At 60.9% G+C, this 214,221-nt stretch carries 160 protein-coding genes and 18 pseudogenes (1 of these 178 running past the window's edge); 104 read left to right on the forward strand and 74 right to left on the reverse strand.

The annotated features are described in order from the left end of the window. The 9 genes from L0U80_RS27195 to L0U80_RS27235 all read left to right on the forward strand — a co-directional run. A protein-coding gene (locus tag L0U80_RS27195) for a TauD/TfdA dioxygenase family protein (RefSeq protein WP_233873387.1) crosses the window boundary here: on the forward strand, window positions 1–627 show its 3' portion. The gene continues 222 nt to the left of window position 1, outside the view; only the last 627 of its 849 coding nucleotides appear in the window; its start codon lies off the left edge, out of view; its stop codon occupies window positions 625–627. 21 nt (window positions 628–648) lie between these two features. Beyond that, the gene (locus tag L0U80_RS27200) at window positions 649–1,209 is read left to right on the forward strand and encodes an RBBP9/YdeN family alpha/beta hydrolase (RefSeq protein ID WP_233873389.1); all 561 of its coding nucleotides are present in this window, start codon (window positions 649–651) and stop codon (window positions 1,207–1,209) included. A gap of 60 nt (window positions 1,210–1,269) precedes the next feature. Continuing rightward, window positions 1,270–1,599: a Rieske (2Fe-2S) protein gene (locus L0U80_RS27205; protein WP_233873392.1), complete on the forward strand. Its 330-nt coding sequence runs from the start codon at window positions 1,270–1,272 to the stop codon at window positions 1,597–1,599. Window positions 1,600–1,656: 57 nt separating this feature from the next. Continuing rightward, the gene (locus L0U80_RS27210; protein ID WP_233873395.1) at window positions 1,657–3,285 is read left to right on the forward strand and encodes a 3-(methylthio)propionyl-CoA ligase; all 1,629 of its coding nucleotides are present in this window, start codon (window positions 1,657–1,659) and stop codon (window positions 3,283–3,285) included. 90 nt (window positions 3,286–3,375) lie between these two features. After that, a complete protein-coding gene (locus L0U80_RS27215; protein WP_233873398.1) occupies window positions 3,376–4,566 on the forward strand; it encodes a porin in 1,191 nt (396 codons plus the stop codon). Window positions 4,567–4,778: 212 nt separating this feature from the next. After that, window positions 4,779–5,147 (forward strand): BON domain-containing protein, encoded by a 369-nt coding sequence (locus tag L0U80_RS27220; RefSeq protein WP_233873401.1) that lies wholly within the window; start codon window positions 4,779–4,781, stop codon window positions 5,145–5,147. 942 nt (window positions 5,148–6,089) lie between these two features. After that, on the forward strand, window positions 6,090–6,401 hold the full coding sequence (locus L0U80_RS27225) for a hypothetical protein (RefSeq protein WP_233873404.1): 312 nt from the start codon (window positions 6,090–6,092) through the stop codon (window positions 6,399–6,401). Then, window positions 6,325–7,487 (forward strand): IS3 family transposase gene (locus L0U80_RS27230; protein ID WP_233862016.1). Its coding sequence is split into 2 segments (ribosomal slippage): window positions 6,325–6,580 and window positions 6,580–7,487, totalling 1,164 coding nucleotides; the frame shifts between segments, so codons are not numbered across the junction. Before L0U80_RS27225 ends, L0U80_RS27230 begins: the two co-directional genes overlap by 77 nt. 35 nt (window positions 7,488–7,522) lie before the next feature. Further along, complete coding sequence (locus tag L0U80_RS27235) at window positions 7,523–8,134, forward strand: lysozyme inhibitor LprI family protein (protein WP_233873407.1); 612 nt, start codon at window positions 7,523–7,525, stop codon at window positions 8,132–8,134. Window positions 8,135–8,141: 7 nt separating this feature from the next. Here the strand turns inward: L0U80_RS27235 and L0U80_RS27240 are convergent, their stop codons facing one another. From L0U80_RS27240 to L0U80_RS27275, 8 genes and pseudogenes are all read right to left on the reverse strand, one after another. Further along, entirely contained in the window at window positions 8,142–8,318 is a 177-nt protein-coding gene (locus tag L0U80_RS27240; protein ID WP_233873410.1) for a hypothetical protein, read from the reverse strand. Window positions 8,319–8,402: 84 nt separating this feature from the next. After that, complete coding sequence (locus tag L0U80_RS27245; RefSeq protein ID WP_233873413.1) at window positions 8,403–9,305, reverse strand: LysR family transcriptional regulator; 903 nt, start codon at window positions 9,303–9,305, stop codon at window positions 8,403–8,405. A gap of 203 nt (window positions 9,306–9,508) precedes the next feature. Then, window positions 9,509–9,775 (reverse strand): annotated as a pseudogene (locus L0U80_RS31940) (energy transducer TonB); the annotation flags it as partial. Between the two features lie 99 nt (window positions 9,776–9,874). Continuing rightward, window positions 9,875–10,186 (reverse strand): annotated as a pseudogene (locus L0U80_RS31945) (energy transducer TonB); the annotation flags it as partial. Between the two features lie 107 nt (window positions 10,187–10,293). Further along, window positions 10,294–11,847: an IS66 family transposase gene (gene tnpC / locus L0U80_RS27260; protein ID WP_233864683.1), complete on the reverse strand. Its 1,554-nt coding sequence runs from the start codon at window positions 11,845–11,847 to the stop codon at window positions 10,294–10,296. Window positions 11,848–11,878: 31 nt separating this feature from the next. Then, the gene (gene tnpB, locus L0U80_RS27265) at window positions 11,879–12,229 is read right to left on the reverse strand and encodes an IS66 family insertion sequence element accessory protein TnpB (RefSeq protein ID WP_233864686.1); all 351 of its coding nucleotides are present in this window, start codon (window positions 12,227–12,229) and stop codon (window positions 11,879–11,881) included. Then, window positions 12,216–12,707: an IS66-like element accessory protein TnpA gene (gene tnpA, locus L0U80_RS27270; protein ID WP_233864689.1), complete on the reverse strand. Its 492-nt coding sequence runs from the start codon at window positions 12,705–12,707 to the stop codon at window positions 12,216–12,218. Before tnpA ends, tnpB begins: the two co-directional genes overlap by 14 nt. Window positions 12,708–12,940: 233 nt before the next feature. Continuing rightward, window positions 12,941–13,645 (reverse strand): annotated as a pseudogene (locus L0U80_RS27275) (IS3 family transposase); the annotation flags it as partial. Window positions 13,646–14,159: 514 nt separating this feature from the next. Between L0U80_RS27275 and L0U80_RS27280 the strand changes: the two are divergent. Then, window positions 14,160–14,702: a hypothetical protein gene (locus L0U80_RS27280; protein ID WP_233873415.1), complete on the forward strand. Its 543-nt coding sequence runs from the start codon at window positions 14,160–14,162 to the stop codon at window positions 14,700–14,702. Here L0U80_RS27280 and L0U80_RS27285 read toward each other — a convergent pair. After that, a protein-coding gene (locus L0U80_RS27285) for an IS3 family transposase (protein ID WP_233862016.1) occupies window positions 14,695–15,857 on the reverse strand; the annotation gives its coding sequence in 2 pieces (ribosomal slippage) (window positions 14,695–15,602 and window positions 15,602–15,857; 1,164 coding nt in all). The two genes, L0U80_RS27280 and L0U80_RS27285, sit on opposite strands and share 8 nt — an antisense overlap. A gap of 158 nt (window positions 15,858–16,015) precedes the next feature. Between L0U80_RS27285 and L0U80_RS27290 the strand changes: the two genes are divergently transcribed. From L0U80_RS27290 to L0U80_RS27310, 5 genes are all read left to right on the forward strand, one after another. Next, a complete protein-coding gene (locus tag L0U80_RS27290; RefSeq protein WP_373322320.1) occupies window positions 16,016–16,711 on the forward strand; it encodes a fimbrial protein in 696 nt (231 codons plus the stop codon). Window positions 16,712–16,862: 151 nt separating this feature from the next. Continuing rightward, a complete protein-coding gene (locus L0U80_RS27295; RefSeq protein WP_233873420.1) occupies window positions 16,863–17,399 on the forward strand; it encodes a fimbrial protein in 537 nt (178 codons plus the stop codon). A gap of 120 nt (window positions 17,400–17,519) precedes the next feature. Then, window positions 17,520–18,299 (forward strand): fimbrial biogenesis chaperone, encoded by a 780-nt coding sequence (locus tag L0U80_RS27300; protein ID WP_233873423.1) that lies wholly within the window; start codon window positions 17,520–17,522, stop codon window positions 18,297–18,299. A 92-nt stretch (window positions 18,300–18,391) separates the two neighbouring features. Continuing rightward, a complete protein-coding gene (locus L0U80_RS27305) occupies window positions 18,392–21,031 on the forward strand; it encodes a fimbria/pilus outer membrane usher protein (RefSeq protein WP_233873425.1) in 2,640 nt (879 codons plus the stop codon). Continuing rightward, window positions 20,991–21,815 carry a fimbrial biogenesis chaperone gene (locus L0U80_RS27310; RefSeq protein WP_233873428.1) on the forward strand — a complete coding sequence of 275 codons (825 nt, stop codon included), beginning with the start codon at window positions 20,991–20,993 and terminating at the stop codon, window positions 21,813–21,815. The genes L0U80_RS27305 and L0U80_RS27310 overlap by 41 nt, the downstream gene beginning before the upstream one ends. A gap of 69 nt (window positions 21,816–21,884) precedes the next feature. Here the strand turns inward: L0U80_RS27310 and L0U80_RS27315 are convergent. Further along, window positions 21,885–22,970 (reverse strand): annotated as a pseudogene (locus L0U80_RS27315) (IS3 family transposase). Window positions 22,971–23,863: 893 nt separating this feature from the next. On the opposite strand from L0U80_RS27315, the pseudogene L0U80_RS31855 reads away from it, so the two are divergent. Both L0U80_RS31855 and L0U80_RS27320 read left to right on the forward strand, forming a co-directional pair. Further along, window positions 23,864–23,989, forward strand: a pseudogene (locus L0U80_RS31855) (ESPR-type extended signal peptide-containing protein); the annotation flags it as partial. A 21-nt stretch (window positions 23,990–24,010) separates the two neighbouring features. Next, window positions 24,011–37,810, forward strand: a complete 13,800-nt coding sequence (locus tag L0U80_RS27320; RefSeq protein WP_233873431.1) for a hypothetical protein — start codon at window positions 24,011–24,013, stop codon at window positions 37,808–37,810. 347 nt (window positions 37,811–38,157) lie between these two features. On the opposite strand, the pseudogene L0U80_RS31950 reads toward L0U80_RS27320, so the two are convergent. Beyond that, window positions 38,158–38,394: pseudogene (locus L0U80_RS31950) on the reverse strand (transposase); the annotation flags it as partial. Window positions 38,395–38,844: 450 nt separating this feature from the next. On the opposite strand from L0U80_RS31950, the gene cydX reads away from it, so the two are divergent. The 10 genes and pseudogenes from cydX (at window position 38,845) to L0U80_RS27375 (ending at window position 50,149) form a co-directional block, all read left to right on the forward strand. Beyond that, window positions 38,845–38,922 (forward strand): cytochrome bd-I oxidase subunit CydX, encoded by a 78-nt coding sequence (gene cydX, locus L0U80_RS27330; RefSeq protein WP_233873897.1) that lies wholly within the window; start codon window positions 38,845–38,847, stop codon window positions 38,920–38,922. 104 nt (window positions 38,923–39,026) lie between these two features. Beyond that, window positions 39,027–40,162, forward strand: a protein-coding gene (locus L0U80_RS27335; RefSeq protein WP_373322092.1) for an IS3 family transposase whose coding sequence is annotated in 2 segments (ribosomal slippage) — window positions 39,027–39,282 and window positions 39,282–40,162 — 1,137 coding nt in all. Because the reading frame shifts where the segments join, the coding sequence is not laid out codon by codon here. 725 nt (window positions 40,163–40,887) lie between these two features. Then, window positions 40,888–42,429 (forward strand): ShlB/FhaC/HecB family hemolysin secretion/activation protein, encoded by a 1,542-nt coding sequence (locus L0U80_RS27340; RefSeq protein ID WP_233873437.1) that lies wholly within the window; start codon window positions 40,888–40,890, stop codon window positions 42,427–42,429. A gap of 30 nt (window positions 42,430–42,459) precedes the next feature. Then, on the forward strand, window positions 42,460–44,313 hold the full coding sequence (locus L0U80_RS27345; RefSeq protein WP_233873440.1) for a peptide transporter: 1,854 nt from the start codon (window positions 42,460–42,462) through the stop codon (window positions 44,311–44,313). Window positions 44,314–44,471: 158 nt separating this feature from the next. Continuing rightward, window positions 44,472–45,143: pseudogene (locus L0U80_RS27350) on the forward strand (transposase); the annotation flags it as partial. Between the two features lie 12 nt (window positions 45,144–45,155). Further along, window positions 45,156–45,296: pseudogene (locus L0U80_RS27355) on the forward strand (IS3 family transposase); the annotation flags it as partial. A gap of 307 nt (window positions 45,297–45,603) precedes the next feature. After that, window positions 45,604–47,352: a B12-binding domain-containing radical SAM protein gene (locus L0U80_RS27360; protein WP_233873445.1), complete on the forward strand. Its 1,749-nt coding sequence runs from the start codon at window positions 45,604–45,606 to the stop codon at window positions 47,350–47,352. A gap of 61 nt (window positions 47,353–47,413) precedes the next feature. Next, window positions 47,414–48,178: a glycosyltransferase family protein gene (locus L0U80_RS27365; protein ID WP_233873448.1), complete on the forward strand. Its 765-nt coding sequence runs from the start codon at window positions 47,414–47,416 to the stop codon at window positions 48,176–48,178. A 495-nt stretch (window positions 48,179–48,673) separates the two neighbouring features. Beyond that, complete coding sequence (locus L0U80_RS27370) at window positions 48,674–49,468, forward strand: hypothetical protein (protein ID WP_233873451.1); 795 nt, start codon at window positions 48,674–48,676, stop codon at window positions 49,466–49,468. A gap of 225 nt (window positions 49,469–49,693) precedes the next feature. After that, window positions 49,694–50,149, forward strand: a complete 456-nt coding sequence (locus L0U80_RS27375) for a Fis family transcriptional regulator (RefSeq protein WP_233873453.1) — start codon at window positions 49,694–49,696, stop codon at window positions 50,147–50,149. A 299-nt stretch (window positions 50,150–50,448) separates the two neighbouring features. On the opposite strand, the gene L0U80_RS31860 is transcribed toward L0U80_RS27375, so the two are convergent. Then, complete coding sequence (locus L0U80_RS31860; RefSeq protein WP_373322309.1) at window positions 50,449–50,775, reverse strand: integrase core domain-containing protein; 327 nt, start codon at window positions 50,773–50,775, stop codon at window positions 50,449–50,451. Window positions 50,776–50,925: 150 nt separating this feature from the next. Here L0U80_RS31860 and L0U80_RS27380 point away from each other — a divergent pair. The 8 genes and pseudogenes from L0U80_RS27380 to L0U80_RS27415 all read left to right on the forward strand — a co-directional run. After that, window positions 50,926–51,398, forward strand: a pseudogene (locus L0U80_RS27380) (transposase); the annotation flags it as partial. Window positions 51,399–52,046: 648 nt separating this feature from the next. Then, window positions 52,047–52,709: a response regulator gene (locus L0U80_RS27385; protein ID WP_233873456.1), complete on the forward strand. Its 663-nt coding sequence runs from the start codon at window positions 52,047–52,049 to the stop codon at window positions 52,707–52,709. Between the two features lie 557 nt (window positions 52,710–53,266). Continuing rightward, a complete protein-coding gene (locus L0U80_RS27390) occupies window positions 53,267–70,732 on the forward strand; it encodes an Ig-like domain-containing protein (RefSeq protein ID WP_233873458.1) in 17,466 nt (5,821 codons plus the stop codon). 197 nt (window positions 70,733–70,929) lie between these two features. Continuing rightward, entirely contained in the window at window positions 70,930–71,112 is a 183-nt protein-coding gene (locus L0U80_RS27395; protein ID WP_233873461.1) for a hypothetical protein, read from the forward strand. A gap of 205 nt (window positions 71,113–71,317) precedes the next feature. Beyond that, entirely contained in the window at window positions 71,318–72,748 is a 1,431-nt protein-coding gene (locus L0U80_RS27400; protein WP_233873464.1) for a TolC family outer membrane protein, read from the forward strand. Continuing rightward, complete coding sequence (locus L0U80_RS27405) at window positions 72,745–74,853, forward strand: type I secretion system permease/ATPase (RefSeq protein WP_233873467.1); 2,109 nt, start codon at window positions 72,745–72,747, stop codon at window positions 74,851–74,853. The genes L0U80_RS27400 and L0U80_RS27405 overlap by 4 nt, the downstream gene beginning before the upstream one ends. A 317-nt stretch (window positions 74,854–75,170) precedes the next feature. Further along, window positions 75,171–76,169: an HlyD family type I secretion periplasmic adaptor subunit gene (locus tag L0U80_RS27410; protein ID WP_233873470.1), complete on the forward strand. Its 999-nt coding sequence runs from the start codon at window positions 75,171–75,173 to the stop codon at window positions 76,167–76,169. Window positions 76,170–76,596: 427 nt separating this feature from the next. Continuing rightward, a complete protein-coding gene (locus L0U80_RS27415; RefSeq protein ID WP_233873473.1) occupies window positions 76,597–76,959 on the forward strand; it encodes a TerC family protein in 363 nt (120 codons plus the stop codon). Window positions 76,960–77,522: 563 nt separating this feature from the next. Here the strand turns inward: L0U80_RS27415 and L0U80_RS27420 are convergent. The 3 genes and pseudogenes from L0U80_RS27420 to L0U80_RS27430 all read right to left on the reverse strand — a co-directional run bounded on the left by L0U80_RS27420 (window position 77,523) and on the right by L0U80_RS27430 (window position 79,910). Continuing rightward, window positions 77,523–77,744, reverse strand: a complete 222-nt coding sequence (locus L0U80_RS27420) for a hypothetical protein (RefSeq protein WP_233873476.1) — start codon at window positions 77,742–77,744, stop codon at window positions 77,523–77,525. A 734-nt stretch (window positions 77,745–78,478) separates the two neighbouring features. Continuing rightward, entirely contained in the window at window positions 78,479–79,606 is a 1,128-nt protein-coding gene (ppk2, locus tag L0U80_RS27425; protein WP_233873479.1) for a polyphosphate kinase 2, read from the reverse strand. Window positions 79,607–79,689: 83 nt separating this feature from the next. Next, a pseudogene (locus L0U80_RS27430) lies at window positions 79,690–79,910 on the reverse strand (HP1242/YdcH family protein). A gap of 450 nt (window positions 79,911–80,360) precedes the next feature. On the opposite strand from L0U80_RS27430, the gene L0U80_RS27435 reads away from it, so the two are divergent. The 3 genes and pseudogenes from L0U80_RS27435 to L0U80_RS27445 form a co-directional block, all read left to right on the forward strand. Next, the gene (locus L0U80_RS27435; protein ID WP_233873482.1) at window positions 80,361–80,615 is read left to right on the forward strand and encodes a hypothetical protein; all 255 of its coding nucleotides are present in this window, start codon (window positions 80,361–80,363) and stop codon (window positions 80,613–80,615) included. A 471-nt stretch (window positions 80,616–81,086) separates the two neighbouring features. Next, window positions 81,087–81,308 (forward strand): annotated as a pseudogene (locus L0U80_RS27440) (DesA/ISL3 alpha bundle tail domain-containing protein); the annotation flags it as partial. Between the two features lie 230 nt (window positions 81,309–81,538). Next, a pseudogene (locus tag L0U80_RS27445) lies at window positions 81,539–81,742 on the forward strand (DDE-type integrase/transposase/recombinase); the annotation flags it as partial. 190 nt (window positions 81,743–81,932) lie between these two features. Here the strand turns inward: L0U80_RS27445 and L0U80_RS27450 are convergent. The 12 genes from L0U80_RS27450 to tssH form a co-directional block, all read right to left on the reverse strand. Continuing rightward, on the reverse strand, window positions 81,933–82,409 hold the full coding sequence (locus L0U80_RS27450) for a helix-turn-helix domain-containing protein (RefSeq protein ID WP_233873485.1): 477 nt from the start codon (window positions 82,407–82,409) through the stop codon (window positions 81,933–81,935). Next, window positions 82,406–83,698 (reverse strand): type IVB secretion system protein IcmH/DotU, encoded by a 1,293-nt coding sequence (gene icmH, locus L0U80_RS27455; protein WP_233873489.1) that lies wholly within the window; start codon window positions 83,696–83,698, stop codon window positions 82,406–82,408. The genes L0U80_RS27450 and icmH overlap by 4 nt, the downstream gene beginning before the upstream one ends. Window positions 83,699–83,708: 10 nt before the next feature. Further along, entirely contained in the window at window positions 83,709–87,686 is a 3,978-nt protein-coding gene (tssM, locus tag L0U80_RS27460) for a type VI secretion system membrane subunit TssM (RefSeq protein WP_233873492.1), read from the reverse strand. A gap of 33 nt (window positions 87,687–87,719) precedes the next feature. Then, the gene (gene tssL / locus L0U80_RS27465; protein WP_233873495.1) at window positions 87,720–89,000 is read right to left on the reverse strand and encodes a type VI secretion system protein TssL, long form; all 1,281 of its coding nucleotides are present in this window, start codon (window positions 88,998–89,000) and stop codon (window positions 87,720–87,722) included. 59 nt (window positions 89,001–89,059) lie between these two features. After that, window positions 89,060–90,406, reverse strand: coding sequence for a type VI secretion system baseplate subunit TssK (gene tssK / locus L0U80_RS27470; protein ID WP_233873498.1), 1,347 nt, complete (start codon window positions 90,404–90,406; stop codon window positions 89,060–89,062). A 52-nt stretch (window positions 90,407–90,458) separates the two neighbouring features. Continuing rightward, a complete protein-coding gene (gene tssJ / locus L0U80_RS27475; protein ID WP_267954959.1) occupies window positions 90,459–90,992 on the reverse strand; it encodes a type VI secretion system lipoprotein TssJ in 534 nt (177 codons plus the stop codon). 79 nt (window positions 90,993–91,071) lie between these two features. Next, window positions 91,072–91,554: an Hcp family type VI secretion system effector gene (locus L0U80_RS27480; protein ID WP_233873501.1), complete on the reverse strand. Its 483-nt coding sequence runs from the start codon at window positions 91,552–91,554 to the stop codon at window positions 91,072–91,074. A gap of 42 nt (window positions 91,555–91,596) precedes the next feature. Beyond that, entirely contained in the window at window positions 91,597–92,079 is a 483-nt protein-coding gene (locus L0U80_RS27485) for a DUF3828 domain-containing protein (protein WP_233873504.1), read from the reverse strand. A 5-nt stretch (window positions 92,080–92,084) separates the two neighbouring features. After that, complete coding sequence (locus L0U80_RS27490) at window positions 92,085–92,486, reverse strand: hypothetical protein (protein ID WP_233873507.1); 402 nt, start codon at window positions 92,484–92,486, stop codon at window positions 92,085–92,087. A 141-nt stretch (window positions 92,487–92,627) separates the two neighbouring features. After that, window positions 92,628–94,127 (reverse strand): type VI secretion system contractile sheath large subunit, encoded by a 1,500-nt coding sequence (tssC, locus tag L0U80_RS27495; protein WP_233873510.1) that lies wholly within the window; start codon window positions 94,125–94,127, stop codon window positions 92,628–92,630. Window positions 94,128–94,177: 50 nt separating this feature from the next. Continuing rightward, window positions 94,178–94,723, reverse strand: coding sequence for a type VI secretion system contractile sheath small subunit (gene tssB, locus L0U80_RS27500; RefSeq protein WP_233873513.1), 546 nt, complete (start codon window positions 94,721–94,723; stop codon window positions 94,178–94,180). Window positions 94,724–94,753: 30 nt separating this feature from the next. Next, entirely contained in the window at window positions 94,754–97,474 is a 2,721-nt protein-coding gene (gene tssH / locus L0U80_RS27505) for a type VI secretion system ATPase TssH (RefSeq protein WP_233873516.1), read from the reverse strand. A 493-nt stretch (window positions 97,475–97,967) separates the two neighbouring features. Between tssH and L0U80_RS27510 the strand changes: the two genes are divergently transcribed. The 16 genes and pseudogenes from L0U80_RS27510 to L0U80_RS27585 all read left to right on the forward strand — a co-directional run bounded on the left by L0U80_RS27510 (window position 97,968) and on the right by L0U80_RS27585 (window position 118,632). Next, window positions 97,968–98,489 carry a TagK domain-containing protein gene (locus L0U80_RS27510; RefSeq protein WP_233873521.1) on the forward strand — a complete coding sequence of 174 codons (522 nt, stop codon included), beginning with the start codon at window positions 97,968–97,970 and terminating at the stop codon, window positions 98,487–98,489. A gap of 49 nt (window positions 98,490–98,538) precedes the next feature. Then, window positions 98,539–99,390, forward strand: a complete 852-nt coding sequence (locus L0U80_RS27515) for a type VI secretion system accessory protein TagJ (protein ID WP_233873524.1) — start codon at window positions 98,539–98,541, stop codon at window positions 99,388–99,390. Then, on the forward strand, window positions 99,387–99,938 hold the full coding sequence (gene tssE / locus L0U80_RS27520; RefSeq protein ID WP_233873527.1) for a type VI secretion system baseplate subunit TssE: 552 nt from the start codon (window positions 99,387–99,389) through the stop codon (window positions 99,936–99,938). The genes L0U80_RS27515 and tssE overlap by 4 nt, the downstream gene beginning before the upstream one ends. A gap of 50 nt (window positions 99,939–99,988) precedes the next feature. Beyond that, the gene (locus L0U80_RS27525) at window positions 99,989–101,101 is read left to right on the forward strand and encodes a type VI secretion system protein TssA (protein WP_233873903.1); all 1,113 of its coding nucleotides are present in this window, start codon (window positions 99,989–99,991) and stop codon (window positions 101,099–101,101) included. A 71-nt stretch (window positions 101,102–101,172) separates the two neighbouring features. Continuing rightward, window positions 101,173–103,068: pseudogene (gene tssF / locus L0U80_RS27530) on the forward strand (type VI secretion system baseplate subunit TssF); the annotation flags it as partial. 12 nt (window positions 103,069–103,080) lie between these two features. Then, the gene (gene tssG / locus L0U80_RS27535; protein WP_373322321.1) at window positions 103,081–104,172 is read left to right on the forward strand and encodes a type VI secretion system baseplate subunit TssG; all 1,092 of its coding nucleotides are present in this window, start codon (window positions 103,081–103,083) and stop codon (window positions 104,170–104,172) included. Then, window positions 104,169–106,064: a type VI secretion system baseplate subunit TssF gene (gene tssF / locus L0U80_RS27540; protein WP_233873530.1), complete on the forward strand. Its 1,896-nt coding sequence runs from the start codon at window positions 104,169–104,171 to the stop codon at window positions 106,062–106,064. The genes tssG and tssF (L0U80_RS27540) overlap by 4 nt, the downstream gene beginning before the upstream one ends. Before the next feature lie 72 nt (window positions 106,065–106,136). Further along, on the forward strand, window positions 106,137–108,857 hold the full coding sequence (locus L0U80_RS27545; protein WP_233873533.1) for a type VI secretion system Vgr family protein: 2,721 nt from the start codon (window positions 106,137–106,139) through the stop codon (window positions 108,855–108,857). 17 nt (window positions 108,858–108,874) lie between these two features. Continuing rightward, the gene (locus L0U80_RS27550; RefSeq protein WP_233873536.1) at window positions 108,875–110,968 is read left to right on the forward strand and encodes a phospholipase D-like domain-containing protein; all 2,094 of its coding nucleotides are present in this window, start codon (window positions 108,875–108,877) and stop codon (window positions 110,966–110,968) included. After that, window positions 110,965–112,626: an SEL1-like repeat protein gene (locus L0U80_RS27555; protein WP_233873539.1), complete on the forward strand. Its 1,662-nt coding sequence runs from the start codon at window positions 110,965–110,967 to the stop codon at window positions 112,624–112,626. Before L0U80_RS27550 ends, L0U80_RS27555 begins: the two co-directional genes overlap by 4 nt. A gap of 221 nt (window positions 112,627–112,847) precedes the next feature. Then, complete coding sequence (locus tag L0U80_RS27560) at window positions 112,848–113,018, forward strand: hypothetical protein (RefSeq protein WP_233873542.1); 171 nt, start codon at window positions 112,848–112,850, stop codon at window positions 113,016–113,018. A gap of 37 nt (window positions 113,019–113,055) precedes the next feature. Beyond that, entirely contained in the window at window positions 113,056–115,107 is a 2,052-nt protein-coding gene (locus L0U80_RS27565; protein ID WP_233873545.1) for a phospholipase D-like domain-containing protein, read from the forward strand. Then, entirely contained in the window at window positions 115,104–116,465 is a 1,362-nt protein-coding gene (locus L0U80_RS27570; protein WP_233873548.1) for an SEL1-like repeat protein, read from the forward strand. The genes L0U80_RS27565 and L0U80_RS27570 overlap by 4 nt, the downstream gene beginning before the upstream one ends. Window positions 116,466–116,630: 165 nt before the next feature. Beyond that, on the forward strand, window positions 116,631–117,992 hold the full coding sequence (locus L0U80_RS27575) for an SEL1-like repeat protein (protein ID WP_233873551.1): 1,362 nt from the start codon (window positions 116,631–116,633) through the stop codon (window positions 117,990–117,992). Between the two features lie 26 nt (window positions 117,993–118,018). Then, window positions 118,019–118,282, forward strand: coding sequence for a PAAR domain-containing protein (locus tag L0U80_RS27580; RefSeq protein ID WP_233873554.1), 264 nt, complete (start codon window positions 118,019–118,021; stop codon window positions 118,280–118,282). Between the two features lie 131 nt (window positions 118,283–118,413). Further along, a complete protein-coding gene (locus L0U80_RS27585; protein ID WP_233873557.1) occupies window positions 118,414–118,632 on the forward strand; it encodes a hypothetical protein in 219 nt (72 codons plus the stop codon). A gap of 223 nt (window positions 118,633–118,855) precedes the next feature. On the opposite strand, the gene L0U80_RS31585 is transcribed toward L0U80_RS27585, so the two are convergent. Then, the gene (locus L0U80_RS31585) at window positions 118,856–119,413 is read right to left on the reverse strand and encodes a DUF3440 domain-containing protein (RefSeq protein ID WP_308444894.1); all 558 of its coding nucleotides are present in this window, start codon (window positions 119,411–119,413) and stop codon (window positions 118,856–118,858) included. An 88-nt stretch (window positions 119,414–119,501) separates the two neighbouring features. On the opposite strand from L0U80_RS31585, the gene L0U80_RS27595 reads away from it, so the two are divergent. The 7 genes from L0U80_RS27595 (at window position 119,502) to L0U80_RS27625 (ending at window position 122,511) form a co-directional block, all read left to right on the forward strand. Beyond that, window positions 119,502–120,491 carry a hypothetical protein gene (locus L0U80_RS27595; RefSeq protein WP_233873563.1) on the forward strand — a complete coding sequence of 330 codons (990 nt, stop codon included), beginning with the start codon at window positions 119,502–119,504 and terminating at the stop codon, window positions 120,489–120,491. Window positions 120,492–120,539: 48 nt separating this feature from the next. Next, a complete protein-coding gene (locus tag L0U80_RS27600; RefSeq protein WP_233873566.1) occupies window positions 120,540–120,692 on the forward strand; it encodes a hypothetical protein in 153 nt (50 codons plus the stop codon). A 158-nt stretch (window positions 120,693–120,850) separates the two neighbouring features. Continuing rightward, window positions 120,851–121,147 (forward strand): hypothetical protein, encoded by a 297-nt coding sequence (locus L0U80_RS27605; RefSeq protein WP_233873569.1) that lies wholly within the window; start codon window positions 120,851–120,853, stop codon window positions 121,145–121,147. Between the two features lie 188 nt (window positions 121,148–121,335). Then, window positions 121,336–121,518: a hypothetical protein gene (locus L0U80_RS27610; protein WP_233873572.1), complete on the forward strand. Its 183-nt coding sequence runs from the start codon at window positions 121,336–121,338 to the stop codon at window positions 121,516–121,518. Between the two features lie 94 nt (window positions 121,519–121,612). Continuing rightward, window positions 121,613–121,858, forward strand: a complete 246-nt coding sequence (locus tag L0U80_RS27615; protein ID WP_233873575.1) for a phage baseplate assembly protein — start codon at window positions 121,613–121,615, stop codon at window positions 121,856–121,858. 182 nt (window positions 121,859–122,040) lie between these two features. Then, window positions 122,041–122,175 (forward strand): phage portal protein, encoded by a 135-nt coding sequence (locus L0U80_RS27620; RefSeq protein WP_233873906.1) that lies wholly within the window; start codon window positions 122,041–122,043, stop codon window positions 122,173–122,175. Window positions 122,176–122,181: 6 nt separating this feature from the next. Continuing rightward, window positions 122,182–122,511 (forward strand): hypothetical protein, encoded by a 330-nt coding sequence (locus L0U80_RS27625; RefSeq protein WP_233873578.1) that lies wholly within the window; start codon window positions 122,182–122,184, stop codon window positions 122,509–122,511. 249 nt (window positions 122,512–122,760) lie between these two features. Here L0U80_RS27625 and L0U80_RS27630 read toward each other — a convergent pair whose 3' ends face one another. Next, window positions 122,761–123,906, reverse strand: a complete 1,146-nt coding sequence (locus L0U80_RS27630; protein WP_233873581.1) for a porin — start codon at window positions 123,904–123,906, stop codon at window positions 122,761–122,763. 378 nt (window positions 123,907–124,284) lie between these two features. On the opposite strand from L0U80_RS27630, the gene L0U80_RS27635 reads away from it, so the two are divergent. Beyond that, entirely contained in the window at window positions 124,285–124,827 is a 543-nt protein-coding gene (locus L0U80_RS27635) for a Clp protease/crotonase-like domain-containing protein (RefSeq protein ID WP_233873584.1), read from the forward strand. A 603-nt stretch (window positions 124,828–125,430) separates the two neighbouring features. Here L0U80_RS27635 and L0U80_RS27640 read toward each other — a convergent pair. Further along, entirely contained in the window at window positions 125,431–125,676 is a 246-nt protein-coding gene (locus tag L0U80_RS27640; protein ID WP_042261664.1) for a helix-turn-helix domain-containing protein, read from the reverse strand. 305 nt (window positions 125,677–125,981) lie between these two features. Between L0U80_RS27640 and L0U80_RS27645 the strand changes: the two genes are divergently transcribed. The 7 genes from L0U80_RS27645 to L0U80_RS27670 all read left to right on the forward strand — a co-directional run bounded on the left by L0U80_RS27645 (window position 125,982) and on the right by L0U80_RS27670 (window position 129,509). After that, on the forward strand, window positions 125,982–126,458 hold the full coding sequence (locus L0U80_RS27645; protein WP_233873586.1) for a hypothetical protein: 477 nt from the start codon (window positions 125,982–125,984) through the stop codon (window positions 126,456–126,458). Between the two features lie 12 nt (window positions 126,459–126,470). Beyond that, window positions 126,471–127,049, forward strand: a complete 579-nt coding sequence (locus tag L0U80_RS27650) for an HAD domain-containing protein (RefSeq protein WP_233873589.1) — start codon at window positions 126,471–126,473, stop codon at window positions 127,047–127,049. Between the two features lie 66 nt (window positions 127,050–127,115). Further along, entirely contained in the window at window positions 127,116–127,358 is a 243-nt protein-coding gene (locus L0U80_RS27655) for a hypothetical protein (RefSeq protein ID WP_233873592.1), read from the forward strand. 170 nt (window positions 127,359–127,528) lie between these two features. Beyond that, window positions 127,529–128,047, forward strand: a complete 519-nt coding sequence (locus tag L0U80_RS27660) for a 3'-5' exonuclease family protein (RefSeq protein WP_233873595.1) — start codon at window positions 127,529–127,531, stop codon at window positions 128,045–128,047. Window positions 128,048–128,253: 206 nt separating this feature from the next. Further along, window positions 128,254–128,340 (forward strand): type II toxin-antitoxin system CcdA family antitoxin, encoded by an 87-nt coding sequence (locus L0U80_RS31865; RefSeq protein WP_373322322.1) that lies wholly within the window; start codon window positions 128,254–128,256, stop codon window positions 128,338–128,340. 145 nt (window positions 128,341–128,485) lie between these two features. Further along, window positions 128,486–128,932 carry a hypothetical protein gene (locus L0U80_RS27665; protein WP_233873598.1) on the forward strand — a complete coding sequence of 149 codons (447 nt, stop codon included), beginning with the start codon at window positions 128,486–128,488 and terminating at the stop codon, window positions 128,930–128,932. Window positions 128,933–129,047: 115 nt separating this feature from the next. Next, window positions 129,048–129,509: a hypothetical protein gene (locus L0U80_RS27670; protein ID WP_233873600.1), complete on the forward strand. Its 462-nt coding sequence runs from the start codon at window positions 129,048–129,050 to the stop codon at window positions 129,507–129,509. 420 nt (window positions 129,510–129,929) lie between these two features. Here the strand turns inward: L0U80_RS27670 and L0U80_RS27675 are convergent, their stop codons facing one another. From L0U80_RS27675 to L0U80_RS27685, 3 genes are all read right to left on the reverse strand, one after another. Further along, window positions 129,930–130,445, reverse strand: coding sequence for a hypothetical protein (locus L0U80_RS27675; RefSeq protein WP_233873603.1), 516 nt, complete (start codon window positions 130,443–130,445; stop codon window positions 129,930–129,932). A 123-nt stretch (window positions 130,446–130,568) separates the two neighbouring features. Then, window positions 130,569–131,704 (reverse strand): IS3 family transposase gene (locus L0U80_RS27680; RefSeq protein WP_373322092.1). Its coding sequence is split into 2 segments (ribosomal slippage): window positions 130,569–131,449 and window positions 131,449–131,704, totalling 1,137 coding nucleotides; the frame shifts between segments, so codons are not numbered across the junction. A gap of 22 nt (window positions 131,705–131,726) precedes the next feature. Beyond that, a complete protein-coding gene (locus tag L0U80_RS27685; RefSeq protein ID WP_233873606.1) occupies window positions 131,727–133,457 on the reverse strand; it encodes an SIR2 family protein in 1,731 nt (576 codons plus the stop codon). 563 nt (window positions 133,458–134,020) lie between these two features. On the opposite strand from L0U80_RS27685, the gene L0U80_RS27690 reads away from it, so the two are divergent. Continuing rightward, window positions 134,021–135,183, forward strand: a protein-coding gene (locus tag L0U80_RS27690) for an IS3 family transposase (protein WP_233862016.1) whose coding sequence is annotated in 2 segments (ribosomal slippage) — window positions 134,021–134,276 and window positions 134,276–135,183 — 1,164 coding nt in all. Because the reading frame shifts where the segments join, the coding sequence is not laid out codon by codon here. Between the two features lie 675 nt (window positions 135,184–135,858). Here the strand turns inward: L0U80_RS27690 and L0U80_RS27695 are convergent. The 5 genes and pseudogenes from L0U80_RS27695 to L0U80_RS27715 all read right to left on the reverse strand — a co-directional run bounded on the left by L0U80_RS27695 (window position 135,859) and on the right by L0U80_RS27715 (window position 141,451). Further along, window positions 135,859–137,349, reverse strand: coding sequence for an ISNCY family transposase (locus L0U80_RS27695; protein ID WP_233869316.1), 1,491 nt, complete (start codon window positions 137,347–137,349; stop codon window positions 135,859–135,861). 253 nt (window positions 137,350–137,602) lie between these two features. Continuing rightward, window positions 137,603–139,027 carry an ISNCY family transposase gene (locus tag L0U80_RS27700; RefSeq protein ID WP_233863292.1) on the reverse strand — a complete coding sequence of 475 codons (1,425 nt, stop codon included), beginning with the start codon at window positions 139,025–139,027 and terminating at the stop codon, window positions 137,603–137,605. Between the two features lie 167 nt (window positions 139,028–139,194). Then, window positions 139,195–139,887, reverse strand: coding sequence for a hypothetical protein (locus L0U80_RS27705; RefSeq protein WP_233873609.1), 693 nt, complete (start codon window positions 139,885–139,887; stop codon window positions 139,195–139,197). Window positions 139,888–140,030: 143 nt separating this feature from the next. Next, window positions 140,031–140,288 (reverse strand): annotated as a pseudogene (locus tag L0U80_RS27710) (FAD-dependent oxidoreductase); the annotation flags it as partial. A 254-nt stretch (window positions 140,289–140,542) separates the two neighbouring features. Beyond that, window positions 140,543–141,451, reverse strand: coding sequence for a LysR substrate-binding domain-containing protein (locus L0U80_RS27715; protein WP_233873612.1), 909 nt, complete (start codon window positions 141,449–141,451; stop codon window positions 140,543–140,545). A 154-nt stretch (window positions 141,452–141,605) separates the two neighbouring features. On the opposite strand from L0U80_RS27715, the gene L0U80_RS27720 reads away from it, so the two are divergent. The 8 genes from L0U80_RS27720 to L0U80_RS27755 all read left to right on the forward strand — a co-directional run bounded on the left by L0U80_RS27720 (window position 141,606) and on the right by L0U80_RS27755 (window position 150,388). Beyond that, window positions 141,606–142,877: an acyl-CoA dehydrogenase family protein gene (locus tag L0U80_RS27720; protein WP_233873615.1), complete on the forward strand. Its 1,272-nt coding sequence runs from the start codon at window positions 141,606–141,608 to the stop codon at window positions 142,875–142,877. Window positions 142,878–142,904: 27 nt separating this feature from the next. Further along, window positions 142,905–143,462: a flavin reductase family protein gene (locus tag L0U80_RS27725; protein ID WP_233873618.1), complete on the forward strand. Its 558-nt coding sequence runs from the start codon at window positions 142,905–142,907 to the stop codon at window positions 143,460–143,462. A gap of 22 nt (window positions 143,463–143,484) precedes the next feature. Then, a complete protein-coding gene (locus tag L0U80_RS27730) occupies window positions 143,485–144,456 on the forward strand; it encodes a VOC family protein (RefSeq protein ID WP_233873621.1) in 972 nt (323 codons plus the stop codon). Between the two features lie 105 nt (window positions 144,457–144,561). Continuing rightward, window positions 144,562–145,794, forward strand: a complete 1,233-nt coding sequence (locus tag L0U80_RS27735) for a Bcr/CflA family multidrug efflux MFS transporter (protein ID WP_233873623.1) — start codon at window positions 144,562–144,564, stop codon at window positions 145,792–145,794. Between the two features lie 454 nt (window positions 145,795–146,248). After that, window positions 146,249–147,361 (forward strand): porin, encoded by a 1,113-nt coding sequence (locus L0U80_RS27740; RefSeq protein ID WP_233873909.1) that lies wholly within the window; start codon window positions 146,249–146,251, stop codon window positions 147,359–147,361. A 113-nt stretch (window positions 147,362–147,474) separates the two neighbouring features. Continuing rightward, window positions 147,475–148,635 (forward strand): MFS transporter, encoded by a 1,161-nt coding sequence (locus L0U80_RS27745; RefSeq protein WP_267955006.1) that lies wholly within the window; start codon window positions 147,475–147,477, stop codon window positions 148,633–148,635. Between the two features lie 32 nt (window positions 148,636–148,667). Then, entirely contained in the window at window positions 148,668–149,525 is an 858-nt protein-coding gene (locus L0U80_RS27750; RefSeq protein WP_233873629.1) for an alpha/beta fold hydrolase, read from the forward strand. Continuing rightward, window positions 149,522–150,388, forward strand: coding sequence for an alpha/beta fold hydrolase (locus tag L0U80_RS27755; protein ID WP_233873631.1), 867 nt, complete (start codon window positions 149,522–149,524; stop codon window positions 150,386–150,388). The genes L0U80_RS27750 and L0U80_RS27755 overlap by 4 nt, the downstream gene beginning before the upstream one ends. A 635-nt stretch (window positions 150,389–151,023) precedes the next feature. Here L0U80_RS27755 and L0U80_RS27760 read toward each other — a convergent pair. Then, entirely contained in the window at window positions 151,024–151,170 is a 147-nt protein-coding gene (locus L0U80_RS27760) for a hypothetical protein (protein ID WP_233873634.1), read from the reverse strand. Window positions 151,171–151,366: 196 nt separating this feature from the next. Here L0U80_RS27760 and L0U80_RS27765 point away from each other — a divergent pair, with 196 nt between their 5' ends. From L0U80_RS27765 to L0U80_RS27775, 3 genes and pseudogenes are all read left to right on the forward strand, one after another. Further along, complete coding sequence (locus L0U80_RS27765; protein ID WP_233873637.1) at window positions 151,367–152,080, forward strand: hypothetical protein; 714 nt, start codon at window positions 151,367–151,369, stop codon at window positions 152,078–152,080. Between the two features lie 497 nt (window positions 152,081–152,577). Beyond that, a pseudogene (locus L0U80_RS27770) lies at window positions 152,578–152,814 on the forward strand (DUF2249 domain-containing protein); the annotation flags it as partial. Between the two features lie 92 nt (window positions 152,815–152,906). Further along, on the forward strand, window positions 152,907–153,131 hold the full coding sequence (locus tag L0U80_RS27775; protein ID WP_233873640.1) for a DUF3079 domain-containing protein: 225 nt from the start codon (window positions 152,907–152,909) through the stop codon (window positions 153,129–153,131). Window positions 153,132–153,187: 56 nt separating this feature from the next. On the opposite strand, the gene L0U80_RS27780 is transcribed toward L0U80_RS27775, so the two are convergent. Next, window positions 153,188–153,403 carry a type 2 periplasmic-binding domain-containing protein gene (locus L0U80_RS27780; RefSeq protein WP_233873643.1) on the reverse strand — a complete coding sequence of 72 codons (216 nt, stop codon included), beginning with the start codon at window positions 153,401–153,403 and terminating at the stop codon, window positions 153,188–153,190. Window positions 153,404–153,806: 403 nt separating this feature from the next. Between L0U80_RS27780 and L0U80_RS27785 the strand changes: the two genes are divergently transcribed. Beyond that, a complete protein-coding gene (locus L0U80_RS27785; protein ID WP_233873646.1) occupies window positions 153,807–155,006 on the forward strand; it encodes a T6SS phospholipase effector Tle1-like catalytic domain-containing protein in 1,200 nt (399 codons plus the stop codon). Window positions 155,007–155,036: 30 nt separating this feature from the next. Here the strand turns inward: L0U80_RS27785 and L0U80_RS27790 are convergent, their stop codons facing one another. Beyond that, window positions 155,037–155,390 carry a hypothetical protein gene (locus L0U80_RS27790; protein ID WP_233873649.1) on the reverse strand — a complete coding sequence of 118 codons (354 nt, stop codon included), beginning with the start codon at window positions 155,388–155,390 and terminating at the stop codon, window positions 155,037–155,039. Here L0U80_RS27790 and L0U80_RS27795 point away from each other — a divergent pair. The 6 genes and pseudogenes from L0U80_RS27795 (at window position 155,389) to L0U80_RS27820 (ending at window position 159,756) form a co-directional block, all read left to right on the forward strand. After that, a complete protein-coding gene (locus tag L0U80_RS27795) occupies window positions 155,389–155,592 on the forward strand; it encodes a hypothetical protein (RefSeq protein WP_233873652.1) in 204 nt (67 codons plus the stop codon). The two genes, L0U80_RS27790 and L0U80_RS27795, sit on opposite strands and share 2 nt — an antisense overlap. A gap of 678 nt (window positions 155,593–156,270) precedes the next feature. Beyond that, window positions 156,271–157,563 (forward strand): hypothetical protein, encoded by a 1,293-nt coding sequence (locus tag L0U80_RS27800; protein WP_233873655.1) that lies wholly within the window; start codon window positions 156,271–156,273, stop codon window positions 157,561–157,563. 90 nt (window positions 157,564–157,653) lie between these two features. Then, complete coding sequence (locus L0U80_RS27805; protein ID WP_233873658.1) at window positions 157,654–158,472, forward strand: peptidoglycan-binding protein; 819 nt, start codon at window positions 157,654–157,656, stop codon at window positions 158,470–158,472. 180 nt (window positions 158,473–158,652) lie between these two features. Next, window positions 158,653–158,763, forward strand: a pseudogene (locus L0U80_RS31870) (IS481 family transposase); the annotation flags it as partial. A gap of 451 nt (window positions 158,764–159,214) precedes the next feature. Beyond that, window positions 159,215–159,457, forward strand: coding sequence for a type II toxin-antitoxin system CcdA family antitoxin (locus tag L0U80_RS27815; RefSeq protein WP_233873661.1), 243 nt, complete (start codon window positions 159,215–159,217; stop codon window positions 159,455–159,457). Continuing rightward, window positions 159,457–159,756: a CcdB family protein gene (locus tag L0U80_RS27820; protein ID WP_233873664.1), complete on the forward strand. Its 300-nt coding sequence runs from the start codon at window positions 159,457–159,459 to the stop codon at window positions 159,754–159,756. Before L0U80_RS27815 ends, L0U80_RS27820 begins: the two co-directional genes overlap by 1 nt. Window positions 159,757–159,922: 166 nt before the next feature. Here the strand turns inward: L0U80_RS27820 and L0U80_RS27825 are convergent, their stop codons facing one another. The 10 genes and pseudogenes from L0U80_RS27825 to L0U80_RS27870 all read right to left on the reverse strand — a co-directional run bounded on the left by L0U80_RS27825 (window position 159,923) and on the right by L0U80_RS27870 (window position 172,056). Further along, complete coding sequence (locus L0U80_RS27825) at window positions 159,923–161,074, reverse strand: Gfo/Idh/MocA family protein (protein ID WP_233873666.1); 1,152 nt, start codon at window positions 161,072–161,074, stop codon at window positions 159,923–159,925. A 48-nt stretch (window positions 161,075–161,122) separates the two neighbouring features. Continuing rightward, on the reverse strand, window positions 161,123–162,172 hold the full coding sequence (locus tag L0U80_RS27830) for a sugar phosphate isomerase/epimerase family protein (RefSeq protein WP_233873669.1): 1,050 nt from the start codon (window positions 162,170–162,172) through the stop codon (window positions 161,123–161,125). 103 nt (window positions 162,173–162,275) lie between these two features. After that, window positions 162,276–163,238: a substrate-binding domain-containing protein gene (locus tag L0U80_RS27835; protein WP_233873672.1), complete on the reverse strand. Its 963-nt coding sequence runs from the start codon at window positions 163,236–163,238 to the stop codon at window positions 162,276–162,278. Window positions 163,239–163,349: 111 nt separating this feature from the next. Next, window positions 163,350–164,363 carry an ABC transporter permease gene (locus L0U80_RS27840; RefSeq protein ID WP_233873675.1) on the reverse strand — a complete coding sequence of 338 codons (1,014 nt, stop codon included), beginning with the start codon at window positions 164,361–164,363 and terminating at the stop codon, window positions 163,350–163,352. After that, complete coding sequence (locus L0U80_RS27845; protein ID WP_233873678.1) at window positions 164,344–165,831, reverse strand: sugar ABC transporter ATP-binding protein; 1,488 nt, start codon at window positions 165,829–165,831, stop codon at window positions 164,344–164,346. Before L0U80_RS27845 ends, L0U80_RS27840 begins: the two co-directional genes overlap by 20 nt. Window positions 165,832–165,857: 26 nt before the next feature. Continuing rightward, window positions 165,858–166,847, reverse strand: coding sequence for a LacI family DNA-binding transcriptional regulator (locus tag L0U80_RS27850; protein ID WP_233873681.1), 990 nt, complete (start codon window positions 166,845–166,847; stop codon window positions 165,858–165,860). 359 nt (window positions 166,848–167,206) lie between these two features. Then, the gene (locus L0U80_RS27855) at window positions 167,207–168,202 is read right to left on the reverse strand and encodes a flagellin N-methylase (RefSeq protein WP_233873684.1); all 996 of its coding nucleotides are present in this window, start codon (window positions 168,200–168,202) and stop codon (window positions 167,207–167,209) included. Beyond that, window positions 168,196–169,035: a MetQ/NlpA family lipoprotein gene (locus L0U80_RS27860; RefSeq protein ID WP_233873687.1), complete on the reverse strand. Its 840-nt coding sequence runs from the start codon at window positions 169,033–169,035 to the stop codon at window positions 168,196–168,198. The genes L0U80_RS27855 and L0U80_RS27860 overlap by 7 nt, the downstream gene beginning before the upstream one ends. Next, entirely contained in the window at window positions 169,032–170,096 is a 1,065-nt protein-coding gene (locus L0U80_RS27865; protein ID WP_373322311.1) for a formylglycine-generating enzyme family protein, read from the reverse strand. The genes L0U80_RS27860 and L0U80_RS27865 overlap by 4 nt, the downstream gene beginning before the upstream one ends. 4 nt (window positions 170,097–170,100) lie before the next feature. Next, window positions 170,101–172,056: pseudogene (locus L0U80_RS27870) on the reverse strand (arylsulfatase). Window positions 172,057–172,508: 452 nt separating this feature from the next. Here L0U80_RS27870 and L0U80_RS27875 point away from each other — a divergent pair. Beyond that, a complete protein-coding gene (locus L0U80_RS27875) occupies window positions 172,509–173,540 on the forward strand; it encodes a type I glyceraldehyde-3-phosphate dehydrogenase (RefSeq protein ID WP_233873912.1) in 1,032 nt (343 codons plus the stop codon). Between the two features lie 88 nt (window positions 173,541–173,628). Here the strand turns inward: L0U80_RS27875 and L0U80_RS27880 are convergent, their stop codons facing one another. Then, complete coding sequence (locus tag L0U80_RS27880) at window positions 173,629–175,239, reverse strand: FAD-dependent oxidoreductase (protein WP_233873693.1); 1,611 nt, start codon at window positions 175,237–175,239, stop codon at window positions 173,629–173,631. Next, the gene (locus tag L0U80_RS27885; protein WP_233873696.1) at window positions 175,236–176,891 is read right to left on the reverse strand and encodes an acetolactate synthase large subunit; all 1,656 of its coding nucleotides are present in this window, start codon (window positions 176,889–176,891) and stop codon (window positions 175,236–175,238) included. Before L0U80_RS27885 ends, L0U80_RS27880 begins: the two co-directional genes overlap by 4 nt. Window positions 176,892–177,095: 204 nt before the next feature. On the opposite strand from L0U80_RS27885, the gene L0U80_RS27890 reads away from it, so the two are divergent. Continuing rightward, window positions 177,096–178,238, forward strand: a complete 1,143-nt coding sequence (locus L0U80_RS27890) for an AraC family transcriptional regulator (RefSeq protein ID WP_233873699.1) — start codon at window positions 177,096–177,098, stop codon at window positions 178,236–178,238. A gap of 121 nt (window positions 178,239–178,359) precedes the next feature. On the opposite strand, the gene L0U80_RS27895 is transcribed toward L0U80_RS27890, so the two are convergent. Beyond that, complete coding sequence (locus L0U80_RS27895) at window positions 178,360–179,916, reverse strand: methyl-accepting chemotaxis protein (protein ID WP_233873702.1); 1,557 nt, start codon at window positions 179,914–179,916, stop codon at window positions 178,360–178,362. A gap of 586 nt (window positions 179,917–180,502) precedes the next feature. Between L0U80_RS27895 and L0U80_RS27900 the strand changes: the two genes are divergently transcribed. From L0U80_RS27900 to L0U80_RS27920, 5 genes are all read left to right on the forward strand, one after another. Then, window positions 180,503–181,177: a histidine phosphatase family protein gene (locus L0U80_RS27900; protein WP_233873705.1), complete on the forward strand. Its 675-nt coding sequence runs from the start codon at window positions 180,503–180,505 to the stop codon at window positions 181,175–181,177. A gap of 26 nt (window positions 181,178–181,203) precedes the next feature. Continuing rightward, window positions 181,204–182,232 (forward strand): phosphotransferase, encoded by a 1,029-nt coding sequence (locus tag L0U80_RS27905; protein ID WP_233873708.1) that lies wholly within the window; start codon window positions 181,204–181,206, stop codon window positions 182,230–182,232. Between the two features lie 37 nt (window positions 182,233–182,269). After that, window positions 182,270–183,034, forward strand: a complete 765-nt coding sequence (locus L0U80_RS27910) for an SDR family oxidoreductase (RefSeq protein ID WP_233873711.1) — start codon at window positions 182,270–182,272, stop codon at window positions 183,032–183,034. Between the two features lie 25 nt (window positions 183,035–183,059). Next, window positions 183,060–184,310, forward strand: a complete 1,251-nt coding sequence (locus tag L0U80_RS27915; RefSeq protein ID WP_233873714.1) for an acyl-CoA dehydrogenase family protein — start codon at window positions 183,060–183,062, stop codon at window positions 184,308–184,310. Window positions 184,311–184,401: 91 nt separating this feature from the next. Next, on the forward strand, window positions 184,402–185,340 hold the full coding sequence (locus tag L0U80_RS27920) for a LysR family transcriptional regulator (protein WP_233873717.1): 939 nt from the start codon (window positions 184,402–184,404) through the stop codon (window positions 185,338–185,340). 36 nt (window positions 185,341–185,376) lie between these two features. On the opposite strand, the gene L0U80_RS27925 is transcribed toward L0U80_RS27920, so the two are convergent. The 4 genes and pseudogenes from L0U80_RS27925 to L0U80_RS27940 form a co-directional block, all read right to left on the reverse strand. Continuing rightward, window positions 185,377–186,228 (reverse strand): 3-hydroxybutyryl-CoA dehydrogenase, encoded by an 852-nt coding sequence (locus L0U80_RS27925; RefSeq protein ID WP_233873720.1) that lies wholly within the window; start codon window positions 186,226–186,228, stop codon window positions 185,377–185,379. A gap of 37 nt (window positions 186,229–186,265) precedes the next feature. Continuing rightward, on the reverse strand, window positions 186,266–187,453 hold the full coding sequence (gene bktB / locus L0U80_RS27930) for a beta-ketothiolase BktB (RefSeq protein ID WP_233873723.1): 1,188 nt from the start codon (window positions 187,451–187,453) through the stop codon (window positions 186,266–186,268). A 61-nt stretch (window positions 187,454–187,514) separates the two neighbouring features. Continuing rightward, window positions 187,515–189,188 (reverse strand): electron transfer flavoprotein-ubiquinone oxidoreductase, encoded by a 1,674-nt coding sequence (locus L0U80_RS27935; protein ID WP_233873914.1) that lies wholly within the window; start codon window positions 189,186–189,188, stop codon window positions 187,515–187,517. Window positions 189,189–190,327: 1,139 nt separating this feature from the next. Then, window positions 190,328–190,465 (reverse strand): annotated as a pseudogene (locus L0U80_RS27940) (transposase); the annotation flags it as partial. On the opposite strand from L0U80_RS27940, the gene L0U80_RS27945 reads away from it, so the two are divergent. After that, window positions 190,430–190,771, forward strand: coding sequence for a hypothetical protein (locus tag L0U80_RS27945; protein ID WP_233873923.1), 342 nt, complete (start codon window positions 190,430–190,432; stop codon window positions 190,769–190,771). The pseudogene L0U80_RS27940 and the gene L0U80_RS27945 sit on opposite strands and share 36 nt — an antisense overlap. 91 nt (window positions 190,772–190,862) lie before the next feature. On the opposite strand, the gene L0U80_RS27950 is transcribed toward L0U80_RS27945, so the two are convergent. The 4 genes from L0U80_RS27950 to L0U80_RS27965 form a co-directional block, all read right to left on the reverse strand. Next, entirely contained in the window at window positions 190,863–191,018 is a 156-nt protein-coding gene (locus L0U80_RS27950; protein ID WP_373322312.1) for an integrase core domain-containing protein, read from the reverse strand. 205 nt (window positions 191,019–191,223) lie between these two features. Continuing rightward, window positions 191,224–192,885: an ABC-F family ATP-binding cassette domain-containing protein gene (locus tag L0U80_RS27955; RefSeq protein ID WP_233873726.1), complete on the reverse strand. Its 1,662-nt coding sequence runs from the start codon at window positions 192,883–192,885 to the stop codon at window positions 191,224–191,226. Between the two features lie 616 nt (window positions 192,886–193,501). Further along, window positions 193,502–193,846 carry a putative quinol monooxygenase gene (locus tag L0U80_RS27960; protein WP_233873729.1) on the reverse strand — a complete coding sequence of 115 codons (345 nt, stop codon included), beginning with the start codon at window positions 193,844–193,846 and terminating at the stop codon, window positions 193,502–193,504. Between the two features lie 12 nt (window positions 193,847–193,858). Then, a complete protein-coding gene (locus tag L0U80_RS27965) occupies window positions 193,859–194,164 on the reverse strand; it encodes a DUF1330 domain-containing protein (protein ID WP_233873732.1) in 306 nt (101 codons plus the stop codon). Between the two features lie 166 nt (window positions 194,165–194,330). On the opposite strand from L0U80_RS27965, the gene L0U80_RS27970 reads away from it, so the two are divergent. Together L0U80_RS27970 and L0U80_RS27975 are read left to right on the forward strand one after the other, a co-directional pair. Beyond that, window positions 194,331–194,960, forward strand: a complete 630-nt coding sequence (locus L0U80_RS27970) for a TetR/AcrR family transcriptional regulator (protein ID WP_233873735.1) — start codon at window positions 194,331–194,333, stop codon at window positions 194,958–194,960. Window positions 194,961–195,388: 428 nt separating this feature from the next. Continuing rightward, on the forward strand, window positions 195,389–195,883 hold the full coding sequence (locus L0U80_RS27975; RefSeq protein WP_233873738.1) for an LEA/WHy family protein: 495 nt from the start codon (window positions 195,389–195,391) through the stop codon (window positions 195,881–195,883). 220 nt (window positions 195,884–196,103) lie between these two features. Here the strand turns inward: L0U80_RS27975 and L0U80_RS27980 are convergent, their stop codons facing one another. Next, a complete protein-coding gene (locus L0U80_RS27980; RefSeq protein ID WP_233873917.1) occupies window positions 196,104–197,111 on the reverse strand; it encodes an AraC family transcriptional regulator in 1,008 nt (335 codons plus the stop codon). 167 nt (window positions 197,112–197,278) lie between these two features. On the opposite strand from L0U80_RS27980, the gene L0U80_RS27985 reads away from it, so the two are divergent. The 3 genes from L0U80_RS27985 to L0U80_RS27995 all read left to right on the forward strand — a co-directional run bounded on the left by L0U80_RS27985 (window position 197,279) and on the right by L0U80_RS27995 (window position 198,991). Further along, window positions 197,279–197,713, forward strand: a complete 435-nt coding sequence (locus L0U80_RS27985; RefSeq protein WP_233873741.1) for a GFA family protein — start codon at window positions 197,279–197,281, stop codon at window positions 197,711–197,713. A 526-nt stretch (window positions 197,714–198,239) separates the two neighbouring features. Continuing rightward, a complete protein-coding gene (locus L0U80_RS27990) occupies window positions 198,240–198,377 on the forward strand; it encodes a DUF3563 family protein (RefSeq protein ID WP_233873744.1) in 138 nt (45 codons plus the stop codon). A gap of 371 nt (window positions 198,378–198,748) precedes the next feature. Further along, entirely contained in the window at window positions 198,749–198,991 is a 243-nt protein-coding gene (locus L0U80_RS27995) for a hypothetical protein (protein ID WP_233873747.1), read from the forward strand. A gap of 163 nt (window positions 198,992–199,154) precedes the next feature. On the opposite strand, the gene L0U80_RS28000 is transcribed toward L0U80_RS27995, so the two are convergent. After that, on the reverse strand, window positions 199,155–199,796 hold the full coding sequence (locus L0U80_RS28000) for a LysE family translocator (RefSeq protein WP_233873750.1): 642 nt from the start codon (window positions 199,794–199,796) through the stop codon (window positions 199,155–199,157). Window positions 199,797–199,912: 116 nt separating this feature from the next. Between L0U80_RS28000 and L0U80_RS28005 the strand changes: the two genes are divergently transcribed. Both L0U80_RS28005 and L0U80_RS28010 read left to right on the forward strand, forming a co-directional pair. Next, window positions 199,913–200,359, forward strand: coding sequence for an Lrp/AsnC family transcriptional regulator (locus tag L0U80_RS28005; RefSeq protein ID WP_233873753.1), 447 nt, complete (start codon window positions 199,913–199,915; stop codon window positions 200,357–200,359). Window positions 200,360–200,695: 336 nt separating this feature from the next. Next, entirely contained in the window at window positions 200,696–202,258 is a 1,563-nt protein-coding gene (locus L0U80_RS28010) for a methyl-accepting chemotaxis protein (protein ID WP_233873755.1), read from the forward strand. Window positions 202,259–203,101: 843 nt separating this feature from the next. Here the strand turns inward: L0U80_RS28010 and L0U80_RS28015 are convergent. From L0U80_RS28015 to hcaE, 10 genes are all read right to left on the reverse strand, one after another. Beyond that, window positions 203,102–203,965, reverse strand: a complete 864-nt coding sequence (locus L0U80_RS28015) for an alpha/beta fold hydrolase (protein WP_233873758.1) — start codon at window positions 203,963–203,965, stop codon at window positions 203,102–203,104. A 98-nt stretch (window positions 203,966–204,063) separates the two neighbouring features. Continuing rightward, window positions 204,064–205,089 (reverse strand): 4-hydroxy-2-oxovalerate aldolase, encoded by a 1,026-nt coding sequence (dmpG, locus tag L0U80_RS28020; RefSeq protein WP_233873761.1) that lies wholly within the window; start codon window positions 205,087–205,089, stop codon window positions 204,064–204,066. Window positions 205,090–205,112: 23 nt separating this feature from the next. Then, window positions 205,113–206,066: an acetaldehyde dehydrogenase (acetylating) gene (locus L0U80_RS28025; protein ID WP_233873764.1), complete on the reverse strand. Its 954-nt coding sequence runs from the start codon at window positions 206,064–206,066 to the stop codon at window positions 205,113–205,115. Window positions 206,067–206,079: 13 nt separating this feature from the next. After that, complete coding sequence (gene mhpD / locus L0U80_RS28030) at window positions 206,080–206,868, reverse strand: 2-keto-4-pentenoate hydratase (protein WP_233873767.1); 789 nt, start codon at window positions 206,866–206,868, stop codon at window positions 206,080–206,082. A gap of 158 nt (window positions 206,869–207,026) precedes the next feature. After that, window positions 207,027–208,232 carry a 3-phenylpropionate/cinnamic acid dioxygenase ferredoxin--NAD(+) reductase subunit gene (gene hcaD, locus L0U80_RS28035; RefSeq protein ID WP_233873771.1) on the reverse strand — a complete coding sequence of 402 codons (1,206 nt, stop codon included), beginning with the start codon at window positions 208,230–208,232 and terminating at the stop codon, window positions 207,027–207,029. A gap of 8 nt (window positions 208,233–208,240) precedes the next feature. Further along, complete coding sequence (locus L0U80_RS28040; protein WP_233873773.1) at window positions 208,241–209,203, reverse strand: 3-carboxyethylcatechol 2,3-dioxygenase; 963 nt, start codon at window positions 209,201–209,203, stop codon at window positions 208,241–208,243. A gap of 66 nt (window positions 209,204–209,269) precedes the next feature. Beyond that, complete coding sequence (hcaB, locus tag L0U80_RS28045; RefSeq protein ID WP_233873776.1) at window positions 209,270–210,082, reverse strand: 3-phenylpropionate-dihydrodiol/cinnamic acid-dihydrodiol dehydrogenase; 813 nt, start codon at window positions 210,080–210,082, stop codon at window positions 209,270–209,272. Beyond that, window positions 210,079–210,405 (reverse strand): 3-phenylpropionate/cinnamic acid dioxygenase ferredoxin subunit, encoded by a 327-nt coding sequence (gene hcaC, locus L0U80_RS28050; protein ID WP_233873778.1) that lies wholly within the window; start codon window positions 210,403–210,405, stop codon window positions 210,079–210,081. The genes hcaB and hcaC overlap by 4 nt, the downstream gene beginning before the upstream one ends. 2 nt (window positions 210,406–210,407) lie before the next feature. Further along, a complete protein-coding gene (gene hcaF / locus L0U80_RS28055; protein WP_233873781.1) occupies window positions 210,408–210,953 on the reverse strand; it encodes a 3-phenylpropionate/cinnamic acid dioxygenase subunit beta in 546 nt (181 codons plus the stop codon). Then, a complete protein-coding gene (gene hcaE / locus L0U80_RS28060; RefSeq protein WP_233873784.1) occupies window positions 210,950–212,314 on the reverse strand; it encodes a 3-phenylpropionate/cinnamic acid dioxygenase subunit alpha in 1,365 nt (454 codons plus the stop codon). Before hcaE ends, hcaF begins: the two co-directional genes overlap by 4 nt. 140 nt (window positions 212,315–212,454) lie before the next feature. Here hcaE and L0U80_RS28065 point away from each other — a divergent pair, with 140 nt between their 5' ends. After that, the gene (locus L0U80_RS28065; protein ID WP_233873787.1) at window positions 212,455–213,351 is read left to right on the forward strand and encodes a LysR substrate-binding domain-containing protein; all 897 of its coding nucleotides are present in this window, start codon (window positions 212,455–212,457) and stop codon (window positions 213,349–213,351) included. Window positions 213,352–214,221 lie beyond the last annotated feature (870 nt).

Below are 214,221 nucleotides of genomic sequence, written 5' to 3' on the forward strand. Positions count from 1 at the left end.
GAGAATCCCGGTCTCGTGCGGATCTACAAGAACCCGGACCAGCCCAACGACCGGTACGAAAACGCATGGCACGCGGACGCCACCTGGCGCGAAGCCCCGCAGTTCGGTGCTGTGCTGCGCTGTGTGGAGTGTCCGCCCGTCGGCGGCGACACGATGTGGGCAAACATGGCGCTCGCCTACGAGAAACTGCCGGAGCACGTGAAAGCGCAGATCGCGGACCTGCGTGCCCGCCACAGCATCGAAGCGAGCTTCGGCGCGGCGATGCCGATCGAAAAGCGTCACGCGCTCAAGGCGCAGTTCCCGGACGCAGAACACCCAGTCGTTCGCACGCACCCCGAAACCGGCGAGAAAGTGCTTTTCGTTAGCGCGTTCACCACGCACTTCACGAACTATCACACGCCGGAGCGCGTGCGCTACGGGCAGGACGCCAATCCCGGCGCGGGCGATTTGCTGCGCTATCTCGTGAGCCAGGCCTATATCCCCGAGTATCAGGTGCGCTGGCGCTGGAAGCCCAACAGCATCGCGATCTGGGACAACCGCAGCACACAGCACTATGCCGTGATGGACTACCCGCCGTGCCACCGCAAGATGGAACGCGCAGGAATCATCGGTGAGAAGCCGTACTGAACCAGCAGGAAACCAGAGTAAATGGCTTCACAAACCACACCGACCATCCTGATGGTCCCGGGGCTGCGCGATCACGTTGCGGAACATTGGCAAACGTTGCTGGAGGCCAGGCTGCCGAAGGCGGCCTCGGTGCCGCCGCTCGAACACGACAAGCTCAGTTGCGCGGCGCGCGTTGCCGCGCTCGACGCAGCACTCGCGAAAATCGACGGCCCCGTCATTCTCGTTGCGCACAGCGCAGGCGTGATGATCACGGTTCAATGGGCTCAGCAGCACAGCCGCAAGATTCACGGCGCGCTGCTCGCCGCGCCAGCCGACCTCGAGACGCCGCTGCCGGCTGGCTATCCGGGCTTTGATCCGATCGCCAAGAACGGCTGGCTTCCGATTCCGCGCAAGCCGCTGCCGTTCCCGAGCATCGTCGGTGCGAGCCGCAACGATCCACTCGCGAGCTTCGAACGTGTGGAGGCCATGGCGAAGGATTGGGGCAGCCGCCTCGTCGACCTGGGCGAAGTCGGTCACCTGAATCCCGCCGCGGGCTTTGGTGTTTGGCCCATGGCCGAAACGCTGATCAATGAATTGCTCTGATCAGAACTGAGCGACACAGGCAATCCGCGACGCGAGCCGATGAAGTTAGGGGGGAAGGAAATGTCACGTGAAGTACCGGTAGCTACGGTCGATGAACTCGCGCCGGGGCAGCGCAAGCTGGCTTTCGTGGATGGCCGCAGCATCGTCATGTTCAACGTTGCTGGCTCGGTTCACGCGATCGACAACTCGTGCCCCCATAACGGTGCCTCGCTCGCGAGCGGCCAGCTGGAAGGGTGCTTGCTGCGTTGCCCGGCGCACGGATTGCGTTTCGATCTGCGCACCGGCTGTATGCCGGGAGCGGGCGGACTGAGCGTGAAGACGTTCCCGGTCCGGACGGTGGACGACAAACTGGTCGTGGTCCTGGAGGACGCGGCTACGAGTCTCGCATAGGGCAGCACGGGTGGTTCGGTTATCGATCCAAGAGATAATCATTCAGGATAGCAAACGATGCAAGGTTTGATGATGCAACAACCGCTGCTGGTCGCTTCGCTGCTCATGCACGCGGAGCGCCATCACAGCGACCAGGAAATCGTCTCGCGACGCGTGGAAGGCGACATTCACCGCTATCGCTACCAGGATCTCGCGCAACGTGCGCGCCGCATGGCCAATGCGCTCGCGAGCCTGGGTATCGCCCCCGGCGAACGTGTGGGTACGCTGGCGTGGAACGGCTACCGGCACATGGAGCTTTACTTTGCCGTATCGGGCTCCGGCTCCGTGCTCCATACGCTCAATCCGCGGCTGCACGCCGACCAGCTCGTGTACATCATCGAGCATGCACACGATCGCGTCGTCTTCTTCGACCTCACGTTCTTGCCGCTGATCGAAAGCGTCGCGCCGCGCGTAACGAGCCCGAAGTTTTTCGTCGCGATGTGCGATCGCGCGCATATGCCGAACGACCATTCCCTCGGCTCCAGGTTGCTCTGCTACGAGGATCTGATCGAAGGCCACAACGCGAATTTCGACTGGCCTCTGCTCGACGAAAACAGCGCGTCTTCGCTCTGCTATACGTCGGGCACGACCGGCAACCCGAAGGGCGTGCTTTATAGCCACCGTTCGACACTGCTGCACACCTACGCAGCGGCACTGCCGGATTCGCTGAACTGCTCGGCGCGCGACGCGATTCTCCCAGTTGTGCCCATGTTCCATGTGAACGCGTGGGGATTGCCTTATATCGCGTGCATGGTCGGTGCGAAGCTCGTGTTTCCGGGGCCGGCGCTCGACGGCAAGTCGCTTTATCAACTGATCGAGCAAGAGCAGGTCACGCTCTCGGCCGGTGTGCCGACGGTCTGGCAGGGTTTGCTTGCGCATGTCGAATCGGTGGAAGGTTCGTTTTCATCGATGCGACGCACGATTATCGGCGGCGCGCCATGTCCGACTGCAATGACGGCGGCGTTCCAGGAACGCCATCACGTCGCTGTGCTGCACGCATGGGGCATGACGGAGTTGAGCCCGGTTGGCACCGTCTGCAGTTTCAAGGCACATCAGACCGCGTTGCCCGAAGCCGAGCGCTACGCGCTTCAGGCGAAGCAGGGGCGTTCGGTGTTCGGCATCGACATGAAGATCGTCGACATGGCGGGCAATGAATTGCCGTGGGATGGTTGCGCCGCTGGTGATCTGCTCGTGCGCGGACATTGGGTCACGCGCGAGTACTTCGGTGGCAACTACGAATCGCCGCTGCAAGACGGCTGGTTTCCGACCGGCGACGTCGCGAAGATCGACCCGGATGGCTTCATGCAGATCGTGGATCGCAGCAAGGACGTCATCAAGTCCGGCGGCGAATGGATCAGTTCGGCCGACATCGAAAACGTCGCGTGTCTGCACCCTGAAGTTGCAACGGCGGTTTGCATCGCCGCGCGGCACCCGAAGTGGGATGAGCGCCCGCTGCTGCTGATCGTGAAGAAGCCTGGCAGCGCGCTCGAAGCGCACGAACTGCTCACGTTCTTCGACGGCCGCGTAGCGAAGTGGTGGAAGCCGGAGGCGGTGCTGTTTATCGACGCCGTACCGATCGGCGCGACGGGCAAGGTGCTCAAGAACCGGTTGCGCGAGCAGTACGGCAACTACTACGTGTCGGTTTGATAGCAGTACGACAGCCACAGAGTATCAAGGAAGCAGTAACCATAACTCGCCGGGTCCACCCGGAAGGTATCCACACCTGGAGGAGACACAATGAAATTGAAGTTCGGCGCCCTGGCAGCATTCGCCCTTTTTGCCAGCACAGCTCACGCGCAATCGTCGGTCACGCTTTACGGCGCTCTGGACTCTGGTCTGCTCTACCAGAGCACGTCGGCGGCGCTCACGTCGGCCCCGTTTTTGCCGAACACCAAGTTGAACGGTAACGCAGGCCATGTGGTTCAGCTCAAGGACGGTGGCATTTATTCGAGCATCTTCGGTATGAAGGGCACGGAAGACCTGGGCGGCGGCTACGCAGCCAACTTCAAGCTCCAGGGCGCGTTTAACACCTCCAACGGCCAGACGCAAAGGTTCTCTGTGCCCGCGTCGCTGGGCAGCTCGATTTTCACCCAGGTCACGACCATCGGTGTGTCGGGGCCGTTCGGCAAGATCGACTTCGGCCGCCAGTTCGCGCCGATGGCCTACGCGATGGCAGAGACGGACGTGCGCAACGCGCAGTACTTCGGCAGCGTCCTGACCGCATGGCTGACCATGAACACGATGTCGGGCTGGTCGGGAAGCACCACGAACGGCCAGATTGGCGCGCTGTATGACGACAATTCGATCGTCTACAACTCGCCGTCGTTCTACGGCGTGTCCACTGCACTTCAGTACTCGCCCGGCGGGGTGGCAGGGCAGGCGCAGGGTGGCACGCGCGAGTCGGCGATACTCAAGTATTCGGGCTTTGGTCTGAACGCGGATGCCGTCTACTACAACGGGCACGACGCGAACCCTTTTCCTTACACGAGCCCAAACGCGGCGGTTCCGGCTACTGGCCTGAACAATAACCGCTTCGTCTACTTCGGCGCGAAGTACACGTGGCACGGCTTCTCGGTCTCCGGTTCGTTCAGCAACGGGCGCAATCCGGCCAAGCCGAATGCGGCGCCGCCATTTGTTGTCTCCGGTGATTTCGACATGTGGACGGGTGGTCTTGGCTACCGCTTCTCGCCGACGATCGACGTCACCTCGGGTGTCTACTACCTGAAGGACAACAAGAACAACGCGAACCAGTCGACCGCCTACGCAATCGGCGGCAACTACAGGCTGTCGGCACGCACGGCGCTTTATGCCCAGGTCGGCTATGTGTCCAACCGCGGCCAGATGAACCAGGAACTCATTTATGGCACCCCTGTAGCCCCGGGTAAGAACACCACGGCCGTCAACTTCGGCCTGCGCCATACCTTCTAAGTCATGTGCGGGCCTGGATCAGTCCCGCACTGGCCCACCTTGGCGCAAGCTGCCGGGCAACCGGAAGCAGGCGTTGAGGTGGGTTTGTCATTTCTGCGTCGCCTGCGATCTCGCAACGGGCGCAATCAGTCCATCGATGCGCCCAGCTCGCCGGCGCGATAGCCAACCGGAAACAGCGTTTCATCTAGCAGCAGCACCCACAGGAGTATTCAATGAAAACGACGACCAAAACCCTCAGCCTGGCGCTCTGCACACTGCTCGCCGCGGCATCCCTGAACGCGTCCGCGCAACCGCAAGCCAGCGCGCCTGGCGATACGGCCGTGGCGTCGCCCAGCACAGCGGCGCCTGCTGCTCCGAGCAACACCAAGCTGCGGCGCGCGGTGTACACCGCGATCGCAAAGCACAAGGAAATCCACGGCGGCAGTATCGGTGTCACAGCCAAGAATGGGGCGGTCACGCTGAATGGCACGGTTACGGATGCCTCGCAGATCGAGAAAGTCGCTGAGATCGCCAAGGGCGTGCCTGGCGTGATGTCGGTGACAAACAAGCTGACGGTCCAGAAGCCACTGGGCGGTATGTAAGCTTGAAAGGCGCGCCGGACATACTGTCGATGTGAAGTGGGCGTTCATCGGGTGCAATCGACACTACTGGCCAGTCTCGGCGCTCTGCGAGGTGCTGGAAGTCAGTTTCAGCCGATATCATCAACGCCGGCACCATCAGCGTGTGCGCGAAAAACGGCGCGATAACGCTCGGTGGTGCGGTTTGGGAAACCGCATAAATCGGCAAAGCAGAGGACATTATCACGAGCGTTCCCTGCGTGACGTCGGTGACCAAGAAGTTGACGGTGCAGAAGCCATTTGGCGGCATATAAACAGTCGCAGGAGGAGCGGGGTGCGGTAGGAGCAGGGTGTTCTCTGGTCACACCGGACCCCGCCCAGCCGCGGCGAGGCACGGTTCACGCGGCAACGCCGCCGTCTAACCGACGCAACACACCACTTGCGTTACGCCGCAATATCCGCCCAGGGCGAGTGCCCGCGCTGTGGCTAGCTGCCGGGCCACGGCGGGTTACCACAATCATCTCAATCGGACGAAGGTCCGATATCCCAAGCCGAATGGTCATCGTAACCTGCAAGATCACCAACCCGGTTGCCTGCCAGCGGACCGAGGGTTTGCGATCGGACGAGCGTGTGATGAACGAAGAGGGCATAAGTGCCCGATGAGATGTCATCAGGTTACCCGGCAAAAATATCCCGGCCTTGCCGACAGTGAACCGCTCGCCAACCTGGCTTCGATGTCGCCGCTAACGTCGAATGATTCTTTGGCCCTAGTCGGACCCTGTCGCCATGCGCGCAATAGATGTGCTCGCACGCCACGCGTAATCGTCTGGAATCGTCCCTGAGGAAAAGCGTATGCGCATCGCTCAGCACCCAACAGCCAGGGGCTCGGCATCGCGATGCTTTATCCGTCGGTTTTCGTCCTGGCTCTGCTTCACAGTGCTCATGTTCCCCGGAGTCGCACCGGGGATGGACTTCAAGATCTACTACCAACCTCAACTCAAGCTGAAGATGGTGATCGGCGACGGGAGGATTCAGGACGGCGACGCAGAGAAGTTTCTGACGCTCGCCAGAAAGGCCGACCGTGATATCGACGGACTCGTTCTCCTTCTTTTAAATAGCCCTGGTGGGAATGTAGAGTGTAGTGGTCTAATGAATCCGGACACTGATTTAGGCGAGAATGGTCGCCATGAAGAGGTGTCTGATGAGCAAGCAACGACGTACGTTTTCCCCGGAGTTCAAACAGCAAGCCGCCTGTCTGGTGCTCGACCAGGGCTATAGCCATATGGAGGCAAGCCGCTCGGTCGGTGTCGGCGAGACGGTGCTGCGTCGCTGGGTGCAGCAACTTCAGATGGAACGCCAGGGCGTCACGCCGCAGGGCAAGGCAATCACGCCGGATCAACAGCGTATTCAGGAACTCGAGGCGCGTATCGAACGCCTCGAGCGTGAGAAGGCCATTTTAAAAAAGGCTACCGCGCTCTTGATGTCGGAAGGCATCGAACGTACGAAGTAATTGATCAGATTGGCGCAAGCGAATCGGTCGAACTGATCTGCGCGGTATTCGACGTATCGCGATCCTGCCTGTATGCGTACCGGGAGCGCGCCCAGCGCGTTGACGCCGAGCGCATGGCACTGCGTAGCCGGGTACACGAGCTGTTCGTCGAGAGTCGAAGCTCTGCCGGCAGCCGCAGCATCATGGGCATGATGCGCGAAGAAGGTACGGTGATTGGCCGCTTCAAGGTCAGCCGCCTGATGGAAGAACTCGGGCTTATCTGCAAGCAGCCGGGTCGCCATGCCTACAAGCAGGCCACGGTCGAGCGGATCGATATCCCGAATCATCTCAATCGTGAATTCGAGGTTGGTACGCCGAATCAGATCTGGTGTGGTGACATCACCTATGTCTGGGCGCAGGGCCGTTGGCATTATCTGGCCGTAGTGCTCGACCTGTTCACGCGTCGGGTTGTTGGCTGGGCGTTCTCGACACGCCCGGATGCCGATCTGGTCGTGCAGGCGTTGGAGATGGCCTATGAGCAGCGTGGTCGTCCGCAAGGCTTGCTGTTCCACTCGGATCAAGGCGGCCAGTATGCAAGCCGGAAATTCCGTCAGCGCCTGTGGCGCTATCGGATTCAGCAGAGCATGAGCCGTCGTGGAAATTGCTGGGACAACTCCCCGATGGAAAGGCTGTTCCGCAGCTTCAAGACGGAATGGCTGCCGTCAGTGGGGTACACGTCGACGCAGGAAGCACACCGGGATATCAGCCACTACCTGATGCACCGTTACAACTGGATACGGCCGCATCAGTTCAATGACGGACTGGCGCCGGCTGTTGCGGAAGAAAAACTTAACGCAGTGTCCGGGATTAGTTGACCACTACAGAGGCCGCGTTTCGGCTCGTCGATGCAATGGACAAAGTGCGCGTCTACGCGACAGTTCCAGATAACGCCAAATGCGCTTCCGCTTGCGCGTCCATCGTGTTCGCTTCAGGTGAGCGCCGAAGTATTGTTGGTAGTGGGTTGCTTGGCTTTCACAGTTGCTACAAGCGAGATGGGAAGACTTACACTGAGGACTCTCTTTGTAACGAGATTATTGCGGCAAATGCCATGCAAAGAGGTGTAAGTCACGCAGGCATCAATCGTTTCGTCAAGCAATACGGCGCGCGAGACATGGCATGGGTCGGACGCGACACCGCCTGTACGTCGCTGCAAGGGCTTTGCAAGCCAGGGGCGCTGGAGTCTCAATCCGTTATGAAGGCCGCCTTGAGCGAGAGTTTTGATTGCAGCAAGCTCATGTCCGTTCAAGCACAGCTTATTTGCGGGGATGCGGAACTGACGCGTGTCGATCAGGAACTGGCAGAAATTTATAGTCAAAAATCAAAATCAGCGACTAATAAATCGAAGTTGCGTGAGGACCAACGAGCATGGCTTCGCAATTCTCGCAACGTGTGTAGCGATAAAGCTTGTTTGCAGCGAAGCTATCGTCTGCGCATCGATGAACTGAAGCGGATGCGCTCGTAATCGCATGTCATGGATGCGCACTTAACGGCAGCAAATAGCTGCTGTCCTCGTGCAGCTCGCCACCCTTGACCATCGAGACTGTGGAATCGTCGACCGGCAGTTGCAGGAACGTCTCGGATCCGTAAGCGGGGGATGCCACAAATGCCTGGTCAGACCAGATATCCCCGATACCCAGGGTTACCATCGTACCGACTCAAACCCAGCGTTTGACCTGTCGCTCCATCGGCAGCGTCGAACGGGCACTCAAGGGTGCATGTCGTCGATTCAGCTAACTCAGAACTCTCGATGCCGTCCGGACAATTTCCTCTACGAACACCTTGACCGTTGGGTGGTTGCGCTCGCCGCTGCGATAAGCGACGTAGATTTTGCGGCGAATCTCCGGCCTCAGCTTGACCCATGCCACGCCGATCGGTGCGCGCAGCACCCGGAGTCCCGGGGCGATCGACACAGAGCAGCCGGGGGTCACCATTGCGTCGATTATGTCGGATCCACGGCATCTGGCGTTGGTTTGGGGTTCGAACCCGGCGCGGCGGCATAGCTCAATGACGAAGCTGCCGAAGGTACTCCATGTGGATTCGATAGCCCACGTTTCGTACCGGAGATCGGCCAGGCTCAGCGACGGCTTTTTACTCAACGGATGGTCAGTCGCGACCGCCACGTACAGTGCATCCTCCGCCAGTGGCACAAGCTCGACGTTTTCCCGGTCATTGCCCGTCGCGATTGAAAGATCGTCAATCAAGGCGATGTCCGTTCGCCACGACCGCAGTGCCGCGACCGCGTCAATCGGTTCCAGTTCTTCTAGCGCGATCGCGAGGCGCGGAAACGCGCGCCGCAACTCCTTGACCGTATCAGGGAGAACAATCGAAGCGATCGACGGGAACGCAGCGACACGCAGCTCTCCTGCGATCTCACGCCGCAGTTCGGCCAGTTCCGAGCGAGCCTCGTCCAGCACCACCATCACCCGTTCGGCGTACCCCACCAATGCGTGGCCAGCGGGAGTAAGCCTAACCCCGCGTCCGACGCGCTCTGTGAGCTTGACTCCGGCGTCTTCCTCTAGTTGAGCGATCTGCTGTGAAACCGCCGACGGCGTCAGGAACAGGGCCTCAGCGGCGGCCGCCATCGTGCCGCACCTCGCCAGCTCCAGCAGTGCCCGGAGTCGACCGAATTCCAACGTGCATTCCTCCGCCAAGATCAAATGAACGAAATGGCTAATGTATTGCTAAAAAAACGATCGGTATACGAACACGTATTGGCTGCCTACAGTGCCAGATAACAGCCACAGAGACGGATGTTCCGTATGCGGTCCTTTAACGACGCCCCTCTGCGTTGACACGTCGCGGATTGGTTTCAGGGAGCCGGTAGACGCGTTCGCAGCTATCTCCTCTGATAGTACGTGATCGTGAAATGTGCTGGAGTTTTCCCATTTTCATCGGCCGGCATCGGGTCAGAATCCTGCACCGCTCTTAGCGCAGCATCGTCCCACGCAGAATTACCACTTGAATGAACGATAGTTGCCGAAAGGAGCTTGCCATCGGGTGAGCAATTCACCGCGACTACTGCCGGTAAAGTGACGTCTTCGCCATGCCACCTGAGGTTGGCACGGACCAGTCGCTGAATCTTCCGGGCGTACGGCTGTACGGCCGAGCCGGAAGCGACGGTTTTAGCTGGCGTCGCTACGAACCAGAAGGTGGTCTCGACAGGAATGCTCTTGCCGAAGAGCCCCAAAACGGGTTTGCAGGTAGCCAGTCTCGACTGACGTAGCGCAAGATTATCAAAGGCAGCGTCACCGGACGACCGCCAGAGTTCGGCGTCCTTGACCTGCCCCTGCTCGTCCAGAGACACGTGAACTGCAGCAGGCCCATTCGGCGTCGTCTTGCGTGGAGTGCCAGCCGCCAAGCCGTATTGGCAGGGTATTTGGTCGTCCGGGACAAACCGCGTGGTAGCCGGAGCAGCCTCAGACGCGGTGGTCAGCTTCGGGTCGGATTGCACGTCTGATTGGGCAAACGCGGTAGCCGTGCAAAGAGAAAGCAGTAATACGGCGAATCGCTTCATGGGTCGATATCCCTCGCTTGAATGGCGCGAATGGTTGCGCGGCCATCGTACAGCGCGAGGTCGACTTCGCGCATCACAAAACACGATATGGATCAATCGTGCGGAAGTCAGCGGACGTCTGCTGGCACGCCCCACGGGAGCAGTGCCGCGTAGTCGTCGGCGGTCTGCGCATGCGGCAGTCGCTGGAACAACCAGTGAAGGTAGCGGTATGGATCAATGCCACTGGCCTTGCACGTCTCGACGAGCGAGTACAGGTTGGCGCTGGCCTGCGCGCCGGCGACGGTGTCGGAGAACAGCCAGCCCTTGCGGCCGATGACGAACGGCCGGATTGCGTTTTCACACAGGTTGTTCGAGATTGGCCATATGCCGTTGTCGACGTAGCGGATCAGCTTGGGCCACTGGCCGTACAGGTACCGCAGCGCGCGGCCGAGCTGGCTCGACGGCACAACTGTGGGCAGATGTTCAACCAGCATCCGCTCAAGGATTGCGAGCACCCGCCCGCTGTACCGGGCACGCAATCGTTGTCGCCGCTGCGGCTCCCATCGCGCACCACGTGCTTCGGCTGCGAACAGCTTGCCGATCAGCATAACGAAGCGAGTCGCCAGCATGTCCGGCGAACGGGCGGCCTTCGGCACGGACTCTTCGGCCTTGATGAAGCCCCGGCGCACGTGCGCCCAGCATCCGAGATGGACGAGCTGGTGATCATGGGCGATGCCGTTATAGAGTTCGTACCCGTCCGTCATCAACGCCGTGCCGGGTAGCACGCCGGCATAGAGCCGCTGCGCGTGCTGCGCACCGCGTCCCGGTGAATACGAGAACATCCGCACGGGCGGCCCCGACCCGTTGACCTGTGCCCACAGATAACTCTTCGCCTGCGGTTTTCGTCCTGGCTCCTTGAGCACCTGGAAGGTCGTCTCATCGCCGTAAATCAGGTCCGAGTCGAGCAGCGCATCGCGCATCAGGTTGATCACCGGCTGCGTGGCCAGTCCTACGCGCACGACACTCGCTGCCAGCGTATTCGACGAGATGTCGCCGCCGAAGCGGCGCAGCAGAGTGGCCTGGCGATACAGCGGCATGCCGTACTGATACTTGCCGGTGATGATCCACGCGAGCGCCGACTCTGTGAGCAGCCCGCGCGCGATGATGCGCGCCGGCGCCGGCGTCACCTTGATGCCGAGATCGCAGCAGGGGCACGCGTACTTGACCCGCTGATGCTGGATGACGCGCACCTGCTCGGGAATCACGTCGAGCTGTTCGCTCGTCTCGACACCGATCTCCACGAGCACATGACCGTCGTTTGCACAGAACCGTTCGGACTCGGGCAGTTCGTGCCGCACGACCTCGCGTGGCAGGTTGGGATCGAGTGGCTTGCGCCCGCGCTTGCTGCGCAGGTGGGAGGCGACCGGCGTGCCAGGCACGTCTTCACGCGCGGGCGCGTCGGCGGACTGGGCCAGCGCTTCTGCCTCGTTGAACAGGCCGAGCTGGTCAGCATGGCGCGCCTCGCTCGATGCGCCGAACAGTTCGTGCCTGTAGGCGCGCAGCTTCTCTTCCGCAAGGTTCCGTTGGGCCGTCACGAGCCGGAGCTCACTGCGCAGGGCGTCGCATTCGGCGAGCAGTGCCTGGTATTCCTCAGCACTCGGCATGACGGGGTTGTTCGGCATGGCCAGTTAGACCGTGCCGTGTATCCGGTGTTCAGCTTATCCGCGCGTAATATCGCTGGGGATGCTTCTGGATCACGGCCAGGTCGATGCCGTCGAGCAGCCAGTGCAGTTGTTCGACGCTCAGCGTGAGCGTTTCGCGACCACCCGGCCAGACGAAGCGGTCGGCTTCGAGTCGCTTGAGCAGCAGCCAGAAGCCGTTGCCGCCCCAGCCGAGTATCTTGATGCGATCACGGCGGCGGTTGCCGAACACGAACAGCGCCGGGGTCATCGGGTTCAGGCGCATCGCCTGTTCGACCAGGATCGACAGCCCGTTAATGCCCATGCGGAAGTCGACCGGATCGCGATGCAGGTAGACCTTCAGCCCTTCGTCAAACCGGAACACGGCAGCTCCCGAGCATCTGGATCACTGCCGTCAGTTCTTCGAGGCTCGCTTCGCCGAGGTTGAATTCGATCCCGTTGGGCAGGCACACGTGCAGCGCGGCGGCAGGCGCGGGAACACTGCGCAGCGGCTCGCGTGCCAACACCGGCGGCTGCGATGGCACGGTCACAACGGGTACAAACGCCGGCGCAGGTGCGTTCGCAGGCTCGCGCACCGGCATGTCGATCGATACCCCATCGATCATCTCGACCGCGCGAGACTCCTGCGAGCCGGCCACCGCCGCCTCGCGTTGCATCAGGTACTTCGTGATCCATTTGCGCAGCAGGTTCGCGTTGATCCCATGCTCCTGCGCCAGTCGTGCAACCGACACGCCTGGGCGCAGTGCCATTTCGATCAGCGCGCGCTTGGCACCCTCGTCGTACCGGCGACGACCGTCCCGCGTCAGCCGGACTACTCCTAACTCTGCGTGTTTGTCAGTCATTGGTGTCCACCTATTTAGGTGGACACCTTTCTCTCACACTCCATCTGTCGGTGGCAGGGCGTGGTTTATTGATCGCTTACGATGTTCCAGCACAGCGTCCGCCCAACTGCGTCACTTGAGAGTAATTACGTTGAGTTCGTTATGTTCAAGTTCCTTCTCACACGGATTAACCGCTGGTTCGAGCGCGCCGAACAACGACGAAATGGGCTGCTGCCGGTTTCGTGGACACCGACCTAAGCTTCTTGAGCTTTCTCGAACTCTATCGGACTGACGTAGCCGAGCGTCGAATGACGACGCTTCGGGTTGTAGAACCGCTCAATGTAGTCGAACACATCGGCACGCGCCTGTTCCCTGGACCGGTACACCTTGCGGGCCGTGCGCTCAGTCTTCAGTGAACTGAAGAAGCTTTCCATGGCTGAGTTGTCCCAGACCTCGCCCGCGCGACTCATACTGCAGGTGATGCCTTGCTCTTTGGGCAGCTCCTGGAAGTGCTCGCTGGTGTATTGGCTGCCTTGGACGGAGTGATGCAGCAACGCGACCGGCTTGCCACGGCGCCACACGGCCATCATCAACGCGTCGGCCACGAGTTGCGAGGTCATGCTGTCTTGCATCGACCAGCCGACGATGCGCCGCGAGTACAAGTCGAGCACCGCCGCAGCATACAGCCAGCCCTCGGCCGTCCAGATGTACGTGAAATCGGCCACCCACTTCTGGTTTGGCGCATCAGCCTGGAACTGACGGTCCAGCACATTGCCCGCGATAGTGCTGCGCTCACCTCGGTCCTGCGGCAAGCCCCGGCGTCGGGGCCTCGCACGTAGCGCCTGTTCACGCATGAGCCGTTCAATGCGGTGCAATCCACATCGGTAGCCCAGTGCCAGCACGTCATGCCACACGCGCCGGGCGCCATAGGTGCGGTCGCTGCCGAGGAAGCTTTGCCGCACCTGGCTCGCAGGCACCAAGTCGTCCAGCTTCGCCATTGTGAACATCGCCTCGGTGTAGCCGTCCGCTCCGCGCATCGTTTCGGTCTCAGTGTTGTCCGTTCCCATGTTTCAACGTTTACCGCTCCCGCTCCGATGACGACGGCAGGAGCTATTTCAACAGCCGGAAAGTTTAGGCAAGTTTCACAATTGGGAGTTGTCTTGTAGACAAGGGGGGGAAATTCGTGATTGTCCTATATACGTGCAAGCAATCAGATTAGAAACTGTAAGCGTCGAGATGGGTAACTGAAAGCACCGGGTTTCAGTTGAGTTCGGAACCGGAGGGGAGGTGCTTGAAGATAGAGGAAGACGCTTCGGTTTGCCTAGACCAGCAGGGCGAAGCTGTTTTCCGAAGGCCGTCTGACGAAAGCGGGTCAATGCCTTCGTCACGTGCGGCCGCCGCAGGTATGTTGCCCGGATACCCTTGCGCAATAAATGCAAGTGTCACCCTATGCGTTGCAGGTAATGGTTAGCGATGGAAAAGATATCCGAAAACCTGAAGATAATTATTTCAACCATCGCGGTCCTGTTTTCAGGGCTATTGTTTTCTCATGTGGCTATCGGCGCATGTGTCTATCAGGGCTCCAGTACGAACAACTACTGGAGCCGGGCGGAAAACAATCCCATTGGCCCAAGTTCTGTCCAGATCCTGGCGCAACGATTCCAGCCCGTGGGAACCATCCTTTTCGACCAGACGTTTCCCATGAGCACCTTGCTCGCGAGTAGTCCGAACGCCGTGCTCATCAAGTGTGCTTCTGCAAGCGATGCCGTTGGTGCGGGCGCGGCATTGCGCCTCGATGATACGTATCAACTGGGCGGAGGTTTTTCATACAACGGAATCCAGTATTACTACACGGCGTTTCAGGAGAATTCCACGCGTTACTCTCCCGTTGGCTGGAAACTCTATGCCGAGATGTCCGATGGCACAGAAAGGGAACTCATCCGCAACGACAGCAGCGGCACCAGCAATACGGCGGTGCGTTTTACACCGCTGACCTATAATGTAGTGGTCAACTAATCCCGGACACTGCGTTAAGTTTTTCTTCCGCAACAGCCGGCGCCAGTCCGTCATTGAACTGATGCGGCCGTATCCAGTTGTAACGGTGCATCAGGTAGTGGCTGATATCCCGGTGTGCTTCCTGCGTCGACGTGTACCCCACTGACGGCAGCCATTCCGTCTTGAAGCTGCGGAACAGCCTTTCCATCGGGGAGTTGTCCCAGCAATTTCCACGACGGCTCATGCTCTGCTGAATCCGATAGCGCCACAGGCGCTGACGGAATTTCCGGCTTGCATACTGGCCGCCTTGATCCGAGTGGAACAGCAAGCCTTGCGGACGACCACGCTGCTCATAGGCCATCTCCAACGCCTGCACGACCAGATCGGCATCCGGGCGTGTCGAGAACGCCCAGCCAACAACCCGACGCGTGAACAGGTCGAGCACTACGGCCAGATAATGCCAACGGCCCTGCGCCCAGACATAGGTGATGTCACCACACCAGATCTGATTCGGCGTACCAACCTCGAATTCACGATTGAGATGATTCGGGATATCGATCCGCTCGACCGTGGCCTGCTTGTAGGCATGGCGACCCGGCTGCTTGCAGATAAGCCCGAGTTCTTCCATCAGGCGGCTGACCTTGAAGCGGCCAATCACCGTACCTTCTTCGCGCATCATGCCCATGATGCTGCGGCTGCCGGCAGAGCTTCGACTCTCGACGAACAGCTCGTGTACCCGGCTACGCAGTGCCATGCGCTCGGCGTCAACGCGCTGGGCGCGCTCCCGGTACGCATACAGGCAGGATCGCGATACGTCGAATACCGCGCAGATCAGTTCGACCGATTCGCTTGCGCCAATCTGATCAATTACTTCGTACGTTCGATGCCTTCCGACATCAAGAGCGCGGTAGCCTTTTTTAAAATGGCCTTCTCACGCTCGAGGCGTTCGATACGCGCCTCGAGTTCCTGAATACGCTGTTGATCCGGCGTGATTGCCTTGCCCTGCGGCGTGACGCCCTGGCGTTCCATCTGAAGTTGCTGCACCCAGCGACGCAGCACCGTCTCGCCGACACCGACCGAGCGGCTTGCCTCCATATGGCTATAGCCCTGGTCGAGCACCAGACAGGCGGCTTGCTGTTTGAACTCCGGGGAAAACGTACGTCGTTGCTTGCTCATCAGACACCTCTTCATGGCGACCATTCTCGCCTAAATCAGTGTCCGGATTCATTAGACCACTACATAAAGATTGCACGACGAACGGCACACTTACCGCCAGTGATTGTGCGAATTATCCCTATGTCATCACCGCAAGCGACTTCCCGAGCATCCGCCTGGTGTTGGTTCGCTCGTCTTATGATTCCGTCAACGCAGGAACCAGCGACCGCAACATTGGGCGCATTGGATACATATTATCCACGACAGGAGCGTCCAGCGATTCCGACTATGGATATATAAGGTTGGTTTCTGAATATTCACAGAGTGCGTCCCCGGCCTGCGGTATTACGCAGGTTCCGCAAACGGTGAGCCTGGGAACACAGGCAGTGTCAACCATTGCCGGAGGCAATGCGTCGTGGTCACCGTTTATTGTGACCTATGAATGCAGCACAACCAACTCACCAGTCAGCAGCCTGCGGATTGGTTTTGAACCCCAGAACCAATCCAATCTTCTGAATACCGACTATCGTTATCTGGAGCCAGATAGTTCAGCGGGCAGCGCCAATGGCGTTGGTGTCGTCTATCGCCGAAATGGTGAAAGCACCAGTCGTTACTGGGTGCAGAATTCAGGGTGTTCCGGCATCAGTACGGATACGCAAAACAATTCAAATTGCAGCATGGCGCGTTCACAGACCCAGGATCAGGGATGGTACACGGTAAATCCTGACGGATCAGGGGCGTCCGCAACCACAGGCTACACCGAGTACACCGAGAACTTTGAAGCAAGGATAGAGCAGTTGCCGAGCGTATCCGCGAGTGACATTACTGCCGGTACCGTTTCGGCCACCGTCAACGTGCTCGTCAACCAGCCATAGACAGAACCGCAGGATAAATATCGGTGTCGCGGACGCGATAAAAGCTCAATACATCGCCACCCGCGCGGTGTAATTACAGGTCCAGTAGCGTTTATCACTGGAGTGCCCCGTCGTGCTCGATGCATGACTATTGAAACGTAAGGAGTATTAAATGAAAATCAAGAAACTGGCGATCGCAATCGGCGTATCGGCTTGCGCGATGGCATCCGGTCTGGCACATGCCAACAACGTCATCACCTTCAACGGTGAGGTTGTGGAAACGACATGCGAGCCTGTTGCGAACAACGGCGACTACACCGTCGTGCTGGATCAGGTCGCTACGAGCGCGCTTTCCGCTGTTGGCCAATATGACGCCATCAGTGCTCCCTTCTCGATCCAAGTCCAGAACTGCCCTGTCACAGCAACAGCCGTCGGGGCGGTATTGGCATCCAGTACGTACGATGCCGCATCGGGCAACCTGACCGACGTAGCGGGTTACGGGACGGATGCCGTGCAAATCCAGGTAATGGATGGTACGGCACCGTCAACGCAGGTCGTTGTCGGTGACAGCACACCGGTCACTTACGTGCCCACGGTCAACAATGCGGCAAGTATCCCGATGACGGCGTTCTACTACGTCAAGGATATCGCCGGCGTTGTTCCCGGACTGATCAGCACGACTGCAACCTACGCGATCCGCACGCAGTAAAGCCTGACTGACCTCTGAAAGATAGGGATCTGTCATAAGGATCCTTATCTTTCCCCAGCCATTACAGGGTGATAGCCCGCAAGGGATGGCATCCGAGTATCCAGCACCTGAGAAATATAAATGTTTGCGTTTAAAGTCCGTAAATTCCTTGGGTATTTAGCGTATCTGCTGATACTGGGCTTGCCTGCACTCACCCCGCTGCCGGCATCCGCTGGAGTGGTCATGTATGGAACGCGCATCATTTACCCGGCTGGAGCGGAATTTGTGACTGCGCGATTTGCCAATCATGATCGTTCGCCGAATTTGATGCAGGTCTGGGTCGATGACGGCAGGGGAGTACCTCCAGAGAAGGCCGAAGAAACTCCGTTCTTTGTCGCTCCACCATTGTTCAGAATCAATGCGGGCAGCGAACAGACGGTCCGCATCATTTTCAACAGCGCAGGAAGCGCCCTGCCCGAAGATAGGGAAACATTGTTCTGGCTGAATTTCTTGCAGATTCCGCCTAACAGTGCGTCAACACAACAGTCCGGCACCGCCAGGATAACCATTTCATTCCTGAACCAGGTCAAGTTGCTATACCGTCCATCGGGCATAAAAGGTGACGTCGGCAATTTATCGAAAAACATCAGGTTCGGCATAAAGAAGGATAAGAATGCTTATTGGTTGGAGGCATCCAATCAAACCGGTTACTACGCCACGTTTATGGAGAATGCCACTGTCAGGGCCGGCAACATAGCGCATTCAGTCAAGTTCGACAAGAACGTGACGCTGGCACCGTTTTCATCCATCAGTTGGAAACTGTCAGGGCATGAACCCATCTCCTCGCCTGCCACTGTGGAATTTTCTTTGATAGATGACCGCGGCAATGCGAGAACGTCAAGTTCTGATATTTCTCAATAAATCTGTCCACTGAATCCAAATAAAAGATAGATTGTTATTAAGGATACCGATGTGTTTTCATCGGTGACCGTGGTGTGTAACTGGGTAGCGCCATGAAAAGACGTTCATATCTAGATGTGCAGGGGAAAACCTTCCGGCCGCGTTTATCCAGGCTGTCTGTTGCGCTCGCATCGGCTATTTTTGCAGGTCATTGCTATGCTGACACGGCAGCCGAATCCGATCTGGTCGTTGTGGCCCATGCAAAGGAACCTGTCTCCGTCCCCGTGGTATTCAATTCCGCTTTTTTGCGCGGCCACAGCGGTACCCAGACAGACCTGGCCACGTTTGAAAATGACAACGGACTGTTGCCGGGTGAGTATACCGTTGACATTTTTCTGAATGGCAACTTCATTCAGAACAAGAAAATCAGCTTCCAGGGCACTTCTGTTCCTGGGAAAACACGCCCCTGCATTTCACATGAGCTCCTCTCTGAAGCAGGCGTCCAGGAAGAATTCATCAAGATGGAGCCGCAGCAGGATTGTGGTTTCGTAGAGGACACTGTCAGGAGCAGTCAGGAGGCACTCGATGCCTCACGTATGCGACTCGATTTGACGATTCCGCAGGCATACCTGAAACGCACGGTAAAAGGGTATGTGCCACGGTCGGCCTGGGACAGCGGCGATCCTGTTGCTTACATCAACTATTCAGGCAGCTACTACAACAATTCCAGCAGCTATGGCAGCAACTCGCTGAATTCAACCTATTTTTACCTGCAAGGCGGACTGAACATTGGCCCGTGGCAGTTACGCAATGTTTCGAGCGTCAGAAGTACGTCCCGAAGCGGCACAAGGTTTACCGGCGGGAATACCTATTTGCAGCGAGCCCTGCCGGATATCCGCTCGACGCTCCTGATCGGGGAAACGTCAACAAGCGGCACGCTGTTTGACTCGATCGGATTTCGTGGCATCAGGATTTCCAGTGACGAAAGAATGCTTTCCCCGAACCAGCAGGGGTACGCTCCGGTCATCAGAGGAACCGCAGGAAGCAATGCGCGGGTTGTCGTCCGCCAGGGAGCCAGCGTCGTTTACGAAACCACCGTTCCGCCTGGTGAGTTCGTCATCGATGATCTGTATCCGACACAAAATTCTGGCGACCTCAACGTTCAGGTCACAGAAGCCAGCGGACAGATTCATTCATTCACGGTGCCCTTTTCCGCCATCAGCACATCGTTGCGGCCCGGCCTTTCCCGTTATTCTTTTACCGCTGGGCGAACCAATGTGTCGTTCCAGAACGCTAGAGATGTCAATTTTGTTGAGGCGACCTACGAACGAGGCATCAATAACCTTCTGACGGTCAACGGGGGGCTGCTGGGAGCCAGTAACAAGTATTACTCCCTTTCAGGCGGCGGCGTCCTGGCAACGAGCCTCGGCGCATTCGGCGCAAGTGTCAACTACTCCAAGTCCGATATCAAGACGCTGCCAACGTCATCGGGGTGGCAATTCAAGGGAATGTACAACGCCACCTACGGGCCAACGGATACATCGATCACGCTGGGTGCCTATCGCTATTCAACTTCCGGCTATATATCACTGCTTGACTCGCTGGCCGGCGGGAAAACTCCGTATTACTACATCGATGATACGGGCACGTATGTTCGGTCAGATACTTTCCGGCAAAAGAGCCGGTTTGAACTGAGCGTCAACCAGCCGCTGGGGAACGTGGGCTCCGTCTATCTGAATACGATCCGGCAAAATTACTACGGAAATTTCAGCGCAAATACGCAGTTTCAAATCGGCTTCCAGAGTTCGATTGGGAGGGTGGCCTACAACATCGGCTTTTCCCGGCAAATCCAGCCCTCTTCAACCCGAAATGGCGTCGATAAGTCCCAGAACGTTGTCACGCTGGGGCTTGTGATTCCATTAGACCGTATCCTGAACAGAAACAGCACCTTGAGCACCGGGATGTCTCACTACAGCAACGAGGGCACCCTCTATCAGACCAACCTGACGGGGTCATTCGGGTCTGGCCAGGAATACTCCTACAACATCAACCAGGCGACGGATCAAAGAAGTCATGTCAACAGCGGAGGGGTGAGCCTTTCCAGGAATACCTCATTCGGGACGTTTGGTGCCGGATATACAAAATCCACGGGTGCCTCTGCGTTTACGGCTACCGCACGCGGAGTCGTCGTCGCCGACCGCAAGGGCGTCATGATGGGCCCCTATGTCGGAGATACCTTCGGGATCATCGATGCGCCGGGTGCTGCTGGAGCGAAGCTGACATCCGCTTCTGGCGTCGTACTCAACCGGGCCGGCCGGGCCATTATTCCCTCGCTTTCGCCTTATCGCTACAACCTGGTTACGCTTGACCCGAGCGGCATGGCGGGAAATGCCGAACTGGAAGAGACGCAGAAGCGCGTCGCACCCTATGCGGGCGCGGTTCCGCGCATACAGTTCAAGACCCGGCGCGGCTATCCTGTACTTATCAGCGCACAGATGGAAGATGGCCGGACTCTGCCTATCGGTGGAAAGGTGATGGACGCCGGGGGCAATGAAGTCGGTGTGGTCGGCCAGGGTAGCCAGCTCTACGCACGGGTGGGCGAGACGGACGGGAAACTGCTTGTTAGCTGGGGGCAGGCTGACAGCAGCAAATGCACGCTTCGTTATGGAATACCACCGCAGGACGCAGAAAAGACGCTGGTACGAATGCACGGTGTCTGCCAATCCCAGGCAGGTGATGGCGCCACAGAGTAGCGGAATGTCTCCAGTGAGAAATATTGCGAAGTGTCTAAAGGGCTGCTGCGCGGGGCTTCTGCTAACGGTTCTACTGACTGGCGGTATCGGGTGCCTTGCCGGCGAGTACCCAGGTGCGGGGATATTCACCAGTTCAACCAGGCTGATCTTTCCATCGACCTCCCGCGATGCGTCCTTGCAGATTTTCAATGAGAATGAGTATCCCGTGATCCTCCAGACATGGATCGACGATGGAGACGAGAATGCGCTGCCCGATGAACTGGATACGCCCTTTGTCGTGATCCCTCCACTGATAAGGTTGCAGCCACATGAGAGCAGGGCCGTCCGGATCATCTATACCCAGCGTCCCTTGCCGGAAGACAGAGAATCGGTATTCTGGTTTAACGCACAGATGATCCCCCCGGTGCCTCATGCTCAACCGGGTCAGAAAAGCGAAATCAATTTGTCGGTTCGATTAAGGCAGAAGATTTTTTTTCGTCCCCGTCATATCGATAAAGGATCGGAAGAATGGGCTAAAAAATTGGATTGCAGCACACAGCTTTATCAGGAGGATGAGGCCGTTATCAACTGTCGCAATCCAACACCATACTATGCAACTGTGGACAAGATCGCCTTGCATACGGGAAATGAAACTCTTACCCAGACAGGAGGCATGCTGGAGCCGTTTTCCGACAGGAATTTTCACTTGAAGGATAGCGTATCGGACGGCAAGGATACGGGGAATTTTATTGAGCTTTCGATAATAGACGACGAAGGGTTCGTCAGGAAAATAGTAAGGAAATAATCTGAGGCGCTTCGATGTGGGGTAGAACTGGTAATCTCCCCCGTTTTTAGCGGAGTTCAGAAGTAGCGACTACGCGGCCATCGCGAGCCGCTGCTTTGGTGTAAAGCCGCCCAGGGCCATATTCGGCCGGTCGTGATTGTAAGTGCACATCCAGTCGGTCGCGAACTGCTGGACATGCTCGATATTTTCCCAGTGGTACAGCGATAGCCATTCATAACGCACGGTTCGGTTGAAGCGTTCGACGTACGCATTCTGCTGCGGCTTGCCCGGCTGGATTTCGAGCTTGATACCGTGGGTGCCCGCCCATGCCGTGATCGACGTAGACAGGTATTCCGGGCCGTTGTCGCACCGGATCGCCATGGACTTGCCACGCCAACTCATGATCTGGTTCAGCGAGCGGATCACTCGCTCCGACGGCGGCGAGAAATCGATTTCGATGCCCAACGCCTCGCGATTGAAGTCGTCGATCACGTTGAACGGCCGGATACTGGGCCCAGTCGGCCAACTGGTCGTGCATGAAATTCATCGACCAGACCTGGTTCAGCGTGCTCGGCACCGACGGCGGCACGGGAGCCTGACGCGCCAGCCTTCGTCCGGGCGTGATGCGCAGGTTCAGCTCCAACTCGCGATAGATCCGTTACACCCGCTTGTGGTTCCAGCCATAGCCCTTCACGTTGCGCAGATACAGGAAGCACAACCCGAATCCCCACGTCCCGAGGTTGTCCCTCAAACGAAGCAGCCATTCAGCCACTTCGTTGTTCTCCGCGCTGCGCTTGCTGACGTACCGATAGCATGTGTCGCTGATGTTGAACGCCTTGCAGACCTGACGAACCGGTATGTCGTGCTCCTGCACTGCCCGTTGATCCATCTCACGTCGGCGGGATGGCTTCACCACTTTTCTGCGAGTGCCTCCGCAACCACCTCGGCCTTGAGCTTCTCCTCGATGTACATCTTGCGCAGCCGCGCGTTCTCGGCTTCCAGGTCCTTCATCCGGGCCATCAGCGATGCATCCATGCCGCCGAACTTCGAGCGCCACTTGTAGAAGGTCGCCGTGCTGATGCCCAGTTCCCGGCACAGGTCCGGCACTGCCAGTCAGGCTTCCACAGGCTTGATCGCCTCGATGATCTGGCTGTCTGTGAATCTCGACTTCTTCATCCGTAGAACTCCCTTAACAAGAAAATTCTACTTCCCATCTCACCGATTTCCCGGGGGGACTACCACATGGCGCGCGGTTACCGCGGACAGGTACTGGGTGCGAAGGGTAGGACGTCAGTGCTTCAGGAGCGCAGCAAATCTTTTCCGAAGCGCGGGAGCTGTATCGCTAGCAGTACTGGTTGGGCAGCCGTTCGATTCTGAACCTACCGAATACTGAACAGGAGTTCTTTCAGGCTGAGCCTGGCGAAGCAGCGGCTTATCACGACCACTGGATTGAATCGTCGGTACGTGGCGGCAACGAGTGTCGGAAGCGACTTCCACGGAGTGGGTGCCGTTTCCGTACAAGGCGTGGAGCTTGGCTAATGAAACTGTCAACGCTTTATCAAGCGTGGCTCGAAGTATTGCTCATTGTAGTCCGTCATCACAGACTCCGCCAATTGCGAAACCTGAGGCGCGAGTGATCATGAACGCGAGGAATTAAAAAAGGGAAAGTTCACGCCCTGAATGGCTCGCAGCACGTAAGCGTGCTGCATTTTCCGTTTCCTGAAGCGGCCCCGACATCAGCTGAAACCTCATAACGTCAGCTCCTCGACTGCCTTCAGGGCTGCGACACACTTCATCCATGGCCATGGTGCCGACCAAAACGCCGGTTTAGCCGAAGGAAAACAACTTTCCCAGGAACACTTGCTGTGGTTTTGCGGCGTTGGGCCGCATTTCACTCGTGTTGCGTTGCCTTGATAATAATCAATATTACAAAGCGTAAGGTTAGGGCGGCCACACAGGTCAGTTGTTCTGGAACTCAAAGCCCGGTTGCGCGAAGCGTGTTAGTGCAAATCGCCTGCTGCGCCATTTGATGGCAACAGTTTAGTTAATTAACTACTATTAGGATACCTATGAATAAGGGTCGATTCAGGAAGGTGTTCAGCAGGCGGCTGAGCATGCTTGTAGCCGTCGGGGAAACCGTCAAGAATCGGCGCAAGCAGCCCGGGCAGGGTGGTTGCGGGAACGGTCCCGTCGTTAGGCGTGGCGCTGTCTCGTTGTTGACCTCGATTTCTCTCGCGTTGTTGCTGGCTGACCCTCGGACGGTTCTGGCGCAGTCGTTGCCTACGGGCGGGCAGGTAGTGGGCGGACAGATCGGCATCAGCGAAAGCGGCAACACGATGACGATCAACCAGACCACGCAGCGCGGTGCGATCAACTGGAACACGTTCAACATCGGTTCGGGCAACACGGTCCAGTTCAATCAGCCTAATTCCACGTCGCAGACACTGAACCGCGTCGTGGGCGGCGTGCCTTCGAATATTCAGGGCCAGCTGCTGGCCAACGGTCAGGTGCTGATCCAGAACGCGAACGGCATCCTGTTCGGCAGCGGCGCGGTGGTGAACGTGGGGTCACTGCTTGCGACGACAAAGAATATCGATCCGACCCAGTTCATGGCGGGCGACACGCTGAACCTGAGCTCGACGGGCATCAACGCCGGGATCGTCAACAACGGCACGATCAACGCGCAAGGCTATGTCACGCTGATCGGCGACCAGGTGCGGAACTCGGGTTCGATCACGGCGCCGGGCGGCAATGTGGTGCTGGCCGCGGGGGACAGCGCGACGGTGGCGCTGAATAACGGGCAGGGGATCTCAGTCACGCTGAACAATGCCACGGCCAACGCGCTGGTGGACAACAGCGGGAATATCCAGACGGGCAACGGGACGGTGCTGCTGACTGCTCGCGGCGCCGATACGGTGCTTGAGACCGTGATCAACATGTCTGGCGTGGTCAAGGCGGGAACCGTGGTGGCCGACGCGGGCAACACGGGCGATGCGATCGTGACGGGCACAATCGACGCCTCGAACACGACGCCGGGTGGCGTGGGCGGCACGGTTGTCGTCACGGGTGACCGGGTTGGCGTGCTTGGAAACGCCAGCATCAACGTGAGCGGCGATGCCCAGGGCGGAACGGTGATCCTGGGCGGCGACTCCCTGAATCACGTGTCCAACAGCTCAGCCGCATCGCTGATCTCGCGCGTGAACTTTGCGAACCTGACCGTGGTGGGTGCAGGCGCAACGATCGACGCGGGATCGGCGCACGGTAATGGCGGTTTCGTGGAGACGTCGGGTCATGACCTGGACGTTGCGGGCACCATCACGGCGGCGGCGGCCAATGGTCGCGCGGGTGAGTGGCTGATCGACCCGACGAACGTGACCATCAGTACCGGGACGGACGCGAACTATTCCGGAAACCTGGGTGACGGCACGTTTAGTGGCGGCAGCAACACGACCGCGACAGTGAGTAGTGCCACGATCAGCAACTCGCTGAGCGCCGGCACGAACGTGACGATCACGACGGCGAGCAGCGGCACTGCGACGGGCACCATTACGCAGCAGGCGGGTGCGGATATCGTTGACACCTGCACCAGTGAGACCGCGCTGACGATGCTGGCCAACGGCAGCATCACCCTCAACGGCAACATTACTGCTACGGGCGGCGGTGCGCTGGACCTGAACCTGATGGCCGATATCGGCAATAACGGTTCGGGCACAGTGACTACGTCCACAGGGACAAAGATCGATCTCGCTGGCGGTGCGCTCAATGTCTCGGGCAACACGACAAGCGGAAACGCCGTCAACCTCAGCGGTAACCTGACCAACATCGGCAGCGGCCTGGTCACCGGTAATGCGACCACCGGCACGGGTGTGCTGCTGGCGACAAATGTCGGTCTCCAGAACGACAGCAGCAGTCTGAACATTTCCGGCAACTCGACCAGCGGCGTTGGTGTGAATGTGTCTGCGTCGAACCTGGCGGTGGGCGTAGGCAGCCTGAACATCTGTGGCAGCTCGAATACCAGCAGCGGCGTTCAGGTGAATTCGAACCTGAACGTAAGCAACGGCTCGCTGAACATCGTCGGAAACACGCGCAGTACCACTGCCGGGGCTGCAGGTGTGAACCTGTCCGGGAACATCACGGTAAATGAAGGCGGGACACTGAACATCAGTGGCGTGTCAAGTTGTACGAGTGCCGCCCAGGTGTCGGGTGTCTACGTCGGCGGAAGTTCGACGACCATTCTCGGCAACGCCGCGATCACTGGCAGCTCGAACTCAACTTCGGAAGGTGCCTATGCCACCCTGTATGGCGTTGGTGTCGGCTTTAACACGGCCCTGACCGTCTCTGGCAATGGCTCGTTGACCGTGACGGGTACGGGAACCGGCACGGACGGCGTCGGCGTGGCGTGTCTGAGCGTTGTCAACGTCGCTGGCGGTGAGCTTGTCCTCAACGGGACGTCGAACTCCGGAATGGGGGTGCAGTCGCTTGGCACCGTGAACATTGGTGGCGGGGTGTTCAGCATCATCGGCCAGTCGCAGACAAGTTACGGTATCGGTCGGGCAGTAGCCGCTGGTTCGAGCCCGCTCAGCGTCACGGGCGGCACCGCGATATTCAATGGGACGACGAATACCGGCGGTGCGGGCGTGTGGTGGCGTGAGGACGGCACCACAAATGGCACGACGGTATCCGGAAACGCCAGCCTGACCATCGTCGGGAGTGCGACAAATGGGACTGGCTACGGCGTGTGCGTCGGCGGCAACGTGGCCGTGGTGGGCGGTGGAAGCTTTACGGTTACGGGCACCGCGAGCAGCGGTACGGGTGTCAATGTACAGGGCGGCTCCATCAATATGCCGGGTAACGGCACGGTAAATATCACGGGTGTGTCGACTAACACGGCCGGAAGTGGCAGTGGCGTTTATCTGCAGAACTGCATCAGCACGAACGTCGGCACCGTCACCATCAACGGTACGGCCCAGGGTTCAGGTATCGGCCTGTGCCTGTCTTCCGGGGCAGCAGTTGGGGGTACCGGTAACCTGACGCTGATCGGCAGTTCGAACAGCCAGGTTGGCGTGTCCCTGAATAACGTGCAGATAACCGGCGGCACACTGGCTGTGAGCGGCCAGTCGAACAGCTCCTACGGTGTCTACACGGCCAGTGCGCTGAATATCTCCGGTGGTGCGCTGAATATCACGGGCGTATCGAATAGCTCGACGGGTTTTTACGACACCAGCACGGTGAGTGTGACCAATGGCGGTGTCGCGACGATCAGCGGTACGACGAACGGCGGCAGCGCCGCTGGCGTGTGCACGACGGGTGCCGTGACGGTCGGTAACGCGAGTACGCTGACCATTACCGGTACGGCGAACAACGCCACCGGCAGCAGCGCTGGTGTCTATCTGGCTAGCGCAGTGAATGTGAGCGGTGGCGCATTGAATGTCGCCGGTACGTCGAACAGTTCCTACGGCGTGTACGGATGCAGCTCGGTGAACGTGACCAATGGTGGTGTCGCGACCATCAGCGGTACGACGAACGGCGGTAGTAGCGCTGGCGCGTACGTGGCTGGGACCGTTTCGGTCGGCAACGCGAGTTCGCTGAGCGTTACCGGTATTGCGAGCAATACGGCTGGTAGCGGAACTGGCGTGTACGTGGGCAACGCGCTGGCTGTGTCGGGCGGCTCCGTGACGCTCAACGGCACATCGGCTGGTTCTGGCACCAGTGTGGGCCTGGCCTCGGGTGCGACGGTCAGTGGTGCCGGCGTCCTGACGCTCATCGGCACGGCGAATACCGGCGTAGGCCTGAACATGTCGGGCGTATCGGTTACCGGCAACGGAACGTTGAACGCCACGGGTACCTCGAACGCGACCTACGGTGTTAGCGGACTCGGTTCATCGCTGACTGTGAGCTCCGGCAATGTGACCATCAATGGCACGTCGCAAGGCGATGTCTCTGGTGTGAACCTGACGGGTCCGGTGGTAGTGAATGGCACCGGCAACCTGACGCTTACGGGTGCATCTGATAGTGGGACAGGTCTGGACCTGTCGCAAGGGGTCTCGGTTAGTGCCAATGGCACGCTGAACGTGATGGGCGAGTCCAACACGGGCGTTGGCCTTGGGCTTGTCGGCAGCAATGTCAGCCTGAACGTGACGGGCGGCAGTGCGAACCTGTCGGGTACGTCCAATACGGGCTCAGGCGTGTACGTCAACGCGACCTTGAATGCCAGCGTTTCGGGCAATGGCACGCTGAACGTGACGGGTCAGTCCAACACGGGCGTTGGCCTTGAGCTTGCCGGCAGCAACGCCAACCTGAACGTGACGGGCGGCAATGCGAGCCTGTCGGGTACGTCGGATTCGAATTCTGGTGTTGACGTCAACACGACCTTGAATGCCAGCGTCTCGGGCAATGGCACGCTGAACGTGACGGGCGAGTCCAACACGGGTGTTGGACTTGGGCTTGTCGGCAGCAACGCCAACCTGAACGTGACGGGCGGCAATGCAAGCCTGTCGGGTACGTCCGATTCGAATTCTGGTGTTGACGTCAATACGGCCTTGAACGCCAGCGTTTCGGGCACTGGCACGCTGAACGTGACGGGCGCGTCCAACACGGGCGTTGGACTTGGGCTTGCCGGCAGCAACGCCAACCTGAACGTGACGGGCGGCAATGCAAGCCTGTCGGGTACGTCCGATTCCAATTCCGGTGTTGACGTCAATACGGCCTTGAATGCCAGCGTTTCGGGCAATGGCACGCTGAACGTGACGGGCGCGTCCAACACGGGTGTTGGACTTGGGCTTGTCGGCAGCAACGCCAACCTGAACGTGGCGGGCGGCAAGGCAAGCCTGTCGGGTACGTCCGACGTGAATTCAGGCGTCTATGTCAATACGGCCTTGAATGTCGGCGTTTCGGGCACTGGCACGCTCAACGTGACGGGCGACTCCAACACGGGTGTTGGACTTGAGCTTGACGGCGGCAACGCCACCCTGAACGTGACGGGCGGCAATGCCAGCCTGTCGGGTACGTCCGATTCGAATTCTGGTGTTGACGTCAACACGACCTTGAATGCCAGCGTCTCGGGCAATGGCAAGCTGAACGTGACGGGCGCGTCCAACACGGGTGTTGGACTTGAGCTTGCCGGCAGCAACGCCACCCTGAACGTGACGGGCGGCACTGCGACCCTGTCGGGTACGTCTGATACGAATTCTGGCGTTGACATCGACACGGCCTTGAATGCAAGCGTCTCGGGCAATGGCACGCTGAACGTGACGGGCAATACGTCGACGGGCATCGCGGTGGGTCAGGACGTCAATAGCACCCTGGACCTGAGCGGTAACGGCACGGTAACAGTCAATGGCACGGCGACGGGCAACGGGACGGGCGTGCGCCTGAACGGCAGCACGAACGTGTCGGACAACGCGACGCTGAACATCAATGGCAGTTCGGTGGACGGCATCGGGGTACTCGAGAGCATGACGCCGCACGCCACGATGAACATCAGTGGCAATGGCGTGGTCAACGCGTTCGGCAGCTCGGTGAACGGCACGGGTAACGATTTCAACGGCGATACGCAGATCACGGGTAACGGTGCGCTGCACCTGGCAGGCACGTCGGTCAACGGCACCGCCGTGGAGCTGAGCGCGAACCTCAGTGCAACGGACAACGGCGCGATTACGGTTTCGGGTAATTCGACCAGTGGTACGGGCTTCCAGGAGGATGTGGGCAGCAGCCTGACGCTGGGTGGCAACGCGACGGCGAATATCTCGGGCAATTCGACCACGGGCGACGGCGTAGACCTGATTGGTAACACCACGTTGACGGGGAATGCCACCCTGATTGCCCAGGGCAGTTCGGATAGCGGCAATGGCCTCGGCCTGGGCGGGACGCTCAAGTCCGCGTCGGGCACGAACGTGTCGCTGGATGGTACGTCGAACACGGGTGCGGCGATCTACCTGGGCGCGGGCGATGGCCTGACGCTGGATGGCAACACCACGATGAACATGGCGGGCAGCTCGAACGCGGGCACCGGCGTGGAACTCGGCAATGTCACGGTGACGGACACTGCGTCGCTGAACGTCACGGGCAGCACCGTGACGGGCGTTGGCGTGGGCCAGGACGCCAACGGGTCGCTGAATATCGGCAGCAACGGCACGGTAGCCCTCGATGGCACGGCGACGGGCAACGGGACGGGCGTGCGCCTGAACGGCAGCACGAACGTGTCGGACAACGCGACGCTGAACCTCAATGGCAGTTCGGTGGACGGCATCGGGGTACTCGAGAGCATGACGCCGCACGCCACGATGAACATCAGTGGCAATGGCGTGGTCAACGCGTTCGGCAGCTCGGTGAACGGCACGGGTAACGATTTCAACGGCGATACGCAGATCACGGGCAACGGTGCGCTTAACCTGGCGGGCACGTCGGTCAACGGCACCGCTGTGGAGCTGAGCGCGAACCTCAGCGCGACGGATAACGGCGCGATTACGGTTTCGGGGAGTTCGACCAGTGGTACGGGTTTCCAGGAGGATGCGGGCAGCAGCCTGACGCTGGGTGGCAACGCGACAGCGAACATCTCGGGCAATTCGACCACGGGCGACGGCGTGGATCTGATGGGCAACAACACGCTCACAGGTAACGCGGCGCTCATGGTGCAGGGAAACTCGGACAGCGGCACGGGCCTGGATCTGGGCGGAACGCTGAACGCGACGTCGGGCACGACGATGTCGCTGAACGGTACATCGAACACGGGCGTGTCCATTCAGGTGGGCGTGGGCAGCGGCCTGACGCTGGAAGGCAACACGGCGCTGGACCTGGCGGGTTCGTCAAACGCAGGCATCGGCGTGGAACTCGGCAATGTCACGGTGACGGACACTGCGTCGCTGAACGTCACGGGCAGCACCGTGACGGGCGTTGGTGTGGGGCAGGACGTCGACGGGTCGCTGAATATCGGCAGCAACGGCACGGTAACGCTCGATGGCACGGCGACGGGCAACGGGACGGGCGTGCGCCTGAACGGCAGCACGAACGTGTCGGACAACGCGACGCTGAACCTCAATGGCAGTTCGGTGGATGGCATCGGGGTACTGGAGAGCATGACGCCGCACGCCACGATGAACATCAGTGGCAACGGCGTGGTCAACGCGTTCGGCAGCTCCGTGAACGGCACGGGTAACGATTTCAACGGCGATACGCAGATCACGGGTAACGGTGCGCTTAACCTGGCGGGCACGTCGGTCAACGGCACCGCTGTGGAGTTGAGCGCGAACCTCAGCGCAACGGACAACGGCGCGATTACGGTTTCGGGTAATTCGACCAGTGGTACGGGTTTCCAGGAGGATGTGGGCAGCAGCCTGACGCTGGGTGGCAACGCGACGGCGGACATCTCTGGCAACTCCAGCACGGGCATTGGCGCGGAACTGAACGGCACGACCAGTGCGTCGGGTAACGCCACGATTAACGTGTCGGGCGACTCGGGGACGAATACGGGCGTGGAGATCGGATCGAACGGTTCCACGGACGCAACCGAAAACGGCACGATCACGATCCAGGGTTATTCGACGAGCGGGACGGGCGTCGAAAACAACGGTTCGATAAATACCGATAACGGTACAACCCATATTACGGGCAACTCGGCCAGTGGTACGGACGTTGCGAATAACGGCACGATCAATACGACCGGCAATGGCTCGACGACCATCTCAGGCAATCTTACGAACGACGGTACGATCGACACCAGCAATGGCGGGATGACCGATGTCAACGGCAGCCTGTCGAACAACGGGACGGTGGCGACGGACAACGGCTCGCTGAACGTCAACGGTAGCGTGGACAACAACGGCACGCTGAACACGACCGGTGACAACGGCACGACCAGCATCGGTGGTGACCTGAACAACAGCGGCAACGTCAGCACGACCGACAACGGTTCGCTGAACGTGGCTGGCAACGTCACGAACGACGCGAACGGCACGATCGACACGAGCAATGGCGGCACGACCGATGTCAACGGCAGCCTGTCGAACAACGGGACGGTGGCGACGGATAACGGTTCGCTGAACGTCAACGGCAGCGTGGACAACAACGGCACGCTGAATACGACCGGTGACAACGGCACGACCAGCATCGGTGGTGACCTGAACAACAGCGGCAATGTCAGCACGACCGACAACGGCACGCTGAGCGTCGCTGGCAACGTCACGAACGACGCGAACGGCACGATCGACACCAGCAATGGCGGCACGACCGATGTCAACGGCAGCCTGTCGAACAACGGGACGGTGGCGACGGACAACGGCTCGCTGAACGTCAACGGCAGCGTGGACAACAACGGCACGCTGAACACGACCGGTGACAACGGCTCGACCAGCATCGGTGGTGACCTGAACAACAGCGGCAACGTCAGCACGACCGACAACGGCACGCTGAACGTGGGCGGCAATGTCACGAACGACGCGAACGGCACGATCGACACCAGCAATGGTGGCACGACCGATGTCAACGGCAGCCTGTCGAACAACGGGACGGTGGCGACGGACAACGGTTCGCTGAACGTCAATGGCAGCGTGGACAACAACGGCACGCTGAACACGACCGGTGACAACGGCTCGACGAACATCGGTGGCGACCTGAACAACAGCGGCAATGTCAGCACGACCGACAACGGCTCGCTGAACGTGTCGGGTAACGTCACGAACGATGCGAACGGCACGATCGACACGAGCAATGGCGGCACGACTGATGTCAACGGCAGCCTGTCGAACAACGGAACGGTGACGACGGATAACGGTTCGCTGAACGTGGGCGGTAACGTCACGAACGACGCGAACGGCACGATCGACACCAGCAATGGCGGCACGACCGATGTCAACGGCAGCCTGTCGAACAACGGAACGGTGACGACGGATAACGGTTCGCTGAACGTCAACGGCAGCGTGGACAACAACGGCACGCTGAATACGACCGGTGACAACGGCACGACCAGCATCGGTGGTGACCTGAACAACAGCGGCAATGTCAGCACGACCGACAACGGTTCGCTGAACGTGGCTGGCAACGTCACGAACGACGCGAACGGCACGATCGACACGAGCAATGGCGGCACGACCGATGTCAACGGCAGCCTGTCGAACAACGGGACGGTGACGACGGATAACGGTTCGCTGAACGTCAACGGCAGCGTGGACAACAACGGCACGCTGAATACGACCGGTGACAACGGCACGACCAGCATCGGTGGTGACCTGAACAACAGCGGCAATGTCAGCACGACCGACAACGGTTCGCTGAACGTGGCTGGCAACGTCACGAACGACGCGAACGGCACGATCGACACGAGCAATGGCGGCACGACCGATGTCAACGGCAGCCTGTCGAACAACGGGACGGTGACGACGGATAACGGTTCGCTGAACGTCAACGGCAGCGTGGACAACAACGGCACGCTGAACACGACCGGTGACAACGGCACGACCAGCATCGGCGGCGACCTGAACAACAGCGGCAATGTCAGCACGACCGACAACGGTTCGCTGAACGTGTCGGGCAACGTCACGAACGACGCGAACGGCACGATCGACACGAGCAATGGCGGCACGACCGATGTCAACGGCAGCCTGTCGAACAACGGGACGGTGGCGACGGATAACGGTTCGTTGAACGTCAACGGCAGCGTGGACAACAACGGCACGCTGAATACGACCGGTGACAACGGCACGACCAGCATCGGTGGTGACCTGAACAACAGCGGCAATGTCAGCACGACCGACAACGGTTCGCTGAACGTGGCTGGCAACGTCACGAACGACGCGAACGGCACGATCGACACGAGCAATGGCGGCACGACCGATGTCAACGGCAGCCTGTCGAACAACGGGACGGTGACGACGGATAACGGTTCGTTGAACGTCAACGGCAGCGTGGACAACAACGGCACGCTGAATACGACCGGTGACAACGGCACGACCAGCATCGGTGGTGACCTGAACAACAGCGGCAATGTCAGCACGACCGACAACGGTTCGCTGAACGTGGCTGGCAACGTCACGAACGACGCGAACGGCACGATCGACACGAGCAATGGCGGCACGACCGATGTCAACGGCAGCCTGTCGAACAACGGGACGGTGACGACGGATAACGGTTCGCTGAACGTCAACGGCAGCGTGGACAACAACGGCACGCTGAACACGACCGGTGACAACGGCACGACCAGCATCGGTGGTGACCTGAACAACAGCGGCAATGTCAGCACGACCGACAACGGTTCGCTGAACGTGGCTGGCAACGTCACGAACGACGCGAACGGCACGATCGACACGAGCAATGGCGGCACGACCGATGTCAACGGCAGCCTGTCGAACAACGGGACGGTGACGACGGATAACGGTTCGCTGAACGTCAACGGCAGCGTGGACAACAACGGCACGCTGAATACGACCGGTGACAACGGCACGACCAGCATCGGCGGCGACCTGAACAACAGCGGCAATGTCAGCACGACCGACAACGGTTCGCTGAACGTGGGCGGTAACGTCACGAACGACGCGAACGGCACGATCGACACCAGCAATGGCGGCACGACCGATGTCAACGGCAGCCTGTCGAACAACGGGACGGTGACGACGGATAACGGTTCGCTGAACGTCAACGGTAGCGTGGACAACAACGGCACGCTGAACACGACCGGTGACAACGGCACGACCAGCATCGGTGGTGACCTGAACAACAGCGGCAACGTCAGCACGACCGACAACGGTTCGCTGAACGTGGGCGGTAACGTCACGAACGACGCGAACGGCACGATCGACACCAGCAATGGCGGCACGACCGATGTCAACGGCAGCCTGTCGAACAACGGGACGGTGGCGACGGATAACGGTTCGTTGAACGTCAACGGCAGCGTGGACAACAACGGCACGCTGAACACGACCGGTGACAACGGCACGACCAGCATCGGCGGCGACCTGAACAACAGCGGCAATGTCAGCACGACCGACAACGGCACGCTGAACGTGTCGGGTAACGTCACGAACAACGGTACGATCGACACGAGCAATGGCGGCACGACCGATGTCAACGGCAGCCTGTCGAACAACGGAACGGTGACGACGGATAACGGTTCGCTGAACGTCAACGGCAGCGTGGACAACAACGGCGCGCTGAATACGACAGACAACGGCACGACCAGCATCGGTGGTGACCTGAACAACAGCGGCAATGTCAGCACGACCGACAACGGCTCGCTGAACGTGTCGGGTAACGTCACGAACAACGGTACGATCGACACGAGCAATGGCGGCACGACCGATGTCAACGGCAGCCTGTCGAACAACGGGACGGTGGCGACGGATAACGGTTCGTTGAACGTCAACGGCAGCGTGGACAACAACGGCACGCTGAACACGACCGGTGACAACGGCACGACCAGCATCGGCGGCGACCTGAACAACAGCGGCAATGTCAGCACGACCGACAACGGCACGCTGAACGTGTCGGGTAACGTCACGAACAACGGTACGATCGACACGAGCAATGGCGGCACGACCGATGTCAACGGCAGCCTGTCGAACAACGGGACGGTGACGACGGATAACGGATCGCTGAACGTCAACGGCAGCGTGGACAACAACGGCGCGCTGAATACGACAGACAACGGCACGACCAGCATCGGTGGTGACCTGAACAACAGCGGCAATGTCAGCACGACCGACAACGGCTCGCTGAACGTGGGTGGCAACGTCACGAACGATGTGAACGGCACGCTGGACACCAGCAATGGTGGGGCGACGAACGTCAACGGCAGTGTTGATAACAACGGCACGATCGCCACGGACAACGGATCGCTGAACGTCAACGGCAGCGTGGACAACAACGGCGCGCTGGCCACGACCGGTGACAATGGCTCGACCAGCATCGGTGGTGACCTGAACAACAGCGGCAATGTCAGCACGACCGACAACGGCTCGCTGAACGTGGCTGGCAACGTCACGAACGACGCGAACGGCACGATCGACACGAGCAATGGCGGCACGACTGATGTCAACGGCAGCCTGTCGAACAACGGAACGGTGACGACGGATAACGGTTCGCTGAACGTCAACGGCAGCGTGGACAACAACGGCACGCTGAATACGACCGGTGACAACGGCACGACCAGCATCGGTGGTGACCTGAACAACAGCGGCAATGTCAGCACGACCGACAACGGTTCGCTGAACGTGGCTGGCAACGTCACGAACGACGCGAACGGCACGATCGACACGAGCAATGGCGGCACGACCGATGTCAACGGCAGCCTGTCGAACAACGGGACGGTGACGACGGATAACGGTTCGCTGAACGTCAACGGCAGCGTGGACAACAACGGCACGCTGAACACGACCGGTGACAACGGCACGACCAGCATCGGCGGCGACCTGAACAACAGCGGCAATGTCAGCACGACCGACAACGGTTCGCTGAACGTGTCGGGCAACGTCACGAACGACGCGAACGGCACGATCGACACGAGCAATGGCGGCACGACCGATGTCAACGGCAGCCTGTCGAACAACGGGACGGTGGCGACGGATAACGGTTCGTTGAACGTCAACGGCAGCGTGGACAACAACGGCACGCTGAACACGACCGGTGACAACGGCACGACCAGCACCGGTGGTGACCTGAACAACAGCGGCAATGTCAGCACGACCGACAACGGCTCGCTGAACGTCGCTGGCAACGTCACGAACGACGCGAACGGCACGATCGACACCAGCAATGGCGGCACGACCGATGTCAACGGCAGCCTGTCGAACAACGGGACGGTGGCGACGGACAACGGCTCGCTGAACGTCAACGGCAGCGTGGACAACAACGGCACGCTGGACACGACCGGTGACAACGGCACGACGAACATCGCTGGTGACCTGAACAACAGCGGCAATGTCAGCACGACCGACAACGGCTCGCTGAACGTGGGTGGCAACGTCACGAACAACGGGACGGTCGACACGGACAACGGTTCGCTGAACGTCAACGGCAACGTGGACAACAACGGCACGCTGAACACAACCGGTGACAACGGTTCGACCAACATCGCTGGTGACCTGAACAACAGCGGCAATGTCAGCACGACCGACAACGGTTCGCTGAACGTCGCTGGCAACGTCACGAACGACGCGAACGGCACGATCGACACGAGCAATGGCGGCACGACCGATGTCAACGGCAGCCTGTCGAACAACGGGACGGTGGCGACGGATAACGGTTCGCTAAACGTCAACGGCAGCGTAGACAACAACGGCACGCTGAACACGTCGGACAACGGTACGACCAGCATCGGTGGCGATCTGAACAACGGCGGCAATGTCAACACCGACGACACCAGCACGCTGAACGTTACCGGCAACGTCAGTTGTGACGGGGCGATCAATGGGGTGAGTTGTGAGAACAACTCAAACAATGGTTCGGGTGGTGGCACCGCTAGCGATAACGGAAATGGTTCGGGTGGTGGCACCGGTAGCGACAACGGAAATGGTTCGGGTGGTGACGCCGGCCGTGACAGCGACAAAGGTTCGGGTGATGGCTCTGGTAGTGGCAGCAGCAACGGTTTAGGTGGTGGCTCAGGCGGCAGCAGCAGTGCCGGTGCGGTTGGGGGCGGTATAGCCGGAGCTGGCCTGCTTGGCCTGGCCGGTTGGCTCTTCTGGAACGACTCGGCGTACGACTGGATTCTCGAGAGTCCGGAGGCTCTGACGGTAGATGCGGCAGACTCCGAGCTGTGGGTGGACGCGACGCTAGACTATGTCGGAGTCGACGCATTGAGGCATCATGCGGATGTGCGCCTACGCACGAGAGCCGGGCTAATCGAACGCAAGCTGGCCTTCAAGGATCGTGCAGACGGAGTGGACCATTTCGACGCAGACGACCCGGCGGCGAAGATGCACTCGTCGCTCTCGCTCAATCACGAAACCCACGAGTACTTCTTCGAGGAAAGTGGCGTGAAGGATGGTAAGCCGTACACCATCAAGGCACACGGCTGGCTGAAGTCGCGCTGATGCGGTAATGGCGGTTTGCCGTACCGGGACAGGGAAATCCCGAACTGTCCCGGTACGGCGACGTTTTAGCTGCCTTGTATTTTTTGCTGTCAGATTTGGTCTTGTTCACTGCATATGAGTAACCTCGAGCACTAACGTCCTGTTTTGCGAGCCCTGAATAGCTGATGACACAGAACCGTTGACCGGCATGCCGACAGCCCGGCTGAAAAAGCAGTTCATAGTGACCGAACGCTTTATTGGGCCTGGTGTGCGCGGATTCCATCATGGCCAGCAGCCTCGAACTGCGCAAACAGGCCGGATACATTGACACAAACATTGTTCTGTCGAAACTGCAAACCAGTGACCCGCAAATTCGGGGCAGACCATACATTTTTTTGGATGTCGCGCTCCATCTTTACTTTCTTCAATTCGCGCTGCAGGCGTTGAACCTCCGAGAGAGCCTCTGCGCGCAACGGCTTGCTGGCATCCAATTTCATGGCGCCATCCCGTGCTTGCCGAACCCAGCGGCGTAATACGCAATCGCCGACGCCCAGGTCCTAGGCAATCTGCGCGACCGATGCGCCGGGTTCTTTCTACAGTGGCACCGCTTCACGTTTGAATTCGTCAGTGAAATGCCGTCTTGTTCTGCTCGCTCTTCAGGATGCCGTTGACGCGCTCGGCCAATGCGTTCTGATCGCAGTTGTCGCCTTCGGACATCGGGCAGCGCAAACCGTGGCGCCGATGGATTTCCTCATACACTTAACGAGCGCGCGGGAAAACACGGGGGGGCCATGGCGCTGCCACGAGGAGAATTGCCAGCCTCCGCTCTTTGTCTTTTCCCTGGTTTTTCACGGCTTGGTGAATGCACGCTTTCGCCGTCACGCTGAGGTCGGATATCTCCAGGGCGGCCCGGAGAGTTCGTCTACGCCACCTCGGCGTACCGTGTCCTGCGCGGCAGAGTCACGGTCGACGTCCTCGAGAACAGGCGCAATCCGCTGCACTGAGCGCGCTTCAATGAGCGGTCTCTCGGCCTGCCAAACGTTCAGGAGGGGGGCGTGTGGTACTTCAGCTGGTTTCTGGGCATAGGGGTGGCGCTCGCCTTCAGTGTCGTCAACACGATGTGGCTTGACTAGCGTTAGAGGGCGAACCAAGAGGTGGCCGCGCAAATTCGGACAGTCGGATAAGTGGTTTGGCCGGGGCCTGAGCCAGCGATAATGCTGGCAAAGGAACCGAGGAAATGACGAAGAGAACCCGACGGACGCACTCAGCGGCGTTCAAAGCGAAAGTGGCACTGGCAGCGGTCAAAGGTGAGCGCACGCTGGCCGAACTGGCACAGCAGTTTGATGTACATCCGAACCAGATCACGGAATGGAAGCGGCAGTTGCAGGAGCGTGCGGCAGACGTGTTTGGTGCGACAGGTGCACCGTCGAGCGATCCGCCGGTGGACGTGAAAACGCTGCACGCGAAGATCGGGCAGTTGACGCTGGAGAACGATTTTTTGTCAGGAGCGCTCGGCAAAGCCGGACTGCTGAGCGCAAAGCGATGATTGACTGTACGCATGCGCTGCCGGTTTCGCGACAGACGCGACTGGTTGGCATCGCGAGATCGAGCGCATATTACCGGGCGCAGCCGGTCAGCGAGGTCGATCAGTTGCTGATGCGGCGAATCGACGAACTGCACATGGAGTTCCCATTTGCAGGGGCGCGGATGCTGGCGCGCCTGTTGCGCCGGGAAGGCCATGAGGTGGGTCGCCGTCGCGTACGCACGCTGATGAAGCGCATGGGCGTCGAGGCGCTGTACTGCAAGCCGAACACGAGCCGCCGCAACGCGCAGCACAAGATCTGGCCGTACCTGCTGCGCGGCATGAAGATCGAGCGTGCCAATCAGGTGTTCGCCCTCGACACGACGTACATTCCGATGGCGCGCGGCTTCGTGTACCTGACGGCAGTGGTGGACTGGGCGAGCCGCAAGATTCTCGCGTACCGGGTCGCCATCACGCTGGAAGCCACGCACGCCGTCGAGGCGCTGGAAGAGGCGTTCGCCCGCTACGGACTGCCCGACATCGTGAACACCGATCAGGGTAGCCAGTTCACGGCGGGCGCGTTCACCGAGGCGGTGCTGAGCCGGGGCGTGCGGCTGTCGATGGACGGCAAAGGGGCCTGGCGCGACAACGTGTTCGTCGAACGGGTGTGGCGCAGCATCAAGTACGAAGAGGTCTACCTGAAAGCGTACGAGTCGGTCAGCCATGCCCGGCGCTCCATCGGCGAATACGTCGAGCTGTACAACCGGAAACGGCCCCATTCGAGCCTGGCGGATCAGACCCCGGATGAGGCATACTTCGCGACGCTGCCTGCGATCAAATCGGCAGCATGATTGCCTCGGACGTTCCACTTAAAAATCTCAGATGACTGTCCGAACGAGTGAGGCCACCTCTCCAGGAGGGCAACGACAAACGCTAACCCGCAGGCGTTCAATTTACGAGCCGACACCAATAGAAGGAAGGCGTCTATTTCCCCTGCTTACGGGTGCAACGCACTGGAAGTGCGCGTACGATGGCTCGCGAGATGTGTTTATTCCCCAAACACCCGTATCGCGAGTATGGCAATACTTTGGACTGCAGCCACATCGTGACTCAGGCAACGGAGTCCGCGTCACATGCTACAGATCACCGCTGCCGACAGGCTGTTATATTCGCTCATCACGTTGCGCGGGTCCGCTGCGCCGACATCGGGGTCATGCTGTGGCACAGAGCTCCCCCATGGTTTCTCTGCCAGGGCCAGGTAGTAGCCAACCATACTCCGGCGACCATACGAAGCCATGAAGATGGTTCGCAGCCCAGTTCTTGGACCATGTCGATGATCGAATGTGTCTGAACATGGTGTCCGTTTTGGGTGATGTGCTCGCACGTGCAGATTGCCCCAGACAGATGAGTCATGCGTATGCGTAGACAGTATGATTTCCATGGGTCGAAACATCGGCGGTGGTCTGCTCTGGCGAACGGACCGGTCGTGGTACTTCTATGGGCGATGAATGTGTCCTGCGCGCCGGCTGGGGAATTGGGGCCGTCTCCGGCCGCTTTGACTACCAGTGCACCCGTCATGGTGCGTGTATTCCCGGCCGGAAGCCCTCAGGAAAAGACCGTCCAAGCGGCACTGCAGCACGCCCTGCATCAGGGCGTACTGCCCACAACGCTGCCGGAGGTCGACCAGTGGTCGGCACGTCTGACTGTCGCGCTGCGTGAGGGGGGATTTCCTCTTGGCCAGGTGCTGATGACGCAGGAAGACTGGGAGTCCCATTTCCGGACAGGACAGATGGTGTTCACGGCCTTTCCGGGCCGTGTAAGCGAGATCGTCGTCCACAACAAGTCACGCGTGGCGGACGACCGGCTCTATCGCCTCGTGACGCATGCATTGTGCGGGGCCGTGAAACTGGACGGGGGGTGTCTCTTCCAGACCTCGCGTTTCGAGCGGACCACGCAGTTGCTGCAGGATCTGCCCGGCGTGGCACTTGACGGTGCGCCGCGGTTCGGGCCGGGCACGGGCACGGGTACCGTGAAGGTCGATTTCGCGGTCACGCAGAAGGGAAAGCCTGTTTCAGCAAACGTCACGGTCGATAACAAAGGGATCGAGACTACGGGCAGCGTGCGCGCCGGGCTGGGTGTCTCGGCCAATAACTACTTCGGGCTCGGTGAAGAGTACGCGTTCACGATCACCGGGACCGACAAGCGGACATGGACCGGGTCGTTGGCTGGAAGCATCCCGGTCTTCTCTAACGGGCTGCGGCTGACCGGTGGTTTCGTCCGGGAGCAGTATGCCGTGTTTGCGGGCGGGACCGATCTGGTCGGTGTGGCCGACACGTTCTCCGCCGGCTTTCTTTACCCCTTTACGCGGGGTCTAGACCGCAACGTCTGGGGTGGTCTGTCAATGCTGCACACCAATACGTCGCTGGAGTTCAGCAATTTCAATGTAGCGACACACACCAGACTCGACTCGGTGCAGCTCTCGCTGACTGCCAACAACGGCGACCGTGCGCAGCAGTTGCGCACGAACGTGTGGAGTGCCCAGGGTGCACTGACCCTGGGCCACCAGAGCAACGATGATCCGAATGACTCGGGGCCACACCGGGCCGGCACTTACCTGAAGCTGGCCGGCACTGGCTTCGGGACCTATGCCCTGAACCGCCCAGGTGATCTCTTCCTGAGCGGGCGTATCACGGCACAGCTGTCAGACCGGAACCTGGATCCGAGCGAGCAGCTCACGCTGGGTGGCCCGACGGCAGTTCGCGCATACCCCACCGACGAGCCGTCAGCCGACGAAGGCGTTATTGTGAACGTGGGCTTGTACCGGCGGTTCTCCGTGGCGACGGGTCACCAGATACAGCCTGGGCTCTTTGTCGACTATGCGCTGGCGCGTGTGAACCACAGCCCCTGGCCGGACTGGGCTTCAGCCTTTCCGGGCGTACCCGGTGTTGGAAATATCCGGCATCTCGCCGGATACGGGGCGAGCGTGGACTGGCTGACGCCCATCGGCGCCACCTTCTCGGTGTCCGTCTCCAAGGCGTTCGGCTTTTCGGACGATTCATGGGTAGAACCGGGTCGCAAGCCCATGCAGTACTGGCTGGCAGTGACCTGGAATCACTAGAGTCCCCGTCGTTTTCTTTCTGGATACATCATGGCAGACAAGTTTCCACTGAACGAATTCGAATACCACGCCTACCGGCGCGACCGCGAGCAGGCTGCGCGCACGCTGATCCGGTTGCTCGAGATCGTCGACGCCAACTACGGCGTGCTGATGGACATCGATACCTGGGCGCAGTCAGAATCGGCCGGCGACATCATGGACGATCACCTGCTTACGCGGCTGACGAGCGCCATCACCACCCTTGCGACGGACCCCGAATTCTCGGTCTCGGACTTCGGCGTAGCCCGCCTGGCATTGTTTCACCGGTGGTTGTCGGCGCTCTTTTCGGCGAGCCCTTTCCGTAATGCGGATCACATCCTCCGTTCGCTAGGCACGGCGTCGGACGCCAAGCATATTCTGCAGCTGCGCAACGCCGAATCGCGCAAGTTCCAGCTCTTCTACCTTACCGACTCCGAGGTACGGCTCGACTGGGATGTCTTCTGGGAATTCGACAAGGTGCGGGCGGCCAACCTTGCTATTTCCATTCTTTCCACGCGGCTGATGGCCTCGCCCTCGGCTCACGCGAAACGGGAAATGCTGTTGCGCTGGCTGCCGCCACGCCTGCCTGAGCTGGAATGGGACCAGTTGCCCGGTGGTGTCATCCACGATGCCTACATGCACTGCTCCTATGCCGACTTGCCTGGCAAGCACGACATCAAGCGCTCCATCAATGCACTGATCGAGCGCAAGCTGGCGAGCCTGGGGCTGTTCGACGTGACGCGCCCGGCGCAGACACCTGCGGACGGAGAAAAGCCCGTGCTCCTGGTGGTGCTGGAGTGGTTTTCCAAAAACCACTCGATCTACCGCACCCACTCGCAGACGATGGTGGCCATGCGGGACAGGTTCCACCTTATCGGCATGGGCTACGAGGACCGGGTCGATGAAGTGGGCAGGGACGTGTTCCACGAGTTTATCCCGATCCGCGGCGCTCACCTCTGGGAACATGTGGCGCATGTACGGGAGGTGAGTGAGACCCGTAACGTCCAGGTCATGTACATGCCCAGCGTCGGGATGTTCCCGACCACTATGGTTCTTGCATGCCTGCGGGTTGCCCCGCTGCAGATGATGGCGCTGGGCCATCCGGCGACGACACACGGGCACGCGATGGATTTTGTCGTCGTGGAGGAGGACTACGTGGGCAGCGAGGCGTGCTTCAGCGAAAAGCTCCTGAAACTTCCCCGCGATGGGATGCCGTACCGCCCCCCCGCAGCGATGACGCAGATGAAGCTCGAGCGCGGGCACCTGGGGGCGCCTGCGACCCCGGACACGGTCAGAATTGCGGTGGCGGCTACCATTATCAAGCTGAACCCGGGGTTCCTGCGCATGTGTGGCCATATCGTGCGTGAGGCGAAGGTGCCGGTGGAGTTCCACTTCCTCGTAGGCCAGGCCAGCGGGATCACCTTTCCGCAGCTCCGCCACATCATCCGGCGGCTGGTGGGCAAGAAAGCCGTCACGCACAAGCACCAGAACTATGAACGCTACATGCAGGTAATTGCTGACTGTGACATGTTCATGAACCCGTTCCCATTCGGCAATACCAATGGGATCGTGGATACCGTCTGGGCGGGGCTAGTGGGGATATGCAAGACCGGACCGGAAGTGCATGAGCACATCGACGAGGGGATGTTCAGGCGGCTCGATTTTCCGGAATGGATGGTTGCTGACACGCATGAGGACTACAAGGCGGCCGCCTTGCGGATGATCCACAACGTTGAGGAGCGTCATCGGCTTGCTGCCGAGCTGGCCGGTCCGCAAGCCATCGAAAAGCTCATCTTCAAGGGCCGTCCGGAGATCCTCGGCGAGCGCATGCAGACGTTGTGGGAAGGACTGCTGACGCACGAATAGTGGTACACAGCGCAGGTGAAGCTGTTGCAGAACCACGTGTTGCCTCCGCGTCCTTGCAGTACGGTTACGTGTGTGATTCATAGACATCGCTGCAACTAGAATGAGGCGATAGACCGCGAGACTGCCACGCGATTACATTGGGTGTGCCTGTATCAGGAGCGATGCGCGCCGTTTCCGTTGCGCGTCGCAGCGCCGTCAAGGCCAAGACGCAGGCGATAAACCAGTTGAGGGCCTTGCTGGTGAGCGCCCCGCAGGACATTCGTGAACGTCTTCTGAAGACAAAGACCGCTGACTGCGTTGCCAACTGCGCACGGCTGCGCTCGTTGGGTGACACGCCTATGTTGCAGACTCTGGCAACCACGCTGCGCTTGCTAGCGAAGCGCTACCTCACGCTCGCGGAAGAGCTCAAGACACTCGACGCAATGCTTGAACACCTGACCCTCAAGCATGCCAGACAGCTTAGGGAACGATTCGGCGTTGGGCCTCAAACAGCAGCAGTGCTTGTTGCCGTTGCGGGCGACAATCTGGAACGCTTGAAGAGTGACGCCGCACTCGCCGCACTTTGTGGCACGAGCCCATTGCAGGCATCTTCAGGGAAAACCGTCCGCCATCGCCTGAATCGTGGGGGTGACCGGGCTGCAAACAACGCTCTGTGGACCATTGCCATGGTGCGAATGCTCAGTGATCCGAGAACCCGGGCGTACGTCGAGCGACGAACCAGGGAAGGCATGTCGAACAAGGAGATTCACCGCTGCCGGAAGCGCTATATCGTCAGGGAGCTGTACCCGCTCATTCTGGCCGACCTGGCCGAATCAGCGCACGCCGGTTGACATAGGAGCGTCAATTCCCCAATGGAAAGGCTGTTTCGCAGTTTCAAGACGGAATGGCTGCCGTCAATGAGCTACATGTCGGCGCGGGAAGCACACCGAGATATCAGCCACTACCTGATGTACCGGTACAGCTGGATACGGCCACAACACAACGCGAAGTTTGGCAGGCGGGGGCGCTCATACTTAACAGAGCCGTTTTCGGAAAAAATTAGACATTTCCTAGATTTATTTGCTGATAATTTGCAGTGGTCAGGTTTCTTGATCCTGCAGTAATTTGGATAATTTACCTCTTTCATAGACGTATACCGGAGCAGGTTGTCTACGATAAGTTTAAGACGTCCATGCATTGTTTTGTAAAAGCACGCATCTACTCGCTGGTCATTTGAGGCGTAACGGATGGCGATATCGATCATATTCGTCGCCAAATATTTTCCTAGATGGACCAGTCGAGCACCCACAGATGAACCCTCAATCGATTGAGTTTTGTCCCCGCAGAGAGCGGGCGCCGAACGCTGACGCCGTGGCAGCGAACAAGAAGAAGCTTCTGCTGATCTATCCGCCACTCACTATGCCGACGTCCCCTCCGCTCGGTGCGCCGCTGCTCAAGGGTTATATCGAGCGCGAGCTGCCAGAATGGGAAGTCAAGGTGATTGATCTCAACATTTGGAGCTACGGCGTGCTATTTGAGCGCATTCGCGATGGCTCGCTCAAGTTCGCACCCAACACGCTCCCGCGCGGCGCTGCCGATGTTGCAGATCTACTAAGGATTTCAGATTTTTTTCGCGGAAAGGGTCCGGACGAATTTTATCTGGATGGCGAAGCATACGATCGCTACGGAAATCTGTTACTTGCAGTGACAAAAATTGTTTGCGAGAGCCTTGGACGTGAGGCGGACGCTTGGACGCCCGGTGGACCGATAGGTTGGTTGGTCGACGAAGCGCTGCAGAAGATCTGGCACGAGCACGCCGATTGTTACGGCATCTCGATGATCTTCAACCAGCAGTTGCCAATCGGCGCCATGCTCGGCCGATTCCTGCGAATGTATACCCGCAAGAAAGTGATCTTCGGTGGCAGTTGTTTCACGGCCGGCGCTGAAAATTTCTTGCGTTGGTACCCGGAATCAGCCGATGTGATTGTAGACGGTGACGGCGAGGAACCGCTCAAGAAACTCCTGCTACAGGACTGCTCTCCGGAGGGAGTGCCTGGCGCCGTCCTCTGGAAGGACGGCAAGGTTGTACGCAACATTTCCGAATATCGGCGTGAAATCGATGCTTACAGTTTCCCGGATTTCTCCGATCTAGAGCTAGATCGCTATTATTCTCCAGTTCCAGTCGTGCCGCTCTTGCTTTCGCGCGGCTGCTATTGGCGGCGCTGCACATTCTGCGTGCACTACATGTCCGCTGGACTGACCTATCGTGTACACGGTCTTGAGCACACCATCGAAATGTTGCGTCGTCTTGTCGCGCAAGGCATACGGCATTTCTCGTTTGTCGACGAGATGATCGCGCCAGGACACTTCGCGAAACTTGCCGACGCGATTATCGAATCTGGTCTTGAAATTTCGTACTACGCGCTGAGCAAGCCGAACAAAACTTTTACACCCGAAATCCTTCAGAAAATGGCGCGCTCCGGCTGCAAATATTTGCTTTGGGGCCTCGAAAGCGGCACACAGCGCATTCTCGATCTTATGGACAAAGGAACCAGGATCGAAGAGGTGGAACTGGTGCTGCGCAATGCATATCACGCCGGTATCGCGAACCATGTCTACGTGATATGTGGTTTTCCTACCGAGACGCGCGAAGAATTCCAGGAGACCCTACGTTTCCTGGAGCGCAATCGGGAGTACATCTTCTCGGTGCATCGTGGGACGTTCGCGCTGGAACCTGGTTCGCCGATCTTCAAAAACGGCGAGCGCTTCGGCATCAAGAAGGCGTGGATAGCGAAGAAAACGCCGCTCGGCGGCCGTTGGGCGCATGAGTGTACGAGCGGCATGACGCAACGCGAGGCGGCCGAACTGTTGGCCTCCGTGCAGCCTTTTCTGCGTAGGTTCCATCCATACGCGGTGACCATGGCGAACTATCGTGACCACGCAATGCTGCTTTACGCACAGCGCGGCATCGGTGACATGCGCGATTCGTCCCGGGCCTTTCCGAACCAGCGGGCGCTTGATATACCCGCACGCAGCGGTATCGGAGCTCCCGGCTGCTGACGCCGTCAGCGCAATTAGCCGGGGCCGCTCCGAGGCGGCTTCGTTATTCCTAGGTTGAATCATGATTATTCACCGACTTGACAAGGAGATTGATGCCCTACGCGTTGCCGTTGTGACGCCGACTTTCGAACGATCGCGCTTTCTCGCACAAACCTGGAAATACTTTTCCTATCAGCAGCATCCGTTCGCTGCGCTGCGCTGGTTTGTATTCGACGATAGCGCGCAGCCGCAAGAAAACGGGTTCCTGCACACGGACCCCCGCGTTGAGTATATGTGGACACCGTACAGGGTGCCACTTGGCGGCAAGCGCAATACTCTGAACGAGAAAGCGAGGGCATGGGGCGCGGACATAATCTGCAGCATGGATGACGACGACTGGTACGGTCGCAGTTACCTCGCCGACATGGCACGGCTTCTCCTGGTGCACGAAGGTGTTTTTGCTGGTTCCGGCGAAGACTACTATCTTTTTCTCAAGGAGTGGTGCGTGCTGCGCGTTCTAGCGGTCAAGCCGGGAACGAGCTGTAATGGCGTCCTCTGTTACAAGGCTGCCGTGCTCGACACCCGCGCGTACGACGGCTTGGCCCGCAGTGGTGAAGAGCGAGCTTTCATCTGCAACGATTTCGTCGCGCAGCATCCAGACGTGAGCCGGATCCACCTTGCGCTTGCACATTCCAGTAATACCGTCCGCAAACGCGGTTATCTGCTGAACCCGGCGCTCGGAACCTCCATGAGACTTGACGACTTTCCAATGGATCCGGAGGACATCGACTTTTACTCAGGATTGGCCTGCGCGGATCTGCGGGGAAGCGTCGCCCGACCTTTATGACAGACTGAACTGGACATGAAAAACAACGCGGTGAACAGAGGCAAAAACGCACTGCTGAGGACCCTTGCGAAGAAGGTACGCGACGCGTACGCGGCCGCCAGATATGCCGAAGCGCTCGCCGCGTGCCGCACGGCGCTACGCATGGCACCGGATCTCATACAGCCGCGTGTCGACGCGGCTGCGTGCAACGTTAAGCTGGAGCGCTGGGATGATGCGATCGCGTGCGCACTATCAGCGCTTGAACGCGGTTCAGAGAGCCTCGCGGCCTACGATGCGCTTTCCCATGCGTGGGCTGCGAAATCGATGCCAGCCCATGTGCGCCATTGGGGCAACAAGGCGCTGGATGCACGCGCGCAAACGTTCACTCGCCCCCCTGATCTGCCATGGCATACCGCGCAATTGGCACTGCCGCCTGCGCCCGATACGCGGACGCGTGCGCACAACGTCATCGCATTTTCGCTTTTCGGCGACAGTTCAAAGTATTGCGAAACCGCAGTGATCAACGCACTTGAACAACCGCAGGTCTATCCGGGCTGGACCTGTCATTATTACGTGGACGACAGCGTGCCGGAGACTGTCAAGCAGAGGTTGCGCAACGCTGGCGCGATGGTGCTTGAGGTGGCCGACAGCAATATCGCACGCTGGCCGCGAACGATGTGGCGGTTTGCGGCCTACGATCTGCCGGACGTACATCGCGTGCTGTTTCGCGACGCCGATTCAGTGGTGACCACGCGCGAGGCCACCGCGGTTGAGGAGTGGACTGAGAGCGATCGGCTGTTTCATCATATGCGTGATCACGGCTCCCATACGGAGTTGATGCTTGCGGGCATGTGGGGCGCAGTTGCCCATGCGATGCCGCCAATGCAGAATCTGGTTGTGGAATATTTGCGCCGTCGGCCAGCAGATCACCATTTCGTTGACCAATTTTTCCTTCGCGAGATGGTCTGGCCTTACGCGCACACGAACCTGCTCCAGCACGATGGAGTATTCGGCTTTCTCGATGCGCGACCATTTTCTGGCGAACCGCCGAAAGCGCGACAGTATGTTGGCTATTCGGAGGGCTCGCCGCAGTTCCACATGCGCGTGGACTTCAAAGACGGCATCACAGTGTTCTGGGATCTAACGGATACCCGAAAGCCTGATAACGTCATTTGCCGATACCCGGCGCTAGTCAAAGACGGCTGTGTTAGCGCCCATCTGCCCGCACGCTACGCGAAAATGCTCGAAACGGGCGCATACCAGCTTCACGTAGTTCCAGAACAGACAGCCAATGTCAAGCAAGCGGGCTGAATTGCGAAGCACTCGGTGTTGATTATCACGGAATTGCAACCAGCGTGGAGTGAACCCCTAAGGCTGGACCGCTTGGCGTCAGGAATTAAAGCCGCTTCCAGTATAAATTTTGCTTCGAATTGTTGGGAGATACGTAGCCAAGCGCCGCGTGCAAACGCTTGGCATTGTAGATATCTTCGATGAATCGTGGCAGTCGGCAGACAGCATCGCCAAACAAAGCAGATAATGAGTCGCACAAAAAAACGTAAATCTCTTGCGCTGCAAAGCAGGCACAACAAGGCACTCTACCTCCCAATGGAGCGCTCAACGGCGGATAGTCTCGTTCTGTCGATCAGGGTCGCGCTTGAGTCGGTGCGGCGAGGGCACGTCGAACGTGACACCGTTGTATGTCTGTCAGAGACTGTTTTGCTGACGGGCTTCCTGATGCACGCCGGTCACGGCAAACTTGAGCGGCACGTGCTCGATTGTGCGGAGCGGGGGCTGCTTCAACTGCTCGATCAAGGGAAATCCCCAGCCACTCACGAGGTTGGCCCGGACACGATCGAAGCGCTGACATCGATCATCAACGAATATGACCGGCTGTTGCGCGAAACCCGCCTTCTGGCGATTTTGGACGCGAATGAACGTTTTGAGCGGCTAACTCGATCTGCCATGGCAATTCAGCAACCAGAAAACGTTTAGAGCGAGTCGAGCTGGAAGGAAGGCGTACCCTCAAGAAACGTAAATGGTTGCCCCAGTTTTGCCAGGATTTCAATTCACGATGGTTAGAAAGGAAGCGATTTCACCAGTACATCCGGAGTGTGGTGCGGCGTCGCCGCTGGCCCTGATGGGATTTGCTGATTGGCGCCTCCGTCGGATTTTTGCACTCGAAGGTGCGGCTTCTTGATTGGACTTTGCGAACCACGGTCTAACCTTTCTTGACATCACCTCATAAACGCTTGAGCAATCGGTGGTGAACCGCCTGATTCCTTCGGACCAGTTCAATCTTGGAGAACGACCTCGACTGCTTCAGTTGAACAATACCGCGGCTTAAATTCGTTGGGCGTCACGTAGCCGAGCGAGCTGTGGGGCCGCTTCTTGTTGCACTCGATTCGCCACGATTCAATCAAGCTACTGGCATGGTGGCTGGACGTAAACCAATGCTCGTTCAGGCATTCATTCGGGAAGTGTCCATCGAAACTCTCGACGCAGGTGTTCTCCACTGCCTTTCCGGTCCAGATGAGCGACAGCGTTATACCGGCTTCGTAAGCCCACGCATCCAGGATTCCTGGCGAACTCCGGACCGTTGTCGACCGTAATCGAAGCACGCAGGCTACGCGTTTCAGCCAGCCTCTGCAACGCCTCGCTCACGCGAAGCCCGGGCAGCGAGGTGTCGACTTCAATGGCCAGATATCCCTGCGGGTTCAACCGATCGATGCAACACAGTAGAAGCTGCGTAAGCGGCAGAAGTGTTGCAAATCAAGCAGAGGCCCCGGATCTACTACAGCGAGAGCCAGAAGGCGCTAATGTGCGAGCGCTGGCGTAAAGGCGATACGCTTTACCAGATCGCGCAGCTATTTGATCGCAACCATTCGTCGGTCCAGGGAATTCTGGTGCGAACGGGCGGAATTCAACCCTTGCCGCGCCGACGATCCAGGCTGACGCTGGCCGAACGAGAGGAGATTTCCCGCGCAGTCGTCGCCGGCCACTCGATCCGGTCCATAGCAGCCCGGCTAGGGCGCGCTCCATCTACTAACAGCCGCGAGGTCCCGCGAAATGGTGGGCGCGAGGGCTATCGGGCGAACCAGTTCGACCAGCTCGCGTGGGAGCGCGCACGACATCCAAAGACATGTCGGCTCCTCACGATCGAACACTCGCCGGCGTGGTCGCCAGCAAGCTTCGACTGCAGTGGTCGCCAGAGCAGATTGCGGGTTGGCTGAAGCATGTCTATGGACCGGCAGGGGGGCGAGCCAGCGGTTAAAGAATAATTGACGTTTCTGACCGGCGCGGGCCGGGTCTGAATAATACTACGTATTTAAAAGGCATCTCATACTGGTCCAAATTGAAATAGTGAAACTGTTATATAAATTATTATCAAAGTGCTAGATGAAACTGCCGGCGAGAAAGTCAGTCTGGACTGAGAGCGACCCATGGGAAATTGCATTGTTTCCACAGAGGTTGTTATGGAATCGCGATTGCCATTATTTGCTATGAAATAGGCTGCCAGTAATTCCACGGCAGCGGTGGATCTGTTGAAATCGTTCGAACCGCAATGTGCTCGTCCCGGATTCATTATCCGTGGAGTCAACATGGAGTTAAGGATCGCGATGGCACAGCGCATTATCAAGGAATCGTGATTCGCTCGGTTGTCATCGAACGCGATGCGCCAAAACCGTCACTGTCGGACGTGTTCGCGCCATCGTCAGACGGTCGAGTATCGCCGTTCGGAATCCGCGTCGATCCGGCTAAAGCCGCTGCTGCGGACACTCGTCTGCCGACGCACTTGAAACATCGGGCCGACGTCTTACGATCTTCGGCGTGTGGGTGGGCCGGATAGGTTGCGGCGCTTTGCCTCTGCCATGCCTAGAGTAAATGTATTATGAAAATCGATGTCGTAGTTGCCGATCAACATCCCGTGGTTATTGCAGGATTGTCATATTTTCTTAGCAAAATAAAAACCATATGTGTTGTCGGTACAGCGGGAAGTTATGAGGAAATCGTTAATTTTGTGAGCGGGAGAGCATGTGATGTGCTCGTCACGGGTTTTCCGTTGCACGATGGTAAAAAAGGTCACGGCCTTGCGTTAATCGAAGATTTTCACCGACGATTTCCGGATGTGCAGATTATCGTATTCACGATGATCGGCAATCAAGCGGTAGTCAAGCAGTTGCTGAAGCTTGGTGTTCGCTCGGTTATAAACAAGAGCGAAAAGATGGATCATCTGGTCTTGGCCATTCATGCAGTCTACGCGGGCGCAGTATATCTTCCGCCCGCAGGAGATGCCACGTCGAAGGCGGCGGGTCGTGCATCTGTTGCCAAATCAAGGTCTCAGGAGTTGACCCAGCGTGAAATGGATGTAATCGGATTGCTCACGTCTGGCATGTCGATCAGTGAAATCGCCGAATACAAGCATCGATCGATACAGACAATTAGCGCGCAAAAGATGAAAGCGATGAAAAAGCTTGGAGTTTCTCGCGAGGCAGAACTGTATCAGTATGCGTTCGAATCAGGGATGCTCTACCCCACAATTTCGGATGCTTGAGGGCCGTACGACTGAAAGTGATCTGGAATTCCCCTCAGTAACGCAGGGTTGATTACACAGGTTCACGATACGGATCTGAAAATGTGCGTCGCGATATCAGGTCCGAGTCCACCGGACAGAGCTGCGCTCACCCCATGTTCGCCGGATCTCGTCATCTTGGCCGCTTCTTCGTTGGAGCTGGCATTGCATCGCTGTTGGACTGCACGTCGGCAACGGATTCGATATGAAGTAGTGCAAAATAAAAACACGACAACTATCAATTTTTGGCAAGCGTGAGACAAATCCTATTCAATTTCACTGCGATTTGATGAGTGACCTATACCAGCCTGAGTGAAATTGATTCGTAATGTACGTAGAGGTTCGTAAGTGCAGTTTGGAGCAGTACGGCTGTCGCACTGGAGATAACGGGCAAGGCGGGAGTCTGTGGTTGTGGTGGACTTCAATAGGGATACAACGCAGACCATTTTGAGGTCTAGTGGTTGTGGAGACGTTTTTTGAGGAAATCTCCTCCAGCCATCGGGGTGGCGGAAGACACTTATAAGCAGGAACTAAATGCTATGAATATCACTATCGTTGACAAAAAGACGCACTCCGCGACGCATCTCAGCGCATCGGATGTCAAGGTACTTTCGCCTTCGGTTGTGGAATTGCCCGTGCGCCGTGCCGATGTGAAGTCGATGGCGCGCGATGGGGATGCGCTCGTTATTACGACGGTCAATGGCGAGATCATCGTCATTCACGGATTCTTCAATAACGCGGCGAATGTTCATAGCGATCTGGTTCTGCAGGACGATGGGGCGATGTGGCTGCTCGATGCCGGCAGTGTCGGCCCCGGTCATCCGGCAGGTCTTTTCTCGACGATCGAGTCCATCGATCCGTTGCTGCTGCACGACAGTATCGACCTCGGCCCTATTCCATTGATCTTGGGCGGGTTGGGCATTGCCGGTGGGGCAGTGGGCCTGGCAGTTAGCGATAGCGGTGGTGGTTCCGGGGGGGCGAGTGGGATCACATTGGATGCACCAACGGTGAATGTTGTGCCGAATTCTGATGGCACGCTGACGGTGTCGGGCCATGCGATGGCCGGTACGCTGGTCGCCGTGTCGTTCCCGGATGGCACGTCCACGCTGGTTGCGACTGACGCGTCGGGTAACTATTCGGCACAGTCCTCGTCGCCGCAGACGTCGGGGGTGGTCGAGGCGATCTCGCTTGACACCAGCGGCCACGAGAGTACGCCGACGGACGTGAACTATGTGGACACTACGCCACCGTCGATACCGACAGTCACCGTGACGGCGAATTCAGACGGGACGGTGACGGTGACGGGTACGGCAGAGGCTGGCAGTACGGTAACGGTCACGTACCCGGACGGAATGACCAGTACGGTAACGGCCGATGCGTCGGGCAACTATACGGCGACTTCGGACACAGTCGAAACCAGTGGGACGGTTACGGTGACTTCGACGGATGCGGCGGGCAATGTCAGCGATCCGGCAGAAGTTGGCTATACGGACACGACACCACCGGTGTCGCCGGTTGTGAACGTGACTGCGAATCCGAACGGGACGGTTACCGTGTCGGGCACCTCGGAGCCGGGCAGCACGGTGACGGTGACGTACCCGGACGGTACGACGAGCACAACGACGGCCGACGCATCGGGCAATTACTCTACTCACTCGGAAACGGTGCAGACAACGGGAGTGGTTGAGGCAACGGCTACAGACGTTGCGGGCAATACCAGCGATCCGACCGATGTGGTCTACACTGATACCGTTGCGCCGGCGAACCCGGTGATATGGGCCACCCCGAACGCGGACGGTGGCCTGACGGTCAGCGGCACGGCCGAGCCGGGCAGCACGGTGACGGTGACGTACCCGGATGGCAGCACGTCGACCACGACGGCGGATGCCTCGGGCAACTACAGCGTGACGACCGATGTGCCGCAGACGAGCGGCACGGTGGAAGCGACGGCAACCGACGCGGCAGGCAACACCAGCACGCCGACGGACGTGAGCTATGCGGACACGACGGCGCCGCTCGCGCCGAGCGCAGACGTGACGGCGAACGCGGACGGTGGCCTGACGGTCAGCGGCACGGCGGAGCCGGGTTCCCTGGTGACGGTGACGTACCCGGATGGTTCGACCGGCACGACGACGGCGGATGCCTCGGGCAACTACAGCGTGACGACCGATGTGCCGCAGACGAGCGGCACGGTGGAAGCGACGGCAACCGACGCGGCAGGCAACACCAGCACGCCGACGGACGTGAGCTATGCGGACACGACGGCGCCGCTCGCGCCGAGCGCGGACGTGACGGCGAACGCGGACGGTGGCCTGACGGTCAGCGGCACGGCCGAGCCGGGTTCCCTGGTGACGGTGACGTACCCGGATGGCAGCACGTCGACCACGACGGCGGATGCCTCGGGCAACTACAGCGTGACGACCGACGTGCCGCAGACTTCGGGCACGGTGGAAGCGACGGCAACCGACGCGGCAGGCAACACCAGCACGCCGACGGACGTGAGCTATGCGGACACGACGGCACCGCTCGCGCCGAGCGCAGACGTGACGGCGAACGCGGACGGTGGCCTGACGGTCAGCGGCACGGCCGAGCCGGGTTCCCTGGTGACGGTGACGTACCCGGATGGCAGCACGTCGACCACGACGGCGGACGCCTCGGGCAACTACAGCGTGACGACCGACGTGCCGCAGACTTCGGGCACGGTGGAAGCGACGGCGACCGATGCGGCAGGCAACACCAGCACGCCGACGGACGTGAGCTATGCGGACACGACGGCGCCGCTCGCGCCGAGCGCAGACGTGACGGCGAACGCGGACGGTGGCCTGACGGTCAGCGGCACGGCCGAGCCGGGTTCCCTGGTGACGGTGACGTACCCGGATGGCAGCACGTCGACCACGACGGCGGACGCCTCGGGCAACTACAGCGTGACGACCGATGTGCCGCAGACGAGCGGCACGGTGGAAGCGACGGCAACCGACGCGGCAGGCAACACCAGCACGCCGACGGACGTGAGCTATGCGGACACGACGGCGCCGCTCGCGCCGAGCGCAGACGTGACGGCGAACGCGGACGGTGGCCTGACGGTCAGCGGCACGGCGGAGCCGGGTTCCCTGGTGACAGTGACGTACCCGGATGGTTCGACCGGCACGACGACGGCGGATGCCTCGGGCAACTACAGCGTGACGACCGATGTGCCGCAGACTTCGGGCACGGTGGAAGCGACGGCAACCGACGCGGCAGGCAACACCAGCACGCCGACGGACGTGAGCTATGCGGACACGACGGCGCCGCTCGCGCCGAGCGCAGACGTGACGGCGAACGCGGACGGTGGCCTGACGGTCAGCGGCACGGCCGAGCCGGGTTCCCTGGTGACGGTGACGTATCCGGATGGTTCGACCGGCACGACGACGGCCGACGCCTCGGGCAACTACAGCGTGACGACCGACGTGCCGCAGACGAGCGGCACGGTGGAAGCGACGGCGACCGATGCGGCAGGCAACACCAGCACGCCGACGGACGTGAGCTATGCGGACACGACGGCACCGCTCGCGCCGAGCGCGGACGTGACGGCGAACGCGGACGGTGGCCTGACGGTCAGCGGCACGGCCGAGCCGGGTTCCCTGGTGACGGTGACGTACCCGGATGGCAGCACGTCGACCACGACGGCGGACGCCTCGGGCAACTACAGCGTGACGACCGACGTGCCGCAGACTTCGGGCACGGTGGAAGCGACGGCGACCGATGCGGCAGGCAACACCAGCACGCCGACGGACGTGAGCTATGCGGACACGACGGCGCCGCTCGCGCCGAGCGCAGACGTGACGGCGAACGCGGACGGTGGCCTGACGGTCAGCGGCACGGCCGAGCCGGGTTCCCTGGTGACGGTGACGTACCCGGATGGCAGCACGTCGACCACGACGGCGGACGCCTCGGGCAACTACAGCGTGACGACCGACGTGCCGCAGACTTCGGGCACGGTGGAAGCGACGGCAACCGACGCGGCGGGCAACACCAGCACGCCGACGGACGTGAGCTATGCGGACACGACGGCGCCGCTCGCGCCGAGCGCAGACGTGACGGCGAACGCGGACGGTGGCCTGACGGTCAGCGGCACGGCCGAGCCGGGTTCCCTGGTGACGGTGACGTACCCGGATGGCAGCACGTCGACCACGACGGCGGACGCCTCGGGCAACTACAGCGTGACGACCGACGTGCCGCAGACTTCGGGCACGGTGGAAGCGACGGCCACCGATGCGGCAGGCAACACCAGCACGCCGACGGACGTGAGCTATGCGGACACGACGGCACCGCTCGCGCCGAGCGCAGACGTGACGGCGAACGCGGACGGTGGCCTGACGGTCAGCGGCACGGCCGAGCCGGGTTCCCTGGTGACGGTGACGTACCCGGATGGCAGCACGTCGACCACGACGGCGGACGCCTCGGGCAACTACAGCGTGACGACCGACGTGCCGCAGACGAGCGGCACGGTGGAAGCGACGGCAACCGACGCGGCAGGCAACACCAGCACGCCGACGGACGTGAGCTATGCGGACACGACGGCGCCGCTCGCGCCGAGCGCGGACGTGACGGCGAACGCGGACGGTGGCCTGACGGTCAGCGGCACGGCGGAGCCGGGCAGCACGGTGACGGTGACGTACCCGGATGGCTCGACCGGCACGACGACGGCGGATGCCTCGGGCAACTACAGCGTGACGACCGATGTGCCGCAGACGAGCGGCACGGTGGAAGCGACGGCGACCGATGCGGCAGGCAACACCAGCACGCCGACGGACGTGAGCTATGCGGACACGACGGCACCGCTCGCGCCGAGCGCGGACGTGACGGCGAACGCGGACGGTGGCCTGACGGTCAGCGGCACGGCCGAGCCGGGTTCCCTGGTGACGGTGACGTACCCGGATGGCAGCACGTCGACCACGACGGCGGATGCCTCGGGCAACTACAGCGTGACGACCGATGTGCCGCAGACTTCGGGCACGGTGGAAGCGACGGCCACCGACGCGGCAGGCAACACCAGCACGCCGACGGACGTGAGCTATGCGGACACGACGGCGCCGCTCGCGCCGAGCGCGGACGTGACGGCGAACGCGGACGGTGGCCTGACGGTCAGCGGCACGGCGGAGCCGGGCAGCACGGTGACGGTGACGTACCCGGATGGCTCGACCGGCACGACGACGGCGGATGCCTCGGGCAACTACAGCGTGACGACCGATGTGCCGCAGACGAGCGGCACGGTGGAAGCGACGGCAACCGACGCGGCAGGCAACACCAGCACGCCGACGGACGTGAGCTATGCGGACACGACGGCACCGCTCGCGCCGAGCGCAGACGTGACGGCGAACGCGGACGGTGGCCTGACGGTCAGCGGCACGGCCGAGCCGGGTTCCCTGGTGACGGTGACGTACCCGGATGGCAGCACGTCGACCACGACGGCGGACGCCTCGGGCAACTACAGCGTGACGACCGACGTGCCGCAGACTTCGGGCACGGTGGAAGCGACGGCCACCGATGCGGCAGGCAACACCAGCACGCCGACGGACGTGAGCTATGCGGACACGACGGCACCGCTCGCGCCGAGCGCAGACGTGACGGCGAACGCGGACGGTGGCCTGACGGTCAGCGGCACGGCCGAGCCGGGTTCCCTGGTGACGGTGACGTACCCGGATGGCAGCACGTCGACCACGACGGCGGACGCCTCGGGCAACTACAGCGTGACGACCGATGTGCCGCAGACGAGCGGCACGGTGGAAGCGACGGCAACCGACGCGGCGGGCAACACCAGCACGCCGACGGACGTGAGCTATGCGGACACGACGGCACCGCTCGCGCCGAGCGCGGACGTGACGGCGAACGCGGACGGTGGCCTGACGGTCAGCGGCACGGCCGAGCCGGGTTCCCTGGTGACGGTGACGTACCCGGATGGCAGCACGTCGACCACGACGGCGGACGCCTCGGGCAACTACAGCGTGACGACCGACGTGCCGCAGACGAGCGGCACGGTGGAAGCGACGGCAACCGACGCGGCGGGCAACACCAGCACGCCGACGGACGTGAGCTATGCGGACACGACGGCACCGCTCGCGCCGAGCGCGGACGTGACGGCGAACGCGGACGGTGGCCTGACGGTCAGCGGCACGGCCGAGCCGGGTTCCCTGGTGACGGTGACGTACCCGGATGGCAGCACGTCGACCACGACGGCGGATGCCTCGGGCAACTACAGCGTGACGACCGATGTGCCGCAGACTTCGGGCACGGTGGAAGCGACGGCAACCGACGCGGCAGGCAACACCAGCACGCCGACGGACGTGAGCTATGCGGACACGACGGCGCCGCTCGCGCCGAGCGCAGACGTGACGGCGAACGCGGACGGTGGCCTGACGGTCAGCGGCACGGCCGAGCCGGGTTCCCTGGTGACGGTGACGTATCCGGATGGTTCGACCGGCACGACGACGGCCGACGCCTCGGGCAACTACAGCGTGACGACCGACGTGCCGCAGACGAGCGGCACGGTGGAAGCGACGGCGACCGATGCGGCAGGCAACACCAGCACGCCGACGGACGTGAGCTATGCGGACACGACGGCACCGCTCGCGCCGAGCGCGGACGTGACGGCGAACGCGGACGGTGGCCTGACGGTCAGCGGCACGGCCGAGCCGGGTTCCCTGGTGACGGTGACGTACCCGGATGGCAGCACGTCGACCACGACGGCGGATGCCTCGGGCAACTACAGCGTGACGACCGATGTGCCGCAGACTTCGGGCACGGTGGAAGCGACGGCAACCGACGCGGCAGGCAACACCAGCACGCCGACGGACGTGAGCTATGCGGACACGACGGCGCCGCTCGCGCCGAGCGCGGACGTGACGGCGAACGCGGACGGTGGCCTGACGGTCAGCGGCACGGCGGAGCCGGGCAGCACGGTGACGGTGACGTACCCGGATGGCTCGACCGGCACGACGACGGCGGATGCCTCGGGCAACTACAGCGTGACGACCGATGTGCCGCAGACGAGCGGCACGGTGGAAGCGACGGCGACCGATGCGGCAGGCAACACCAGCACGCCGACGGACGTGAGCTATGCGGACACGACGGCACCGCTCGCGCCGAGCGCGGACGTGACGGCGAACGCGGACGGTGGCCTGACGGTCAGCGGCACGGCCGAGCCGGGTTCCCTGGTGACGGTGACGTACCCGGATGGCAGCACGTCGACCACGACGGCGGATGCCTCGGGCAACTACAGCGTGACGACCGACGTGCCGCAGACTTCGGGCACGGTGGAAGCGACGGCAACCGACGCGGCAGGCAACACCAGCACGCCGACGGACGTGAGCTATGCGGACACGACGGCACCGCTCGCGCCGAGCGCAGACGTGACGGCGAACGCGGACGGTGGCCTGACGGTCAGCGGCACGGCCGAGCCGGGTTCCCTGGTGACGGTGACGTACCCGGATGGCAGCACGTCGACCACGACGGCGGACGCCTCGGGCAACTACAGCGTGACGACCGACGTGCCGCAGACTTCGGGCACGGTGGAAGCGACGGCGACCGATGCGGCAGGCAACACCAGCACGCCGACGGACGTGAGCTATGCGGACACGACGGCGCCGCTCGCGCCGAGCGCAGACGTGACGGCGAACGCGGACGGTGGCCTGACGGTCAGCGGCACGGCCGAGCCGGGTTCCCTGGTGACGGTGACGTACCCGGATGGCAGCACGTCGACCACGACGGCGGACGCCTCGGGCAACTACAGCGTGACGACCGACGTGCCGCAGACTTCGGGCACGGTGGAAGCGACGGCAACCGACGCGGCGGGCAACACCAGCACGCCGACGGACGTGAGCTATGCGGACACGACGGCGCCGCTCGCGCCGAGCGCAGACGTGACGGCGAACGCGGACGGTGGCCTGACGGTCAGCGGCACGGCCGAGCCGGGTTCCCTGGTGACGGTGACGTATCCGGATGGTTCGACCGGCACGACGACGGCCGACGCCTCGGGCAACTACAGCGTGACGACCGACGTGCCGCAGACGAGCGGCACGGTGGAAGCGACGGCGACCGATGCGGCAGGCAACACCAGCACGCCGACGGACGTGAGCTATGCGGACACGACGGCGCCGCTCGCGCCGAGCGCGGACGTGACGGCGAACGCGGACGGTGGCCTGACGGTCAGCGGCACGGCCGAGCCGGGTTCCCTGGTGACGGTGACGTACCCGGATGGCAGCACGTCGACCACGACGGCGGATGCCTCGGGCAACTACAGCGTGACGACCGACGTGCCGCAGACTTCGGGCACGGTGGAAGCGACGGCAACCGACGCGGCAGGCAACACCAGCACGCCGACGGACGTGAGCTATGCGGACACGACGGCACCGCTCGCGCCGAGCGCAGACGTGACGGCGAACGCGGACGGTGGCCTGACGGTCAGCGGCACGGCCGAGCCGGGTTCCCTGGTGACGGTGACGTACCCGGATGGCAGCACGTCGACCACGACGGCGGACGCCTCGGGCAACTACAGCGTGACGACCGACGTGCCGCAGACGAGCGGCACGGTGGAAGCGACGGCCACCGACGCGGCGGGCAACACCAGCACGCCGACGGACGTGAGCTATGCGGACACGACGGCGCCGCTCGCGCCGAGCGCAGACGTGACGGCGAACGCGGACGGTGGCCTGACGGTCAGCGGCACGGCCGAGCCGGGTTCCCTGGTGACGGTGACGTACCCGGATGGCAGCACGTCGACCACGACGGCGGACGCCTCGGGCAACTACAGCGTGACGACCGACGTGCCGCAGACTTCGGGCACGGTGGAAGCGACGGCAACCGACGCGGCGGGCAACACCAGCACGCCGACGGACGTGAGCTATGCGGACACGACGGCGCCGCTCGCGCCGAGCGCAGACGTGACGGCGAACGCGGACGGTGGCCTGACGGTCAGCGGCACGGCCGAGCCGGGTTCCCTGGTGACGGTGACGTACCCGGATGGCAGCACGTCGACCACGACGGCGGACGCCTCGGGCAACTACAGCGTGACGACCGACGTGCCGCAGACGAGCGGCACGGTGGAAGCGACGGCCACCGACGCGGCGGGCAACACCAGCACGCCGACGGACGTGAGCTATGCGGACACGACGGCGCCGCTCGCGCCGAGCGCAGACGTGACGGCGAACGCGGACGGTGGCCTGACGGTCAGCGGCACGGCCGAGCCGGGTTCCCTGGTGACGGTGACGTACCCGGATGGCAGCACGTCGACCACGACGGCGGACGCCTCGGGCAACTACAGCGTGACGACCGATGTGCCGCAGACGAGCGGCACGGTGGAAGCGACGGCAACCGACGCGGCGGGCAACACCAGCACGCCGACGGACGTGAGCTATGCGGACACGACGGCACCGCTCGCGCCGAGCGCGGACGTGACGGCGAACGCGGACGGTGGCCTGACGGTCAGCGGCACGGCCGAGCCGGGTTCCCTGGTGACGGTGACGTACCCGGATGGCAGCACGTCGACCACGACGGCGGATGCCTCGGGCAACTACAGCGTGACGACCGATGTGCCGCAGACTTCGGGCACGGTGGAAGCGACGGCAACCGACGCGGCAGGCAACACCAGCACGCCGACGGACGTGAGCTATGCGGACACGACGGCGCCGCTCGCGCCGAGCGCAGACGTGACGGCGAACGCGGACGGTGGCCTGACGGTCAGCGGCACGGCGGAGCCGGGTTCCCTGGTGACAGTGACGTACCCGGATGGTTCGACCGGCACGACGACGGCGGATGCCTCGGGCAACTACAGCGTGACGACCGATGTGCCGCAGACTTCGGGCACGGTGGAAGCGACGGCAACCGACGCGGCAGGCAACACCAGCACGCCGACGGACGTGAGCTATGCGGACACGACGGCGCCGCTCGCGCCGAGCGCAGACGTGACGGCGAACGCGGACGGTGGCCTGACGGTCAGCGGCACGGCCGAGCCGGGTTCCCTGGTGACGGTGACGTATCCGGATGGTTCGACCGGCACGACGACGGCCGACGCCTCGGGCAACTACAGCGTGACGACCGACGTGCCGCAGACGAGCGGCACGGTGGAAGCGACGGCGACCGATGCGGCAGGCAACACCAGCACGCCGACGGACGTGAGCTATGCGGACACGACGGCGCCGCTCGCGCCGAGCGCGGACGTGACGGCGAACGCGGACGGTGGCCTGACGGTCAGCGGCACGGCCGAGCCGGGTTCCCTGGTGACGGTGACGTACCCGGATGGCAGCACGTCGACCACGACGGCGGACGCCTCGGGCAACTACAGCGTGACGACCGATGTGCCGCAGACGAGCGGCACGGTGGAAGCGACGGCAACCGACGCGGCGGGCAACACCAGCACGCCGACGGACGTGAGCTATGCGGACACGACGGCACCGCTCGCGCCGAGCGCGGACGTGACGGCGAACGCGGACGGTGGCCTGACGGTCAGCGGCACGGCCGAGCCGGGTTCCCTGGTGACGGTGACGTACCCGGATGGCAGCACGTCGACCACGACGGCGGACGCCTCGGGCAACTACAGCGTGACGACCGATGTGCCGCAGACGAGCGGCACGGTGGAAGCGACGGCAACCGACGCGGCGGGCAACACCAGCACGCCGACGGACGTGAGCTATGCGGACACGACGGCACCGCTCGCGCCGAGCGCGGACGTGACGGCGAACGCGGACGGTGGCCTGACGGTCAGCGGCACGGCGGAGCCGGGCAGCACGGTGACGGTGACGTACCCGGATGGCTCGACCGGCACGACGACGGCGGATGCCTCGGGCAACTACAGCGTGACGACCGATGTGCCGCAGACGAGCGGCACGGTGGAAGCGACGGCGACCGATGCGGCAGGCAACACCAGCACGCCGACGGACGTGAGCTATGCGGACACGACGGCACCGCTCGCGCCGAGCGCGGACGTGACGGCGAACGCGGACGGTGGCCTGACGGTCAGCGGCACGGCCGAGCCGGGTTCCCTGGTGACGGTGACGTACCCGGATGGCAGCACGTCGACCACGACGGCGGACGCCTCGGGCAACTACAGCGTGACGACCGACGTGCCGCAGACGAGCGGCACGGTGGAAGCGACGGCAACCGACGCGGCGGGCAACACCAGCACGCCGACGGACGTGAGCTATGCGGACACGACGGCACCGCTCGCGCCGAGCGCGGACGTGACGGCGAACGCGGACGGTGGCCTGACGGTCAGCGGCACGGCCGAGCCGGGTTCCCTGGTGACGGTGACGTACCCGGATGGCAGCACGTCGACCACGACGGCGGATGCCTCGGGCAACTACAGCGTGACGACCGATGTGCCGCAGACTTCGGGCACGGTGGAAGCGACGGCAACCGACGCGGCAGGCAACACCAGCACGCCGACGGACGTGAGCTATGCGGACACGACGGCGCCGCTCGCGCCGAGCGCGGACGTGACGGCGAACGCGGACGGTGGCCTGACGGTCAGCGGCACGGCCGAGCCGGGTTCCCTGGTGACGGTGACGTACCCGGATGGCAGCACGTCGACCACGACGGCGGACGCCTCGGGCAACTACAGCGTGACGACCGATGTGCCGCAGACGAGCGGCACGGTGGAAGCGACGGCAACCGACGCGGCAGGCAACACCAGCACGCCGACGGACGTGAGCTATGCGGACACGACGGCGCCGCTCGCGCCGAGCGCAGACGTGACGGCGAACGCGGACGGTGGCCTGACGGTCAGCGGCACGGCGGAGCCGGGTTCCCTGGTGACGGTGACGTACCCGGATGGTTCGACCGGCACGACGACGGCGGATGCCTCGGGCAACTACAGCGTGACGACCGATGTGCCGCAGACGAGCGGCACGGTGGAAGCGACGGCAACCGACGCGGCAGGCAACACCAGCACGCCGACGGACGTGAGCTATGCGGACACGACGGCGCCGCTCGCGCCGAGCGCAGACGTGACGGCGAACGCGGACGGTGGCCTGACGGTCAGCGGCACGGCCGAGCCGGGTTCCCTGGTGACGGTGACGTATCCGGATGGTTCGACCGGCACGACGACGGCCGACGCCTCGGGCAACTACAGCGTGACGACCGACGTGCCGCAGACGAGCGGCACGGTGGAAGCGACGGCGACCGATGCGGCAGGCAACACCAGCACGCCGACGGACGTGAGCTATGCGGACACGACGGCACCGCTCGCGCCGAGCGCGGACGTGACGGCGAACGCGGACGGTGGCCTGACGGTCAGCGGCACGGCCGAGCCGGGTTCCCTGGTGACGGTGACGTACCCGGATGGCAGCACGTCGACCACGACGGCGGACGCCTCGGGCAACTACAGCGTGACGACCGACGTGCCGCAGACTTCGGGCACGGTGGAAGCGACGGCGACCGATGCGGCAGGCAACACCAGCACGCCGACGGACGTGAGCTATGCGGACACGACGGCGCCGCTCGCGCCGAGCGCAGACGTGACGGCGAACGCGGACGGTGGCCTGACGGTCAGCGGCACGGCCGAGCCGGGTTCCCTGGTGACGGTGACGTACCCGGATGGCAGCACGTCGACCACGACGGCGGACGCCTCGGGCAACTACAGCGTGACGACCGATGTGCCGCAGACGAGCGGCACGGTGGAAGCGACGGCAACCGACGCGGCAGGCAACACCAGCACGCCGACGGACGTGAGCTATGCGGACACGACGGCGCCGCTCGCGCCGAGCGCAGACGTGACGGCGAACGCGGACGGTGGCCTGACGGTCAGCGGCACGGCCGAGCCGGGTTCCCTGGTGACGGTGACGTACCCGGATGGCAGCACGTCGACCACGACGGCGGACGCCTCGGGCAACTACAGCGTGACGACCGACGTGCCGCAGACGAGCGGCACGGTGGAAGCGACGGCAACCGACGCGGCAGGCAACACCAGCACGCCGACGGACGTGAGCTATGCGGACACGACGGCGCCGCTCGCGCCGAGCGCGGACGTGACGGCGAACGCGGACGGTGGCCTGACGGTCAGCGGCACGGCGGAGCCGGGCAGCACGGTGACGGTGACGTACCCGGATGGCTCGACCGGCACGACGACGGCGGATGCCTCGGGCAACTACAGCGTGACGACCGATGTGCCGCAGACGAGCGGCACGGTGGAAGCGACGGCAACCGACGCGGCAGGCAACACCAGCACGCCGACGGACGTGAGCTATGCGGACACGACGGCACCGCTCGCGCCGAGCGCAGACGTGACGGCGAACGCGGACGGTGGCCTGACGGTCAGCGGCACGGCCGAGCCGGGCAGCACGGTGACGGTGACGTACCCGGATGGTTCGACCGGCACGACGACGGCGGACGCCTCGGGCAACTACAGCGTGACGACCGACGTGCCGCAGACGAGCGGCACGGTGGAAGCGACGGCCACCGATGCGGCAGGCAACACCAGCACGCCGACGGACGTGAGCTATGCGGACACGACGGCACCGCTCGCGCCGAGCGCGGACGTGACGGCGAACGCGGACGGTGGCCTGACGGTCAGCGGCACGGCCGAGCCGGGTTCCCTGGTGACGGTGACGTACCCGGATGGCAGCACGTCGACCACGACGGCGGATGCCTCGGGCAACTACAGCGTGACGACCGATGTGCCGCAGACTTCGGGCACGGTGGAAGCGACGGCCACCGACGCGGCAGGCAACACCAGCACGCCGACGGACGTGAGCTATGCGGACACGACGGCGCCGCTCGCGCCGAGCGCGGACGTGACGGCGAACGCGGACGGTGGCCTGACGGTCAGCGGCACGGCGGAGCCGGGCAGCACGGTGACGGTGACGTACCCGGATGGCTCGACCGGCACGACGACGGCGGATGCCTCGGGCAACTACAGCGTGACGACCGATGTGCCGCAGACGAGCGGCACGGTGGAAGCGACGGCAACCGACGCGGCAGGCAACACCAGCACGCCGACGGACGTGAGCTATGCGGACACGACGGCGCCGCTCGCGCCGAGCGCGGACGTGACGGCGAACGCGGACGGTGGCCTGACGGTCAGCGGCACGGCCGAGCCGGGTTCCCTGGTGACGGTGACGTACCCGGATGGCTCGACCGGCACGACGACGGCGGATGCCTCGGGCAACTACAGCGTGACGACCGATGTGCCGCAGACGAGCGGCACGGTGGAAGCGACGGCAACCGACGCGGCAGGCAACACCAGCACGCCGACGGACGTGAGCTATGCGGACACGACGGCACCGCTCGCGCCGAGCGCAGACGTGACGGCGAACGCGGACGGTGGCCTGACGGTCAGCGGCACGGCCGAGCCGGGTTCCCTGGTGACGGTGACGTACCCGGATGGCAGCACGTCGACCACGACGGCGGACGCCTCGGGCAACTACAGCGTGACGACCGATGTGCCGCAGACTTCGGGCACGGTGGAAGCGACGGCGACCGACGCGGCGGGCAACACCAGCACGCCGACGGACGTGAGCTATGCGGACACGACGGCGCCGCTCGCGCCGACGATGAGCGCCGCCGCCAATGAAGACGGTACACTGACCGTCACGGGGTCTGCCGAGCCCGGTTCACTGGTGACGGTGACGTACCCGGATGGCTCGACCGGCACGACGACGGCGGATGCCTCGGGCAACTACAGCGTGACGAGCAGCACGTCGCAGGCGGCGGGCGACGTAAGCGCCACCGCGACGGATGCCGCTCACAATGTCAGCGACCCGGGAACCACGCACTATGCGACGGCGACGGTCAGCGCCATTACGGACGATACGGGGCCGAGCAGTTCCGATTTCATCACCAGCGACAACACGCTGGTGGTGAGCGTGACGCTGAACGGTACTCTGAACGACGGTGACCGCGTGCAGGTGTCGCTCGACGGCGGCACGACGTGGTACGACGCAGCGCTGGTCAGTGGCAGCACCTACGCCTACGACAACACCGGCACCGAGCTGGCCGACGGCACCTACCAGTTCGACGCGCGCGTGATTGGCGCCGAGGGTAATACGAGCACGGTGGCCAGCCAGCAGGTGACAATCAGCACGACAGTTCCGTCGGCTGCCGAGACGATCACGATCGACTCGATCACCGATGACTCGGGTACCAGCTCGACTGACTTCTTCACGAACGACAACACGCTGGTGTTCAGCGGGTCGCTGGGTACCACGCTGGCCGATGGCGAGTTGGTCCAGATCAGCCTGGACGGCGGCACGACATGGGTGACGGCGTCGGTGTCGGGTACGCAGTGGACGTACGACAACACGGGCGACGTGCTGGCAGATGGCACGTACAACGTCATTGCACGTATTGTCGACATGGCGGGTAACGAAGGTCAGAGTGCGAGCCAGGCGGTAACGATCGATACCGTCGGGCCGACCTTCACATCGTTCTCCATCGATCTGACAACGCCGAGCGACAACGGCGTCAGCTCGACCGACAACTTGACGAGCGTGATCACGCCGACCTTCACCGGAACGGTGACCGGTCTGACGGCGGATGATGCCGCGCAGGCGGCGGCGGGCCAGATCACGGTTCTGTTCTTCGACGACAAGAACAACGATGGCGTGTACGACGATGGCGACGACCTCTATGCGTCGGGCCTTACGCTGACGATGGACGGCACGACCGGCACGTTTAGCGTGACGTTACCGTCGCTATTCGACGGCACGTACAACATGAAGGCCGTGTTGGTGGACGCAGCGGGCAACATGTCGAACGTCGGCCTGCTGGACGGCAGCAGCACGGCGCGTCTTGTGATCGATACAGCAGGGACGCCATCGGTGGCGAGCAGCACGCAGTCGGGCGACGGTCTTGGCTACGCGATGACCGCAATCGGCGACTTCAATGGTGACGGCTACACGGACTACCTCGTATCTGCGCCGCACGATACGCCGAGCGGAGTTTCGTTCGGCGGATCCGATATCTATCTGCTGTACGGCAGCGCGGATGGCCTTCCGAGTCTGTCGAATATCGACAACCTGACGGCCGCCCAGGGCATCCACTTCAAGGCCACGAGCTTTGCGGGGGTAGGCGGAGACGCCGGTGTCACAGGGTTGAGTGTCGCGGACATCGGTGACATCAACGGTGATGGCCTGAGTGACTTCGCGATTTCGTCGAATTACAACGACCGGGTGTATGTCGTGTTCGGGCAGGCTGGCAACTCGCTGGCGACCGTGGATCTGGCGAGCATGGAGAACGGAGCCAACCAGTACGGGTTTGTGATCAAGAACATGACCACGGGAGCGTTCCTGGGTTCGTCGGTGTCGGGCGGTGATATCAATGGCGACGGTTATAGCGACCTGATCTTCGGCTCGTCGAACGGCACCGGCCAAGGCTACACCTTTGTCCTGTACGGCCATGCTGGTGATCCGGGCTCGTCGGCATGGAGTGACCTGCTCGCGTACACCGACGGGTTGTATACCGCAACGGGAACGACCGCCTCGACTCAAGGTACGCTTGTGTCCGGCCAGACTACCCTCACCTCTACCACCGTTGGTCAAGGCCTCGGTGCGATGGTCAGCGTGATCGGCGACGTGAACGGTGACGGCTACAACGATTACATTGTGACTGCACCGGCCGCGACTGCGAACTCGCTCGGAACTGCAGGTATCGCTTATCTCATCTTCGGAAGCGCCAGCGGGCTCGGTACGAACTTCGACCTGGCGAACCTGACGTCCTCGCAGGGCGTCAGGCTGTACGGCTCGGCGACTGGCGAGTATCTGGGCGGTGTAGTGACGGATGTCGTGGCCGGCGCGACTGAGGCGCAGTACTCGTCGATAACCAACCTGGGCGACATCAACGGTGATGGTATTGCCGACTTTGCTATCGGATCTCCGAGTTGGGGAACGACAGGCACGAGTAACTCACCGGGTCGCGTCTATGTGATCTACGGTAAGGCCGATGGTGTTTCCTGGTCGGATCTGAACCTGGGCAGCCTGGACGGGACGAACGGCTTCATCTTGTCCAGCAGCAGCAACGGTTCGACGAGCGGCTCGGGTATCACGACGCAAAACGGTAACCTGGGCTTCTCGGTCAGTTCCGCTGGCGATGTGAACGGCGATGGCATCGACGACTTCCTGGTCGGCGAGCCGGGTTACGACTCCACGGGGTACAGCAGCAATAACAACGCGGGCGCCGTGTACCTGGTGTTCGGTCAGGCGGGCGGCGGGTTCAGCGCGTCGAGCGATCTGGACGCCATGGTGGCAAGCGGTCAGGCCATCAAGTACGTCGGCACGGCAGGCAGCGCCATGGGTACCGGCGTTACTTCGGGTGACTGGGACGGCAACGGCATCTCCGACTACGCGTTCGGTGCGTACCTGGACAGTACCGGTGGAACCTACACCGGCACCTACTACGTCTACAACGGCTCGATCTCGAACCTGACCCATTCGTACACGACTGGGGACGACGTGATCTATGCCGGTACGACAAGTCCGGGTGCGGCAGCGATCGTGAATGGCGTGGACATCATCTCCGGTGGCCAGGGCAACGACATCATTCACGGCATCGGTACGGACACGACGGGTACGACGGATCTGACCGTCCAGCATGACGTTGCGATGGGCGGAGCGGGCGATGACTACATCGGCATCGTCGGTACGCTATTCACGCGTCTTGATGGCGGGCTGGGTGTGGACACGCTCGGGTTCGAGGCGTCGGGCATGACGCTGGATCTGACTGCCTGCGGGTTGCGCGTGCAGGGCTTCGAGAAGTTCGACCTGAGTGCGGAGAGCAGCACGAACAACACGCTGAAGCTTCGCCTCTCGGATGTGCTGAACGAAGCAGATTCGCTGAGCACGACGGTCCACATGACGATCAGCGGTGACAGTACGTCGATAGTGGTTCTGGCTGAAGGCGAGGGCACCGGGTCCAGCCAGTGGCAGATGTCGGGCTCCACGACTGTGGACAACGTGACCTACGATGTCTATCACAACGCGTCGATGGGCTCGAACACCGTGGCTGACCTGCTGATCCAGCACGGCATCCAGGTGCAATAAGCGGTAGTCCGTGTCGTCCCGACAGCGAACATGCTTTCGGGACGACACGGAATTTCAACAGCATCGTGAGGTGCCCGGGCGATAACAGCCGACCGGACAATCCATCGCGACAAACTCCCGGACTCAGCGATCTTCGAATGGCCAGGAGAACCCGGAAAAGAAACTGGTCAGTCCTCAACGCCTTGCAGTGAACAGGCATGTCAGACAGCTATATCAGCGATTACATCGCGGCAATCGGCAACGCCGACGGCCCGGGAGGGCTCGTGTCGCGCGCGGTGACACCGTTTCCGATGAGTGTTGCAGCGCAGGCGCAGTTCGGCAGTCGCGTGCCAGGCGATTCACGGAGGAATACAACGTCAGATACGGTGGACATCGTCTGACGGCAACGCGCGTCATCGCGGCAACCGGTCGGTGCCGGAAATTGATTGGGGAACCCGCGTACGCGATGAACTAAGGAGTTGTCCAGTGCCATTTTCGACTGCAAGCGGAAAGGTGGAATGGATGGCTGGGCAGGTTTCGCAAGTGAAGGATAACTAGATGATTTCTGCAAAACCGTCGAAAAAAAGACGGGGACGGCAACGCGCTGTGGCGATTGCCGTTGCAGCGCTATGTACCACAGTGGTGTGGATCGAACCGGCCATGTCGCAAACGGCACGGCTCGCGCCGCAGAAAAATAGTGCGGCTGCCGGGAACGTTTCGCCCGAACGCAAGCTCACTCCCGAGGCGCTTTCCCGGGAATTGTCGGCAAGAAACACGAGAGGGTATTCGATCGATGAACCGTTGCAGTCGGAATCTTTGGGACTGAATCAAGCGGTGGGAATCGCGCTAAGCCGCTATCCATCGATTGCCGATGTGGTTTCGCAACTCGCCCAGGCTTCAGGTTCGATCGACGTGGCACGGGCAGGCTATTTTCCGCAGGTGACTGCGGGCATTGGCAGCAACACCAATACGTTGACCGGCTCCGGCAGTACGACTTCGGTCCAGATCTCACAGATGATCTACGATTTCGGCAAGGTGAGCGGAGCGGTCGGCCAGGCCAAGGCGACTGTCCAGCGCCAGCAGGCCCAGGTGCTCAAGGAGATCCAGTCGGTTGAGCAGCAGACAGCTGCGGCCTATATCAACGTGCACCGCTATCAGGAACTCGTACGCATTGCCGGGCAGCAGGTGGAGGCCATGCAGAAGGTGTACGAGATGTCGAAATTCCGGGCCAACGCAGGTGTCAGTACGCAGTCGGACCCGGTGCAGGCCAGATCACGATTGCAGAGTGCCCAAGCCAATCTCATCCAGATCAAGGCGCTCGAAGAGCAGGCGCGCGAGCATCTGCGCACAATGCTGGGCGGCCCCCTCGGGAACGCGGCACTGGTGCTTCCCGACGAGCAGGCTACGCGGGTGCCGCTTGATGACAGGCCCGACACGACCATGATGCCTGACGTGATGATGGCCGAAGCCGAAGAACTGGTGGCCGAGAAGCAACTTGACACCGCGAAGGCGAACATGCTCCCCACGGTATCGGTGGACTACACATTGGAGAAAAACATCACGGGTGTGAACTCGTCGACGTACATTCGTCACGGTTCGAACCGGACCGTGATGCTTAATCTTTCATGGAGCGTGTTTCAGGGCGGCGCGCTGAACGCCCAGGTCAAGGCGGCAAGGTATGCACTCGATGCAGCGCGTTCACGTGTCGAACGTGCTCGCCTTGATGGCAGCGACGCAGCACGCGGTTACCTGCAACAGGTGCTAGGTGCGAAGGGCAGGATGTCGGTGCTCGAGAAGCGCAGACTAAGCCTTTCCGAGGCACGCGACCTGTATCGAGAGCAGTACAAGCTCGGCACTCGCTCGATCCTTGATCTGCTGAACACGGAACAGGAATTTTTTCAGTCCGTCTCCGACGAGGCGTCTGTCCAGCATGACTACTGGATTGGACTCGTCGATTACGTCGCGGCGACCGGCTCAGGAAACGAATTCTACGGAGTAGGGGCGGATTCCATACCGGGCATGGATTTCAACCAATGAAACTGTCACCTCTTCACCAATCATGGCTCGACGCTGTGCTCGTCGTAGCCCGTCATTACCGGCTTGGCGTTTCGGAAGAAAATGTCCGGATCACGCTTGCATGGGAGCACGACGCGCCCTTCGAGCAGTTACTCGCGCATATGGCGAGACAGGCGGGCCTCGCCCTGCGGCTGGTTGATCCTGGCGAGGTCAGGTTCGACGTCTGGCAACTGCCGCTCGTCGTTGAACTGGACGACGACGCGGTATGTGTCGTGAAATCGTCGGATGGAAAAGGTCGTTTCTCTGTGCAGATGAGCGGCGACAAGGGTCTTGAGTCCGAACTCCGTGCGGACCAGATCGACGGCCGCGTGAAGCGTATTGCGATCCTGCGGCCACAGCAGTCGGTGCCCGACGTCCGGGTTGATGACTACATCAAGCCATACCGGCCCAACTGGTTCTGGTCCATTGCATTGAGGGAATGGCGTCGCTACGGCGACGTGATGGTCGCTTCGCTGTTCGCGAACATCCTCGCACTTGCGGCGATGACATTTTCGATGCAGATCTACGACCGGGTGATTCCGGCACAGTCGGAACCGACGTTGTGGGTACTGTTCAGCGGCGTGATGCTGGCGATCGCATTCGAGTTTGTCTTGCGCCTTTCGCGCACGCACGTGTCGGATTTGGTGGGCAAGCGAGCGGACTTGAAGATAACCGATGTGGTGTTCGGGCACGCGCTGCGTATCCGCAACGACGCACGCTCGAAATCGACGGGCTCGTTCATCGCACAGATCCGAGAGCTCGAACAGGTTCGCGAGCTGTTGACGTCGACGACCGTCGGTGCGATGGCGGATTTGCCGTTTTTCCTGCTATTTCTCGTAGTGCTGTGGTTGGTGGGCGGAAAGATGGTGATCGTCGTGCTGGCTGCGGTGCCACTGCTGGTGATTCCGGGCCTGCTGGTCCAGAAGCCGCTCGAACGGCTATGCAACGAGGGCATGCGCGAATCGGCGCTGCGCAATGCGATGCTCGTCGAAGCGGTTCAGGGAATCGAGGATATCAAGCTGCTGCGCGCCGAGGCGCGTTTTCAGAACCAGTGGAACGAGGTGAACAGCGTATCCGCAAACATCAGCATGAAGCAGCGATTTCTGGTCAGCATGCTGATGACGTGGACCCAGGAAGTGCAGACCATTGTCTACGCGCTGGTGTTGCTGTGTGGGAGTTTCCTGGTGATGAGCGGGGACATGACGACCGGCGCGCTGGTGGGTACATCGATTCTTTCGTCGCGGATGATCGCGCCGCTTGCACAGTTCTCCGCGATCTTTGCGCGCTGGCAGCAGGCGAAGGTCGCACGCAAAGGACTGGACGGGTTGATGGAGCGTCCGGTGGACCAGCCCGATCGCGAACAGATGGTGCATCGGCCATTGCTGGGCGGCAACTATGTTTTCGACGGTGCCGTATTCCAGTACAACCGGGAAGACAGTGCGCCAGCCTTGACGGTACCGAAGCTTCAGATCAGGGCGGGCGAAAAGATCGCGGTGCTGGGCCGCATCGGTGCCGGGAAAACGACACTGCTGCATATGTTGGCAGGGCTGCATGTTCCGCAGGCGGGGAGTGTCACGCTTGACGGAGCTGAACTACGACTGATAGATCCGGCCGACGTGCGTCGCGACATGACAATGCTTTCGCAAGATGCTCATCTCTTCCACGGGACAATCCGCGAAAACCTGATCATGGGCGCGCCGATGGCGACCGACGAGATGGCGCTTGACGCACTGCGTATGACGGGAGCGTTACCGTTCGTGCAAGCGCGTTCGAAAGGCCTGGATGACCTGATTCTCGAAGGGGGTACCGGGCTGTCCGGCGGGCAGCGCCAGGCGTTGCTGCTCGCTCGCACGCTGCTATGTGATTCGCAGATCGTGCTGCTCGACGAACCGACGTCACATTACGACGACGGCAGCGAACGCGAAGTCATCGAGAACATGAAAAAGTGGCTTATGCGGCGGACGCTGGTGGTAGCCACTCATCGCATGTCGGTGCTCGCGCTGGTCGACCGAATTATCGTGATAGATCGGGGGCGAATCGTGATGGATGGTTCGAAGGAAGAGGTCATAGGAGCGCTATCCCGATGAGCGAAGTTCATGTTGATGCAGACACGCGTACGAACACATCGTCGGCTGGACAGAAATTGCTGGGCCAGCCAGCCACGCACAAGGAGAAAGGCGGCGGCGGGCGCACACCGCCGCCGGTTTCGGACCCGAATGGGGGATCGGGCGATGCACGTTCATCGTTTCTCGGAACACCCGTCGAGCCTCCGTTGCCGAAATCATCGTACGTCATACTGATCATTGCGGGGCTCGTTGCGGCCTTTCTTGTATGGGCAACCTGTTTCGACCTTGATGAGGTGTCGAATGGCTCGGGCAAGGTCATACCAAGCTCGAAGGAGCAGGTGATCCAGTCACAGGATGGCGGGATTCTCGTGCAACTGCCGGTCAAGGAGGGAGATCTCGTTCAGGCCGGGCAGATGATCGCGCAGCTTGACCGCACACGTATGGAAGCAACGGTCCAGGAAAGCGTGTCAAAACTGCAGGCAGCCGAAGCGACATCGGCGCGCCTTTCTGCGGAGGTCAACGGGACGACGCTTGAATTTCCACCGGACGTCGCGAAGAATGCGGATCTGGTGCGAAGCGAAACGGCGTTGTACCAGTCGCGCCAGAAATCGCTGTCGACTACGCTGGCCGACCTGAGTAACGCGCTTTCGCTGGTGCGGCGGGAGTTGTCGATGACAGAGCCGCTGGTCGCGAAAGGTGCCGCAAGCGACGTGGAGGTGCTGAGACTCAGACGCCAGATTGCGGATCTGGAAAGCAAACGGAACGACGCACGCAACGACTATTACGTGAAATCCCGCGAAGAACTTGCGAAGGCGAACGCGGAAATCGAGGCACAGCGGTCGGTGACGCGTGGACGGGAGGACGTGTTGACAAGGCTAACGTTCACGTCGCCCGTGCGTGGCGTGGTGAAGGACATCGAGGTCACGACGCGTGGCGGGGTGATTCCGCCGAACGGCAAGCTGATGGAGATCGTTCCCGTTGACGAAAAACTTCTGGTAGAAGCGCGGATTTCACCTCGGGACGTCGCGTTTATTCATCCAGGCCAGGACGCGACGGTAAAGGTGACCGCGTACGATTACTCGATTTACGGTGGCCTGCATGGCAAGGTAACGGTGATTTCGCCGGACACCATTCAGGACGAGGTAAAGCGCGACGTCTACTATTATCGAGTTTATATCCGCACGGATGCGGATCACCTGGTAAACAAGCGCGGTAAAGTGTTTCCTATCGTCCCAGGGATGATCACGACAGTGGACATCCATACCGGAAAGAAAACCATTCTCGACTATCTGATTAAACCGTTGAACCGTGGACGGGAAGCACTACGCGAGCGATAAGTGCAGGATCAGTTAACGGTGTCCGTGCGGTGAAGTCTGCCGCTCCGGACACCGCTTCCACTCCCAAAAAACCGTATCCCGCATCCGTGCACGTCTGAGCGCTCATCCCGCAGCAGGTTGGGGGGCGAGCCACTCAATTTCCGGTCGGATAATTGATCTTCCGCAGGGCGTCACCGCGTTTCGTCATCGTGACTGGTGACTTTCTGATTCGTCAAATTGCAGTGCGCCGGATAACCGTTTCGCGCGTGATTTATTCATGCTGAAACAGGAGAGTCACGCAAATTTATCGCGTTTTTCACGCCATTATCTGAGGATTATAATGCTGATCAAATTGCATTGCGATTTGAAACGGCTTGGAACTAAGTTATTAATTTCGGAATACATGAGTTATCTGTGAGCTGAAAACTGTATAACCAGTGTGGCCTTAATGACTTTCGTTTCCGTGATCGACTGGAGTGCGATTCTCAAGATCGTCGTGCTCGACATCATGCTCGGCGTTGACAACACCATCGTAATTGCTCTCGCGTGCGCCGCATTGCCCGCAGTTCTTCGGCTTCGTGCCCTCCTGCTCGGAACACTCGGCGCGGATGTGCTGCGAGGCGTACTGCTCGCTGCCGCGAACTACGTGATGGATATCCCCTATCTCAAGATCACCGCTGGCGCGTATCTCCTCTACATCGGCTACAAATTACTCGTTGCAGGCAACGACGACAATCCGACCGTCGAGCAGCACGACACGGTACTGGCGTCAATCTGGACGATCATTGACTTCCGTTGTTGCCGGTTGTAATGCATGACATAGGCAAGATGCACCCGTAAATCGCACGGCATGATCCTCGTGCCGCGACAGGTGCTGCTGCTTCGTAGCGCGTATCGCGTGCGAAAAGCTACCCGAAACACCATCAGCCCATCCTCGCACCGACGTGGGATCTACCGTGAACGATCCCGAAACGGATACCGCCATAGGCAAGCCGCCCCGCGTGACGCCTGATGACCAGGAGGCGCTGTGCCGCGAGGAACCTCTCTGTATGTCCGGTGCGGGTGATTAACTTACCCGTCCGGGAAAGCGGAGGAAGGCCAATCGCAAACGCGACAACCGTCATGGCGGATTCGGACGATTCACGCGTCTGCAGTTGGGGCAGCGGCGTGCCGTCGCCCGGACCGATGAGGAATAAGCGTGCGGGGCTCGTGCCAATACGAGCGCAAACGTGGGCTTCGCCGGATTCGACCCACTTCATAAGCAGCACTAGCACGCCCTGAGCGCGTGCGTGGAGTACCTCCGCTATCTGTGCCGCCGTGCGGGCGAGACCGCCCTTCATCAGTGCACGTATCAGGTCGGAGAGCGTTTTCGGTTCACTGATCGCGCCTCCCTGTCTGCTCGCGCATTTTGCCGCCCGCCATTGCGTTGCTCTCCGGGTAGCCGCGATTATCCAGAGCCTCGTTTGCCCGCCAGCTACGTACTGCCGTGACCTCGTGGGCCTGCGCTTCAGTGCGCACGGTGTCGAGGCGTACGCGGAAGCAGTTCAGGTTCGGCAGCAGGCTCGGCTTGTGCGGTGCAAGCCATGGGTGCAGCACGCCGATGCGCGCGTCGCCTGCGGCACGGTCGATCTAGGTCAGAGTTTTCTATCCTCTCTTAGCCACCTGTGTGAACTCGGTGGTCGTATCCCCGGTCAATCCCGAATTCAAGTGCGGCCCGAAAGGCGGCCGCGCGTTTAACTACCAAAGGAGAAACAATGAGGAAACTCGTGACGCTTGCGACATGTGTTGCGCTAGCTGCCTTGCTGGGTGGCTGTTTGTGGTGGCCTCCAGTCGGTGGGCCGGGTGGTGGACCAGGCGGCCCGGGCGGAGGTCCGGGCGGCTACGGTGGAGGTCCAGGTCCACGCGGCGAAATCATGGTTCCCCATGCGACGCGGATTGCCTGACCGGGCGTTCTGAGTTCGGCGGACGTACCGCCGTGAGCGCGTTTGGTCCGGAGAGTTGCGCCAAGCTCACCGCGAGCAAAAGGACGGGGCTTGTCTTTTCCAATTCTGTCGCCCCTGAATCGTTCGATTGGAACGAAAACGCCAGCCATGGTGGCTGGCGTTCGTGGCGGTCTTTCCCGACTGCCAGTTCGCGATGCGATGCACCGGTATTTCCGGCACCGGCCCCGGCGCGGGCGAATTATCAACGGTCGCACTTGCAGGCGTCGTGGTGCGGATAATAGCGCACGCGTATGAGCTCGCAGGACCACAACGCAGGACATCGTTTTCGGCGAGAACACCGGATTCGACGCGTCCCACACAGTCGGTCCCGTGGCGCCACGGCGCGAACTAGAGTGCCCGTCCCACGATCAAGGGGTCCACAACACCGATCACGTCTGGATCGCGGTTCACATAGGGCAGCCTGTGCAGAACAAAGCGCATGGCGTTCAGGCGCGCACGCTTCTTGCAATCGGAACGGATAACAGTCCACGGTGCGTCGGCAGTATCCGTTCGCGCGAACATCGCCTCCTTCGCCTGCGTGTACTCATCCCACTTGTCGAGCGACGCGAGATCAACCGGGCTCAGCTTCCATTGCTTGAGCGGATGCACCTTGCGCTCCTTGAAGCGGCGGCGCTGCTCGGCGCGGCTCACCGAGAACCAGAACTTGATCACGTGGATGCCACTGCGGATCAACTGGCGCTCGAATTCGGGAGCCTGCTGCACGAAATCGGCATATTCCTCCGGCGTGCAAAACCCCATCACACGCTCGACGCCGGCGCGGTTGTACCAGGATCGATCGAACAGCACGATCTCGCCTGCCGACGGCAGATGCTGCACATAGCGCTGGAAATACCACTGACCGCGTTCGACTTCGCTAGGTTTTTCGAGCGCCACGACACGCGCGCCGCGCGGGTTCAGATGCTCCATGAAGCGCTTGATCGTGCCACCCTTGCCGGCCGCGTCGCGTCCCTCGAAGAGGATCACCACGCGCTGCCCGGTTTCGCGCACCCACGCCTGGAGCTTGAGCAACTCGACCTGCAGCCGGTACTTCTGCCGCTCGTAATTGCGGCGCGACATCAGGTTGCGATACGGATACGCGCCTTCTCGCCATCCTCCAGCGAGTTCCTCGTCCGGATGCCGCTCCTTGCCCGATGCCCAGTTTGCCGGACTGCCTTCCAGCAAGGCGCTACGCAACGCGTGGACTTCATCGGGCGACAGACCGTCCATCAGGGCCTTCACCGTCTGGAGTAGCGTCTCACCATCTTCCGATGTCTGCATTTCGAGCACCGCCTGCATGGTGTTGACGAGCTGCGCGTTGGCGCTGTCGATTGCCTGCCCGGTCTGTGATAGTTCGGCGGATCTCGGCGTAAAGCCCGGCGTCACGTCGCCACGCGACACACGGCGCAGGCCTTTCTTCTGTGCGGCGTGCAATGTCGCCTCTGTTACGTTTGCGTTTGTATCGTCGTACTGTGCCATTAACTTCCTCAACTCCATCTGGCTTGGACTCTCCGTGATCCACCAAACAGATCACATGTCCATCCGAATCTCGCGGCTATGCGTCAGGCGGTGTTTTCTGCCTTCCTGAGGATAGCGTACAGGCTGTCCTTGAGCCGCAGCTTTTCCTTCTTGCGCGCCTCAATGCAGAGCTTGCATTCAGGGATCACGCCCGTTTCCATGTTGTGGATCTGATGATCCAGTTCGCTATGCCGTTCGAAAATCCGGGCAAGTGAGCATCCTCGTTTTTCAGACGGGAGATCAGATTGCGATACTCGGGAAACATGGCACTTCCTCACGCGGTGACAATAATCTACCAGATCCATTCCCTCACCACGTTGAAGCTTCGCAAGTCATGCGTGAAGTCGATCACTGGGTCATTTAGCCGCGCAGGCTTTAGCAGATTGTTGAGAATCCCCTCATGCATCCAGCATCTATAGTCGACTCCTATCGACACTCCGCACTATTGGCGAGTGGCCCTTTGTAGCCCTTCGGCAAGCCTTCCACTTGGAAGTTTGCTTGAAATTTCCGAGTGGCAGACACAACGCGGGTGAACAGCTCGCTATCAGTTTGGAGGTTAAATGCCCTGTTGTCCCTGATTTCCACTGGGCCAGCATGACTGTTTGATGGCATGACGAGAAAGACAAGGAGCCTACCTGTTATGTCACGACCAATGCGGCCGGCGTATACGATCCTGGCTATATCTTTCGCATTGAACGACTGCCAATGAAATCGCGTGCTCGCGCCCTTCACGCGTATGCTGTGCGCAGCAGTGGGCTGGCTGATGATTTTGCTTCAGGTGCTGGCGTGGCGCGTGGCGCTGGCGCTGATCCAGTTTCGCGGTCTATGGAACCTCGCGGGACTGATCTGGCTAGGGTACGAGAACGTGTGGCCTGGCGAGCCTGTCATTACTGCGGGATTCTGCCTTGTTGTCCTCGGCTTGATGTTCTTCAAGCAGCCGCTCGTAACGCACAGGAGCGCCGGGACATGAACTGGAAATCGATTCTTGCTTCATCGCCCTGAAGACCGGGGCTTGCAGCGCATCAAATCAAGCCCTCGATCCAAAGGCAGGTCGCCGATGTGTGCTTGCACTCTGAATGATTGCCTGGGCACTGCGCACGATCTGGATAGACTCGAGCGTAAAGGCATCGACGATGGACAGGCAGACAGTCTGCTGCATTGCAGTAGCCGTGTATGTCGCGTTTTGGTTCGCGTTCAATTTGGGGGCACCGCAGGAATAGAATTGATTGGGGGAGAAGTTTCGGAAAACTTAACACCCTTGTCGCCCCTCTCACATATTGAGCGAAGAAAAAGTGGCCGCCTTGTGGGCGGCCTAAGTCTTCTGTGGAGGTTTGAGTCCAACCCCGACATCAGTAATGTCGGTACGATGAAGTGTAGCGCTGTTTGTGATGTCAGCGAACCGTGATTAAACATTGTTAACGATCCGCCGAGCCCAACGTAAGAGGTCATCGATCGGGTGCGTGTTGATCAGGCCAACCAGCTGCGCCATGACCGGCCAGCGCGCAAGGTCCTGAAGTCCAACCGCTGGCTGCTGCTGCGCAACCGCCACAACCTGAAACCCGAGCAGTCAGTGCAGTTGAGGGAACTGCTGGCCGCCAATCAGCCGTTGTTATGCGTATACGTGCTGCGCGACGAACTGAAACGGCTCTGGTTCTACCGAAGGTCGCATATGGGAGGCCGCGCCTGCGGGCCTTCGAACCAGCGGCTCGTGGTGCCCGCAGTGCGCCTTCGAAAAGATGCGGCTGAAGATTGGGGACATGCAGGCCATCGCACACGGGCGAGTGCCTGTCGGAACGCTATGTCAACAACGAAACGAAACTGCGCTGGCGCTGCCTGAAGGGACACGAGTGAGCGCTTAACGCCGAACGGTCAACGCCGATCAAGGTCCGGTAGAACAAGTATCTGAACAACATCATCGAGCAGGACCACCGAGGCATCAAACGCATCATCAAACGGATGATGGGATTCAAGGATTTCCGGTGCGCGCGCATTATTCTGTCCGGCATCGAGATTATCCATATGATCCGAAAGGGGCAGATGCGGATTGATGGCATCGATACAACTGCTGCCGTTCAATTCTATTCTCTCGCGAAGTAAGCAGTCCTGCTTATTGCGTGATTTTGCTCATCCCCTCTTCGTTATCGCGACACAGCCATTTTTTTCGTTATGGTTTTCTCTTTGACGTAGTTACAATTTCTGCATTAGAAAAATCAGGATTTGGGAGAGAGACACGTTTTCCTGTGTCAGGCGGATTTTTCCCACTTCCCATTTATTCCTTATGCCATGCTCACTTTCCTCGCGTGCGTGAAGGTTTCAATGTGGCCGTGATTGGGGTCTGGTGCGTTGCAGCAGCTGGGGCTTGTTCAATGGTCCCGCGCGTCCTCCGTTGGCCAGCCTCAGAGGGTGTTATCGGCTGTCGCGGTTTTGCGATGGCCGAGAACGATTCGAGCGCCGGCCTTGAACTCATGCAGAGCTCCCTGAACTGCCGCATCTGCTCGTCGTAGCCAGTCAGTTGACCCGTCGGGCGCATCGCTTTTTCCGGTTCACAGTTCGAGCTTTGCGGGAGGGAATACAGGTAGCGCTTGCCATCGAACTTCTGGACGAGAGTCCCCGCGGCGGCCATCCGGTGAAGCTGCTGCAGCAGGGACGATGCGGCAATGTGGAGTATTTGGGACAGTTCAAAGGCGGACCAGGACGAGCGCGAGCGCATCGCGGCGCGGATTTTCTGGCAATACTCTTCGGTGTTGAGGGAAAACCTGTTCATCGGCGCAGCGCCAAAGGTTGGGATGTGGGGGTGGGTGGCGAAAGGGCAGTGATGGGCGGCGTGACCGTGATTTCGACACGCCGGTTTTTTGCGCGCCCCGCCTCAGTGATGTTTTCCGCGAGCGGATCGCTATCTCCCCGGCCGACGGCTTTGACACGATCGGGCGCGACACCGGCGGCGAGCAGGATCGTTTTCACCGAATCGGCGCGCGCCTGCGACAGTACCCGGTTCGACATGCCGGGGCGTCTGGAGGGCAGGTTGTCCGTGTGCCCCGCGACCTGAGCCTCCAGAGGCAGCGACGCGATTTCCTCGCCGGTGGCGGCAATAAGGGGCTTGAGCCACGGACGCATCGCGACTTCGGCCGGGCCGAACATGTCGCTGAAACTGAGTGTCAATGCGGTGTGCTCGGGATTCTCCGCAAGCGTGAGCGTACCCCCCGCGATCTCGTTGCGAAAGCGCGTATCGAGCCGTTGCGCCAACAATTCAAGCGGTGTGGCGCTGGCTGCGGGCGACGGCGTGGTGCTGGCTAGCTGGTGCACGCCCCAGGCGAGGCCGCCTGTAACGAGGACCGTCGCGACCAGTCCCGCCACCGTGAGTCGCCGGCGCCGCTGTGCTGTCGTCGCACCAAGCCTCACCGGGGAGCTGATTCGCAGGCCGTTGAGTCCACTAACAACTGCTGTGCTTCGCGCAACAGGAAACGGTTGTGGCCGGCCGGTGTCGACTGCCCGCGAAAGCGTTGCCCCGATGGCGCCCAGCTGGTTGTGCCCGCCACTCTCGTGACGGTACCGGCCCATGAAACCGGCCTCCAGTACCCGTTTGAACAGGTCGATGAGGGGGCCATGTTCCTGGGGCGAGCGCAGCGCGCGCTCGATCAGGCGATAGACCTGGTCGCCGCCCTGGCGACCATAACCGAGGGCGACCGCGATGCCCTCGCTCCACTGCGTATTGCCCGCACCCGGTGCGTCTTCGCGCCCCCAGGGTTGCTGACGCGCGGCTTCGTCGAGCGCCGCGGCGAGCGTGTAGCGCGCCTGCTCAATATGATCGGGTCGCAGGCCCAGCTGTGCGCAGATCCGGTCGAACATACGGACCTCGTGCTTGAGCCACTGATGACGCTGGGCGGCGCCTTCGGCATCGAGGTCAGAGGGCGTGTTTTCAAGGGCATCGCACAATGGACTGGCGGCTTCGAGCAGCGGGTTCTCCGCTGCTTCCGCCGCCTTCAGGCGCACGATAAACGGGGCCGACGTGTGCGGCTCGATCTTCCGTGCGGGAATGCTCACTGGTGTACTCACATGCGGTTCCTCACGGATGCGGCAGTCCTGGGGGCGGGCCGCTGTCGGGCAGGCTGATTACGGCCATCGAACTTGGGCAGTGGAAGGTCGTGAGCAGGTCGCTCGTCAACGGGTTGGGCAGGCTGCCGGGACTCGCGAGCGTGAGCACCGTCTTGCGCGAATCGAAGTCGAACGAAACGTAGGTCTGTCCGGGTGTCGCCGATTCGAGAACCGTTCCGCGGTGCAAGAGTCGCATCAGTGCCCACGGGCCATCGGCCGCGAGCGTCGAGGTATCGGGCCGGATGCGCGGGCTCGCCGTGATCTCCGCATGAATGCCACCACGCGGCCCCGGCCAGCTCACCGTGAAGGGTGCCACGGGTCCATGCTGGTAGAGCAGGTTCTGCCCGTCGATGTCGATCGCGAGCGACAGGATGCTCGGGTCGAGCTCCTGCACACGGATCACGCTTTTCCAGAGCAGCTGCTTGCCCTGGTCGCCGAAGAACACATCACGGATGGTTCTTGCATGCGCGAACGGTTCAAGGTCCGGCCCCTGTACCGGCTCTGTTGCGCCCGGCAGCGTCTTGTAGCGCCATGGTTTGGCGGAAGTGTCGACAAACGGTGCGAGATTCTTCGTGAAGAAGTCATCGAGCACGCCGCCCTGGGCGAACATGCGCGTGAAGTCACTGATGCTCACATCCCGCTGGCTGCCGGGCGCAAACGGGAAATTGCCTTCGATGGCCAGACGGCAGGTATCACCAACGACGGCCTGCATCTGGCGCGAAAGTAACTGGCCGATGCCCTGGTTGACCTCCAGCGACCCATTGGAGGCGAGCTGCAGCAGTACCTCGCGAAACGGCGCCGGCATTGTGTTGGCCGCCATTTTCAGCTTGGCGGCTGCATCGCTCGTCGGTGGCAGGCTGTTGTTCGAGATCGCGTTGTCGGCAACTGTCAGCGTCGTGTAGTAGTCGTTGAGCAGGTTCGCCACATCATCGAGTCCGGTCTTGCCGGCCGGTTGTCCCGGCTGTCCGTTTTGCCCCGATGACGGCAGTGTGGTCCCGGCGCTGCCCGTGACCATCTCGCGCAGTGCCGCAAAATGGTTGTCGACGAGTTCACGCTCGATGCGTTCCTGCGGTCGCACGCCGATTGTATCCACCGCCTGGTCGACCTTGCCCGCGGCCTTCTGCAGCAGAGAACCATTGCCGGTGGCTACGGGCTGCGCAAGCGTCGTTTCATGCACGGCCGCACGTGCCAGCCGCGCAAGCGGCGAATCTGGTGCCGTGAACTGCCGCAGCACCTGCAGGTTGAAGGCGAGGCTCGTACCGGTTACGGTGCGGATGTCGCCGAGGAAGTTATCCCACTGCTGCGCATATTCGGTCAGATAGAGCCGCCGGATCGCCGCGGTGAGCGGATCGTCACCCGCAACTGCGTCTCCCGCCAACTCAGCCGTTTTTTTTTGAGCCTCACCCAGATACGAACGCCCCATCACCCAGGCATCATCGTTGCGCGCAGTCTGAATGAACTCGGGCAGCCGCTTGTCGAAGAGGTTGCGGTAGCCGTCGAACGTGAAGATGCCAGGCACTCCGCGTGAGACCGGTGCGCCGCTTGCGCGTGTAAAAACCGTGCCCGCCTGCGGACCCACCGCGCGCAGCAGCGTGAACTCGTCCGGCGCGTCCTGCTGCATGGCGACCTTCGCGCGATCGTAGAGGCGCTGCGTGGCGTTCGTCGAATCGAGGAACGAGCGGGCTTGCTGGATCAGCGTGTCGTTGCGAATGAGCGGCGACTGCACCACGCGCTCGCCCGAGAAAAGCTGCTCCAGATGCCCGATCATCGAGGCGCGGCCACCAAAGATTGACGCGCTGTCGGTGTTCGCCCAGTCACTGAGCACCCACGTCTTCACGTCAGCCGCATTGAACTTCGTACGGTCGTAGAGCATCAGGTACACGCGAAGTGCGTCGTAGGTGCCTTTGGCATCCTTGTTCGCGATCGACTGCGAGATCACATCTTCGAGACGCTGGACAATCTGCGGTAGCAGCAGGTTGTTCTCGAGCGAGAAGTAGGTGTCCTTGCTCGTGGCCACCACGTCCGGTGCGGTGTACAGACCGTAACGGAAACGGCTGTCGGGGTCGGAGAGGTCCAGCCCGCTCCAGGTGGGCAGGTATCGCGCGTCGCTGAGGGTATCGGGTACCGCTACGGGATTCGGGTCGTGATAGAGCTGGGTGACGCGTGCCATCAGCCCCTGCGCCTTGTGACCGATTGCATCGAGATAGTTGCTGTTGTTTCCAAAGCTCGCACGCAGACCGAGTGCAAGCCACACAAACAGCAGCACCCCGAGCACGTGCCCGATGATGCGCAGGGCCCGATACCGGTACTCCCAGCGCAGGTTGGGCTCAACCAGACGCGCTTCGGGGAAGATCACGCGGGTGAAAAGATCGTGCAGGAAGAAGCCCGCGCGTCCCTCGGGGTGAGTTGCGGGTACAGCAGCAATCCTGAGGCCTTCGGCATGGCGCCGGACGATCTCGAGCGGATCGGCCACGACGCTTGCACCCGTCTGGACGGCGCTCGTGAAATATACACCGCGCAGCGTGGCATGAGACTGCGTGTCGTCGTAGCGCGAGTCGAGAAAGATCTGCGAAAGCATCTCGCCCAGCGCCCCGGAGATGGCACGCAATGCTTCGGGCAGGGCCGTGAGTTGACGGCGCTGTCCGGCATCGTATTCGTCGGCCAGCCGCGTGTTGGTGCTGCCGGTGACACGGGCGACAAGCTGCTTGAGTTCGCTCTGGCAGCGCGACACGAGACTGCCCGCACTTACCTGTCCGGCCGAGGGGAGGGTGAAGCCCCACATCTGGGCGCGGCTTTCCTCGGTCTGCGAACTGAAATAGTCCGTAAATCCGGGCAGGCGATCCATCTGCGTGACGAGCACATAAACGGGAAAGCGAATGCCGAGGGTGCTGCGCAGTTCGGCCAGCCGGTCGCGCAGGCGCCCAGCCGCGATGGTTTGTGTGTGCGCGTCCGTTGCCGTGAGCAGGGTGAGCGGGATGGCGATCACCGTGCCATTGATCGGTGCGCGCGGGCGGTAGCGGCGCAGCAGTCCGAGAAACCCAGTCCACTCGGCAGTATCCACCTCGCCGCGGCCGGGTAGACTGGCCGTATCGCCTTGCGGCGCCGCATTCTGTGCGGCGGAGGTGTTGTTGCCCATTCCCGGCGCGGACTTCACCCGCACGTCGTCGGTGGATCGCTCATCGGAAGCCGCTTCCGTATGGTCGTGGTCGGCGTAGTAGCCGGCTGTATCAATGATCACGGCCTGATTGCCGAGCCACCATTCGGCCCCCCGCGTGCTGACCGGCTCCCCCGCGACGCGCGTGAACGGCACGCCGTTGGGCAGCGACAGCCCCGCGTTGGCGAGGGCGCTCGTCTTGCCAGAGCTTGCCGGGCCGATGACGAGATACCACGGCAGCTCGTACAGGTAACGCGTGCCCTGGAAGAGTTTGCCGATGCCCCGTGCGCCGGTCCTCATGCCCTTCAGGCGGGTGAGTGCCGCGCGCAGGCGCGTTTCGAGTTCCTTGATCTGGGCGGCGGCGGGCGACTTCTTTTCACCTGCTCTGTCGAGGGCGAGCGCTTTCTTCAGGAACGCGTCGTCGCTGCGCATCTTGCGCCACAGCCAGATGAGGCCGTAAAGAGCAAAGAGGGCAAGGACGACGACGATCGCCACGATCCGCGCGCTCGCGGATTCGAAGGGTGATGTATGGCCGAACGTGAGCAGGGGCGACGCGTACCAGATCAGCAGGCACAGGAACGCGGTCCAGACCACGAGTGTGGACCAGCCCCTGAGCCAGAGCAGCACACCGGCCAGAATCAGCGCGATGACCAGCACGCGCATGCCGACGCCGCCCAGCGGCCTGAGTCCGCCGTAGGCAATGAAGGGACCGAGGAACCAGACCAGCAGGGCCAGCACGAGAACGGCCAGCAGCGCGAGGAACCAGCGCGACATCAGAAAGGACAGCTTCTTCATCCGGGAAATCCTGGAGATCCTGGTTTAGTGCATTCAGGGGGTTACGGTGATCTGGACACGCCGGTTCTGCGCGCGTCCCTGCGCGGTGGTGTTGTCGCCCACCGGATCCGCTTCACCCTTGCCGATGGCTTCGAGGCGTCCCGCCGGCACACCTGCCGTCTGCAGCATCTGCATGACCTGGGTGGCACGCTCGAGCGACAGCGCATCGTTGGATGCAAACTGACGGCTCTTGATCGGCACGTTGTCGGTGTAGCCAGTCACGCTCACCTTGCCTGGTACCTTGACGACTTCACCCGCGATCTTCGCGATCAGCGGTTGCATCGACGCATCGATGCTCACCCCGCCGGGCTTGAACATCGAGTCGCCGCGGAAGGTGACCGAGCTGTGGTGTGCATCCTCATCGACGCTTACCGTGCCCGCCGCAATCTCACTGGCGAGCAGCTCTTTGAGGTGCAGAACGCGGGGAGCCGGTGGCGGGGGCGTGAGCCGCCCGATATCGGCGATCTGCTTTTCGACCGCTTCGCTGTGGTTGAGCAACTGGTATTTGAACCAGCCAAAGAGCGCGAGCAGGATCAGCCCGAGTACGAGGAACGTGAGCCAGACCGGGACGTCGTAGAACGACATACGCCGTGGCTGCACGTCGGATTGTGCGTGCGGAGAAAGCGCGAGCGGCACGGCTCCGCGCTGCGACTGGATCTCGTTGTACAGACGCTGGCGAATGACTTCGTGACGCCGGGCGCCATCGGCTTCGTGCTGGTAGCGCCCCATGAAACCGAGGCTCAGGATCCGGTACAGCACCTCGATCAGATCAAGGTGCTCGCGCGGCTCATTCATCAGCCGCCCGATGAGCAGATAGACCTTGTCACCGCCTTCGCGATCGCCGTGAAACTCAGTGGCGAGTCCCTTGCGCAGCCATTCCACGCCCGTATCGCGCTGGCCCCATCCGGTGCGCCCGGCCGCCTCATCGAGCGCCGTGCACAGGCTGTAGCGCGCGCCGATCATGTGGTTGTGGCGGATGTCCGCCTGCTCGCACAGTTGCACGAAAGCGTTCACCTCCTGACGCAGCATCAGGTGCAACTGATTGACGGCGTGGGGTTCGAGTTTGTCCGGCATGTCGGCAAGTGCGCGCAGCAGCGGCCGCGCGGCTTCCAGCAGCGGGTTTTCAGCTTCGCGGATCGCGGCGAGCCGTGTGGCGAGCGGCTCGCCCGGGGGAATGGCCGCATCGGGAGTCGAGCCAGATTTCGCGTCGACCCCGGCGGGGAGGTTTTCGCCAGAAAAGCCGGTGGCCTGGCCAGTGGAATTGTCCGGAGTCACGTTCTTGATTGGTGTTGAGCAGTGTGGGGCGGATCGGGAGTTGGGTCAGTCAATGGAGCTCAGGTGCGCACGCCCCAGAGTTCGAGTTTCAGCTCGGGGAAGTCCCCCGCCACGTGAAGCGCAATGCCGCCGTGCTGGAGCACCATGTCCCACAGTTGTCCGGACTGCACCAGCTCGTAGTAGACGTAGCCCGCGTTAAACGGGATCTGGCGCGGTGGGACCGGCAGCGCCTGCAGCGTGATACCGGGCAGGTGTGCACGCACCAGATCGGGTAACCGCTCCGATGGACCTGCCTTGGCCGAGAGTGCGAACTGCTGCGCAAGCGCATCGGGCGGCATCCGCGCAGACACCGCGAGCACGAGTGACTGGAAGCCGCGCAGCTCCGACGGGTCGATAACGGCATTGCGCATGCCGTGTCCTGCATCGGCAAACGTGATGTTCTGGGCGCTGCGCACGAGCACCGCATTAAGCAGCCACTGCAGGTCGTCCACCACGGGCTTCAGGCTCACATACGGCTCGTTATGCTGGTACATCGGGATCGTTTCCAGCGGCCGGCGTGTGCCAGGGCGCACCCAGGTCGAGAGTTCACCTGCCATGCTGTCGAGCAGCGTGTAGAGCTCGGCTGGCGAGGTGGTGTCGAAATGCCGGATGCTGCGGAGCAGCCGCTCGTAGCGGTTCAGTGTCTGCAGTAGCAGGTAGTCGGAGACTTCGGCGACTGACCCGGCCTTGCCGTCGCTGCCCGTCAGACGTCTGGCGAGCGCTTCGGCGCGCAGCCGGGTGAGATCGCAGGTCCGTTCCACCCAGGTGGTCAGGATGCCACTTGCGCCATAGCCGCAGACGGGTGGCACCAGCGTGTCGTCCAGCGTAATGCTGCCGTCGGCGCGCAGTGCCTTGACCTTTGTCACCGGCAGGCCGATCCACGCGTTGGTCATTTCCTTCTCAGGCAGCAGTCGCAGTCGCAGGTTACACAGCTGGATATGCTGAGGGGCCTGGCCGATCGAGTTCGTATCGCGCAGTTCGGTGTTAAAAACGTTGTAGCGTGCGAGCGAATCGGCGGAGTTGTCGAACGACGTTTCTACGCCATTGGGCACGCGGATCGGTACGGCGAGAAAGATGACCTGCTCGAGGTGCTCCGGGCGGATCGTCAGCGGGGGCGGCGGAGGCGTGTCGGCTGGCGAATCAAACGGCGTGCCGTCCGCGAAGAGGCCACTCGCGGATTTGATGATCACCTTGCCCAGTGCGAGCGCTTCCTCATCGATCGCGTAACCGGAAAACCCGAAGAAGAACGGCGAGAGCGGGGCGGCCCGCCGGTGGGCGAAATGCTCGAGGTAGCGTTCCTGCTGCTGGAACTGCTGCGGGCGCATGAAAAGCCCTTCACCCCAGGTCACCTTGTTGTACCAGCTCATCGTCGTATGTGTTCCGTGTTGTGTTTCGCGGTTGTGCTTCGGGATTGCGTCGTTATTTGCCGACCGTTGCCGGATCAGTGATCCTGATCGCGTTCGTGTCGAGATCGATGGTCAGTTTCAGCTTCGGCCGGAAGTGGTACCACGCAGCAGCAGGCGAGGGTGGCAGCGGCCAGGTGGCGCGCCACACGGAGTTGGGCAGGTCCCGGTACGCAGCGATGATGCCCAGCGTCGTAACGCCAGCATTCGCATCGCGCCGGATCGTTTTCTGGTCTCCTGGCCGCAGCTGGAACTGGTCGCGCTCAGCCATGTCATCGCCTAGCAGTGTCTTGTCCTTGTCCTGCAGCGAGAAGAAGTCCGCCGTATTGAAGGCGTCGGGGTTTTTCAGTTCATACACGCGCACAATGACCGGCGCCGCGCGCTTCTGATCATCGGGGTTGACTGACGAAGCGGCCTTGATCGTCAGATCGAGCTTCACGGGCTCGCGCGCGACGTCCTTGTCGGTATTGCTCGCACAGCCGGCGAGCGCCATGACGCAGGCGGTCGTGGCAACCAGGACAGACCAGGCAGGTGATGGAAGCAGACGCATTGGAACTTGTGCTGAGGGATCGGACGAAAGCGGAAAGCCCGGACACTGGGTCCGGCTTTCCGTGGCAGACAGGAGAGGCTTACGCTTCCTTGTTCTGCTTGATGTTGTAGCTGGCCGTCACCGCGCCGCCGCTGCCGCCCTGGGCGTTCTGTACGACGTATTCCTGCTTGACTTCGGCGAACGACAGGCGCACCTGCTCGTGGATGCCGTTATCGGCATTGCTGCCCGACGGATGCACCTTCGTGACGATCACGTCCTTCATCGTGATCTTGAGGTATTCGAGCGGATTGCCGCCGGCCTTGCGCACGGTGAGCACGGCCTGATCGATGTGTTTGCCGGTCAGGCAGTACTTCATCAGGTTGGGGCTGGCCCGGTCCATCTGGTGGTCGAACGCGAGATCCTCGACGGTGGCCTTGCCCGCGCCGCCGCCCGAGCCCGCGTGCATGTTCGACTGCTGCGAGACTTCCCAGCCCCAGCTGGACACCTCGATCTCGTTCTTGTGGTTCGTATCCTGCGATTCGCCATCAATGCCGTTGATCTTGATGAAAATATCCTGTGCCATTTTTAAACTCCTTTTTGCTGGATAAAACTGCCTTTACACGTACTACCTGCTCACATCAGCAATTTCCGCTTTCAGCGCTTCGCGAAGACTGCGTGATTGTTTGCTGCCGCGGATATCGTCGATCCGCCATCGACCATCGATCCAGACCAGACTCAACTGGACCTTGTCCGGATTATGGAAGTTACTGAAAGTCACAGTGGCCTTTGCCTTGCGCCTGCCCGTCATCCGGACTTCGATATCCGACGTTTTCAGGTCGAAGTCCTGGCACTGGCAAACCGGGTCGGTACCCAGCACACCCGCTTCGCCCTTCAGCGCCTGGCGGTTCTTCGCGATCAGCTTCAGCAATGACGGCGAGGCAATCGCATCCTTGCCGGTTGTATCGATGGCCGGCGGCGTTCCGTTGTAGGTGTAGGCCGAGTAGAGCGACGCGAGAAAGTGCTTCGCGGAATCGATATCCTGCGCAAGCGCTGGCTGCACGCCGAAAAGCATCCACGCCATCACGGCGACGAGGGCAGTGCGTAGCATGCGGATCATCGATTGCTACTCCATCGGTACACCTTGTAAGCGGGCTTGTTCTCACGGTATCCCGGACCGCGCCACATATCTTTTTGTCGGAAGTCCGAAACCCATTGGTGACCGTTGTACATCGTGATGTGGCCAGCTATGTTGCCGCCCGGATAAGGCTGGATGACCGAGATATCGCCTTTCTTTGGCGAAATCAGGCTGTCAACGGACGCTTCGGAAAAGCCGTGCGCGAGAAGGATGGAACCGTAGTCCTTTGCGTACCTTGTCGCCTCAGTGCGTTCTATTTCGATTCCACCTGCAGCCAGCGCCTGCCGGACATAAGCCGCGCATCGACCGTGCGACGTTGCGCCGGCATGGCTGTTCAGGTGTGCGATGGCCGCATCGACATCAAAATTTCCCCCTGACATACAGACTCCAGATAAATGCATGGCGGGCCATGCTTTTCTCCACAATCCTGCGATGACGTCACACGAACCTGCCGTACTTGGCAACAGTTGGTGTGACGTGGCAGATCTCGGTCCAACTAACGATGCTGCTGTACCGCTTCGTTACGCAGCTTCCTTGACCGACGGCAGGCGGGCAACAAGACGCAGCGAAACAGTCAGCCCTTCGAGCTGGAAGTGCGGGCGCAGGAAAAACTTCGCCTGGTAGTAGCCGGGGTTGCCCTCGACATCCTCGACGACGACCTCGGCGGCTGCGAGCGGGCGTTGTGCCTTCGTCTCCTGCGACGAGTTGGCCGGATCCGCATCGACATAGTTCATGATCCATTCGTTCAGCCACCGCTGCATGTCCTCGCGCTCGCGGAACGTGCCGATCTTGTCGCGCACGATGCACTTGAGGTAATGCGCGAAACGCGAGCACGCGAAGAGATACGGCAGGCGCGCCGACAGGTTCGCGTTGGCCGTCGCATCCGGATCGTTGTACTCGGCGGGCTTCTGCATCGACTGGGCGCCGATGAAGGTCGCGTGATCGGTGTTCTTGCGGTGAATAAGCGGAATGAAGCCGTTCTTTGAGAGCTCCGCCTCACGCCGGTCGGAGATCGCGATTTCGGTTGGGCACTTCATGTCGACGCCGCCGTCATCGGTCGGGAACGTATGGCACGGCAGGTTTTCGACCGTGCCACCCGATTCAACACCGCGAATGAGCGAGCACCAACCATAGAGCTTGAACGAGCGGTTGATGTTCACGCCCATTGCATAGGCCGCATTGGCCCACGCATAGTTGCGGTGGCTGGCGCCTTCGGTGTCTTCCTCGAAGTCGAACTCATCGACCGGATTGGTTTTTGCACCATAGGGCAGGCGTGCGAGGAAACGCGGCATGGCAAGCCCGATATAGCGGGCGTCTTCGGTGTTGCGCAGCGAATTCCACGGCGCATACTCAAGGTTCTGTGTGAAGATCTTCGTGAGGTCGCGCGGGTTGGCCAGCTCCTGCCACGACTCCATCTGCAGCACCGAGGGCGAGGCGCCCGAGATGAACGGCGTGTGCGAGGCGGCGGCGATCCTGGCGATCGAGCCGAGCAGGTCGACGTCCGGCGGCGTGTGGTCGAAGTAATAGTCGGCCACGAGGCACCCGTAGGGCTCGCCACCGAGCTGGCCATACTCTTCTTCGTAGATCTGCTTGAAAAGTGGGCTCTGGTCCCACGCCATGCCCTTGTAACGCTTCATCGTGCGACGCAGGTCTTCCTTCGAGATGTCCATGAAGCGGATCTTCAGGCGCTCATCGGTCTCGGTGTTGGAGACGAGGTGGTGCAGACCGCGCCATGCCGACTCCAGTTTCTGGAACTCGCTGTGGTGAAGGATCAGGTTGATCTGTTCGGAGAGCTTGTGGTCGATCTGCGCGATGATCGCCTCGATGCTCTTGTATGCGTCGTCGCTGATCGTGACCGACTGCGAGAGCGCCTGTTCGGCGAGCGTGCGTACGGCGTGCTCGACGGCTTCACGCGCCTGATCGGTCTTCGGGCGGAACTCCTTTTCAAGGAGCCGCGAAAAATCGGTTTCGGTCTGGACCGCGGTCGATGCCGCCGGTGCCTTTGTCTGCTGGTTAGCCATGGGTGCGAATCCTTTGCTTGTGATCGGGTGATGATCGATGCGTGTGCGGATCAGTTCGATGCGTTCTCGGTGCCATTAGCGCTGTCGCTTCCCTCAGCCTTCGGCTTGGGAGCGGCCGCAAGTGACTTGAGAAGGGCGGGGTCCGCGAGCAGCTTGTTGATGAACGCCTCGGCCCCCGACTTGCCATCCATGTACGTCTGCAGGTTCGCAAGCTGCGTGCGCGCATCGAGCAGTCGCTTGAGTGCATCGACCTTGCCGGCGACCGACGCCGGCGAGAAGTCCTCAATGCTCTCGAAGGTCAGGTCAACAAGCAGTTGCCCTTCGCCTGTGAGCGTGTTCGGAACCGGGAACGCCACGCGCGGCTTGATCGCCTTCATGCGCTCATCGAAGTTGTCGATATCGATTTCAAGGAAGCGCCGGTCGGCCACGGCGGGCAGTGGCTCAATGGGCTTGCCGGAGAGGTCGGCGAGCACCCCCATAACGAACGGCAGCTCGACCTTCTTCTCCGAGCCATAGACCTCGACGTCGTATTCGATCTGCACGCGCGGTGCGCGGTTGCGTGCAATGAACTTCTGCGAGCTGTTTGAAACGGACATGCAGGATCCCCTTTAAACGGATGAATACGGTTAACAAGACGGCGGTTGGTAAGACGGACCGCCCGGGACTTCAGGCGCGTCCACAGGCTGGATAGCGATGGCTGAGACCGGGGCGGCGCTCCGGTCGGCAATGCCGATCGTGATGCCGGATAGTGCGCGTCCGGCTGCGAGGGCATCGAGCCAGAGCGCGGAGAGGCGGGGCAGCACGTGCTGTTCGATAAAGCCGATCAGGACGCGCGCCCCCGTTTCCTGTACGAGGCACCGGTCGACGATATAGTCGACCAAAGCATCGTCGTAGGTGAGTGCGATCTCGTGCGTTGCGGCCATGCGTCTGACGACACGCTCCAGATGCAGGCGCACGATGCCAGCGAGTGTGCCAGAGGCCAGTGGCCGGTACGGCACCACGGCGACACGCCCGAGAAAGGCCGCAGGAAAGGTCTTCAGCAGTTCAGGCGCAAGTGCCTCGCGCATCGCGGCCTGTGTAGGCATCAGCGTCTCGTCTGCGCACAGCGTGACGATGAGTTCCGAGCCGGCGTTACTGGTGAGCAGGATCGTGGTGTTGCGAAAGTCGATAAAGCGTCCATCACCGTCTTCCATATAGCCCTTGTCGAACACCTGGAAGAAAACCTCATGTACGTCGTGATGGGCTTTTTCGATCTCGTCGAGCAGCACCACCGAATAGGGGCGCCGACGCACGGCCTCGGTGAGCACACCGCCCTCGCCATAGCCCACATAGCCCGGCGGCGCACCCTTCAGGCCCGAGACGGTATGCGCTTCCTGGTACTCGCTCATGTTGATCGTGATGAGGTTCTGCTCACCGCCATAGAGCGCTTCAGCCAGTGCCAGCGCCGTCTCGGTCTTGCCTACACCAGAGGGTCCCGCGAGCAGGAATACACCCAGCGGTTTTTTCGGGTCGGCGAGTCCCGCACGTGCGGTCTGCACACGCTCACAGATCTGGGCGAGGGCTTCATCCTGTCCGATTACGCGGGTGGCCAGCGTTGCGGGCAGGGAGCGCACCGCGGCGATCTCGTCGCGCACCATGCGGCCGGCCGGTATGCCAGTCCAGTCCGACACGACCTCCGCGACGATCGCCTCATCGACTTCGGGGAACACGAGCGGCTGGTCGCCCTGCAATTCATGGAGGGCGTGCTCAAGCGAGCGCAGTGTCTCGGGCCACGGCCGGTCGGTTGATGCGACGGGATCACCGGCATGCTCCTTACCTGCCGCTTCGCGCGCTTCGGCAAGTGCCTGTGCGGCGGACGCCTCAGCCTGCCAGCGCGTCTGAATCGCATGGAGGTCGGTCAGCAGGGCGTCGATACGCGCCTGAACAGTCTCGACTGCTTTGCCGACATCCAGACCGATGCTCGCTTCCTGCGCGAGCAGATCCTGTTCGACCTGCGCGGCCTTGAGGCGCTGCCGGATATCCTGCAGCTCGCGCGGTGGCGCGTGCTGGGAAAGGGCCACGCGTGCACACGCGGTATCCAGGAGGCTGATGGCCTTGTCGGGTAACTGCCGCGAGGGAATATAGCGGTGCGAGAGCGACACGGCCGCGCGGACCGCTTCATCGCGCACGATCACACCGTGATGCTTCGCAAACGTTTGTGTGAGACCGCGCACCATATCGGTAGCGGCGGCCTCTTCTGGCTCCTGGATCTGCAGCACCTGAAAGCGGCGCGTCAACGCCGGATCCTTCTCGATATGCCGCTTGTACTCAGACCAAGTGGTCGCACCAATCGTGCGGATCGTGCCACGCGCGAGCGCAGGCTTGAGCAGGTTTGCAGCGTCTCCGGTGCCAGCCTGTCCTCCTGCACCCACCAGCGTGTGGATCTCGTCTACGAACAGTACGATCGGCTGCGGCGACTTCGCTGCCGACTCCAGCACACCTTTCAGGCGCGATTCAAACTCGCCTTTCATGCTCGCGCCCGCGAGCAGCGCCCCCACGTCGAGCGCCATCAACCGCACTTCGGTGAGTTGTGGCGGCACTTCCCCCCGGCTGATCGCAAGCGCCAGCCCTTCGACAACTGCGGTCTTGCCCACACCCGCCTCACCGGTAAGCAACGGATTGTTCTGCCGGCGACGCAGCAGCACATCGATCATCGTGCGGATTTCCAGCTCACGGCCGACTACCGGATCGATTTCGCCGGCCCGTGCGCGGGCGGTGAGGTCCGTGCAGTACTGCTGGATCGAGCCGCCCTTTGAGTGAGCGGGCAGGGCACCGGAGGCTTCTCCTGGCATTGAGCCACCAAAGTCCGTGTTGTCGACTGGTGCATCCGGAGCTTCGGGTGAACCATCGATCCATGATCTGAGGGTTTCATTCGCGATATCGGCCGGCACACGTTGAAATGCTGGCGAGACCGAAAGCAGGACACGTCGCAATTCCGGTGTACGCGCAAGCGCTGCGACGAGCCACGCGCCCCGGATACACCGGTCGCCGAACTGAAGTGTCGCTAGTACCCACGCACGCTCTATCGCTTCATCGATGTAGTGGGAGAAGTCGCTGAGCGAACTCGCGCCGGCCGGCAATGCAGCAAGCGCGTGAATGATGTCTTGATCGAGCGTGTCACGCGCAATGCCCGCCTGCCGCACGATGCGATGCAGATCGCTGTCGGGTAACTGCAGGATCTGATGCAGCCAGTGCGCGAGCTCGACGTACGGATTGCCACGCAGTTTACAAAAGGCGGTCGCCGATTCAATGCTGCGAAACAGCGTTGCCCCGAGCTTGCCAAACAGCGTTTGTCTGGAAATGGTCATGAAAAATCCGATCTATCAGCGCATAGCAGCGCCATTGTTATTTTTTGTTAAATCTTTTCTATTAAACGTCAGGTCATCTGATATCCCTTGAATTCCCAGATATCGACCACGATAATTCCTGAAAGTTAAAATGTTAAATTTTTTAAGCAGTACAAATCACCATTAATGGCTGTACACAAGTGCTCGATAGCTATAATCTAGTGCCTGATCGCGGTCTTGTAAACCCACCAATGGGCATATTCCAATATACAGATCAAACACTGAATAAATTGATTGGCGGCAATATTTTTCTTTATTGAATCTATTTTTTGGCGTATAGCGAGATTTTTAATGCGAATTCTTGTGGCAAACACACCAGGAATCAGGAGGATTTGTGGACCTTGCCAGACTGTTTCGTCGTACCCGGCCGATGGATCGGCGCGACGCACGGGAGCCAGTAAGCTCCCGCGCTCGGCCAAGTCCGAAAAGCGATGGCCTCCTACTCGATGGACTGGTGAGCGAAGTCCCCAGGGATGCACTGCGGCCACTGCAACGCGATGCGGTCTACGACGTGATCGGCGGCGGCAGGGTATCGGTTGCGCACGCAACTAATACCACCGGAACAACCAGTCTTGATGCCAATCAATTGCTTGACATGCTGTACGCGCAGTACCGGCTCGCGCTGGTCCTGCCAGACAGTGTGCATCAGGAAGGCCGATGGATAGCCGGCAATCTTCGCCATGAAATGTGCAGTGTTGCTCGCGACAGAGCGCCGGTCATGAAGGGGACGGTCTCAGATTTCCTGCAGGGTATTCAGTCAATTGATCAGGCGTTTGGTCCACTGGGTGGTGAGCTGCCCGAATCGTTGCAGCCGCAGGAGCCGCCTGAGGTGCTGGCGCTTTTTGCGCCGCCCGAGCTTCAGGCGAGTGTTGCGCGTCATGAGTCCATGCCGCAGCTCGCCCGTCGCGAGCATCACCTGGTCTCCATTGACAGCCCGGTTTCTGGATCGCAGACAGTAAGCGATACCCTGTCTTGACGAATTTATGCGGGATGACTATTTCTGAAGCATTTCGGAATTATGCGCAATGACTATTTCTGAAGCCCCCCCCGTTTCACTGGCAGAAAAACTTAACGCGGCTGAAGAAGCGGTGCGCCGCGAACCGGCAGTAGCGCATCACCGCTGGATACTGTTCCAGTGGCTATGCATCGGGCGGCAGTGGGTGCGTGCGATGCAGCAACTGCAGGCGTGGGCGAAACTTGATCCTATGCAAACGAGGTTCGCACAGGCCTGCCGGGACCTGGTTCGTGCGGAGCGGTGGCGCGAGAAAACCCTGTCCGGCCTCACACCTCCGGGATACGTGCTCGATGCGACGCCGACATGGATGGCGGATCTGTACGCGGCGCTTGAGTTAAACGCACGCGGCGACATCGAGGCGTGTGATGCGATGCGTGAGCGGGCACTGGACCAGGCGCCGCTTGTGAGCGGCCGCAGCCAATCCGGGACTGGATTCGAATGGATCGGTGATAGCGATTCCCGTCTTGGCCCGGTGTGCGAGCTGATCGTCGCGGGCGCCTATCGCTGGCTCTCGTTTGAGGACATCAGATCGTGGAGGATTATCGCGCCCGTGGCACCGGTCGATCTTGTCTGGGCGCGGTGCGACGTGCGCCTTGTCGATGGCACCTCCCTGCATGGATTCATGCCTGCGCGCTATCCGGATGAGGGAGATGACGCCGGTCGTGAGCGCGAAGACCTGCTGATGGGCCGGCACACGTGCTGGCGCGAGACGGGACGTACCGGTGTGCTGGCGTCCGGACGCAAGACGTGGACGACGGATGCCGGAGAGTTCGACCTGTTCGAACTCGGCGAGTGCGTGTTCGATCACGGGTCCTTCCCGGGAGGGGGAGCCGAACCCGCGTCCCCGGAGAACGCGTCATGAAACGCTCACGCACGCAGAACCCGACAGGCGCTGCCGTGCCACGTCGCACCGATGCACAGTTGCTGCCGACGTTGCTCGATCGACTGCGCGATGATGCGACCCAGCGGCAGACCGAAGCGCCGGGCGAATACGCGGTGACGCGCACGCAGTTGCGCGACATCGTGCAGCGTGATCTGTCCTTCCTGCTGAACACCACCAGCATCGAGGAACAGATCGACCGGGAACGCTATCCGGAGGCGGCCGCGTCAACGATCAATTTTGGTGTGCCGCCGCTGGCCGGCCACTTCACCGCCTCGCGTCGCTGGACCGGTATCAGCGAGATGATCCGGCGCGCGATCCTCGATTTCGAGCCGCGGATTATCCCCGGCACGCTCGAAATCAGGCCGCTGACGACCATCGACAGCGAGCAGAAAACCTACCGTGACCTCGACTTCGAAATCCACGGAATGATCCACATGGAACCTTATCCGGTGGAGTTCCTGGTGCAGAGTTCACTCGACCTTGAAACAAGCCGCCTGCTCGCGCACGCGGGGCGTCACGGAGCTTGACGGGAATGACAAGGCAGATGGGTAAAAAAAGCCAGCCGCCGCGGCGTGAAATGAATGACGCGCACAAGGTGGCAGCAACTCGTACCAAGGCGGCATCTGTATCCCATGACTGGATGACACCGGTGTCGACGGAGAATCCGTGCGGCCACGATATCGAATACGACCCGGAGTTTGTGGTCCTGGCCGCGCGCGTGGCGGCACGCGCGGAGGCACAGTATGGCGACTTTGTGGGCATGCCGGAACCGGTGAACTGGAGCGAGATCGATCGCGACTGCCGGCGGCTGATGCTGCGCGCGAAGGACCTGCGACTCGCGGTCCTCTTCACGCGCTGTCGCACGCAGCTTGCCGGTGCAGAAGGAATGGCTGAAGGGCTGGAGCTGCTCGCCGCCTGGATGAATGCCTTCCCCGATGCCATCCATCCCCAGCTCAGTGTGGATGAGGAGCGCGACGCGGCTCTCGAAATCCGCATGAACGCGCTGCAGGCGCTCACCGAGACGGACGGGCTGATGTCGGATGTGCGCGAGATCGTGCTGCCGCGTACGTCAGCCGCGCGCCTGCAGGTGCGGGACGTTGAGCGCGCCTTTGCACAGCCCCGGCCAGCTGATGCGCTGGCACCCGAATCGGTGGTACGCCAACTCGACGACCTGCGCGCACAGCAGCCGCAGGGACTTGCCGGATTCGCGCGGGCCCAGCTGGCGTTGAGTTCGGTGAAGGCCTGGTGCCGGGAACACCAGGAAGCGTGGCAGCCCGACGTGACGGTGCTGGAGCGGTTGCTCGGCAGGATCGCCGGCGATACCCAGGCTGCGGCGCACGCCGCGCTGACCCAACCCGAAGAAAAGGACGCCAGCATGCATGCCGTCGTGCACACAGACCGGCAGGACGAGGCGGGGGTAGAGGCCGCACCGGCCAGCAATGATTCACCGGCGCAGTCCCGTACGCAGCCCGGGCCCGTTTCAGTTCCCGTGCACACGGAGGGGCTCGGACGGCAAGGCGCACTTGAACGTATGCGCGAAGCACGCGCGTGGTTTGAGCAGCACGAGCCGAGCAGTCCGGTTGCCATGTTGCTCAGGCAGGCCGAGCGGATGGTGGGCAGGCGCTACGCCGAAGTGGTCGGTGCGATACCGCCCGAGCTGCTCGCGCAATGGGATGGCGAACCGGTTTAACGCAATGAGCAAGGATCAACCCGTTCGGGGCAACTGAACCATCACCCCGTCCGGGTCCAGCAGGGGGCTTTCTGGAACCAGAACTGCTTGAGAATTACAACCGCATGTTGCGGCATACGCGCAACTTCGCGCCGAAACTTGCAGGGCTTCATCCGAAGGTGGCTGGGCGCCTCGGCTCGCGCGCGCCCAGCGTTGCCGACCCGTACGTCGAACATTTGATGGAAGCGTTCTCTTTTGCCGTAGAGCGCACCAACATCAAGCGTGACCGCACGATTCCTGCGTTTATTGAACAGCTGCTTGACAGTCTTTATCCGGATGACACCGGACCCACACCATCGATATCGGTTGCACGGATCTGGCCGGATCTGGAAGAGTCGGCCGCGTTGACACAGGGACTGCGTGTTCCCCGCGGTACCGCAATGCGTGCGCGCATCGCGCCAGGCGAAAAAACCGCGTGCCAGTTCACCACCAGCCAGGACGTGGTGCTTTATCCGCTCGAAATCGTGAAGGCACAACTCACTGGCGTGCCGGCCGATATCCCGCACCTGGCGCAGCATGTGCCAGGACCCAGGCCCATTCGCGGTGCGCTGCGCCTGCGACTTCGCACTACCAACGGCGCACCGCTTTCAAGCCTTGAGGGGCTCTCGCGGCTGCCGGTCTACATCGCGGCAGAAGAAGCGGTCGCATCACGCCTCTTTGAACTGCTGCATGTGGCCAGCATGGCGTCGGTCATCGGCGAACCGGGCCAGTTCGATACAGGTCAACGGGTAACGGTAGTGAGCACCGATGCACTTGTCCATGAAGGGCTCGAACCGGATCAGGGACTGCTGCCACAGGGCGTAACATCCCTGCATGGGCGCAATCTCCTGCGCGAATATTTCGCCTGCCAGACCCGTTTTTACTTCTTCACGCTCACGGGGCTCGAGGCGGCCTTTGACCGTATCAACCGTAATGAGGCGGAGATCGTCGTCCTGCTCGATCAGGCCACCGACGAGCTGGCTCCGCTCGTCAATGCGGCTAGCATGGCGCTTTTCTGCACCCCCGTCGTCAACCTGTTCTACCGGCACACGGACCAGAACGGATTGCCCCCCCAAAGCACCGAAGGCAAGCTCGGTGTCTCGCGCCTGGCCCCGCTCGACACCGAGATTTTCCGGGTGGTCCGGTTGCATGGACGGCGAGCCGCCGGTGCCCCTGCACAAGTGTTCCGGCCGCTCTACCATAGCCTGAACAGCGACAAGGGTAATTACGGCCGCTACTTCTCCATGCGTCGGGAGCGTCGGCTGCTCTCGGATGCGGCTCGCCGGTATGGCACGCGTAGCGGCTACGTGGGCACCGACGTGTTCGTCACCCTCGTAGACCAGCGCGAACTGCCCAGCCGCGAAGAGGAAGCCATCCGCTTTGTTTCAGCTGATGTCTGGGCGACCAACCGCGACCTGCCGCTGCTGGTTCCACGCGATGGCGTCGATGACCTCGATGCCGATCTGGATGACGAAATCAGTGCGGGCATCGCGAATATCGGACTGATCCGGCCACCGAGTGCGCCCCAGTCACCGCCCGAAGAAGCACAACGGATCCAGCGCCTCATCCAGGCACTCAATTTCGATCATCAGCCCTTTGGCGAGATGGATCACCGCGAGGGCGCCCAGGCCCTGCGCAACCTGCTCAAGCTTTTCCTGAGCGGGGAGGATGAGGATAGCGCCCGGCAGATCGAGGGCATCGTCGGAGTCCACACCCAGCCCATCGATGATGCGCTGCCGGGCAACGGCCCGCTCGTGACCGGTCGCGGCATCGGCTGCATTGTGACGGTCGATGAGGACCGGTTCTCCGGGTCCAGCCCCTATCTGCTCGGCCTGATTCTTGAGCACTGGCTCACGCGCTACGTTTCAGTCAACAGCCTCACCCGCACTGAGCTGCATTCGATGCAACGCGGGCTCATCGCCCGCTGGCCCGTGCGTATCGGTCATCGCGCGGATAGCGCGATGAACAGCGAGACGGGTTTTCCAGACGGCAGCGAAGATGAATCACTGCCAACTGCAATCCCGAGGACAGATCAACGGCCGGCTCAGGCTTCCGTCCAGTGGCCTGATGAGCCGTGGCGCTATGGGTTTCTCGCGATGCTGCGCCGCATCGGCTCCGATCCGGCGATAGACCCGGTGGGCACCGCAGCACTGCCCCAGCGCGAGCCCTTCAGTCTGGGCCAGCAACCGAGTCTCGCGTTTGCGCCGCGCGAAGTGGCCAGTATCGAAGAGACCGGCGGCCAGCTGATGATTCGTCTTTTCAGTCTCGGCCTGCTCGGGCCCAATGGCCCGCTGCCACTGCACATCACCGAGATCGCCCGCGAGCGCAAGGAGCACCGGCACGATGCCACGCTTGCTGACTTCCTCGATATTTTCCACCACCGGCTGCTCACCCAGTTCTATCGGACCTGGGCCGCGGCCCAGTCTGCGGTGAGTCTCGATCGTCCGGAGAAGGAGACCTTTTCCTTTTATGCCGCAAGTCTCGCCGGACACGACATCGAAGAGACCCAGCGTGGCGCGCTGCCGGCCCACGCGCTACTCTCGGCCAACGCCCACCTGGTTCGCGAGGCCCGCAATCCGGACGCGCTGCGCGCCATGCTCGCGCATTACTTCGGTGTCCCGGTGCGTATCGAGGAATTCGTGTTCCACTGGATCGAGCGCTCGACCCAGGACGCGAGCCGCTTTGGCGTGCCCACGACCGGCTCCACACTGGGCGTGAACGCCTTTCTCGGTGGCATGGTTCCTGACCGCCAGGGCAAGTTCCGGATTGTGTTCGGGCCGCTCGATTTCGCGGATTACCTGCGCTTTACGCCTCGTGGCACAGACCTGATCAAGCTCGTCGAATGGGTGAGGGCGTTTGTCGGGCGTGAACTGGTCTGGGAGCTTGAGCTGCAGATCAAGCCCGAGAGTGCACCGGTGGCCGTGATGGGTGGCCCGCAACAACTGGGCTGGTCGTCCTGGCTTGGTCAGCCACCGGCGGACAAACCCATTACCGGCATGCTGTTCGAACCCGAGCATTACATGAAACAGCTCCAGCAACGGAGGACGCCATGAATCCCGAACTGCTTGCCTACTACAACCGCGAATTGCGGTTCGCCACAGCCAGGGCGAAGGACTTCGCGCGTGGGCATGCGAAGATCGCACGGCGTATGGGCATGCAGGCCGGAGAGATCGGCGACCCGTATGTGGAACGGCTGCTGCAGGGCTTCGCGTTTGCGACTGCGCATATGGAAATGCGCATTGACAGCGAGTTTCCGGAACTGATGCAGCCGCTGCTGCAGACCCTTTATCCGAACTATGCCTGTCCGATTCCAGCGATGGCCGTGGCCCGGCTATGGCCGGGCCACGGCAGTGGTCATGGAGGCCAACGCTTCCTGATACCGCGAGGCACGTCTTTTTTTGCCTGCAAGCCGCTCGGTAACGACACGATTTGCGAGTTTCGCAGCAGCCAGGATGTGGCGCTCTATCCGTTGACAGTCTCGCTTGCCCGCCTGACTGGTGTGCCCCCTGACATTCCATCACTGGGCCGTTACGTGCCGCCAGGTCGCCAGGTGCGCAGCGCCCTTCGTCTGCGTCTGGCCACCACCAACGGTACGCCCATCTCCAGTCTGGAAGATCTGGACCGGCTGCCAGTCTGTTTAACGGGAAACGAACGCACAGCCTCCCGGCTTTTTGAGCTGATTCACGCAAGCGGCGTAGCGACCATCGTGGGGGCGCCTGAGCAGTTCGCGACCCATCCGTTTCATGCGGTCACGGCCAATGCGGTCGTCCATGAAGGGCTGGCGCCCGACCAGAGCCTGCTACCCGCGGCGCCGGGACAGTTTCATGGGCATACGCTCCTGCAGGAGTACTTTGCGTGCGCCCCCCGATTCTGGTTTTTTGCGCTGACGGGACTGGCAGCAGGATTGAAGGCGATCGACGGCACCGAGGTGGAGATCGTGATCCTGCTCGAGCGCGAGCTGGAGTCCTATGCGGACCGGGTGGACGCCTCGCATTTCGGTTTGTTCGCCACCCCCGTCATCAACCTTTTTCCGAAACTCACACGGCGCCTGAAACTGGAACCCGGCCAGCGCGAGCATGAGATCGTGGTGGAGCCTGCTGCGCCGACGGATTACGGGATCCATTCGATCCAGGTGGCATTCGGCCAGCAGTCGGAAGACTCCGACGATGAACCCATCTGGCCGCTCTACCAGCGCCTGAGTCACGATGAAACGCAAGACCGACGCTACTTTGCCTTGCGCCGGGACCTGAGCGTGCCAGCCGACGATGGTCGTCAATACGAGACACGCCGGTCTTTTACGGAGACGAAGACCTGGCTATCACTGGTAGATGGAAACGGGCAACCCCTTCAGAGCGATATCCAGTATCTGACGGCTGAGGCATGGGTCACCAACCGGGACCTGCCCGGCATGATGACGCCGGACGGTCGAAAGGACCTCAAGATGCAGGGCTCCGTGCCCCTCGCCGGTATCGGCTTCGTGCGTGCCCCGAGTGTGCCCAGGCCGCCGCTCGCGCAGGGGACAGTGGCCTGGCAATTATTTAGCCAGCTCACACCCAGTGATGCGATGTTCGATGATGACACCGCGGACGCACCCGATGCACTACCGGGTGAAGGGCTGCGCCGGCGGCTACGGCTTTTTCTGAGCCGGGAGGCCGTCGCGCACCGGCAGCAGGTTGAGGGGCTCATCGGCGCAACGGCAACCCCGGTCAACGGCCTGATGCCAGGTAACCGTGGGCCAGCGTTCGGGCGCGGAATCGAATGTGAACTGACGTTTGATGAAGCCGGGTTTGACGGGATCAGTCCTTATACGCTGGGACTGGCGCTGGAGCATTACGTGGCCCGCCACGTGTCGATGCATTCGTTCACGCGCACGGTACTGCGCTCAAAGCAGCGCGGTCTGATCGCGACGTGGCCAGCGCGTGCGGGTACGCGCAACGTGGCGTGAAGCGATGACATCATCAGGTATGCAGAATATCCATGGAATTATTTTCAAGGTAATCGCGAAGGAGAAAGGCGGATGGACTGGTTAAGGCAACCTCGCATACTGGAGCTCTCGGGGGCGGCACTGCCCGCCTGGCGTGACCTGCCGCTCTTTACGGTGTCGCGTGTCTCGGGCAAGGAAAAACTCGGCCACCTGTACGACTACACGGTCGAAGTGGCGACGCTCGAAGACATGATGCTCGGCGTGCGCGAAGCGCAGTCACTGGTCGACGTCGACCAGCTCGTGGGCAAGGAAGTCACCGTGAGCATCGCCATCGAGGGGCGCGGTGACGGCTTTATCGGTATCGCAAACGTTGGCGCCGGTACGCGCACCATCACGGGACTGATTGTCTCGGCGCGCTGTGTCGGGGCAGACGACCGGCGCGCGTTTTACCAGTTCCGTATCCGCCCCTGGCTCTGGCTAGCGAGCCTGAAGATCGATTCACGCATCTACCAGGACAAGACGGTTGTCGAGATCACCGATGCGATTCTGGAGAATTATCCGTACCCGTACGAGAAGCGCCTGAATGGTCCGGGCTTTGGCCGCGGCTATCCACGGCGAGACTACCAGCGTCAGGCATGGGAATCTGATTTCGCATTCCTGAACAGGCTATGGCAGGAATGGGGCATTTCTTTTTTTTACGAGGACAGCACGCTGGTGCTGGTCGATTCGGTGGGCGGCTACAGGAAGCATGGCCCGGCCTATGCCACGCTGCGCTATCTCGCACCCGAAGGCCAGCGCATCGACGAGGAACACGTCTCGCAGTTCGAGATCGCCCGCACGCTCACGACGGGCAAGGTCAGTGTCACCGACTACGACTACACGCGTTCGCGCGCGGATCTAGCCGCCAAAGACCAGGATTTCCAGAAGCGCGCGTTCGATAACTACGAAGAGTACGCGTGGGGCGACTACTCGCAGCCACTGGCCGGCATGATGGGCATCGAGGGCGAACCCAACGATGCGTGGTTCGAAGGCGAGCACCTCGCCTGCGTGCGGCTCGAAGCGCACCGTGCGAAGAGCCTGCGCGGCAAGGGTAAAGGTAACCTGCGTGGCTTGATGACCGGGCACATCTTCCAGCTTGAGGGCTACCCGCAGAAGCTGGGTAATGCCGGGTATCTGGTCGTCTCCACACACATTGATATCCGCAACAACGACACCTCGACCCAGGCACCGGGCTCGGCCGCGCACTATAGCTGCGAGACGCGCTTCACGGTGCAGCCGGCCAACTCGCCATTCCGGACCGCGCAGAAGGCCAGGAAGCCCCGCCTGCATAGCGAGATTGCCGTAATCACGGGCTATGACAATTCGCCCGTGTGGACAGACTCGTACGGGCGCACACGCCTGCAGTTCATCTGGGACCGGCAGGGCCAGATGAACCAGGATTCGAGCTGCTGGATCCGGGCGGTGTCGCCGTGGCAGGGGGAGAACTACGGCGCGATCTTCATTCCGAGGCCCGGCCAGGAGGTCGTGGTGGGCTACTACCACGGGGATCCGGACAAGCCCTATATCGCGGGGCGCCATGTGAACCAGTTCAACGAGCCGCCGTGGGTGCTGCCGCACAACGATGCGCTCTCGGGCTGGAGGAGCCAGTCGCTGGAGGGCCAGGGGTCGAACAGCGTGGTCACCGACGACACGCCGGGCAAGCTCCAGGTCCAGGTGTCGAGTGACCAGGCGAATTCGCGTCTCGTGCTCGGCAGTAACACCCACATCGACGGCAACCAGGGGCGCTCGCAGGCGCGCGGTGAAGGCTTCGAACTGGCGACCGAGGCGCACGGTGTGGCGCGTGCGAACCGCGGCATGCTGATCACCACCGAGACACGCGCGGGGGCGAGCGCACCGGTGAAGGACATGGGTGAGACGCTTGCTCGCCTGGATGATGCCCGTACGCTGCACGAGGACCTCACCGGAGCGGCCCAGGCCAACGGTGCCCAGGAGCCGGGCAGGGACCAGAAAGCCGTCACAGCGGCGATCAGGGCGCAAAACATGGCCCTTAAGGGGAAGGCGGGAAATGGCCAGTTTCCGGAATTCACACAGCCACACCTGACACTGGCGAGCCCGGCAGGCATTGAGACCACGACGGCGGGCAGTACTCACCTCGCGAGCGGCCAGCATCTTGCCGTGACGACTGGCGCCGATGTGGCCATGGCGGCGGGCGGCTCATTGTTTGGGACATTCGGCAACAAATTGCGCTTGACCGTCCAGAAGGCAGGAATGTGGCTTGTCGCAGTGTCTGGAAATATCGATCTACGCGCGCTGAAAGACAGCATCAATTTGCTGGCAAAACTCAACGTCACCGTGACTGCCGAGAAGATCATCATCAGCGCAACGCAGGAGATCGAAGTCCGGGGTGGCGGCAGTTTTACTCGATGGACCAACGGAAATATCTACAACGGCACGTCGGGCCAATTCGAAGTGCATTCAGCCGGGCGCCTGATGACCGGGCCGGATTCCGCCGCCCTGCCAACGCTACCCGAGTCGAAACCCGGTGAGCAGGAACTGCATTTCGCACTAGGCGCCTTGTCGAACGACGCAGCCCATCGCTATGTGGAGGAGCCTTACGAACTCTACAAAGGTAGCGAGAAGATCGATGAGGGCGTGACTGACGAGTATGGGCGAGTGGTGGTGAAAAACCATCAACCAGACACCAAGGCCTATACGGTCAAGCTGTGCAACGGCGGGCAGTTCAATCTGATGGTAAAGGACGAGCTCGAGAACGACGCGGACCACCAGACCAATCGCGGCGAACGCACAGCCTGACTCTGGAGAAAATCAGCATGACCAACCTGAAAACGCAGAATCCCGTTGATGTGGCGATTGCCGAGGCGGGGCGGCAGGCACAAGGCTCGGTGCAGTGGCTACTTGAAACACGTACTTGCAAAGATGCGCCGGAGACCACGCTGGGCAACCAGCTCGACTTCTTTATCTGCGGTGAGGACGGTTTCAGAGAGCTGTCCCGGGATCTGCTCAACGCGACAAGAACGGTAGATCTCGTCTGCTGGGGCTTTGATCCAGGCATGGAACTGGTCCGCAGCGCAGATAAATGGCATCCTGGAAAGACCTATGGCGATCTGCTGGAGCAAATCGCGAAGAAGGGCGTCAGGGTGCGGTTGCTGCTTTGGTACGATGACACCGGTTCGTTTGCGCAGAACAATATGCCGGGCTATACAAACGAGCCCGTTTCGATGACGTTGCACCCGCAACAATACATCGCCCAGACGAAGGCCTGGGGGCTCGGTGATCCGTACGGCAATCCGGAGCGTCACCAGTATTGCAAGGAATGGTGGAGCAGAAATCTTCCCGGCGGACCGAATAAGGGAGTCGGAAAAGGAGAGAATCCGAATCTCCAGATCATGCCCAGGGGTATCAACCGGGACATAACGAGCAAGGATGTTGATGCGCTGCTAAAGCACTATCCTGAAGAAAAGGTTATGCCGAGCGATGAAAAGATTGGAGTGGAGCAAAGAATCATCGGTTCGGAATACGACCTACTGACCAAATGCACGACTCATCACCAGAAGCCCGTACTGATCGACTACAACTACAACAATGACGGCGGTAATCAGGCAGTTGGTTACGTGATGGGCCTGAATTCGGTCACGGACTTCTGGGATACGAAGAGCCATGAGATCGATACGACATCCCGGCGTGAAACGTCCGCATACCCAACTACCATGGGAGAAATCCAGCACGAGTATGAGAGTGACGTCCTCAATGCGACATTTTCTTACCAGGAATCCGCTCTTTCACGGGAGCTACAGGAAATCCATAGTGCCCAGTTCCGGTCGCTTCGTCCGTACCAGGACTATGCGTGCCGAATATGCGGACCGGCACTTAAACGGTTACACGAAAATTTCGAGGTTAGCTGGAATTATCTCGCGCATCGTTTTGCGCCACTCCTGCTGCCGGTAGCGGAGCACACCGTGGCAGGTCCGGCTAACCATCTGCCGCCACCGAAGCGGCAACCGGGAAGCGCAACGGGTCAGAACTGCAAGGTGCAGATCGTCCGGACGCAGCCCAGAGAGCAGGAAAAGACCATCAAGAAGCTGTATTTGCAGTCCACAAGCATTGCGCGCGACTACATTTATATCGAGAACCAGTATTTCTTCTATCCGGAGTTCGCCCAGCAACTGAAGATCGAGCGGCAAACGTTCTGCGACAAATGGGCAGCCCTGGCAAATAAACCGCTGATGGAGGTGCCGGCGCTGCATCTGTTCATTGTCATTCCCCATCCGGAGCGCGATCAAATGATCCCGCGTACTTTCGACACCGTGACCGAACTGGGGGCGAGCGACCAGATGCCCGGGCAGGCGAAATTAGCCGATGCAGGCAAGGCGAGCCATGACAACAAAGGCAGCCATCAGGACAAGAAGGGCAACAAGGTGCTGGACCGGGCCAGCGTGCAGGCGCTGCAAAAGACGCTCGGCCTGAAGGTCAGTGTGGCGCGCCTGTGCACGAGTGGCGCGGTGAATGGAAACATGGCGTATCGCGAAATCTACATTCACTCGAAGCTGATGATCATCGACGATGTTTTTCTTACACTTGGTAGTGCGAATATTAATCAGCGTAGCATGTCGGCGGACAGTGAAATCAATATTGCGGTGAATGGAGCGGTCTGGCCCGAGGAGCAGCGCAGGGAGGTATTCAAGCTGCATTCCGGCAATACGATTAGCGGGGATGGTGGACGTAGAGAGATGCCGCAGGTATATAAGGATTGGAACAAACTGGCGAACATTAACTACCAAACGTGGAAAACGGGCGAAATAAACCTTACCGGGTTTCTTGTGAAATTCGAAGACATGCGCAAGACCGATGTCATGTATGCGTCGGTGACCGTGCCGTCGCTGGACTATCCGACGGCGGTCGCATGAGACTCGCCCGGACCCGATACCTGATCGGCCTGTGCCTGGCTCTTGTTGTGACACCGGCCGCTTTTGCCACCTCCCCCATTCAACAGTTGATCACTGCCATGTCCAGTTCCAGTCTGCCGCGCAATACGAAGTTGCCGCTGTTCAATCCGCATCGCAAGGATTTCACCTGCATGTACCAGGCCCAGCATCTGCCGCCCGTCGACCCGCAGGCCGAACTGTGGTTCCAGCAGGCGCTGGCGCTGGACGATCCGACTATCTACTACAAGAAACGGGACTGGAAGAAGATCTACGAGCTTTATCAGCAGGCGGCGGAGCGTAATCACTGGCAGGCCATGCTGAATCTCGCCGCGCTGATCCTGAATACGGACTACCCGGTTCCGGAGCATGACACGGAAGTGGCGATCCGGTGGGTGGAGAAGGCCATGCAGCTTGGCGTACCCGATGCGTGGGACATGATGGGCACCTACCACCAGCACGGGCTCGTCAAGGGCGGCGATGCGACCAGCGCCTATGCGTTTTTCCAGAAGGCGGCCGACATGGGCAGTCCGCGCGCGCAGGTATTTCTTGGCGAGGCCCTGGATGCCGGATGGGACAACCCGGGGAGCGGGTTCTGGGCTAACCAGCCCATCGGCCAGGCGATGCTGAAATGTGCGCTGGCCCAAGGCAATGGGGACGCAGCGGACCAGTTGAGCTTTGACTATGCCGGGACCGGTACTGCCAAAGGCGGTACGCCGGAAGGTAAGCGCCGCGCACTGGAAGTTTTACATGAGGGAGTAAAACTGGGCAGTGCAAAGGCTGCGAATGATCTAGCTTCTGAATTCCGTGGCTTCGCCTTGTCCACTGGTCGCAACATCGTGGGATATGCCGATGAAGCCCGCGCTGACCGCTACAGCAAGCTTGGCGACGCCCTGGAATTCTACGAGGGCCGCCTGAAACTGCCGAACCTCGACAAGGTGCTGCCGCTGCCGCCCGCGCGGCTGCCGAAATGGAACGGCAATGTCCAGACGCTGATCGACGCGGCCAAGGCCGTCACGCCGCCCATCAAACTGGCCCCGGAGCAGCAGCGGCCCGGCCGGGCAGCGATTCCACTGGGCTATACGGTTCCTTCGCTCTCGCCGACCGCACGTACCCAGGCGGGCAACGAACCGGTGGCGGAAACGGGCTACTGGATTGCGCTGGACCGCAATGCCGCGACGGCGGGCGGCTATACGCCGGCATTCGTTCGCGGTGGATACCCCGAGTACTACCGGGTCGGGGAACGATTCGAACCGCCGCCCGCCAACTGGATGACGGCAGAGCAGGTGCGCTGGCACTTCCTGGGCGAGGCCTACCGCAAGCCGCAGCCGCAGGAATACCTGCCGACGCTCGTCAAGGCGGGACTGATCCGGCAGCTTGAGGCCGAAGCCTCGCCGCCGCTGGTCTGCGCCGGTACCCGGCCGTGTCCACAGACCGGCATCTGGGAAGGGCGCGTGGCAGCGGACCATCCACTGTCCAAACTCTACAACCACTGGTATCGCCAGACGTTCGTCGAGCAAGGAAATGCGTTTCCCGATCCCCATGGTCAGGATCTGGACATTGCCGCGCGCGAGGTACGGTGGACGTGGCTAGGCAGTCCGAACGCACAGCGCGTGCCGGGCGTGTACGACATCGCACTTTGAGATCATCGAGTGATAGTGTGGCACGGTGGTGGACGGATGGCCTGCCGGGAAATCTAGCTTCACTCGAAGCTGATGTTCATCGACGATATGTTCCTGACGCTTTGCAGTGCGAACCTGAACCAGTGCAGCATGTCGGCGGACAGTGAATTCTATATTACGGTGAATGGAGCGGGCTGGCCTACAGAACAGCGCGGGAAGGTAGCGAGAAGATCGATGAGGGCGTGACTGACGAGTATGGCCGAGTGGTGGTGAAAAGCCATCAGCCAGACACGAAAGCCTACACAGTCAAGCCGTGCAACGGCGGGCAGCTCAATCTGATGCTCAAGGACGCACCGAATTCCGATCCGAACCATATCGACCAGCGCACACATCGCGGTGTACGCGCCACCTGATAGGCCAATCCTTTGATAAAAGTAAGGCATATTGACCATGTCTGACCTGAAAACACAAAACCCCGTTGACGTCGCCATTGCCGAGGCTGGCCGCCAGGCGCAGGGCTCGGTTCAATGGTTACTCGAGAAGAAGACCTGTCCGGACGCGCCCGAGACTACCGAGGGAAATGATCTCAAGTTGTTTTACTGCGGCCAGCAGGGTTTCGATCAATTGTCCAGCGATCTGCTCGACGCGAAATCAAGCGTTGACCTCATCTGCTGGGGCTTTGATCCGGGTATGGAGCTTGGTCGCGGCTCCGGCCCGTGGCCGCGCGGCATGAGGTATGGCGACGTGCTTGAACAACTGGCAAAAGACGGAAAAAAAGTCAGGCTGCTGCTTTGGTTCCACCCACGGGCGTCGAGAAAACAGAACAGCATGCCCGGCTATACCGACGTGCCAGTCAACGCGTTCACGAGCCCCGTCCAGCGGGCCGTTCAGGGTGACGACCCCTACGGCAACAAGGCGCGTCATGAGTGGTGCAAGGCCTGGTGGGCACGGCATGGTGTTACACATGATCGCGTTGATCCACGCAAGGCCACGTATCCCGACCATCTCCAGATTGTTTTGCGCGGTATTGATACGAATGCCGTGAAGGAACTGTTGGCTGCCGACATCAAGGAAGAGGACCCGCCCGATTCGTCCTGGCTGAACCCGACTGATGAGGCGGCCTTGCTCTGGAACTACCCGACACATCACCAGAAACCTGTCCTGATCGACTATGCGCACGACGGCGGGAGCAAGGCTGTCGGGTTCGTGATGGGACTGAACTCTGTCACGGACTATTGGGATACGGTTGAGCACGAGATAGAAACGGATCTGCGTGAAACCGGGACGACATCCACACGGCAAGCGGAAACTGACCACGAATACAAAAGTGATTTTCCTTACGGAAATCCAGACGACCGGGAAAAGCTGGCGGCGATTCACGGCGGAGATTACAAATCCATCCGCCCGTACCAGGACTACGCCTGTCGTGTGGTGGGGCCAGCGCTGAAGCGGCTGCACCAGAATTTCGAGAACGGCTGGAACATGTTTGCGCCGTCGCAGTGGAAAACTTCGGCGAAGGATAGCGATCCGCTGCCACCGAAGATTCCCACACTGGAAAAGGATCCGGCGCAGCAGGTGCAGATTGTCCGGACCCAGGCGGCCGAGAACGAGAAGACCATCAAGAGGCTCTATTTCCAGGCGACCAGCGTTGCGCGCAACTACATCTACATCGAGAACCAGTACTTCTTCTATCCGGAGTTCGCGCGTCATCTGAAGAAGGAGCGGAAAAAGTTCTGCCGCGCGTGGGCGAAGCTGGCAAAAAAGCCGATGACGAAGGTGCCGAACCTGCACCTGTTCATTGTCACTCCCCATCCGGAGGATGACGGCATGGTGCCCCGCACGTTTGACACGCTGACCGAGTTTGGAAAGAGCGACGCGATGCCCGCGCAGGCAGGGTATGTTGATGCGGGAAAGTCCGATCAGAAATACGCGAATTCAACGCAGGGGACCTACACCACGACATACGATGACGATACCGGCAACCCGCACAGCGTGGCGCGCACTCATCCTGTACTGGACCGGCCGAGTGTGGACACGCTGGAAAATACGATGGGGCTGAAGGTCAGCGTGGTGCGCCTGTGCACGAGTGGATCGGTTGGCGGAAAGATGGCTTATCGGGAAATTTACATCCATTCGAAACTGATGATCATTGATGACGCGTTCTTCACGCTCGGAAGTGCGAATCTGAACCAGCGCAGCATGTCGGTCGATAGCGAGATCAATATCGCGGCGACGGGCGCGGACCATGCAACCACATTGCGCGGTGATGTGTTCAGACTCCATTCAGGAGGTGACATCAATGGAGACGGGGGGCGAAGTGGAATGCCCGATGTGTATAAGTCATGGGATGACCGTGCAAGTAAAAACTTCGACAAATGGAAAGCAGGAAAGGAAAAAATGAATGGTTTTCTGATGAAGTTCGAGGACCAGCGCTCTACCAGTACGAAACACGCCATGAATACGGTGCCATCCTCAGCAGACAGTCAGAGTGCACTGGTATGAGATTTTCCCTTCGATATCTAGCTGCGCTGTGCCTTCTTCTTGTTGTGGCACAAACCGCGTTGGCCGAGTCCAAAATCCATCAATTGATAACCGCCATGTCCAGTTCCGATCTTCCCCGTTACACAAAGCTGCCGCTGTTCGAGCCGCACCGCAAGGAGTTCGCCTGCGTCTATCAGGACCAGCACCTGCCGCCCGTCGATGCGCAGGCCGATCTGTGGTTCCAGCAGGCACTCGCCATGGAACTTGATCCCGAGATCTACTGGGAGGACAAGGACTGGAGAAAGATTTATCAGTTATACCAGCAGGCCGCCGATGGCAACCACTGGAAAGCGATGCTTAATCTTGCCAGCCTGATCCTGAGCGAGTATCCGGTTCCCGAGAAAAACCCGGAGACGGCAATCCGCTGGGTGGAGAAAGCGATGCAGCTCGGGGTGCCCGACGCCTGGGACACCATGGGCATCTACCACAGGAAGGGCATTGTCCGGGGCGGGAGCGCCACGAGTGCCTATGCGTTTTTCCAGAAGGCGGCAGACATGGGCAGCCCCTCGGCACAGGCGTTCCTCGGGGCAGCGCTGGATGCCGGGTGGGACAATCCGGGCAACGGGTTCTGGGCAAACATGCCCATTGCAATGAAGATGCTGGAATGCGCAGTAGCGCAAGGCTCTGGCGACGCCGCGTATGAACTGGCGTATCGTTATGCAGATCCGGGAACACCTGAAGCTAAATCCCGCGCATTGAAAATATTGCAGGAAGGCGTGAAATTCGGTAGTGCGAAGTGCGCGAATAGATTGTCTGTTCAGTTTAATGGTTTAGACCTGACTAATGGCGAGAGCTTGGTCGCTTATATCGACAAAGCCCGTTCAGAGCGCTACAGCAAAATTGGTGATGCCCTGGACTGGTATGGGGGCACTCTTAAACTCCCCAACCTCGACAAGGTACTGCCGCTTCCTCCCGCAGTCTTGCCAAAATGGAACGGCGACGTCCAGACGCTAATCGACGCCGCAAAGGCCGTGACCGCGCCAGTGAAGACCCCGGCCAGCGCGCCGCACCCCGATCCCCGGGCAGCCTTGGTCAAATCCGGCCTGCTACGTCCGCTCGCGGACTGGCCGCAGCCTTTGCGCTGTGATGGTGGAACGAAATGCCCGCAGACCGGTATATGGGAGGCGCGCGTGGCCCCAGATCACCCGCTTGCTGCCCTCTATAACCGCTGGGACCGGCAGGCATTTGTTGAGAAGGGCGCCAACTTTCCCGACCCGCAACAGCAGCATCTCGACATTTCGGCGCATGACGTTCGATGGACGTGGCTCGGTAGTCCCAATCCGGTGCATATCGCCGACGTTTACACGATTGCCCTGTAGGCTGGCGGTGATCGACAGGAGAAAGAATGGTACGTCAGATATATGGAAAGGTGGAAAGGAGAAAATGAAGGGATTCCTGATGAAGTTCGAGGGCCAGCGCTCTACCAGCACGAAACACGCCATGAATATGGCGCCATCCTCAGCAGACAGTCAGAGTGCACTGGTATGAGATCCCCCCTTCGATATCTAGCCGGTCTGTGCCTTCTTCTTGTCGTGGCACAGGTCGCCTTGGCGGAGTCCAAAATCCATCAATTGATAACCGCCATGTCCAGTTCCGATCTGCCCCGTTACACCAAGCTGCCGCTGTTCGAGCCGCACCGCAAGGAGTTCACCTGCGTCTATCAGGACCCGCACCTGCCGCCCGTCGACGCGCAGGCCGATCTGTGGTTCCAGCAGGCACTCGCCATGGAACTTGACCCCGAGATCTACTGGAAGGACAAGGACTGGAGCAAGATTTATCGGCTGTACCAGCAGGCCGCCGATCGCAACCACTGGAAGGCGATGCTCAATCTTGCCAGCCTGATCCTGAGTGTGTATCCGGTTCCCGAGAAAAACCCGGAGACGGCAATCCGCTGGGTGGAGAAAGCGATGCAGCTTGGGGTGCCCGACGCCTGGGACACCATGGGCATCTACCACAGGAAGGGCATTGTCCGGGGAGGGAGCGCCACGAGCGCCTATGCGTTTTTCCAGAAAGCGGCAGATATGGGCAGCCCCTCGGCACAGGCGTTCCTGGGCGCAGCGCTGGATGCCGCTTGGGACAATCCGGGCAACGGGTTCTGGGCCAATCTGCCTGTCGGAACGAAAATGCTCGAGTGCGCTGTTGCCCAAGGTAATGGCGACGCTGCGCATGAGCTTGGGTTCGTATACGCGCGCCCTCATACCCCAGAAGCCAAGCTTCGCGCTCTGAAGGTTCTACAGGTTGGGGTAAAGCTAGGGAGTGGAAAATGTGCCAGTTATCTGAGCAGTCAATTTAGGGGGATGGACCTGGCCGAAGGTGAGAACCTCCCGGGCTATATCGATGAAGCTCGGGAAGATCGCTATACCAAGATCAGCGATATTCTGGAGTGGTATGAAGGTACCCTGAAGCTTCCCAACCTTGACAAGGTACTACCGCTTCCTCCCGCCGCCCTGCCGAAATGGAACGGCGACGTCCAGACGCTGATCGACGCAGCCAAGGCCGTTACCCCGCCAGTGAAGCCCCCGGCCAGCGCGCCGCAGCCCGATCCCCGGGCGGCCCTGGTCAAATCCGGCTTGCTACGTCCGCTTGCGGACTGGCCCCAACCAATGAGCTGCGATGGTGGAAGAAAATGCCCACAGACTGGAATATGGGAGGCGCGCGTGGCCGCCCGTCACCCGCTTGCTGCACTCTATAACCGCTGGGACCGGCAGGCATTTGTTGAGAAGGGCGCCAACTTTCCCGACCCGCAACAGCAGCATCTGGACATATCGGCGCATGACGTTCGCTGGACCTGGCTCGGCAGCCCCAACCAGATTCACATCGCTAACGTTTACAAGATTGCCTTGTAGGCTGGTCATGATCGACAGGAGAAAGAATGGCACGTCAGATTATCGTCACCGGCGACACGCTCGCCCCATACGGGGGAAAAGTTATCGGTGGATCGGAGAAGGACAACATTGACGGACGAAAGCCTGCCCGCAAGGGCGATGAGGTGAACTGTGCTGAGCACGGCGTCAATCCAATTGTCGAGGGAGATGATTCGACGCTGGTCGACGACAGGCCCGTAGCGCTCGAAGGGCATCACGCTGCATGCGGTTGCACATTGGTGAGCCTGCAGGAAACGACACGCGTGGGGTGACAGAAAAGCGAAATGGCAAGCGCCACAGCCTGTACGGATGCAGCCTGACTTCGAATATCAAGTGGACCGGCCAGTCTTTCGTAGACCCCTTCGGTTGCCAGAAATTATGGCTCAAAGGCGTGTGCGGAAGGTTGGCCGGTCCAATCGCGCTCTTGTGGATGCTGTCGCCGCCGAAGCGAATCGTTGAGCACGACACGGCGCAGCCGGTTACGCAACACGGGAAGCTCGACCACGTGTGCTACGTCATCGGTGCATCAACCGCGTCCGGCCATGCGATTTCGCTGGATCGAAAGGTCTGCACCGACAGGTTCGGGCAGACCACGGATATGACGCTCGCACACACGAGCTAGGCCAAGGATAAGAACGATGACCAATTATCAATACATCGCCGAAATGAACACGGCTTTTGGCAACGAACGGGGCGATGCGCAAAACATCGACTGGGACCGCATCCGGAGCCAGTGCGAGAACATCGGCCACGAGTTCGGCGAACTGCTGGTGGCTCTCGGTGGTGACAGTGCACAGGTCGAAGACCTGATTGCGAAGATCGGCACCGTTCAATTCCGGGGGGCGTTACCCCTTGAAGTCGCCTTTGAGCGCAATCTGTGCGAATGCACGCCAGCACACGCCCGTCATCGGGTCCGCCGGTTCCTCGGGGAACGGCCGGCGCGTTTTCTTCTGGTGCAGTTCAATCGCCGTGCGCAGCGAGAGCGCGACGCGCGAGCGCCACGGCTCGGGGTACAGGTCCGCCACGCGCCAGGTCCATTCGCGCCAGGTGACCCCTTCCAGGGGCGCTGCGGGATGATGCCCATAGAGGTCCGTGAGGGCATAGCGCGCCGCCGTCGTCGCGCCCCGTACGCGCGCAGTCATCCTGCGCCACAGGTCGGGATAGCAGACCGCCCACGTACGGAGCAGCGTGAGCGGTTCCGCCAAACGGCGGGCAGACGCGCCGCAGAGGGCGGGGCAGTCCCATGGCTTCGAAGCGGTCAGAGGTGGCGTTGTAGTCCCAGCCGAAACGCGACGGCGCCACCCACACATCCCCAAACGTCCAGTCATAGGCCGGATCGCGCAGCAACAGGTTACGCGCGTGCGGTGACGAGTGAAGTAGTTGTCGATGCGTTTCGTCGTCATGCGCAGCCTTTGCGTCCGCTTAGCGCGATCGGTTCATGTTTCGCCGGTTGCGAAGTGCGCCTCGGGTTCGCCGAGGTCGGCAAGCTGATTGCGGACATGCGCGGCGAGGCGTTGCGGTCAGCCGTTCGAGGTCCGCGATACCGAACTCGGTGGCGAGGAATGGCGCGACCTTCGAGGTACAGGCCAGCCACGCGTCGCGCTGCTCGCGGCACAGATCGAACACGACCGTCTGCGCGACGGAGACCTCGACCAGCGAACCCGATTTGTGCTCGTATTCGAGGCGGCGCAGCAGGGCGAGCCAGTTTTCTTTCAGCTGCAACGCTTCGCCGTAGGCCGCGGGCGCGCGTTCGAACTGCGCTTTACGTTCATCGCGGCGGGTCAGCAGCAATTCCCGTCGTTTTCGGTTGCCACGCAGGCACAGACCGGGCTATCCGCCGTGGCCACGTTCGCCGCCGCTGCGCAGAACTTCGCCAGCCAGCTTTCCGCCCTGCTGACGACACCGCCGCTGGTGGGCGAACTGGAGCGCACCGCGCAGCCCATCACGCAGCGCGCCACGAATCTCGTGTCGATGGTCCCGACGCTCTCGGGCAACTATGGGTGCTACGTGGGCCAGTACACCGCAAGCGTCAGGAATCCTTCGACCACGCTCGCGCAGCTTTCGGGGCAGGCCGCGCAGGCGCGCGAGTCAACGCACCACGACGGCGCGGCGCTCGTCGCTGCGCCCAGCGTTGCCGATCCGGCGGGCATGAGCGCCGCCGCACAGACGCTCGTTGCAGCGGTGCAGGGTGCGAACCCGGACCCGCATCAGGCCGTGCAGTCGCTGCTCGGACTGCAACGCAATACCGTGATGCAGACGCGTGCCAATGCGGCGCTCACCGCCGCAAACACGGTCAGCGGCGCGCTTTACCGGCGTAGCGCGGTCATTGCGCTCGCCAGCAGTACGGCCAGTTATGCGCTCGCCTCGTATGACAACGCCCGGACTCTGAGCTCGACCGGGTGCGATGCGCTGGATACCGAAATCGTGTTGGCAGCGGATGCGGGCAACGACACGACGTTCCGCGCGCTTGTGGCGCTCTAAACCGCCGTCATTCAGGATCTGACCACGCGCGGTGCGACGCTCGCGACGATGCAGGGCATCACGCACGCGCAGTCGATGCCGCTGCTCGTGCTCGCGTACCGGCTCTATCAGGACGTGTCGCGCTATAGTGGGCTGCTTGAACAGTTCGACCCAATCAATCCGTGTTTCGCACCCGCGTCTTTCAGCGTGCCCGTGGCATAGTCACAAAAAAATGCGCGGCCCTTCCGGACGCCGCGCACTGTTTGCATCACCCGATGCGCCTAGCGCCGCGCGGGAATCCCGGTGCCGAAATCGCCAGTCTGTCCACCCTGTAGCTGGCCGGATACCGCGCCTGCGCGTTCCCGCACTCCGTTGCCGCGTTGAATATCTCCCTCGGTCTGAGAACGCATTTCCGCACCGCGTTCGCGGATGGCTTCCGATTTACGTATTCCCGCCTCTCGCCCGCGCACGGCTTCCGAATTACGCATTTCCGCCTCTCGCCCGCGCACGGCTTCCGAATTACGCATTTCCGCCCCGCGCCCGCGCACGGCTTCCGAATTACGCATTTCCGCCCCGCGTCCACGCATGGCATCCGCGCCACGCTGTATTTCAGCCTGGTGTGCCTGATTGACACCAAACTCGGCTGCATGCGCGGGAATAGATGTGATCGCACCTAACCCTGCGAAAAGGAAAGCGAGTTTTAGACGTTGCATGTGTTCACCTCTGTATTGTCAGCGATTGCACGCAAAAAATGCGTACACCAGCTTAACGCCTGCACGCGACAGACGTCGACCATTCCTCCTCCTGTATGACAATCCTTGACCCTCGCAGGGTGCGCAACAAACCGTTACGCAGGCCATGACAAATGGACGATGTTGCGCTGACCGTCACCGCTTCGTCGTGGCGCGACGCGGCGGGTACGCTCTACTCGCCTAACACACTCGCTGCGCTCTCGATGCCGCAACTGAAACTCATAAACGGCCAGATGTTCACGATTGGCGAAGTGACGTACTCCGGCGCGACAGCAGCGGGACCGCGTGCGACCTGACGCTGATGCCGCCCCAGGCGTTCCAGCCCGAACCCGTCCTCTATCTGCCGCTGGCGCAGGACGCTGCCGCCGCGCTTACGACAGGTTAGTCCCAGTGCGAACTGGAATCGCTGTTCTGGAGTCTCGTGCGTCGCTCGGGCGCGGGCGTATCCGGCGCGTGGACGACAGCGGCGCGGCGCAACGCATCCAGGTACAGCTCTCGAAGAACGAAACACGGGACACCACGCCGCGCCTCGCGGAATACGGTTTCCAGTCGAACCCGCCTGCGGGCAGCGACGCCGTTGCGGTGTTTCTCGGCGGCAACCGCTCGAATGGCGTCGTCATCGCGTGCGGCAGCTAGCAGTCCCGCATGCGCACCCTCGCCGGTGGCGAAGTCGCCATCAGTGACGATAAGGGACAGTCGGTGTATCTGAGCGCGTCGGGCATTGTCGTGAACGGCGGCGGTCTGCCCGTGACCATCACGAACACCCCTGAAATCACGGAGGACTCATCGCGGCGGCGCTCGGCCTGTCCGCAGAACCGATCACCCCGGACTGGAGCAAGACCAATTACAGCAGTGCGCGCGCCGCGCTTCTCGAAGCGTGGAAAACGTTACAACGGCGGCGCGACAAATTCTGGCTGAACTTCGCTAGCCCGTTTTATGGTGCATCGTTATAGGAAGTCATGGAGCGCGGCGAGGTACCGTTACCGGCTGGCGCCCCGCACTATTTCGAGGCACGCGCGGCGTATTCGCGCTGCTTGTGGACCGGTGTGGCGCGCGGCTGGATTGATCCGACGAAGGAACATGCAGGCGCAGTCATGGGAATGGACGCGGCACTCTCGACGCTCAAGCGCGAATGCGCCGAACAGGGCCTCGACGATGAGGAAGTGTTGCACCAGCGCGCGGCGGAAATCCGGCTCATTCTGAAGCTCGGTTTGACGCTTCCCGATTGGGCCGGCGCATATGCAGCCGTGTCCCTTGCGAGCCCGCCCGAATCATCCTCGCCGCGGTAGAACGGCAGATAAAAAACGCCCGATAAAGCGGGCGAAGCGCAAGTGCGGAGCTAAAGCATGAAAGCACTAGAAATCAGCGAATTTCCAAAACTCCCAAGGGATCCGTCGTATTCGGTGCGATACGCTATCAACGCAACGGCAACATTCGCCTACCCGGCATCAGAAAACATCCGTGCAATATTCAAGAGTATCAAAAACGAAAACGCCACCGCTGAAACGGTGGCGCATGCTGCTTACGTCGTTCCAGACTTAGAAGCGATGGCGCATACCGACCGTTGCAGCAACCTGGTTCTGCGTGGTCGATGCAGGCAACAGGCCGGCAATGCTGGCCGAGTTGGCAATAACATCTGTACCGTCATTGTAGATATTGCCCGAGGCGTGCTGATAGGCGCCCGCTACATAGACGTCCGTTCGCTTGCTAAGCGAATAGTCCACGCCGAGGGTTGCGGAATGCCATTTCGGATCGCTGGAAGTCGATCCCGCGCCAGTCGTTTTGCCGTAGGTGAAGGTATAGTTGCCAACGACCGCGAGTGCCGGCGTGAGGCTGTATGTGCCATTGACCTCGATATTGTCAAAACGCGCATTCAGGCCACTCACGCCGAACGTCGATCCCTGAATGCGGGTACGTGTCCAGAGCACACCTGCGGTGCCCGGCCCGAACGCGTAGTTCGCACCGACACCGAAGGTGCGCTTGACGTCGCCGCCGAACGGCACCGTAGCCGCAGCGCTTGCATTGGTCGCGGCGTTGAGGTCCGTATTCGTCTGGTCATACGCAGCAGCGACCGTCAACGGTCCCACCGAGTAACCCGCGCCTACGCTCCAGGCACGGCCATTCGAAAACTGGCCCGCGTCGTTGCTGAAGCCGTACAGACCGCCAAAGTGGAAGCCGGAGTAGTTGGCGCTTTCGTACTTGATCGAATTGTTGATGGAGTATTGCGCGCCGATATTGTCATTGTTCAACGGATGCGCCGCGAGATTCACCACGCCTGCCTGACCCGCCAACGACAGCGGCGAGAGGTAGTCAACTACGGAATCGTATTGCTTGCCGAGCGTCAGCGTACCGTATTGCGTGCTCTGGATACCAACATAAGCCTGACGGTTAAACATCGAGCCGTTGCTGTTGAATCCACCGTTCGAAAGATCGAAACCCGATTCCAGTCTGAAGATCGCCTTCAAACCACCACCCAGGTCTTCAGTGCCCTTCAATCCGAAATAGGTATTCGAAAGCAGGCTGCTCGATTGAAGCCACGCGCTGTGCCCGCCCGCGTTGTTTACATACGCGATACCAGCGTCCAGCGAACCGTAGAGGGTGACGCTGCTTTGCGCGTGTGCTGCAACACTGAATGCGCCAAGTGCGGCAACAGCAAGCAAGGTCTTATTGAGTTTGATTTTCATTTTTGCACGTTCCTTTTCTGAGGCAATTACACATTTGCAGGCCGCAAATGATTAAGGTAAGGCTGTCGGGTTCTCACTGGCCGGGTAGGGGAAGTAACAACACCTGCAAGGATGGACTGGCATTTACGCGCGGGATGCCATGAAATGAAGAAAAAAAGCGCCCTGTTGGGCGCGTAAAAAGGTGGGGCTCACCTACCGGAGTAATTAATGCGGATAAAAGAAGCTCACCTGTGTCCTTGCGTTCAAAGCCGCACCAATACAGCGATGTCGAGACCTTTATGGACCCAAAGAATCCTGACACTGTATGGGTAGCGATGCTATCAACGCAGGTAACCCGCCAGCATTAAGAATCGTTAAAATTTGGTTCGCAATTCTGAAATGCTTGATCACGCTCATCTGTCGAAGCGTCTATTTAACGTGCCGCTTGCCATCACGCCTGACAAGCTCGGAATCGTCATGGCTGCGCTGGCGAATCGTTTCGGCCTCACGCGCGTGCTTCGCACCGATGGCGAAATCGTGCTGCTCGATGGTCGTTACGATCCAGGCGAACCGGCGCAGGAACGGCCCTACGAAGTGATTGAGGGCGTCGCGCTCATTCCGATCCACGACACGCTCGTGGCCAAGCTCGGCACGCTGCACCCGTACTCGGGCATGACGGGCTATGACGGCATCCACGCGAATCTCGCGATGGCGCTCGCCGACGACACGGTGCGCGCCGTCGTGCTCGATATCGACTCGCCCGGTGGCGAGGTGGCCGGATGTTTCGATCTGGTCGATGCGATCCACGCCGCACGCGGCACGAAGCCCCTGCACGCCATCCTCACCGAAAACGCGTTCAGCGCGGCCTACGCTGTGGCGATGGATCAAGGGCTACGATGCCGCCCGACAGGCTGGTATCGTGGTAAACGCAACCGAGGTTGAGCCGGCAGCATTCGTCCCGGTGGTAAGGCTCGAGGACGCGGTCGCGTCGATCGCGCAGGAAAGTCCCCCGAAAATCCTGAGACATCGCCAGCGCCCACGCGAACTGGGTTGGCACGTTCGCTGGCACAACCGGCGTCGGCGGCGCGCATATCGGCGACATTGCCCAACGGCGTAGTGATTGAGCTCGAATGTCCAGGACAGGATGCGTCGCTCGTGAGCGCGATGATCGCCGCACTTGGAGCGCACTGATGTTGCTCGTCGCAAGCGATATAAGTCTGAGTTGCTGCACCTGTGACGAAACCCACTGCGAAGGTGGGTTTTCTTTTGTGCACTTAATTTTACATAAATATAATTGCCGAATTTTTGATACGCATTCCAAACTAAATGATGCACGGATCTTCTCATCTGAGATGAGCGCATCCATGACCTGAAGATTGAGGCATGAAAATCTTCCGGACGCCCTGCAGTCCTTCTCGGGGAGAGGTGCGGTGCTGCGCCGTCGCTAAAACGACTTCGGACTTTATAAGCATCATCAGATGCCTGCAGTGGGTCGGAGCCGAATAGGCCATCGATCTAAACTGCAATCGGTCAATGGATTCCGCCTCAAAGACCCGCGCTTTTGAGAAGTTTCGAAGGCGAAATCTCCAGAGCGTCGGCAATTCGAATGAGGTTTAGGATGGACAGATTGCGTTCCCCTCGTTCGATCTTCCCCATATGACTGCGGTCGATTCCGGTCGCGTGGGCAAGGGCCTCTTGGGAGACGCCAAATTCCTGCCGACGAGCACGAACCGTCGCCCCAATGGCGGCCAGATGTCCCGCGTCGTCCATTTTGACCGATACCCGTTGCATCCCGTGATGGTCGCGGTATGATGGTCATTTGGCCACGGCATTTACGACCCATTTTGGATGATTGCCGATAGATTTTGAGTTTGGGCGTGTGATTCGGAGTCGGGGCGAAACCGCCGCGTGCTTCAGTCGGTCATGGCTAACGCGGGAGCGGGCATCACGGCCTGCTTGCGCGCGCGGCAAGTGTCGCCGGCCAGCGCAGGTTGCGGAGGTCGTCTTTCTGCGGGGCCGTCGGCGGATTTCGTGGCAGGGAACACGTATCCGGCGGGTGGCGCGCTGGCAACGAATGCATTTGAGGTAGTAGCTATATGTTTGTGACGAGTGAAAGAAATCGTTTGCCGCCTTACGCACTGCCGTTCGGCGAGCCCGAAGGCGCGACCGCGTGGACAGCGATCGAGCAGCTGATTCCGCGGGACGTGCTGATCCTGCGGGTGTCGCCGGCTCGCTCGCGGGTGGTTCCCACGATCGTGATGCTCGATCTGTCCGCGACGGCGCCACACCTTGAGCAGTTCGTCGGCAGGGATGTCGTTCTCCGCGGTGCTGCCGTGCTGAGCACAAAATTCGCGCATGAAGTTGACCGGTGGAGGCTCGATCCGCTGAGCGAGATCCGGGTGGGGGGCACCGAGCCCGAACAGTACAGTCAGGGCGAGCGGCTGGTAACGGTGACCCGCTTCACGACGGCAGCGGGGCGCACGTTCTCCGTGCCGGTTGCCTTGGCGACGCGCGCGGCGCGAGGCAGGCGGCTCTGGCGCGCGAAGGCGCCAGCGACACCGGTCCATTCCTGACCCGGACCGGCTGTGGACACGCATCTGGACCCGGGGGCGCGCACGGCCATTGAGGAGCCGGCCATGCGGCCGCGCCGGCCGGGCGGCCTCGTGCTGTACCTTGATTTTGACGGGGTGCTTCATCCGGAGGACGTCTGGCGCCGGCCGCGCACCGGACCGTATGTCGCGAGCCCGTCGGGCCATGCACTGTTTGAACACGCGGCGCTGCTCGCGCGCTGCCTCGAGCCGTACCCGGAGCTGCGCATCGTGCTGTCCACAAGCTGGGTGCGCGTGTTCCGCAGCGTCAGCAAGGTCGCCCGCCGCCTGCCGCCGGAACTGCGCCGCCGGGTGGTCGGTGCGACCTTCCACGGCCGGATGGATCCGGCGTGGTTCCAGTCCGTGCCGCGTGGCGTGCAGGTCTGGGGCGACGTGTGCCGGCGCCAGCCCACAGCATGGCTCGCGCTCGACGACGATGATGCGGGCTGGCCGGCGGCCTGCCGGGATCACCTGCTGCACACTGATCCCGTGCTCGGCATCAGCGATCCGGCGGTCCTCGCGCAACTGCAGGCGCGGCTTGCCGTGATGCACCGGCCTGAAGTGGGCTGGCCGTGATAATCCGCCGCTTATCGCGGCCAGCGCGCAGCCGTCACGGCCGGCGCGGCGTTGCGAGGGACTGACATGAGCAGGCCCAGACGACCGGTGCCGCTTCCCGACGAGCCATTCGAAGTGCTGCGTGCGCGGCTGTGGCGTTTCGCGCAGGCGACACGCGATGAGGCGCGTCAGGTGGCCACCGTGCCGTTTCCCGAGCATGTGAGCGTGCTCGCCGGGCCGCTGTGGCGGAGCCGCGGGGAGCGCCAGGATGGGCGCTCCCATCAGTCGGAAAAGTTCACAAGCGCGGGCGTGCCGGTGGAAGATGACTAGGCACCCTGAGGGGTATCGCGTCGATGGGTTTTGATGGCGCGGGTTTGAGCTACGGTCAGGATGCTCCCGGACCGGCGACATTGGGAGACCGGGGCAAGCGCGTGCCGCTAAGGGACGGGAAGTGCCCGGGGCTGCAGGTCGCCGGTCCGCAAACGGTAGAAAAACGGAACATGACGGATACACGCTTTCACGGTGCGTTGCGCTGGCCACTACCGGCCGCGTCGCCAGCCGGTGGGATCAGTCGCTATTTCGTCGACACGGAATTCACGGATTTCCGGCGGTGCCAGCTGATCAGTCTCGCGATCGTCGGAGCGAGCGGCGACGAGTTCTACGGCGAGCGGACCGACTTCGATCCGGCGTGGTGCAGTGACTTTGTCCGTGCCGTGGTGCTACCGCAGCTCGGCCAGTTCGAGGGGCGGGCAATGCCGTTCGCCGCGTTGCGCCAGGCATTGTGCGCGTGGCTCGTGAGCGTGCCGGGCGACACCGGGCCGGTGCTCTGCTATGACGACGAGACGGACCTGAACCTGCTCCGGTTCCTGCTGGGCGGCCCGTTGCCGCGCGGCTGGCGGATCGAGAACATCGCGGGCCGTTGCGACCGCGAGCGGCGCGCCGCTTTCTACGCCCGCCATGGCGGCAAGCACCACGCGCTGCATGACGCGCGGGCCAATGCGTACGCCTTTGCCGGATGAATGCCGCGGACATGGATGCGGGAGAGCCACGTTTTCGCGGTTCGACGCACGCATCCTTTCAATGAACATTGCAGGTACTCAGGCGAAAGCGGCGAAGACTCCGTTGGGCGGGGATATCCCGCGTGAAGCGCAGGTGCCTGGCCTCGCGAGGTCGCAAGCGAGTGAAGCAGGCCTGGGTCGCGGCCGAAATACATGCCGAGGTATAGCTGAAGGAGAACGCGGAAGCCATCGAAACCTCCAATGCTTACGTGCAGCAACATGGGTTTCCACTCGAAAAGTACCGGAAGTTTTGACCGGGAGTTCTGCTGTCTCTCCGGATGCACCGGGACGGAGTGTTGGGCGAGGGCGCAGGCGACCGCGGTGCATGTACCAGGCTTCTCGAAGCACATCCTCGGGACTGTGGCCCTGGAAGGGAAGGTCACCAAAAAGGAGAGGCGGATGCTTCGCGTCACCATTGAGTTGTCGCCCCGGGGACGGGAAAGGGAAAAGTGCGTCATCGCGACGGCTGATATCGCGCGGGTGAGCGAGGGGCCGCTCGGGCCACTCGCGGATCACCGGGTCGCCATGAGAGATGCGGTACTCGGCGAGGTAGGCGAGCGGGCGATCGTGCGCAGTTATCCGAGATGGACGGGGCGCGTGTGGGACCCCGCCGCTCGCTGTCCTGCCGCTGCACTGAAGCGGGACAACGAATCGTTGCGACTGCAACCGGTGAAACCGGAGGTGACGGTTTACACGAGCGAAGCAGGCTTTCGCTACGTGCGTCTGGATGAAATCCCCGAACCGACCCAAAGATTGTTCGACCGGAAGCTCACCGGTTTGGGCATGCCCGATCTCGGCTGCGCTTACGCACACGACTGGTTCGACTTTCTCAACGGCTATCGCTGATGTCACGGGGGCAACGCGCACGTGACGGGAGGGTCTGACCTGCATCCGACACGGATAGATGCGTGGCGGGCTGACGGGCCCGCGTCTACGACGTTTTCATCAAGCGGAGGTTGGCATGAATGATTCGGGCCCCGATGACTCGGGCAGTGCGTCAAGCGGGCTTGCCGGCCAAAAGGAGGTTTCGATGCTGGAGGCGACCAGACTGGCGGCATTCCAGGCATGCGACTGGCTGACGGCGGAACAGGTCTCGAGACGCGCCAGCCCGAATGCCGGCAGTCCTCGTGGGCGGCCGGATCGCTGGAAACAGGATGGCGAGATCTTTTCCGTCAGGCACGGCCAGAGCGAGCACTTTCCCTCCTACGGGCTCGATCCTGACCGCCAGTACCAGCCGGTGGCGGCACTTGCCGATGTCCTGCGCGCATTTGGCGACACGAAGGACGGCTGGCACCTCGCTTTCTGGTTTGCATCGGTCAACAGCTGGCTCGACGGCAGACGTCCGCTTGACCTGCTGGCCACGCAATTCGAACGCGTGATCGCTGCGGCGCATGCAGAGGCGGGCGGCGTGTGGCACGGCTAGCCATGCGATCAAAGGCCGTTGAAATGGCTGTTCCTGCAGGCCAGCGGTAGGGAAGCTGCAATATCACCCGTAGTTGTCGTGCCCGGATTGCGGCGACGCGGCTACGCTCACGCTGATCCCTTTCGCCCGCTAGGCGGTCGGTATTGGGAATCGGTCGGCTCAGACTTCTGGGGCGAAATGCTGGAAGCGTGGGTGACGACGCGAAGGCATGCACGGACCCAAGTGTGTGCATCTGCCACTGGTCGCTGACCGACCCACTGCGGCCGGTCGACCCGACGCGACAAATCGGGTGGCTTCCAAGGTACAACGGACGTTCGTGCAGTCGCATTGGAAGACGGGAGTTCGGACAAAGCGGTCACCCATGCCATTCAATGGTAGGCCGTTTCCGAGTGCACGCTTCTCGTAGCAAATATTCTCTCTTCAGGATGTACAAGCCTCGCCGGCAACGTCCCTTTCGACCTGTGCATCGGACGCCTGGATCTGCTCCCCGCCATTTGCTGGTGTGATGAGATAAGCATGAACATGTCGTAGCAAAAGCCTCTCAACGGAGCCCGATACCCCTGCGTGGGGACCATCCTTGACTCGCAGTGCGTCGCCAACGCGAAAGCGCAATTTCGCCAGAGCAGCCTCGTGTATCGCGCGGTCCCACAGCGCCTTCTTCACAATTGTCTCTTCGGCCTGCTGGCCATACATCCGGTCCGAAAATATGTATGCTTTTCGAAGTGGCTCGACCGCGTCAATTGCCTTCCCCGCATCAAGCAGGGTCGCACCTTGCTGAAAGGACTCGACTCTCATCTTCTCAAGCTCAACATCATTGAATGGAAATGTGAACAGAACCCATTCAGAGACGTGCCCCTCCGGGTTTTTCAACTGAAATTCGTATCCACGCCAGCTCAATTGAGCCTCTGGCTCGCTATCGCTTGATGCCAGCTCCAAGTAGTCGCCGAAATAAATGGTCGGGAGCTGCCAATGGAGATGTTCGTTCGCGTTACGAACGCAGAGGTGGCCTCACTCGTTCGGACAGTCATCTGAGATTTTTAAGTGGAACGTCCGAGGCAATCATGCTGCCGATTTGATCGCAGGCAGCGTCGCGAAGTATGCCTCATCCGGGGTCTGATCCGCCAGGCTCGAATGGGGCCGTTTCCGGTTGTACAGCTCGACGTATTCGCCGATGGAGCGCCGGGCATGGCTGACCGACTCGTACGCTTTCAGGTAGACCTCTTCGTACTTGATGCTGCGCCACACCCGTTCGACGAACACGTTGTCGCGCCAGGCCCCTTTGCCGTCCATCGACAGCCGCACGCCCCGGCTCAGCACCGCCTCGGTGAACGCGCCCGCCGTGAACTGGCTACCCTGATCGGTGTTCACGATGTCGGGCAGTCCGTAGCGGGCGAACGCCTCTTCCAGCGCCTCGACGGCGTGCGTGGCTTCCAGCGTGATGGCGACCCGGTACGCGAGAATCTTGCGGCTCGCCCAGTCCACCACTGCCGTCAGGTACACGAAGCCGCGCGCCATCGGAATGTACGTCGTGTCGAGGGCGAACACCTGATTGGCACGCTCGATCTTCATGCCGCGCAGCAGGTACGGCCAGATCTTGTGCTGCGCGTTGCGGCGGCTCGTGTTCGGCTTGCAGTACAGCGCCTCGACGCCCATGCGCTTCATCAGCGTGCGTACGCGACGGCGACCCACCTCATGGCCTTCCCGGCGCAACAGGCGCGCCAGCATCCGCGCCCCTGCAAATGGGAACTCCATGTGCAGTTCGTCGATTCGCCGCATCAGCAACTGATCGACCTCGCTGACCGGCTGCGCCCGGTAATATGCGCTCGATCTCGCGATGCCAACCAGTCGCGTCTGTCGCGAAACCGGCAGCGCATGCGTACAGTCAATCATCGCTTTGCGCTCAGCAGTCCGGCTTTGCCGAGCGCTCCTGACAAAAAATCGTTCTCCAGCGTCAACTGCCCGATCTTCGCGTGCAGCGTTTTCACGTCCACCGGCGGATCGCTCGACGGTGCACCTGTCGCACCAAACACGTCTGCCGCACGCTCCTGCAACTGCCGCTTCCATTCCGTGATCTGGTTCGGATGTACATCAAACTGCTGTGCCAGTTCGGCCAGCGTGCGCTCACCTTTGACCGCTGCCAGTGCCACTTTCGCTTTGAACGCCGCTGAGTGCGTCCGTCGGGTTCTCTTCGTCATTTCCTCGGTTCCTTTGCCAGCATTATCGCTGGCTCAGGCCCCGGCCAAACCACTTATCCGACTGTCCGAATTTGCGCGGCCACCTCTCGCCGCCTTCGTTGCGACGGCGGTACGTGACGACGACCCCAGGTACGAAATCCTCTCCCTTAAATACTATTGCGGCCTTGTAACCGCGATGCAATCCGTTCTCCGTATCTGGCACCCGCGACCAACTAACCTCGCGCAACAGAGGGACGACACGCTGTCCGCCCGCAGACGCCTTGTAGCCTCGCAGAGCGACTTCCTTCGAGTGATGGAACGGCACGCGCCCCGGCTGTTTCGGCATCATGCGAGTCCGAATAGCCGTCAGCCACGATACATCCTTCACAGCGGCACTCAATAATGCAAGCTGCGTCGACGTCAGTGCTGATTGCGCTTGCTGCAAGTCAGATCCGAGACGTACAGCATGTGCTTCAAGCTCACTGACTCGCTCTCGCGACGCGTCTTCAGCGTCTTGCAATTGCCTCTCAAGTGCGCTCTGCTGAGCTTTGAGTTCCTCAACCCTATGCATGAGCGCGGGATCCGTTCGCTCCAGCACTTCCTTTCGAAGCTCGGGATCAAGGTCCTGAAGTCGCTCCATTAGTTCATTGACGTTTCGCTGGTCTTCCGCGTCAGGCGAACCCTTCAACCGATCCCATAATTGAGGGAAGAGCGCATGAAGGTCGACTCCGGTGTAGAACTGCACCCGAGAGCGAGCAACCGCAGGAGCAAGCTTGGTTAAGACGTGGCCATACGTTTCGCGAATTTTGGCCGAATCCGTTTCGTAGAATGCCCAGAGCACGTCTGGATTCAGACTTGGATCCGTCACCAGATCGGCCAGACATGACATAAAGATATCGTCCCAACCACCGCAACCCATTACTACCAAGGTCCGGTTCTGTAACAGCCTCTCAAGTGAGCGCTTCAACTGGGGTCTGGGCTGCCCGATTTGCGCCGGCACATGAAGCGTATCGGAGCCATGCCAGTATCCGTGCAAATGGACGACCTCAACCCCCGGGCTTTGCGATTGACCGATTGTCCCGTCAACGCTTAGCACTGTTCGGAAATATGTCTCGCCAGCGGCTCGGACACCAATCTGAATGAGCGGATCGAAGTTCGTGGTCAGTACTGTCCGCCCGATGTACCCAGGCCGATTTGCGAGCAGTTTTCCAAGAGCGACTATCGAAGGACGGAGGTGCCATCCTTTGATATCGTCGTCTAGCGCACCTAAAGCCTTTGGATCGGAAGAGCTTACAATTTCCCCTTCCGACGGACCGGAGGTAGGCGGATTACGTGCCTGGAGTACTGCTCGTCGAATGACCGCGTTGGCTACGTCCTGGCCGCGGCGCGCCTGAAGGTCAGCGAAAGCATTTCGATATACTTCACCAAGGTCTTTGGAACTATGATCGGGTGCGAGAACGTCCGGAGAGTCACGTAACGCGTCCTCGACAAGGGCTATCACGCCAGCGACGTTGGGAACCCCGGGTGCGTCCTTGGATTCGGGCATCGTAAGCGCGGACCCGAAGAAGAATATGACCTCGCGCTGTGCGTGGATCAGACGATCGAGGAGAACATCGGCACCATAAAACCGAACATCTGAATCGCTCACTGTCGCACCCGGAGTTTGGACGAATGCCGCAATTTTGCCCGGTGCACGTGTTGCTTCAGGATGTGACGTGAAAATCGCACGGGGGCACAACTGTGATGCGCTGTTCCAGACCTTGACCGAGCCCACGAAAGAAGTCCTGGTGCGCTCGGCAACAGACCGTCTAGGACATCCGTCGGGACTCACCGGCGACCCGCATCGATACTTGCGGGACTTTCGGTGAACTTTGTCGATTTGCGATATCCATACGAGAAGTACGAGGGCCTACTCGAAATCGAGTGACAGCCCGAAGCAGTCACTCGTTGCCCCTCGATTGGGTTCGATACCGAACATCGACTACGGCCGCTGAAGAAGCGTTCGTCTTTGATGGGCCGATGGCCGGTTTTGGAGCAAAGGTGACGTCTGAAGGTCCAACAGACAACGCACGTGAATAGCGGCTCCTGGCCGATCGCGGAAGTAGGTGATCTGCATTCGCCGGCAGTGCTGACTTGGTGCGCCCTTGCCAACCGGGATGAATGAGGCGACGCGATAGGGACGGGCGCGGGGTTGCTTGCGGTGTCACGAAAATCAACCCACCAAGGGTGTGCTCTCCGTGATAAGGGGCGTTATCACGGCGATCCTGGAACCTTGTAGTGGTCTAATGAATCCGGACACTGATTTAGGCGAGAATGGTCGCCATGAAGAGGTGTCTGATGAGCAAGCAACGACGTACGTTTTCCCCGGAGTTCAAACAGCAAGCCGCCTGTCTGGTGCTCGACCAGGGCTATAGCCATATGGAGGCAAGCCGCTCGGTCGGTGTCGGCGAGACGGTGCTGCGTCGCTGGGTGCAGCAACTTCAGATGGAACGCCAGGGCGTCACGCCGCAGGGCAAGGCAATCACGCCGGATCAACAGCGTATTCAGGAACTCGAGGCGCGTATCGAACGCCTCGAGCGTGAGAAGGCCATTTTAAAAAAGGCTACCGCGCTCTTGATGTCGGAAGGCATCGAACGTACGAAGTAATTGATCAGATTGGCGCAAGCGAATCGGTCGAACTGATCTGCGCGGTATTCGACGTATCGCGATCCTGCCTGTATGCGTACCGGGAGCGCGCCCAGCGCGTTGACGCCGAGCGCATGGCACTGCGTAGCCGGGTACACGAGCTGTTCGTCGAGAGTCGAAGCTCTGCCGGCAGCCGCAGCATCATGGGCATGATGCGCGAAGAAGGTACGGTGATTGGCCGCTTCAAGGTCAGCCGCCTGATGGAAGAACTCGGGCTTATCTGCAAGCAGCCGGGTCGCCATGCCTACAAGCAGGCCACGGTCGAGCGGATCGATATCCCGAATCATCTCAATCGTGAATTCGAGGTTGGTACGCCGAATCAGATCTGGTGTGGTGACATCACCTATGTCTGGGCGCAGGGCCGTTGGCATTATCTGGCCGTAGTGCTCGACCTGTTCACGCGTCGGGTTGTTGGCTGGGCGTTCTCGACACGCCCGGATGCCGATCTGGTCGTGCAGGCGTTGGAGATGGCCTATGAGCAGCGTGGTCGTCCGCAAGGCTTGCTGTTCCACTCGGATCAAGGCGGCCAGTATGCAAGCCGGAAATTCCGTCAGCGCCTGTGGCGCTATCGGATTCAGCAGAGCATGAGCCGTCGTGGAAATTGCTGGGACAACTCCCCGATGGAAAGGCTGTTCCGCAGCTTCAAGACGGAATGGCTGCCGTCAGTGGGGTACACGTCGACGCAGGAAGCACACCGGGATATCAGCCACTACCTGATGCACCGTTACAACTGGATACGGCCGCATCAGTTCAATGACGGACTGGCGCCGGCTGTTGCGGAAGAAAAACTTAACGCAGTGTCCGGGATTAGTTGACCACTACACCTTGACGCCAACAGACACGGCGTTACTCAATGATTTAGCCGGCGGAAAGGCAATTTCAGCTTTCCAAAAAAGCGCGGATGCGTTGACTGAAGCAGTCCCGATTAGATGCAGCCACACCGGCTTAATATTGGAGCCGCACAAATCAGCGAAATTTATTTCCGAAAAAATGGAACTAAATTCCTCGCAAGTGCGCGGATAATGGAGCTAATCTCAACGTTTTTTGTGCCACGGTCGTTTAGCTCGTCAAGTGTGTTCTTCCCACGCAGATGCTTTTGGAACTAAATCGACCAGCAACTTGCACCGCAAGAACCATGCGGATTTAGCTCCAAGATCCCTAGAAATTTAGTTCCTCGCACTGTTGACACAAATCTTTGAGAAATGTCGAGTGACCATGCTGACGCTCTTTTGATGACGCAAACCATTTAGAAATGCCGACATCGGCATTTCTAAATCATTTCTGTCGCGTTTCGTCAATGGTTTCTGTCAATGCACTCCCAGCATGCACCTCAAGTCAACCCGGGGTACGACATCTGTACTTTGCCCAAGTACGACACTACTACTTTGCTCTCACACCTGTGTCAAAGCCATTCTCAAATGTCCGCCTCCTGGCCACGTTGAAATGTCCGGGTTTACGGGCTTGAGGGTTTGTTTCTCATGGGTTACAGATCACGCAGTGTCGAAGAGCTGATCCTGAACGGGCAGGGCGCTCACGCCTGTTCCACTGTCCCTGGCAGACCGGCGGCCAGGTTTGCGGGGTGGCGGTTGCGCCTGTCTGCGTTGGGCAAGATCCACGATGACGTTCTCTACGTCGGCCTGCGTGAACTCGCGTTGCTTCTTCTTGCCCGATTGAGGATCGTTCCGACTGGTCCGGGTCGTGTCGCCGCGATGTGTTCGTGACGGAGCTTTACCGATCCGGCTGTTGTCACGTTGCGACTGGATCGCCTGTGCGACCTGAAGTACATGACTCAACCGCTTGTGTTCAACGACCGCGCCCTGATCGATCTCAGCGAGCCGATCATATTCCCGGTAGGGCAACACACGTTCGTCCGCGCGGAGTTCGATGCGACCATCCGGGTACTCCCATATCTCGATAACCTGACCAATCAGCTTCCGGTTCCCCGGCGTATCCTCCAGCAGGTACATCACCCGGTCGTACTGCACCGTGAGCGACTTCGTCACTTTGCGCGGCTCACGCCACGTGAGCACCAGATCAAGGCTCTCGTCGGCGCGCAGCGGCCGGTGAGCGTCGAACCCGCTCTTCGGCGGCTTCGCGAAACGAGCGTTGTAGGCCGCCATGAAGGAGGGGGCGTACGCATTCGCTTCGGCTACCGTGCTGATGCCGCGCAGCCTCAGTTCCTTCACCAGCCGATCCTGCAAGGTCAGGTGCGCGCGCTCGACGCGTCCCTTGGCCGAACTGCTGTTCGCGCAGAATGCGTCGATGTTCAGTTCGTACATCGCTCGACCGAACGGCGTCACGCGATTACCAGTCTTGCCCGGCACCGTAACGCGGAACACGCTGGCTTTATCGCTGTAGAACGCTCCGGGCTTGCCATGCCGTTCGATGTACGCGCGCGTCGCCTCGAAATAGCTGAAGGTCGATTCCGTCTGCGTGAAGTGCAGTTGCATCAAACGGCTCGTCGCATCGTCCACGTAGACCAGCAGCGTGCATTGCGGCGCCCGCTCTTCGAACCATCGGTGCTCGCTGCCGTCGATCTGGATCAGTTCGCCCAGACATGCCCGTCGTGCCCGTGGCTGGTAGACCTTCGGCGCACGCTGCCGTCTTGGCACCCACAGCCCGGCGTCCGTCATGAGTCGGCGCACCGTTTCCTTCGCCAGCCGGATGCAGTGGCATTCCCACAGCTTCTCGCAGGCCAGCGTCGGCCCGAAATCGGCATAGCGATCACGGATGATCGAGAGCGCCCGGTCAGCCGTTACGGCGTTCAGCCGGTTGTTGCTGGGCTTCGAGCGCCGGCGCGACACGAGACCTTGGGGTCCGTGCTCCCTCAATCGCCCAACCAGCCGCCGAATCTGCCGTGTCGTCAGTCCGAGTCGTTCGGCCGCGCGCCATGGCTTCAACTTGCCGTCAGCCACGTCCTGAATGACCTTGAACCTGTCCAGCTCCCGCATCGTCATCGTGATCCGTTCCGTTGCTGCCATCGAAAGCCTCCAGCGCTGGATTCCCAGCGGCCGGTCAGCTTACGATTGGCCCGAAAGCGGACATTTGAACTTGGCTAAAAGCGGACATTACAACTTAGCCGCTACACACCTGATGTCATGGCCAGATACAGATGTCCGATCTCCGGCTCAATAGAAATGTCCGGTTTTGAAGGGAGTTGATTCTGTCTTTCCGGGGTTGAACTTCCATCGTGTTGAAGGGTAGAGGATGAAGCAGCAGGGCGCTGACGTCTATTCAGCGGCTCCTTGCAGACCGCGGGCCCGGTTTTGAATCTGACTTTGGGGCCTGCGCCAGCTTCACGATCACCGCGTCCATGTCCGCCTGCGTGAACTCGCGTTGCTTCTTCGTGCCAGGCACGCGTGCCTTTGCACGCACCGGCTCACCCTGATTCGTGCGTGATGGCGAGCCCGAGGCACGCCGATTGTCGCGCTGCGCCTGCAGCGCCTGCGCCACCTGCAGTGCGTGTGCCAGCCGCTTGTGCTCGATCACCGCGCCCTGGTCCACCCCGGTGAGCCGGTCGTACTCGCGGTACGGCAGCACGCGAGCCTGCGCCCGCAGTTCGATGCGCCCATCCGGGTACTCCCAGACCTCGATGTAGCGATGCACGAGCCTGCGGTTCTGGGGCGTATCGTCGAGCAGGTACATCACGCGGTCGTACTGCACCGTGAGCGACTTCGTCACCCGCCGCGTTTCGCGCCAGGTGAGCAGGGCGTCCAGATCCTCGTCCCCGCGCAGCGGCCGGTGCGCGTCGAACGTGCTGCGCGGCGCCTTCGCGAAGCGCATGTTGTAGGCCGCCATGAAGGCGGGGGCATACGCGTTGGCCTTGCTCACCGTGCTGATGCCACGCAGCCGCAGCTCCTTGACGAGCCGGTCCTGCAGCGTCAGGTGTGCGCGCTCGACCCGCCCCTTGGCCGAACTGCTGTTGGCGCAGAACGTGTCGATGTTCAGCTCGTACATTGCGCGCCCGAAGTGCGTCACGCTGTGGCCAGTCTTGCCGGCGCTCACGCTGCGGAACACGCTGGCGCGGTCGCTGTACAGTGCCACCGGCTTGCCGTGACGCTCCAGGTACGCGCGCGTGGCCTCAAAGTAGCTGAACGTCGATTCGGTCTGCGTGAAGTGCAGGTGCATCAGCCGGCTCGTCGCATCATCGACGTACACCAGCAGCGTGCAGGCCGGCGCCCGGTCCTCGAACCAGCGGTGGTCGCTGCCGTCGATCTGGATGAGCTCGCCCAGGCACGCACGCCGCGCACGCGGCTGGTAGACCTTCGGCGGGCGCTGGGCGCGCGGAATCCACAGGCCCGCATCGCGCATCCATCGGCGCACGGTCTCCCTGGCCAGCGTCATCCCGTGGCACTCGCGCAGCTTCTCGCAGGCCAGCGTCGGCCCGAAATCGGCGTAGCGCTCGCGCACCAGCGCCATGGCCCGGGCCCGCAGGTCGATGGACAGTTCCCGGTTGCTCGGCCGCCCGCGTTTGGACGAAACCAGCCCGGCCGGACCCGCGGCCTCATAGCGCCGGCACAGCCGGCTGATCTGCCGTACGCCGAGCTGCAGCCGCTCAGCCGCCTGAAAACACCGCAGGCGGCCTTCAATGACCGCCTCGATGACCTTGACCCGCTCGAGTTCGCGCATGCTTGCCGTGATCAGCTCACGTCCGTTCATGGTTCGCCCCTGGTCGACGCCTCACGCGAGCGTGCGCTTCAACCAGGGCAGGAATCGGACATCTCTAATGAGCCAGAACCGGACATTTCAAAAAAGCCGTAACACCTGAAACTTCGATAAATTATGTTATGTTAAATTGCAACCTTAACTGACGCCCAACCCGAACATCAATCCCCGTGAATCACCTCGTCGAGCACCTCATACCGCTCCCGGCCAACCGAGATCAGATTGACGTCCCCGGTCTTTCTGGCGCTTGTGTTTCCACGCGTAGGACGATCCGTGGCTGTTCGCGCGACGCCAACGACCGTTCCGTCCGGTCCGAAGAAAATCGCCCGCGTGCCGCCGCCCGGCAGGTGGACCACGAGGACCGCCGAGCGATCGTCGTGACGCGCAACGTCGAATCGACACTGACGCATCCGTTGTTCCGCCCGCAGTGCGCAGCGCAGCGTTCCAGTCGCACCTGACTGATTTCCATGTCCCGGAACCGCAGGCGGCGTCGTGCCGTCCGTATGGTTGCCTTCATTCGGAATTGAAATCAGCGTGACGCCCTCCGCTTCTCCAACCACGCGCCCGTGTTCGCCATGAACGATCGCCTGCGCGCTCTCGCTATCGCTGGGCCCGGGACAACCCACCAGCGTCGCGGTGTGGTCCAGATACGCCGAAGTCGCGGGCGATTCGCCGAGCCGGCGACACCTGTCTCCCGACCTCGGGTATCCGTCTCCGAATGGCGCGAGGGTCGTGGGCCAGACAAACGAATCCACCACAGCGGCGGCCGCCGGTAGATTGACGCAGCACGCAGTGGCACCTGCAACCACCGCGAGCACTGCGGCGGAACGGGATAGCGCAATCGCGTTTCGCATCGGGTATCTCCGTCGCGTCGTTCCAGCCACGCTGCGCGGGCAGGAACCGGCAATGGATCTTCTATACCAGCTTCTGGCAATCGCTGGTCTGGATGCACACGTGCCCCGTCGCAATTTCCACATGGAAACTAGCACGTCTGGCGACGCGGCGCCTCTTCCACCACCGTCGCCGCCACGCGGAGCTTGCGCGCCGTCGCGGCGACCTCCAGCCCGATCCAGCCGCCGCCCACCACCAGCACGCGCTGGCTGCGATGCAGTCGCTCGCCCAGCGCCATCGCTTCGTCGAGTGTGCGCAGATAGGTCACGCGCGCGCTCTTCGCGACGCTCGCGGGCAGCTTGCGCGCCGCGCCGCCTGTCGCGATCACGAGCCGGTCGTACTTCACGTCGCGGCCCGAGCGCGTGGTCGACGATCACACGGACATGGGGCGCGCAATACTGCACGGGGATGGCTACGCTGCAGAGCACTTCGCACGCAAGCATCTGCAGCGCATGACGCCAATTGCACTCGACATCTGCGCGCACCTGATTAACGACGTAAAGCCAAGACGCCAGGTGGCCCTTCCTTCATGGATTGATGGACCGGCCAGCCTTCATCGAAATGACGTCGTTTATGGATCGCACACGTTCCTGTTTGTGCTTTGGCTTCTAGTTCGGATCAGGCTTTGGACGCGCAAGCAGTCGTCGCCTGAAGTCGGTCCACCAGCCACGTCTTGAAGAGCTTTAGCTTCGGATTCAAGTCCTCATCCTTGCGGTACAGGAGGTGGTACCCATGGTCGACTATGCACGCGTGTGGCATAGCCTGCACTAACCGACCGGCCTTGAAGTCCTGCTGAAACAGGAAGCGTGGGACGAGTCCGAAGCCGAGATCCGACATCGCGGCTTCACGCATCATCAACATCTGGAGAAAGCGCGGACTGTTACCGAGGCTCGGCATCTGAAGCCCGTGCTGCTTGAAAAACAATTCCCATGGCTCTTCGCGAGCCCCCGCAATACTCAACAACGGCGCAGACAGCAAGTCGGCAGGCTCACGTACTTGCGATTGCTGTTTCATGCGAGGCGAACACACTACAACTGCCTCCGTCTTATCGAGCAACGAGACTGAATTGAAGCCCGGCCAGGGTGGTGTGCCATAGCGGATGTGGGCATGCGCGGACGCACTGGGCTCCAGTTCCGTTAGCTCCTGAGGCAGCACATCCACCTGAATGTCGGGGTACAGGCTGCGGAAGTCGCCAATGTTCTGGACCAGCCACAGCGTGAACCCCACGTTGACCGATAGCGTAAGAGTCGATTTGTGGACGCTGTCTTTCAGCTTGTTGCCTGCATCAAGAATCAGATTCAGGCCCACTGTGATCTGCTCGTGATAGGTCTTGCCCAAGGGCGTCAAGTTAATCCAGCGGCCATTGCGTTCGAACAACCTGACCTCCAGCTGCTCTTCAAGCGTCTGCATCATACGGCTCACAGCGCTCTGGGTCACATGCAACTCGGCGGCTGCAGCAGTGAAGCTTTGGAGGCGAGCGGCAGCCTCAAAGTATCGGACGGCTATAAGGGACGGAAGGCGATTCATTTCTAGCCCTTAGTAAGGTAGGCGTTTTCATGTCTCGTTTTTGCATGAGTTTAATTCATGCTGGGTGCGAAATGAATCGTTTTAGGTTCGACGGTGCTCCCCCCTACACTGTGCGACTCGTAAAACACAGATGCACACCTAAAAGAGACACCTGATGAACGCAGTGACCGAAAGCCATTACCTCCTCGTACCTGAAGTCCCGAACTTTGTGGTCGAAGACGCGGACGCTTACCGTCAACGCGCTGCTGCTGCGGGACAAGCATTTTTGAGCGCCGTCGATGCCATCGCGCCGATCCTGCGTGCGGGTCGTGATCAGTCGGAGCGGGAGTGCCGCGTTCCCAACACGAGCGTCGATGCCATGGTCGAGGCTGGTGTGTTTCGTGCCTTCACGCCGCTGCAGTATGGTGGACTCGAACTCTCCCCCGCAGACTTCTTCGACGGCTTGATGCGCATCGCGCAATGTGACTCATCGGCGGCCTGGATTGCGGGCCAGATCGTCTGCCACAACCTCGAAATCGCTTCCATGGACCCGCTCCTGCACGAAGATTTCTGGGGCGTCCACGGGCCCGATGCGCGGGCTTCGAGTTCGTACGCGCCGCTGGGCAAGGCCGAGAAGGTCGAAGGCGGCTTCGTGCTCAATGGCCGCTGGACGTTCTCCAGCGGTGTCGATCACGCGCATTACGTGGTGCTTGGTGGTGGTGAGCGCAACTTCCTGGTCCCTGTCTCCGATCTCGTTATCGATCACGAAAGCTGGGACGTGCAAGGCATGCGCGGCACGGGTAGCAAGGCCCTTACGGCTACGAATGTGTTCGTCCCTGTCCATCGTGTTCACGAGATGTCCGACGTCATCAACGACATCAACCCGGGCTATCAGACGGTGAAGACGCCGCTCTATCAAGGCGTGTCGTGGATGTCGGTGTTCTACGCTACGGCTGCCAACACAGTGATCGGCACGGCGATGGAAGCCGTCAACGTGTTCTACGAGCAGTCGCGCAACCGGTTCACGAAGATGGGCACGGGTGCGCGTTTTGCCGAGAACCCGTTCCTCAATCTGAAGCTCGCGGAATCCAGGACGCGCATGAAGGACGTGCGGGCACGCACGCTCAACAACTGGCGTGAGATTTTCGATCAGGCCTGCAAGGGCGAACCGGCCCCGCATCAAGAACGTCTGCGCGTGCGCTACGAGTCGGCTGATTCGTTCGCCATCAGTTTCGAGACCGTGCAGGACATCTGGCCCATGGTCGGTGCCGTGTGCTCGTTGAGCTCGAATCCGATGCAATACCTGTACCGCAACCTCATGGCCTCACGAGTCCATGGCACGGGCGGCAGGGAAGCTTCGGCTGTCGCTTACTCGCGTTTGCTGCTGGGACTGCCTGCTCCGGAATTCAAGGTCATCGATTTCGGTGCCGCCAACTACTGGCGCTAATCGGGCCCAACAACACGGAGTCCAAAAATGACGACAGAACAGCAAGCAGTAACGACGAATCCCGATTGCGGCACGCTGCTCGGCGGTGGCAACCCAGTGGAGGACACGCGCGCGTTCCGACGCTGCCTGGGACAGTATCCGACCGGCGTTACCGTCGTGACGGCGCGTCATGAGGGTGAACTGGTTGGCATGACCGTGAACTCGTTTGCCTCAGTGTCCCTGGACCCACCTCTGATCCTGTGGTCGATCCGTCGCGAGTCCCGAAGCGTTGAGGCCTTCACGGGCGCACAGCATTTCGTGGTCAACGTGCTGGCCGACGATCAGGTGCCGGTGTCGCAGTGGTTTGCTACCGCACATCCCGAACGCTTCGAACTCGCACCATGGTCGGAAGGCGTGGGTGGCGCCCCGCTGCTCGATGGAGCGGTTGTCCAGCTGGAATGTGAGCGCGTTGCCGTTCATGAAGCGGGCGATCACCTGATCCTGATCGGCGAGGTGAAGCAGTACGCGCATTTCGATGGCAAGCCTCTGGCCTTCAGCAACGGCGGATATGCGCAATGTCTGCCGCGCGAACACGTCGTCAACTGAGAAGCGGGTAAGGAACACGAATATGAAAATCGAAGAAATCGGCTATCTGTGCGTCGATGCCAAAGAGATGGGCGAGTGGCGCACGTTCGCCGGCGACTACGTAGGGTTCGAAGTTCGCGACCTGGCTGAGGGCTGTCTGGGGCTGCGCATGGATGGCTACGATTGGCGCATGAAGGTCCGTCCCTCGGATCACAACGGCGTGGGCTTCATGGGCATGAAGGTCGAGACCGTGGAGGCGCTGGCCCAGGTGCGTGCGGAAATGGCGGCTGCAGGCTTTGTCGTCAATGAGAGCACTGCCGCCGAGCGCGCGGATCGTCGCGTCGAGCACCTGCTGTGGGTCTCCGATCCGGACGACAATCGCGTTGAATTCTTCGTCAACCGTGCCGTCGATAGTGCTCCGTTCGCACCGGGTCGCCCGATTGGTGGCTTCCGTACCGGCAAGCTGGGCTTCGGCCACGTCGTGCTGGGCACGCCCCATCTGGAAGAGATGGAGAACTTCTACATGAAGTTGCTGGGCTTCGGCCTCAGCGACTACATGACGGGCAACATCGAAGTCCGCTTCATCCACGCCAACGAGCGTCATCACTCGCTGGCGCTGGTCAAAACCCCCGTCAAGTTCCTGCATCACGTGATGGTCGAATACAAGCAGATGGACGACGTGGGTCGGCTCTACGACAAGGCGCTCCTCATTCCGGGAATGATCCAGACGAGCTTGGGGCGCCACACGAACGATCACGTTTTCTCGTTCTACTCGAAGACGCCGGGTGGCTTCCTGCTGGAAACCGGTTGGGGTGGCCGTAGCCTGGATCGTGCCACATGGGAGCCCTACGAGATGGAGTCCATGAGCTTCTGGGGTCACGAGCGTAGCTGGGAAACACCCGAGAACCAGCTTAAGCAGCGACAGCAGCGAGACGCCGTGGGTGCCCGTGGCGTGAGCGCACCAGTCGAAGTCAACGGCGACGGTGGATTCGTCAGCCGGGATGCTGCGATCTGACGAAGTGCGGTAGGAAGTTTGTGTGCGCGTGCGCGCCCGCTGCGTGTTTCGATTTGTTCGAACACGCGGGGGCGCGCACGATCTATTTCAGAAGGGCTTTTTTTGATGACTGACCTGAATCGACGACGCAAGTCCAATCCCTGGCTGATCTTGTTGCTTGGCGCTTTGGCTGCATGTGGCCCCTTTGGCACAGATATCTATCTGCCTGGCATGCCTTCGATTGCTGCATCGTTCGGCGTTCCTGCTTCGGCAGCAGCTGCAACGCTGACGTCGTTTATTGCGGGATTTTCGGGCGGGATGTTGCTCTACGGCCCGCTGTCCGACGCCTGGGGTCGTCGCCCCGTGTTGCTCGCGGGGCTTGTCATGTTCACCGGGGCCTCGTTGGCCTGCTGGCTCGCGAATTCCATCGGCCAGCTCATGCTGATGCGCTTTGTGCAGGCGCTTGGGGCCGGGGCTGCGTCCGTGCTTGCTCGAACCATCGCCCGTGATGCACATGAGCCGGATGAAGCATCGAAGGTGCTCTCGATGGTTGCACTCGTGACCTCAATCGGGCCACTGCTGGCTCCGCTGATCGGCGGTCAGCTACTCCTGCTCGGCACCTGGCGCACGGCGTTTATCGCGCTGATGTTGTTCGGGATGTTTTGCGCTGTTGCGACTTACCTGTGGGTACCGGAAACGTGGCCCGAGGAGAACCGTGCTTCGGGGGCCGTATCGCAGGCATTCGTTGCCTATGGACGGCTGCTGGGGAACCCCGTAGTCTGGGGCCATTTGCTGGTCGGCGGTATGACGTTTGCCGCCCTCTTCACCTATATCACTGAGACGCCGTTCGTCTATATCCAGTACTTCCACATCTCGCCCCAGCACTATGGCCTGTTCTTCGCCTTCAACGTGCTGGGCATCATGATCGGCAACATTCTGAATGCGCGCCTCGTCGGTCGCCTGGGTACGCTGAGAATGATTAGCGCGTCATCCGCGATCTCTGTCGTCGCCTCGCTGTTTGTCGTGTTCGTGTGTCTGACGGGCTGGGGTGGCCTGTGGACGATGGCGCTCGGGCTCTGCGTCGTCATCGGTCAGATAGGGATACTGACGTCCAACTGCATGACCGATCTCATGTCTCGCTACTCGAACAATGCGGGCGCTGCCGCTGCGCTGTTCGGGGCAACGCAGCTGGCTTTCGGTGCGTTGGCAAGCTTTATCGTGGGGCAATTCTCTCATGCGTCGCCAGCAGGCATTGGCTACATCATCGGTGTTACGGGGATGATCGGATATGGGGGCAAGATGTTGATCGTGCGCGTTCATGCCCTTCATAGCGCAGCGCAAGCGGTGCCAACAACCTGAGAACCAGGACGGCTTGAATGATCCAGACTCATTCAAGCCGAGAAAATATTGGTGTGTCAAATTGTCCAGGGTGCCTATAATCGGTCGACAAGTTGATTGGTTGGTTGCGCAAGCAATTTGTCAGAACTATGGGGAGACGCACAGCATGTCGTTCGATCTCGATCGGACCGACGAAGTAATCATGGCCAATATCGAGGCCGTCGTGCAATAAGCACGTCCGATCCGCTAAGTCAATCGCCCATTCAGTGGCTATCTGTGTTTCAGGACCCTGGCCGCTCAGGCAAGGATATCCCCCGAGAAGTTCTGTAGTGAGAAAACGCGTGCCCCAGGCTTGGCGTGTGTGTGTTTCAGCAGCACATCAATATTGGTCGCTCCAGCGTTTGAAAATAAGGTCATTTTAAAGTCGCCATATATAGCGACTATTCGGAGACAAGGGTTGAGGAATCAGGTAATCGTGGCAGCGACGGCTGCTGTTTTCGCATCGGCGGCTCACGCACAAAGCTCTGTCACCCTGTATGGGATTATCTCCGAGGGTATTAGCTATATCAGCAATTCCAACGGTCACAGCACTTTCAGGATGGAAAGCGGAGTGACTTCTTCCTCCCGCTGGGGCTTCAAAGGCGTCGAAGATCTCGGTGGCGGTCTCAAGGCCGTTTTCCAGCTGGAAAACGGCTTTGACATCAACTCGGGGGCTGCTGCGCAACGTGGCGCGCTCTTTGGCCGTCGTGCGTTCGTTGGCCTGTCGAGTGATCGTTTCGGTACCCTGATCGCGGGTAACGACTACGACTTCATCTACGACTACGTGACCTTCTACACGAACACGGGTCAGTTCGGTGGCGATTATTCGTTCCACCTCGGCGATGACATCGACCGCCTGGCTGGTGAGCAGTTACACAACGCAGTTCGCTACGAGTCGCCGGTCATCGCTGGCTTCACCGCAGGCGCGATGTACAGCTTCAGCAACGTGGCAGGTTCGTTCGCCGGTACGTCGACCGTACCGCGTGCGATGAGCTTCGGCCTCAAATGGAGTCCGAACGGGAGCTTCAACGCGCCGTACTCGGTTGGCGCTGCGTTCACGAAGATGAACGGCGGCCAGGCTGCACCTGGTGCGGGCTCGATCGCTGCCGTTGCGCTGGGTTCGGATTCGATCTATACGGCCGCAGTCGGCGCGCAGGCCACCGCTGGCCAGTTCTCCTTCAACGCCGTGTACACGTACACGAACGCCTCAGATACGCCGCACGGCACGGTGACCGTCAACGCCTACGAGGGTGGTGTCACGTGGCGTCCGTCGCCCATGTTCCTTGTGGGTGCTGGTATGGCCTACATCGATCAGCACAAACTCGGCAAATACAACATCACTTCGTGGGGCGCGGACTACCACCTGTCGAAGCGCACCGATCTGTTCCTCGTCGGTACGTATCAACACGCGTTCGCAGGGGCGAAGTACGCGAATAACTTCGTGGTCGTAACGCCCTACTCGCAATCCCCGGCAAACCCGTACGGCGCAGGCGCGTCAACGACTGCAAATCAGGCAGTCGTGCAAGTCGGTATCCGTCACGCGTTCTAATGTAAAGAGAGAAGAGGCACGTAATGAGCACCAAGATGATGCCTATACAAACCGAGACATCGGTGACCCGGGCCGCAAGCGTATGGATTGTTTGCGGTGCGGCAATCGGTTTGATGTTCGGATTTGGCCCCATGTTTTTCAGCGTCGTGGGCGTATTCCTGAAGCCGATGGCGGCGACTTTTGGTTGGGGTCGCTCTGACGTAGCAGTGCTGCCGATGTTCTCGATGGTTGGGACGGCATTGGGTGCGCCGGTCGTTGGCTATCTCGCTGACCGTCTGGGCTGGAGTAAGGTCCTGGTAGGTGCGATCGTGCTTATGGCGATCTCGATAGTCGCGCTTGCGGTTGCCCCAGCCAGTCACGTGTACTTTGCCATTGTCGGTCTCCTGATCGGCTTCTTCGGGGCCGGAACGACAGCGGCTGGCTATCTGGGCGTGTTGCCGCGAGTGTTCGACAAGCGCCTCGGCATGGCACTCGGATTCGCGATGATCGGAACGGGGCTCGGTGGTTTCTTTGCGCCAATCGCCGCTAACCGGCTTGGCGCGATGATGGACTGGCGTCACTGGTTTGGCGTGAGTGCGGTCGTCGCGCTGGTGCTCGGTACCGTGGCACATCGACTGATGTTCCGGCATCTTCCGGCCCAGGAATATGTTGCCACGGATGTTCAGGTCGAGGCTGGGCTCACGCTCGGCGAAGCGATGAAGGGCTATCGTTTCTGGTTGCTCGCGATTGTCATGTTCGTGATCTCGGGTGCGATTCTTGGCGGCTTCGTGCATCTTGCACCGTTCGCCAGCGACCGCGGACTCGGGCGCACAGTCGGTGCAGAGGCGGCAGGTCTCGTTGGTGCGGGGCTGGCGATTGCCCGCGTCGGGCTCGGTATCGTGCTCGACCGTGTGTTTGGTCCGTTCGTGGCCTGTGCGGCCTTTATCGTCGGGGCGCTGGGTTTCACGATTTTCGTTACCGATGCGTCGCAAGTGCCTTCGATGATTCTGCTGGCCGCACTACTGCTCGGTATCTCGACGGGCTCCGAAGGCGATCTGATTCCGTTCCTGACGCGCCGGTATTTCGGCAAGCGCTCGTTTGGCGCGATCTACGGATGTCTGTTCGGAGCGGCCACGCTGGGCGGCGCGGTTGGCCCATTCCTGTATGGCCTGGCATTCGATCGCCTCGGTTCCTATACGCTCCCCCACACTGTGTCGCTCGTAGCCTGTGCCGTTGGTGCTGTCGGTGTCTTGCTGCTCGGTCGCTATCCGCAGGCCGGTACTGAAAGCAAGTAATGGATTATTGATGCTTTGGATGACTGACTAAAATGATGCTGACAAGAGATAACACCTCGAAATTCGTTGACGCTGGTGGCGTCAAGGTGCACTACCACGAGGCCGGTACGGGTCCCGTGCTGCTGTGCATCCATGGTGGTGCACCGGGCGCGTTCGGTTGGGGGAATTTTGGACGCAATCTCGAAGCGTTGTCGCGCAACTTTCGCACGCTGATCGTTGACCTCCCGGGTTACGGCAAATCGGCCAAGCCGCAGATCGAGGGCCCGCGCACGAGCTTCTACGCGAAGACGTTCCGCGACATGCTGGACGCGCTGGGTATCGACAAAGCGCACGTGATGGGCCTCGCCACTGGCGGTTCGGTTGCGTTGAAGATGGCGCTCGAATATCCGGAGCGGATTGATCGTCTGATCGTCATCAGTTCGCCTGGTGGCCTCTCGCTGTTCCAGCCCGCGCCTCCCAAGCCGGATACGCACAGCTACTACGCGGGCGAAGGTCCGTCCATGGAGCGCATGCGGGCCAACCTGGAGCGTCTGGTCTACGATCCGTCCATCCTGACCGAAGAAGTGATCCGCGAGCGTTACGAAGCGAGCATCGAGCCCGAGTTCATGCAGCAGGCACCGGAAGGCCATGGCGGCAAGCCTGGCCAGACGCTGGAGCCGCTGTGGCAGGATCTGCATCGCGTGCGGGCTGAAACGCTCATCATCTGGGGCCGCAACAACACGACGATCCACTACGATCACGCTCTGTTCCTGCTGACCCGGATTCCCAAGGCGCGGGTGCATATCCACGGCAACTGTGGCCTGTGGGTGCCCTACGAGAAGATGGAAGAATTCAACAGCAACGTCACTGGGTTCCTCTCAGTGGATCTGGCAGCGAGGCCCCAACAATGATGAAGCGCCCTGGCATTTGGCAAAACCTGTTCAAGACGCCACACAAGCTGGCGTGGATCGACGTCGGCGGAGTCAATACACGTTATCTTGAAGCGGGTCCCGAAGACGCTCCGGTGGTCATTCTGCTGCATGGTACGGCAGGCAGTCTGGAAAACTTCAGCGCCACCTACGCAGCGTATGCCCGGCATTTCCGCGTCATCGGCATCGATATGCTGGGCTGTGGCTGGACGGACAAGCCGGATCACGACTACCTGATCACGGACTATGCCGAGCACGTGCGGGGCTTCATGCACTCGATGGGCATCGCCAGGGCGGCTGCCATAGTCGGCGTCTCGCTCGGCGGCTGGGTTGCTGCGGCGCTCGCGCTGGCCCATCCCGCGTGCGTCGAGAAGCTGGTGCTGGTCTCCCCCGCTGGCATCATCGTTGACGCAGAGGAAGAGCAGCGCTTTGCTGAACGTCTGCGCAAGGCTCGTTCTAGCGCTGCAGCCGAACCAACGTGGGAATCCGTGTCTGCTGCACTGAAGGCGCTGGTACTCGACAAGGAAGCGCTGGCCGATGAACTGATCAGTGTCCGCCTTGAAATCTACAGCGACGCGCGCATGAAGGCCGCGATGCCGCGTCTGCTGGCGTTCTCGCAAGGTGGTCAAGCACTGAGCAACGAGCAATGGGCAGCGCTGACGTTGCCGATTCAGGTCGTTGCCGCCGTCGATGCGCCTAACATGTTCCTCGACAACGCTTACGCGATTGCGAAGACGGCACCGGACGTCGAACTGGTGGAGATCAAGGGCTGCGACCACTGGGCTCAGTATGAACAGCCCGAGGCCTTCAACGAGAACAGCATCGCTTTCCTGCTCAAGGCTTGATCTTGTACGGATCGACCAGGCAGCAAAAACGCTCTCCACAAGGGGGGCGCTCAGACTGCTGACAAAGTCTAGCTGTCGCCGATCATTGACTGTCTTGATGGGTTTGTGATCAGTTGGTCGATCGGTACGCGACCAGATGCCGAGCTTGTGAACACGATGCTCGATGCTGCCATCGAAGCACCAGGCGATTGAAATGGCCCGAAGAATTCAGGCAGGTCAAGCGCTCCTGGCAAGAAGACATTCACCCGCAAACAACGAATGCGGTGACGTCTTGTCCGATCTTTTTGGCGCGACGCCGCGGAGTCGATCAGGGAGTCGGTGCGGCAGACTGTCTGCAGATAGCGTGCGCCTGTGACAAAGCCCGGTGAGTGCGGGCTTTTGTTTGCGCATCGCTATTCAGGTAGATGGACTGGTCAGGCTGGAAGCCGAAATCGTACGGCAGATGCCCTCAGTACGACCGCCTGCTGATCGAGCGATTGCGCCGCAGCCTCTTCTACCAGCTCCGCGTTCTGCTGAGGTAGCTGACCCATCAGTCCGATCGCCTGATTGACCTCTTCAATTCCGCTCGCCTGCGCTTCCGACGCGGAGGCAATTCCGCACACGATGTCGCGCACACCCCCGATGGCATTGGTGACCTAGCCCACGGTTTCCGCAACGGTGTCGGCCTGCTCCGCGCCGCTTCGCGACTGCGCGATGGATGCTTCTTTCAGCGCCTTGATCTCCCTTGCAGCACTTGCCGAGCGCTGCGCGAGGCCAAGAACCAACGGCGAAGCCACGCTCATGTTCACCCGCACGTGCCGCCTCGACCGCGGCATTGAGCATGTGTTGAAGCACGCGTGCCGTGATGGCGAGTAGCGCCGCACCACCCTGCCGCGTCGGACGAACGTATTCGCGCCATCGAGCCTAAAATCAATGCATCGCGCCGGTCCTTTGCCTGGATCCGGTCGCTTTGCCCCTCCCGACCGATCGCAGACGGCAATGAGCACTCACGATGCACGGTTCCTCCGATCGACGCTGGCGACGCTTTGCGTGGCTTCCTGCGCAGCGCTCGTCGGGTGCGGCGGCACCGTCTGCATCAGTTCAGGCGGAGGCTGCGCCCTCATAAACCCGCCGCCGAACCTCGCCCTATCTGGCACCGCCGCCACCGGCAAGGCACTCGCCAGCGCAAGCGTCAACTTCAGCTGTGTGCAGGGGACGGGCAGCGCCCTGTCGGATGGCGGCGGACACTACAGCGTCACGTTCAACGCCACGCTCCCCTGCATCATCACCGTCACCTCCGGCAGCACGACCCTGCACTCGCTCGCATTCGCCGGCGGCACTTTCAACACGACGCCCGAGACCGAGCTGATGCTCGTCTACCTCGCTTCGCAACTCGGCACGAACGAGGCCGGTCTGATCGCGGGCTTCCCCGAAAACGCGCAGTTCCAGCAGGTTCTGGCAAACCAGACCGATGTACTGGCTGCGCAATCGGCTGTCGTCGCGAATCTGCAGCAGCACTACGCGGTGACGCTGAGCACACCGGCTTTTCTGACGACACCGTTTGTCGTCGGGCAAGTCGGCGTCGACAGCGACCTCGACATGCTGGCGACAGCAGGCGCCATCGACGCCAACGGATCGCCCGATCCGGCAGCTGTTTCGCTGTTGGCTGCGGCGGGTCAAAGTCATCCGGTCGCGGCGGTCTCTGCGCCTTGAGATTTTGCGGGAGCGGCGGTTGCCCTCTCAAAACCCGCGACCTCGGGGCACAAGGCGTTCGCGACGCGAATTGATGGTGTCGCCGGCGAAAGCCTTTCCTCCAGGTTGTCGGGCCGCAGCGCCACTATGTCGCAGCATGGCGATACGAAAGAACGGTCGACGAATACACCCGAATCGTTGGCAATCTTGGTGTTCTGTTCGATACCAACGCGAAAAGCTTACGGATCCCCACAAATCCGGGCCATTGTGAATCCCGGATAAATCATGTATCTTTTATGCATCTTATTCTGTGATGCACGGATGGGTGCACGAATGGACCCGTTGTACCACTTCACGGATGTGACCACCATGAACCTCAACGCCTATGGATTACCTGCTGTGCGGTATATCGGCGCGACGCGGGCTTGGTGTAATTCGCCCATCTCCACGCGATCTGCGCGCGCCCTCGCATGCCGGCGTACGCGATCCGACCTCAATCCAGCTTCAAAGGAGTTCACATGAACGAAACCAGTCCTCTCGTCTTCCAGTTCGATGCGCGCGGTGTCTCGAAGCGCTTTCGCCACGCGGCGATCTTCGGCGCCCTCGAATCGCTCGACCGCGGCGAAACGATGCGTTTCATCAACGATCATGATCCGCTGCCGCTGCTGCAACAGATCCAGCAGCGTTATGGCAGCCAGGTGCAGATCAAGTACGTCGAGCGCGGTGCTCAGGGCGTTGTCATTGATATGCTGATCGCTGTCCCTGAAGCGCAAGAGGAATCGACTGCAGCGAATGCGTCGTCCAGTTGCTGCGGCGGCGGTTGCGGCGGCTAACCTGATCGATCGACATGGCAAAGCCATTTCCATTGCACCCGAAGCATCCCGAGCGCGTCTGCTGGGGGTGCGACCACTACTGTCAAGCCGATGACATGCGTTGTGGCAACGGGCAAAGTCGGACCCAGCACCCATCCGAGCTGCTCGGCGACGATTGGTATGAGGTGGGTGACTGGGGCATTGAGGTAGACGAATCCCAAAAAAAGGTGATACCCATAGTCCCCCAGGCTCAGCGATAGCACGCCTTGCGTACGCCTTTAACCACTTACGGTCAGGTTTCGTCCAGATTCGGCATTCACCACGCGTTGTTTGATCGCTGCGACCAGGCCAGTTCTCCGCAGGTTTCGACGAGCAGTGCGCGCGCCCAGCGATGACCGGGCGAGTGGTGAGTCCGCTCGTGCCACGCGGCCGTCTTCGTGAAGCTTGTTACCGCCACGGGAGGCTCGAAGAGCGCGAAGCCACCGGAATTCGACGCGAGCCTCGATCGCACGACGGCAATCAGGTAAGTCATGCGCAATATGTCGGGCAGCACGATAAAGCGAGCGGTACGACATGACGCGTCTCACGACAACCTTCAGATCCTCGCCCCTGCTCATTACCCCGTCCCAGACTGTTTTACTGCGTCCGACTGCCTTGCCTCTCACGTGAATATTGATCCGCCGCCGGGTAACTGTTTCACGGCCGTATCGCAGGAAAACGTGACTGTCCGAAATTCGCGATTTAACAAGGCATCGAAGTGCCGCGGGGGCTCCCATCCCGCCCGGGCTCACCGCGTCGTTATGCATATGGAATGCGCCGCTCACTGCGGGACTCTCGCGCTGGTTCCGTTGCACGAGCAATGTTGCCTGGCACACATTTCGTCTGCGTAGTTCCGGGGAAGATACCCACGCGTTCAGCGTGACCTGGAGCCCGAGATGAGCAAGAACATCGTGTTGTGTCTCGACGGAACCTGGAATGGTCCCGATTCGAAGGACCCCAACGGCGCATCTGTTCCGACAAACGTGCAAAAGGTGTTTGAAAACCTTGCAGGTTCCGGGCCGTTGAAACCCAGCGACAACGAGTGCGAAATTACGTTTCCGGAAAACGGCGGCGAGCCGCTACAGGTCGCGAAGTACATCCACGGTGTGGGCGACTCTTCGAACGTGCTCGCGAAAATGGTCGAAGGCTCGACGGGCCTTGGGCTCGTTGGCCGAATCGTTCGCGGGTATACGTACCTGTCTCGCCAGTATCGACCGGGAGACCGGATTTACATCGCCGGATTCAGCCGTGGCGCCTATACGGCCCGAGCGCTTGCGGGCTTCGTGACGGGCAAAGGACTGCTCGACTGGAATGCGATGCGACTGGAGGAAGGTTCGGCGGTGAGCTACAGCGCGGGCCTCGCCGCGTGGCAGCAGCACAAGGCGTCGACACACCCGGGTGACCCGAACATTCTGCATGCGCTGGCAGGCACCTTCACGAGCCTGTATGACCGCTTCGAGCTCGGGCTTCATCCAGCGCCGGCGCTACGGTTCGTCAGCAACGTCGACATCGAAACGGTCGGCGTCTGGGATACGGTCGGGGCCTTGGGCATTCCGGATATTCACGCGTCGGATGGAACACTCGTGCGCCTCGACGCGTTCAGGTTTTGCAACAACGATCTCAGCGAGCGCATCGCGAACGGCTTTCAGGCTCTGGCGATCGACGAGCAGCGTGTCGATTTCACCCCTACCCTCTGGAATTCGCGAACTGGCGTCGTCCAGGTATTGTTTCCTGGCGCGCATGCCGACGTTGGCGGAGGTTATCCGGCGGACGAGTCGGGGTTGTCGAACGGGGCATTGATCTGGATGACGAACCGTCTGGCTTCGACGGGTGTCCTGTTTGCGCGCATGCCGCCCGTGCAGCCCAACGCGTGCGATATCGCACATCGACCGTGGGCGAATTCGCCGTATACGACGGCCTCCAGGGCTTTTCCACCAACGCTTCAGCTAAGCCAGCGCGTGGTCCAGCGTCTTGCCGCGGCCAGCGTGCCGGTACAGGGCGAAGAGCCTCAGCCGTATCGCCCCGCCAATCTCACCAACAGCTATATCAAACTGGACGGCTCCGGACCGGCGCCGCATGTGCAGATCAAGCCCTGATCTGCCGCGGGGCGCCCTGCCCCATTGCGATTACATCCGCTCGAACAGAAACACGCGTGCGAGCGGAGCGCGACCGCTTTGATCGATGAAATTCGTTGCGGCTTCCACGCGGATTCGCCCATTGGGCGCCGTGTGAATGGTGAGCCCGAGCTGGCGCACGTTGTTTTTAAACTGGGCAGTCACGACGCGCACGCCTGCTCCCTGCTGCGAACCCACGTTGCTCCCATATCCCTCTGCTTGCACCTCGCCCAGGTCGCAGTTGGTCGGACGACATTTGGACCACGCGCGGACATACATGTTCGAATCCGCTATGCGAATCTGAAGTTTCAGGAGTCCGTCCGTCGACTGATTCACGTTCTGCCAGTCTCCGGCGAAATAGGTCATGTTGCTTCCGATAGCGCCGCCTGCGGGCGGCGCTGAGGCCGGCGAAGACGGCACCGGATTGGTGACCGCCGCTGTTTCCGTGTGCGTCGCAGAAGCCGATGCAGCCTCTTTCGCTGGTGTTGTCGCCGTGGTGTTTGCAGGCGACGACGACGCACTCGGTGCGCTCGCCACAATCGGCGGGGTCGCGGGTGTAGAAGCGTGAAAGAGCCCTGTCTGGGAGAGTACTGCGATCAACCCGCCGATCGCCGTAATCGCGGTCGCAGACGCAGTCAATACCCCTGGCAAAGTAGTCCACCAGCCTTGAGCGCTTCGTTCGTCGTTCATGGATTGTCTTCCCGCGGTTGGTTTTCCGACCAGGGGCACGCCATAAGCCGTCGGCCCGATTGAAGTCCGACTATGGTCAGTCCTTAAATTAGATCAAATTCCTCGAAATTGCGCCTGGGTTTTACCGGATGAGGGACGGCCGGAAATGTGCGTTAGCGAACAGACATAGTCGAATTGAATTAAAACAAGTTTGAAATCGAAGTGTGCCATTCAATTTCGCCGCCCTCTTCTGTCGTCACGGCGGTCCACGCCGTGGCGTTTACCCTATTCCGGTCTTTTAAAAATCAGCACTACCATTTCGTAACAAGTATAAAAGTGTCTAAAAAAGACTCATAATTCTTTATCCGGATCCAGTCTCGATCTATTCAACCGGATGCTTGATTTCATTCTCTGCGGTTTCCAGTTAGTTATCGCTTTTGTTTCGCACCCTTTGATGCATGACTCGAACGTGGCGAAAGGATTCAACGTCATCGAACGTCCTGCATCGCTCGTTGTGGAGCCTTGCCATACTATGGTCACAGTCGCGAGAACACTATCGGGGTGCACCGAGCAGCCTTTGACTGAAAGCCATCTGAGAGCGCTTTCGCGCGCATTCGTACTGAGCACCGTACTGCTGACCGTCAACATTGCGGGCTGGCTCTTTCTCTGGAAACTGGCTCAACGGTCCTCGGCGCAAGTTGAATTGTCAATCACCCTCGCGGCCTTCGTCACCATTCTGATTGGTGCACCGCTAATCGCGTTCCTTTGCCTCGGGTGGTACACGCGCTATCGTGAGTTCGAGAACAGTCTGAAAGGCCCCGCCCTATCCGCCTACCTCCAGCGTTACTGGTCCACGCGGCTCATTCAGGCGCTCGTCGATGATGGCGCGCTTCCTGATTCAGGAGACGGCCTCGCTCCGAACGATGCAAAGTGGCGCGAGGCGGCGGATGTCCGACTCGCGCTATGCGACCGCCTGTTCGCACGGATCTATCACGAGCAATATGGGCTGCCAGCATTCGTGCCGCCTTTTGTCATTCTGCTTTGCGTGGCTTATGCGGCAGCCGCGCTCGTTGGGTGCAACTACGGCCCTTCGCAGACCGATATTGCGGCTGCAAAGACAGCCATTTACGGCATCAGTAACCAGGTTCTGGTCGCGTCGTTCGGCGGTGCGCTGATGTTCGTCGTGAGTGACTCCGTGCTCCGAATCCGGCGTAGAGCATTGAATGTGTCAGATGCGTACTGGTATGCACTACGAATATTTCTCGCGATACCGATCGCCCTTGTCGCCGGCGGGCCGGATAGCACGCGTGCAGCTATGGTCTTCGCGCTGGGCACATTTCCGGTGGATGCGTTGCTCAAGATCGTTCGCAGAATCGGCTTTCCGCAGGTCACTGCGTTCGAAAATCAGGAGAATCCGCCCGACAAACTGCTGTCGCTAAGCGGCGTCACGCTGCCCATTGTTTCGGCCTTCGAAGCCGAGGGCATCAACTCCGTTGAACAGGTCGCCGCAGCCGATCCCCTGATTCTTTCCATCCGCACCGGCTTTCCGTTCCGGTTCACGCTGCGGCTCTGTTCTCAGGCGATCGTGCGGCGCCACTTTGGCGAGAACGCGTCGCTGCTCCTGCCCATCGGGCTCGCGGACGTTGTACCGATCTATCTGCTGATGAGGGTCGTGGACGGTGACACGTCGAGCGATCTGCCGAAAATCGACGACAGCGCGAGCGTCATAGAGGGGGCGGCGAACCGCCTCTTTCCGAACGATGCGCCCGAGCAGCGGACGGCGGTGGTGAAAATGAAGTTCCGGCAGATAGCCGCGGAAGAATTCACCGTGATGCTGTTCAGAATCACGCCGCTCGATCCGTCGCTCTAAAAGAGGTAAACGGCACGTATACGGCACCCCTGAATCACACTCGGCCCTCAGAGCGAGGGCCTTTGCGCAAACCGTACGGAGGAGTCTTCCATGGTGACAGGTCCGTTGAAACAAGGCGACAGTGGCGACGACGTGAAGACATTGCAGCAAGCGCTGGTGGAACACGGATTCAGTCCCGGCGCCGTCGACGGCATGTACGGGCAAGGCACCGTCGCGGCGGTCATGGCGTTACAGAAGAGCGAAAACCTTCTACCGGATGGCATTGCAGGTCCACGGACCTTGTACGCCCTCGGTCTCGTCGACTCGAACGACTTGCCGAGCGCGATACCCGAAGTCACCGTGCAGGTGGTCAGCCAGATGTTCCCCGTTACGCCGATTGGCAATATCAAGGCAAACCTGCCGTCGATACTCGAAGCCCTGATCCAGACAAAAATCGCGGACAAAACGATGGTCTTGATGGCGCTCGCAACCGTGCGCGCGGAGGTGGAGTGCTTCGAGCCGATTGCCGAGGGACAGTCACGGTTCAATACGTCCCCCTCCGGGCATCCATTCGACCTGTATGACAATCGCAGCGATCTCGGCAATCACGGCGCACCCGACGGGGCGAATTTCAAAGGCCGGGGCTACATCCAGCTCACGGGCCGGGCGAACTATGCGACCTACGGTCCGAAACTCACGCCGCCCGTCGATCTGGTTGCCAACCCGGAGCGGGCTTCCGATCCCGTTGTCGCAGCGGATCTGTTGACGCTCTTTTTGGCGGACCGGGAGCTGGCCATCAAGAAGGCCCTGCTGGCCGGCAATATGGCGTCTGCGCGGGAACTGGTTAACGGCGGAACGAACGGGCTGGACCGGTTCGAAGACGCCTGGCAACGCGGAACGACACTGATTCCGGATTTTCAGGCCGATTAGCAGGACGACCTGCGAGCTTTGCAGTGCGCGCGTTCGTGGGCCACATCAGCGCGCGCTCGCTTGAGCGGCGGTATCAGCACTGCGGCACGGAGGCGGATTCAACCGGTCGTCGCAACACTAAATTGTTGAACAGACTTTACGTGTGTGATTCGCAGACATCGTTTCAACTAGAAAGAGTCGATGGGCAGCGAAATTACCACGCGATTACAGTGGGTGCGCCGGCATTAGAAGAGCGGCAACGCTGGTCTTGTATGCGCGCGGTGTGGTATCTCGCGACCGACACTGCGCAAGTGACTGCGCCGCCATCGAGAGGCGGAAGAAGACGGCCTTCGCTCTCAAAGCCGCCGCCTGCTCACGAGCGAGCAGAATCGACCCGGCGGGTCAACGCTGCAGGCGAGTGCCCGAAGCGGCGACTGTTGCCTGGATGCGTGAGGAGCAATCTGGCGACAATTTCGGATCTGCTGCTGAATTCCTTGAGATGACGCTACACGGAGATTCGCCGTCGCCGAGCGCGTAACCCAGCAAGCGGAAACCTTGCCGGCCCCACCGTCCTTTGGGGTGGAGCCAGGCCCTAATTTATAACCCTCGCGGGAACCCTCCCGTTGGGGACGCTTCTCGCGATTTTTTAGGAGAAGTTGTGGAAATACATGAGGCAAGTACATCGCAAATGTGTATTGGCGATGTTGCAACGGGTGCACAGCCGTGGCACCATGGGCGAAAAGCCTTAACCCGGAGCCTAACCATGCCTGCCGCCTACGCACCTTTGCCGAAGAAAGCCGCCAACGTGTCGCTGGCCGAAAGCCTGCTGGCTGAAGCCAAGGAACTGGGCCTCAACGTGTCCCAAGCCGCTGAAGCCGGGCTGGCCAAGGCTGTGTCGGATGAGCGTGCTGCGCGATGGCTGCGGGAGAATGCGGAAGCGATCGCTAGCTCCAACGCCTACGTCGAGAAGCACGGTTTGCCGCTTGCACGATACCGGATGTTCTGATGGCCAGATTCAGCGCTTATAGAAACACGGAGGGAAGCGGCTTCCTCGTCGACATTCAAGCGGATTTGTTGAGCCACCTGAATGTGCGCGTTGTGATTCCATTGCTACCGTTGGACGCTGCTCCCAAGCCTGCTAGCGGACTCAATCCGGTGTTCGAGATTGAGGGCGTACCGTACGCCCTGGTCACGCAATACATGGCCTCGGTGCCACTCAAAGACCTCAAGGAGGCGGCGTTCAGTTTGAGCGGTCACTACGATGAAATCGTCGCTGCGATCGATATCCTGCTACAGGGATTCTGATCGCTTGAAACTGACCTGCGGCGGGGTTTTATAGCCAGTCAAGCAGTGAGTCGCATGTCGGTATTCTCGGACTCCAGCCAGGTTCGACGGACCGTGGCCGGAAGCGACGCTACGATCTCATCCGTCTTCCGATACAGCTCAACGCATTTTCGCAACTGAGAGGCGCTCACTCGACAGCGCACCACTTGCCATCGGCCGCGCTGCTCTTCAGCACCGTCTCCATGAAGCGATGCCCGGCCACACCGTCGTCGACCGTGGTTAGCAGTCGACTCTCCGGCGGCACCGGAAGGCCGGCATCGAGCGCCTCGATCTGCAGCGCCGCGTCGAGATACAGTTGCGCGAACGCCTCCAGATACCCTTCGGGGTGCCCGGCCGGCACGCGTGTGGCATGTTGCGCTTCGCCTGAGTTCACGCGTCCGCGCGTCAGTCGCTGCGCCGTGCCGCCCAGCGGCGTGACCCAGAGCACATTCGGCGTTTCCTGGTCGAACGCAAGGCTGCCCTTCGTGCCGTAGACGCGTAGCCGCAGCGCGTTCTCCGCGCCGCTCGCGACCTGGCTCGCCCACAGCATCCCGCGCGCGCCGTTCGCATAGCGCAGCATGACCTGCACGTGATCGTCGAGGCGGCGCCCGGGTACGAACGTGTGCAGCTCCGCCGACAACGCGGCGGGCGCCATACCCGTGACGAACGTCGCGAGGTGATAAGCATGTGTGCCGATGTCGCCCAGACAGCCAGCCGGCCCGGCCTGGGCCGGATCTGTGCGCCAGCCAGCCTGCTTGTTGGTGCCGTCGGCTTCAACGGGCTCGGCAAGCCAGTCCTGCGCATACTCAACCTGCACAATGCGCAGCTCGCCAAGCGTGCCGATCTCCACGAGTTCGCGCGCGTGCCGAACCAGCGGATACCCCGAATAGGTATGCGTCAACGCGAACAGCTTGCGACGCTCACGCGCGAGCCTGGCGAGCGCCTCGCCTTCCGCGAGCGACATCGCCAGAGGCTTGTCGCAGATCACGTGAATACCGGCCTCGAGAAAGGCCGTTGCGACCGGTGCGTGCAGATGATTGGGCGTCACAATCGACACCGCATCGATGCCATCTTCCAGTGCAGCCTCGGCACGCGCCATCTCGCGCCAGTCGCTGTAGCTGCGCGTGATGCCGACCTCCGCCGCACTGGCTGCGGCGCGCGCCGGGTCGGACGACAAGGCGCCCGCAACCCACTCGAAACGATCGTCGATGCGGGCCGCGATGCGATGCACCGCGCCGATGAAAGAACCCTGCCCGCCACCCACCATCCCCAACCGCAGTTTTCTCCGCTGTCCATTCATCGTTTCGCATCCCGAATCATTGCAATTTCCAATCAGAAACCGGTCGCCTCACAGTCCGAGCAACGCCTTGATGTGCCCGCTATCGACACCACTGTCCGCGAAGTCGTCGAAGGCGCGCTCCGCGACGCGGATGATATGCCGGCGAATGAATTCAGCACCCTCGCGCGCGCCATCCTGCGGATGCTTCAACGCGCACTCCCATTCGAGCACGGCCCAGCCTGGAAAATCGTATTGCGCGAGCTTCGAGAAGATCGCGCCAAAATCGATCTGACCATCGCCGAGCGAACGGAAGCGGCCCGCGCGCTCAAGCCACCCGCTGTAGCCGCCATACACACCCTGCCGGCCGTTCGGACGGAACTCCGCATCTTTCACATGGAAGATCTTGATGCGCTCGTGATAGATGTCGATGAATGCGAGGTAATCGAGCTGCTGCAGCACGAAATGGCTCGGGTCGTAGAGAATGTTTGCGTACGGATGGTCATCGACGGCCGCAAGGAAGCGCTCGAATGTGACGCCATCGTGCAGGTCCTCGCCCGGATGCAGTTCGTAACAGACGTCGACATCCGCATCACCGAACGCGTCGAGAATCGGGCGCCAGCGTCGGGCGAGTTCGTCGAATGCAGCCTCGACGAGGCCCGCCGGGCGCTGCGGCCACGGGTACAGATACGGCCACGCCAGCGCGCCGGAAAACGTGGCGTGCGCAGTCAGGCCGAGACGGCGCGAGGCCTGCGCGGCATAGCGCAGTTGCTGCCCGGCCCATGCGGACCGCGCGGCCGGATCGCCGCGCACCGCCAGCGGTGCGAACCCGTCGAACAACTGATCGTAGGCCGGATGCACGGCCAGCAACTGCCCCTGCAGATGTGTCGACAGTTCGGTGATGACCACGCCATGCTTGTCCAGCAGCGCGCGGATATCGTCGCAATACGCCTGGCTGCCAGCCGCCTGTTCGAGATCGATCAGCCGCGGATCCGTCGGCAACTGGACGCCTCGGTAACCGAGTTGCGCGGCCCAACCGGCCAGATCGGCAAGATTATTGAACGGCGCTTCGTCACTCATGAACTGCGCGAGGAAAATCGCCGGGCCCTGAATGGTTTTCATGATGTGCGTTCCTGCGCGAACCTCGTTTCGACGGTATATGCACCGCCCATTACATCGGGCGGTGCGTCATGCCGTCCGCTCACCTGGCCGGAGGTGGCCAGCGTCAGAATGGCGAGTCGGGGAAGTAAAAGTCCTTCGCGTTGTCCTTCGTGATTAACACCGAAGGGATGATCGTCTTATCTGCCAGCTTTTCGCCCTTCAGCCGCGCTTCGGCCGTCAGCTTGATCGCGTCGTAGATGAACTTCGGCGAATACGACACGTCCGCAGGCAGCATCGGTGCACCGTCCATCACGTTCTTGACCATGCCCTTCGAGCCTGCACCACCGAATACGATCTTGATATCGGTGCGTTTGGCCTGATCGATAGCCTTCAGTACGCCGACCGCCATGTCGTCGTCGGCAGCCCATATAGCATCGATGTGCGGGAACCGAGTCAGATAATCCTGCGTGACCTTGAACGCATCGTCGCGATTCCAGTTCGCATATTTGCCATCCAGCAGCTTGATGTCCGGATAGGCTTTCAACACACCGGTAAACGCGGCCCAGCGTTCATTGTCGAGAGTGGTCGGAATACCGCGTAGCGCAACGATGTTGCCCTTGCCGCCCAGCGCCTTGGCCAGATATTCGGCAGGAATCCGGCCGAAAGCGGTGTTGTCGCCCGCCACGTAGGCGTCCTGCGCGCTGGTATCCGTGAGACCACGATCGACGACCGTCACATAAATCCCTTTCTTCTTCACCTGCGCGACAGGCTGGGTCAACGACGCGGATTCGTACGGAAAGATCACCAGCGCGTTGATCTTGTTGACGGTCACCAGATCCTGCAGCTGATTCGCCTGGTCAGGCGCGTTCGCTGCAGTCTTCACGATCACCTTCAGATCCGGATGGGCTTTCTCGAGATCGGCCTTCGCCTTGTTCGCCCACCAGACAATCCCTCCCGTAAAACCGTGGTCGGCAGTCGGAATCGCCACACCAAGGATCACCTTGTCATCGGCGTGCGCGGCGCCGGCCGTCATCATCACGCCTAGCGCCAGCACACCAGCGCCAACCATTCGCTGAATCGGCTTCATCACGTCTCCTCTAGTTGTCGGGACGCACCGCGCGTCCTTCTCGGTTAAACGTCTGCTCATTCTCGAGCCGTCCGCCGCCGGACGGCTTCTTCCGGTTCTTGCGCGTATCGCTCAACGCCGCCCGCGCTGCAGGAACGCGACGACGATGATCACAACGCCTTGTACCGCCGCATTCAGATAGACGCTGATGATGCTGGTGAGATTCAGGATATTGGCAATCGTGGACAGCAGAATCGCGCCAACGACGGTGCCGATCACGCGCCCCTCGCCGCCCTTGAGCGCCGTGCCGCCGACGACGACGGATGCAATCGCCTCGAGCTCCCACAACAGCCCGGTGGTCGGCGTGGCTGAGCCGAGGCGCGGGACGTACAACACGGTCGCGATGCCAACGCAGATACCCGTCAGCGCATAAGTCGCGATCTTCACGCGATCGACCTGAATGGCCGCATACCGTGCGACCTGTTCGTTCGATCCGATCGCCTGGACGTGTCGCCCGAATGGCGTGCGATTAAGGATCAGTGCGCCCGTCGCCGCGATGGTGAGAAACACCCAGATCGGCACTGGTACGCCGAACAGGCTGGCGTAATAGACCGGGCCATAGAAATTGGCCAAGTTATCGTTCAGCGTCAGCGCACCGCCGTCTGCCAGCCATGTCAGTACCGCGCGGAAAATACCGAGTGTGCCGAGCGTCACGATAAACGGTTCGATACGGCCTTTGGTGATCAAGAGACCATGCGAACAACCGAACAGTGCGCCCAGCAGCAACGCGCTAACGATGCCGATGGTGAGAATCGCAAGCGGCGCAACGGTATGCCCGCCGATACCGTTCGCGAGCCCATTCATCAGCCAGATCATGACGCCCGAGATCAGCGCGGCCATCGAACCGACCGAAAGATCAATGCCGCCGGAAATGATCACGAAGGTCATGCCCACCGCGATGATGCCGATGAACGACGTGCGGGTCAGCACGTTCATCAGGTTCTCGAGCGTCGCGAAATCGCGATTCAGCAGCATACCGGCAACGCAAAGCGCGATCAGGCCAGCGAACGGTCCGATGCCATGCAAACGTCGCGCGAACCGGATCATCTGCGAAGGCTGCGCGGGTTCAGTGTGTGCCGGTTGCATGGGCAATCAACTCCTCTTCGGTCAAGTGCTCGCCGCTCAGGATCGCCTGCAAACGCCCCCCGCGCATGACGGCGACGCGATGGCACAGGCCGATCAGCTCGATTAACTCCGACGAAATCACGATCACCGCACGCCCTTCCCGGGCGAGCCGGTGAATCAGGAAATAGATGTCGCGTTTCGCACCAACATCGACGCCGCGCGTGGGTTCATCGAGTACGATCACGCGCGGATCGGGCTGCAGAAACTTCGCCAGCGCAAGCTTTTGCTGGTTGCCGCCAGAGAGCATGCGCGCACGACCGGCCAGATCGCCCGCGCGAATGCCGAATTCCCCCACGGCCTGCTGTAGCGCGACGCGCTCGGCCTTGGTGTCGATTAGCGGATGCGCGTAACGTTCGTGCGTCATCAGCGTGAGATTGTCCTGCAGGCTCAAATCGGCATGGAGCCCCTTGCCCTTGCGATCCTCGCTGAGATAGGTGAGGCCCTGGCGCATCGCGTCGCGCGGGCTGTTCAGCGCGATGCGCTGCCCCGCAATCTCGACGCGGCCCGCGCTGCGGCGGCGCAGTCCAAGCAGCGCTTCGAACGCCTCGGTACGCCCCGAACCCACCAGACCCGCAAAGCCGAACACCTCGCCAGCACGTACATCGAAACTCAGATCCTCGATCCAGCCGGGTACCGCAAGCCCCTCTACTTTCAGCGCGACGCTGGCACTCTCGGGGACCGGCGCCTTATCGGGGAACATGTCCGACACTTCGCGCCCAACCATGAGGTTCGCCATCTGCTGGCGGGTGAATCCAGCCGTCTCGCCACGAGAGACGAAACGCCCGTCTCGCATCACGATCACCTCGTCGGTAATGCGCTCGACTTCGTCGAGCTTGTGCGAGATATAGACGATCGTCGCCCCATCCGCCTTCAGCCGCTCCATCAACGTGAACAGACGGCCGGTTTCCTCTGGCGTCAACGTCGCCGTTGGTTCATCCATGATGAGCAGACGCGCATGGCGAGACAGCGCCTTGGCTATCTCGACCAGTTGTTTCTCCGCGACGATCAGCTCGCGTACCTTCGTGCCGGGAGGTCTGTCCAGTCCGACCTGCGCGAGATATTGCGTGGCCTCGTCACGCATTGCCGTTTCGTCGACGAACCAGCCTCTGCGCTTCTCGTGCCCCAGATACATGTTCTGCGAGATCGTCAGATGCTCGGCCAGATTGAACTCCTGGTGGATCAACACGATACCTGCGGCTTCCGCTTCACGCGAACCGCCAAAATGAACCGGCCTCCCATCGATCTCGATCGCTCCCGCGCTGGGCTTTTCGTATCCGGCAAGAATTTTCATCAGCGTCGACTTGCCAGCGCCGTTCTCCCCCAGCAGACCGTAGATCCGGCCCGGCGCCAGGGCAAAGCTCACACCATGCAACACGCGCACCGGCCCGAAGTCCTTTTGGATGTCGTCGAAACGCACAGCCAGGCTCATCGTTTCGTTCTCCTATGGGCTGTTCGTCATGCGCTCGCGCGCATCATCAGCCGATGCTGCAGCAGCACGCCGGGCAACACAGCCGCCGGGTCAGCCAGCCGTCGAAGCAGGAGCCGTGCTGCGATCTGCCCCAGTTCCTGCTTGGGTTGCGCCACCGTGGTCAACGGCGGATCGATCTGCGCAGCGATGGCGATGTCATCGAAACCGACGACTGCCACATCGTCAGGAACCTTGCGGCCAACGCTGCGCAAGCCATTGATCACCCCGATGGCCAACGTATCCGACACCGCAAAAATCGCGTCTGGTCCATCGCTACCCGCCGTGGCTAATGCGACTGCAGCTGCGGCGCCCGCCTCGTAATCCAGACTGTCTAGATTCAGGATCCAGCGGGGATCAGGCGTCAAACCCGCCTCGGCAAGGGTGTCGAGATAAGCCCGTTGGCGCTGCTGTGCGTACAGGTAGCCATCGCCGGAATTAATCAGCGCGATACGGCGTCGACCGCGCTCGAGCAAATAACGCATGGCTTCGCCCGCAGCGCGGTAGTTATCGATACCGACGTACGGCACGCCACCGGCTGGGTCGAATTCGCAGCAGGCGACCCATGGCAACGCGCCGGACTCCTCGGCGAGCGCCTGCTGGATCGCGGCCGGATCCAGGCAAATTGCACCGTCGGCGCGATGCCGACGCAACATGTCGAAATAGCTGCGCTCACGCCCGAGTTCTGCGTCGGTGTTGCATAGCAACATGAAGTAGCCCTCCTGACGCGCAACGCTGTCGATACCACGCACAATTTCCGCGTAGAACGGATTGCCGATGTTGGGCACCATGGTCAGCAGCAGACGGCTTTCGGCCGTACGCAAATTACGGGCGAGTTCGTTGATTCGATAACCGCTACGCTCGACCGCTTCCATCACGCGTGAACGCGTTTCTGGCCTGACATTCGTATGGCCATTGAGTACGCGCGAGACGGTCGCGACGGACACGCCAGCCAGGTGTGCGACGTTCAGAATCGACATGCACAGCCCCTGAATATCTCGCTCAAGAACCCAAATGTAATGGATTACATTTATAGTGCATGCGGGAAAAACGGCAAGAAAAAGTCACTTAGGGTTTTGCTTTATTCCAGCGCGGTGCACTGGACCGAGCAGCTTTTCGTAGACACCTTTGAGCCATCATTTCAGACAACCGAAGGGGTCTAAATGGACAGCAAGCGGTGCACGAAAGCGTTCAGGATCGAAGCAGTCAAGCAGGTATCGGAGCGAGGCATTCGGTGGCGGACGTGGCGCAGGGTCGGGCATCACGACGCACAGCCCGTGTGCCTGGAAGGCAGCGCTCGATAAGCGGGCCGCACTGGTTCGCCCGTGGTTGTGAACAGTCAGTGAACTGTTTCCGCCGCCAGCGCGACCGTTTTAAAACCAGCGTCATCGGCCAACCCGAGCCAAGCTTCGACATCCGCGGTTATCTTCGGGTCCTCTCCGTGCTGCGAGCGATCGCCCATCGACCGCAGCGCGCTTTTAGCGCGCTCGCAAACTTCCGCGAACCCGCGCAATTCGCGCGTGACGGGTCGAAGATCGAGCCGTCGCTTCGCGATCGCCTCCGCGACACGTGCGTCGATCAGCGCGATCTGACTGTCGAGCAATTCGATGCACGCTTCGCGGCAGCGTGCCGAAAAGCGCGCAACAGCAAACAACGCGGGCACGATCGGGAGCGTGAGATACACGCCAGGCGCGAGCATCGCGAGCCGGCTTGGTAATCCCGACGACGGCTCGCACAGCGACGCGAACACCGCGTCACGCCACACGTTGCGCTCGTAGACGAGCGCGTGCCGGCTGCGCTCGAGCGCAGTCGTGTCAGCCACGCGCCCGCCTCGTATGAGCGGCGTGGCGCCATCGCTAAAGTTCGGGCGGATGCAGACTGCGCCGAATGACTGCATAGACTCGCGCCGATCACGAAGCACGTGTGGCTGGAGGCGATCGGGAAGCAGCGGATCGAGCGGTACCGCTTCGCAGCGATCCGGCTTGCCGGCATCGTGCAAGGTGCAGCGTCCGTCTGCGGCGAGCGCCGGGCAGCGCCCCGATAAGCGGTCGTCGTAACCCTGAAGCGTGACGGATAGCCAGCCGCCAGCGCCATCGAGTCGATGAAACAGCGTGTGTGCGAGCGCCTCGCTGGCTGCGGCCTCATCGGCATCGAGCGGACGACCACTTGCGTCCGCGCCGAGGCGCGCACCAGTGCGCAAGGGAAAAACCCGGCTGACCGCAATGCAGCCGATAAACCGCTCGCGATGCCGGAACAACTCGCGCAGCGACAATGCGGGCGGACTGTTGCAGCATTTCCCGCACGCGTTGCACGCAAGCGACCAGTTTTCTACCATGGGAGCCGCACCGAGTCCTGATAGTGCGCGAGAATGAAATGCGCAACATCCTCCGAGTGATACGACGCGACGAGTTCCCGCACCCATGGCGACGTGCGATCGGCGGTCCGCACTGCGAGCACGTCCGCATAGGGCGAGCGCGCATCTTCGATGCCGACGCTGTCACGCGCAGGCAAGAGTCCCGCGCGTTGCGCATCGGCACTGTCCATCGCAACGAACGCCGACGTGTCGAGGGCCGCATAGAGCCGCGTCTGCGGCACTGCGATGAACTTCAGGTGCAGGCGGTTGCTCGTGATGTCGCGCAGCGACGCATGCAGGCCCGCACTGTCGCGAAACGTGATTAGCGTGTAGTTCTGGAGCAGCACGAGCGCGCGCGCCATGCCTTGCGGGTCGGCGGGAATCGCGACCGTCGCGCCGTGGTGCAGCTCGGTCATACGCCTCAACTGCCGGGAATAGAACGCCATCGGCAGCGTGATTGTCGGTGCTATGTTGGTCAGGGGGTAGCGTTGCGTTTCGATGGCATGCGCGAGGTTCGAGGCGTTCTCGAAGCTCGCCGCGTCAATGCGACCCGCGGCCAGTGCGGCATCGATTCGCGCGGGATCCTCGAATACGACGATTTCGAGCGGCAAACCGCGTGCCGCGGCCACGCGCTTCACCTCGTCCATGACCTGCGCGTGCGTACCTGGCGTCACGCCGATGCGCACCACACGGTCGCGCGAAACCGAGGCGGGTGAATCAGACAATATCGCTGTCGAAGGCAACGCGACAGCATGTGCAGCCGCGAACGCAAACGCAGCGGTGGCTGCGGCAAGAAGCCGGAATGCTTGCGTCATGCGGGATCCCTCACTACCGTGCGAAAGCCAATGTGCGAAGTCCCGAGATTGGCCTCCTGCTGTTCACGCGACGACGCGCGATAGCGCACACAGAAGTCCCTGGAACATAGAAATGAGCCGCCCTTGATAACTATCTTTGTGTCGCGGCGCAGCGATGCCGGCGCGACTACCGCAGGGTCGCCGTTCGCGTGCGGCTGATGCGCGCCGGTGTAGACGTCCTTCGTCCACTGCCATGCATTGCCGATCATGTCGTACAAACGAAAGTCGTTCGCCGCGTAGCAGCCAACGGGCGCGAGCCCCGCGTGGCCGTCCTCAGCCGTGTTGAGCACCGGAAACACACCCTGCCAGTAGTTCGCCGATGGCTTGCCGTGCGCGTCGCGCGGCGCGGTGTCGAGTTCCTCGCCGTCATGCCCAGCCTTGCCCGCATATTCCCATTCCGCCTCGGTCGGCAGATCGCGGCCGAGCCAGTGTGCGTACGCGAGCGCATCTTGCTGCGTGACGAGCGTGACAGGCAGATTGCCCTGTCCTTCGACAGTGCTGCCAGGCCCTTTCGGATGCCGCCACGACGCACCGTCGACCCATGTCCACCACGCGAGTTCACGCTTGTTCAATTCCTCGGCACTCGGAATATGGAACACCGCGCCTCCACCGAGGCGCTCCGATTCGGTCACGTACCCGGTGGCCTTCACGAAAGCCGCGAACTGCGCGACGGTCACGTCGTGCTGGTCTATCCAGAAACCGGCGACGCGGGTCTTGCCGTCGCCTGCGGGGCGTTCGTCGGGATAGCCGTGCGCGCCGCCCAACACAAACGTGCCGCCGTGCAGGTGCACCATGCCCGCCTTCGGGTCGTCGCGCCAGCGCGCTGGCACGCCCGAATAACGTTCGCATTCACGTTCGCTGCCGAGCGCTGCGAGCGAACGGCCATCGTTCAGCGCATCGAATGCCGGGGTTGTGTTGCTGGACCACGCAGCGGAATGCGCGTACGTAATTGCGGCGCTTGTGGTGACCGCGATGACTGCGGCGGCGAACGCCGCAGTGGACAGGGTAAAACGCATCGACATGTCCTCAGTAATAGCCTTGGGGACGCAGTGGCTCGACGCCGCCCACGGTCGACATGTAGGCGTTCCATTGATCGAAAAGCGTCTGTACCACAGTCGGCTCTTGCGCGGACAGGTCGTTGGTTTCGCCACGATCGACCGTCAGGTCGTAGAGTTGCCAGTGACCATCGACCGGGCCGAGCGGCGGCTCCGTCCACAGGGCTTTCCAGTGGCCGTCGGCGCTGCGCAGATACGCGCGGCCGTACGCTTCGTCGCCAAACGGCGCGGTGTGGACCTCAGCCGTGCTCGATCCCTTCAAAAGCGGCAGCAGCGACTTGCCGGTGACCGGGTACACATAGCGGTTGTTGTACACAACCTTGCCCTGGTTCTGATCGACGCCGGTGAGCGAGTTGATCAGCACGGGCGCAGGCGTCGAGGGCGGCGTTATGCCGGCGATATCGAGGAACGTGGCGGTGTTGTCGGTCACGTGCGTAAATACGCTCGCGGTCGGCGATTGGGTCGTCTGCCCCGGCAAGTGTGCGATGGCCGGCACGGATACACCGCCTTCACCCGAATAGCCCTTCATAAACCGCAGCGGCGCCGCGCTCACCTCCGCCCAACGCAGACCATATTGCAGGCGCTGCGCGTTCTGCTGCCCGTTGTCCGAACCGAGTGCCGAGTAGACCGGGTCCTGCGAATTCGCAGTGTCGGTCGCCGTCGGGTCCGCGCCCGAATCGATCGGCCATCCCTCGGCGCCGTTGTCCGACTGGAACAGGATGAACGTATTGTCGTATTCGCCGATGTCCTTCAAATGCTGAATCAGCAGACCGATGTTGTAGTCGAGATTCTCGACCATGCCCGCGTAGATCTCCATGTAGCGCGCCTGAGCCTTTTGCTCGGCAGGCGACAGGCTCGCCCACGCTTTGTCCACGTAGCCCTGGCCATAGTCGACGTATCCCGCCGACGCCGGATGCACCGCGCTGATGTATTGGGCACTGGCCGTCCCGTTGTTCGCCGTCGCGGGCGAGCGCGTGAGTGTTTCGGGCCGTCCCGCGTACGGCTGAAAGTCAGTGGGAATCAGCCCGAGTGCCTTCTGACGCGCGATGCGCGCATTGCGAATGGCGTCGTAACCGGCGTTATACACGCCGGTGTAGTTGTGCAGCCACGGGTCCGGCACTTCGAGCGGCCAGTGTGGCGACGTGTACGCCGCATAGGCAAAGAACGGCTTGCCATCGCCCTTGTTCTGGTCGATGTACTGGATCAGCTTCTGCGTGTAGAAGTTCGTCGAGTAGAACACTGCCGGGCTGCCACCCGTGCCGCCCGGCTGCCCAGGCTGGCCCGGCTGGACATATTGACCGTCCTCGGTATAGTTTTTCGAGCCTGCGGCCTCGTGCGCGAAGTGGTTGCTCGCCGCGCCGCCGAGCAGGGCGTAACTGTGCTCGAAGCCCCACTGGTCCGGCGTCTGACCGCTTCCCGACGCGCTCCCCACGATGCCCGAGCCGAGGTGCCACTTGCCGGCCATGTAAGTGTGATAGCCCGCGTCCTGAAGCAGTTGCGCGACGGACAGCGAGCGGTCGTTCAGATAACCCTCGTAGCCCGGCAGACCTTTGCGTTCGTCGGTCGGCACGCCCATCGTGCCTTCGCCGACGAGGTGATGGTCCGTACCCGAGATCAGCATCGAGCGCGTAATCGCGCAGACGGTGCCCGCGTGATGGTTCGAGAGAATGCGCCCCGAAGCGACCAGCGCGTCGAGATTCGGCGTATTGATTTCGCCGCCGAATGCGTGAATGTCGGAATAGCCGAGATCGTCGGCCATGATTTACAGAATATTCGGCCGCTTTTGTACGACGGTTGTGGCGCTTGACGCATCTTTCGCCTGGTTCGTGTTCGAATCACCGCACGACGCGAGCGAAACGGCGCCGGCGACGATGGCGCAAAAAATGCGAAGACGGGGAAACGATCGCGGCAAGGCAGAGGGTTTCATTGTGGTGGCACTCGTTTATCGGGAGTTGCCATCTTAGGGACTGTCGCCAATCGCCCAAAGTCTGATTTCTTTCTTACTTTCGTTTCAAAGTGCTTAATAATTCGTCGCTACGAATATGGTTAGCGTAATTAGTGGAATAACCGTGTTCGGGGTGGCACGCGTGGGAATCGCAAAGTAGAAGGGTTAACGTCGAGATTCGATTTTCATCCGGACCGGATCACGGGATCGAGGTGTGCGCGGCAGACGTACGCGACCTACGTATTCGATGCGCTCGCCGCGCAAGCGCACAGCGATCAATGGAGTTTGAGGCTTCCACGGACTCGATGATCATCAACTGATCCGTTTCCAGAAAATCGAATCGACAGCCCTTCCGAGAATGAACAAGGTCGACCTCAAGAGCGCACGCTAGAATTACGGCTTCCATCCTCAGAAGGAATCACGCCGTGCCTGATATGTTTCCTGCACCGCTGCGTATTGCAATCAACGGATACGGCCGCGTCGGCCGTTGTTTCGTGCGGGCAATCTATGAGTCGGACTACCGTGATGCCTTCAGGATTTCGGCCATCAATGAACCTGCCGATCTCTCGAGCATGGCCTACCTGACGCGCTTCGATTCCACCCACGGGCGCTTCCCGGGAAAGGTCGAAGTCGGAGAAGGTACGTTGATTCTCGACGGCAAGCCAGTTCCGGTATTCCATGAGACCACGCCCGAGGGCGTCGACTGGCGAGGCCTCGAAGTCGATCTGCTCGTCGAGTGTTCCGGTCGCTACGGCGATCGGGCATCGCTGACGCGTTTTCTCGACGCGGGTTGCACGCGGCTACTGCTCTCGCATCCCGGTGACAGTGCTGCGGATGTGGACGCGACGGTTGTATTCGGCACGAATCACAGCATCCTTTCGGGCAAGGAGCGCCTCGTATCGAACGCTTCGTGCACGACCAACGCGACCGTACCGATACTTTCACTGCTGCACGAAGAGTTCAATATCGAACAGGTGCAGCTCACGACACTGCATTCGGTGATGAATGACCAGCCCCTGATCGACGGCTATCATCACTCTGACCTGCGCAGAACACGTTCGGCAATGCAATCGATCGTCCCCGTTTCGACGGGTCTTGCGCGTGGCGTGGAACGCCTGCTTCCGGAACTCAAGGGCCGCGTGCATGCGAAGGCGATCCGCGTGCCGACCCACAATGTGTCGGCGATCGACATGGTGTTGTCGGTAGGACGCGACGTAAGTGCTGCAAACGTCAACGAAGTGCTGAAAAGCGCAGCGTCCGGCCCCTATGCCGGCCTTATCGCCTGGTCGGACGACCCGCATGCTTCGATCGATTTCAATCATGACCCGCATTCGGCAATCGTCGACGGGGCGCAGACTCATGTCAGCGGCGATCGCCTGGTGAATCTGATGGTGTGGTTCGACAACGAGTGGGGCTTTGTGAATCGCTTGCTGGATGTGACGCGTCATTGGCTCCGAGCCACTTGACCTCGGCGTCGGCAACCGCCCTGCCGATCCGGTCAACGGGCTCTGTCACGTTGACTGGATCGTGCTAGCCGCATGACATAAAAGTAGTTCAGATTTTTCCAGTGATGTCGCGTGCGGCAGCCCTGGCAGTCAATACGCAGCCCGGAAGAAAAGTCCCTTCGAGGGAACGCTTGCCGCAGGCCCCACCACCGCCGAACCCCGCCGCCTCGCCAACGCAGTAGAGACCGGAAATGGCGTCGCCCGCGCCGTCAAGAACGCGGCTTCGCAAATCGGTCACGAGTCCGCCCAGGCTCTTGCGGGTGATGAGTTGCGTGTGGATGGCGATGTAAGGGCCGGCGCCAGGCTTCTGCAACGGCGCAGGCTTGCAGGTACGCAAGCTATCCGGCCCCCACTGGCGCGCATGGAGGATGCGGCGGATCTGCGCATCGTTATGCAGTTTGTTGCCGTTGGCGAAATTGGCATCGAAGGCGTCGGCGGTCGCCTGCAATACCTCGGGCCGCACATGATTGTCGCCGGTCAGTGCATTCATCCGTGCGGCAAGACCCGCGAGGGTGTCGTCCACCAGGAAGTGCCGGCTCTCGCGCGCCAACTGGTGCACCAGCCGATGGTTGCCGAGCAGCGTCTCCTTCATGAAAAGAAGGAGTTGGCGATCCCGCAGTCGCACGTTGTGCTCCGCGCCCGATATCGCCAACTCTTTGGCCGCAATGCGCCAGTTCAGCAGGTGCCAGGTCCAGGGCTTCGACTCGACCGCCACTCGCTGACAAAGATCATGCGTGTCGAAACCCGTCACCAGCGGATCGGGACCGATGCGCCGCCCCTCGTGGTCGAGCCACAGCGCCGACTTGCACGGAATCATGGACAAGCCGTGACCCTCGAAGTGAGGCTGCGGATGCGGGATGCCTGCAGCGTAATTCCACATCTCGCCCGCGGCGGAGATGCGCCCGCCGAAGCCCTCCACCAGCCGATGAAGCTTGCCGTCGGACGAGGGATGAGCACCGTTGAGCATCGTAGCCGGCATGGGTCGGCCAGCTGGCCAGTTCGCCCGGGTTTCCTCATGGCCTCCGTTGATGCCCCCCATGGCCAGCACGACAACCGGCGCGGCGAAGCGCAATGCTTCGCCCGTGCTCTCGTCCACGCCGCTCGCACCGGAGATCGCGCCGCCTGAGCGATCGAGGCCAGTGATACGCGTGTGGCTCAGCAGTTCAAGCCGACCTGCGCCGCCCGCACGCTCCACAGCCTCGATCATGCGCAGGGTCAGCAGGCGCGACGTGCCCCAAAGCACGTGATAGCGGGGCACGCTATTGCCATCGCCAAAGCGGCCACGCTCGACCCAGTTCACGGCTGGCAGGAACTTCAGACCGTGACCGATGAGCCAGTCATAAACGTCCGCGCGGGAATGCTCCACGTAGTGACGCGCCCACGCGAGGGGCAGCGTATCCGTGTCGCGCAGTTCGCCGAAGCGAATCCAGTCGGCGAGCGCCCGTTCCGGCGTATCCGGTATCTTCATACGCGCCTGCAACGGTGTTCCCACGAGCGCCATGCCGCCGAAGGCCCACAACGCGAGGCCGCCGAGGCGCTCGCGACTGCCGCGATCCACGACCGTCACGGTCTTGCCTGCCTGAAGGCATTCAAGCGCAGTCACAAGGCCAGCGAGACCGCCGCCCACCACCAGCACGTCCGATCGCAGAATCCGGGTCATGGTGCCAACTTCCGCTTCAGCGCCCGCGCGACGGGCTCAGGCAATGTGCCGAGAGAACGCAGCAGCCAGGGCAGCACGCGCAACTTGAGGCCAGAGAAAACACTGGGCACCACTGCTTCGATGAGATGGGGGCCGGGGCTGGCGAGCGCCCGTTCGAGCGCCGCGGTGAAATCCTCCGCGGTAGCGGCGCGTACAGCGTGAACACCCATGCCCTCAGCAAGCTGCACGAAATCCAGTCCAGGGCTGTTCAGATCGAGCTGGGCTTTGGCTTTCGGGCCGGCTTTTCGGGCACCGACCCGCTCCAGCTCAACATTCAGGATTCCATATGATCTGTTGTTGAAGACGATCGAGACGACGTTCAGCCGTTCCCGCGCCATGGTCCACAGTGCCTGGAAGGTGTACATGGCAGAACCGTCGCCCACCAGGGCCAGCACCTGGCGATCCGGGCAGGCAATCGCCGCGCCCACCGCTACGGGCAGGGCCTGGCCGATGGCACCGCCAGTGAGCGCAAGCACGTCGTGACGGGGCGCACCAGCGGTGAACATGGGCAGCATCGTGCCGGACGTCTGCGCTTCATCGACGATGATGGCGTCTGGCGGCAGCAGATGGCCAACGGCCTTGCACACCTTCTCGGCGGTCAGCTTGCCACGTGGACGGCCGGGGCGCAGGGGCGCCTGCAACGTTGGTTCAACCTGATCGGCGCCAAGGCGCACGCACAGGTTTTCCAGCGTGCCGGAGACATCCTGCTCGGGCGACGCGAGGTTATGCGCGGTGCAGCCTTCGGGCACCAGATAGCTCTTCTTGCCGGGATAGGCGAAGAAGGACACCGGTGCGCGCGCATCCACGAGGATCAGATTGTCGAGGCCCGCCAGCTGTACCGAGGCCATTTCAGCCAGATAGGCAATGCGCTCGACATGGGGCAATCCCGCACCGCGTTCGAACCGCGCCGGGAACACTTCGGCATAGAGCCGTGCGCCGGTCCGAGCGGCGATGCGCGCGGCGGCCAACAGCGCCGGTTCGCGCAGGGCGCGTCCGCCCAGAAGCAACGCGTTCTTGCCACCCGCTTCGAGCACGCGAGCGATTTTTTCGATGACATCGGCGGCGGCGAGCGGCGGTTTTGCGATCTCCGGCACGGGCGCCGGCACAGCGCCTTCTCCCCAGGACACATCGGCCGGCAGGATCAGCGTCGCCACCTGTCCGGGCGGCCCCTTTGCAGCGGCGACCGCCTCCACCACGTCCCGGCACAGCGACTCCGTGCTGCCCGACGTGCGCACCCAGCTCGATACGTTGCGGGCGGCCGTCTCGATGTCCGACTGCAGCGGCGCGTCGTACTGCGCGTGCGAAATCGCATGATCGCCAACGATATTGACCACCGGCACATTGCCCTTGCGGGCGTTATGCAGATTCGCGAGACCGTTACCGAGGCCGCAGCCGAGGTGCAGCAGCGTCGAGGCAGGCTTGTCGGCCATGCGTGCGTAGCCGTCGGCGGCGCCCGTCGCCACACCCTCGAACAGCGTCAGGATCGCGCGCATGTCCGGCGCCGTATCGAGGGCGGCGACGAAATGCATTTCCGATGTTCCGGGATTGGTAAAACAGACTTCCACGCCTGCATCGAGCAGTGTGCGCAGCGTTGCTTGAGCGCCATTGGCCATCGGGTCGGTCTCCGCGTCGATTTCTGTTTGTGGTTTGCGTTTTTCTCGTTTGCTTCAGCACGCTCGAGAAGGTCCGGAACCCGCCGTGCCGCGATCGCATCTTATGCCCTCGATGCCGTGGTTTCCGCACGGCACGCAGTGCTGGTTTTCATGCGCAAGCGATTCGCTGAGGTCTCCATCATGAAAGAATTGCCCGGATGAGTATTGACACTTCACGACAAAAAATTCACATTTGGCGACATCGCCCGCGACAACCCCAGCCGAATGCCCATCCTCGTCCGCTCTGCAACGCTCTCGACCTTCGAAACCCTGGCGAGCGATCTCGGGCTGGACGTTCCCGCCCTCCTCTCGCGTTTCGGCATTCCCCTTCAGGCGCTGCGCGATCCGGATCTGCTGATCTCCTACCAGGCCTTCATCAACCTGCTCGAATATTCGGCTTCCCTCGGACGCTGCCCCGATCTCGGCTTGCGGCTCGCACAGGCGCGCGGTATTGGCATTCTCGGACCCATCGCGGTGCTCGTGCGCCACGCCGACACCCTGGGCAATGCACTCGCGCTGGCCTCTCGCTATCTCTTCGTCCACAGTCCTGCCCTGCAACTTGGAACGCGTACCGTTCCCGGCCGTCCCGACCTGCTCGATGTGATCTGCGACATCACCCACGCCAACCTGATCGTGCGGCCTCAGGTCACCAGCCTGTCCATCGGCATCATCTGCCAGGGCCTGAAGGTCCTCACCGGCGCGCGCGTGCAACCGCGGCTCGTCACCCTGCCCCATGCCCCCGTGGCATCCGAAGCGGCCTATCAACTGGCGTATGGCTGCCCGGTACAGTTCATGGCGTCGGCGGCCGCGGTGCGCATCGCCACCGACGATCTCAACGTCGTCGTTTCGGAAAACGATCCGCAGGTGAAAGCGCTGGCCGTGAGCTATCTCGAACAACTCGGCGGCAGCCCTCAGACGCTCTATTCGGATCGTGTGCGCTCGCTGGCGCGCAATTTTCTCGGCGCGGGCGAGGCGAAGCACGCCGACATCGCGCGAGCGTTATCGGTTCATCCGCGCACCCTTCAGCGACGGCTGGAAGCGGAAGGCGTCACGTTTGAGCGATTGGTGGATGACGTGCGCAAGGAGCAGTTCATGGCGCTGATCGAACTGCGCGCGGGACCGAGTCTCACGCAGATCGCACATATCCTCGGCTATGCGGAGGTATCGGTGCTGACACGTAGTTGCAGGCGATGGTTTGGTCTTACGCCAGGAACGATGCGTAAGCAAACGAGGGGGCAATGGAAGATGCACGAACTCGATGAAGTCGGGACTATCCCGAGCGACGTTGACAACCGGCGTAGTGGGTGAGCCTGAAGACGGTTTCATGAAGACCGTTGGAGTACTGCGAACGGGCGGCGCGTCCCACGACTACAAAAAGTGGACGCCCCGCCGCGAAGTCAACGCCGCGCAACTGAGCAGATTCGCGATGTCAATTTTCCAGCTTGAATACATTGACCGCCTGCGTCAATTCTGCGGCCTTCTTGTCTAAAGCATCCGCCGCGGCAACAGCTTGTTCCACTAGTGCGGCGTTCTGTTGTGTCGTCTGGTCTATCTGGACGACGGCCTGGTTGACTTGTTCGATGCCATGCGTTTGCTCGTGGCCGGCCGCGGCGATCGCCCCAATGAGGTTCGACACGCGGCTGATGCTCTGCACCACCTCTTTCATCGTCGTACCGGCTTGCTCTACGAGAGAAGTACCGGCCCCCACCTTGTTGACTGAATCGTCGATCAAGGCCTTGATTTCTTTGGCTGCAACTGCGGAACGTTGTGCCAGAATGCGCACCTCACCGGCAACAACCGCAAATCCGCGGCCATGCTCGCCGGCGCGTGCTGCTTCCACCGCCGCATTGAGCGCAAGAATGTTGGTTTGAAAGGCAATGCCGTCGATGACACCGATGATGTCGACGATCTTCCTGGATGACACGTTAATGGCTGACATGGTGCTAACCACTTCCGCCACGGCTTCCCCGCCCTTACCGGCGACATCAGAAGCTGCAACCGCCATCTCGCTAGCCTGACGCGCATTCTCCGCATTCTCTTTCACGGTAGCCGTCAGTTCCTCCATTGTCGCGGCAGTCTCTTCCAGTGACGCTGCCTGCTGTTCGGTCCGCGATGACAGGTCAAGATTGCCGGCATTGATTTCGCCCGCGGCCCCCGCGATGGCGTCGGCTCCCGAGCGCACTTTGGCTACGATACCCAGCAGGCTGTCCTGCATGGTTTTCATTGTGTACAACAGGCTGGAGTTATCGCCGGGCTTGACCTTGACTGCTTCAGACAGGTCGCCAGCGGCAATACTTTGCGCAGCGCTGGTCGCAGTTTCCAGTTCTCCACCGACAGCCCGGTTCAAGCTTCGAATGACCAGCAGGCTCGCACCGTTCAGGAAAATCCCGACAACGCTGAGCACCACAAAAGCCAGCCAGAAGTCCTTGATTGTCGCGTCGGTCAGGTCATCCAGATAGACACCCGTTCCGAACGTCCAGTCCCATGGCTTGTATGTCAAGACATACGTACCCTTCGGAAATACCTTCGATTGGTCCGCGTTGCCGGGCTTCGGCCAGACGTATTCCACCCACCCTTCACCCTTGCTTCTGGCGATGTCCGCCATTTCCCTGAAAAGGTGGTTTCCCTTAGGGTCCGTATAATCCGCGACGTTTTGACCCTCCATCGCAGGCTTCATCGGGTGCAGCAGGACTTTAGGCTCGGAGGAGATAACAAAAAGGTACCCGTCTTTCCCAAAGCGTAGCGCTCTGATACGCGCCAGCGCTTGCTGTTGTGCTTCAGCCAGGGGAAGTTTATCGGCGGCAACCATCGCTGCGTACTCTTTGGCGACAGACACGCCGATTTCGGTAGCGGACTTCATCGCAAGCTGCCTCTCCTCCAGGAGACGCACTTTGTTGTGATAGAGACCGATTCCTGTCACCGCCCACAAACTGAGCCAGCAAACAAAGAGAGGAGCAAATAGCTTTGTGCGAAAAGTCAGTTTCATATTACTCCCCGAATATTTTCCCCGATGACAATTCGCAGATACCCCTATCCGTGCGTGGACGAATAGCAGATGTCATCGGAGAGCGTGTTCGAATTTTTGTGTAGTTACGTTTATTTAGTTCGAGGTGATTCTCTCCCCCGCGGGATATTAAGACGTAAGAGGGCGACTGTTCACGCATGAATACACATTGCTTTGATCAGAAAGGGGCATGTAACGTTGGCGAGTCTTCCGTGCACAGCAATTGAAGGTCATAGACGCGGCGTGGTGATGTTGGTGTCACCGCGCCAGTGCTGGAACCAGACAATGTCGGCCTCGCGTTCCAGCAAATTGGAAGCGGCAATTGCCCGCAGTCCGAACGCGCTGAGCCGGCACTGTCACGTTGTCGGGTTGACGACGCCGTAGCTGATAGAGCGCACCGGTCGCTCAAACGATGGACGGGCGGCGGCCTCCGCGCAGCGAATGCGGGCCACCGAGACTATCCATGATCATCACAGCGGCGAATGATCGTATATAAATAAAATAAATTTCATAAATACCGACGCTACCGCTAAGCTGACTCCTTCTCCCTACCCTGGCAAAGCTTGCGATGGCCGAACTCTACCTGGTGCGACACGGTCAAGCGTCGCTTGGCGCGGGTAATTACGACTGCCTTTCCGAAAAGGGCGAGCAGCAATGCGTCTGGCTCGGCGAGCATTTCGCGCGCAACGGCCTGCGCTTCGATCGAGTCTTGACCGGCGCGCTGCGGCGGCACGCACAATCGCTGGATGCGATTCGTCGTGCGCTGCCCGGTCTCCCTGTCGAGCACGAAGAGCACCCGGAACTGGACGAGTACGACTTTCACGCGCTCTTTCGTGCAGCGGGCGACGAACATCGTAATCTCATCGAAACGAACAAAGGCAGCCCGCGCGACTTCTTTAAAGCGCTTCGACAGGTATTGCATCTGTGGGCGGAGGGTGTCCTCGACGCGCGTGCGCCTGAAACGTGGAGTGCATTCCAGCTACGTATCGCCAAAGCGCGCGCAATCGTCCAGCAAAGTGACGCACAGCGCGTTCTGGTCGTCACGTCGGGCGGCGTGATTGGCGCGCTGACACAACAGGTGTTGAGCGCGCCGCCGGCCACGGCTATCGCGCTGAATCTGCAGATCCGCAACAGCAGCGTCACCCAGTATTTTTTCAATCGCGAAGCGTTTCATCTGTCGAGTTTCAACACCGTCTCGCATCTCGACGATCCGCAACGCCATGCGTTCCACACCTACGGTTGAGCGCAAACAGAGACGAACCAAGTGTTATGACCCGCGAATCCACCTCAACCTCTCTTGACCTCGACAGGCTCGCCGATTATCTGCGGCAGCATATTCCGGAGTTTCGCGGCCCCTTGAAGGCGCAGAAATTCGCGGGGGGGCAGTCCAACCCGACGTTTCTGCTCGATACGCCCGGGCGCCGCTATGTCCTGCGCCGCCAGCCGCCGGGGCAGTTGCTGAAATCCGCTCATGCCGTCGATCGCGAGTACCGTGTGCTGCGTGCGCTCGCCGACACCGACGTGCCTGTCGCTCGCGCGTGGCATCTGTGTGAAGACCGCGAAGTCATCGGCAGCATGTTCTATCTGATGAGCTACGAGGACGGCCGCATCTTCTGGAACCCTGCTCTGCCGGAGGTCGAGCGCGACACGCGTCGCGACTTTTACGCATCGATCATCACGACGCTCGCAGCACTGCACGACGTCAACGTCGACGCTGTGGGTCTGGGTGACTATGGACGTGCAGGTAATTACTTCCAGCGCCAAATCGAGCTTTGGACAAGGCAATACCGTGCCGCCGAGACCGAGCCGATCGCCGCTATGGAAGCGCTGATCGAGTGGCTGCCCGCACATTGTCCGGCCGACACGGAGCGCGCTTCGCTCGTGCACGGCGACTTCCGCATCGATAACCTCGTTTTTGCCCATGACGCGCCACGCGTGCGCGCGATTCTCGACTGGGAACTCTCGACACTCGGCAATCCGCTCGCCGATTTCGCGTACTTCTGCATGTGCCTGCGCCTGCCCGCGAAGGGCAATATCACGGGTCTGCGTGGCCAGGACCGCTCAGCGCTCGGCATCCCCGAGGAAGAGGACATGGTGGCGCAGTACTGCGAGTTGCGCGGCTTGCCCGGCATTGAGAACTGGAGTTTTTATCTGGCATTCAGCTTTTTCCGTCTGGCTTCGATTATTCAGGGCGTCAAGGCGCGGGCCCTGCAAGGCAACGCCTCGAGTGCGAATGCGCACGAGGTGGGCGGGATGGTTGAGCCGCTAGCAAAACTCGCGGTTGAGCTGATCGACTGACGCGCCGCGCCATTGACCCCAAAGAAAGGAAACGACATTGAGCACGAATCTCTTTGACCTCACGGGCCGCATCGCTCTCGTCACGGGCGCAAGCCGCGGTATCGGCGAGGCGATCGCGCGGCTCCTCGCCGAGCAGGGCGCCCACGTGATCGTGTCGAGCCGCAAGCTCGAAGACTGCGAGTCTGTCGCGACGGCCATCCGCGCAAGCGGCGGTAGCGCCGAAGCGTTCGCCTGCCACGTCGGGCGCATGGAAGACATCGCCGCCATATTCGCCCATATCCGGGAAAAGTACGGGCGCCTCGACATCCTCGTCAACAACGCCGCCACCAATCCGTATTTCGGCCACATCCTCGATACGGACCTCGGCGCGTACAACAAGACCGTGGACGTCAATATCCGCGGCTATTTTTTCATGTCGATCGAAGCCGGGAAAATGATGAAGGTGCAGGGACGGGGCGCCATCGTCAATACTGCGTCGGTCAACGCGCTTCAGCCCGGCGACATGCAGGGTATCTACTCCATCACGAAGGCGGCGGTTGTCAACATGACGCGCGCATTCGCGAAGGAATGCGGCCCGTTCGGCATCCGCGTGAATGCGCTGTTGCCTGGCCTCACGAAAACGAAGTTCGCCGGCGCGCTATTCGAGAACAAGGAAATCTACGACCGCTGGATCAAGGAGATTCCGTTACGCCGCCACGGCGAACCGCAGGACATGGCGGGCACCGTGCTCTATCTCGTGTCCGACGCAGCGAGCTACACGAACGGCGAATGCATCGTCGTCGATGGCGGACTGACGATCTGATGAACCGTACACAAGGAACCCGATCATGAATTTCGCGTACAGCCCCAAAGTTGAAGATCTGCTGCGTCGCGTGCGCAGCTTCATGGACGACCATATCGTCCCGCGTCATCGGCAGTGGCTGGAAGAAGTGCATGCGGGCCACTATCCCGTGTCGTTCATGGAGGACCTCAAGACCCTCGCCAAAGCCGAAGGGTTGTGGAACCTCTTCCTGCCGCAGTTGCAGGACGACGAGCCCGGCACGCGTCTGACGAACCTCGAATACGCGCCGCTCGCGGAGGTCATGGGGCGCATCTCGTGGGCCCCGGAAGTATTCAACTGCAATGCGCCCGACACCGGCAACATGGAGCTGCTGCACATGTTCGCGACGCCAGCACAGCGCGAGGCATGGCTGAAGCCGCTGCTCGAGGGCGAAATCCGCTCTGCGTTCGCCATGACGGAACCGGATGTGCCCTCCTCCGATGCCACCAACATCACGACGTCCATTCGCCGTGACGGCGACGATTACGTGATCAACGGCCGCAAGTGGTTCATCACGAATGCGGCGCATCCCAACTGCAAGCTCTTCATCGTCATGGGCAAGACGGACCCGGACGCCGAAAGCCATCGTCAGCAAAGCATGATACTGGTGCCGGCGGCGACACCGGGCGTGACGATCGTTCGCAACATTCCCGTGATGAATCACATCTCGCCGGAAGGACACTGCGAGGTCACGTTCAAGAACGTTCGCGTACCGGCTTCGAATCTGCTCGGCGAGGAAGGCGGCGGCTTCGCGCTTGCGCAGGCGCGGCTCGGGCCCGGACGCATTCACCACTGCATGCGCTCGATCGGTGCAGCGGAACTGGCGCTGGAACTGATGACCGAACGCGCGCAGGAACGCAAGACCTTCGGGAAATATCTGCATCAGCATGGAACGGTGGGCGAGTGGATCGCTAAATCGCGCATCGAAATCGATCAGGCGCGGCTCCTCGTGTTAAAGACGGCCTGGCTTCTCGACGAAGTGGGCGCGAAAGCGGCGCGCAAGGAGATCTCCATGATCAAGGCGCTGGTCCCGCAGGTTTATTCGACTGTCTGCGACCGCGCGATGCAGGTGTTCGGCGCGATGGGGCTGAGTCCCGACACGCCCCTCGCCGATCATTGGACGTGGGCTCGCGCATTGCGTTATGCGGATGGTCCCGACGAGGTTCATCTTCAGGCCATCGCACGCATGGAAATCAGCCACAGCAAAGCGCAGCTCGGATCGACGGCGGTCTACCTCAACATTCCACCGCGCGATTAAAGCCCGAAGCGCAACGGCGACAAACATGACCCAGGTGGACGCATCGTCATCTTCCGGCTCGATTAAGATATCGGCAAACGGAGCCCGTGAGATGCGTCTGCCGAAGCTGGATCTGAATCTGTTCGTCGTATTTGCGTCGATTTATGAAAAGCGCAATCTGACTCGCGCCGCCGAGGCGCTTTTCATCACGCAACCCGCCGTGAGCAATGCGCTCGCACGCATGCGCCGGGCGTTGAACGATCCGCTCTTCGTGAGCACGTCGTCAGGAATGGTGCCCACGCCGCTCGCCGAAAACATTATCGGCCGCGTGCGTGAGGCACTGCAACTGCTCCAAGCGAGTGCAACCGCGGGCGACATATTCGTTCCCGCCGCATCGCAACGCACGTTTCGGCTGAGCATGCCCGATTTGACGGAAGCGATTCTCCTGCCGACGCTCGGCGAGTTGCTTCAGCAACAGGCGCCAGGCATGAACATCGAGTGCTATTTCACGCCGCGCAACGAAGTGGCCGCAGCGCTTGAAACGGGCAAGATCGACTTTGCCATCGACGTGCCGTTTATCGACGATCCGCAATTACGCCAGGCACCGCTCGGTAGCGACCGTTACGCGTGCATGCTGCGGCACGGTCACCCGTTCAAGGGCAACACGCTGAGTATGGAAGACTACCTGGCGTTTGGTCACATTCAGGTTTCGAGTCGCCGCCAGGGAAGCGGCTTCGTCGACGCTGAGCTGAAAAAGCTTGGCAAGCAGCGGCGGATGCGCATGCGCGTGCAGCACTATATGGTTGCGCCGCTCGTCGCCTTGCGCACCGATCTCGCGCTGACCGCTCCGGTGCAACTGCTACAGCGATATGACGCGCGCATTTTCGAATTGCCGTTCCAGCTACAGAGGCTGGAGTGGCATTTGTATTGGCATCGCAGCAGTGAGCAGGATCAGGCGAGTATATGGCTGCGAAGCCAGATCATAGAATTACTGAGTGCCCCAGCAAGTCCACCCGCGCAGCCGAAGCGCAAGCGTCGGGCAGGCGTATAGCCACTGGTTCCCGGGGCACCGGCCAGTGCCCGCCACTCATTCGTAGCGGTAGACACCCTGCCCCGTCTTGCGGCCGAGCCTGCCCGCCGCCACGAGTTCGCGCAACAGCGGACACGGACGATACTTCGCGTCGCCAAAGTCTTTCAGAAACACCTCCATCACCGAGAGGCAGACGTCGAGCCCGACCAGGTCCGCAAGCGCGAGCGGGCCGATCGGATGGTTCGCACCAAGCTTCATGCCCGCGTCGATTTCCTCGGCGCTCGCCACACCCTCCGCCAGCACGAAAAAGGCCTCGTTAATCATCGGCACGAGGATCCGGTTCACCACGAATCCCGGCGAGTTCTTCACACCGATCGGCGACTTGTCGAAGCGTTGCGTGAGCTCGCGAATCGCCTGAGCGGTGGCATCACTCGTTTGCAGCCCCCGGATGATCTCCACGAGCGGCATGAGCGGCACCGGGTTGAAGAAATGCATGCCGATGAACCGCGAAGCATCGTCGAGCGTCGCCGCGAGCGCCGTAACCGAGATCGAGGACGTGTTCGTCGCAATGATCGCGTCGGGACGCGCCACCGCTTCAATCTGCTTGAGGATCTTGTGCTTGAGGTCGACGTTTTCGGTCGCTGCCTCGATCACGAGATCGACGGCCGAAAGACGCTGATAGTCGGTCGAGGTCTCGATGCGCGCGAGCGCGGCATCGCGCGTTGCGGTATCGAGCTTGTCTTTCGCCAACAGCCGTCCGAGGCTACCTTCGATCGTCGCGATCCCCTTTTTAAGCGCGGCCTCGGTCACATCGATCAGAACTACATTCAGCCCGGCGATGGCGGCGGTCTGTGCAATCCCATTGCCCATCGTGCCCGCGCCGACGATTCCTACCGTTTGAATATTCATGTTCACTTCTCGTTGAAATCGCTGTGTCGCGCGCCGTTCATTGCAGGTTTTCGAAAATCGCTGCGATGCCCTGTCCGCCGCCGATGCACATCGTCACGAGCGCATAGCGCCCGCGGGTGCGCTGCAACTCGGCGATTGCCTTCACGGTGATTAGTGCGCCGGTCGCGCCGATCGGATGGCCGAGCGAGATTCCCGAGCCATTCGGATTCACCTTGGCCGGATCGAGCCCCAGCTCCTGACTCACCGCGCAGGCTTGCGCTGCGAACGCCTCGTTCGCTTCGATCACGTCGATGTCGCCGATCGTGAGCCCGGCGCGTTCGAGCGCGATGCGCGTGGCGGGCACGGGGCCGATGCCCATATAGCGCGGATCGACGCCCGCATGCGCGTACGACACGAGTCGCGCCAGCGGCTTGTGCCCGCGCGCTTCGGCCGTCTTGCGCTCCATCAGCAGGACTGCCGCGGCCGCGTCATTGATCCCCGATGCGTTGCCGGCCGTTACCGTCCCGTTCTCCTTCCGGAACGCGGGACGCATTCCCGCGAGTTCTGCCGGATCGACGTCCACGCGCACGTGCTCATCGGTATCGAAGACGACGTCCTTTCCCTTCACCTTGCGCGTCAGCGGGACGATCTGCTCCTTGAAGCGGCCCTCGGCAATCGCGCGCGCGGCGCGACGGTGTGATTCGACCGCGAGCGCGTCTTGCTGTTCACGCGTGATGCTGTACTTCTGGGCGACGTTCTCCGCCGTGACGCCCATGTGTATCGTGTCGAACGGATCGTGTAGCGCGCCGAGCATCATGTCGACCAGACGCGTGTCGCCCATACGCGCACCGAAGCGGACATCGGGCGTGATGTACGGAGCGCGGCTCATGTTTTCCGCGCCGCCGCCGATCGCGACGTCAGCGTCGCCGAGCAGGATCGTCTGCGCCGCGGACACAATCGCCTGCAGGCCCGACCCGCAAAGGCGGTTAACGGTGAACGCCGGCGTCGCCTGCGAGACTCCGCCATTCAGTGCGGCGACGCGGGCCAGATAGAGATCTTTCGGCTCGGTCGCAATGACGTTGCCGAAGACGACGTGACCGACTTCATCACCCGACACCTGGGCGCGCGCGAGCACTTCGCGCACGACGATCGAGCCGAGTTCAGTCGGCGCGAAGTCCTTCAGGCTGCCGCCGAACTTGCCGATGGCAGTACGCACACTGCCGACTACAACGACTTCTTTCTGCATGGTTTGCTCCTTCAATTGGTTGCCCCGCGCGCCTTGCTAACAGGCGCACGCTGCGGGCGAATTACATATTCGGGTAGTTCGGCCCGCCACCGCCTTCCGGCGTGACCCACACGATGTTCTGCGTCGGGTCCTTGATATCGCACGTCTTGCAGTGCACGCAGTTCTGCGCGTTGATCTGCAGACGGTCGCTGCCGTCGTCGTTCTTCACGAACTCATACACCGCCGCCGGGCAGAATCGTGCCTCGGGGCCCGCATACGTGCGCAGGTTCACATCGACCGGCACGCTCGCATCCTTCAGCGTCAGGTGCGCGGGCTGGTTTTCCTCGTGATTCGTATTGGAAATGAACACCGAGGACAGGCGGTCGAACGTGAGCTTGCCATCGGGCTTCGGATACTCGATCGGCTTGCACTGCGAGGCCGGTTTCAGCATCTCGTTGTCGCGATGCTGGTGATGCAGCGTCCAGGGCACCTTGCCGCCGAACAGCTTCTGCTCGATGCCCACCATCAGCGTGCCGAGGTACAGGCCCTTGCTCATCCACTGCTTGAAGTTGCGCGCCTTGTATAGCTCTTCGTGCAGCCACGACTGCCTGAACGCTTCGGGGTACGCCGTGAGTTCATCGTTCTGGCGACCGGCCTGCACGGCGTCGAACGCCGCCTCGGCGGCCAGCATGCCGGTCTTGATCGCGGCGTGGCTGCCCTTGATGCGCGAGGCGTTCAGGAAGCCCGCATCGTCACCGACGAGCGCGCCACCCGGGAAGGTGAGCTTCGGCAGAGACATCAAGCCGCCTGCCGTGATCGCGCGCGCACCATAGGAAACGCGCTTGCCGCCTTCGAGGTACTTGCGGATTTCCGGGTGCGTCTTGTAGCGCTGGAATTCTTCGAACGGCGAGAGGTACGGATTCGTATACGCGAGGCCGACGACGAAACCGACCATCACCTGGTTGTTGTCGATGTGATAGAGGAACGAGCCGCCGTACGTGTCCGATTCCAGCGGCCAGCCGGCCGTGTGGACCACGAGGCCCGGCTGGTGCTTCGCCGGATCGATTTCCCAGAGTTCCTTGATACCGATGCCGTAGACCTGCGGATCCGAATCCTTGCCGAGCTTGAGCTTCTCGTTGAGCTGCCGGCCCAGATGTCCGCGGCAGCCTTCGCAAAAGAGCGTGTACTTGGCGTGCAGTTCCATGCCGAGCTGGAAGTTTTCGGTCGGCTCGCCATCCTTGCCGATGCCCATGTTGCCGGTGGCGACACCCTTGACCGAGCCGTCGTCGTTATAGAGCACCTCGGCGGCCGGGAAGCCCGGGAAAATCTCCACGCCCAGCGCCTCGGCCTGCTGGCCCAGCCAGCGGGTGACGTTCGCGAGGCTGATGACGTAGTTGCCGTGGTTCTTGAAGTTTTCCGGCAGCGCCCAGTTGGGCACCGCTTTCGCACCAGTTTCCGAAAGGAAAAGGAACTTGTCTTCGGTCACCGGCACGTTTAGCGGCGCGCCCTGTTCCTTCCAGTCGGGGATCAGTTCATTGAGCGCGCGCGGATCCATGACCGCGCCCGAGAGGATATGCGCCCCGATTTCCGAGCCTTTTTCCAGGACACAGACGCCGATCTCGACGCCTTTTTCCTGAGCCAGCTGCTTCAGGCGGATCGCCGCCGACAGGCCCGCCGGGCCGCCGCCTACGATCACCACGTCGTATTCCATCGAGTCGCGCGGGCCGTATTGTTCGACCAGGCTTGTTTCGGTCAGCATGCCATCCTTTGTAACTGCAGATCCTCGACAGGGGCGACATCGCGCATGGTGTGCCTTCCCTGTGGGCAATCGTGGAGTGGGGAGTGCCATGACACCGGACGATCAGGGTCCGGCACGGCAACAAATGAGAGCGATCGTAGCCACGATCGACGTGGATCTCGATGACGAAACCGGACCATCTAGTGACAATTCCGGCCACGCGATGAGGACCTGGTTACAGGGGAACGTCGCCGGCAACTACACGCACCGGCCGGCCCCATGGCCGTCACAACGCGGCGTGCGGGTTTCGCCGCGATCGCGGTTGCAGGTCGAGTAAAACCTGATATGACCTCGACTACCTTTGCTGCCAGCGAATAAAGTTGCCCGGGGAAAGCACGACCCTAATATGTGCTGCGTGGAAAGGGCCCGGTCACGGGCCCTTCGAATGGGTCGTGTGTCTCGCGCGACCCTGCGGTCGAGACTATCAGGCGCTAGCGACAGTGCCAGCTACCGATTGCACCAGCCATCTGCGGTAGATGAGGTACACGATGGAAATCGCGATCAGCTCGCGAGCGGTGCTGTGATCACCACAAAGTTCATCAGGCCCGCCGCGTGAGCAACACCGGCGTGCGCGAAAAGCTTCACGAATCGAGGCCGCCCGCAAAAGAGCGCGCAGATGATCCGCCTCGCCACAGCACAGCACGCGTCCGAACTAACCAGTAGCGCCCGCACCGTGGATGTCGTCTTCCTCGTAGCAAGCGGCGCAATTGAGGGCGCGCCTCGACGCCGTTTCAGTCGCTCTGCGCCCTGGAGCGCCATAGTCCAGATCGGCTCGCTTCTTTTTGCCTCTCGCGCGGCGAATAGCGTTTATGGCCTTCTCAACAATGCTGTGTGCCGACATGTTCGCCTCGTCATCGGAAGGTTGGACGACTCCGTCTTCCATAGCTATTTTTTCGGCACGCCGACAACGAACTTTAGGGCAATTACATGAGAGCGCGAGACAAAGGTAATACCCCATCAAATCGACTAGCTAGATCTACGATTGTTCTACAAAAGCGTGCGTGTAATCTTCGCCAAAGCCGTATCGGACGGAGTGTCCAACTCTCTTGCGGAACGGTTTTATCTGGCCAGTCGTCGCAGAGGAGGAATAACGCCAGTCGTGAAGGCGTGGGATCGCCGCGGATGGGCGGGCCGGAGCGCGGGGTGACCGGCGCGAGGCCCGCGTACGCGGCGACGTGGGCGGCCGAGGCGAAGGCTTTTTGAGCGGCGTGGATCAGGAGTCTGGCGGCAATTCTCCCGCGCCAACGCACTTTGCCCAAGCGGGCGAGGTTCCGCATCACGACAACGTGCCGCGCGACAGCCTGCCTGATTTCTCCCACGGGGAAAAGTCTGTAGAGTCGTTCTTGAGCGGCTTGCAATACCTTCGGGAAGCCGCCCAGTGCGTCTTCTACCCGAAGACGTGTCTAGCAGCTCAGGCTGCTGAAATTCTCCTGGGAGGGCTGCCGCTGAATACTGACTCTGACTACTGCTCTGTAAGCCGCTCGCGTGGCTTCGGTAAGGGCCAGCGAGCAACCCGCAAGACTGTTTTTGAACAGTCCTGATAGACACATCTAACGTGTCTTGTATGAAACGCGCCGGTACGCAATGTCCGGCGCTTTGTTTTTCTGGACTCGAATCCCCCACCTGGACACGTCAGAAAAACATGGCCGCGCCATGGCGTTCAATCAAGCGCCGGCCGTGACGCATCGGCGCGAACCTGTGCCCACTCAGGCATTCATCCCGGAAGCGCCCGATAAAGCTCGCGATAGACGCGTTCACCACCGGCTTGCCGGACCGGGCGAATGACAACGTAACGCCGATCTAGTACGCCCACGCACCCAGCAGAAAATCGGATAGCGAAGCCTGAGCCGATACCAACAAACCAGCGAGCGCGGCGAGCGGAAAAGACTGCGGCGTGGCCTCGGAAACGTCGCCACGCGAAACGACGGTTCGATCTGGCGTAGCGATGAAAGAACCGGAACGCACTTCGCGTATCTTAGGCGACGACCTTCTGCTATGCGGCAGCCTGCTCGCGCACGCGACGGGCTTCGTCGCGCAGGAACTGCTGATAATCGTCCAGATCGCCGTCGAAGGGCTCGACGCCGCCCTTGGTGACCAGCCAGAACTCATCACATACGGCGCGCAACAGGGCACGGTCGTGACTGACGAGCATCACCGTGCCTTCGAATTCGTTGAGCGCCATGCCTAGCGCTTCGCGTGTGGCCAGGTCGAGGTGGTTGGTAGGCTCGTCGAGCAGCAGCAGATTGGGGCGCTGCCACACGATCATGCACAATACGAGCCGCGCCTTTTCGCCGCCGCTCATCGTGTTGACCGCCTGATGGACCATGTCGCCACTGAAGTTGAAGGTGCCGAGGAAGGTGCGAAGCGATTGTTCGGTGCCACTCTGGCCGGGCGCGCGCATGTGCGGCGGTGTGTCCCTGGCAAGGCGGATCATGTGTTGCATCGGCGTGTCGAGCGGACTCAGCACGTCGAGTTCCTGCTGTGCGAAGTAGCCGATGTTCAGGCCTTTGCCTTCGCTGATTTCGCCAGCAATCGGCGCCAGTGCGTGCGCCACCGTCTTCACCAGCGTGGACTTGCCCTGGCCGTTGGCACCGAGGATGCCGATGCGCTGCCCGGCCAGCACGGATCGGTTGATGCCCCGCACGATGACCGTGGGCGGCGTGCCCGGCAGTGCGTCGGTCGGCGCCGGGTAGCCGAAGCTCGCGTCCAGCATCGACAACAGCGGGTTCGGGACGTTGAGCGGCTCCTTGAACTCGAAGGTGAACTCTGCGTCGGCAAGCACGGGTGCGATCTTCTCCATGCGTTCGAGCGCCTTGACCCGGCTCTGCGCCTGCTTCGCCTTCGAGGCCTTGGCCTTGAAACGGTCGATGAATTTCTGCAGGTGGGCGATCTTTTCCGCCTGCCTGGCCATCGCGGCCTGCTGCAACACGAGCTGTTCAGCGCGCATCTCTTCGAACTTGCTGTAGTTGCCGCCATAACGCACGAGCCTGGCGTTGTCGACGTGCACCGTCACCTGCGTTACCGAGTCGAGGAATTCGCGATCGTGGCTGATGACTACCAGGGTTCCTTGATAGCGCTTGAGCCAGGCTTCCAGCCAGACCAGGGCGTCGAGGTCGAGGTGATTGGTCGGCTCGTCGAGCAGCAGCAAGTCGGACGGGCACATGAGCGCGCGCGCCAGCTGCAGTCGCATGCGCCAGCCGCCGGAGAAACTGTTGACCGGCTGGCTAAGCTGCGCATCACTGAAGCCAAGGCCCAGGATCAGCGCTTGGGCACGTGCGGGGGCATCGTGCGCACCAGCGTCGTGCAGGTCCATGTAGGCGTGGGCCATGCGCATACCGTCGTCGCTGGCCTCAGCGGCGGCTACTTCGGCCTGCGCGGCCAGCAGCGCGGTGTCGCCCTCGATTACGAAGTCGGTCGCGCTCTGCTCGGTCTCCGGCATCTCCTGCGCGACCTGGCCCATCTTCCACGCAGCGGGAATCGAGAACTCGCCGCTATCTTCGTGAAGCGTGCCGTTGAGAAGGCCGAAGAAGGACGACTTGCCGGCGCCATTGCGGCCGACAAGACCAATCTTTTCGCCGGGGGTAAAGGTGATGGACGCGTTGTCGAGTACGACATTAACGCCGCGGCGCAGCGTGAGATTACGGACGGAAATCATAAGGAGCTACTTCGGAGAGGATTGGCATGATAGCCGACCGGACGTGCTGGGCGGTCTCTTTTCCGAGCCGCTTGCGCTTCGCGCCGCCCACCGGCCATAGAGCAAGGCTGGCTCTGGCGCACCCAGTGTACCGGCTACGGGGTCAGCGAACATGGCGGTGAATGATGGTTCCTGGCCGCACTGTGCCCCACGGCTGATCTGGGCGGTCGCCGAGGTCGTGCGTCGCTCGCCAGGGGCGCTTGCCGACCGATTCTGTTGAAAAACTCCACGACCACGCGTTCAGTCAGGTTTTCTGGGGCCCTCTTACCCCTGGTCCAGTACCGCCTACAAGACGTTAGCTGCGAGTCCACGGTCGTCATTGGGTTGCAGGCGTCGCGCCGGGTGTACCGGTCCGTTACCGACCCGGCGCGTTCCTCCGACCCCGAGTAATTGAGCGACTGGCTTGTACAGTCGACCGGCCACATAATGCGGACTAGAACGGATCTCCGGCCCGGATGTTGTTCCCCTGCGCAATGGTGCGCATCGTACTGCCAGCACGCCCACCTGACACGAGATTCGGCGCTAGCGCACGCCAGTTCATGGGCGAGAGCGTGCATGAGGTCTATGCCGATTTCATTTAGTCGCCGCGTTCCAACACGTCCACGAGATAGGCGACATCCTCTGCCTCAGAGAGCGGTGTTGCCAGATACTCGCCAAAGAGCGCCAGCGCCTCCTTCGTGTAGGGTTGCGCCCAGTGCCAATCCAGCGCGACCTGATCCTTCCAGCGCTCATACACCACGTATCTGTCTTCGCTGCCCTTCACCTTGAACATCTGGAACTCGTTGTTGCCTGGCTCCATTCTCGTGAGGCGGATTCCCGGCACCATCGTCTCCAGCACCTTCCCGGCCGTACCTGGCTTGAACTGGAGGTTGAGCATCACGATCACTTCGCCGGATGCGGTCGTTTGGGTGGTGGGGTTCATGGCTCCAGACCCTCAGGCTGCGGCCGGTTCGGCCCGGTCTACGACGATAATTCCGTTCGAGTGCGCTGCCTGCAGCCTCAAGGTTTTTATAGCCTGGTATTCCTCAGAATCGTAGAAAGTGCGGACGGCCTCGCGATCGGGAAATTCCAGGATCACAAAAAAATTCGGCGCCCAGGCGCCCTCATAGTTCTCGGCCCGGAGTTCCCGGACTAGAGGTCGGGCGCCATGGCGCGCCATCAACGCAATAGCCCCCTGCTCGTATTGCTCCATCCTGGCGCGGTCGTGTACTTCAAGATCGATGATGACCAGTGCTGACATGTCACTCTCCTGTCTGGTTACTTGCGTATTGTTGAAACGACGACTTACAACGATACCGATCGGTATCGCGCTGGGCTAGTATGATACTGGTCGGTATCATTGGTCAACAGGGCAGACCAAAATGCTCCGGCCGGATAACCGGCAGCCCTCCAAATTCCCAGGAAACATGATGGCTCCCGCACTTTCGCCTCGCGAACGCATCATCGAAGCCGCGCAGTCGCTCTTTTATCGTGAGGGCATTCGCGGCATCGGTGTCGAGGCCATTGCCTCAGCGGCAAACACCAACAAAATGGCGATCTATCGCCACTTCGATACCAAAGACGATCTGGTCGTGCATTGGCTGACTTCCGTTGCCGACGAGTACGAGCAGATGTGGAGCCATTGGGAAAATTTGTATCCTGGGGATCCCGCATCGCAACTCAGGGCGCTGGTCCTTTCCGTGGTGCAACGCCTTCGCAGCAAAGGAAATCGAGGATGTGCTCTCGCGAACAGCCTCGCGGAACTTCCCGACGAGCACCACCCCGCTCGCAAGGTGATCGACCGGCACAAGAAAGCTCAGGTGCAGCGCATTCAAGCTCTTTGCAGCGAGGCGGGGTTGAAAAATCCGGAGCATTGCGCGATGGTCTTGCATCTGTGCTTCGAGGGTGCACAGGTGGCGGCGCAATCGTTAGGCGCAGACCTTGTTGCTGCGCACCTGGAGGCTTTAGTCGACGCGCTGCTGGAGACACGGGGCGCGGCACGCCCCAGGAATGACGCAGGGAGCCGCGGACATGGCAAGGCTCTTGGAAAGAAATGATGCGTTTGACAAGGTGGGCAGGATCTCGTCATACGCCCGTTGCGTGGACGTCCGTTTGCTCGATGGAACCGACATCTGCGCGTCGCAACGACAGAACGAGCGCATGACGCATGATGGCCGACTACTGCCGAATGTCAGTAGCGCGACACGGAGGTCACTCGATTCTAGACAGTGAAACCCGGCAAACCCTTGCCAGGCTTGGCGGGCCGGGTGGGATTCGCATCCACGGTGTCCTTTCGGAAGCGAATGATGATTCCACGCGATCTTCGGGCATAACCTCGCAGTGCTCATACACGATCGGACACACGGAACCCGGTGGCAACACGTTCGCCCGGTGGCCACGCCGAACCGCCCCAGATAACCGAACGCCGGTTGAAAACACGCTACACTAATTCACAACCGCAAACTCTTCGGACGAGGTGCCCCATATGCGTGCTCTTGATGCATGGCGCTCAATCCGCCTCTTCTGCATCTTTCTTTGCATCTGCGTATGGCTCAGCGGCTGTGCGGGGCTGGGCGGCAAGGATCCCCTGCGGGTTAGCGTGGCAGGCATCGAGCCGCTAAAGGGCGAAGGACTGGAGATGCGCTTTAATGTCAAATTGCGCGTCCAGAATCCGAACGACTCTCCGGTCGAATATAGCGGCGTGTCACTGCAACTCGATCTCAACGGTCAATCCTTCGCAAGCGGCGTTAGCGATCAAGGCGGTGTCGTGCCGCGATTCGGCGAAACCGTGGTCAATGTGCCGTTGACCGTTCCTGCATTTTCCGCAGTGCGTCAGGCTTTCGCGATTGCCGGCGGCGCACAGGCAGGCAACGTCCCATACGTGATCCACGGGAAATTGGCAGGCGGCATCGGCGGCGGTACACGCTTCACCGACGAGGGCAAGCTGTCGCTGCCAACAAACAGCTTGATGGGCCAGTGACCGAACCTGATCAGCGGAGAAGTCGACCCCGGCCGCCCACTTCGTGCGTGCCGAATGACCGAAACGAGGCGGTCTGTATCGCCTGCGTCCGGTGGGGTCCAGCTACATACCGAGGCCAAGTCGCCATCGGCGTACTGCCAGATTAACAGTGCTGGAGTTCAGAACGTCACGACGCCAATATGGTTCGAAGCAGCTCTCGTCATGCTCGCTGCCGAGCCGTTCAGGGACCGCGACTGACGAAACTATCGACGTTTGCCTTCACACGGCAACTTCGCCAGGCCGCTGGTGGCATGCCAAATTCGCGCTTGAATGCCCGATTGAACGCCGCCTCCGAATCGTAGCCGACCTGTTCCGCAACGGCAGCAACTGACTTGCCCTCGGCAAGCAGCTCTCTCGACGCGATCTGCAGGCGCCATCTCGCCAGATACTGCATGGGCGGCTGTCCCAGCAGCTCCGTGAACCGTTGCGCCAATGCCGAGCGCGAAAGTCCCACCGTTCGCGCGAGTTCATCGACCGTCCAGGCACGCGAAGGCTGAGCATGAAGCACCGACAATGCACGCCCGACGAACCGGTCGCGCAATCCCGCCAGCCATCCTGTCCGTTCCTGCGGCAGCGCTTCAATACAACGCCGCACCGCTTCAACAAAGAGCAGTTCGGACAGCCTCGCAAGGACGATCGCGCCGCCCGCGCGCCATTGCGCGGCCTCGGTCGCCGCGAATTGAAGCGAATATTCGAGCCACGCGGATTGAGGATCCTTTCGCATATCGATTTTGAAGAGCCTCGGCAGCGAGCACAGCAAAGGATTGTCGAAGATCTCGTCGCAGCCGAGAAAGCCGCACACGACGCTCGTCCGTGCGCCGCCGCCTCCGTAGCACAGCCTCATCACCTGGCCTGGCGCTGTCTGCAACTGATCGGCCAGCAGGGGGCTGGCGCATGCGGGAGAGAGGTCCAAAGCGCTTCCCAGGATGTGCGCTTCGCCTCTTGGCACGACGAGCAGTTCGCCAGCATCGAGGTGAATGGTCGAGGCAGGATCGTCCGCCAGTCGCGCCGAACAACTGCCTTCGGTAACAAGATGGTATGAGATGACGTGTTCAGACTTCAGCAGGAAGGCGGCGCAGAGCGTTTCATCCGCCTGGCCGAACACACACCATGGCGTAGTGAACTCTCCGTTGAGGTACACGGCGCCACTTAACCGCACGACCCGAAGCACATCGGAAAGCGCATCCATTTCCATGCCCGTCAACTCCGGCGTCCTGGACAAGAAATCTGGACGCCTGGTCAATCCGTGATATGACTGACGCGGAGATACTAGCACCCACCACATTCAACTACAACGTACAGTACATGCGAAAGCGGATGTGGAAGAGTCAATGCGAGTCATGGAGGCGATGCGTCATGAGCAACGAAACTATTTACTCCGGCAGCTGCTTTTGCGGCGCGGTCCAATTCACAGTCAGCGGTGAGCCGGCCGGAATGGGTTATTGTCATTGTGATTCATGTCGAAGCTGGTCGGCCGGCCCCGTCAACGCCTTCACGTTATGGCATCCGGACGCGGTACAGATCACGCAAGGTGCGGACAATATCGGCACTTACAACAAAACGCCCCACAGCTACCGCAAGTGGTGCAGAACGTGTGGCGGTCACCTCTTCACTGAACACCCAGGCATGGGGCTCATCGACGTGTACGCGGCAGTTATGCCGGACTTTCCGTACCAAGCGGGCATCCATGTCCATTATCAGGAGACGAGGCTGAAAATGACGGACGGACTCACCAAAATGAAGGACCTCCCCCGTGAAATGGGCGGGTCGGGAATCACGATAGCCGAATGAGACATTCGGGTCCTCGACCGCCACAATGCCCGGTCGCCGGCCAACACCCTCGTCACCGTTCTCGCTTCATTCAATCAGGGCTTGCCTGGCTTCCTTGACAGCCGCGATCGTTTTGGCGACCACACGCCGGCGTTCCCGCGCGAGCATCTCGAAGTCGTGGTCGCGCGCAAGTTATGCCCTGAGCTCGCGCCGACGACATCCGAATACGGACCAACCGTTTGGTCTGCATCGTAAATGACCGACGTAGCAGATTGCCTCCGCCAGGGGGCAAGAGGACACGCCTGCGGCAACCGGACTTTCGCTCGAATAGCGTTCGGCAAAAGACGACAGGTTCTGCCGCTCGTGTCGCAACAGGATCCCACTGCGGTCGTCAATTAAGCCTCTGAACATGGTGGCATGGTCGAGGCGTAAATACCGCGGTCGATCCGCGCTGGAATCCAACGGCAGTCGTCGCCACACGCTACCGACCGAACCGGGCTCTTCGGAGCACACCATGTATGCATACCTTCGCATTTTCGGAACCACCATGTTTGCGTACCTTCTCAACAAGCTGCGCAGCGTGCTTGAACGATCTGAACACAGTCGTCGCGATACCTACCTCGCGTCGTCGGTCGATCTTTGCGAGCTTGAACGCCGCATGCGCTCATTCGAAACGCACGGCTGATGCCGCCTTTTTGCCAGGATTCTGCGTGCTCTGGCATTCACCACATTCGTCCTGGCCGACGTTTCATGGCGGTCGTGGACTGGAACCGTCGGCGGCGAAAACCTGGATCATGCGCCGTTGAGATTGCGCGGGTTTCGCCGCCGACGGTCCGACCTCTTCGCCATTAAATGAAATCACTTGTGCGACCAACGAAGAGGTATAGCTATCGCAGTCATACCATCGACGCTCTGTTCATACCGGCGGTGACTATTCCGAATTTCGTGCGAGCAATAAAGTGTCCGAGAAACTACACGGGCGAATATCGGTATTGGAATTGCGATTCAAGTGAGTTCAGCCATAATCCAGAAAACGTCGCCGGAGTTCACCCACTCATGAAGCCCCGTTGCCTGGCAGCAGTTCTCGTCGTTCTCGCTATCGGCTGCACAACGACTCCGGCGAACAATCAGCCGGCGGGCGAGTCGAATGTCTACATCCTGCACGCTCCCTACGGCGCACAGTCCACTGGCTCCACGACAAGACCACCGAGACTCACTGTCGGCACCAGCTACTCCGACACGCAACTTATTCTGCCGTGGTTCCTCAATGACCTGATCGACTTCGTGAACTATCGCTAGTCACACAACGACGAGTTGCGGCGTGACTGGGAGCAACCCCGGACGTTCTCGTTTCGCGACTGGCAAAGCAAACAGCTTAAGTGCCGATCAGACGTCGTCGGTCATGCGATCACCCGCAGCCTGGCGACATCGACGGATAGCTCATGAGACGAGTGCTCAAAGCCTAAATGAGGTAACGCAGTCCAACGACCAGTTGAAAACCCCCGAACAGCGCGATGGCGAGGGCCGACAGGCGCGCGACACCATGCATCAGCGACTCAGGCATCTTTCTGCGCAGCGAGGCCGTGACGCCGCTCAAGCACAGCCACCATGCCGCAGAACCGGCAAACACGCCGCCAACCATAGACAACACCGTTAACCACCCTGCCCCCTCCTGCGCTGTTTGCCCGGCGGACAGCGGCCCAAGCGCCGCAAAAACCGCGATGAACGAGAGGATCGTCATCGGGTTGGACAGCGTTAGACCGAACGTCGTCAGGAATTCACGCAGCAACGTTGTGCGCGGTATTGCTGGCAGATCCGTCTGCGAAGTCGGCGCCTCGCGTGCGATGCTCCAGGCCAGCCAGATGAGAAACGCCCCGCCGCCGGTCTTCAGGACAATACTCAGCCACGGCAGGGCCGTCGCGATCCCTACGATACCGATCGCACCGAGCAATCCATAAATCGCGTCGGCGCAGGCCGCACCCATGCCTGTCGCAAAGCCCGAACGGAAACCACGACTCAGGCTGCGCTGGATGCAAAGCATGCCAATGGGGCCGACTGGGGCAGCGATGGAAAGCCCGATCATCACCGACTTGATAAACAGCATTTTCCTTTCCCCTACGTTACGCACTTTTTGAAGTGGCATAGTAGGCCATACACGGTTTCCGTAGAAGGCATTATTTAAGGTAAATTGGCGAATCGACCTTAAAATTTACTTCCACCATGGACGAATTAGACTGGAAGTTGCTTTCGCTCTTGCAGGACAACGCCCGCATGACCTATACGGAGCTCGCTCGCCAGATTCATTTGTCGGTGCCGGCAGCGACGGAACGTGTGAAGCGTCTCGAAGATGCCGGAATCATCGAGGGGTACGTGGCAAAGGTGAACGCAGTTGCGGCGGGGTACGCGGTGAGTGCGCTGATCGCTATCACCGTGCCGCAGCCGGCGAAAGTGAAGTTTCTGAAATTGCTCGATACGATTCCCCAGATACTCGAATGCCATCACGTGACCGGGGCGGACTCTTACATCATACGATTAGTGGCAGTGAGTATGGCGAGCCTGGAACGGTTGATCGAGCAGATCAACCTGTATGGCGAAACCCGCACGTCAATCGTAATGTCGACACCGCTGCCTCCTCGCGCGTTGAAACAGCCACCTGCCAGTAAATAACGCGAGCCAGATGAAGTACCTGCTTTACCTTGAAACGAATCTTTCCTGCAGTGCTACGCGCAACACCAGGTTTGTTCGAGTTGCCCCTGTGAGGTCGTGGCCAATTCACCCTGTCGGCTAGTAGCGCGAAGCCTCCCCCTGCAACACCCATTGCCATTCCGGCCCAGATAGCGTGTGCGAGACGCGCCCTGGAAGCCGGGTGACTTCATTTTCTGTGAATAAATTCCGGCTTCACAGTTGCGCGACCTCAATATTTACCTCTGCCCGCCGTTAGCCTGTATGCACACTGTAATCAAGCCGTGGCCCAACGAAATACAGTCTGACCCTCATTAAGACATGCGAACTAATTTACCTGTAACGCAGCACGAGTACGACTTCCCGCGTGACGCGACGCTCATGTCGACCACGGATACGCAAAGCAATATCACCTACGCGAACGCAGCATTTGTCCAGGTCAGCGGGTTCGACAACCATGAAATCCTCGGCCAACCCCACAATCTGGTTCGGCACCCGGATATGCCGCCGCAAGCATTTGCGGATATGTGGTCAACCCTAAAGGCGGGTCGTTCGTGGACGGCCCTCGTAAAAAACCGGCGCAAGAACGGTGACCACTACTGGGTACGGGCGAATGCCGCTCCGATCATTCGCAATGAGCGATTGACGGGATACCTGTCGGTGCGAACCAAGCCCGAGCGCAACGAGATCGAAGCCGCCGAGCGCCTCTATCGAGCGTTCCGCGAGGACAAAGCCGGCCAGCGAAAATTTCATCAAGGCCTGATCGTTCGCACTGGATTGTTGGCGTGGACATCGTTATTGCAGACCATGCCGGTTCGGTGGCGAATTCGCTCGGCGCTAATGGTGTCGTTTGTGCCAACCCTTCTGCTTGCACGTATGCTGGATCTGTCCGGCTGGATGCTCGGCGGCTTCGCGGCCGTGGGTGCGGTATTCGCCCTGCTCACTTCTTTCTGGCTCGAAAGACAGATCTCCAGTCCACTGCAGGTTGTACTGAAACAGGCGCTCGCCGTTGCGGCCGGCCAACCCGGCCAAAACGTCCACTTGAACCGCGTCGACGAGATCGGAATGATCCTGCGTGCGGTCAATCAGTCGGGCCTCAATCTGCGCTCGCTCGTAGACGACGTGAGCGAACAGCTTGGCGGACTCCGGCAGTCCAGCAGCGACATCGTAGCGGGCAACAACGACCTCAATGACCGTAGCGTGCATTCGGCGGCGAGCCTGGAGCAGACCGCAGCCTCGATGGAAGAGATGACGGCTACGGTCAAAAACAACGCGGACACCGCGCTGCAAGCGAGCGCGCTCGCCGGGCAGACAAGCGATGCGGCATCCGAGGGTGATACGGCAGTCGGCAAGGTCGTGGAAACGATGAAGGAGATTACCGACGCCAGCAAGAAAATCAGCGAGATCACCAGCGTGATCGAAAGCATCGCTTTTCAGACGAACATCCTCGCATTGAATGCGGCGGTCGAGGCCGCACGTGCCGGGGAACAGGGGCGTGGATTCGCGGTTGTGGCGGGTGAAGTCCGAGCGCTCGCGCAGCGCAGCTCGACGGCAGCAAGAGAGATCACGGCGCTGATTAACGACAGTGTTGCGAGAACGGCCACTGGCGGTGAGCTGGTCAACAAGGCCGGCGATTCGATGCGAAACATCATGAGCCGGGTCGCACGGGTCACTGACCTCATCAATGAAATCAGTTCCGCGACGAGGGAACAGTCCGAGGGAATTGCGCAGGTCAATGTTGCTGTGACGCAGCTCGACCAGATGACCCAGCAGAATGCCGGACTGGCTCAGGAATCCGCCACGGCCGCAAGCAGCCTTGAAGTCAGGACGCGCAAATTGACCGATGCGGTCGGCGTGTTCCAGAGCAGTGCGGACATCGCGTAAGGGGTGTCCTGAGTACTGCGGACACGTCGGGGTTGATCGCAGCGACGGGCATGAGCAAACGATGCCCGTCGCAATTGACGCGCCGATGAATCAACCCCGCCTTGTACCAGCCGTTGATCGTGAGTGGTCCGACTTGCGCCCTCATACGGATCAATAGCTTGCGGTCGTGCGTTGTTTAGACTTTGTCCCGCTCAGTTGATGGAGTGGGACAAAAAATTTTTGCTCGCACCACATGCTGCCCGGCGAAGTTACGCGAGTTTATTCTCGATGACGACCGGTGAACCGCCGTCCGGGACGATCACGGGCGGGCTAATACCCATGCCACCAAGTGAGCGCCTGACTTGACACATTGCGCCGCGCAAACGTTTTCGTGTTAAGTGTAAGAAATAAGTTGTTTACTGCGTCGTCCTTAGCGCTCATTATTTCCGGATCAAGCAATAAAAAATACGAGAATGGCAATATTCGGGGTGGTGTCGTTCGGCGCTATCGTTGTGGCAATTTTTGTGGGTTCGGAAAATCCGACACTGAAGGCTCGCCTACACAGAGCGATTGCACGACGGCAAGCAAGGCATGGTCAGGGAAGCGCAGACTCCCTGAATAGTAGTCACAGCGCTCGCGCGCTTGAGGAAGAGGCGGCCCTGGCGATCGAAGTCGAACGGGAGCGCCACGAGCCTTACCCGCGTGAGTGGGAATAAGGTGCTGCAACTTTGGCTTCATACCGCGATCGACGGATTGGCACACACCGTCGTTAATTTCGGCCGCTGAGTTGTAGCAACTGTCGCCCCGACTCCGGACTGGTTGCCGCGAACTGCGGCAGTCACATAATCGAAGCGCCGCGCCAGCTCAGTGTTGCAGGAAGTCCAGCACCATGCGATTAAATGCGTCCGCATGCTCCCACTGCGCCCAGTGGCCGCAACGGTTGAATACGTGCAGCTGCGCGTTCTGCATTCCCGCGAGCAGTCGCAGACCCGTATCCATCGGCACGAAACGATCGTCGCGGCCCCAGATCACGAGCGTCGGCGCGGCGATTTCGCCCAGGCGCGGACCGTAGTCGGTGAACTGCTTCGGATTCGCCGCGAGGCTCTTCACGAAGTTCTCCAGGTGATCGCGACGTGCGAGCATGTTGTCGAGGCGCGCCTGCATCAGTGCGTCGGTGAGCGCGCTCGCATCGTAGACGAACACATTCATCATGCGCTTGAGGTTCTCGATGGTCGGCTCGCGATAGAGACCCTGAAGCAGCTTGATGCCTTCGGTCGGCATCGGTGCGAAATTGCTCGGACCGGCCGTGCCGCCACCCATCAGCACGAGCTTGCCGACGCGTTGCGGGTTCGCGAGCGCGAACGCCACGGCGCTGTGGCCGCCCATCGAATTGCCGAGGATATGCACGCGCTCGATGCCGAGCACGTCGAGCAGGCCGTTTAGCGTGCGGCCGTTGAGTTCGGAGCGCGATCCGGTGCAGACGATCGGATCGCTCTTGCTCCAGCCGAGGCAATCCATGAGGATCACGCGATAACCGGCCGCGACGAGCGGCTCGACGTTGCGGTTAAAGTTCGCCCAGCCGCTCGCGCCCGGACCCGAACCGTGCAGCATCACGACCGTTTCGGCGCCCGCACCCACGTCGTTGTAGTGAATCTGTACGTCCTGATCGTCCACCTTTACGCGGGCGAACTTGCTCGTCGACGCTTCCGTGATTGCCTGTGCAGTCATGATGACCTTCCTCTTTAAAACCTGGTTAATCGCCGGGGAGGAACCATCGGCTCCTCCCGCCATTCAGATCGCGAAGACCGTGCGCGGTGCCGCTGTATTTATTGCTGACCAGCTTCAGCGCGCTTCTTCAAATCAAGCGCCACGTCAACAATCATGTCCTCCTGGCCACCCACCATACGGCGCTTGCCCAGTTCAACCAGAATGTCGACGGTCTTCAGGCCGTACTTCTTCGCAGCGACTTCCGAATGGCGCAGGAAGCTCGAATACACCCCCGCATAGCCCAGCGCGAGCGTCTCGCGATCCACGCGCACCGGACGGTCCTGCAGCGGACGCACGATGTCGTCGGCTGCGTCCATCAGCGTGTACAGATCCGTGCCGTGATTCCACCCCATGCGCTCGGCCGCGCCGATGAACACTTCGAGCGGCGCATTGCCCGCCCCCGCGCCCATCCCCGCGAGCGACGCATCGATGCGGTCACAGCCCTCTTCCACCGCGACCATCGAGTTCGCCACGCCCAGCGACAGGTTGTGGTGCGCGTGCATGCCCGTCGTCGTCTCCGGCTTGAGCACGCCCTTGAGCGCGCGGAAGCGGTCGCGCACGTCATTCATCGTCAGCGCACCACCGGAATCGACCACGTAAATGCAGGTCGCGCCATAGCTTTCCATCTTCTTCGCTTCGATGGCGAGATTCTCCGGCGTGGTCATGTGGCTCATCATCAGGAAGCCCACCGTGTCCATGCCGAGTTCGCGCGCATACTCGATGTGCTGCTTCGAGATGTCCGCTTCGGTGCAGTGCGTGGCCACACGTACCACGCGCGCGCCTGCGTTGTACGCGGCCTTCAGGTCGTGAATCGTGCCGATGCCCGGCAGCAGCAGCGTCGCAATCTGCGCGTGCGTAACGACGTCGGCCACCGCCTCGATCCATTCGAGGTCGCTGTGCGCGCCAAAACCGTAGTTGAAGCTCGAGCCCTGCAGGCCGTCGCCGTGTGCCACTTCGATCGAATCGACCTTCGCGCGGTCCAGTGCGCGGGCGATGTCCTGCACGTTCTGGATCGAGTACTGGTGGCGGATTGCGTGGCTGCCGTCGCGCAGCGTCACGTCGGAGATATAGAGTTTCTTGCTCATGTTCGTGGTTCTCGCGTTGTCGTTCAGGCGGCCACAGCGGCGCTGGCGATGCGCTCCGCGGTAGCCAGCGCCGCCGAGGTCATGATGTCGAGGTTGCCCGCGTAGGCCGGCAGATAGTGCGCCGCGCCTTCGACTTCGAGAAACACCGAGGTCTTCAGGCCGCTGAATTTGCCGAGGCCCGGGATGTTGAGCGGTGCACTCTCGGGGATCACGTCAAACTGCACCTTCTGCTTGAGGCGGTAGCCCGGCACGTAGGCGTGCACGGCCTTCGCCATTTCCTCGACCGACGCTTCCACCCGCGCCTGGTCCGCAAGTTCGGACAGCACGTACACGGTGTCGCGCATCATCACCGGCGGCTCGGCGGGATTGAGCACGATGATCGCCTTGCCCTTCGCCGCGCCACCCACCACTTCGATGGCCTTGGACGTCGTTTCGGTGAATTCGTCGATGTTCGCGCGCGTGCCCGGGCCCGCCGACTTGCTGCTGATCGAGGCGACGATTTCCGCGTAATGCACCTTCGCCACGCGCGAGACGGCGGCCACCATCGGGATCGTCGCCTGGCCGCCGCACGTGACCATATTCACGTTCGGCGCGTCGATCTGCGCGTCGAGGTTGACCACCGGCACGCAGTACGGACCGATCGCCGCGGGCGTGAGGTCGATCACGCGGATGCCGGGCTTGTGCTGGCGCAGGAACGCGTCGTTCTTCACGTGCGCGCCGGCCGAGGTGGCGTCGAACACCACGTCGATGTCTTTAAAGACGGGCAGGTTCACGAGGCCCTGCACGCCTTCGTGCGTGGTCGCAACGCCCAGGCGCGCGGCGCGCGCGAGGCCGTCCGAGGCGGGGTCGATACCGACCATCGCGCCCATTTCCAGATGCTTGCCGTGCCGCATGATCTTGATCATGAGGTCGGTGCCGATGTTGCCCGATCCGATGATCGCAGCCTTGAGTTTTTGCGTTGCCTGTTGCGTTGCCATTTGCATCCTCTGATCAGGCGGTGAAAGTCGCGCGGACGCTGCCGAGCCCTTCGATCTGCGCGGTAAAAGTGCCCGCTTCCTTGACGGCCACCATCGGGCCGAGCGCGCCGGTGAGTACGACGTCACCGGCACGCAGCGGCGTGCCGAGCTGCACCATGCGGTCGGCGAGCCACACGGCCGCGTTCAGCGGATTGCCGAGGCACGCTGCGCCATTGCCGCGCGAGCGCACTTCACCCTCGCGCGTAAGTTCCATTGCGCACGCGGTGAGGTCGATCTGCGAGAGCGGCACCGGGCGGCTACCCACCACGAAGCGCGCGCTCGAGGCGTTGTCGGCCACGGTGTCGACGAAACGGATATCCCAGTTCGCGATGCGGCTGTCTACGACTTCGATCGCGGCCAGCGCATAGGCGCTCGCGTTGATGATGTCGACGAAGGTGTGTTTTTCGTGCGTGAGGTCCCGCTCCAGCACGAGCGCGATTTCCGCTTCGACCTTCGGCTGGATCAGCTGCGCGAGCGGGATCGGTTCGCCGTCGCCGTAGGCCATCGACGCGAACAGCGCGCCAAAGTCGGGCTGGTCGACGCCTAGCTGCTTTTGCACCGCAAGCGAGGTGAGGCCGATCTTGCGGCCCACGATGCGCTCGCCGTTGGCCACGCGCAGGTCCACGTTGGCCTGTTGCACGGCGTAGGCGGTGGCCATGTCGTCGAGGGCGATTTCGCCGCGCACGGGGGCGATCGTGTCACGCGAGGCTTCCGCGGCGCGCAGGCGCGCGGCGAGCGTCGTGACGAGGTTCGAGTTAGACATCGCGTTCTCCTTGATGCGTTCCGTCATGCCGCCGGCGTGGCGTGACCGGAAAACTCTTTGCGGCGTGTTGCCGTGAATAAAATCTCGTGCTGAATAGTCAGTCAGGGCACGACCGCTGTTGTGCGGTAGTGCCCTGCGAATTAACTCGAGAAATCAGGTCAGTCCTGCATCATCTTTCGCAGATCGACGGTCGGATCCAGAAGGCGCTGTGAGTCCGCGTGACACCGTGCTGCAATCAGTGCCTTCAGATGACGCATTTCCCGTCCCTTGTTGACGGCCACGGCACCCACCACAACGTCATCGCGCACGCCCAGCCAGATGAACCCGGCATCGTTCACATCACCGCGGATCAGCCACTGTGGAGCTTCCATATCGCCGGCCAGCTGGATATTCCGTCCGCACTGGTCCGTCCAGAACCACGGCACCCCTGTCTCCGCTTCCTCGACACCGAGCATGGCGCGTGCGGCGGTCAGCGCCTGACGGTTCGCGTTCTCCCAGGTTTCACGGCGCAGCCATTGGTGACTCACGCTGTCCCACTGGCTCGTTACGTCGCCAGCGGCATAAATATCGGAATCCGAAGTACGTCCGTATTCGTCGATGACAATTCCACCGGATATTTTCAGGTTTGCTGAGACTGCCGCTTCCGTGCACGGCTCCGCACCGACACCGTAGACCACTGCATCGCCACGCAGGAGCGTTCCATCGGCCAGCTCCAGCACAATATCGCCAGCTTCACGACGTGCGCTTTCCAGCGACGCCCCTAGATGAAACGTGACGCCACGCTCACGATGCAAGTCACACAGATACGATCTCAACGGCGCAGGTGCGCAACGCCCCATGACCGAATCGGCTCGTTCGATCACTGTCACGTGAGTGCCGAGATCCACCAGGCTCGAAGCCAGTTCAAGCCCGATCACACCACCACCGACAATCAAAATACGCCGACCCGGCATAAGTTCGGCACGTAGTGCCTGTGCGTCATCGAGCGTACGCAGGACATGAATGCCCCGCGCCAGACAGTCCAGCATCGGGAGGCGCCGGGCACGCGATCCGGTTGCAATGAGCAACTTGTCATAGGCGACAGTCGATCCGTCATCGAGATCGAGCGTGTGCGCCTGCGGATCGACCTTCAGCACCCGCAAACCGCGTCGCAGTTCGATCTTTTGCTCGGCGTAGAAGCTGTCCGCAAAGATTTCGCTGCGTGTCGCATCGGGTTGAATCAACATGTCTTTCGACAGCGGCGGCCGCTCATAGGGAAAATGGGCCTCCTCTCCGATAAGGATCACCCGACCGTCGAATCCGCGACGACGCAATTCCGCCGCAGCGGTCGCTCCGGCCTGACCAGCGCCCGCAATTACATACACGGGACACGTCATCGCGCAGCCACACCCTCGCTGGATTTAGGGGCGGCACTCATGATGCCCATACCCGCAATCCAGACGTCGATAGGTTCATAGAAGTTGACCTGCGCATCGTAGGGACCAAATTCGGAAAGCGCCGCAAATGCCGCGATCCACGCACGGATTTCCTGACCACCACGACCACCTTCGCGCAAAATCTCTTCGTCGCTCAACGCGGCCAGCCGATTGAAGTCGCCTGCGCGGAAGCTTTCCATCAGTTGCCGGTCCCATTCGGGATTAAGCCGCAATGAGGGACCCTCGCCACGCGCAAGCGACTGCCCGGTGGCAAGCACATTCGCCTCGCGGCGAGCGCGTGCTTCACGGGACGGATTACGGCCGCTGATGAGAAACTCCTCGACCTCGGGCGGCACTGCGCCCATCTGCGGCGTCGGCGGGTCATGCGACAGGCCGCCCGAGCCAATGATGAGGACGCGTTGATCCTGCTTCGCCAGTTGACGACCAACCGCACGACCCAGGGCGACAGTGCGCTGGCAGCTCGGGAAAGGCTTCGCCGCGCCGTTGATGAACACCGGGATCACCGGGTAGCGATCAGTCGAACCGCACAGCAATTCGAGCGGCTGCGTGAATCCGTGATCGACCTGCATACGGTACGAGTAAGCAGTATCGACGCCATCAGCGAGAACGCCACGCACTAACGAGAGCGCTCGCTCCTCGGGTAGCTTGAACTCGCACTGGCCATTGCCCCAATCGCCCGCAGGCGCTGCGCGAACGCCCACGCAGAACGAAGGCATCAGGTCGTAGAAAAACCCGTTGAAGTGATCGGGGTAGAAAACGAAGACGAGATCCGGTGCGAACGCACGCACTTCTTCGGCGAGGCTCGCGAACGTCCCTCGCGCCCGTCGTTCGAGATCGGCATCCGGTCGCGCCCCTTCCATGAGGGGTGAATGCGAGGCACAAATGAGCTTGACTGGCATGATGTCTCCTGGCGGTGCACTTCGTGACGAAATGCGCCGCATCCGTGTTGGCAGTAGTTCGATCGACTAGAGGTTCATCCCGCCGGCAGTGTCGCGGATACCCCGAATGCCGAGACCGGCATCGGCATTGATCAGGACACCGCTGAGCGTGCGGTTGTTCGCTCGCGAAGCAAGCAGGACGAATGGGCCGGTGAAGTCAGCCGGCGACGGAAAGAACTGCAGCGGCAGAATGCTGGAAATGCTTTCGGGTGAACGCGAATCCATGATCCGGCGATCGGACTGGCCTAGCGATGCCGGACCACGCAGGTCGGTCGCCATACCGCAGGGACCCACACCGTTGACGCGCACCTTCGGCGCCAGTTCGTAGGCAAGCTCGCGGATCAATCCAACAGCAGCATGCTTGCTCGCCGTATAGAGCGGGCCGCCGCCGCCCGGATAAAAAGAAGAGTTCGACAGGCTGTAGATAATGCTCCCCTGCGATGCAACCAACGCGCGCGACGCAGCTTTCGCACCAAGGAGATAGCCTTTTACATTGATCGCGAACAGTTCATCGAATCCGCTTTCTAGCTGCTCCGGCGTAAGGTCCATGAGGGTCGCCGCATGATCCCAGATCGCCGCATTGCCGATAAAGCAGTCCAGCTTGCCGAAACGCGCAACGGTTGATTCAACGGCTTTACGGTTGTCGTCGTAACAACAGACGTCGCCCTGCACGGCCACTACGGCATCGCCGAAGCGACTGCGCAGCGCGTCGACCTTTTCCGGTGACCGCTCCAGCACGCCGACATGTGCGCCCTCAGCGAGAAAGCGCTCCACGAGTGCGAGCCCGAGACCGGATCCGCCTCCGGTAATGAGCGCTACCTCATCCTTTAACCAGCTCATGCGCTCACCTCCTCCACTTCGACAAAGATCTGACCGCCTTCCTCGACAACCGGAAACGTCCGCAGCGGATCTGTCGCGGGTTGACACAGCGCTTTACCAGTTTTCAGGCAGAATCGCGCGGCGTGCAGTGGGCATTCGACAGTCGCATCGTCTTCCACATACGCCTCCGACATGGAAGCGTTGCCATGACTGCATCGGTCCGATACCGCAAAGAGGCTGCCCGCAACGTTGAATACGGCGATGGCCGCAAACGATTCCCCTTCAACCTTACGCGCGTCGCCGTCGGCCAACGCGCCGCTTTCGCACACGAATACGCGGGCCATGATCAGAAGAACACACTTAGGTTATGGGAAGTCAACACCACCTGATCCAGGACGATCTCGCGATTGCAGATTTCCCAGCCGGCAGTTTTTTCTGCAACTCGACGAACGCGGTCACGACGCATGCCGACGTAGAACGTCTCGTCGCGCTCCTTTTGCGAGCGGTATAGCAGGTAATTGACGCGCACATCGAATTCGCCCTCGGTCTGCGCGGCGCTTACCTGAATGTTCGTGATCAGATGCCGCGTACGTGATGGAGGCTCCTCGGCCCATGCCATTCCGGTTTCAAGACGGGCGACGCGGCGCTCGAGCTGGAATGCGTCTTCGTTGAAGAGCCAGGTCGTAGGCGGCTGCACGCTGCGGCGGCGATCGCGCGTCTGTGCATTGACGACCGTACGCATCGTGTAACGGATGTCTTGCGACAACAATTCAAGCCACGGACGAAACTGCCAGTCGTCCAGCAGTTCGGCTTCATGGAACAGGAACTGGCTGATCTCGTGGTGCAGTTCCAGCGAAACGCTCTTGTTGCGATTTTCAGCGACGCTATTCATTTGACGGTCTCCTCCTGGAACTTCTGGGTACGCTGGTTAATTTCCTCCCACGTGTCGGAAATCAACAGATCAGCCCAACGGCGGTACAGCGCACGAGCAGCCGTTTCCGAGAAGATGTAGTTGGTGATCCCGGGAATACCGTCATCACGCCGGCGTTCGCCATTCAATCCCATTTCCAGACACATCGCCGTGTTTCGGGCCTGGTGGCCTTTCAGCACTTTCTGGATTTCAACCCAATTTTCCGAATCGTCCTGCTCAAGGAAACCAGCGGGGCCAAAGGCTCTTGTGGCGCTACGCTCGAACGCCGCTTTAACGTGATCCGATGCGGCTTTGTCCGCGATACAGAATGCCCATACCTCGACCTGGTCCGGGCCGCGCGGGTGCCATACTCGCAGCGTGGCGGTGCCGTTCAACCACGACAGCGTCGGGAATAAAGTATTGTGTCCAGCAAGACGCAAAGCGCGAATGCGTCCGAGGCGCTGCTCTGCTTCATCAAATGTCTCGCGATAGTATTCCGATACTTCTCCGTCAACCCAGACATTCGCGTCAGGCTGCTCGGTGAAGAAGAAACCGCTTCCGTGACCGGCTTCGCCAAATTGCACGGCATCCTTGGCGGTTTCCCACACCGGACGGTTCGTTTGACCGGTACCCAATGCCTTGTCCTCAGGCGCTGCGTCACGCGCGGCGCCCAGTACCGCCACAGCCGAAACGTGTGAAAACAGCGCGTGATATTGGTCGCTCGCAAACTGCTCGGCCGCAAGTTTCCAGTTGCAGTTAATCGTCCACTTGTGGACGCCGCCCACGATTTCGGTACCGCCTTCGCGTCGATCCAGCACGCCATCCAGGTACCACGCCATATTGCCCATATAGCTTTTTAGATCCGGCGCCTCTGCATCCCAATTACCGAAAATAAGGCCTTTATAGATCTCCACACGGGTGACTTCACGCAGCCCCCACTTTTCCTTGCACAGACCCTGCGGATAGGCCTTCGGCTCCAGCGGCACCTCGACGAGTTGCCCATCCACACCATACGACCATCCGTGATACGGGCAGGTAAACGCACGCGTGTTACCCGAATCGGCATAGCTCACTCGCATCGAGCGGTGACGGCATTGATTCAGAAACGCCTTGACTGAGCCGTCTTTCTGGCGAACGACCACAATCGGATCTTCGCCCATATACGTATTGAAAAAATCTCCCGCCTTCGGAATCTGGCTCTCGTGTGCGAGAAACAACCAGCAACGCCCGAAGATGCGTTCAAGTTCGAGCTGATAGATATCGGGGTCGGTGTAGATAAGGGGCGTGACACGGCCTTTTGCCGCGTCGATCAGTGCATCGACATTGACTGCAGTGGCGGACATGCGGGGGTCTCCTGTTATGTCGCGGCGAATGTGATCAACCTTGACGTGGGTTAATCATCGCAATATGCAGAATGAAGGTGAAATACTTTATTCCCATATCCTGATAGGCCACATCTATAAGTTAAATTGAGATATCCAGAATGGAATTGAGGCAGTTGCGCTATTTCATCGCCGTAGCTGAGGAGTTGAGCTTCACACGCGCAGCTACACGCCTGCATATCGCGCAACCTTCGCTTAGCCAGCAGATTCAGGCATTGGAGCAAGAACTGACCGTGAGTCTTCTGGAACGCTCGAAGCGGCACGTGCAATTGACGACGGCGGGCGTAGCGTTTCTTGAAGAGGCGCGCCTGACACTTAAATACGCTGATCTGGCGCTCAAGAGCGCGCGCGCGGCGGCCGGTCGTGTGGCGTCGCTGTCGATCGGATTTGTCCCAGCCGCCGAGGTCCGGATATTCCCACTAGTCCTGCCCCAGCTTCGGATGAATTTCCCCAATCTCAATATTGAACTGCACAGCTTGCCCACGCCGCATCTTGAGACTGCACTTCGCGAACACCAAGTCGACCTGGCGTTCATGCGTGGTCCTGTTAGCGAAGACCTGCAAAGCGAGATCGTATTGAACGAACCGTTTCTGGCTGTTTTGCCACTGGGTCATCCGCTGTGCGAGCTCGAAAGCATTCCCGTTAGCGCACTGGCAAATGAAAATTTCGTCGGCATGAATCCCGAATATGCCGGGGATCATATGTGCAAAGTCGTGGCGGACTGGGGCGACCAGAACGGATTGACCTGTGATCACATCCATCGCGCCAGCAACGTGTTGCTCGATATAAATCTCGTTGGAATGGGGCTTGGGTATTCCATACTTCCCGCCTATGTAACGGAAATCGCGAGCCGTTCGGTGTGCTGTCGCCCGTTCGACGAACCGGCACCAACGATCGACTTGCTCGCGGTGACTCGCTCGGGTGCACGGTCGGAGCAGCTGAATACGCTGCTCACGCTCGCACGCAATGCTTCATTCGAGCATTGTCACGCTAACTAACCCAGTGTCTAGCTAGCAAAACCCTCCAGCCGTGGTTTTTTTGTTACGTGCTAATGCGCGCGTCGAACGGATCAGCGGCACGTTTAACGTGACGGCCTAACGTTTGGCGGTGCCGCTTTAGCACGCCGCGCTGGCCGTGGTCGGATTGGGCGCGGCCACGCGTTCGACGTTGAACCCCAGAAAGCGCCTAGCGTCGCTTTCCGCCGCCGTTGCAAGTGTGAATCGTGGCCCCCCCGTTGCCGACTAGAACCCGACCATCACTCCACGGAGTGTCGAGTTCATGCAGATTCGCAGCGCTGTCCTTGCCGACTCCCGCGATGCGCGTAAAGCGCTTGTCGACGACCTATCAGTTTATTCCGCAGGTTGATTCGCGGCATTTGAATTTGACGTCGATTTCGTCTATTTGATTAGGCATCCTACTGATACCGAAAAGCATGAATCTCGCGAATAGTTTTGCGACTCTTCACGTGGTTATACCCATAAGATCCCATCGCTAAACATCAATCTTTGCGTCGTAGTTCCTCAAATTCCTGCGCCGGAGTATCAGCCGGTATTCCTGCCGCTGTGCAAGGCACACGAAAGCGGCGATATCTCACGACTCGCGACCAACCTGTCACCCATTACGAACCGACGGCGAATGTCGGCACACGCCTGAACCATTACCCGAATACATCGAACGATCGAAAGGTCGATACAAGGAAATAGTATGCATTGTCACGTGAAGTGCGAAAAACCGACTCATTGCCGCCGTCTCTTCGTCATCGAGAAAGTTTAGGTTTCCAGCTTGTTGTACGTCGTATTTTCTGGAAATGAATTCGATTCCATGCGGCATTCGTTCAAAGAAGTCAACACGTCAATGGAGATTCTCAT

The sequence above is a fragment of the Paraburkholderia adhaesiva genome (genome assembly GCF_021390575.1).
Taxonomy (GTDB): Bacteria; Pseudomonadota; Gammaproteobacteria; order Burkholderiales; family Burkholderiaceae; genus Paraburkholderia; species Paraburkholderia adhaesiva.

Bases quoted from the DNA above. Each gene is read 5' to 3' on its own strand.
- L0U80_RS27915 (WP_233873714.1), top strand. From the start codon at position 183,060: ATGAATTTCGCGTACAGCCCCAAAGTTGAAGATCTGCTGCGTCGCGTG.
- L0U80_RS27210 (WP_233873395.1), top strand. From the start codon at position 1,657: ATGCAAGGTTTGATGATGCAACAACCGCTGCTGGTCGCTTCGCTGCTC.
- L0U80_RS27855 (WP_233873684.1), bottom strand. From the start codon at position 168,202: ATGGTAGAAAACTGGTCGCTTGCGTGCAACGCGTGCGGGAAATGCTGC.
- L0U80_RS27555 (WP_233873539.1), top strand. From the start codon at position 110,965: ATGAGACTCGCCCGGACCCGATACCTGATCGGCCTGTGCCTGGCTCTT.
- L0U80_RS27450 (WP_233873485.1), bottom strand. From the start codon at position 82,409: ATGAACAGGTTTTCCCTCAACACCGAAGAGTATTGCCAGAAAATCCGC.
- tssM (WP_233873492.1), bottom strand. From the start codon at position 87,686: ATGAAGAAGCTGTCCTTTCTGATGTCGCGCTGGTTCCTCGCGCTGCTG.
- L0U80_RS28025 (WP_233873764.1), bottom strand. From the start codon at position 206,066: ATGGCAACGCAACAGGCAACGCAAAAACTCAAGGCTGCGATCATCGGA.
- tssF (WP_233873530.1), top strand. From the start codon at position 104,169: ATGAATCCCGAACTGCTTGCCTACTACAACCGCGAATTGCGGTTCGCC.
- L0U80_RS27525 (WP_233873903.1), top strand. From the start codon at position 99,989: ATGAATGACGCGCACAAGGTGGCAGCAACTCGTACCAAGGCGGCATCT.
- L0U80_RS27395 (WP_233873461.1), top strand. From the start codon at position 70,930: ATGTCAGACAGCTATATCAGCGATTACATCGCGGCAATCGGCAACGCC.
- L0U80_RS27715 (WP_233873612.1), bottom strand. From the start codon at position 141,451: ATGAATCGCCTTCCGTCCCTTATAGCCGTCCGATACTTTGAGGCTGCC.
- L0U80_RS27300 (WP_233873423.1), top strand. From the start codon at position 17,520: ATGTTTGCGTTTAAAGTCCGTAAATTCCTTGGGTATTTAGCGTATCTG.
- tssK (WP_233873498.1), bottom strand. From the start codon at position 90,406: ATGAGCTGGTACAACAAGGTGACCTGGGGTGAAGGGCTTTTCATGCGC.
- L0U80_RS27515 (WP_233873524.1), top strand. From the start codon at position 98,539: ATGACTATTTCTGAAGCCCCCCCCGTTTCACTGGCAGAAAAACTTAAC.
- hcaB (WP_233873776.1), bottom strand. From the start codon at position 210,082: ATGAGCTGGTTAAAGGATGAGGTAGCGCTCATTACCGGAGGCGGATCC.
- L0U80_RS27895 (WP_233873702.1), bottom strand. From the start codon at position 179,916: ATGAAACTGACTTTTCGCACAAAGCTATTTGCTCCTCTCTTTGTTTGC.
- L0U80_RS27805 (WP_233873658.1), top strand. From the start codon at position 157,654: ATGGTGACAGGTCCGTTGAAACAAGGCGACAGTGGCGACGACGTGAAG.
- L0U80_RS27960 (WP_233873729.1), bottom strand. From the start codon at position 193,846: ATGAACCCCACCACCCAAACGACCGCATCCGGCGAAGTGATCGTGATG.
- L0U80_RS27990 (WP_233873744.1), top strand. From the start codon at position 198,240: ATGTTTGCGTACCTTCTCAACAAGCTGCGCAGCGTGCTTGAACGATCT.
- L0U80_RS27545 (WP_233873533.1), top strand. From the start codon at position 106,137: ATGGACTGGTTAAGGCAACCTCGCATACTGGAGCTCTCGGGGGCGGCA.
- L0U80_RS27795 (WP_233873652.1), top strand. From the start codon at position 155,389: ATGTTGCTTCCGATAGCGCCGCCTGCGGGCGGCGCTGAGGCCGGCGAA.
- L0U80_RS27490 (WP_233873507.1), bottom strand. From the start codon at position 92,486: ATGTCAGGGGGAAATTTTGATGTCGATGCGGCCATCGCACACCTGAAC.
- L0U80_RS27660 (WP_233873595.1), top strand. From the start codon at position 127,529: ATGACGGATACACGCTTTCACGGTGCGTTGCGCTGGCCACTACCGGCC.
- L0U80_RS27305 (WP_233873425.1), top strand. From the start codon at position 18,392: ATGAAAAGACGTTCATATCTAGATGTGCAGGGGAAAACCTTCCGGCCG.
- L0U80_RS28015 (WP_233873758.1), bottom strand. From the start codon at position 203,965: ATGACTGCACAGGCAATCACGGAAGCGTCGACGAGCAAGTTCGCCCGC.
- L0U80_RS27815 (WP_233873661.1), top strand. From the start codon at position 159,215: ATGCCTGCCGCCTACGCACCTTTGCCGAAGAAAGCCGCCAACGTGTCG.
- L0U80_RS28005 (WP_233873753.1), top strand. From the start codon at position 199,913: ATGGACGAATTAGACTGGAAGTTGCTTTCGCTCTTGCAGGACAACGCC.
- L0U80_RS27985 (WP_233873741.1), top strand. From the start codon at position 197,279: ATGAGCAACGAAACTATTTACTCCGGCAGCTGCTTTTGCGGCGCGGTC.
- L0U80_RS27625 (WP_233873578.1), top strand. From the start codon at position 122,182: ATGGAGCGCGGCGAGGTACCGTTACCGGCTGGCGCCCCGCACTATTTC.
- tssB (WP_233873513.1), bottom strand. From the start codon at position 94,723: ATGTCCGTTTCAAACAGCTCGCAGAAGTTCATTGCACGCAACCGCGCA.
- ppk2 (WP_233873479.1), bottom strand. From the start codon at position 79,606: ATGGCACAGTACGACGATACAAACGCAAACGTAACAGAGGCGACATTG.
- L0U80_RS27220 (WP_233873401.1), top strand. From the start codon at position 4,779: ATGAAAACGACGACCAAAACCCTCAGCCTGGCGCTCTGCACACTGCTC.
- L0U80_RS27785 (WP_233873646.1), top strand. From the start codon at position 153,807: ATGAGCAAGAACATCGTGTTGTGTCTCGACGGAACCTGGAATGGTCCC.
- L0U80_RS27655 (WP_233873592.1), top strand. From the start codon at position 127,116: ATGAGCAGGCCCAGACGACCGGTGCCGCTTCCCGACGAGCCATTCGAA.
- L0U80_RS27745 (WP_267955006.1), top strand. From the start codon at position 147,475: ATGTTCGGATTTGGCCCCATGTTTTTCAGCGTCGTGGGCGTATTCCTG.
- L0U80_RS27280 (WP_233873415.1), top strand. From the start codon at position 14,160: ATGGAAAAGATATCCGAAAACCTGAAGATAATTATTTCAACCATCGCG.
- L0U80_RS27640 (WP_042261664.1), bottom strand. From the start codon at position 125,676: ATGCAACGGGTATCGGTCAAAATGGACGACGCGGGACATCTGGCCGCC.
- L0U80_RS28040 (WP_233873773.1), bottom strand. From the start codon at position 209,203: ATGCCAGTCAAGCTCATTTGTGCCTCGCATTCACCCCTCATGGAAGGG.
- tssJ (WP_267954959.1), bottom strand. From the start codon at position 90,992: ATGCGTCTGCTTCCATCACCTGCCTGGTCTGTCCTGGTTGCCACGACC.
- L0U80_RS27365 (WP_233873448.1), top strand. From the start codon at position 47,414: ATGATTATTCACCGACTTGACAAGGAGATTGATGCCCTACGCGTTGCC.
- L0U80_RS27645 (WP_233873586.1), top strand. From the start codon at position 125,982: ATGTTTGTGACGAGTGAAAGAAATCGTTTGCCGCCTTACGCACTGCCG.
- L0U80_RS27240 (WP_233873410.1), bottom strand. From the start codon at position 8,318: ATGGTAACCCTGGGTATCGGGGATATCTGGTCTGACCAGGCATTTGTG.
- L0U80_RS27360 (WP_233873445.1), top strand. From the start codon at position 45,604: ATGAACCCTCAATCGATTGAGTTTTGTCCCCGCAGAGAGCGGGCGCCG.
- L0U80_RS27405 (WP_233873467.1), top strand. From the start codon at position 72,745: ATGAAACTGTCACCTCTTCACCAATCATGGCTCGACGCTGTGCTCGTC.
- hcaC (WP_233873778.1), bottom strand. From the start codon at position 210,405: ATGGCCCGCGTATTCGTGTGCGAAAGCGGCGCGTTGGCCGACGGCGAC.
- L0U80_RS27565 (WP_233873545.1), top strand. From the start codon at position 113,056: ATGTCTGACCTGAAAACACAAAACCCCGTTGACGTCGCCATTGCCGAG.
- L0U80_RS27730 (WP_233873621.1), top strand. From the start codon at position 143,485: ATGAAAATCGAAGAAATCGGCTATCTGTGCGTCGATGCCAAAGAGATG.
- L0U80_RS27485 (WP_233873504.1), bottom strand. From the start codon at position 92,079: ATGCTACGCACTGCCCTCGTCGCCGTGATGGCGTGGATGCTTTTCGGC.
- L0U80_RS27705 (WP_233873609.1), bottom strand. From the start codon at position 139,887: ATGCGAAACGCGATTGCGCTATCCCGTTCCGCCGCAGTGCTCGCGGTG.
- L0U80_RS27575 (WP_233873551.1), top strand. From the start codon at position 116,631: ATGAGATCCCCCCTTCGATATCTAGCCGGTCTGTGCCTTCTTCTTGTC.
- L0U80_RS27775 (WP_233873640.1), top strand. From the start codon at position 152,907: ATGGCAAAGCCATTTCCATTGCACCCGAAGCATCCCGAGCGCGTCTGC.
- L0U80_RS27550 (WP_233873536.1), top strand. From the start codon at position 108,875: ATGACCAACCTGAAAACGCAGAATCCCGTTGATGTGGCGATTGCCGAG.
- L0U80_RS27340 (WP_233873437.1), top strand. From the start codon at position 40,888: ATGGTGCGTGTATTCCCGGCCGGAAGCCCTCAGGAAAAGACCGTCCAA.
- L0U80_RS27215 (WP_233873398.1), top strand. From the start codon at position 3,376: ATGAAATTGAAGTTCGGCGCCCTGGCAGCATTCGCCCTTTTTGCCAGC.
- L0U80_RS27700 (WP_233863292.1), bottom strand. From the start codon at position 139,027: ATGAACGGACGTGAGCTGATCACGGCAAGCATGCGCGAACTCGAGCGG.
- L0U80_RS27225 (WP_233873404.1), top strand. From the start codon at position 6,090: ATGGACTTCAAGATCTACTACCAACCTCAACTCAAGCTGAAGATGGTG.
- L0U80_RS27600 (WP_233873566.1), top strand. From the start codon at position 120,540: ATGCAGGGCATCACGCACGCGCAGTCGATGCCGCTGCTCGTGCTCGCG.
- L0U80_RS27580 (WP_233873554.1), top strand. From the start codon at position 118,019: ATGGCACGTCAGATTATCGTCACCGGCGACACGCTCGCCCCATACGGG.
- L0U80_RS27820 (WP_233873664.1), top strand. From the start codon at position 159,457: ATGGCCAGATTCAGCGCTTATAGAAACACGGAGGGAAGCGGCTTCCTC.
- L0U80_RS27200 (WP_233873389.1), top strand. From the start codon at position 649: ATGGCTTCACAAACCACACCGACCATCCTGATGGTCCCGGGGCTGCGC.
- L0U80_RS27880 (WP_233873693.1), bottom strand. From the start codon at position 175,239: ATGACCCGGATTCTGCGATCGGACGTGCTGGTGGTGGGCGGCGGTCTC.
- L0U80_RS27205 (WP_233873392.1), top strand. From the start codon at position 1,270: ATGTCACGTGAAGTACCGGTAGCTACGGTCGATGAACTCGCGCCGGGG.
- L0U80_RS27635 (WP_233873584.1), top strand. From the start codon at position 124,285: ATGCTTGATCACGCTCATCTGTCGAAGCGTCTATTTAACGTGCCGCTT.
- hcaF (WP_233873781.1), bottom strand. From the start codon at position 210,953: ATGAATAGCGTCGCTGAAAATCGCAACAAGAGCGTTTCGCTGGAACTG.
- L0U80_RS31585 (WP_308444894.1), bottom strand. From the start codon at position 119,413: ATGACGACGAAACGCATCGACAACTACTTCACTCGTCACCGCACGCGC.
- tnpC (WP_233864683.1), bottom strand. From the start codon at position 11,847: ATGCCGAACAACCCCGTCATGCCGAGTGCTGAGGAATACCAGGCACTG.
- L0U80_RS27780 (WP_233873643.1), bottom strand. From the start codon at position 153,403: ATGACTTACCTGATTGCCGTCGTGCGATCGAGGCTCGCGTCGAATTCC.
- L0U80_RS27390 (WP_233873458.1), top strand. From the start codon at position 53,267: ATGAATATCACTATCGTTGACAAAAAGACGCACTCCGCGACGCATCTC.
- L0U80_RS27345 (WP_233873440.1), top strand. From the start codon at position 42,460: ATGGCAGACAAGTTTCCACTGAACGAATTCGAATACCACGCCTACCGG.
- L0U80_RS27980 (WP_233873917.1), bottom strand. From the start codon at position 197,111: ATGGATGCGCTTTCCGATGTGCTTCGGGTCGTGCGGTTAAGTGGCGCC.
- L0U80_RS27695 (WP_233869316.1), bottom strand. From the start codon at position 137,349: ATGGCAGCAACGGAACGGATCACGATGACGATGCGGGAGCTGGACAGG.
- L0U80_RS27630 (WP_233873581.1), bottom strand. From the start codon at position 123,906: ATGAAAATCAAACTCAATAAGACCTTGCTTGCTGTTGCCGCACTTGGC.
- L0U80_RS28065 (WP_233873787.1), top strand. From the start codon at position 212,455: ATGGAATTGAGGCAGTTGCGCTATTTCATCGCCGTAGCTGAGGAGTTG.
- L0U80_RS27830 (WP_233873669.1), bottom strand. From the start codon at position 162,172: ATGAAAACCATTCAGGGCCCGGCGATTTTCCTCGCGCAGTTCATGAGT.
- tssE (WP_233873527.1), top strand. From the start codon at position 99,387: ATGAAACGCTCACGCACGCAGAACCCGACAGGCGCTGCCGTGCCACGT.
- tnpA (WP_233864689.1), bottom strand. From the start codon at position 12,707: ATGACTGACAAACACGCAGAGTTAGGAGTAGTCCGGCTGACGCGGGAC.
- L0U80_RS27670 (WP_233873600.1), top strand. From the start codon at position 129,048: ATGAATGATTCGGGCCCCGATGACTCGGGCAGTGCGTCAAGCGGGCTT.
- L0U80_RS27480 (WP_233873501.1), bottom strand. From the start codon at position 91,554: ATGGCACAGGATATTTTCATCAAGATCAACGGCATTGATGGCGAATCG.
- L0U80_RS27900 (WP_233873705.1), top strand. From the start codon at position 180,503: ATGGCCGAACTCTACCTGGTGCGACACGGTCAAGCGTCGCTTGGCGCG.
- L0U80_RS27835 (WP_233873672.1), bottom strand. From the start codon at position 163,238: ATGAAGCCGATTCAGCGAATGGTTGGCGCTGGTGTGCTGGCGCTAGGC.
- L0U80_RS27885 (WP_233873696.1), bottom strand. From the start codon at position 176,891: ATGGCCAATGGCGCTCAAGCAACGCTGCGCACACTGCTCGATGCAGGC.
- L0U80_RS27725 (WP_233873618.1), top strand. From the start codon at position 142,905: ATGACGACAGAACAGCAAGCAGTAACGACGAATCCCGATTGCGGCACG.
- L0U80_RS27375 (WP_233873453.1), top strand. From the start codon at position 49,694: ATGAGTCGCACAAAAAAACGTAAATCTCTTGCGCTGCAAAGCAGGCAC.
- tssC (WP_233873510.1), bottom strand. From the start codon at position 94,127: ATGGCTAACCAGCAGACAAAGGCACCGGCGGCATCGACCGCGGTCCAG.
- L0U80_RS27975 (WP_233873738.1), top strand. From the start codon at position 195,389: ATGCGTGCTCTTGATGCATGGCGCTCAATCCGCCTCTTCTGCATCTTT.
- L0U80_RS27570 (WP_233873548.1), top strand. From the start codon at position 115,104: ATGAGATTTTCCCTTCGATATCTAGCTGCGCTGTGCCTTCTTCTTGTT.
- L0U80_RS28010 (WP_233873755.1), top strand. From the start codon at position 200,696: ATGCGAACTAATTTACCTGTAACGCAGCACGAGTACGACTTCCCGCGT.
- L0U80_RS27755 (WP_233873631.1), top strand. From the start codon at position 149,522: ATGATGAAGCGCCCTGGCATTTGGCAAAACCTGTTCAAGACGCCACAC.
- L0U80_RS27720 (WP_233873615.1), top strand. From the start codon at position 141,606: ATGAACGCAGTGACCGAAAGCCATTACCTCCTCGTACCTGAAGTCCCG.
- L0U80_RS27735 (WP_233873623.1), top strand. From the start codon at position 144,562: ATGACTGACCTGAATCGACGACGCAAGTCCAATCCCTGGCTGATCTTG.
- L0U80_RS27905 (WP_233873708.1), top strand. From the start codon at position 181,204: ATGACCCGCGAATCCACCTCAACCTCTCTTGACCTCGACAGGCTCGCC.
- L0U80_RS27850 (WP_233873681.1), bottom strand. From the start codon at position 166,847: ATGTCGATTCTGAACGTCGCACACCTGGCTGGCGTGTCCGTCGCGACC.
- L0U80_RS27235 (WP_233873407.1), top strand. From the start codon at position 7,523: ATGGACAAAGTGCGCGTCTACGCGACAGTTCCAGATAACGCCAAATGC.
- L0U80_RS27920 (WP_233873717.1), top strand. From the start codon at position 184,402: ATGCGTCTGCCGAAGCTGGATCTGAATCTGTTCGTCGTATTTGCGTCG.
- mhpD (WP_233873767.1), bottom strand. From the start codon at position 206,868: ATGTCTAACTCGAACCTCGTCACGACGCTCGCCGCGCGCCTGCGCGCC.
- hcaE (WP_233873784.1), bottom strand. From the start codon at position 212,314: ATGTCCGCCACTGCAGTCAATGTCGATGCACTGATCGACGCGGCAAAA.
- L0U80_RS27840 (WP_233873675.1), bottom strand. From the start codon at position 164,363: ATGCAACCGGCACACACTGAACCCGCGCAGCCTTCGCAGATGATCCGG.
- L0U80_RS27665 (WP_233873598.1), top strand. From the start codon at position 128,486: ATGCTTCGCGTCACCATTGAGTTGTCGCCCCGGGGACGGGAAAGGGAA.
- dmpG (WP_233873761.1), bottom strand. From the start codon at position 205,089: ATGAGCAAGAAACTCTATATCTCCGACGTGACGCTGCGCGACGGCAGC.
- L0U80_RS27995 (WP_233873747.1), top strand. From the start codon at position 198,749: ATGAAGCCCCGTTGCCTGGCAGCAGTTCTCGTCGTTCTCGCTATCGGC.
- tssG (WP_373322321.1), top strand. From the start codon at position 103,081: ATGAACAGCGAGACGGGTTTTCCAGACGGCAGCGAAGATGAATCACTG.
- L0U80_RS27610 (WP_233873572.1), top strand. From the start codon at position 121,336: ATGGACGATGTTGCGCTGACCGTCACCGCTTCGTCGTGGCGCGACGCG.
- L0U80_RS27790 (WP_233873649.1), bottom strand. From the start codon at position 155,390: ATGACCTATTTCGCCGGAGACTGGCAGAACGTGAATCAGTCGACGGAC.
- L0U80_RS27845 (WP_233873678.1), bottom strand. From the start codon at position 165,831: ATGAGCCTGGCTGTGCGTTTCGACGACATCCAAAAGGACTTCGGGCCG.
- L0U80_RS27385 (WP_233873456.1), top strand. From the start codon at position 52,047: ATGAAAATCGATGTCGTAGTTGCCGATCAACATCCCGTGGTTATTGCA.
- L0U80_RS27860 (WP_233873687.1), bottom strand. From the start codon at position 169,035: ATGACGCAAGCATTCCGGCTTCTTGCCGCAGCCACCGCTGCGTTTGCG.
- L0U80_RS27760 (WP_233873634.1), bottom strand. From the start codon at position 151,170: ATGAGCGTGGCTTCGCCGTTGGTTCTTGGCCTCGCGCAGCGCTCGGCA.
- L0U80_RS27875 (WP_233873912.1), top strand. From the start codon at position 172,509: ATGTTTCCTGCACCGCTGCGTATTGCAATCAACGGATACGGCCGCGTC.
- L0U80_RS27955 (WP_233873726.1), bottom strand. From the start codon at position 192,885: ATGATTTCCGTCCGTAATCTCACGCTGCGCCGCGGCGTTAATGTCGTA.
- tssH (WP_233873516.1), bottom strand. From the start codon at position 97,474: ATGACCATTTCCAGACAAACGCTGTTTGGCAAGCTCGGGGCAACGCTG.
- L0U80_RS27415 (WP_233873473.1), top strand. From the start codon at position 76,597: ATGACTTTCGTTTCCGTGATCGACTGGAGTGCGATTCTCAAGATCGTC.
- L0U80_RS27970 (WP_233873735.1), top strand. From the start codon at position 194,331: ATGATGGCTCCCGCACTTTCGCCTCGCGAACGCATCATCGAAGCCGCG.
- L0U80_RS27295 (WP_233873420.1), top strand. From the start codon at position 16,863: ATGAAAATCAAGAAACTGGCGATCGCAATCGGCGTATCGGCTTGCGCG.
- L0U80_RS27765 (WP_233873637.1), top strand. From the start codon at position 151,367: ATGAGCACTCACGATGCACGGTTCCTCCGATCGACGCTGGCGACGCTT.
- L0U80_RS27825 (WP_233873666.1), bottom strand. From the start codon at position 161,074: ATGAATGGACAGCGGAGAAAACTGCGGTTGGGGATGGTGGGTGGCGGG.
- bktB (WP_233873723.1), bottom strand. From the start codon at position 187,453: ATGCAGAAAGAAGTCGTTGTAGTCGGCAGTGTGCGTACTGCCATCGGC.
- L0U80_RS28000 (WP_233873750.1), bottom strand. From the start codon at position 199,796: ATGCTGTTTATCAAGTCGGTGATGATCGGGCTTTCCATCGCTGCCCCA.
- L0U80_RS27965 (WP_233873732.1), bottom strand. From the start codon at position 194,164: ATGTCAGCACTGGTCATCATCGATCTTGAAGTACACGACCGCGCCAGG.
- L0U80_RS27865 (WP_373322311.1), bottom strand. From the start codon at position 170,096: ATGTCGATGCGTTTTACCCTGTCCACTGCGGCGTTCGCCGCCGCAGTC.
- L0U80_RS27750 (WP_233873629.1), top strand. From the start codon at position 148,668: ATGATGCTGACAAGAGATAACACCTCGAAATTCGTTGACGCTGGTGGC.
- L0U80_RS27925 (WP_233873720.1), bottom strand. From the start codon at position 186,228: ATGAATATTCAAACGGTAGGAATCGTCGGCGCGGGCACGATGGGCAAT.